Source organism: Pseudomonas koreensis (assembly GCF_025447595.1).
In the GTDB taxonomy this organism is placed as follows: Bacteria; Pseudomonadota; Gammaproteobacteria; order Pseudomonadales; family Pseudomonadaceae; genus Aquipseudomonas; species Aquipseudomonas koreensis_H.
The window spans coordinates 1-227,959 of the sequence record NZ_JAOEJU010000006.1 but is presented as its reverse complement, the minus strand read 5'-3'; the positions used below and the strand labels follow the sequence as shown (position 1 = coordinate 227,959).

Below are 227,959 nucleotides of genomic sequence, written 5' to 3'. Positions count from 1 at the left end.
TTTTCCTTCAGTTCCAGCACCCCGGAGGCGAAGAAGTTGGCCAGGGGTTTTTCGATATCACGCAGGCGGCGGATGTGGGTGATGAAGCGGGGCGCCTTGATGCTGAACACGAAGTCATCCGGCGTCTCGGCGTACCACTGGGCGTAGCGTTCCGGCCGTTGCAGGGCGTAGAACGATCCGTTGATTTCGATGCTGTTGACCGCCCGTGAGGCGAACTGCAATTCGCGTTTCTGCGCCAGCCCCTTCGGGTAAAAGTCCCCGCGCCACGGGGCGTAACGCCAGCCTGAAATACCGATATGAATCGTTGCCATGCCGCCCTCCCGTCGAAAGTCCCCATACGGCCTCTGTCTGTGGATGACTGCGGGCGGTTCGGGAAAGTTTCGACGGGATTACGGACGGTATTTGTGCGGCAGCGCCATAGAAATGTGGGAGCGAGCCTGCTCGCGATAGCGGAGTATCAGGCACATCAATTTTGAATGTGCTGCCGCAATCGCGAACAGGCTCGCTCCCACAGGGGCATCTTGCGGATCAGTGCCCGGTGACGATCCGGGTCGAACCTTCAGCGGGTTCGGCGTACACCGGGCCAAGGCGGTCGAGGCGACCGCTCCAGGCAGTCAGGGCCAGCGCCACCAGCACCACCAGGCCGCCGATCCACGCGGTATGGATCAGGCCGATGTGCTCGACGATCAATCCACCACCCCACGCACCGCCGGCAATCCCGAGGTTGAACGCGGCAATGTTCAGGCCCGATGCCACATCCACGGCGTGCGGTGTGTGATGTTCAGCCTGACGCACCACATACACCTGCAAGCCCGGCACGTTGCCGAAGGCGACTGCGCCCCAGACCAGCACGGTGGCCAGCGCCAGCCACGTGTTGCCGGCGGTGAAGGTGAGCACGAACAGCACGGCGGCGAGCAGGGCGAAGATGATTTTCAGCGCGCTGATCGGCCCGCGTTTGTCCGCCAGTTTGCCGCCCCAGATGTTGCCGACCGCGACCGACACGCCATACACCAGCAGCACCAGGCTGACGGTGCTGGCGCTGAAACCGGAGATGTCCTGAAGGATCGGCGCCAGGAACGTGAAGGCGATGAACGAGCCGCCGTAACCGATGGCCGTCATGGCGTACACCAGCAGCAGGCGCGGCTGCTTGAGTACCTGCAATTGCTGCAACAACGACGCCGGTTTGCTGTGGGCAATGTTGTTCGGCACATACAGCAAGCTGCCGATGAACGCGATCACGCCGAGTGCCGACACCGCGAGGAAGGTTTCACGCCAGCCGAAATGCTGACCGATGAACGTGCCCAGCGGCACGCCGGTGACCAGTGCCACGGTCAGGCCGGTGAACATGATCGCGATCGCACTGGCGGCTTTTTCCTTGGGCACCAGGCTGGTGGCGATGGTCGAGCCGATGGAGAAGAACACGCCGTGGGCCAGACCCGTGACGATCCGCGCCAGCACCAGCGATTCATAACTCGGCGCCAGCCAGGCCAGCAGGTTGCCAAGGGTGAACAGCACCATCAGTGACAGCAGCAACAGTTTGCGCGGGACTTTGCCGGTGAGGGCGGTCAGTACCGGCGCACCGATGGCGACGCCCAGGGCATACAGACTGACCAGCAGACCGGCAGACGGAAGGCTGACGCCGAGATCGGCGCCGATGGTGGGAAGCAGGCCAACGATGACGAACTCGGTCGTCCCGATGGCGAAAGCGCTGAGGGTCAGCGCGAGCAGGGCAATGGGCATCACGGCACTCCGGTAGGGGATTGAATGGAGCGCAGTGTCGGGGTTTGGTGGGGGTGGAAAAATACAGGGATGGGCATTTGATATTTGATCTGGGCGCAAAGATCAAAAAGCGGCTCTCAAGGCGTTCTTGAACTTTGCCTAGCCAAAACCGATCAGTTCCTTACAGGTTCAACCAAGGGAGCTCTGCGTTTTGACCAGGTTCAGGATCGCGATTCTATTGGGGGCATTGCTGTTGTTGGGCGGCAATGCAGTGCAAGCCGCCAGCCTGCCGGGCATTCCGGCGGCCAGTGCAGAGCCGGCCAAACCGGAACCGATCGTGCAGGGCGGACTGCTCGGCGCCATCAGTTCCAGCATCGACGACGTGCAGGACAAACTCGATCTCAACGAGCATCTGGTCGACGCCTGGCGCCTGCGCGCCGACCGGGCGGCGGATGAAGTCGACAGGCTGGTCAACCAACCCTCGAACCGTTCCGGCTGGAGCGTGGCGGGGGATTTTCTGATGCTCTCCGGCGTGTGGCTGGGCACGTTTGCCGTGTTGACGGTGCTCGGCAGCGTGCTGGGCAAGCGTCTGCGGGAAGGGCGCTTGCCCAGCACCCGCCAACGCAGTCAGGACCTGCTCGGTTACCTGTTGCCCTACACGCTGCCCGCGCTGATCTGCCTGCCGCTAACCCTGTACGTCAGCCATTTTCTGTCGGCTTCGGTCGGTCGGGCGCTGGCGCTGTGTTTTGCCTACGCCACCAGCAGCGGGATATTTTCTACGTCGATGCTGTTGTGCGTGGTGGTGATGTTCAACGTTGGCCACAAGCGCCGCGCCGTACAGATCATTCGCGACTACTGCCCGAAACCGCTGTTCCTGATCGGTTTTCTCGCCGCCCTCAGTGATGCCCTGACCAGCCCGCAGATCGCCCGGCAACTGGGCGGCAACATCACCAGCAGCATCGCGGTGTTCACCGGTCTGCTCGCCTCGATCATCTTCGGTCTGCTGGTGATTCGCCTGCGTCGGCCCGTGGCGCACCTGATCCGCAATCGCTCTCTGGCCCAGCGCCTGAAACAGCCGTCGTTGCAGGAGTCGCTGCGGATTTTTTCCGGGCTCTGGTACTGGCCGATCGTACTGATGGTGTTGGTCTCGGCGGTCAATCTGATCGGCATCGGCGAGGACAACCAGAAAGCCCTGCGCTGTGCGCTTTTCACCACCGTGCTGCTGATCGGCACGGTGTTTCTCAGCACCGTGCTGCAACACCTGTTCAAGTCGCGCAAGGCCGAGGCGATCCAGCGCAGCAGTGCCTATAAGGAACGCTTTCTCAGCCTGTTGCACGCGTTGCTGCGGATCGTCATCGCGATTGCGTTCATCGACATTCTCGGGCGGATCTGGGGCGTGTCGCTGCTCGACTTCGCGCAAAGCAGCACGGTCGGCCGGGCGATCAGCAATGCCCTGAGCAGCATCGGGTTGATCTTCCTCGTGACATGGCTGTTGTGGGTGGTGCTCGACACGGCGATTCAGGAGGCGCTGAAGCCACCGGTCAGCAAACGCTCGGCGCGCCAGCCCAGTACCCGGGTGAAAACCATCCTGCCGCTGCTGCGCAACGCGATCAAAATCATCCTGGTGGTGATCTGCGCGATCACCACCATGGCCAATCTCGGGATCAACGTCGCACCGCTGCTGGCCGGTGCCGGGGTGGTCGGCCTGGCCATCGGTTTCGGCTCGCAGCAACTGGTGCAGGACGTTATTACCGGGCTGTTCATCATCATCGAAGACACCCTGTCGATCGGCGATTGGGTGGTGCTCGATTCCGGGCATGCCGGCACGGTCGAAGGCCTGACCATTCGCACCCTGCGCCTGCGCGATGGCAAGGGCTTCGTGCACTCGGTGCCGTTCGGCCAGATCAAGGCTGTGACCAACCAATCACGGCAGTTTGCGTTCGCGTTTTTCTCGGTGCAGTTCACCTACGACACCGATGTCGACAAGGCTATCGAGCTGATCCGCGAGGCGGGGGATTCGATTCGCGAAGACCCGTTCCTCAAGTACAACCTGCAAGGGCCGCTGGATGTGTTTGGCGTCGATAAAATGGACCTGAACGGCGTGGTGCTGACCGCGCAATTCCGCACCGTGTCGGGCGGACAATATGCGGTGAGTCGCGCGTTCAACCAGCGTCTGAAAAAGCTTGTGGATAACAGCCCGTGGGTGCATTTCGCGCAAACTTATCCACAGCAGGTTTTGTTGCCCAAGCGCCAGGAAGAAGAGGTGGCGTCGGCGCATTCGTCGGTGATGTTGCCGGAGCAATCGCCGACTCAATAGGAGGTCTTGTGGTGCATGTGCCGGCCCCTTCGCGGGCAAGCCCGCTCCCACAGTGATTTGTGGTGCGGCTGCTATTTCGGTATCACACAGAACCCTGTGGGAGCGGGCTTGCCCGCGAAGAGGCCAGACCGGTTTACATCAATGCCGGATCAGTTTGCTGCGCACCTGCTCCATGGAAACCTGATCCAGCTCCACCCAGAATTGTTGTTTGCCCGCGACCTCGGCCGCCACCGGCAAGCCGTCGCGATACACCAGCCGATTGCTCGCCAGCGCCGGCACTTTCGCCCCCGGCAACAAGGTGCCGGCGAGGTTCAGTGGGTCGACGCCACACACCGCGATCAGGCTGCCGTCGTGAGGCCGACGGCGGACTTCGCGCAACAGCGGAATCGCCTCGGGCAGGGCGAATTGTTCACCCGCCAGACCGCTGACAAACCGCCCGCCACGAATCTCGCCCCGGGCCTCCAGTCGATGGAACGTGCGCAGCAGTTCACGCCAGCTCGGCAGCCAGTCGGATTCGCGTTCCAGTAGACGCCAGAACACCACGCCATAGCGGCGCAACAAGGTCATGGCGACGTGTTCGAGGGTTTCGGGCGACGCTGTTTGACGGTTTTCCACAACCGCCCCGCGACGCAATAACGCCCAGCGTCCGGCATCGTCCATGCCTCCGACAAACGCCCCGCGCCCGCGTCGACTGCTGCGTTGCTGGCGCTTGCTCGCCGGGGTGATCAGCGCCCGCAATCCGGCAAAGCTGTCGGCATTCACCAGGCCTGCGCCGACCAGTTCCTGCAAGGCGATTTCCAGCTCGGTGCGCAGCAGGTGCGCTTCATGAGTCAGCTCATCGAAAAACAGCGCGCCGTGCTGGCTCAGTGCGTCGAAAACCTTGCGGGTCTTGGGCGACAGTTCGCTGAGCGGCGTCTGTTCGGCCAGTGCACTCCACAAGCCGACCTGAGTGCGCGGCAGCAACACGATCGGTGTGCTGCGCAACGCCGTGCCGCTGATGTTTTGCCGGGCGCTGAGGCGCGTCCATACCAGCTTGCCGCTGCGGCACAGATCGTCCAGCCAACTCGGTGAATAGTCCTTGAGCCGCGCGGGAAGGAGGTCGCTGTCCCAGGCCGAAGCGGCAGCCGGATAACCTTCGAATTGACCGACAATCGCCGGCAACACGGCGCTGCCCTGACCACGGGTTGACGCGGATAAATGCTGCCAGTCGAACAGAAACCGCATGAAATCCTGCAACGCCACCGGCTCGATTTCCCGGCGCAGACGCTTGACCGTGTAGCGGTGAATGCGCGCCAGCAGATGGCGTTCGCACCACTCTTCAACGGTCGATCCCGGCGTGAACTGGCCGCGCAGTACATAACCTTCGCGCTCCAGATGAGCGAGGGCTTGATGAACAGAGGCCGGCATCAAGGCCAGTGGTTCGGCAATCGCCGCCAGCGGCAGCGGGCCGAATGCGCCGAGCCGCGCGCGGATCACTTCGATCAGTGCGTCATCGGCTGCCCATGTTTCGTCGAAACCGGGCAACGGGGGCAGTGCCGACTGCGCCTGTGGGTAAAGCGCTTGCAGACAGGTCAGGCGCTCTCTCGCCAGCCACAGTGAATGCTCGGGCTCGATCTGCAACCGGCAGGCTCGCCCGGTCTCGGCCAGAGCATTCAGCCAATCGCGCCACTGCGGATTGGCCTCGACTTCACGGTCGCTGATGCAGGCCAGGCTCATCAGCGCTTCGTGCATTTCATCGGCGTTGTTCGGCGTCGGCCACGCTTCTTCGCGCACGGCGTCGATCGCATCGGCGTCCAGCGCGCCGAGGTCATCGGTGGATTGCGGATCGCTCCAGCGGCGGTTGAGCACGGCTTGGGTGCGACGCTCTTCCAGCGGCGCGTCGTCGAGAAAGGTGTAGGGCCGGGCGCTGAGGATTTCCGCCGCCAGCGGCGAAGGGGCCGGAAGGTCACGGGCGATCAGACGCACTTCGCCGCGCTCCATGCGCCGCAGGAGTTCAAGCCAGCCTTCACTGTCCATCGCTTCATGCAGGCAGTCGTCGAGGGTCTGCTCCACCAGCGGGTGCTCGGGAATTTCCCGTTCGCCCGCGAGGTTTTCCAGGCAGGCGATCTGATCGGGAAACACGCTGGCGATCAGGTCTTCGCTTTTCATCCGCTGCAATTGCGGCGCGACCTTGCGCCCGCCGGTGTAGCGCGGCAGGGCCAGCGCCACCCCGGCATTCCAGCGCCAGCGTACGCCGAACAGCGGCGCATCCAGCACGGCTTGAATCAGGATGTGCTCGGCGCTGTTGCTGTGCAGGTAACGCCAGACCTCGTCGAGTTCGAAACTGTGGCTGGTGGACAGTGACAGCACGATCGCGTCTTCGCTGGCGGCGGCCTGCAATTCGAAGTTGAAGGTGCGGCAGAAACGCTTGCGCAGGGCCAGGCCCCAGGCGCGGTTGATGCGGCTGCCGAACGGCGAATGGATGATCAGCTGGGTGCCGCCGGACTCGTCGAAAAACCGCTCCATCAGCAGCGTGTCCCGGGACGGCAACGCACCGAGCGCGAGGCGGGCGCGGGCCAGGTAATCCACCAGTTGCTCGGCGCTGGCCAGGTTCAGGCCGAGGGTGTCGGTCAGCCAGTCGAGGACCGGTTGCAAATCACCGGGGCTGGCGCTGAGCAATTGATCGAGTTGCGCGTGCAGGCGCGCCACGGCCGCCGACAATTCGTCGCTGCGTCCCGGTGCTTCGCCGAGCCAGAACGGAATGGTCGGCGGCTGGCCCTGAGCGTCCTCGACCCGCACCTTGCCGGTTTCCACCCGCAAGATGCGATAGGAGGCGTTGCCGAGCTGGAACACGTCGCCGGCAATGCTTTCCACGGCGAAGTCTTCGTTGACGCTGCCGATGTTCAGGCCCTGGGGTTCGAGCAATACGCTGTAGTCGGCGTTGTCGGGGATGGTGCCGCCGCTGGTGACGGCGGTCAGCCGGGCGCCGCGTCGTCCGCGCAGGGTTCGGCTCACGGCGTCGCGGTGCAGGTAGGCGCTGCGGATGCCCTGGCGGCCGTTGTAGCCCTCGGCGAGCATCGCCAGCAGCGCCTGATAATGTTTTTCGTCGAGGCGCGCATAGGGCTCGGCCCGGCGGAACAGCGCGAGCAAGGCGTCCTCGGCCCATTCCTGGCAACTGACCTCGGCGATGATTTGCTGCGCCAGCACATCCAGCGGCGCTTCGGGGATGTGCAGGGTGTCGAGTTCGCCCCGGCGCACGCAGTCGAGCAGCGCGGCGCATTCGATCAAATCGTCGCGGGTGGTGGCGAACAGGCGCCCCTTGGGCGTGCCGCCGACCTGGTGTCCGGAGCGGCCGACCCGTTGCAGAAACCCGGCAATCGAACGCGGCGAGGCGATCTGGCACACCAGGTCGACTTCGCCGATGTCGATCCCCAGTTCCAGCGACGCGGTGGCGATCAGCACTTGTAGCTCGCCGCGCTTGAGCCGCTGCTCGGCGTCGAGGCGAAACTCCTTGGCCAGACTGCCGTGGTGCGCGGCCACGGCATGTTTACCAAGGCGTTCGCTCAGGTGTCGACTCAGGCGTTCGGCCAGACGTCGGGTGTTGACGAAAATCAGCGTGGTGCGGTGTTCACGGGCCAGTGCGGCGAGGCGGTCATAAACCAGTTCCCAGACGTCATTGGCCATCACTGCTGACAATGGCACCGACGGCACTTCGATACCCAGATCCCGTGGGCGGGCATGGCCGATGTCGATGATTTCGCACGGGCGCTCATGCCCGACCAGGAACCGCGCGACCGCATCGATCGGTTTTTGCGTGGCCGACAAGCCGATGCGGGTCAGTGGTTCAGGACACAACGCCTGCAAGCGTTCGAGGCTCAAGGCCAGGTGACTGCCGCGTTTGCCGGCGGCGATGGCGTGGATCTCGTCGACGATCACCGTGCGCGTGCTACCGAGCATTTTTCGGCCGGACTCGGAGCCGAGCAGCACGTAGAGCGATTCCGGAGTAGTCACCAGAATGTGCGGCGCGCTTTTGCGCATGGCGGCGCGGTCTTTCTGCGGGGTGTCGCCAGTGCGCACGGCGGTGGTGATTTCCAGCGCCGGCAGATCCATTTGGCGTAACTGCTCGGTAATCCCGGCCAGCGGATTCTGCAGGTTGATGCGGATGTCGTTGGACAGCGCCTTGAGCGGCGAAACGTAGACCACCAGGGTTTCGTCCGGCAGACCGTCCGGGGTTTCCAGGCCACGGTGGACCAGATCGTCGAGTACGGCGAGGAACGCGGTGAGGGTCTTGCCGGAGCCGGTGGGCGCGGCGATCAGCGTCGAACGGCGCTGGCGGATCAACGGCCATGCGCGGGCCTGGGCGGCGGTCACCGTCGGGAATGTGCTGCTGAACCAGGCGCTGACGGCGGGGTGGAAGCCTGCCAGGGCCGCGTCCTTGGGGAGGGGCAGATTCATGGCTTCAGTTATGCGGGTGGGCGGGCGAAGTTGCAAGTACCGCTCGGGATCTACACTTTACGGGTGACGGTTGCGCACTAAACCCGCAAAATGCAACGATTCCGGCAATTATCGACGACGCTGCCACGAGCATCGTCGCCAAAGCCATCGTTCCAATCAGACTGGGCCTGCTGACTCTATGCGAATGCGCCTTATGTTACTGGGCGGCGGAAATGCCCTTGGGCAGGCGCTGATTCGCCTCGGTGCAGAGGAAGACATCGGTTTCCTCGCCCCCCGCCCGCCCGAAGACGGCTGGGATGCCGCGAGCCTGACCCAATTGCTCGACGACACCCGTCCCGATGCATTGATCAACCTTGCCTACTATTTCGACTGGTTCCAGGCCGAGGCCGTCAGTGAAAGCCGTCTGGCCGGGCAGGAACGCGCCATCGAGCGACTGGCCGAACTGTGCCAGCACCACAACATCGTGCTGGTGCAGCCGTCCAGTTATCGGGTGTTCGACGGTTCCCGCGCCACCGCCTACAGCGAAAAGGACGAGCCAGTGCCGTTGGGCCTGCGCGGTCAGGCCCTGTGGCGGATCGAGCAGAGCGTACGCGCCACCTGCCCGCAACACGTGCTGTTGCGCTTTGGCTGGCTGCTCGACGACAGCCCGGAAGGCACCCTCGGGCGCTTCCTGGCACGCGCCGAACAACCGGAAGAACTGCTGCTGGCCGATGACCGCCGTGGCAATCCGACCCCGGTCGACGATGCGGCGCGGGTGATCATCTCGGTGCTCAAACAACTCGATTGCGCCGCGCCACTGTGGGGCACTTACCACTACGCCGGCCACGAGGCGACCACGCCGCTGGCGCTGGGCCAGGCGATTCTCACCGAAGCGCGCAGCCTGCACCCGCTGGCGATCGAGGCCCCGACCGCCCAGGCCCACGCCGCGCGGCCGGATGCCGCCGAAGAACCGCAACACGCGGTGCTCGCCTGCAAGAAAATTCTGCACACTTTCGGGATCAAGCCGCGCGCCTGGCGTGCCGCGCTCCCGGGCTTACTGGATAGGTTTTATCGTCATGGCTGAAGGCCCTGTTCTCATCACCGGCGGCGCCGGTTTCATCGGCTCGCACCTGACTGACGCGCTGCTTGCCAAGGGCCATTCGGTGCGGATCCTCGATGATCTGTCGACCGGCAAGCGCAGCAATCTGCCGCTGGATAATCCCAGGGTCGAACTGATCGTCGGCGATGTGGCGGATGCCGCTCTGGTCGCGCAGGCGATGCAGGGTTGCAGCGCGGTCGCGCACTTGGCCGCCGTGGCATCGGTGCAGGCGTCGGTGGACGATCCGGTAAAGACTCACCAAAGCAATTTCATCGGCACGCTGAACGTCTGCGAAGCCATGCGCGAGGCCGGCGTGAAGCGTGTGCTGTACGCCTCCAGCGCAGCCGTCTACGGCAACAATGGCGAAGGCGAGTCGATTGACGAAGACACGCCCAAGGCACCGTTGACGCCTTATGCGTCGGACAAACTGGCCGGCGAGCAGTATTTCGATTTCTACCGCCGCCAGCACGGCCTGGAACCGGCGATCTTCCGTTTCTTCAACATCTTCGGCCCGCGCCAGGATCCGTCCTCGCCGTACTCCGGGGTGATCAGCATCTTCAGCGAACGCGCGCAGAAAGGCCTGCCGATCACCGTGTTCGGCGATGGCGAGCAGACGCGGGATTTCATGTACGTCGAAGACCTGGTCGATGTGCTGGTGCAGGCGATCGAAAAGCCGCAAGTGGACGTCGGTGCGGTGAACGTCGGCTGGAATCAGGCGACCAATCTGAAGCAGATGCTGACCGCGCTCGAAGCGGTGGTCGGCGAATTGCCGCCCGTCAGCTACGGCCCGGCGCGCTCCGGTGACATTCGCCATTCGCGGGCGAACAACCGCCGGTTGCTTGAGCGATTCAAGTGCCCGACGCCAACACCGATGAACGTCGGCCTGGCCCGTTTGCTCGGCCGCTGAGCTTTTCGCAGACATGAAAAAGGCGCCTTTTGACAGGCGCCTTTTTCACGGCCGGAATTCGGATTTCAAACCGGTTTCCTGTAGCGAGGGAGCTTGCTCCCCGGTCGATGGCGTAACATCGCCGTCAGTTCTGAGCCTGCCCGCCACCAAGCCTCATTCACCACCACGTGAACGTTCTTTGATTGCTGCTTAGAACTTGTAGCCCAGACCGACCATGTACACAAATGGATCGACATCCACATTCACTTTTGCGCGAGTGCCTGGAGCCACGGCGTTGTTCTCGACGGTGGCGCGGGTATCGATGTCGATGTAGCGCACCTGGGCGTTGAGCATGATGTTGTCGGTCAGCATGTAGTCGGCGCCGACCTGCCAGGCCAGGCCCCAGGAGTTTTTCGCCTTGAAGTTGCTGAAGCCGTTGGACTGGGCTTCGCTGCCGACGTGCTCGTCGTAGATCCAGGTGTAGTTGATGCCGCCGCCGATGTACGGCTGGAAGGCCGATTTGGCGTCCAGCGGGTAGTAGACGACGCTCAGGGTCGGCGGCAGGTGTTTCAGGGTGCCGAGCTTGCCGTTGGCGGCCGGCAGGGCAGTGCCCTTGAGCTTCACGTCATGTTCGAACGGGGACGCGGCCAGCAGCTCGATACCGATGTTGTTGGTCAGCATGTAGGCGAAGTTCAGACCCAGTTGGGTGTCGCTGCTCATGGTCGCCTTGCCGCCCAGGTTGGTGCCGCTCAACGGACCCTGATCGACCTTGACGCTGGAGCTGTCGGCCTTCGGGTTGACGGTGACCGCACCGGCACGAACGATGATGTCGCCGGCTTCATGGGCGTGGGCGAGCGGGGCTGCGAGCGCGAGGGCAAACAGCGAGGCGCTGAGCAAAGACTTGTTCATGGAAGCTCCCAAAGGACGTTAAAAATGTTTGATGTCCTATGGTACGAATCCGTCTGATACGGTCTTTTGACTCAGCTCAATGAAACAGTGATGGCGGGTTTATTTGTGGAACCTTTGCCGACCCCCTTCGCGAGCAAGCTCGCTCCCACATTTATAGCTCGGTCAACTGTGGGAGCGAGCTTGCTCGCGAAGACAATGGGCCAAACAGTACAGAATTACCGGACTTACTCCGGCAGCTCGTACACATAAATCTTGTCCGCTTCCATCTGATACCCGGCGTCGGCCAGTTCGCTGCTGGACTGCTTGACCTGCAACGGCCCCTCCACCCAGTACGGCTGATACAGCTCGTCGAGCTTCACGCCGAGTTCGCTTTTCACATGCACGATCTGGTTCGACGGCGGTGGCGGCACGTGGATGCAGGCGCCGAAGTACGGCACTAGCAGGAAGTCCGTGGTGCGACCTTCTTCGCTGACTTCCAGCGGCACGATGTAGCCCGGCAGGCGAATGTTCTGGCCGTCGAGACTTTGCACCACGGGGGCGTTGGGCATGTCCTGTTTGGCCGCCGGCGCGGACTCGGCGGACAGCGCATCGCTCATCTTCGACAGGTCATGCAGCGGCGTCATGTTCGGCACTTCCGGCGCCGCGTCCGGCGGGATCATCTCCGACCAGGTCAGGTCCTTCGGCGCCGCCGCCCACACGGGCAGGGCGACCAGCAACAGCAGCGCAAGCACGGCGCGGGGCATGGTGAACATCCTCATAAACGGATCGACAGGCCATCGGCCAGGGATTGGCGATACGCGCGCCAGGCCGGCACGCTGCCCATCAGCAGCGCGGCAGCCAGAATGCCACCGAGCAGCGTCCATTCATACTCGCTTGGCCACGCCAGCGGCAGATACAGCCCGTAATTGGCCTGCACATAACCCTGAGCAGCCGCGATGCCGAGGTACAGCAACGCCAGCCCGGCGATCACCCCGGTCAGCGCCAGAGCGAACGCTTCCAGCACCAGCAGGCTCGCGATATGCCACGGGCGTGCGCCCACTGAACGCAGGATCGCCATCTCGCGGCGACGTTCGTTGAGGCTGGTGAGAATTGCCGTGAGCATGCCGATCAACCCGGTCAGCACCACGAACAGCGAGACCACGAACAACGCTTTTTCGGCGGTGCTCATCAGGCTCCACAACTCCTGCAAGGCCACGCCCGGCAGGATCGCCAGCATTGGCTCACCACGGAATTCATTGATCTCCCGTTGCAGGGCGAAGGTCGAAATCTTGCTGTTAAGGCCGAGCATGAACGCGGTGATCGCTTGCGGCGTCAGGTCCATGTTGCGCGCCTGATCGGCGCTGATCCGTCCGTTGCCACGGGCCGGCACGCCGTTGTGCCAGTCGATGTGGATCGCCTCCATGCCGCCGAGGCTGATGTGCAGCGTGCGGTCCACGGGTGTGCCGGTACGCTTGAGAATACCGACCACGGTGAACGGTTTGTCATCGTGCTTGACCAGACTGATCGCCGCCACGCCGTGGGCCAGGACCAGTTTGTCGCCGAGCGTGTAATGCAGCGCCTCGGCCACTTCGGCACCGAGCACCACTTCGAACGGATCGGTGGCGAAGGCGCGGCCGTCGGCCAGTTCGAGATGCTGCTGACGACCGTACTGGTAATGCTCGAAATAGGCTTCGGTGGTGCCCATCACCCGGTATCCGCGATGGGAGTCACCGAGGGACATCGGGATCGCCCACTTCACTTTCGGGTTGCTGGCGAAGTGTTCGAAACTGTCCCAGCGGATGTTGTTGGTGGCGTTGCCGATGCGGAACACCGAGTACAGCAACAGGTTCACCGAACCGGAACGGGCGCCGACGATCAGGTCGGTGCCGCTGATGGTGCTGGCGAAACTGGCCTTGGCTTCAGTGCGCACCCGCTCCACCGCCAGCAGCAGGCAGACGGAAAGCGCGATGGCGAATGCTGTGAGCAAAGCGGTGAAACGCCGGTTGGCGAGGCTGGCCATGGCCAGACGGAACAGATACATCTCAGACCTCGGCAGACGTGGCGGCGCGATTGAGTTCGGCCAGGGACAGGTGACGGTCGAACAGCGGCGCCAGGCTCTGGTCATGGCTGACGAACAACAGGCTCGAGCCGGCTTCGCGGCATTCGGCGAACAGCAGGCGAATGAAGTTTTCCCGGGCGTCGTAATCCAGTGCCGAGGTCGGTTCGTCGGCGATCACCAGTTCCGGCTGACCGATCAATGCGCGCGCTGCGGCGACCCGCTGTTGCTGACCGATCGACAGCGAATCGGCGCGGCGACTCAGGATGCTTTCGTCCTTCAAGCCCAGGTGGGCGAGCAGGGTGGCGGCGGCCTGATCGACACTGCCGTGACGTTGTTTCGCACGCTCGGCACGCAGTTTTGAAAAGTGGCACGGCAGCTCGACGTTCTCGCGCACCGAGAGAAACGGCAGCAGGTTGAACTGCTGGAAAATGTAGCCGGTGTGATCGACGCGAAAGCGATCACGGGCGCCGGCACCCAGTTCGGTCAGCTCCTGGCCGAGCAGGCGAATGCTGCCGCGACCGGGTTTCTGCACCCCGCCGAGCAGGCCGAGCAGGGTGGTCTTGCCGCTGCCGCTGGGGCCCTTGAGGAACAGGGTTTCGCCGGCTTCCAGACGAAACGCGGGGATGTCCAGCAGCGCAGGGTGACCGGGCCAGTTGAAGCCCAGGTCGGACAGTTCGATGAGTGCTTGGGTCATGGCGCCGTTTTCGTTGTTTGACACAAAACCCTGTGTGGGAGCGAGCCTGCTCGCGAAAGCGCTGGATCAGTCAACATCGATATCGACGGACCGATTGCATTCGCGAGCAGGCTCGCTCCCACAGGGGGATTTCGGTGAATTTAAAATTTCAGAGCGGCGGCCTTGGCCGTCACTTCCGTGCCTTGCTGGCCGCTCGGGCTGATCAGTTGTACCTGAATTTTCTGGGTGGCCGGGAAGGTATTGAACAGGTTCGCCAGATCCAGGGTTTTCAACGCACCCGGCGCCGCACAGCTGAACTGGTAGTGGGCGTGGATTTCGCTGTGGTCGTGATGATGCTCGTGACCGTCCTTGCCGGCTTCCTCTTCGTCGTGATCGTCGGCATCCGGCTTGTCGCCGAACAGCGGGCTTTCCAGTTCCTGGCTGGTGACCTTGCAACCGGCGGCGGCTGGCAGGCTGAACAGCGCCAGCGGTTTTTCGAGCTGCGCACGCGCGGCTGCGACCTTGGCCTTGTCGGCATCGCTGGTGGCGACGTGTTCAAAACCCACGAGGTTCATCGCCGGGCTTTCCAGCTCCAGTTCCAGGGTCTGGCCGTCGAGGGCGGCGTTCAGGCGTCCGACGCCATGTTCGTGGGCACCGAGACTGCCGTGCTCATGGTCGTGGTCATGCTCATCGGCAGCATGGGCGACGGCCAGCGGCAACAGGGCAAACGGCAAAGCGAGCAGCAGACGACGCATGGCGGTCTCCGGGAAGTAAAGTGAAGAGTTTGTTATGTAATCTTATAACGAAAGTGCGCAGAGTTTGCCCGCCTGAAACGCTTTGCGCAAGGCATGACTGAGCACCGTCCGGGATGTTCCCGGAGCGGTACGTAGATTGAGTGTCACGATTGTTGAATCAGAATCCGGCGCCGGGATAGTCGAACCAGTAGCCTCCCGTTAGCACATGGCGGATCAGGCTTTCGTCGAGCAGATTCGGAGCATCGCGAGTGAAGCGCTGGCGCCAGGCTGGAAGCCACCAGTAGTTGATCGCCGTGCCGCGCGGAAGTAGCACCACCTTCATGACCTCCGGATCTATTCTGTGCTCTGAGTAGAGTTGATGGCTGCGATCCATGAAGCCCATGTACTGACTGATCGGCAACTGGAACATCAACGCCGTAGTGAAGATTTTTTCACTTTCACTGAACGCGGGATTCTGCAGTATCTGTAACGCTTCACAGGCGTACGGCTTTGGTTGGCCGGCAATTTTTTGGCCTTCGGGAGTAGAAAGTATGTCGAAGCGGTCATCCATATCCCGCCATCCGATACGTCTATTACTTTCAAAGTAATTGTGAACGGTGGCGGTCAACGGCCCTGGCGTTGCGCCTTCGGAGGTGCAGGCTGAAAGGTCGGAAGGCGACCAAAAGCGCCATGCCACAACGAGCAGGAGTGAAGCAGCCAGGATTATCCAGAGTCGTTTCATTGTGGTTTGCTGTACTTGTAACGTCGGAAGATTGTGAAGTCATGGTCACCGCGAGCAGCATTGCCCGATGCGATTCGAAAACCTGCGTCGTTGACTTCGATTTTGTCCCAGCCTGCTGAAATGCAGACACCCTGAGTCAGAACAAATCCGACGTGACCGCTGGCATCAGAGTAATTGACAGCATACGCACCAACGTCTCCGGGCAGGGGTGATTTCTCTGCGTTCCAGCTATTGAGCAGCCGGGTCTCATCTGCCCATTCCCCAGCGGTTGGCGGGCTCACTTTGGAATAGCCCGGGATGTATTTTGAAGAGCCATGTTCGATCATTGCCACGTTGACACCGATGGCAGTCAATACGTCATAGACGAACACATTGCACTTGTTTGATTCCGCCCTGAACTCCACGCTTTTCTTAAGCGTTGGATGCGGTAAAGAATGTTTGACTTTGTTGCCGGCCCATTCAGTCGAACCTCGGTGTGATAGTGCCTCCATCAGTATGCGGCGCGGCATGTCCTGGATGACTACCTTTACGGTGCGGGTTTCATCCCTCCCTTCGACGCCAGTTTTCTTCCTGAAGACATGGGGTTCCTTCCCATGAAAAAAAGAAGAAATGTAGCCGGTTAGGCAAGTGTCGCAAGCTCCTGACACTTGGCGTTACACAAGTCCCATGGGAGCATGCAGGTCAGAAATGTGCGGGAGCGAAGCTTATGTTGCGGATACGCGGAACCGTCGGCGAATTGCCGGTGGATTTGACCCTGGAACTGGATGAACGCGACTGGGCGCGGCTCGGTGCGCAGTTCGGCGTGCAAGTGCAGGCGACTCAGCCGCAAGCAGCAGCGGCGGCGCCTGTGGCGAAACCGGTGAATCAGGATGACGCGTTGTGGCAGGTCGCCAGGGATTTGCTGCGCAAGGCCGGACAACTCAGCGGGCCGGAATTGCTGGATCAGCTCGAAGGACTAACCGGTAGCGCAGTGGCGGGCAAGCGCCTGTTGGTGCGCCTGCGTCATTCGGCCGATGTGAAAGTGCTGAGCGGCGGGGATACGCCGCTCTACAGCTGGATCGAGTAAGCGCTTAGTACAGCGCCGCAAACACCTTGCGCCGGTAGGCGGTCACCAGCGGGTGATCGTTGCCCAGCAGTTCGAACACTTGCAGCAAGGTCTTGTGCGGCAGGCCTTCGCCGTAGCTGCGGTTGCGGATGAACAGCTTGAGCAGTGCGTCCAGCGCCGCTTCGTATTGCTGACGGGCCAGTTGCTGGATCGCCAGTTGATACACCGCTTCATCGTCCTGCGGGTTCTGCGCCAGACGGCTTTTCAGGTCGGCGGCATCCGGCAGGTCACGGGCCAGACCGAGGAACTTGATCTGCGCCTTGGCACCGGCCAGTGCAGCCTTGTGCTCGTCGCTCTTGACCGCGTCGAGCACGGTTTGCGCTTCGCCCAGCTCACCGCGTTCGGTCAGACAGCGAGCGTAGAGGATCAGCGCTTTGGCGTTGGTGTTGTCTTCGCCCAGCAGCGTAACCAGCGTCGCTTCAGCGTCGGCGTAACGTCCTTCGTCGAACAGCGCCTGAGCCTGTTCGAACGGATCGGCGGCGGACGGCGCCGGCATCTGCACATGCGGTTCAAGCAGGGCGCGCACGGCGGATTCCGGTTGCGCACCGGCAAAACCGTCCACCGGTTGACCGTCCTTGAACAGCACCACAGTCGGCAGGCTGCGGATGCCGAAGCGGGCGACGATGTCCTGCTCGATATCGCAATTGACCTTGGCCAGCAGCAACTCGCCCTGATAGCTCTCGGCGATCCCTTGCAGCATCGGCATCAGCGCCTTGCACGGCGCACACCATTCGGCCCAGAAATCCACCAGCACCGGTTTTTGAAAGGAAGCCTCGATCACCGACTGGTCGAAGTCGGCCGTCGTGGCGTCGAAGATGTACGGCGTTTGCTGACTCATGGGGAATCTCGTAAAAGCGTGAATGGGGCAACTATACGGTCAGGCGCGGGCCGCATGGTAGAGGCTGACATGGCGAAACTCTTCGGGCTCGGCCAGATCCGGCAGGGTCATGGCTTCAAGCATTTCGATGCGCCGGTACAACGGATGACGGAAATCCCGTACCCGCGAATCCGCCACCAGCGCTTCGCGGCCACGGCTCAGGAAGGCGTCGAGCAGCGGCAGGTTTTCCCGGTCATAGAGAACGTCGGCCACCAGGATCAGATCAAAGCGATCGGCCTCGGCGAAGAAATCCGTGGAATAGCTCATCTGCACATTATTGAGCTCGGCGTTCGCCCGACAGGCGGCAATCGCCAGCGGGTCGAGGTCGCAGGCCACCACTTCCAGCGCCCCGGCCTTCACCGCCGCGATGCCGGCGATCCCGGAACCGGCGCCGAAATCCAGCACTCGCTTGCCTCGGACCCACTGGGGAAACTCCGCCAGATAACGCGCCACCGCCAGACCGCTGGCCCAGCAGAAACTCCAGTAGGGCGGCTCGTGCAGGATTCGTTGGGTTTCTTCCTGGCTGAATTCGCGGGCCATGTTGTCGCCGTCGATCAGCCACAGCTGCAAATCGGTGTCCGGCAACGCACAGGCTTTCAGTCGGGCGTCGCCGAGCAATTCGCCCAGCGACTGTTGCAGGTCTAACGGTGCATTCATGGGGCTTTGACAAATTGCAGCTGGCCCAGCGCCTGGGTGGTCGGCTGAGTGATGGTCTGCGACGGCAGGTGCAGGATCAACTGGCCGGACTGGCTGGCGCGGCCGCGCAATTCAACCCGTGCGCCGACGGGGAAAGCGTCGGGGTTGAAGCGCAAATGGAATGGCAGAATCTGGTTGTTGCCGATCAGGCTGGAACTGGCGAGCAATTGTTGCGGGCGATCCTTTTCGTCGATCACCAGCAGTGCCAGTTCGACTTCGGCGCCGGCCGGTACGCCTTGCAGGGTGCCGCTCAGTTCGCGCTGATACGCCGGCAGCGGGCCGAGTTCGGCGGCTTCCCGGGCTTTTTTCTGCGCCTGTTGCGGCGCCGGGCCCGGCGTGGGTGGCTGAGGCTTGGGCGCGTCGCTGCCACAGGCCACCAGCAGGCTGAAAATACTGAGCAAAACGAGCGGTCGTAGGGACATTGGCGGCTCCAGCAAAATGAAATCCATGGATCAATCGATCATGGCAGTCTGTATACCGCAAAGCCTATGGCTTGTCTTGCCACCGGGATGCGCTACCATGGCCCTCCCTTTTTTTGTTGCCAGCCACCATGCACTGTCCCTTCTGCGGTGCCAACGACACCAAGGTCATCGACTCGCGTCTGGTCGCCGAGGGCGAACAGGTGCGCCGCCGGCGTGAATGCCTGGCCTGCGGCGAACGTTTCACGACGTTCGAGACGGCCGAACTGGTGTTGCCGCGCCTGATCAAAACCGACGGCAGCCGCCAACCGTTCGACGAAGAAAAACTCCGCGCCGGGATGCAACGCGCCCTGGAGAAACGTCCGGTGAGCGTCGAGCGCCTCGAATCCTCGCTGGTCCATATCAAACACAAGCTGCGCGCCACTGGCGAGCGCGAGGTCAAATCCCTCGTGGTCGGCGAACTGGTGATGGCCGAGCTGCAAAAGCTCGATGAAGTCGCCTACATCCGTTTCGCTTCCGTGTATCGCCGCTTTCAGGACCTCAACGAGTTCCGCGAAGAGATCGACCGCCTCGCCCGCGAACCGGTGAAAGAATGACCACCCCCGCCGAGCAGGCCATCCTCGACGCCCACTTCATGGCCCGGGCTCTGGAGCTGGCGCGCAAGGGGCACTACACGACTCATCCCAATCCACGGGTCGGCTGCGTGATCGTGCGCGACGGGCAGATTGTCGGCGAAGGCTGGCATGAACGCGCCGGCGAACCCCATGCCGAAGTCCACGCCCTGCGCGCCGCCGGTGAGCTGGCCCGGGGCGCCACGGCTTACGTGACCCTCGAACCTTGCAGCCACCACGGCCGCACGCCGCCGTGCGCCGATGCACTGGTGAATGCCGGTGTTGGCCGGGTGGTTGCGGCGATGCGTGATCCGAATCCACAAGTCGCCGGGCGTGGTCTGCAGCGTCTGGCCGATGCCGGCATCGCCACCGAAAGCGGCGTACTGGAAGCTGAGGCGCGCAAGCTCAATCAAGGTTTTCTGAAGCGCATGGAACACGGCTTGCCGTTTGTGCGGGTGAAGTTGGCCATGAGCCTCGACGGTCGCACGGCGATGGAAAGCGGCGAGAGTCAATGGATCACCGGCCCTGCCGCGCGTTCGGCGGTGCAGCGTCTGCGCGCTCAGGCCAGCGTGGTGCTGACCGGCGCCGACACGGTGCTGGCCGATGGTGCACGCCTGACCGTTCGCGGTGACGAGCTGGGACTGGATGCCGAACAAACCGCGCTGGCCCTGAGCCGTCCGCCCCTGCGGGTGCTGATCGACGGGCGTCTGCGGGTGCCGCTGGATGCGCCGTTCTTCAAGGCCGGCCCGGCACTGGTCGCCACCTGCGTGGCCATCGAAGAACAGTACGCCCACGGTCCGGAATGCCTGATCGTGCCGGGCGATGACGGTCAGGTCGATTTGCACCAATTGCTGATCGAACTGGCCAACCGTGGCGTCAACGAAGTGCTAGTCGAGGCCGGCCCGCGACTGGCCGGCGCGTTTGCCCAGCTCGGTCTGGTCGACGAGTTCGTGATCTTCATCGCCGGCAAGTTCCTCGGCTCCACGGCGCGCCCGCTTCTGGACTGGCCGCTAGCCTATATGAAGGATGCGCCGGAGCTGAAAATCACTGAAATTCGCGCGGTTGGCGATGACTGGCGAGTCACTGCAATCCCTGTCTCATCGGCGAGCGTATAATTCCCGGCCATCGCGTTAGCGCTGGCTTCGTTCTCAAGGAGAACCCCATGTTTACCGGCATCATCGAATCCATCGGCAGTATCCGCGCACTGACCCCAAAGGGCGGTGATGTGCGGGTGCATGTCGAAACCGGCAAGCTCGACCTGAGCGACGTCAAACTCGGCGACAGCATCGCGGTCAACGGCGTGTGCCTGACCGCGGTTGAACTGCCGGGCAACGGCTTCGCCGCCGACGTCAGTCGTGAAACCCTCGACTGCACCGCCATGAATGACCTGAAAAGCGGTAGCCCGGTCAATCTGGAAAAAGCCCTGACCCCGACCACTCGTCTCGGTGGCCATCTGGTCAGCGGCCACGTCGACGGTGTCGGCGAAGTGGTTTCGCGCAGCGACAATGCCCGCGCCGTGGAATTTCGCATCCGCGCGCCGAAGGAACTGGCCAAGTACATCGCCCACAAAGGCTCGATCACCGTCGACGGCACCAGCCTGACCGTGAACGCGGTCGATGGCGCCGAATTCCTGCTGACGATCATTCCGCACACCCTGAGCGAAACCATCATGGCGTCCTACAAGCCAGGTCGCCGGGTGAACCTGGAAGTCGACTTGCTGGCGCGTTATCTGGAGCGTCTGCTGTTGGGCGACAAGGCTGCAGAGCCAACGTCCGGTGGCATCACTGAAAGCTTTCTGGCCGCCAACGGCTACCTCAAATCCTGACTGAAGGGGGTGCCTTGTGGCGCTCAATAGCATCGAAGAACTGGTTGAAGACATCCGCCAAGGCAAGATGGTCATCCTCATGGATGACGAAGACCGCGAGAACGAAGGCGACCTGATCATGGCCGCCGAATGCTGCAAGGCCGAGCACATCAACTTCATGGCCAAGCACGCCCGTGGCCTGATCTGCATGCCGATGAGCCGCGAGCGCTGCGAAACCCTGAAACTGCCGCTGATGGCGCCACGCAACGGTTCCGGTTTCGGCACCAAGTTCACCGTCTCGATCGAAGCCGCCGAAGGCGTGACCACCGGCATCTCCGCCGCTGACCGCGCACGCACCGTGCAAGCGGCCGCAGCGAAAGACGCGAAAGCCGAAGACATCGTCAGCCCGGGCCACATCTTCCCGCTGATGGCCCAGGCCGGTGGCACCCTGGCTCGCGCCGGTCACACCGAAGCTGCCTGCGACCTGGCGCGCATGGCGGGTTTTGAGCCGAGCGGCGTGATCTGCGAAGTGATGAACGACGACGGCACCATGTCCCGTCGCGCCGAGCTGGAAGCTTTTGCGGCTGAACACGACATCAAGATCGGCACCATCGCCGACCTGATTCACTACCGGATGATCCACGAACGTACCGTTCAGCGGATTGCCGAGCAGCCACTGGATAGCGAACTGGGCCAATTCAACCTGGTGACCTATCGTGATTCCGTGGAAGGCGACGTGCACATGGCACTGACCCTGGGCACCGTTTGCGCCGAAGAACCGACCTTGGTTCGCGTGCACAACATGGACCCGCTGCGCGACCTGCTGATGGTCAAGCAACCGGGCCGCTGGAGCCTGCGCGCCGCCATGGCTGCGGTTGCCGAGGCCGGTAGCGGTGTGGTGTTGCTGCTCGGTCACCCACTGGATGGCGACGTGTTGCTGGCGCACATCCGTGAAACCGGCGATCAGGCGGCGGTGAAAAAACCGACCACCTACAGCATCGTCGGTGCCGGTTCGCAGATCCTGCGTGACCTCGGCGTGCGCAAAATGCGTTTGATGAGCGCGCCGATGAAGTTCAATGCGATATCCGGTTTCGATCTGGAAGTTGTAGAATACGTGCCCTCCGAATAATGACCGGTTGTTTCCGGCTCCGAATTCGCGGCAAATAAATCACTGAGGGACGCGAAACAGACGCGTCCCGGCTCTTTAAGAGATCTGACGAATGACCCTGAAGACCATCGAAGGTACCTTCATCGCCCCTAAAGGCCGCTACGCTTTGGTAGTGGGCCGCTTCAACAGCTTCGTGGTTGAAAGCCTGGTCAGCGGTGCAGTTGATGCCCTGGTTCGCCACGGCGTGAGCGAAAGCGACATCACCATCATCCGCGCACCTGGCGCCTTCGAAATCCCGCTGGTTGCGCAGAAAGTCGCCCAGAAAGGTGAATTCGCAGCAATCATCGCCCTGGGCGCGGTCATTCGTGGCGGTACTCCGCACTTCGAATACGTGGCTGGCGAGTGCACCAAGGGCCTGGCCCAGGTGTCCATGGAATTCGGCGTACCGGTCGCTTTCGGCGTCCTGACCGTTGATTCCATCGAGCAAGCCATCGAACGTTCCGGCACCAAGGCCGGCAACAAAGGTGCTGAAGCTGCCCTGTCCGCTCTGGAAATGGTCAGCCTGCTGGCGCAGTTGGAGGCCAAGTGATTAGCGACGAAAGCGATCGTTTCAACCCGCGCGATCCGAAACCTGCGGATGCCGGCAAGCCATCGAAAAGTGCCAAGCGCCGCGAAGCCCGTCAGCTCGCGACTCAGGCCCTGTATCAATGGCACATGGCCCGGGCTTCGCTGAACGAGATCGAAGCGCAATTTCGGGTCGATAACGATTTCACCGATGTCGACGGTGCTTACTTCCGCGAAATCCTGCACGGGGTTCCGGCCAACCGCACCGAAATCGACAACGCACTGACGCCTTGCCTGGATCTGGCGATCGAAGAGCTGGACCCGGTTGAACTGGCGGTTCTGCGCCTGTCCACCTGGGAACTGCTCAAGCGCGTCGACGTGCCATACCGCGTTGTGATCAACGAAGGTATCGAGCTGGCCAAAGTGTTCGGTTCGACCGACGGCCACAAGTTCGTCAACGGTGTGCTCGACAAGCTGGCTCCGCGCCTGCGTGAAGCTGAAGTAAAGGCGTTCAAGCGCTGATCCGCGCTTGAATACTTTTTTTCGGCCATGGGCGAGTTTGAGCTGATCCGCAATTTCTGCGCCGCCGCGCCTTGTGCGCAGGGCGGCGAGGGCGTTGCACTGGGGATCGGCGACGACTGCGCCTTGCTGGCGGTTCCTTCCGGGGAACAGCTGGCGGTTTCCACCGATACGCTGGTGGCCGGCGTGCATTTCGCCGATCCCTGCGATCCGTTTCTGCTCGGTCAGCGCTCGCTGGCCGTGGCGGTCAGCGATCTTGCTGCCATGGGCGCCACGCCCGTTGCCTTTACCCTTGCCCTGACTCTGCCGACGGTGACCGCCGATTGGCTGCAAGCCTATGCCCGCGGTTTGAACCGCATGGCGCAGGGCTGCGGCGTGGCGCTGGTCGGCGGCGATACGACGCGCGGGCCGTTGAGCCTGACCGTCACTGTGTTTGGCCGCGTCCCGGCCGGCAAGGCGCTGACCCGCAGCGGCGCACAGCCGGGCGATCTGCTGTGTGTCGGCGGCGAACTGGGCAATGCCGCCGGGGCCTTGCCGCTGGTGCTGGGCCAGCGTGATGCCGAGCCTCAGGTCGCCCAACCGCTGCTCGATCATTACTGGTCGCCGCAACCGCAACTCGCGCTCGGTCAGGCCCTGCGTGGCAAGGCCACTTCGGCGCTGGACATCTCCGATGGCTTGCTCGCCGATTGCGGTCACATCGCACTGGCTTCGAAGGTTCGCCTCGAAGTCGAGCGTGAGCGTGTACCGCTGTCGGATGCATTGGTGGCGTTCCTCGGTCAGCGCGGCGCCGAACGTGCGGCGTTGAGCGGTGGGGATGATTACGTGCTGGCCTTCACCTTGCCATCCGTCGAGTTGCCGGCGCTGCTTGCCGATGGCTGGCCGATCCATGTGATCGGCCGCGTGACACAGGGACAGGGCGTGGTGCTGCTGGATCGCGACGGGCACGACATCACCCCGCAAATCCGCGGTTATCAACATTTTCAGGAGTCACCGTGACAGATCACCCGAAACAGGTTCCGGCCGAATTCGTTCCGCCGTCGGTCTGGCGCAATCCCTGGCATTTCCTGGCGTTCGGCTTCGGCTCGGGCACCTTGCCCAAGGCGCCGGGCACCTGGGGTTCGTTAGTTGCGCTACCCTTCATTCCGTTGTGGCAGATGCTGCCCGACTGGGGTTACTGGCTGATGCTCGGGATCACCATGCTGTTCGGCTTCTGGCTGTGCGGCAAGGTCGCCGACGATCTGCGGGTGCACGACCACGAAGGCATCGTCTGGGACGAAATGGTCGGGATGTGGATCACCCTGTGGCTGGTGCCGGAAGGCTGGTACTGGTTGCTTGCCGGGTTCCTGGTGTTCCGCTTTTTCGACATCCTCAAGCCGTGGCCGATCCGGTGGATCGACCGGCATGTTCACGGCGGCGTCGGCATCATGCTCGACGACGTGCTGGCCGGCGTGTTCGCCTGGCTGGCGATGCAAGGGCTGGTGTGGATTTTCGCCTGAGTTCAAAGGCGTAGATAAGGGGATCAGGGATGGCTCGACGCTGGTTGGCGATATTCTTTTTGACCTTGCTCGGCGCTACGGCGCAGGCACAGGACGCCCCGCCGTCGGTCATTCATCTGGCCAGTGAGGACTGGGAAGACTACACCGCCGCCGATGGTCATGGTCTGGGCTGGGACGTGTTGCGCAAAGTGTTCGAGCCGGCCGGCGTGACCCTCGATATCCGGACCGTGCCTTACACCCGTTCGGTAGGACTGGTGCAGTTGAAGGAGGTCGATGCACTGGTCGGTTCCTATCGCGGTGAAGCCGAGCAGGTGTTGTACCCGAAATGGAATTTCGATTCCGATCACATCTACGCGCTCGGCCTGGCCAGCAATCCACCGCCGACCCAGGCGACGCTGGGCAAGTACCGACTGGCCTGGGTACGCGGCTATCGCTACGAAACCTACCTGCCGAACGTCAAACGCTTCAACCAGATCGAGCGCCGCACCGGGATCCTGTCGATGCTCAAGCAGGGGCGGGCGGATTACTACATCGATGCGCTGACGGAAATCGAAGCAGTGGTGAGAAACGCCGCCGATCCGTCGCAATACCGTTACTCGCATCTGGCGGAATTGCCGCTGTACCTCGGTTTCGCCGACACCCCACAAGCCCGAGCACTGATGTCGATCTACGACCAGCGCATGGAGCAACTGGTGAAAAGCGGCGAGTTGAAGCCGATCTTCGAACGCTGGAAGCAACCGTATCCCTTCGAATGAACGCGATAAGGGCGAGCCTGTTATCAAAGTTTTTGATCGTTATGGCCGATAATTCAGCCTAAGCGCCTGCGGGAACCTGCTGTTACAATGCCGCCCAGCGAATCTTCAGACTTTTCAGATCAGGAGCACACCGGTGCCTGTCGTTTTTGTCGCCGCTTCCAAGCTGCCAACGCCTTTTGCGCAATTCACCATGCACGGTTTTCTCGATGAAGCCACCGGCCGCGAGCACGTTGTGCTGAGCCTGGGTGAGATTGCCGACGGTGCCCCGGTACTCGGCCGTCTGCACTCCGAATGCCTGACCGGCGATGCCTTGTTCAGCCAGCGTTGCGACTGCGGTTCGCAACTCGAAGGCGCCCTCAAAGCCATCGCTCGCGAAGGCCGTGGCGTGTTGCTGTACCTGCGTCAGGAAGGCCGTGGCATCGGCCTTTTGAACAAGATCCGTGCCTACGAATTGCAGGACGGCGGCGCCGACACCGTTGAAGCCAACGAGCGTCTGGGTTTTGCCGCCGACCAGCGTGACTACGCGATGTGCCTGCCGATGCTCGAGCATCTGGGCGTCAAATCCCTGCGCCTGATGACCAACAACCCGCGCAAGGTCAAAGCCTTGACCGACATGGGCATCGTCGTCGCCGAGCGCGTGCCGCTGCACACCGGCCACAATCCGCACAACAAACTCTATCTGGCGACCAAGGCCAGCAAGCTCGACCACATGATGGGTAACGAGCATCAGGGCGAGGTAGACCGGGCGTGACCCGCGGGCAAGTGCGGCGCCGTCTGTCGGTCGCCTGGTGGAAGTACCTGGCGCTGGCGCTGGTGCCGCTGTTCGTCCTCAATGCTGTGTTCGGCGAGAGTGAATCGATCATGCCGGTACTGGCGATGCCGTTGTTCATTGCCGGTGTGGCCTCGATGTTTGTCAGTCTGAAGTTCTTCGGTCGCTACAAACATGCCCTGATCGCCACGCAAAAAGCTCTCGATACCCCAGAAGAACCCGCAGCCTGGATTGCCCTTGCGGCTCGTCGTCGCACGGCGTTTCTTGCAGCAGGGTTACCGGCGTGGATTGGCGCACTGGCGGTGTTCGTCGGCCTGGAGGCCGTGCCGCTGATGTTGCTGGCGCTGTCCACAGCGGTGCTGTTCTACCTTTACCGTATCCCGCGTCAACTCGGTTGATGCGCCCTTTCTGGCTGGCGATTTTGTTGCTGGCCGTCAGCAGCGAAACCCTGGCCGCTTTGCGAGTGGTCAGCCTCGCGCCATCCCTGTCTGAAATTGTCGTTGAACTGGATTCGGCCAATCTGTTGGTGGGCGTGCTGGATGCCGGTGAGCGGCCATCCGCGATCAAGGACGTGCCTTCAGTGGGCCGTTATGGCCAGCTCGACATGGAACGGCTGCTCAGCCTCAAACCTGACTTGTTGCTGTTATGGCCCGGCAGTGTCGGCCCGGCCCAGCGTGATCAGCTCAAGCGTTTGAACATCCCGACTTTTGTTGCCGAGCCCCACAGTCTCGACCAGCTGACCGCGCAGATTGAAGCCATCGCGACACAGCTTGGTCGTCCGGAGCGCGGGGTTGAGCGGGCGGCCGAGCTGCGGCGCAACCTCAATGAGCTGCGCCAGCGCTACCGACGCGAAACGCCGCTGCGGGTGTTCTATCAAGTCTGGGACAAACCGCTGTACACCATCGGTGGCGGGCAGATCATCAGCGATGCGATTGAGGTGTGCGGCGCGCGTAATGTGTTTTCCGACCTGACGCTGCCGGCACCGCAAGTGAGCATCGAAGCTGTTTTACAGCGTGATCCCGAAGTCATTCTGGCCGGTGATCAGCCGCAATTGGATGCGTGGAGCGTTTGGCCACAGGTGACAGCGGTGAAGCATCGGCAGTTGCTGCTGGTCACCGATAAAGGCCTTGAGCGCCCGAGCGGACAGATGATCGACGCCACAGCCAGGCTTTGCCACCTGATCGCGCCGGATCGCTGAGACCTCGGCGTTTATTCGCGAGCAAGCTCGCTCCCACAGGGATCACGCTAAACCTGTGGGAGCGAGCTTGCTCGCGATGAGGCCTGTCAAGGCAGCGAAAATTCTGGATCAGAGCTGCGGCGTCCAGGTCACGCCGAACATGAACGCCCGACCTTCCTCGCGATAGCCATACTGGCTGCCGTCATGGCTGTACAACGCCCGGCTGTAACCCTTGTCCAGCAGGTTATCGACCTTGAAATCCAGCTTGATCTCGTGGTTCAGAGCCCAACTGCTGCGCAAACCGAGCAACGCGTAGCCACCCAATGGCTGCTGATTTTTCAGGTCGTCGTAACTGCTGCTGACAGCCTGCCAACTGGCGCCGAGGCCAAGGCGATCGAACTGTCGATCCAGATCCCAGCTCAATGTCCGCCGTGCACGCCGCGCCAAAGTGTGGCCGGTGTCGCGGTCGCGGGGATCGATGATCGCCACGCCGAGGTTGCTCTGCCAGCCGAACAGCTCCTGTTTCAACGCTGCTTCGAAGCCGTTGATTCGCGCCGAAGCGACGTTTTCCGGGCGTGAGTTGCTGCCGAAGATGATCGCGTCTTCCAGATCGGTCCGGTACAGCGAGGCCTCCAGACGAGTGCTGTCGCTCAACTGGCTGCGCCATTGCAGCTCGTAGCTTTTCGAGGTTTCCGGTTTAAGGTCGGGGTTGCTGAAGTCCGGGTAATACAGATCGTTGAAGGTCGGCGCGCGGAAGCCCTCGCTGTAGCTGAGCAGCAGATCGTTGTCCGGGTTGACCGGCAACGTCAGCGTGCCGCTCCAGCTGTTCTGGCCGCCGAACTGCTGGTTGTCGTCACGGCGCAGGCCGAGTTCGGTGGAGAAACTGTCGGCCTGGAAGCGATGCTGGATGAAGGCTGCGCGGTTCCAGCGGCTGTCTTCGTCGAACGCGGTGCTGCTGTTGATCCGGTCTTCGTACCAGTCGCCGCCAAGGATCAGACTTTTGCGCGCATCGAGGGTCAGGTCGTTCTGCCAGGTCACCGAATCACGGTAGGTGTTGAATACCGAGCGTTCGTCGCTGAGCTTGTCGAAGGACTTCTCGCGGTTTTCGCTATGGCCGAGTTCCAGCCGCGACTTCCAGCGCTCGTTGATCCGCGCGTCGATGTAGCTGCTGAAACTGCTGACGGTGAAATCGCTGTACGGTTGCTGCTGCACTGAGTCGAAGGTCACCGGGTCGAAGCGGCCGAACGGGTTGTCGAACTCGCTTTTGCCGCGGTTATCCAGCAGGTTGGCGCCGACTTCGATGTCATCGGTCAGCGCATGGCTGAGGCTCAGGCTGATGGATTTATTGCGATAGGCGTCGTGGTCGCTGTCGCTGGGGTATGACTCGTGGGTACGGTCGAGGCCGGCGGTTTCATCAAGACTGGCGCCGAGGTTGAAGCGGGTTTTCTCATCGCCTCCGGACAGGCCGACGCTGCGCTCCCAGGTCTGGTTGCTGCCGAATCCGACATGCATTCGAGGCTGCAAGCCTTGTTCGCCGCCGCGCCGGGTGAAGATCTGAATCACTCCGCCAATCGCATCGCTACCGTAGATCACCGAGCGTGAACCACGCAGCACTTCCACGCGCTCGATCTGCTCGATGTTGAGGTGTTGCAGGTTGCTGTCGCCGGAGGTGGAGTTGCCGATGCGCTGACCGTCGACCAGCACCAGGCTTTGCGCCGATTGCGTTCCACGAATGTAGATCCCCGGGAGGCTGCCGCGTCCGCCGGTTTGCGCCACTTGCACGCCCGGCACCCGTTGCAGCAGATCGGTGACGCTACGAGGTTGCAGGCGCTCGATGTCTTCGCGTGTGAACACGGTGTTGGCGGCGCTGCTGTCGTTGCGCGCTTCGACCTGGCGGTTGGCGCTGATCAGCACGTCCGGCAGCTTCAGGGCCTGATCGCGTTCGAAGGTGTCGGCCAGGGCGTTGGCGGAGGGCAGCAGCAGGAGGGGCAGGGCGAGGCGCAAGAGGTTCATCGGAGTCCGTTGGTACATAAAGCGAATTGAATTTTGAAAGGTGCACAAACCACTGTGGGAGCGAGCTTGCTCGCGAATGCGGTGTGTCAGTCAAGAATGAGTCGACTGACTGTCCGTCTTCGCGAGCAAGCTCGCTCCCACAGGGTTATTCACAGGTCTGGCGTTTAGCGGTTAAGCAACTCCAGGCGCTCACGCACCGCCGCTTCGATCCCCACTTCATCCAGCCCGCACTCGGCCAGCATCTGCGCCGGCTTGGCGTGCTCGACGTAAACGTCCGGCAAGCCCAGGTGCAGCACCGACTTGAGGATGTTCTCGCGGGCGAGGAATTCGCTGACCGCGCCACCGGCGCCGCCCATGATCGCGTTCTCTTCGATGGTCACCAGCAACTCGTGGCTGTTGGCAATTTCGCGCACCAGCGCTTCGTCCATCGGTTTGACGAAACGCATGTCGACCACGGTCGCGTCCAGTGTCTCGGCGACTTTCAGGGCTTCGGCCATTTGCACGCCGAAGACCAGCAGGGCGACCTTGCTGCCCTGACGACGCACCACACCCTTGCCGATCTCGATCGGTTCGAGGTCTTTCTCGATGGTCGCGTTCGGGCCGGTGCCGCGCGGGTAACGCACTGCCGCCGGGCCGTTGTACAGGTGGCCGGTGGTGAGCATCTTGCGCAGTTCGTTTTCGTCGCTCGGGGTCATGATGACCATGCCCGGGATGCAGCGCAGGAACGACAGGTCGAAACTGCCGGCGTGGGTCGGGCCGTCTTCGCCCACCAGACCGGCGCGGTCGATGGCGAACAGCACGTCGAGGTTCTGCACTGCGACGTCATGCACCAACTGGTCGTAACCGCGTTGCAGGAATGTCGAGTAGATCGCAACCACCGGTTTCGCGCCTTCGCAGGCCATGCCGGCCGCGAGGGTCACGGCGTGTTGCTCGGCAATTGCCACGTCGAAGTAGCGCAGCGGGAAACGTTCGCTGAACGCCACCAGGTCCGAGCCTTCCTTCATCGCCGGGGTAATGCCCACCAGGCGCGGGTCGGCAGCAGCCATGTCGCACAGCCACTCACCGAACACGCCGGAATACTTTGGCCCGCCGGCCTTTTTCGGCGCAGCGGCCGGGGCGTCCAGCGGTTCAAGTTTGGTGATGGCGTGGTAACCGATCGGGTCGACTTCCGCCGGTGCGAAGCCTTTGCCCTTCTTGGTGACGATGTGCAGGAATTGCGGGCCTTTCAGATCGCGCATGTTGCGCAGGGTGGCGATCAGGGTCGGCAGGTCGTGGCCGTCGATCGGGCCGATGTAGTTCCAGCCCAATTCTTCGAACAGGGTGCCGGGGACCAGCATGCCTTTGGCGTATTCTTCGGTGCGACGGGCGATTTCCCAGGCGCCGGGCAGGCGTGACAGCACTTTCTTGCTGCCTTCACGCATGCTCGCGTAAGTGCGGCTGGAAAGGATCTTCGCCAGATAGTTCGACAGACCGCCGACGTTGCGCGAGATCGACATGTCGTTGTCGTTGAGGATCACCAGCATGTTGGCGTCGACTTCCGGTGCGTGGTTCAGCGCCTCGAACGCCATACCGGCGGTCAGAGCACCGTCGCCGATCACCGCAATCGCCTTGCGATCACTGTTCTGCAGGCGGGCGGCGATGGCCATGCCCAGCGCGGCGCTGATCGAGGTGCTGGAGTGGCCGACGCCGAAGGTGTCGTACTCGCTCTCGGAACGGCGCGGAAAGGCCGCGATACCGTCCTTCTGGCGCAGGGTTTCCATGCGCTCGCGACGACCGGTGAGGATCTTGTGCGGATAGGCCTGATGACCAACGTCCCACACCAGACGATCGTCCGGGGTGTCGAAGACGTAATGCAACGCGATGGTCAGCTCGATGACGCCCAGGCCGGCACCGAAATGCCCACCGGTCTGGCCGACCGTGTAGAGCAATTCCAGGCGCAACTCATCAGCCAGGGTTTCCAGCTCGGCTTCGCCTAACCGGCGCAGGCCGTCCGGCGTGTTCGCGCGGTCGAGCAGGGGCGTGGTCGGGCGCTTGCGGGGAATCTCATGAAACGTCGTGGGCATCAGGCGAATCGTTATAGGTATAAAAGATGCGGCAGTTTACCTGATGCATCGCCCCCTGCCCACGCGTTGGTCTTTTTTGGCTGATTAGCCTTCAGTTACGCCGATCGACGATATACCGGGCCAGATCGCGCAACGGCTCGGCAGCCGCGTCAAACGGTCGCAGCGCGTGCAGGGCCTGATCGCGCAGTTCCAGCGCATAGGCCTTGGCGGCGTCCAGACCGAGCAGCGCCGGGTAGGTCGGCTTGTCGCGGGCGATGTCGGCGCCCTGGCGTTTGCCGAGGGTTTCGGTATCGCTTTCGACGTCGAGGATGTCGTCCTGGACCTGGAATGCCAGACCGATGGCCTGTGCATAAGTCTGCAGGGACTTGAGTTCATCCTTCTCGGCACGGCCGCTGGCCAGGGCGCCGAGCTTGACGCTGACTTCGATCAGCGCGCCGGTCTTGTGCCGGTGCATCTGTTCCAGGGCTTTCTGGTCGAGCTTGAGGCCAACCGAACCGAGGTCGATGGCCTGACCGCCGACCATGCCGGCCGGGCCCGCCGCGTGCGCCAGCGCTGTAACCTGCTGCAGGCGGATGTCCGCGCTCAGGTCGCTCAGGCGCGGGTCGAGCAGGGCGCTGAATGCCAGGCTCTGCAAGCCGTCACCGGCCAGAATCGCGCAAGCTTCGTCGAATTTCTTGTGGGTGGTCGGCTGGCCGCGACGCAGATCGTCGTCGTCCATGGCTGGCAAATCGTCGTGCACCAGCGAATACGCGTGGATCAGCTCAACTGCACACGCCGCGCCGTTGGCCTGTTCAGCCTTGCCGCCAAGGGCTTCGCACGCGGCGTAGGCCAGCAATGGACGCACGCGTTTGCCGCCGTTCATCACGCTGTAGCGCATGGCTTCATAGAGGCGCGCCAGTTCTGGCAGCGGGGCGTTGAACAGGGTTTCCAGTGCCGCGTTGACCCGCGCCTGGCTGGTGGCCGAATACGCTGCAATCATTCTGGCTGATCCGCGTCGAAGGGTTCCTCGGCGAGTTCGCCATCGCGCTCCAGCAACACCTGGACCTTCTGCTCGGCCTGGGCCAGCGCCGCCTGGCAGTCACGGGTCAGGCCGATGCCCTGCTCGAAAGCGGTCAGCGAGTCTTCCAGCGACAATTCACCGTTCTCCAGACGCTCCACCAGCGTTTGCAGGTCGGCGAGGGACTGTTCGAAATCCAGTGCAGCTTTTTTGCGGGCCATGGCGGCTAATTCCGGTTGACGTTAAACCGGCGCGACACTAGCAGATAGGGGGGGTATGGGCAAATGAGCGGCGCCTGGATTAGCCCGCGGATTTGCCTGGAAAACTGATCTGATAGCGCGTACTGCGCCCACCGCCGGGCAGGCGTTCGAGACAACCCTTTTCCAGCAGCTCCGCCAGATGTCGGGTCGCCGTGGCCTTGGAGACTTTCGCCACGGCCTGATACTGCGCCGCACTGATACCGTGCTCGAAACCGCGTTCACCACCGTCGAGCAGGCGGTTGAGCACTTTGATCTGCTCTACCGACAGCTCGGATTCCCGATGCGTTTGCCAGAAGCGTGACTTGCCCAGAACGCCTTCAATCCGCGCAATGGCCTGTTGCAGGCTGCGCAGCAGGGTTTGCAGGAACCATGCGAGCCAGTCGGTGATGTCCAGCGTGGCTTTCTGGCTGGATTCGAGAGTCCGGTAATAGCCCGCACGATCATCGAGAATGCTGGCGGACATCGCATAAAAACGAATGGCCTGCGCTTCGCCCTGAGCCAGTGCCAGATCGGTGAGAGTGCGGGTCAGACGGCCGTTGCCGTCATCGAACGGGTGCAAGGTGACGAACCAGAAATGTGCGATGCCTGCTCGCAGTAAAGGATCGAGGCCTGCCTGATGCTGACTGGCGTCGAACCACTTGAGAAAACTGTCCAGTTGTCGTTCAAGCCCCTGTCGCGGTGGGGCCTCGAAGTGCACGGTCGGGCGGTCGATTCGCCCGGAAACCACATGCATTGGCTCATCGCCGCGTAGAGCGCCGACATTGATTGCTCGCGAAAGGAAACCACTCTCCTGTTCTGGAAACAGCCATGAGTGCCATTCCAGCAATCGTTCCAGCGTCAGCGGTTCGGCAAAACGTTGAGTAGCATCGAGCATCAGTTGCGCGAGACCCTCGCTGCGCTTGCTGACTTTGTCGCCATCCGGTAATTCCAGCCCCAGACGTCGAGCCAATGAAGAGCGCACGGATCCGACATTCAACTGCTCACCCTCGATGGCCGAGGAGGTCACGATGTTTTGCAGCAAAGCATCCAGCTCTGTCTGCGCACTCAGTGAATGGCTCACCGATCCCGCCATGCCCATCAATTGACCTTGTGCCTGAACACACTCGCGCAACAACGGTGACAGGCGTTCCGCCTGCCAGTTGAAGTCGGGCCAATCAGGTTGCTGCCAGATCCAGTGAGTCGCCATTTATTGCTGTTCCTGAGTGCGTGAGCCGATTGGAAACGCTATTCGGCTCATTTAGTGAGCCGAATATGACGCCTATTCGGCTCACCGTCCACTGGACGCCGTGATTCCCACCGCAAATCCACATGTATCCGATTGTTAAAAAACTGCCGAATCGCTAACCTTCGCGCCTTCTACGACCCGACAGTCACGGGTCTTTCAGACGAAACGCAGTTTTCAGCGCTGTGAAGTACCGAGGATCGGGTGCAAGGTTTCGTCAGGCATGGCAGGAGGCATCACATGCGTTCACTTCTTTTGCTGCTGATCGGCCTGGCCTGCGCGCCCGCGCTGCTGGCGGCGCCGAGCGCGGAGCTGTCGGAGCCGGTGGGTGGGTGGCGCTATCACGGGCTGCTCGATCGCACGGAAAACCCGCAAGTCGCCTATCCCACGCCGCCCATTGATCGCGGCATCCAGCGCAATCGCACGATGATCCAGGGCCAGCTCAAGGCCATCGGGCATCTACGGCCGCCGCACAGCCTGGCGGTGAATGGCAATCCACTGAATCTGTACACCGACGACCAGGGCCGTTTCGCCCGGCCGTACGCGTTTGGCGCCGGTTCCAACAGCGTCGAGGTGATCAGCGCCGACGGCCAGTCGCTCAAGCGCGTTCAATTCTACGAAGCCAACAATTTGCGCACGCCGGCGCGGATTCGCGTGGTGCTCGGCTGGGACGATCCTAAAGCCGAACTCGACCTGCACGTCATTACGCCTGACGGCCAGCACGCCTTTTGGGCGCGCCCGGCGATGAGCAACGGCGGCGGCCTCGACCCCGACGGCGTCGATGGCCCCGGCCCGGAAATGTTCACCATGACGGCGCCGCTGCACGGCACCTATCTGGTTTACGTCAACTATTGGGGCAACTTCGGTAACGGCGGCTATAACTTCGAGGAGACCGGCAACCAGAACGAGGTCATCACCTCGCAAATCACGCTGGTGCTCAACGAAAACACCATCGACGAAAAACGCGAAACGTTCATCGTGCCCCTGCGGGCCATCGGTGATCTGCTGCTGGTCAAGACTTTCAACTATTAAGCATCCCGCCACGGATGAACTCGGGTTCTGGAAAGATGAGCGATAACACTGCTACACCGGCCGCCGTAACACCTGCGGGCAAACCTTCCCGGCGCTGGCCGTTGCTGGCGGTCGGGCTGTGCCTGGTGGCCGGCGTGGCGGGCGGGCTCGGCTGGCTGATGCACAAACCCAAGGCGCCGCCGGCGGAATTGGCCAGCGACAAGCTCGGCCTGAGCCGCCCGGACGCGCTGCTGGAAACCCGCTCCCTGAGCCAGTTGCCCAAGGACTTGCTGACAGTGCCGTTTCTCAAGGCCACGCTCACCGAGGATTTCGTCTTCTATTACGAAACCCACGCCGACCGCCTCGGCTTGATCGGCAGTCTGCGACGGATCATCTACGAGCATGACCTGAAGTTGCAGGACAGCCTGATCGAGCAGCTCTTCGATCAACCGGCAGACGTCGCGCTGTGGCGTGGCGCCGACGGTCGGCTGAAGGATTTCCTGCTGGTGATGGATCGCGGCGGGCTGGCCAAAGTGCTGGAGCCGCTGGCGAAAGTCGCGCTGGATGATTCGCAACTGAGCGTGTTCAGCACCCTGAAAGTCGGCGGCGATGAAGTGCCGCTGTATCAACTGACCTACAACGCCGGCAAATCCCTGTTGTTCGCCTCCCGTGGCGACAAACTGGTAGTGCTGTCCAACCCGACCAAATTCTACGACCCGGAAAGTGGTGCTTCCGAGGAGTCCGGCCACGTTTCGCCGCAAGCGCTGGCGGCGTTGCTCAACGGTGAAAAACTGTTCCCCGAAGCATTCGGGCTCACGGCCAAGACACCTGAAACCAAACAGCGCCTGTCGGTCAATTCCAGCGTCCTGGCCATGGGTTACCAGCGTTTCATCCCGAACTTCGCCGGTTTGCGTTTCGACATGGACGACGAGGGCTGGCACAGCTATCTCGCGATGGATGAGCTGGAGAACCAGCCGGACTTCGACTTCAAACCGGTCTGGCAAGCCATGCCGCTGGGCGCCAGTGCCTGCGTGACCTTGCCGGTCGCTGCCGAGCCACAGAAACCGTTGCTGGTGAAACTCGGCGCCGAAGAAGCCGTGGCGCAGAAACTCACCGAGCACGTGGCCGGCGCGGCGGGCCTGTGCTGGTACGCCGATTCGCGGTTGTACACGCCATTGCTGGTGGCCAGTCTCAACGACGAAGACAGCGGCAAACTCGACGCAGATATCGGCACGCTGTTCGATTCGATGGTCGGCGCCTACGAAAGCAAGGTCGACGAGCACGCGTTCCCGGTGGTTGAGAAACAGGAAGGCCAGAGCCACCTCTGGCAGCGTCAGGTCAGTTCCAACTTCGGCCCCTACGCGGCCAAGGATGCCGAGAACCCGGACGCGATCACCGGTCGAGCCTTCATGAAAGTCAGTCTCGCGCGCCACGGTTCGACGCTGCTGTTTTCCCTCGACGACAAACTGGTCGACAAGGCCCTTGGCACCCTCGACAAACGCTTCCCGCCGATGGCCGATGTGCTGCCGAAAGACGTGCTGATGCCGATCTACTTCGGCCCGGATTCGATGGCGCAACTGATCCAGCAGGAAACCCTCGACAGCTTGCCGCAGGACATGGAGCCGGTGTTCTACAACGCCGCGCAAACCTACCTGATTCCGAAATTGCGCACCCTCGGCGGCATGGGCAAATACGCCCTGATCCTGCCGGAGGGCAGCGAGCCTGACGGTCACTGGCAATGGCTGCCGCTGGAGTGGAAAGCGCTGTGACGTCGTTGATCCGCAGCCTCGGCTTGTTCGCGCTCTTGCTGAGCGCCGGCGCCCGAGCCGTTGAGGCGCCGGCCCTCGATCCGCAGCAGTCCCAAGTCTTTCGCGCCTGGTTCGTGCGCATCGCTCAGGAGCAGTTGAGCAAAGGCCCGAGCCCGCGCTGGTATCAGCAGGACTGTGCGGGGCTGGTGCGTTTCGCCGCCAACGAAGCACTGAAAGTCCAAGACGACAAATGGCTGCGCAGCAATGGCGTGTCCAACCGCTACCTGCCGCCGGAGCTGGACCTGAGCGCCGATCAGCGCAAGCTTGCCCAGCAATGGCAGCAGGGCGGCGGCAAGGTCGGGCCCTACGTCAACGCGATCAAACTGATTCAGTTCAACAGCCATCTGATCGGCCGCGACGTGTCCCAGGCACGGCCCGGCGATCTGATGTTTTTCGATCAGGGCGACGACCAGCACCTGATGATCTGGATGGGCCGCTACATCGCCTATCACACCGGCACGACCACCCCAACCGACAACGGCATGCGTTCGGCAAGCCTGCAGCAACTCATGACATGGAAGGACACCCGATGGATACCCGACGCAGCCAACCCCAACTTCATCGGCGTCTATCGACTGAACTTTCTCTCCCAATGACCGGTGCCCGCATGCTGCGCTTACTGCCTTTTCTGTTGCTGTCAGTCCTGCCGTTTTCGGCCGTGAATGCCGAAGACACCGTCGAGCCAAGCGGCTACACGCCAGTCTCCGGTGAGAGCTTTTTTCTGCTGGCCGACAGCAGTTTCGCCGCCGACGAACAGGCGGTGGTGCGCCTTGAAGCCCCGGGTCGTGACTACCGTCGTTTCCGCATGGAACCGTACGGCGGCGCCGACATTCGGGTGTACAAAATCGACAAGCCGCTGGACTTCCTCAAGCGCCAGAAGAACCTGCACCGCGTTGTCAGTGACGGCCAGTTCAAGGGCGAAGGCCTGTCGAACACCCTCGCGTACCTTTGGGACAACTGGTACCGCAAATCCCGTCGGGTGATGCAGCGTGCGTTCTCCTACGAGTCGCGTCAGCAAGTCACCGAAGAAGTGCCGGAACTGAAGATGGGCAACGCCATCGCCGCGCCGACGCCGTACGACGCGCAACCGCAGTTCGCCCTGATTCCGGGCCTGCCGGTGGTCAGCCAGTTCCGTTATCCGCTGTGGCAGGCCAAGCCGATCCAGCCGCCGACCGGCGTCAATCTGGCCGGGTCTTCCAGCGAGTTCGTCAGTGTTGCGCCGGGTAACGTCTACATCCCGCTGGGCAATCTGAAACCGGGCCTGTATCTGGTCGAAGCGCTGATCGGCAAATACCGCGCGACCACCATGGTTTTCGTCTCCAACACCGTGGCGGTGAGCAAGATTGCCGGTGATGAATTGCTGGTGTGGGCTGCGCGCAAACATGAAGGCAGCTCGGTGCCGAAGGTCAATGTGTTGTGGACCGATGGCCTCGGCGTGATGAGCAGCGGCGCCACCGACACTGATGGTCTGCTGCGCCTGAAACACGTCAGCCCCGAGCGTTCGTTCGTGATCGGCGAGGACGAAGAGGGCGGGGTGTTCGTCTCGGAAAACTTCTATTACGACAGCGAAATCTACGACACCAAACTCTACGCTTTCACCGACCGACCGCTGTATCGCCCGGGCGATTGGGTGTCGCTGAAAATCGTCGGCCGTGAATTCAAGAATGCTCGGGATTCAGTGTTGCCGGGCGCAGCGGACGTTAATGTCAGCGTGCTCGATGCCTCCGGCACCGAGTTGCAGCGTCTGGATCTGAAACTTGATTCCAAGGCTGGCACCCAGGGCCGTTTCCAGTTGCCGGACAACGCCGTGGCCGGCGGTTACGAGCTGCGTTTCAACTACAAGGATCAGGCCTACAGCAGTGCGTTCCGTGTGGCGGAGTACATCAAGCCGCACTTCGAAATCTCGCTGAATCTGGCCAAGCAGGATTACCGCACCGGCGAGCCGGTGAAGGGCAGCCTGGTGCTGCTTTACCCGGACGGCAAACCGGTGGCCAACGCCAAACTGACCCTGAGCCTGCGCGCCCAGCAACTGTCGATGGTCGACAACGAGCTGCAATACCTCGGGCAATTCCCGGTGGAGCTGACCAGCACCGAACTGACCACCGACAGCAAGGGCAACGCGACCCTCGACCTGCCGGCCGCCGACAAGCCGAGCCGCTACATGCTCACCGTGTTTGCCAGTGATGGCGCGGCGTATCGGGTCAAGACCACCAAGGAAATACTCATCGACCGCGGTGCTGCCAGCTTCCGCCTGACCGCGCTGCAGCGTTTCAGCGCAGTCGGTGACAAGGTCGCGTTCAGCTACGCCAATGAGGGCGGCAGCCAACAGGCGCAGGCCGTTGTGCCGAGCAGCTACAGCTGGGTGCGTCTGGAAGACCAGACCACCGGCGAAGGCAAACTAGCGGCGAAAGACAAAAGCTTCAGCGTGGCCTTCGAGCGCCCGGGCACCTACAACCTGTCGCTGAAAGATCAGCACGGCCGAGTGCTTGGTGCGACCGGTCATTCGGTCACCGGCGATGGCGTCAAGGCAGTGCCGGGCACCGTGGAAATCGTCCTCGACAAACCCGAGTACAAGGCTGGCGACGAAGCGCTTGCGCTGATTACATTCCCGGAGCCGGTCAGCGATGCACTGCTGTCGCTGGAACGTGACAAGGTCGAAGCCACCGCGCTGCTGGTCAAGGGTGGCGACTGGCTGAAACTGGAAAAACTCAGCGAAACCCAATACCGCGCACGTATCCCGGTGAAGGACAATTTCGCGCCAAACCTGACGTTCTCCGTGCTCTACACCAAGGGCGGTCAGTACAGCTTCCAGAACGCCGGGATCAAGGTCGTCGCGCCGCAGATCGACGTGGCGATCAAGACCGACAAAGAGACTTATCAGCCGGGCGATACCGTGACCGTCGACCTGACCACGCAGTTCGCCGGCAAGGCTGTGCCGGCGCACCTGACGGTCAGCGTGGTCGACGAAATGGTCTACGCGCTGCAACCGGAAGTCGCGCCGACCATCGACCAGTTCTTCTACCACCCGCGCCGCAACAACGTGCGCACCAGCGCCAGCCTGTCGTTCATCAGCTACGACGTGGCGCTGCCGGGCAGCCCGGGCGCACCGGGCAAGGCCAACCGCAGCGAACGCGGGGTGAAAGTGCTGGAGCGGCCGCGTCGCGAAGACGTCGATACCGCTGCGTGGCAGCCAGAGTTGCTGACCGACGCCGACGGCAAGACCCGCTTCACCTTCAAGATGCCGGACTCGCTGACCCGCTGGCGCATCACCGCGCGGGCGATTGCCGATGACGGGCAGGTCGGGCAGAAGAAGCAGTTCGTGCGCTCGGAAAAACCGCTGTACCTGAAGTGGAGCGGGCCAAGCAAATTCCGCAAGGGCGATCAGCCGCAACTCGGCGTGTTCGCCTTCAGTCAGGCCGAAAAACCGGTCAAGGCTGAGCTGGTGACGCACTACGCCGGCGTCGAACAGCGCCTGCCGGTGACGCTGAACAACGGTATCAACTACCTGCCGCTGCCAGCGTTCGCATTGGCCACCGGCGAGTGGACAGCCGAGCTGGTGCAGGACGGCAAGACCGCCGATGCCCTGGCTGTGCGCCTGACCGCGACCGGCGAAGGCTGGCAAGTGACGCAGACCCAGAGCCTTGATGTGGCCAGCGGCGATACGCCATTGAGCCTGCCGGCGGACGCCACCGATATTCGCTTGCGTCTGGATGACAGCCCGCAAGCGCTGTTCCGTTCGGCCCTCGACGATTTGCTCAGCTATCCATACGGCGGCGTCGAGCAGACTGCCAGTCGTTTGCTGCCGCTGAGCATCGCTTATCCGTCGCTGGCGTCGAGCCCGCAGATCCGCGACCGCTTGCGCCTGATCATGCAGAACAGTCGTTTGCGTCTGGTGCAAATGGCCGGGCCGTCGGCAAGCTTCACCTGGTGGGGCTTCGACGGCGAGCCGGATGCGTTCCTCACCGCTTACGCCTATTACGCCGACTGGAACGCCAGTCAGGTGCTGGATCTGACCTTGCCGCCGGAGCACTGGCAGCGGGTGCTGGAGGTCTACGCCAAGCAGTCGCCGAACACGCCATTGCTGCAACGGGCGCTGATCCTGTCGTTCGCCAAGCAGATGCATCTGCCGGTCAACACGCTGCTCAGCGGCTTGATGGACGATCTGGCCAAGGCCGGTGAAGGCAATGCCGCGAACCTGATGGACGACGGTGAAGACAGTCTGGTGATGGGCGATCCGGATTCGGCGCTCGGTCTGGCGGCGGCACGGGTATTGACCGCATCGCTGGCCACGCAATCGAAAGTCGCTTTGCCGGACGCGTTCAATCGTCAGTTGGGCGCTGCACAACAGCGTCTGTCGGTCAGTTCGCAGCCGTTTGCCGAAGCGCTGAATTTGTCGCTGCAACCGTTCGATCAGGCTCGCGGGACAGCGTTGTTGCAACGCCTGTTGCCACAGCAATCGACCCTCGAACGTGCGCTGGCGCTGACCTGGCTGCAACGCAGCATCGCCCAGGCGTCGCCGACCATCGCGTTGGCACCGGGCGAAGGCTGGAAGAAAAACTACGGCGCGACCGGCGAGATGTTCTGGACGTGGCAGGGTGCTGCACCGGTGCCGAGCGTGTTGTCGGTGTCGGGCACTCAGGAGCGTCCATTGCGTGCGGCGCTGAGTTACCAGACCCAGCAACCGGCGGTCGATCCGATGGCGGTGACCATCACTCGTCGCCTGTCGCGTCTGGTGCCGGGTGACGAAGCCTTCACTTTCAAACTGGAGCCGGTCGGTAGCAAGCCGTTGTCCAGCGACAGCCTGTATCTGGACGAGGTGATCCTCACCAGCAAAGCACCGAAACCGCTGCGCTACGGCATGCTTGAAGTGCCGCTGCCGCCGGGCGCGGATGTCGAGCGCACCACGTGGGGCATCAAGTTGCAGGGCAAGGACGGCACCGAGCCGACCGCGCTGGAAAAAGCACGGTTCGAGCCGGGTCAACTGGCCTACGCGGTGCCGGTAGATGCGTTGAGCGGTGAATTGCGTCTGCGCCATCTGGTGCGCTTCTCGCAGAAGGGCCAGTTCAACCTGCCGCCGGTACGCTTCACTCAGGTCTACGCACCGCAGCATCAGGCCCAGGAAGCGAAAGCCGCCCTCGGTCAGGTCACGGTCAACTGACATGACCCGGCCGCTGCTGTGGCTGCTGATGTGTGTGATTCCTGCGCTGGCGACGGCGCAGGATGAACCTTTGCGCGTGGCCTACAAAGGCGAATTGCTGTCGCTGAACCCGACGCAACTGACCGCTCGCGAGGCGTTGCCGTCGTCGCTGGATACGCCGCTGGGCAGTTTGTGGAAGGTGTTCGTTTACGCGTGGCTGGTGGATACCGGCGCGCGGGAATCGGCGTATGAATGTCGCGGGCAGTCGAAGGAAGAGGTTTATTGCTGCACCGCAGGCGGGAACGTCGAACGTGATCAGGCGCTGGTGAAATCCTGCGGGCTGTATTTCGAGCCGGCGCGGTTGGGCATAACCGCTGGCGATTGGAGAACCTATTGGCAGGCGCGACAGGCGCCGTCGTGGTTGCTGGACCTGCCATCGGTGCAACCGGCTACTCGGGTTTCAGTGGCTGAATTGCTGAAGGTTTTGACTTTGTTGCCGGCTCAGGATCAGCTGCGCCGTGTGCTGCTCGACGTGGTGTTGAACGCGGCGGACGGCAATGTCGTGGGTGAACTCGGCGGGCGCTTGAGGGTGAAGACCTGGAGCTGGCTCGGCGATCAGGACCCGCAATCACGTCAGGGCGGATTCGCTGGCTGGACGGCGGACGGTTCACCGGTCTGGGCCGGTGGCCGGGGCACCAGTCAGATGGTTTTGCGGCATTACGGTTCGGCGTTGGCGACGGTGTTGCCCGCATCATGGCCGGCGGAAGCAGGGCATTGTGTCGAAGTCGGACTGTTCTCGCGTTATCCGGTTTCGCGGGTTCTGTCGGGGGAGCGCGTTGCTGGCTCAGGCCCGTTGCAGGGTGACTATCGCGTCGAATTCGCCAATGGTAATGCGCTGGATATCCACAGCGACGGCGAGCTGTTTCTGCTCAACGACAAGCTGGTGGCCCGGCTGGATCGCGAAGAATACGTCGCCCGCGTGCTGGAGCGTGAAGCCAGACCCGAACCGGCCGAAGCCGCCAAAGCATTGGCCGTGGCAATCCGCACGTATCTGCTGCAAAACGCCACGCGCAACGGCGAATGTCTGAGCATCGATGACAGCAGCACCCGTCAACGTGTCGCACCGCGTCCGGCCTCTGCCGAGTCGCGCAACATCACGGCGTGGACGGCGGATCTGGTGTTGGCCGGCAGCACCGTCACTTATCACTCCGATCAACCCGGCCCCGACAAACTCGCCTGGCAGCAGGCCGTCGAACAAGCCAATGCCGGCCAGCGTTACGACGCGATCCTGCTGCACGCTTATCCGCGCGCCAGCCTCAGCCGCTGGGACAACCCGGTGGCGTCCTGCGAAGCACTGCCCGCCGCGCAGGACTGGCTGCAAAAACAACGGCGCGGCTGGCGTCCGAAGCTGGAAAGCGAAACCGGCTACAACGAAGTCAGCACTTTCGCCGTCTGCAAACTCGCCTTCGGCCGCCCCTTCGTCGATCGCGAACGCCAGCGCATCTACGTGCGCGGCGTGCTGTCCTTGCAGGACCGCCTCGACCTGACTCACGAATACCTGCACCTGGCCTTTGAAGCACACCCCAACGGCCAGGATGAAACCTATATCGAAGGGCTCGCCCGCCACCTTTTGCTGGAATAGACCATGACACTCCGTTATCCACAGGTCTTGCTGTTGCTCTGCGCGCTTAATGCATTGCCGATGGCGATGGCCGCCGACAGCGTCAAACTCGACACCCCGGTCGGCGGCTGGCGCAGCGGTGCGCCCGAAGGAGGCGAGGGCGAAAGTTTCCGCCAGACCGTCAACTACCCGGCATCCTCGGTGAATACTCCGGTCGGCCAGGCCAACACCGCCCGTATCAGCGGCGAAATCAAAGCCACACCGAAAAGCAGAGAGCCCGGCCGCCTGATCGTCAATGGTGTCAGCATGCCGCTGAAAATCGACGACAGCGGCCGTTTTGACCGCCCGTTCTCGTTCCCCAACGGCAGCAATAGCGTCGAAGTCCGCAGCCCCGACGGCCAGCAACGGCACCGCACGCAGTTCCTCAACACCAGCGGCGGCGCTACTCCGGCCAAGTTGCGGGTGTTGCTGGCGTGGGACAGTGACGGCACAGACCTCGACTTGCACCTGATCACACCCGACGGCGCGCACATCTGGTATGGCGATCGCGTCGCACCTAATGGCGCCGCTTTGGACGTTGACGTGACGACTGGTTACGGCCCGGAAATTTTCGCCATGCCGGCGCCGATCAAGGGGCAGTATCTGGTGTATGTGAACTACTTCGGCGGTGGGTATCGCGGGGATGATGAAGGTGGAGAAGAGGCGGTACAGCCATTGACCACTGCACAGGTGACGGTGATTACGGAGGAGGGAACGCCAAGCGAGAAGATGGAGACTTTTCTGGTGCCGATGCGGGCGGTGGGGGAGTTGACGTTAGTAAAGTCCTTCAGCTACCCGTGAGCGGCAGAGGACTCGCCGAGTCTCGGGGTCACTGATTCCGAATGCTGGAAATACCGCTGTGTGAATCTGGTTGTCGGCAGGATTCGAAGCGGCAACGGGATAGGTGAAACTGTCCAGAATTGGCCGTTGCGAGGGCACCAGCCGCGCTGTTTCTGCATGCGGCGTAGAGGTTGCCTGCCAGAGCAAAAGGGTGACGTTTGTCCCCGCGCGGATTAATATGGCGATTTTTATGAAAGAAGTGATCATGAGCCGTTTGGCGCAAGACGATTTATATATACCTTTTAAAGAACTGATCGTTTCTTTTTTTGTAATCGCGTTGTTTTTTATATGGCAAGGAAACAAAGGATTTAGTCTTTGGGATGAAGGCTTTCTTTGGTACGGCGTTCAGCGAGTCATGCTGGGTGAAGTACCGATACTTGATTTCATGGCCTACGATCCGGGGCGATATTATTGGTCTGCGGCGATTATGAGTGTCGTCGGTAACAACGACATCATGAGTTTGCGGGCAAGTGTTGCGGTCTTTCAGGCTCTGGGCCTTTTTGTCGGACTTTGGTTGATTTCCCGATCCAGAAAAGTTGCAGGAAAACCGGATATTGTCTTTTGGTTGATCTCGGCATTGACTCTAATGCTCTGGATGTTTCCGCGGCACAAGATTTTTGATATTTCCCTGTCGATATTACTGGTTGGCGTGCTGACTTATCTGATCAGTCATCCAGTTCCCAAGCGCTACTTTATCGCCGGTATTCTGGTCGGTCTGGTGGCAGTCTTCGGACGCAATCACGGCGTTTATGGCGTTGCCGGCAGTGTAGGGGTGATTGCCTGGCTCTCTATCAGGAACCACTCTGCTCCCGGTTTTTTCAAAGGGGGATTTTTGTGGGCGGCCGGTGTTGTCGTCGGATTTCTTCCAGTGATTTTCATGGCGTTGCTGATACCGGGATTTGCCACGGCATTTTGGGAAAGCATTCGTTTTCTGTTCGAGCAGCAGGCGACAAATCTGCCGTTGCCGGTTCCCTGGCCGTGGACGGTCGATTTTGCCACCGCTACGGTCGGTGAGGCTGTCCGCGGTGTACTGGTGGGCCTGTTCTTTGTCGCGACCCTCGCCTTTGGCGGGATCTCGGTAGCATGGGTCATTTATCGCAGGCTCAAGGAAAAGCCTGTACCGCCGGCGCTGGTTGCATCGGCCTTCCTTTCGCTTCCCTACGCGCACTACGCCTTCTCGCGTGCGGATGTGGGGCATCTCGCGCAAGGAGTCTTTCCGACGCTTGTGGGATGTCTGATTGTGCTTTCCGGCGTTCAATCGAAAGCAAGATGGCCACTGGGCGTTGCCCTGTGTGCCGGCAGTTTCTGGGTGATGTGCCTGTTTCAGCCCGGCTGGCAAAGTCTGGCAAGTAAAGACTGGGTGAATGTCGAAGTTTCCGGCAGAAACCTTCAGGTCGACCCTGACACCGCAGGCGCCATAGCCGTGCTTCGTCAACTGGATAGTCAATATTCGTCCGGAGAAAAGCCTTTTGTCGTCGTGCCGTTCTGGCCGGGTGCCTATGCACTGCTGGAACGCAAATCCCCAATGTGGGAAATTTATCCTTTGTTCTCCCGCCCTGCTGGTTTCGAAGAAAAGGAAATCAGCCGGATAGAGCAGTCCAGACCAGGCTTCGTGCTTGTTTTTGATATGGCCCTGGATGGAAGAGATGAACTGCGCTTCAGAAATACTCATCCTTTGACGTATCAATATATCGTCGACAAGTTTGAGCGGGTTCCGGATTCAAGTAGTCCGGCCTATGAAATCTATAAACAAAAAGTTGCGGGTCAATGAAAAAAATCGCCATTCTTCAGTCGAACTATATTCCATGGAAGGGCTATTTCGACATGATCGCCGCTGTGGATGAATTCATCCTGTACGACGATATGCAATATACCCGACGCGACTGGCGAAACCGTAACCAGATCAAAACGCCTCAGGGTATTCAATGGCTGACCGTGCCCGTATCGGTCAAGGGCAAATACCATCAGACCATTCGGGAAACCGAAATCGACGGCACGGACTGGGCTGCGGCACATTGGCGAACCTTGCAGCAGAACTACCGCCGCGCTCCGCATTTCGCTGAGATTGCCCAGTGGCTGGAGCCGCTTTACCTGCAGGAGAGCTATACGCATCTTTCGCAGCTCAATCGCCGTCTGATCGAAGCCATCTGCCGCTATCTGTCTATCAAGACTACGATCAGCAACTCGTGGGACTACACCTTGCAGGACGGAAAGACAGAACGCCTGGTGGACCTCTGTGTGAAAGCGGGTGGCAGTGAGTACATCTCGGGGCCGGCGGCCAGAGACTACATCGATGAAGGGCTTTTTTCCGCCGCCGGGGTCAAGCTCAGCTGGTTCGACTACGCCGGTTACCCCGAATACCCTCAGATGTGGGGTGAATTCGCGCACGGCGTCACTATTCTCGATCTGCTTTTCAATTGTGGCAGGGATGCTCCCCGCTACATGAGGTACGTTGCATGAATCTTTCCATTGTGGCGACTCTCTATCAGTCTGCTGCCTACGTTGCCGAGTTTCACGAGCGGGCCAGTGCTGCCGCCAGGTCTCTGGTGGGCGACGATTACGAAATCATCCTCGTGAACGACGGTTCTCCCGATAACAGCCTCCAACTGGCAGTGCAGTTGACCGAGCACGATCCGCATGTCGTTGTGGTTGACCTGTCACGCAACTTTGGCCACCACAAGGCCATGATGACCGGGCTGGCGCAAGCCAAAGGTCAACGCGTGTTCCTGATTGACAGCGATCTTGAAGAAGAGCCCGAGTTGATTGTGGATTTCGCCGGGCAAATGGAACGGGAACGCTGCGATGTAGTGTATGGCGTTCAGGAGAGCAGAAAAGGCAACTGGTTCGAGCGCTGGAGCGGCCAGTGGTTCTATCGTTTCTTCAAAGGTCTTACCGGGCTCGCATTGCCAGAAAACGCTGTTACAGCGCGATTGATGACACGACGTTATGTGGATGCCCTGTTGCAGCACCGGGAGCGTGAAGTCTTCATGGCAGGCCTTTGGCATACCACTGGCTTTGCTCAGCATCCCTGTGTGATCAAGAAACACAGCACCAGTGAAACCACCTATACCTTGCGCCGGAAAATGTCGCTGCTGGTCAATTCCGTGACCTCGTTCAGTAACGCGCCCCTGGTGAGTATTTTCTATATCGGCGTCTCCATCTCCCTGTTTGCGATGCTTTACATTGCCTATCTGGTGGCGCACTGGTTGTTTCTCGCCAAACCGATGAGCGGCTGGACTTCGGTGATGGCGTCGATCTGGTTGCTCGGCGGTATGATCATTTCGTTCATCGGTGTAGTGGGTATCTACTTGTCGAGGATTTTCTCGGAAACGAAACAGCGCCCCTATACCATCGTGAGACAGATTTATGCACAGCGACAAGAATGACTTGCTCAAAGAAGTAGCGACGTACTACTCGGAAAAACTGGCCGAGCACGGCGTTACGCCTCGTGGGGTCGACTGGAACGGCGAAGAGAGTCAACTTCTCCGATTCGAGCAGTTATGCAAGATCATCGATCCGTCGTTATCGACGTTTTCGTTGACAGACCTGGGCTGTGGCTACGGTGCGCTGTACGATTTTCTTGTGGCGAAACATCCCAGGGCTTCATATCTGGGGGTGGATGTGTCGGCGGAAATGACGGCGGCCGCCGAGTCCCGCATCCAATCCGCCACTGCGCGATTGCTCACTGCATCGAAACCCGATGTGGTGAATGACTACAGTGTCGCCAGTGGTATTTTCAGTGTTCGTCAGCAACGCTCGGATGCCGAATGGTTTGACTACCTTCAGGCGACGCTGGATACCCTGGATCAATCCAGCCGACGCGGTTTTTCCTTCAATTGCCTGACTTCATATTCCGATGAAGACAAGAAGCGTGATTATCTGTACTACGCGGATCCAGGTCAGTTGTTTGATTTGTGCAAGCGTCGTTACTCCCGTCAAGTAGCGTTGCTGCATGACTATGGGTTGTATGAGTTTACTATTCTGGTGCGAAAGTAATATGAGAAGGCAGATTGTAATATTCGGCTCTGGTGAGATTGCGCAACTTGCGCACTTCTATTTCAGTTCGGACTCCGAATATGAAGTGGTCGCTTTTACCGTTGATGCCGAATACATCAAGGACCCCGCTTTTTGTGGTCTGCCTGTCATTCCGTTTGAGGATGTGCCTGGCAAGTATCCGCCAGAACATTTCGATTTTTTTGTAGCGCTCGGTTATGCCAGGCTCAATGCCGTACGCAAAGAAAAGTTTCTTGCTGTAAAGGCTTTGGGTTACACGCTGGTCAGTTATATCAGCTCCCGCGCAACGGTTCTCAATAATGGCGCGATCGGCGAAAACTGTCTGATTCTGGAAAATGCCATCGTCCAACCTTTCGTGTCGATTGGCAGGAATGTGACTCTGTGGAGTGGTAGTCACATTGGCCATCACTCGGTGATCGGGGATCACACGTTCATCGCCCCGCATGCGGCCATTTCCGGTGGCGTCGAAGTGGGCGAGCAGTGCTTCATCGGTATAAATTCCACCTTGCGTGACCATATAAAAGTGGCAGAAAAATGCGTTATCGGTGCTGGGACTCTGTTACTGGCAGATGCGGCTGCCGAGGGTGTCTATATTGGTACCGCGACCGAGCGTTCAAACTTTCCAAGCGCGAGTCTGAAGGGGCTATGAAGCACTCTGGCACAGGCGGCGAGATGACGGAATATCCGTTCGTGGTCAATCACACGGGATATCATTACAGGCGTTACAACGGTTTTGGTTTCGGGCGGACGGAAATGGGTCTGGCTGTATTGGAGAAACATTCGTGATCCGCGTTTTCGATTACTTCTATATTCTGGCAACTATCGGTTTTACCGTGTATGGCCAATTAATTCTAAAGTGGCGCATCGCACAGTTTGGCCCGCTGCCAGTCGATACATTCAGCAAGATCAAGTTTCTTTTAGGGCTGCTTCTGGATCCTGCAATCTTTTCGGGGTTCGCCGCGGCCTTCCTGGCTTCGCTGGCGTGGATGGCGGCCATGACCAAGTTTGAATTGAGTCACGCTTATCCATTCATGAGCATAAACTTCGTAGTGGTTTTGCTTTTGAGTGCCTGGTTTTTAAGTGAACCCATGACGTTGCAAAAAGCACTGGGCGTCGGATTGATCGTGATGGGGACCGTGGTCGCCGCCCGGGGCTAGTTGCCGATCGCCCGATGTTTCTGGCTCAGGTTGTTTTCAGTATTGAGTTCCGCGTTGAAGTCGTATTTCGGAGAATAAATGAAAAAAGTAAACTCAAGAATTCCTTTCAACTGGCCACATATGACGGGAAAGGAGCTTTACTACATAGCCGAAGCGCACTTCAACGGCAGCCTGGCGGGTGATGGACCCTTTACAAAGCGTTGCCATCGTTGGCTCGAAGAGCGTTCCGGCTGTGATACGGCATTGCTGACTCACTCCTGCACGGCCGCGCTCGAGATGGCAGCCCTTTTGCTGGATATTCAGCCGGGTGACGAAATCATCATGCCGTCGTACACCTTCGTGTCCACGGCGAACGCTTTTGTTCTGCGCGGCGGCGTTCCCGTCTTTGTCGATATTCGTGAAGACACGTTGAATCTTGATGAAAAACTGATCGAGTCAGCGATAACACCGCGTACGCGGGCAATCGTGCCGGTCCATTATGCAGGCGTCGCGTGCGAGATGGATGAGATCATGTCGATCGCACGCCGCCATGGCCTGATGGTTATCGAGGATGCTGCGCAGGGTGTCATGGCCAGTTACAAGGGGCGGGCGCTGGGTAGCATTGGCGACCTGGGTGCCTATAGCTTCCATGAAACCAAGAACGTGATTTCCGGAGAGGGCGGCGCATTACTGGTCAATCAGCCCGATCTGGCCCTGCATGCCGAGATCATTCGCGAGAAGGGCACGGACCGGAGCCGGTTCTTCCGTGGCGAAGTGGATAAGTACACATGGCAGGAAGTCGGCTCGTCGTTCTTGCCGGGGGAGCTCATCGCTGCCTTTCTCTGGGCTCAGCTTGAAGAGGCTGACCGGATCACCCGGGAACGCGTGACCAGTTGGAATCGTTATCACGAGTTACTTGCGCCGCTGGAAACCAAGGGCGTGCTGAGACGTCCGATCGTGCCGGCGGAATGTGAGCACAATGCCCACATGTATTACGTGCTGTTGTCATCGGACATTGATCGTCAGGACGTGCTGAACCAGTTCAAGAGCAATGAGATCTGGTCGGTTTTCCACTATGTTCCTCTGCACTCGTCACCTGCCGGGCTGCGATATGGACGTGCTCATGGAAGCCTTGAGGTCACCAATCGACAGTCCGAGAGACTCGTACGTTTACCCCTCTGGGTGGGATTGTCGGAGGAGCAGCAGGATCGCGTCGTAGCGATACTGAATAATCTTGCAATCGGGCGTTGACCGTCGAAGCGGCCGATGGTTTTCCATTCAGCTCGATTGATTGTCTGGTGCTGAAACAGGTGCAAACCCTGTTCATGGCCAGACAGACAGGCATTAAAAAGCCGGCTTGTGGCCGGCTTCTCGGGGACGGGCTTGGTTTATTTTTGGTAAACCGCGCCAGCCTTCAAAACGTACATCCGGATCTTGCGTCCGGCTGTGGGACTTGGTCAGACAGTGGTCTGCCGCGTCAGGCGTCATCTGGGCCGCTTGGCGGGTCGATGCGCGAATGTGGGGCGCAGGATACTGAGTTTTGTCAGGGATTCCCAGTCTCAAGTGCGGAATAGAGCGATTTCTGCGGCATAAAGCAGGGATTTGTACCGGGTATCCGGGCCTCATCGTCGGATCGCCGCCCGGACCAAGCCCGCTCCCGCAGAGTTCTGTTCTGGGACCGGGAGTAACGGCGGCTCAGAGGAACGGCACCACCGGCCGCCGCTTGCCCAGCGTCGACCACCAGAACACCCACCCCAGCACATGAATCCTCTGCTCTTCGATTTGTGCCGCGCGGAAGATTTCGTCCGGGTATTCGGCGCTGTTGTGGCTGCGCAGGCGCAGGGCGTTGCCGGGCATGCGGTGCAGGTATTTGATGCGCAGCATGCCGTCGTGTTCGATGGCGTAGATTTCGCCGTCCACCACCTGGGTGAGGCCGCGGTCGATGGCGAGAGTGGAGCCGTCTTCGATTTTCTCCGCCATGCTGTTGCCGATCATGTGGGTGCAGATGGCATCGGTGTGGCGGATTTCCAGCGCTTCGAGGTGGCTGCGGGGCAGACGTATGGTCTGATCCGGGTCCTTGATGACGTGGGTTTTACCTGAACCGGTGGCTGTCGGGGTTTCCTTGTAAAGCGGCAACTCGATGTCGGTGGACTCGAGCACCGTGTAGACACCCTGGATCGCTTGGGCGTCCAGTGTGTCGCCGGCGTTGTACAAGTTCGGCGCGTCCTTTTGCCCTTCGCCGGTCTTCAGCCATTGGCTATTGACGGACAACAGGCGCGCGACCTCTTCCATGCGATACGCGGGTACGCCTCGGGTGTACCAGTTATGAACGTTTTGGGCTTCCGTGCCCCAGAACTTTGCGAATCCCGTGGTGGTGATGTTCGCAGCTTCCAGGAGTGCCTTGAATCTTGGACCGCTAGTGTTCTTTCTCATAAACACGAGTCTACGGCCGGCCTAGAGCGGTTTGAATAAACCTAGTGTTCAAAATCAGGGCAAATTTTGCGACGGGATGTAAGACGTCCTTGTGGGAAATTACACACACTAAAACTTTTCTGTAGGTCGCCATAAACAAGCTGTTTAAGTACCTGGCGAGCAGGCACAAAAAACCCCGGATCAACCGGGGTTTTCTTCAAGCGTGTCGCAGGTCGCGAGGCTTAGCCTTTGTAGGCGGCAACCGACTTGGTGATCGCGGCGCGGGCAGCGTCAGCGCCGTCCCAGCCTTCGATTTTCACCCATTTGCCTTTTTCGAGATCTTTGTAGTTCGCGAAGAAGTGTTCGATCTGCTGGATCAGCAGGGCTGGCAGGTCGGTGTATTCCTTCACGTCCACGTACAGCTGGGACAGCTTGTCGTGTGGGACTGCGATGACTTTGGCATCGCCGCCGCCGTCGTCGGTCATGTTCAGGATGCCGACCGGACGCGCGCGGATTACCGAACCTGGAGCAACCGGGTAAGGGGTCACGACCAGTACGTCCAGGGGATCACCGTCGTCAGCCAGGGTGTTCGGGATGTAACCGTAGTTGGCCGGGTAGAACATCGGGGTGGCCATGAAACGGTCAACGAACAGGCAATCGCTGTCTTTGTCGATTTCGTATTTGATCGGCGCGTGGTTGGCCGGGATCTCGATCGCGACGTAGATGTCGTTCGGCAGGTCTTTGCCAGCCGGAATCTTGCTGTAGCTCATTGGGCGTTGCCCCCGTTAGTTGACCAAAAACACTTGGCCGGATTGACCAAAAAGTGGCGGCGATTATAGGCATATTCTGCCGTGGACGCCACGTACCGGAAGTCGTGCAGACCTTTACTCGTGAGCCTGATAGACCGGGTCGGTGGCCTGAAGTTGCTTCAGGCGCGCCAACGGATCCTGGCGGTAGAAAAGCTGCAACTGCGCATACACCTGTGGATAAGCCTCATGCAGCAGATCCGGAGCGCTGAAGAAGTACTCGCTGGTGACGGCGAAAAATTCGGCCGGGTTTTCGGCGGCATACGGGTCGATGGCCGTTTCAGCGTCCGGGTTGAGGTCGAGCTGACGGTTCAGGTCGTCGTATGCGGCCTGCATCACCTCGGCCCAGTCTTTCACCCGCATGTCGGCGTGCAGCGGCGGCAGGCCGTTGGCGTCGCCGTTGAGCATGTCGAGCTTGTGCGCGAGTTCGTGGATTACGAGGTTGTAGCCTTCCCAGCCGCCACTGGCCATCACGCCGGGCCAGGCAAGGATGATCGGCCCTTGTTGCCAGGCTTCGCCGCTGTGCTCGCCGTCCCACTCATGCTCGACGCCGCTGGCATCGCGATGGCGCTGGGGGCTGAGGAAGTCGTCGGGGTAGAGGACGATTTCGTGGAAACCCTGATACCAGTTCAGATCGCCCAGATGTAAAAGCGGCAATTGCGCCTGGGTCGCGAGCAACAGGCGCTGTTCCTGGTGCAGTTCGACGCCGGGCAGGGCGGTCAGGTGTTTGTCTTCGAGGAACAGCACACTGGTTTCGCGCAGCCACTGGTCTTCAGCGGCAGTGATGCCATCGAGAAAACTCAGGTGATGGCGCACCCGTTGCCACAGTTCGTCGGCAATCGGGTGCCTGGCCAGAATGCGCCGGCGGCGCCAGGCGCTCAGCGACCACATCGGCTTAGTGCGATTGGGCTTTGGTGCCGCCGAAACGGCTGCGAACCACGCCGATGATCATCGGTACCAGCGACAGCAGGATGATGCCGACCACCAGCAACGACAGGTTCTTCTTGATGAACGGCACGTTGCCGAAGAAGTAGCCCAGAGTTACCAGACCGCCAACCCACAGGACGGTGCCGAACACGCTGAACCCGAAGAAACGCGGGTAAGGCATCTTCGCGACACCGGCGACGAACGGCGCAAAGGTGCGGATGATCGGCAGGAAACGCGCCAGGGTCACGGTTTTGCCGCCGTGCTTGTCGTAGAAATCGTGGGTCTGCTGCAGGTAATCGCGGCGGAAGATCTTCGAGTTCGGATTGCTGAACAGCTTTTCGCCCGCCGTTCGTCCGATCACGTAGTTGGTGCTGTCGCCGAGGATAGCGGCCAACATCAGCAGGCCGCCCAGCAGCACCGGGTCCATGCCACCGCCCGCAGCCACTGCGCCGGCAATGAACAGCAGGGAGTCACCCGGCAGAAACGGCATCACCACCAGACCGGTCTCGCAGAAGATCACCAGAAACAGGATGGCGTAGATCCATGGCCCGTAATTATTCACCAGCAGGTCGAGGTAAACGTCGAGATGCAGGACAAGATCGAGCGGGTTGAAATCCATGGAGGCACCTGTGGTGACGGCCTGACTCGGCAGACCTGTGCGGATGACTTCGTGTAAGCCTACAAGCGGGTGTAGTTTTTCTTACAAGCCGGAAAGCTCGGGATTATACGGTTTGAGAGGTGAAAAGCGCGTTGGTTTTGTAGCGGGGGATGTCGGTGTGAATAAATGTCGGGTTGGAGTTCATTTTGGGGAGGGAGTCTGATCCCTCCCCGCAGACACCCGCGATCAGAGCTCGTCGCTGATCGGCAGTACGTAGTTCTTGAATTCGGTATCTTCCTTGAATCCGATGGATTCGTAGGTTTTTTGCGCCACCTCGTTGTCGGCACTCGTGGAGACGCGCATGCGCACGGCCTGGGTTTCCTTGGCCATTTTCTTCGCAGTGCGGATCAGGTTGTCGGCTACCAGCTGGCGGCGGGCGTCTTCGGCGACGTAGATGTCGTTAAGGATCCACACGCGTTTGAGCGACAGGGAGGAAAAGCTCGGGTAGAGCTGGCAGAAGCCCATGAGCTTCTTGTCGTCGTCATCGGCCAGGGCCAGGTAGATCACCGATTCCTTGCGTCGCAGGCGCTTTTCGAGAAAGGCCCGGGACGAGTCCGGATAAGGCAGGGAGCCGTAGAACTCGCGGTACTTAACGAACAACGGGGTCAGCAAATCCAGGTGTTCGAGGGTCGCTTGGATAATCCGCATGGTAGGTCTCGTCCTTCAAGTGGCTGTCTTCACGTGCTCTGACGGCGATGGGAAACCCGGGCGGCCGTGCATCGATCCTGCCTGAAACCGGCGCAGAAAGGCAATGCGGAAACGGTTCAGGCTGGGGGCGGATCGAGTAGGAAATTGCTCTTCATGTCTGCACCGGCTTCCGATTCCAGCGTCTGAACCTGCGCTTCGTCCTTCAGATTGACACCCGACAGCTGTCGCCGGCAGGCTTCGCGCATCAGGTACAGCAAGCGATGCGCCGCCATGCCGTAGCTGAGCCCTTCCAGCCGCACGTTGGAGATGCAATTGCGGTAAGCATCCGTGAGGCCGACCTTTGGATTGTAGGTGAAATATAAACCCAGGCTGTCCGGCGAACTGAGGCCCGGACGCTCTCCAATCAGCATCACGACCATTTTGGCGCCCAGCAACTGGCCGATTTCATCGCCAATCGCCACACGTCCCTGTTCCACCAGCACTACCGGCGCTGTCGACCATTCGTCGGCGCTCATCTGTTCCTCCAGACGGGTGAGAAACGGCAGGGTATGCCGATGCACCGCCAGCGCCGAGAGGCCGTCCGCCACCACCATCACCAGATCCACACCGCCCGGATGCGCCTTGGCGTATTCGCGCAGGGCCTGTGCCGATTGATCGCTCAGTTTGCGCCCCAGATCCGGGCGTTGCAGGTAGCTGTTGCGATCCACTGCGGCACTGTGCAGCAGCAGGCTGTCGCGCTGGCGCTCGGTCAGTTGGGCGCTGAGCCCGGCGTGATCGAACGGCAGATGCACCGCATCACGGGCCTGCGCGTGGGCGTACTGGAAATCCAGTTGTGCGCTGGTCGGCAGGCTGGTGCCGGTGCGGCCGAGGGCAATGCGCGCCGGGGTCAGGCGACGTAGCTCCAGCCACGGGTTTTGCGGATCGACGGGCGGTTTTTCCATCTGACTCATCCCAGTTGCGCCAAGGCCTGGCGGAAGGCCGGCGGCAGGTTGTTGCCGAAGCGGACCTTGCCGTCCGCCTGGGTGAAGATGCCCATGTTCGCCAGCCACTGCTCGAACTCCGGTGCCGGTTTCAGGCCCAGGGTCTGGCGCGCGTAGAGGGCGTCGTGGAACGAAGTGGTCTGGTAGTTGAGCATGATGTCGTCGGAGCCAGGGATGCCCATGATGAAGTTGATCCCGGCCACGCCCAGCAGGGTCAGCAGGGTGTCCATGTCATCCTGGTCGGCCTCGGCGTGGTTGGTGTAGCAGATGTCGCACCCCATCGGCACACCGAGCAACTTGCCGCAGAAGTGGTCTTCGAGGCCGGCGCGGATGATCTGTTTGCCGTTGTAGAGGTATTCCGGGCCGATGAATCCTACGACGGTGTTCACCAGAAACGGCTTGAAATGGCGTGCCACGGCGTAGGCCCGGGTCTCGCAGGTCTGTTGATCGACGCCGTGGTGAGCGTTGGCCGACAGCGCGCTGCCTTGGCCGGTTTCGAAATACATCAGGTTCTGCCCGAGCGTGCCGCGATTGAGGCTCAGGCCCGCTTCATAGCCTTCCTGCAAGATGTTCAGGTTGATGCCGAAACTGGCGTTGGCCGCTTCGGTGCCGGCAATCGACTGGAACACCAGATCCAGCGGCACGCCACGGTTGATCGCTTCTATAGAGGTGGTGACGTGGGTCAGCACGCAGGCCTGGGTCGGAATGTCGTAGCGCTGGATGATCGCGTCGAGCATTTCCAGCATCGCGCAGATCGAGGCGATGCTGTCGGTGGCCGGGTTGATGCCGATCATGGCGTCGCCGTTGCCGTACAGCAGGCCATCGAGAATGCTTGCGGCGATGCCGGACGGCTCGTCGGTCGGGTGATTGGGTTGCAGCCTTGTGGATAAGCGTCCACGCAGACCGAGGGTGCCGCGGAATTTAGTGACGACGCGGATTTTTTGCGCCACCAGTACCAGATCCTGCACACGCATGATCTTCGACACGGCGGCGACCATTTCCGGTGTCAGGCCCGGGGCGAGGGCGCGCAGGCTCTGCTCATCGGCCGCTTCGCTCAGAAGCCAATCGCGAAAGCCGCCAACCGTAAGATGGCTGACAACCGCAAAGGCCTGTTTGTCGTGACTGTCGATGATCAGCCGGGTGACTTCATCGGCTTCGTAGGGGATCAACGCTTCCTGCAGGAAATGCGTGAGCGGGATGTCGGCCAGCGCCATTTGCGCGGCCACCCGCTCGCCATCGTTGAGGGCGGCGACGCCGGCCAGGAAATCCCCGGAGCGTGCCGGGCTGGCCTTGGCCATCACCTCCTTGAGGCTGTCGAAGCGGTAGGTCTGGGCGCCGACGGTATGGGCAAATGCGGCCATGGGGCGCGTTCCTCCTGATGCTGTAAATGACTCTGTCCCTTGTGGGAGCGAGCCTGCTCGCGATGCAGACAGCTCGGTGCAATATTGATACCGCATCGATGCCATCGCGAGCAGGCTCGCTCCCACAGGAATGGGTGTGCACTTCTACATGGCGGACATCGGGCACGAGGCCCGGTGCGGGTGCATCTCAGATACCTTCGAGCATAGCGTCTGCCGGTGCTTCGGAGCGTTGCTTGGCGGTCAGTTGAAAGTACAGGTAGCCAGCGGCCATGAAACCGAGGAACACACAGCCGATCAGCGTGTTGAACCAGGCCATCGCCACCAGGCACACCAGCGCCAGGAACAGCGCAATGGCCGGCACCACCGGATAGCCCGGCGCGCGGAAGGTGCGCTCCAGGTTCGGCTCGGTTTTACGCAGTTTGAACAGGCTGAGCATGCTGATGATGTACATCACGATGGCGCCGAACACCGACATGGTGATCATCGCCGCCGTCAGGGTCATGCCTTGCAGATTGACCAGACCGTCGCTGTAGATCGCCGCGATGCCGACCACGCCGCCGGCCAGAATCGCCCGGTGCGGGGTCTGGAAACGCGAGAGTTTGGCCAGGCCTTTCGGCAGGTAACCGGCCCGGGCCAGGGCGAAGAACTGCCGCGAGTAGCCGAGGATGATCCCGTGGAAACTCGCCACCAGCCCGAACAGGCCGATCCATACCAGCATGTGCATCCACGTCGAATTGTTGCCGACCACCGCTTTCATCGCCTGCGGCAGCGGGTCGTTGATGTTCGACAGTTGGCGCCAGTCGCCAACGCCGCCGGCCATCACCATCACGCCGATGGCCAGGAATACCAGGGTCAGGATGCCGCTGACATAGGCCCGTGGAATGGTGCGTTTCGGATCCTTGGCTTCCTCGGCCGCCATGGCCGCGCCTTCGATGGCGAGGAAGAACCAGATTGCGAAGGGAATCGCCGCGAAAATGCCTGGAATCGAGCCCATCGTGAACTCATTGGCCCCCGACCAGCCGTTCAGCACGAAGTTGCTGAAGCTGAAGCCCGGTGCAACCACGCCCATGAATACCAGCAGTTCGGCGACGGCCAGCACAGTCACCACCAGCTCAAAGGTCGCGGCGATGGTGACGCCGAGGATGTTAAGGGTCATGAACACAAAATACGCGCCGACCGCCGCCAGTTTTGGATCAAGCCCCGGATACTGCACATTCAGATAGGCGCCGATGGCCATGGCAATGGCCGGTGGGGCGAACACGAATTCGATCAGCGTAGCGATCCCGGCGATCAATCCGCCTTTCTCGCCGAACGCCCGACGGCTGTAGGCAAACGGCCCGCCCGCGTGGGGAATCGCGGTGGTCAGTTCGGTGAAACTGAAAATGAAGCAGGTGTACATGGTCGCGACCATCAGGGCCGTGACCAGAAAACCCAGGGTTCCCGCCGTGCCCCAGCCGTAACTCCAGCCGAAGTATTCGCCGGAAATCACCAGGCCGACGGCAATGCCCCAGAGGTGCAGGGTGCCGAGTGTGGGTTTGAGCTGTGTGGTGGAAGTCATAAGTCCTCTCTGTCTTTTTTATTGTTCGATCTGTTGGACTTTCGGGTGCAGCGGTTGAGTGGGTGGATGCTGTTCACGCAGCGGCAGTGTCATGCAAATCCTGAATGACGGGTACGCAAGGCCCGTGCCAGAGCGGCCAGGCTTTGTGTTGTGTCATTAAGGACGTCTTCGCGAGCAAGCCCGCTCCCACATTATTGGATTTGTGCCGAATCCAATAATGTGGGCCGACGCAAGTCCCCTGTGGGAGCGGGCTTGCTCGCGAAGGCGATTGAACAGGCAACACAGAATCATCTGTGTTGCCCTGAGGTTTTAGAAGAAGCCCAGCGGGTTGATGTCGTAGCTCACCAGCAGGTTTTTGGTCTGCTGGTAGTGGTCGAGCATCATCTTGTGGGTTTCACGGCCGACGCCGGACTTCTTGTACCCGCCGAACGCGGCGTGCGCCGGGTACAGGTGGTAGCAGTTGGTCCACACACGACCGGCCTTGATGGCGCGGCCCATGCGATAGGCGCGGTTGATGTCGCGGGTCCAGAGGCCGGCGCCCAGGCCGAACTCGGTGTCGTTGGCAATCGCCAGGGCTTCGGCTTCGTCCTTGAAGGTGGTGATGCTCACTACCGGGCCGAAGATTTCTTCCTGGAACACACGCATCTTGTTGGTGCCCTTGAGCAGGGTCGGCTGGATGTAATAACCGGAAGCCAGATTGCCTTCGAGTTTTTCCACCTTGCCGCCGGTCAGCAGTTCGGCACCTTCGCCCTTGGCGATTTCCAGGTACGAAAGGATCTTGTCGAATTGCTGCTCGGACGCCTGGGCGCCGACCATGGTGTCGGTGTCGAGCGGGTCGCCACGTTTGATCTGGCTGACTTTCTTCATCACCGCTTCCATGAACTGCGGATAGATCGACTCCTGAACCAGTGCACGGGACGGGCAGGTGCAGACTTCGCCCTGGTTGAAGAAGGCCAGCACCAGGCCTTCGGCGGCTTTTTCAATGAAGCTTGGCTCGGCCTGCATGATGTCTTCGAAGAAAATGTTCGGCGACTTGCCGCCCAGTTCTACGGTGGACGGAATGATGTTTTCGGCAGCGCATTTCATGATGTGCGAGCCGACCGGGGTCGAACCGGTGAAGGCGATCTTGGCGATGCGTTTGCTCGTAGCCAGGGCTTCGCCTGCCTCTTTGCCGAACCCTTGCACCACGTTGAGCACGCCCGGCGGCAGCAGGTCGCCGATCAGTTCCAGCAGCACGCTGATGCCCAGCGGGGTTTGCTCGGCAGGCTTGAGCACCACGCAGTTGCCGGCGGCCAGGGCCGGCGCGAGTTTCCACGCGGCCATCAGGATCGGGAAGTTCCACGGGATGATCTGACCGACCACGCCCAGCGGTTCATGGATGTGATAAGCGACGGTGTTGCCGTCGATCTCGGCGGCGCTGCCTTCCTGGGCGCGCAGGCACCCGGCGAAATAACGGAAGTGGTCGGCGGCCAGCGGGATGTCGGCGTTGAGGGTTTCGCGGATGGCCTTGCCGTTGTCCCAGGTTTCGGTGATCGCCAGGGTTTCGAGGTTCTGTTCGATGCGGTCGGCGATTTTCAGCAGGACCAGCGAGCGGGCCTGGGCGGAAGTGGAACCCCAGGCATCGGCAGCGGCGTGGGCGGCGTCCAGGGCTTTTTCGATGTCTTCGGCCGTGGAGCGCGGGAATTCGGCAATCGGTTGGCCGTTAACCGGCGAGGTATTGGTGAAGTACTGACCTTTGACAGGCGCGACGAACTCGCCGCCGATGTAGTTACCGTACTTGCTCTTGAACGAGACTTTGGCGCCTTCAGTACCGGGGTGAGCGTAACGCATGACGATTTCTCCTTGGCTTTTGTATTTGTAGGGAGGCGCATGTGCGCTTGCTATAAGCGTAGAGCAAAGGTCGGGCCACTGCCGTGCAGGTCAGGCAAATCAAGGCCTTGCGTGATTTCTGTCGGACAAGTGGCAAGCGTCTGTGACGGTATCGGTACAGGTCGGGTGACAGTTTGTACCGCTTCTGGCACAACCCGTGACCGCGCGGTCTTGCCAGCATTGCAAAGACCGGTTGGCTGGAGGATGCTGGGCACCTTGTGGCGAGGGAGCTTGCTCCCGCTGGGCTGCGAAGCAGCCCCCCAAAAACATCTGCCGATCATGGTCTTCAGCGAGCGCTACGCACTCGAACGGGAGCAAGCTCCCTCGCCACAGACCTCGGGGAGAATAATAAGAAATGCACGACAACCATTTGAGTCGCCATGCCCAACAGGTTCTCACTGTCACCCAGGGCAAGCCGCACCTGCATGGCCCCGGTGCCGACCCGTCGATCGCCCGCTCGTGGCTGCGTTGTCTTGAGGACTATCACCTCGACCCGGCCCTGACCATGGCGCCGACCGTACTCGAACACGGTCGAGTCCTCGAAAGTCGGGAACGGCTGCAACAGGTGTTGCAGATCGCCGGCAATGAAATGAGCAGCCTGCATCAGCAACTCTCCGGCGCCGGCCACGCGGTGCTGCTGACCGACGCGCGCGGGGTGATCCTCAACTGCGTCACCGCTCCCGCCGAACGCAAGATCTTCGAACGCGCCGGCCTGTGGCTGGGTTCCGACTGGAGCGAGGCCTGCGAAGGCACCAACGGCATCGGCACCTGCCTTGTCGAGCGTCAGGCCCTGACGATTCATCAAGACGAACACTTTCGCGGTCGCCATACCGGCCTGACCTGCTCGGCGAGCCCGGTGTTCGACCCGCACGGCGAACTGCTGGCAGTGCTCGACGTTTCCTCCGCGCGGCATGATGTCTCGCGCCAGAGCCAGTTCCACACCATGGCGCTGGTCAATCTGTCGGCGAAGATGATCGAGAGCTGCTATTTCCTGCGCTGCTTCGATAACCAATGGTTGCTGCGTTTCCATCTCCAGGCCGAGTCCGTCGGGCTGTTCAGCGAAGGGCTGCTGGCGTTTGACGGGGAAGGGCGGATCAGTGCGGTCAATCAGAGTGCCTTAAACCTGCTCGGCCATATTCGCGGTGGTTTGCTGGGCAAACCGGTGGAGGCGTTTTTCGATTGTTCGCTGGATGAGTTGCTCGGGCGCGCGAGTGCCAATGCCAGCGCCAGTTGGCCGTTGCGCACCCGCGATGGGCGGCATCTGTTTGCGGTGTTGCGCGGCGAAACTCGTCGGCCGCTGCCGGTAGCGCCGGTTCCCGCGCCTGTCGAAGTGCCGCGCCTTGCAGGTATTTGCCTCGGTGATGCGGTGTTGCAGGCAGATTTCCGCAAGTCGCTGCGGGTGTTCGAACGCGACGTGCCACTGCTGATCAACGGTGAAACCGGCTCCGGCAAAGAGGCGTTCGCCAAGGCTGTGCATAACGCCAGTCAGCGCGCCGGCAAAGCGTTCGTCGCCCTCAACTGCGCGGCGATTCCCGAAAGCCTGATCGAGAGCGAACTGTTCGGCTATCGCGGCGGCAGTTTCACCGGCGCGCGCAAGGACGGCATGCGCGGCAAGTTACAGCAGGCCGATGGTGGCACGTTGTTCCTCGATGAAATCGGTGACATGCCCCTGGCCTTGCAGACCCGACTGCTGCGGGTGCTGGAAGACCGGCAAGTAGTGCCGATCGGTGGCGAGCCGGAAGCGGTCAACGTGCGGATCATCAGTGCCACCCACCGCAACTTGCTGGAGCGGGTGGGTGATGGCAGTTTCCGGGAAGACCTGTATTACCGGCTCAACGGGTTGGAAGTTGCGTTGCCGCCGTTGCGCGAGCGCAGCGACAAGTCCCAGTTGCTGGACTTCCTGCTGGCTGAAGAGGCGGGCGGTGAAACAATACTGATCGAAGAACCGGCGCGCCAGGCGTTGCTCGGGTTCAACTGGCCAGGCAATGTGCGGCAGATGCGTAATGTGCTGCGCACACTGGCGGCGCTGTGCGATGAAGGGCGGATCGGGCTGGAGGATTTGCCCGCCATGTTTCGGCAGGTGCAGCCACTGTTGGTCAAAACCGATGAAGCGTCATCCGGGCAGCCGCTGGAAGATGCCGAGCGGCTGGCTCTGCTCAATGCGCTGGAACACACGCGCTGGCACATGACCCACACGGCGCAGCAACTGGGCGTCAGTCGCAATACGCTCTATAGAAAGCTGCGCAAGCACGGGATCGCCCGAACCGCCTGAATCCCCTCCTGATCATTCCCACGCTCTGTGTGGGAATGCCTCCCCCGGACGCTCCGCGTCCGCTTTTGGACGCAGAGCGTCCTGCGCTGCATTCCCACGCGGAGCGCGGGAACGATCAAGGTCGGGTGATCAGCTAAAGAGTGCGATTTCCCCCTCCCTGCGCTAACCTGCGGCCATGTTTTACGAGGTCGACTATGCACATTCATATTCTGGGTATCTGCGGGACTTTCATGGGCTCGATGGCGGTTCTGGCCAAAGAGCTGGGCCATCACGTGACTGGCTCCGACGCCAACGTCTATCCGCCGATGAGCACCCAGCTCGAAGCCCAGGGCATTCAGCTGACCCAGGGTTACGACCCGGCGCAGCTTGAACCGGCACCGGATCTGGTGGTGATCGGCAACGCCATGTCCCGCGGCAATCCGGCAGTGGAATATGTGCTGAACAAAGGCCTGCCGTACGTTTCCGGCCCGCAATGGCTGGCCGACCATGTGCTGCAAGGTCGCTGGGTGCTGGCGGTTGCCGGTACGCACGGCAAGACCACCACCAGCAGCATGCTCGCCTGGGTGCTGGAACACGCCGGCATGGGTCCGGGCTTCCTGATCGGCGGCGTGCCGCAGAACTTCTCGGTGTCGGCTCGTCTGGGCGGCACACCGTTCTTCGTGATCGAGGCCGACGAATACGACAGCGCGTTCTTCGACAAGCGTTCGAAGTTCGTCCACTACCGTCCGCGTACCGCGATTCTCAACAACCTTGAGTTCGATCACGCCGACATCTTCCCTGATCTGCCGGCCATCGAGCGGCAGTTCCACCACTTGGTGCGGACCATCCCGAGCGAAGGCCTGGTCATTCACCCGACCACCGAACCGGCCTTGCAGCGTGTGATCGAGATGGGTTGCTGGACTCCGGTGCAAACCACCGGTGCCGGCGGTCAGTGGCAGGTCAAGTTGCTGAAAGACGACGGTTCGGCGTTCGAAGTGATGTTCGAAGGCGTATCCCAAGGCGTGGTCGAGTGGGAACTGACCGGTCAGCACAACGTCGCCAATGCCCTGGCCACTCTGGCCGCCGCGCGTCACGTCGGTGTTGTACCGTCGATGGGCATCGCCGGGTTGAGCGCGTTCAAGAGCGTGAAGCGCCGGATGGAAAAAGTCGCGGAAGTGCGCGGCATCACCATCTACGACGACTTCGCCCACCACCCGACCGCGATTGCCACCACCCTCGACGGCCTGCGCAAGCGCATTGGCGATGCGCCGCTGATCGCGATCATCGAACCGCGCTCCAACTCGATGAAGCTCGGCGCGCACCGTGACGGTCTGCCGGACAGCGTGGTCGATGCCGATCAGGTGATCTGGTACGCCCCGGCCAACCTTGGTTGGGATCTGGCGGGCACGGCGGCGCTGTGCAAGGTGCCGTCGATCGTCAGCGATTCGCTGGAAGGCATCATTGAACGTGTGAAGAGTCAGGCCCAGCCAGGCACTCACGTTGTGATCATGAGCAACGGCGGCTTCGGCGGCCTGCACGGCAAACTCGCCGAGGCGCTGAAATGAACACTCGATTGGACAGCAATGGCCCGGAACGTATCACGCTGGCGATGACCGGCGCGTCCGGCGCCCAGTACGGCTTGCGCCTGCTGGACTGTCTGGTGCGAGAAGATCGGGAGGTGCATTTCCTGATCTCCAAGGCCGCGCAACTGGTGATGGCCACCGAGACGGACGTGTCGCTGCCGGCCAAGCCGCAAATGATGCAGGCGTTCCTCACCGAATACACCGGCGCGACCGCCGGGCAGATCCGCGTGTACGGCAAGGAAGACTGGATGTCACCGGTGGCTTCGGGCTCCGGCGCCCCGGCAGCGATGGTGGTGGTGCCGTGCTCGACCGGCACCTTGTCGGCCATTGCCACCGGGGCTTGCAACAACCTGATCGAACGGGCGGCGGACGTGACGTTGAAGGAGCGTCGCCAGTTGATCCTGGTGCCGCGCGAAGCGCCATATTCGAGCATTCACCTGGAGCACATGCTCAAGCTGTCGAACATGGGCGTGACCATTCTGCCGGCCTCGCCGGGCTTCTATCACCAGCCGCAGACCATCGATGACCTGATCGATTTCGTGGTGGCGCGGATTCTCAATCTGCTGGGCATTCCCCAGGACATGCTGCCGCGTTGGGGCGAACACCACCTGAGCAGCGATGAATAAGCTGCTTGCGATCCTGCTGGCGCTGCAACTGACCGGCTGCGCCACGGCGCGCACGCTGGATGCTGCCAAGCCCGGCGCGCCGGTGGTGTATTCCGGCACCCGGCTGGATCTGTATGCGATGAATGGCGGGTGTTGTGCGATCGATCGATTCGGTGCCGAGGCGCCGAGCTATCCCGGCGTGGATCTGCCGGCCAGCGCATTGCTCGATACGCTGCTGTTGCCGTTGTCGTTGCTGACGGTGATTGGCGTGGGGTTCCAGGCGACTGGCGGACTCTAAAAAAGATCGCAGCCAATGGCTGCGATCCTTTGTTTTTACTTGCCGAGCTTTCTCAACTCATCCGACTCGACGATCCGCACCCCGTCCTGTTCTTCCAGTGCCAGCCGCCACATCGCCCGGGCCAGTTGGCAGGCTTCGATGCCGCGGTATTTGCCGGGAATCAGTTTCGAGAACGGCGCGGCAAGCTGCTCGCCCAGGCGGGGCTCGCTTCGTTCCCCGAGCAATAAGGATGGCCGGCAAATGGTCAGTTGCGGCCAGTCTTGCGCGCGTAATGCGTATTCCATTTCGCCTTTGACCCGGTTGTAGAACACCGAGGATCGGCGATCGGCGCCCAACGCACTGATTACGATCAGATGTCGTGCGCCCATTTCTCTTGCACGTTTGGCGAATGCCACCACCATGTCCAGATCCACGGCGCGGAACGCCTCTTCCGAACCCGCTTGTTTGATGGTCGTACCCAGGCAGCAATAGGCAATATCGACCCGGCCGGCGAGTTGCGGCAGGAAGGTCTGTGGATCGCCGACCGGGTTTTCCAGGTGCGGATGCTCCGCCAGTGGTCGGCGTGAAGGTGCAAGGACGCGGCTGATTGTCGGCTCGTTGAGCAGACGGTCGAGCAGATGCTCACCGGTCAACCCGGTGGCTCCGGCAAGCAAGACATGCTGAGGCGTCAAGTACATAGTGTCTCTCCCTTGATACTGTTCAGCTTAGTTGCTCTTTATCGCTCCGTCGTTCAACGCAGCACTTTGCAATGCTTTTCTCGCTTGCTGTTTACGCAGCAATTGCCAGTGGGCCAGCACGGTTTTCGGCGCCCAGATCTGCGGTTCAGAGGCTTCGAAGTTGTCCGCCAGTTCACGTTCGGCGACCGTAGCCTTGGCCAGCTTGAAGGCTTGCTCCAGGTCGTCGGTCTGGTTCAGCGCCTGGGCAAACAGGGCATCGCCGAAGTAAGTGAAGTTGGCCTCCTCGGAGCAACCGAACGACACGCGATCGGCGCGCGAGGCGGTCATGATCAGCGTGCGTTCATCCTTCAACGCCGGAATGAAGCCACCGGAATAGCACGAAGAGATGACAATGATCTTGTCGCGATTCTTCAGCGGTGCGAGCACGGCGGCGAGTTCGTCGGCGGGCAGGTCGGCCAGTTCCATGCGCGGCTGGTCGAGCACCAGTTCGTGCTCGGCAGTGCCATGGCTGGTCAGGTAGATGAAGACCAGGTCTTCCGGGCCGCTGCGTTCGGCCAGGGTCAGCGCTGCGCGGCGCAGGTTCTCGCGAGTGGCCATCGGCCGGTCGCCGAGGTGGTCGCGATGGTTGACCAGACGAATCTGGCCGAAGGCGCCGAAACGGCTGGTGAGCATGTTGGCCACGTAGTCGGATTCGCGAAGGAACACGCTCTGCTTGCCGTCGCCGCCGAGGGTCAGGGTGTACAGCTCCACTGCCGGGGTCGAGGCCGGCACATTGGCCAGCGCCTCGTCGAGCAGGCGACCCTGGGCCAGCAGGCCGAGTTCGAGGGTGTCGGGCAGCAACTTGCCGTCGGCATCGCGCACGCGCTGGCCGTTGATCCAGGTGCCGCTGAGCACGCTGCCATCGGTGAGCACCAGGGTGCCGCGTCCGGAATAGCTGTCGCTGTCGAATCCACCGACGTAGAAACTGCCATCGGACAGGTTCAGCCGGCCCTGACCACTGAAGCGCCAATCATTGAAGTAACCGATGTAGTGGCTGCCGTCGGCGCCGATCAGTTCGCCCTTGCCGGTCAGCGCCCCTTCCTTGAACTGCCCGAGCCAGACATCGCCATCGGCGTTTTCGTAGCGGCCCTTGCCGTGCAGTTGATTGTTCTTGAAGCCACCGACGTAGATGTCGCCGTCGGCACTGTTGAACGTGCCGTTGCCTTCGAGCTGGCCGTTGACGAAGTGGCCGGTGAACTGATTGCCGCTGGCATCACCGCGCTGGCCTTCGCCATTGGGTTTGCCGTGGGCGAACTGGCCTTGGTAGGAGCTGCCGTCGTCCAGTTCGAGGCGACCGAGCCCGGAATACTGGTCGGCCTTGAATTCGCCGCGATAAGTCATCGCGTTTTCTTTGAGGGTGCCTTCGCCGTCACGCCGGCCCAGCTTGAAACCGCCAGTGTAGCTGCCGGCCGTGGTGGTCAATGTGCCCTGGCCATCGAACAGCCCTTGCTGGAAGTTGCCGCGATAGACCTCGCCATTGCTGCCGTGCCATTCGCCCTGGCCATGCCATTGCCCCTTGTCGAACGCCCCGGCGTACCAGCTGCCGTTGGGATAGTCGACCCGGCCCTGGCCTTGCAGCAAGCCATTGACCAGTTCGCCGCGATAGCGGCCGCCGTCGGGCAGGCGCGCATCCGGCGGCAACAGCGATTCGCCGTCGCCACACGCGGCCAGCAACAGAGTCAAGGCAAGGGGAGCAAGAGGAGCGAATGAGCGCATAGCGGGATCCGGGCAATTAGGCGACCGAGTATGCCGCAGCTATGTGACCTTATACAGCCGGCGGGGAGCAGCGGATGCGAAACAGCGTGAGCCGTTTCGCATCCAGGCGCTTAAACGAAGCAGAGCGACAGCGGTTCGGCGATGTAGGCCGGTTTGTCCGAGCCTTCGATCTCCAGGGTGGCGGTGGCCTTGAGCAGCCATTGGCCAGGTTTTTTCTCGGTCACTTCACCGAGGTCGACCTTGAGCCGGACTTTGGAATTGACCTTGACCGGCTGGATGAAACGCACGCTGTCCAGGCCGTAGTTGACCACCATCTTCACGCCTTGCGGCAGGATCAGGATGTCTTCCATCAGTTTGGGGATCAGCGACAACGACAGGAAACCGTGTGCAATGGTGCTGCCAAATGGCGTTTGCGCGGCTTTGACCGGGTCGACATGGATGAACTGGTAATCCCCGGTGGCTTCGGCGAACAGGTTGATGCGCTCCTGATCGATGGTGAGCCATTCGGAACGTCCGAGTTCCTTGCCGACATAATCTTTGAGCTCTGCAACTGGAACATAGGGCATTGAGACTCTCCTTGGGTTCATCGGTTTTATAGTTTTTCAGGTGGGGGATTTGACCGCCCTGCGAACCACTGTAGATCATCATGGCGATTTGCTCAGGTCAACCGACCATGCTTTTGGCGAATGCCGATCCATAGCGCAGGCGTGCTTATAATGCCGGCGACTTGCGGGTTGGAAAGTAAGACGGAGATGACGGATGTTGCTACGTGGCCTGACCATGCTGGTGCTGTTTCAATTGCTCGGCACGGCCCTCAATCACTTGCTGTTGCCGGTGCTGCCGGGGCCGATCATCGGCCTTTTGCTGCTGCTGGTATTCCTGGTCGTGCGCGGTGAAGTCGGCGAGCCGCTGAACCTCGCCGCCGGCAGTCTGCTGCGTTATCTGCCATTGCTGCTGGTGCCGCCGGCGGTGGGCGTGATGGTGTATGCCACGGCGATTGCCGCGGATTTCTGGGCCATCGTCGGTGCGCTGGTGGTCTCGCTGATTCTGTCGATGGCCTTCGCCGGCGTGCTGATGCAACGGCTGGTCAAGCGTCACGCGCCGCATTCGGAGGAGTCCTGATGCTGTTCGACTGGCAAGGTGCCTGGGCTTCGGTGATTCACCACCCACTGTTTGGCATCGGGATCACCCTGGGGGCTTATCAACTGGTGCTGGCGGCGTTCGAGAAAACCCGCTGGATCTTTCTGCAACCGGTGCTGGTCTCGATGCTGTTGGTGATCGGCGTGCTGGTCGGCTGCGGCCTGACCTACGCCGAGTACCGCAAGAGCACCGAGATCCTCAGCATTCTGCTGGGCCCGGCGACTGTTGCGCTGGCCGTGCCGCTGTATTTGAATCTGCGGCGCATCCGCCAATTGTTCTGGCCGATTTTTACTACGCTGGTGATAGGCGGCGTGGTCGCCACGGGCATGGGGGTGGCGCTGAGCTGGTGGTTTGGCGCCGATCACATGATCCTGATGACCATGGCGCCCAAGTCGGTGACCTCACCGATCGCCATGCTGGTGGCCGAGCAAATCGGTGGTGTCGCCGCGCTGGCGGCAGTGTTCGTATTGATCACCGGGGTGATCGGCGCGATCTTCGGGCCGGCGCTTTTGACCCGCCTCGGCGTGCACAGCCCGGAAGCGCGCGGCATGGCGCTGGGCATGACGGCGCATGCGGTCGGCACGTCGGTGGCGTTGCAGGAAAGCGATGAGTGCGGCGCCTTCGCGGCGCTGGCGATGAGTCTGATGGGCGTGGCCACGGCGGTGTTCCTGCCGCTGGCGGTGTCGATGGTGGTGTAAGGAAATGTCTATGAGTCTGCCGCTTTTTCCGCTGAACACGGTGCTGTTTCCCGGCTGCAATCTGGATTTGCAGATCTTCGAAGCGCGCTATCTGGACATGATCGGCCGCTGCATGAAACAGGGTGGCGGGTTCGGTGTGGTGTGCATTCTTGAAGGCAGCGAAGTCGGCGGCGCGCCGGAAAGTTTCGCCATGGTCGGCTGCGAAGCGCGCATCACCGATTTCCAGCAGCAGGACAACGGACTGCTGGGCATCCGTGTGCAGGGCGGGCGCCGCTTCATCGTGCAGCACACCGAAGTGCAACGCGATCAATTGATCATGGCCGAGGTCGAGTGGCTGGACGAAGAGCCCGAGCAACCGTTGCAGGATGAGGACGCCGATCTGGTGGCGCTGCTCAAGGCCCTGGCCGAACACCCGATGGTCGAGGCGCTGAACATGGGCGTCGAAGCGGCAGGGCAGCAGTCGCTGGCCAATCAGTTGGCGTATCTGCTGCCGTTTGCCGAGGAAGACAAGATCGACCTGCTGCAACTCGACGATCCGCAGCAGCGACTGGATGCAATCCAGGCGCTGCTTGATGAGTTGCAGGGTGAACTCTTCGCCTGACGCCGTCCCGGTTATTCAGGCCAGACGATATCGTTGGCGAACCACTCTTTACCCTTGCCCAGTGTCAGTATCGGCTTGCCGGCCTGGGCAACCTTGTCGATCAGAACGTCATATTGATATCGGTTATTGGCGCCCTGGTGGGTTCGTTCCTCGATGGAAATTCGTGATTGGTAACCGGCTTCGTACGCGATATCGTCGACTTTCGCGGCTCGAGTGCGGGTGGAATCGAGCAGCCAGAGTCGTTCCGATTCAATGCCCCGTTTCGACGTTGAAATCAACGCTTCAAGTTCGTCTTCGGGAAACCACGCGCCATTTTCTCGAGCGGCGGCATTGAGGAGCTGGTTCTCCTCCCCCAGAACGATTTCCATTTTTCGTGTGTCGATGACGTAGGCAAATATGACCTGCTGATCGTGCCGGATGGTTTCGTAGTTGCGCTCGGAATCCAGTTCCACGTCGGATACATCAGACCATTCGTTGTCGGACGTTCCCGACTCATTGTCCGATTCTCCAGGCTTGTGTCCGGGGTATTTGTTTTTCTGATTGTTGTAGCGCAGGTATTCCGGGTCGGGCGAATCGGTGCCCCTGCCGGCGTACTGATGGACCAGTTTGAGACTGACAGTGGCACTGATCGGTTTTTCGGTCGTTGCCCCGCGAGGATGTTTCAGGCGAGGCAACATCCGTCCATCATTGTGGAACTCGAACGGCGTGCGCTCATCAGCTCTGAACAGGGCCGGGATGTCTGTCCGGTACAAACAGTCGCTGGCGTTGCGCAGATAACCCAGTTTTATAAGGAATCCGTCGAGGAATTCGCGGCTGACACTCTCACTGAAACCGCCATAGTCACCGAGGCGACTGATCAGCAACTTGCCGTTCCTCAGCGGCAGGAGCAAAGGTTCTATTTCTTCATGCAAAGCGTCGAAACGTGAAGGATTGCCGGCATCGAGAGAGTGTGTCCTGTGCTGCGTTACCCATTCGGGAAGTGCTGTAGGATTGACGATCAGGTCGTCGTGCAATCGGATGTGTTGAAGGGGTGACAGGTTGCAGGAGCGCAATTCCATGATTCGCTCACCGTGAGTCATCTGTGGATGCAGCTGTGCGAAATACGTACTCAGCAATTCCGACGTGGCCACTTTCAAGTGTGCGGGCATCGATGTGATTCGCGGCAGTCTTGCGGGCACCGCCGATGCCCCGCCGGACTCGTCTGCATTCGGCCGTTTGAGCGGATTGCCTGTACCGCTCTGTCGAGCAGGGCTCCAGGTCGACTCACCGGCATTCCTGAAAAGCGCAGGCCCCGGCGCAAGCTTTTTGTACAGATCCATTGCCCGATAGGTACCCAGGCTCATATCGAACTCCACGTACACCGTACCGACATCTTTCACATCGACGAATTTGCGTCCGACCACATAACGCAAGCCTTCTTCATCGGGCGGTTGCATATTGCGCAGCAGGCTGGGGTTCAATAGATAGCTGCTCAGCAAGGTTGTCGATTTTCGCTGCAGGTCGGGCAAGTCCGAGACTTCGATTCTTGAGGTCCCGGATATTGTTGCGGATGACTGGCTGTGGCCCGGGTATCGAGGGTTCGATATTGCCGGGTCGAGTAGCGAATGATGTGCGCGTGGATCCTGAATCTGTGGCCGCAATCGGGGAGCCTCGAGCGATGGGACGGCGGACGTTCCGGTGCGGGGAGGGGTTGGCAGTAAGGGCGTTTTGGGACGCATGGGGTCATTCCTTGACGATGATCAGATGTTCGATCGGGATTGGGCGGGACGGATCGTTCTCGAGTCTCCAGCTGTTGCTGAGGACGTTGTAGAAAATGCTCCCGGGAGCGGCGTCGGGCAGACGAATGTTCAGAACCGGCACATCACTGGTTTCCAGTTCTCCACGTTGCTGGTGATCGCGGATGTCCAGAATCAATACCTGAATCGTTGGGTAGCCCCGTGCATCGACGGCACAGAGCCCGATCATTTCAAACAGGGCATTGATCCGGTAACGGTTTCCTGAATAGACCACGACATCGATGGTCTCCAGCGGCAGCTGTGGATCGTTGCTGTCCGGCAAATGAACATGGATGCTGCCGATTTTGAGTAGATCGTTCTTGATAGTGAGATCGTCGGGGCTGATCCGCTCCTGTAGATGACGGGTGTGAATGACCCAGGTCGAGGACCCCGAAACGATGGCATCGGCTGGGGCGGTAGATAACCGCATGGAAATTGCTCTGGCGGGATACAGCTCATAGGTCGCGGATCGCCCCTCCAGCCAGTAGCTGGTGTTGTGCTCGTCAGTCTGAAAGTCGACCCGCTGCGGAGTCGCCTTCAAAGTACGCTTCGTGATGGTGGGCCTGAGGAATGTGTATCGGCCTGCACGTTCGCGCAGCGAGGCCCGGCTTTGAATGACGGTATAGCCGGTCTTTTTTGCATCATCGATATACGAGTTGCGTGGAAAGTCGAGGTGGTAGGAAACACCGTCGCGCATCACCAGAACAATCGGATGAGTTGCCGTCCAGCCGGAGGCTCTGATGCCGCCGCCCCTGTCGGTTTTCTTGTCGGGGTTCTCTTTCATTATCCCGTGTAGGGAAAGCAGGCCTGCCGGGTAATTGAATGTGATGGTGAAGTGGACATCCGTGTAGCCAAGAAACGTGAATGCACCTTTCTCGGTTTTTGAAACGGTGTAGATGGCCCTGACTTCATTGATTTCGGTGCTGTCATGCTCAACGTAGATCGTACTGGACGCGGCCTGATCGTTTTGCGTGGCTATCAGCGTCGAATGACGTGTCTGACGGGAAATGAAGTAGGACGAATGTGCGTTTTTCGAAATCCTGCAGGGATAGTCATTGACCGGGGCGGGGGAAGTCCTGCTCATGCCGACTGTCAGGACAGTGACGCTGAGCGTCAGCTCGCCAGTTCCCACGATGTTGGCAGGCCATATCGGTTGCAGGTGGAAACCGTCCTGGGTAATGAACAGCCATTTGTCATTGTGCAGTGAGCGTTTGCGACCGACTGTCCGGTAGACCGCTTCAAGTACCAGTTCCCGTCGCGGAGTTCCGGGTGAATCGTCGCGCAGCGATTCGATCACCAGTGCATCATCGCGCAAGTACCAGCGCTGGATGGCTTCAAGCGTCACGCCCAGATAGACCGTGCTCGTCTCTGCACCGTCATCGGTGATGGATACGGTACGGCACATCGGGTCGAGAATATAGGTGTCGTTACCCGGCCCCCCGACGACGGATCCGTGGAGGCCGCGAACGGAAATCCGGTCATCTCCCGCACCGGCGTCAACGTGGTCGTCACCATTGGCGGAAATGATGTCCGCCTGATCGGAACCCGTCACGCGATTGGCCGCACCGGCGAGCGTCTCGACCTTTTCGATGGACTTGAGCGTCGAGTGCAGCACAGGTCCCAGCGCCGGGTTCGCGGGACGCAACTTCAGCGTGCCTTTCTTCAGGTCAATGTCATAACCGAGATTGCGCGGTGGGTCGGGAATGTGATCGAGATGCCTGTGCGTGCCTTGCAGCCATAGCAGATCCATACCGTCCCCTCCCGACAGTTCGCTGACCTCGGTCGGATCGAATGAGAGCGATCCGGAAGCTGACTGAAAGAGAAAGGAGTCCTCCTTCTCTCCGCCATGCAGGACTTTTCTGCCTGTGCCATAGCTGAAGACGTTGGCTTTGTTCCGTACGCCCTGCACGGTGTCATTGCCTGAACCGAGGCTCCACAAAACGCTTTTGGCCGGATCGGTTTTCGATTGGGTAACAATGGCGTCCGAGGTCGGCAGGCCATCCCTTGCGTCATAAATGTCATCGGCGTCACTGATGACCGGCCGATTCTCGGCGACGTATGGGGTTTCGCCACGGGATTCATCCCACTGATAGCGATAGAGGCGTGTGGGCTGCATCTTCACCTCGAACCGACCACTGACGATCACATCGACGGTTTCCTTGAATTCATTGTCGAGCCAGCCGAGGCTGCGGGTCTTCAGAGCTTTGGCGTAGTCAGCGGTGGTCTTGGCAATCAGGTAGCGATCCATGAGCGCCTTGTCCTGATCCTGGCCGGTGAACGCAAACCAGCCAGCACGCCAGCGTTCGTTCACCGTCAGCTCGATGTAGTCGTCAATATCGTCGACTGCCCGCACGGCGCCATAGATTTTCGCCCCCACAATCATGATTGCGGCGGCGGCGATACCCACTGGGCCGGCAGCCTGGAATCCCGCCAGTGCCGCGCAGCCAAGGGCCAGGGACAACGCGCCACTGAACACGCCCAGTCCGCCGGTGACGTACAGGTCCTGAGCCTCCTTGCCCTGGGCCTTGGCCGCATCATTGAAGGATTTGATGGCGATGTAGATATCGAAGGGCAGCGTCAGCGCGCTGGCGATCAACCCGGCTCCGCGAGACAGCCACTTGCCCATGGAGGTCTTGCCGAAATGTTCGAAGGCCATGGATCCCTGACGGATCATTTGCTCGCCGGTCTTGCTCAGCGCGTACTCGACACCCAGCGAGGTGATTTCCGCGACGCCTCCACCAACGTTGATCAGGGCTTCAGTCGTATCACCTTTCTTCAGCGCGTCGATGGCGCCGATGTAAGCGCTGTAGAGCCCGTACGCTTGCATCCCGACACCCATGCTGGCCATCCCGCGGCTTTTGGTTTTATCGACCCAGTCCGGCAAGTGGTCGGGCAACGGGTCTCGACGAATGTCCAGGCGTTGGGTGACGTTCAGCAGGTGGTTGATCTTGTTCATGGCGTCAGCGAATTCGCCCGTGGACTTCTCACGCATAAGGGGTGGGGCATCGGGGGAGCGTTGGGTGACGATTTCGTACAGCAGGGGCGGGATCTGAGCGTTTTCCGGCGAGGGCACGGATCTCATGCGCTGTTCGATTTGAGCCGTATCGAACTCCAGTGCATCGATGAACGCTTGGTCAGCTTCGGAAAGGTAGGTGTTGGTCGACGAGAGGGTTTTCCCATCGATTCGGCCGCCCAAGGCCTGGAGCGTCTGGCGGCTGACGCTGAATTCTCCAATGCGCAGAGGGCCGAACAGAGTGTCCAGGTCCGCAAGCCCGGGTTTTTGGCCCGAAGTCTGAAGGGACGACTCCGGGGGAATGTTCAGATCGGATATTTTGATCGGCGCTGACAGCCAGCCAGTCCGGGATAGATCGTTCGGTTGATTCATCAAAGTCATGGTTCTTTTCACAAGTCCGTTTGTGGTGCAACGGCCGGAATGTGGCACGGGGCACGGACGTGTTCATGAGCTTTTGCTTTGCCAGATATTTGCCGGTGCTCACCGTGCGACGTGCGCGCCGGTGAGCGTTGGGCGAAGGCTTAATAGGCGTATCGCAACAAGGTGTGTGGCAGGTGTCGCAATACAAAAAAACCGAAAAGGGCAAAGAGCGCCGGCAATACCAGCCACCAGACTTTCTGCGGCATCGCTCCAAGAGGTGCGCGGCGTTGACTCAACCACAGGCCTGCTGCGCAGACGCAGGCGGCGAGCATGGCTCCGGCCAGCACATCGGTTGGCCAGTGCGCTCCCAGATAAACCCGTGACAGGGCAATTGCCAGCGCCGGTATGCAGCCGAGCAACAGCCAGGTCAGTCGCAGCCTCGGCGGCTGACCGCGTCCGGCCAGTACGGCAAGCGCCAGGAACAGAGCAAACGATCCGGATGCATGGCCGCTGGGCATGCTGTAGCTGGTGAGTGGATCGGTCAGCACTTCCGGACGTACCCGGGCGAAGAACATTTTGGTCCCGGTGTTGGCCAATGCCGTGACGAGCAGGGTGCCACCCACGAAGATTGCGTGGCGCCACTGACGGCACAGCAACAGAAGCGCAGTCAGCAGGGCGCTGAACAGCAGCATGTTGCGGAATTCACCGATCAGGGTGAAAACCACCGCCACCTCATCCAGCGCCGGTTGGCGATGTTCCTGCACCAGGGTCATGACGCCCTGATCGAGGGCGGTCAGGTACGGGTAGCCGATGAACAGGCCGATCAGGATCAACAGGCTCATGCTGCTGATCCAGACCGTCGCCCGGCGATGGCTACGCAGGCTGCTGTTGGCACTCAGGCCGACCATCACCGCAATGCTGCCGGCGACGATCCCGGCCTGCAGCCAGAAGCCTTCCGGCAACGGCAGACGAATCGCCGCGCCGGTGGCCCAGCCCGGCAGCAGATACGCCAGACTCCAGCCAGCCGCCGCCAACAGGCTCACGGCGGCGAAGCGCGGGAAGGGCATGTCGCACATGCCGGCAACCATCGGCAGCATCGGACGCAACGGGCCGATGAAGCGTCCAACCAGAAGGCTGGCGATGCCATAGCGCTGGAAATAGGTTTCCGCACCGGCCATCCATTCCGGGTGATGGCGCAGGCCCGGCAGACGCCGGATGTTCTGGTGGAAGTGACGACCGAGGAAATACGAAATCACATCGCCGAGAATCCCGCCGAGGAAACCCAGCAACAGGGTTTCGCTCAATGACAGGGCACCACTGCCGGCCAGCACCGCCACGGCAAACAGCAGCACCGTTCCGGGCACGATCAACCCGGCAATCGCCAGGCATTCCACGCAGGCCACGACAAACACTGCAGCGGCCAGCCACTGCGGATTGGCAGCCAGCCACCCGGTCACGCTATCGAGCCATGGGCCCATACAAACCACTCCATTTCATTGATGTCCCTGATCGGCGAGCCGCAGGGGGTTGCATTCACAGCAGAAAATAATCGCGACCTTCGACCTGACCCCGACGCAGCGGGTTCCGCGTGCACCACTGGGCATAGGCGGCATCGACGAAGCGATACATCAAGTGTTCGTCACGGCCATGGGGAATGCCCAGACGGGTGGTCTGAATCACATGAGTTGGCGCAGGACCGGTGTCTTCCACCAGCAGGATTTCATGGTCGAAGCGCTTGGCATTCCACACCGGTACTTTCAGTCCCAGCGCCTTGCACAGCAGTGTCTGCCCGGCACACAGTTTCTGCGACGGGCGCGGGCGACCCTGGGCATCGGGGTTGTTCAGCAGCATCTGCGCCAGACTGGCCGGGCCGCTGATTTCGTCGACCCACGGATAGGCCGATTTGATCAGCACCGCATTGCCCGGGCCCTGCGCGCTGAAGTTCAGCGAATCGCCGCCACGGGCGTAGTACATATAGATGTGGCCGCCGTCCAGAAACAAAGCCTTACGCTTTTCTGTGTAGCCGAGGGACGCGTGGCTGCCTTTTTCATCGCAGTAATACGCTTCGGTTTCGATGATTCGGGCGCTGAGCCACAAATCGCCGACGCGGTGGCGGATGACTTTGCCGAGCAGATCACGGGCCAGTGTCTGGGCGTCACGGTCGAAAAAGGCGTCCGCGAGGCCGACAGGCTGGCGCGCGGAGGTGGCGCGAACGGTCAGGTTGGACATGGCAAACAGGGTTTATCCAGGCGGAGGAGGTCGTGATGATAACAATTCGCGGCTTAATCCCGGCTGAACGTCGGCAAATCGCCGTCCATTTCGACCATCCGCCCGTCACCGCTGTTAGTCCCGGGACGCGACAGCTATAATCTGCCGCTTTCCTCTTTGCCAAGACCCCAGCAGACCATGACTGAGTCCGTTCTTGACTATATGACCCGATTGGGTCGCGCCGCCCGCGAAGCTTCCCGCGTTATCGGCCGAGCCAGCACCGCGCAGAAAAACCGCGCCCTGCTGGCTGCCGCCAATGCCCTGGACGCCGCCCGCGCCGAGCTTGCGACAGCCAATGAACAGGATCTGGCCGCCGGTCGCGCCAACGGTCTGGAGCCGGCACTGCTGGAACGTCTGGAACTGACCCCGGCGCGCATCGACGGAATGATCGTCGGCCTGCGTCAGGTTGCAGCGCTGCCGGATCCGGTCGGTGCAATCCGCGACATGAGCTTCCGTCCGTCGGGCATTCAGGTCGGCAAGATGCGTGTACCGCTGGGCGTGATCGGGATCATTTACGAATCCCGTCCCAACGTGACCATCGATGCCGCGAGCCTGTGCCTGAAGTCCGGCAACGCGACCATCCTGCGCGGCGGTTCCGAAGCGATTCATTCCAATCGCGCGATTGCCGCCTGCATCCAGCGCGGTCTGGCCGAAGCCGAACTGCCGGCCGCCGTGGTGCAAGTGGTGGAAACCACCGACCGCGCCGCTGTAGGCGCGCTGATTACCATGCCCGAGTACGTCGATGTGATCGTCCCGCGCGGTGGCCGTGGCCTGATCGAACGCATCAGCCGTGATGCCCGGGTGCCGGTAATCAAGCATCTGGACGGCATCTGCCACGTCTACGTCAGCGAACACGCCGACCTGCCGAAAGCCCAGCGCATCGCCTTCAATGCCAAGACCTATCGCTATGGCATCTGCGGTGCGATGGAGACCTTGCTGGTCGATCAAAGTGTTGCGAAGGATTTCCTGCCGTCGATGGCGAAGCAGTTCCGCGAAAAAGGCGTCGAGCTGCGCGGTTGCGAGCGCACCCGGGCGATCATCGAAGCCGTAGCGGCGACCGAAGAAGACTGGAGCACCGAGTACCTGGCGCCGATTCTGTCGATCCGCGTGGTGGATGGCCTGGATCAGGCCATCGAACACATCAACCATTTCGGCTCCCATCACACCGACTCGATCGTCAGCGAAAACCTCGCCGACACCCGCCAGTTCGTGGCTCAGGTCGACTCGGCGTCGGTGATGATCAACACCCCGACCTGCTTCGCCGACGGATTCGAATACGGATTGGGTGCCGAGATCGGCATTTCTACTGATAAGCTGCACGCCCGTGGCCCGGTGGGCCTCGAAGGACTGACCTGCGAGAAGTACATCGTGGTCGGTGATGGCCAGTTGCGCGGCCAGGCGACGGTCTGACTTGTCCGACCTTGACCTGAAAGCGCCGAAACCCGGCAAGAAGCCCCGTCCCCGGCGCATTGGCGTACTGGGCGGGACGTTCGACCCGGTGCACGTCGGCCATTTGCGTGGCGCGCTGGAAGTCGCCGAAGCGCTGGGGCTGGACGAGCTGCGCATGATGCCCAGCGCCCGGCCGCCGCACCGCGACATGCCGCAGGTGTCGGCGCGGGACCGGCTGGCAATGGTTGAATGTGCGGTAGCCGGTGTGCCGCCACTGGTGGTGGACGCCCGCGAATTGCAGCGGGACAAACCGTCCTGGACCATCGATACCCTGGAGTCGCTGCGGGCCGAAATGGCCGCCGAGACCCAGGTTTTTCTGCTTCTGGGCTGGGACGCATTTTGCGGCCTGCCCACTTGGCACCGCTGGGAAGAGTTGCTCCAGCATTGCCACATCCTGGTGCTACAGCGCCCGGACGCCGACAGCGAACCGCCGGATGCCTTGCGCAACCTGCTGGCAGCGCGTTCGGTGAGCGACCCGCTGGCCCTGAAGGGGCCGAGCGGACAGATTGCATTCGTCTGGCAGACACCGCTCGCGGTTTCCGCCACCCAGATCCGTCAACTGCTGGCCAGCGGTAAGTCGGTACGTTTCCTGGTGCCCGACGCGGTCCTGGCCTACATCGATGCGCACGGTCTGTACCGTGCGTCGAACTGAACAAGGCGTGCTTCACTGATACGAATCCACGTGTCGCCAAGCCGCCGAATATATGAGCAAAACGAGTTTTATATGACTGACAAAGACCAAACCAAAGTAAAGCGCAAAGGCACATTCAAGAGCGCCCCGCTGCCAGAGCCGGTCAACACCAACGAACCGCTGAAGGGCGACGAGCTGGTCAAGGTGGCCGTTGCAGCCCTGGAAGACGTCAAGGCCCAGGACATCCAGATCATCGATGTGCGCGACAAGCAGAGCATCACTGACTACATGATCATCGCCACCGGTACTTCCAACCGTCAGATCAACGCGATGCTGGACAAGGTTCGCGAAGAGGTCAAAAAGCAGGGTGCCAGGCCGCTGGGCGAAGAAGGCAAGGGCGACAGTGACTGGGTGCTGCTGGACCTGGACCTGGTGATCGTGCACATGATGACCGCCTCGGCTCGTCAGTTCTACGACCTGGAGCGCCTGTGGGCCGGTGCCGAGCAAAGCCGTGCGGCGGACGCCAAGCACCACAGCCCGGAAAACACCCACGAGCACTTCACCAAGCTCAACAAAGACCAGCTGTAAGGGACGCGCTGTGCGACTGCGACTGATCGCCGTCGGTTCACGCATGCCCAAATGGGTGGAAGAAGGCTGGCATGAATATGCCAAGCGTCTTCCGTCCGAGCTGGCGCTGGAACTGGTGGAAATTCCGCTCAACACCCGTGGCAAGAACGCTGACGTGGCCCGTTTCATCCGCCAGGAAGGCGAAGCCATGCTGGCCAAGGTCGGGCAGAACGAGCGGATCGTCACCCTCGAAGTCCATGGCAAGCCGTGGAGCACCGAGCAGTTGGCGGTCGAACTCGATCGCTGGCGTCTGGACTCGCGTACGGTCAACTTCATGGTCGGCGGCCCCGAAGGGCTGGCGCCGGAAGTCTGTGCCCGCGCGGATCAACGCTGGTCGTTGTCGCCGCTGACGCTGCCGCACCCGCTGGTGCGGATCCTCATCGGCGAACAGCTGTATCGTGCCTGGACCGTGCTGTCCGGTCACCCTTACCACAAGTAGTTCTGCCCTCATGTCCCAGCCGATCCGCATCAAGGACCACGAAAAAGACGCCCGTCTGGTGCGTGGCCGCGTTGTGTTCGGCGCAATTGCGATCATTGCGCTGATCGGTGTGCTGATCGCGCGCCTGTATTACCTGCAGGTGATTCAGTACGAGTACCACTCGACCCTGTCGGAAAACAATCGGGTGCATGTCCAGCCGATTCCGCCGACCCGTGGCCTGATTTTCGACCGCAACGGCGTGGTGGTGGCGGACAACCGCCCGAGCTTCAGCCTGAGCATGACCCGCGAGCGCTCCGGCGACTGGCAACAGGTGCTCGATGTGATCGTCGAGGTGCTGGAGTTGACGCCGGAAGACCGGGTGATCTTCGAGAAGCGCATGCGTCAGGGCCGTCGGCCGTTCGAACCGGTGCCGATCCTGTTCGAACTGACCGAAGAACAGATCGCCCGGATCGCGGTGAACCAGTTCCGCCTGCCGGGCGTTGAAGTGGTCGCGCAACTGGTCCGTCACTACCCGCAGGGCGCGCATTTCGCGCACTCGGTGGGTTACATGGGGCGGATCAACGAGAAAGAGCTGAAGACCCTCGATCCGGTCAACTACAGCGGCACCCACCACATCGGCAAGACCGGCATCGAGCGCTTTTATGAGGCCGAGCTGCACGGTCAGGTGGGTTACGAAGAAGTCGAGACCAACGCCCGTGGCCGTGTCCTGCGCGTGCTCAAGCGTACCGATCCGGTGCCGGGCAAGGACATTGTCCTGAGCCTCGACATCAAGTTGCAGGAAGCTGCCGAGGCCGCGCTGGGCGGCCGGCGTGGGGCGGTGGTAGCGCTTGATCCGAAAACCGGCGAAGTATTGGCGATGGTCAGTCAGCCGAGCTTCGACCCGAACCTGTTCGTCACCGGCATCAGCTTCAAGGCTTACGCCGAGCTGCGCGATTCGATCGACCGGCCGCTGTTCAACCGTGTGTTGCGCGGTCTGTACCCGCCGGGTTCGACGATCAAGCCGGCGGTGGCGATTGCCGGTCTCGATGCGGGCGTGGTGACGGCGTCGAGCCGGGTGTTCGACCCCGGTTACTACATGCTGCCCAACTACGATCACAAGTACCGCAACTGGAACCGCACCGGGGACGGCTTCGTCGACCTCGACACGGCGATCATGCGGTCCAACGACACCTACTTCTATGACCTGGCGCACAAGCTGGGCATCGACCGGTTGTCGGCCTACATGAACAAGTTCGGCATCGGCCAGAAGGTCTCGCTGGACATGTTCGAAGAATCCCCCGGCCTGATGCCGTCCCGCGAGTGGAAACGCGCGACCCGGCGTCAGGCGTGGTTCCCCGGCGAAACCCTGATTCTCGGGATTGGCCAGGGCTATATGCAATCGACCCCGCTGCAACTGGCCCAAGCCACGGCGCTGGTGGCCAACAAGGGCGTGTGGAATCGCCCGCACCTTGCCAAGACCATCGAAGGCGAGAAACCGAAGGATGAAAACCCGATGCCGGACATCATCCTTCGCGACCCGTCCGACTGGAACAAGGTCAACCACGGCATGCAGCAGGTGATGCACGGTGCCCGAGGCACCGCGCGCAAGGCTTCGATCGGCGCGCAATACCGGATCGCCGGCAAGTCGGGTACGGCGCAGGTCGTGGCGATCAAACAAGGCGAGAAGTACGACCGCTCCAAGGTCCAGGAACGCCACCGCGACCACGCCCTGTTCGTCGGCTTCGCGCCGGCGGATGACCCGAAAATCGTGGTGTCGGTGATGGTCGAGAACGGCGAGTCCGGTTCCGGCGTCGCGGCGCCAGTGGTGCGGCAGGTCATGGATGCCTGGCTGCTGGATCAGGACGGACGCTTGAAGGCCGAATACGCCAGCCCAATCAGTGCGGAGGCTACGGCCCGTGATGAATAATTTCGATCGCATGCTCTCCAGCGAGGATGTGATGCGTCGCCGGGCGACGCTGCTGCAACGTTTGCATATCGACGGCCCGTTGCTGGTGCTGCTGTTGATTCTCGCGGCCGGCAGCCTGTTCGTGCTGTATTCGGCCAGCGGCAAGAGCTGGGATCTGCTGGCCAAACAGGCCACGTCGTTCGGCATCGGTCTGGTGTCGATGATCGTCATCGCCCAGTTCGAGCCAAGGTTCATGGCGCGCTGGGTGCCGCTCGGTTATGTGGTCGGCGTTGTGCTGCTGATGGTGGTGGACATCATGGGCCACAACGCCATGGGTGCGACTCGCTGGATCAACATTCCCGGGGTGATTCGCTTCCAGCCCTCGGAATTCATGAAGATCCTGATGCCGGCGACCATCGCCTGGTACCTGTCCAAGCGCACGCTGCCGCCGCAGCTCAAGCATGTCGGCATCAGCCTGTTGTTGATCGGTGTGCCGTTCGCCCTGATCGTGCGTCAGCCGGACCTCGGCACTTCGCTGCTGATTCTGGCCGGCGGCGCCTTCGTATTGTTCATGGGCGGGTTGCGCTGGCGCTGGATTCTCAGCGTGCTGGCGGCGGCGATTCCGGTGTCGGTGGCCATGTGGTTCTTCATCATGCACGACTACCAGAAACAGCGGATCCTGACGTTCCTCGACCCGGAAAGCGATCCGCTCGGCACCGGCTGGAACATCATCCAGTCGAAAGCTGCCATCGGTTCCGGCGGGGTATTCGGCAAGGGCTGGCTGCTGGGCACCCAGTCGCACCTGGACTTCCTGCCGGAAAGCCATACCGACTTCATCATCGCCGTACTGGGTGAAGAGTTCGGCCTGGTGGGCATCTGCGCACTGTTGCTGATCTATCTGTTGCTGATCGGCCGTGGCCTGGTGATTACCGCCCAGGCGCAGACGCTGTTCGGCAAATTGCTGGCCGGCGCCTTGACCATGACGTTTTTTGTTTATGTTTTCGTCAACATCGGTATGGTCAGTGGCCTGTTGCCGGTGGTGGGGGTGCCGTTGCCGTTCATTAGCTACGGCGGAACTTCGCTGGTGACGCTGCTGTCAGCGTTTGGGGTTTTGATGTCGATCCATACCCATCGCAAGTGGATCGCACAGGTTTGAATAAGGTGAAGAGTTCAATGCAAGTAATGCGTGACTGGGCGACACGATACGCACCGTGGCTCGGCCTGGTAGGCATCCTTGGCAGCGCGCAGGAAGCGTTGGCCGGCGATTACGAAGGCTCGCCCCAGGTGGCCGAATTCGTCGGTGAAATGACCCGCGACTACGGCTTTGCCGGCGAACAGCTGATGGCCGTGTTCCGCGAGGCTCAGCGCAAGCAGGCCATTCTCGACGCCATCTCCAAACCCGCCGAACGGGTCAAGCAGTGGAAAGAATACCGGCCGATGTTCATCACCGACGCGCGCATCGCCCGCGGTGTGGACTTCTGGCGCCAGCACGAGGCCACCCTGGCCCGTGCCGAGCAGGAATACGGCGTTCCGGCCCAGGTGATCGTGTCGATCATCGGCGTTGAGACCTTTTTCGGACGTAATACCGGCAATTACCGGGTGATCGATGCCTTGTCCACGCTGGGTTTCGACTATCCTCCCCGTGCCGAATTTTTCCGCAAGGAGCTGCGTGAGTTCCTGCTGCTGGCGCGCGAAGAGCAGGTCGACCCGCTGACCCTCAAGGGATCCTACGCCGGTGCGATGGGCCTGCCGCAGTTCATGCCGAGCAGTTTTCGCGCCTACGCGGTGGATTTCGACGGCGACGGTCACATCAATATCTGGAACAACCCGGATGATGCGATCGGCAGCGTCGCCAGCTATTTCAAGCGTCACGGCTGGGTCGCCGGCGAGCCGGTGGTCAGTCGCGCGGATGTACGGGGCGAGCAGGTGGATGAAGGCCTGACCACCGGCATCGAACCGACGAAAACCGTCGGGGAGTTGCGAGCGCTGGGCTGGTCGAGTCATGATGCGCTGCGCGATGACATGCCGGTCACCGCATTCCGCCTCGAAGGCGACAATGGCCCGGAATACTGGATGGGCCTGAAGAATTTCTACGCGATCACGCGTTATAACCGCAGCGTGATGTACGCCATGGCCGTACATCAACTGTCTGAACAGCTGGTACAAGCACGGGGCGTCAAGTAATGCGGGCATTGCCTATCAATAAACCCCTGAAGCTGGTGGCTTTCGCTGCGTTGGCGGTGCTGGTCGCCAGTTGTTCGACCAGCCGTTCGCCGAGCCAGAAGACTTCGTCCACTGCCGTTCGTGCGCAGCCGGGCCTGGACATCAACCGGGCCCACAAGGACGGTGCGCCGTGGTGGGACGTCGACGTGTCGCGCATCCCGGACGCCACGCCGACCCTGCACACCGGCCCGTACAAGGCCAACCCGTACACCGTGCTGGGCAAGACCTACTTCCCGTTGCAGGAATCCAAGACTTACGTGGCCTCCGGCACCGCTTCCTGGTACGGCACCAAGTTCCACGGTCAGAACACCGCCAACGGCGAGGTCTACGACCTGTACGGCATGAGTGCCGCCCACAAGACATTACCGCTGCCGAGTTACGTTCGGGTGACCAACCTGGACAACAACAAGAGCGTGATCCTGCGGGTCAATGACCGCGGGCCGTTCTACTCGGACCGGATCATCGACCTGTCCTACGCCGCAGCCAAAAAGCTCGGTTATGCCGAAATCGGCACCGCGCGGGTCAAGGTCGAAGGCATCGACCCGCAGCAATGGTGGGCCGCCAAGGGCCGTCCGGCGCCTTTGATGCTCAACGAGCCGCAAGTCGCGCAGAATAGCGCCCCGGTGATCACGGCCTCGGCCGGCACCGTCGAGCAATGGACTCCGCCACCGCAGCAGCACGCCGCGGCCGTCGTGCCGGTTCAGCTCGATGCAAAAAAAAACGCTTCTGCACCAGCGTCTGGCCAGTATCTGCAGGTGGGCGCGTTCGCCAACCCGGACGCTGCAGAACTCCTGAGGTCGAAGCTCAGCGGGATGGTGAGCGCTCCGGTGTTCATCAGCTCGATCGTGCGCAATCAGCAGACCCTGCACCGGGTTCGCCTGGGACCGATCGGTTCGCCGGGTGAAATTGCCCAGGTACAGAACAGCGTGCGCCTGGCCAACCTGGGTTCGCCAAGTGTGGTCACCGAGTAAACGTAGGACTTGATTGACGGTTCACCAGCGATTGGGGGGTGAACCAGGTTGTTGGCTCGTCGAAGAACAAAAGCCCGGCAAGGGTGACTGGAGTGAGCAACTGAACACGCGATGGCCCGTTAGAAAGCCATCTGATTAATTTTGTCCGCAAGGACAGTTTCCATTAGCGATTTCGAGAGACGGATGAACATCACCACCTTTGCCAAACGCCTGTGTCTGCTAGTCCCGCTGCTCCTCTCGCCTGCCGCGTTCGCGGCCGAGATGATGCCGTCGCCACCACAACTGGCCGCCAAATCCTACGTGCTTATGGATGCCAACAGCGGCAACGTGCTGGTGGAGAACAACGGTGACCAGCGTCTGCCACCGGCCAGCCTGACCAAACTGATGACCGCGTACATTGCCACGCTGGAAATCCGTCGCGGCCAGATCGGTGAAAACGACCCTGTGACCGTCAGCGAAAACGCCTGGCGCACCGGCGGTTCGCGGATGTTCATCAAGGTCGGCTCGCAAGTCACTGTCAGCGACCTGCTGCACGGCATCATCATTCAGTCCGGCAACGACGCCAGCGTCGCGGTGGCTGAACACATCGCCGGCAGCGAAGATGCCTTCGCCGACCTGATGAACAAGACCGTCGCTGATCTTGGCATGACCAATACCCACTTCATGAACCCGACCGGTCTGCCGAACCCTGAGCACTATTCGTCGGCTCACGACATGGCGATCCTGGCGCGCGCGATCATCCACGAAGACCCTGCGCACTACGCGATCTACTCGCAGAAAGAGTTCTTCTGGAACGGCATCAAGCAGCCTAACCGCAACCTGCTGCTGTGGCGCGACAAGACCGTCGATGGTCTGAAAACCGGTCACACCGACGAAGCCGGCTACTGCATGGTGTCTTCGGCCGTACGTGACGGCATGCGCCTGATCGCCGTGGTGTTCGGTACCAACAGCGAAGTGGCTCGCGCCGCCGAGACCCAGAAGCTGCTGACCTACGGTTTCCGCTTCTTCGAAACCCAGACCTTCTACCAGAAGGGCACCGAACTGGCTCAGGCCCCGGTGTGGAAAGGCACCACCAATCAAGTCAAGGCCGGCCTGGCTGAAGACCTGACCATGACCCTGCCGAAAGGCCAACTGAAGAAGCTTGCTGCCAGCATGACCATGAACCCGCAACTGACCGCGCCAATCGCCAAGGGCGACGTGATCGGTAAAGTCGAAGTGAAACTGGACGACAAGGTGGTGCACAGCGCCGATCTGATCGCCCTGGACGCTGTCGAGGAGGGTGGTATCTTCCGCCGCATGTGGGATAGCATCCGTCTATTCTTCTACGGCTTGTTCAACTGATTTGAGTTGACCCGCATGGCCCCGCACCCATCCGGTGCGGGGCCTTGTTCGTTACCGGGCTTACGCTTACGAGGCCGTTACGCCATGACCGATACCGAAGTAAAGGCGCCAAAGATCGAATTTCCCCAGGTTGATTATCCGGTTAAGGTGATCAGCGATACGGGCGTCGGCAACAAAGACAAGATCATCGACATCGTCAAGAAACACGCCAAGATCAACGATGAGCGTGTGGACGAGCGTCAAAGCAGCAACGGCAAGTACACCACCATCCAGTTGCACATCGTCGCGACCGACCAGGATCAGCTGTACAACATCAACAGCGAACTGCGGGCGACCGGTTTCGTGCACATGGTGTTGTGATGCCGGGCACGCTGGGCTTTCGCGAGCTTGGCCAGATGGCTTACGAGCCGGTCTGGCAGGCCATGCAGCGTTTTACCAACGAGCGTGGCACCACGGCCCCGGACGAAATCTGGCTGGTCGAACACCCGCCGGTGTTCACCCAGGGCCAGGCCGGCAAGGCCGAGCACCTGTTGCTGCCGGGGGATATTCCGGTGGTGCAGGTCGACCGCGGCGGTCAGGTGACCTACCATGGCCCCGGCCAACTGGTGGCGTACCTGCTGCTGGACGTGCGCCGACTCGGTTTCGGCGTGCGCGATCTGGTCAGCCGCATGGAGCGCTGCCTGATCGAACTGCTGGCCAGCTACGGCGTGACCGCCGTGGCCAAGCCGGATGCTCCCGGCGTCTACGTCGGCGGAGCGAAGATCGCTTCTCTGGGTTTGCGGATTCGCCACGGTTGCTCCTTTCATGGCCTGGCCCTGAACGTGGACATGAACCTGGAGCCGTTTCGACGGATTAATCCCTGCGGCTATGCCGGGCTGGCGATGACCCAGCTGAGCGAGCACGCAGGATCGATTGAATTTGCCGAGGTAAGTGCCCGGCTGCGTGCGCAGCTCGTCAAACACCTCGACTATGCTGAGCAGACGACCCTGACGGGCGGAATCGACTGATATGACTACTGATGCAGTGCAAACCATGATCCCGACGCTCGACGTGACCGAGCGGCCGGCCCCGCGTCCCAAGGTTGAAGCCGGCGTCAAGCTGCGCGGCGCCGAGAAGGTTGCACGCATCCCGGTGAAGATCATTCCAACCACCGAACTGCCGAAGAAACCCGACTGGATCCGCGTGCGCATCCCGGTTTCCCCGGAAGTCGAGCGCATCAAGAGCCTGCTGCGCAAGCACAAGCTGCACAGCGTTTGCGAAGAGGCATCCTGCCCGAACCTGGGTGAATGCTTCTCCGGTGGCACCGCGACCTTCATGATCATGGGTGACATCTGCACCCGTCGTTGCCCGTTCTGCGACGTCGGCCACGGTCGTCCGAAGCCACTGGACGTCAACGAGCCGGAAAGCCTGGCCATCGCCATCGCCGACCTGAAACTCAAGTACGTGGTGATCACCTCGGTTGACCGTGACGACCTGCGTGACGGCGGTGCCCAGCACTTTGCCGACTGCATCCGCGAAATCCGCAAACTGTCGCCGAACGTGCAGCTCGAGACCCTGGTTCCGGACTACCGTGGCCGCATGGACATCGCCCTGGAAATCACCGCGGCCGAGCCGCCGGATGTGTTCAACCACAACCTGGAAACCGTGCCGCGCCTGTACAAGGCTGCGCGTCCGGGTTCGGACTACCAGTGGTCGCTGACCCTGCTGCAACGCTTCAAGCAGATGATGCCGCACATCCCGACCAAATCCGGCCTGATGCTGGGTCTGGGCGAGACCGACGACGAAGTCATCGAAGTCATGAAGCGCATGCGCGAACACGACATCGACATGCTGACCCTGGGCCAGTACCTGCAACCGTCCCGCAGCCACTTGCCGGTGCAGCGTTTCGTGCACCCGGACACCTTCGCCTGGTTCGCCGAGGAAGGTTACAAGATGGGCTTCAAGAACGTCGCGTCCGGCCCGTTGGTGCGTTCTTCGTACCACGCTGACGAACAGGCGAAACTGGTCAAGGCCGAGCTGCTCGGTTCCTGATTCAGCGCTGAATGAAAAAATGCCCGCCGGGGTTTATCGCCCGGCGGGCATTTTTTTGCCCGCCTACACTCGTTACTGACTTTTCCTGCAATCTGCGGCGCAGTCGAGCCTCTTCTGTTTGTCGCCGTTCCTGACTACTGTGTGAGCATGACTTCACACAGGGAGATCCATGGATGACCGTTCGACCGACCCACACCCTTTTTCCGCACAAGCCGGTGCCCGCGCTGCCGTCGGAAGGGCTGATAGGCGTCATTGCGCCCGCCGGCCCCGGCACGCTGGATACCGAAAAGGCCGTTCAGTGGATGCGCGCCCGGGGTTATGGTTTGCGAGTGTTCCCTAGCGTCTACGAGAAGGATGGCTATCTGGCCGGCAGCGACGAGGTGCGGCTCAACGATCTGCACGCGGCGTTCGCTGACGAAGAGGTGGATGCAATCATCTGCCTGCGCGGTGGCTACGGCACGCCAAGGTTGCTGGACCGGATCGACTACGACTTGCTGAGCCGCCATGCCAAGCCCTTCGTCGGTTACAGCGACATCACCGCGCTGCATCTGGCCATCAGTCGCTACGCCGGGTTCGTGACCTTTCATGGGCCGTTGTTGAATGCCGATCTGCTGGGGGACAAGGAACCGCCGACGGTGACGTCGTTCTTCGCCATGCTGCGCGGTCAGTTGAAGGCCGGGAGTGTGCTGAGTCATCCGGCGGCTTATCCACTGACCACCGTGGAACCGGGCATCGCTCACGGGCGTTTGCTGGGTGGCAATCTGGCGATGATCGCCGCGACCCTGGGCACGCCCTACGAAATCGATGTCGAAGGGGTGATTCTGCTCATCGAGGACATCAACGAGCCGCTGTACCGGATCGACCGTTTGCTGACCCAGATGCGTCTGGCGGGCAAGTTGGCCAGATTGCGTGGCGTGCTGGTCGGGGACGTGGCGGGCGTGGATGTCGAGGCCTTGAACCGCCTGCTCAAGCAGACCTTTGAGCCGCTGCGGATTCCGGTGCTGTCCGGCTGGCGCAGCGGGCACTGCGATCCGAACCTGACGTTGCCGCTGGGGGCGCTGGTTCGACTTGATGCGGGGAAGAAGGAATTGATGCTGGAGCAGGATGTGGTGATTCGCTGATCGAACCACAAAAAAAGACCGCCGCCTGAAGAGGCGGCGGTCTTTTTGTTTTACTGGTTACGCAGGCTTTCCAGCAGCTTGTGTGTCGGATAACCGTCCGCCGGCCAGCCGAATGACTGCTGCGCACTGCGGATCGCCTTACGCGTATTGGCACCGATGATCCCGTCTGCCGCACCGGCGTCGTAGTTGCGCGCGGTCAGCAGGTTTTGCAGTTCGATGCGCTCGGTGCGGCTCAACGGCAGGTCATCTTTTGGCCAGCTGCCATTGATCAGGCCGGCACCGTTGAAGCGCTCGGACAGCAGGCTGACGGCCAGTGCGTAGGACGACGAGTTGTTGTACTTGAGGATCGCCCGGAAGTTATCGAGGATCAGGAACGCCGGGCCACGGTAGCCAGCCGGCAGCAGCAGGGCGGCGGACAGTTGCTCGGAGCCGGCCGGCACTTGGCCGCCGTTCGGCAGGATCACGCCCAGTTGCCGCCATTCGGCGACGCTTTTGCGAATCGCGCCGTCGGCCAGGGTGTAGTTGAAACCGCTCGGCAGTTGCACTTCGAAGCCCCACGGCTGGCCACGCTGCCAGCCTGAGCTTTGCAGGTAATGCGCGGTGGAGGCCAGAGCGTCAGCCGGGCTGCCCCAGATGTCGCGGCGACCGTCACCGTCGAAATCCACGGCGTGGGTGTTGTAGGTGGTCGGGATGAACTGGGTCTGGCCCATGGCGCCAGCCCAGGAACCGAGCATTTTCTCCGGCGTGATGTCGCCCTGCTGCAGAATCTGCAGCGCCGCAATCAACTGCGCATGGGCAAAGCCCGGACGGCGGCCTTCATACGCCAGAGTGGCCAGCGAGTTGATCACCGACTTGCTGCCCTGGAATTGGCCGAAGTTGCTTTCCATCCCCCACACCGACACCAGCGCCTGACGATCGACGCCATAACGCTGTTCGATGCTTTGCAGGATATCGGCGTACTGGCTGATCAGGGCCTGGCCTTTGCGCACGCGCAAGGGTGAAAGGGCTCCGTCCAGGTATTCCCAGACCGGCCGGGCGAATTCCGGCTGGCTGCGGTCGGCGCGAATCACGCTGGCATCGAAGCTGACATTGGCGAATGCGCGGTCGAACAGGTCGGCACGGATGCCGGCAGCCAGAGCGTCCTTGCGAAAGCCCGCCTGCCATTCGGCGAAGGTCTGGGTCGGTTGCAGGTCGAGGTCGTCACCGGACGGCACTACCGGCGGGATGACCGCTGGGGCTGTGGCAACGGGAACGGTCTGAAGCGGTTGAGCGTCGGCGGCGGTGGGTTTTTCCGCGCAGGCGACGAGCAGTACGAAGCTGGAGGCAGCGATCAGTTGGCGGAAGGGCCAACGACGGGAAAGACTGAGGGGCATGCACAGGTCCAGGGGATACGAATCAGGTGCAGACCTTAACATGAGGAAGGGGTGCTGTGCTTCAAGCGGCCAGAAAGTAAGAAGCCTCCCAGCTGTCAGACTGGAAGGCTTCGCGGCGGTAGCTGCCTTTACCCTTGGTAGGTCGTTCCTGGCGGCTGCGGAACAGGGGTTGGGCGACGATGGATTTGGCCTTGTTGTGGCCATGTTTCGATGGCTTTTTGCTCATGAGGATTCTCTCGATTGAGTGAGTTTTTGCGCGGCAGATAATCTGCCGATCTCGAGCGTCTGTCTATAGGACCGAGGACGGGATGTTCTGTAGGAAATGGACTCGGTAAAAAAAGGGATCGCAGAGCGCGATCCCGGAATTCATTCGGCAGGCAAGGTCAGGCGCTGACCGGCCATCAGCAGTGCCAGTCGGCTCAGGCTCATCCACGGCGAGCCCGCCGCCTGACCCTTGATCTGCGCATCGATGCGCTGGGCTTCGAGCAACAACTGCGCCCAGCGTTGCGCCGAGTAGCGTTGCAGGGCCTTGCTCATCAGCGGTTTGCGTTTGTCCCAGACCGGCGGTTTCGCCTGGCTGAAGCACTTGTCCAGCGGCGTGCCCTGGCTGTACTGCAGCGAGATGTTGGCCAACAGACGCAACTCCCGGGCCAGGGCCCAGAGGATCACCGGCGGCTCGACCCCTTCGCCGCGCAGTCCTTCGAGCATGCGCAGGGCGTGAGCCGGTTCACCGTTGAGCACCGCATCGGTCAGGCCGAACACGTCGAAGCGCGCACTGTCGGCCACGGCCGCCTGCACGGTTTCGACGGTGATCTGCCCGCCCTCGGCCATCAGCTTGAGTTTTTCGATCTCCTGCGCAGCGGCCAGCAGGTTGCCTTCGACCCGCGCGGCAATCAGTTCGACCGCATCCTGGCTGGCCGACAAGCCGGCCTGGGACAGGCGCTGACGAATCCAGCTCGGCAATTGGTTCGCGTCGACAGGCCAGATCTGGATGAACTGGGTCTGCTGGCCTTCGACCAGCGCCTTGCCCCACTTGGTCTTTTGCGCGCTGCCATCCAGCTTGGGCAAGCTGATCAGCAGCACCGTGTCTTCAGCAGGACGCGAGCAATATTCGATCAATGCGGCGGCGCCCTTGTCACCGGGCTTGCCGGAAGGCAGGCGCAGTTCCAGCAGGCGTTTTTCGGCGAACAGCGACATGCTCGCGCCGGCCTGCAGCAGCGTGCCCCAATCGAAATTGGCGTCGGCGGCAAAGACCTGGCGTTCGTCGAACCCTTGCTGACGGGCAGCAGAGCGAATGGCGTCGGCCGCTTCCTGGCACAGCAGCGGGTCATCACCGCTGATGATGTAGACCGGCGCGAGGGCGCCTTGCAGGTGTTTGCCGAGTTGGGCGGGAGCGAGCTTCATAAGAGAGGGCGAACGGGGCGCCTGAGCGCCCCGAACGTCTTACTGCTGCGGCAGTTCGAGCGGCGACTGACGCGGGGTTTCCGCTTCAGCCTTCTGCGCCGCTTCGAGGGCGTCGGCTTCTGCCTTGGCCCGCGCGTTGGCGGTTTGCTGCAGAGCGTCAAGCTGTGCCGGCGTCAGCTGTTGCAGACGCAGCATCATGCGTTGTACCAGCTCGCGGCGGGTTTCACGACGTGCATCGTTGGCTTCCTGGTCGGAACCCACCAGGTTGTTGCCGTCGTGGATGAACACTTTCTGCACTTCAAGTTTGTCGCTTTTGAGCAGCAGGTCTTTTTCGCCACGGATATCGTAGGTCAGCACGGTGCTCACCTGATACTCGCCAGTACGACCGGCGCCAGCGTAACTGAGGATGCGCTGGGTTTCCTGTTCATCGGACAGGTAAAGCTTGTACGGCGCACCAGAGACGACCTTGACGCCGCTGGCTTCCAGCACCTGACGCAGTTGCGTCACGGTTTCGCCGTAGGCGTTGCGGGCGCTCAGATCGAGCTCCTTGATCGACAGTTCGTTGGTGCCGGTGCCGCGCAGCTGGAAACCGCAGGCGCTCAACAGGACGGCGAGGCCCATCACCAGCAGATTGCGTTTGATCATTGTGTTGCTCCCCTTGAAACCAGGTGGGCCGACTCTGCGGCCCGAAAGGTTTTTCTGGGCGCCAGGCTAACCCGGCGCCCGATCCAATTAGCTGGCGACGATATTGACCAGTTTCCCGGGCACTACGATCACTTTGCGAATAGTCAGGCCGTCGACGAAACGCAGTACGTTTTCGTTGGAGCGGGCAGCGGCTTCGATTTCCTCACGGGTCGCAGCAGCCGGCATGTCGATCTGGCCACGCAGCTTGCCATTGACCTGGATCACCAGCGTCAGGCTGTCCTGTACCAGTGCGCTCTCGTCGACCACCGGCCAGCCGGCGTCGATCACGGCATCGGCATGACCCAGCTGATTCCACAGCTCGTGGCTGATATGCGGAGTGATCGGAGCCAGCAGCAGGGTAACGGCTTCCAGACCTTCGTGAACCAGCGCGCGATCCTGTTCGGTGCCTTGCGCGGCTTTTTCCAGCACGTTCATCAGCGTCATCACCTGGGCGATGGCCGTGTTGAATTTGTGGTTCTGGCCGACGTCGTGGCTGGCCTGCTTGATGGCCTGATGAGTCGCGCGGCGAACGGCTTTCTGCTCGTCGTTCAGGCTGGCGATATCCAGTTTGCCCGGCAGGCCCTGGCTGACGTGTGCCTGCGCCAGACGCCAGACGCGCTTGAGGAAGCGGTGCGAGCCTTCCACGCCGGAGTCGGACCACGCTGCACTCATGTCAGGCGGCGAGGCGAACATCATGAACAGGCGGCAGGTGTCTGCGCCGAACTGATCGATCATCGACTGAGGGTCAACGCCGTTGTTCTTCGACTTGGCCATCTTCTCGGTGCCGCCGATTTCCACCGGCAGGCCGTCGGTTTTCAGCTTGGCACTGGTCACGTTGCCTTTGCCGTCGCGTTCAAGATCCACGTCCGCCGGGTTGAACCAGGTGTAGGCGCCATTGGCTTCACGACGATAATAAGTCTCGGCGATCACCATGCCTTGGGTCAGCAGGTTCTTGAACGGTTCGTTGGAGCTTACCAGGCCTTCGTCGCGCATCAGCTTGTGGAAGAAGCGCGCGTAGAGCAGGTGAAGAATGGCGTGCTCGATACCGCCGATGTACTGATCCACTGGCAGCCAGTGGTCGGCCGCGGTTTTTTCCACCAGACCGTCTTCGAAGTGCGGCGAGGCGTAACGGGCGTAATACCAGGACGACTCGACGAAGGTGTCCATGGTGTCGGTTTCACGCTTGGCAGGCTGGCCGCATTTCGGGCAGGTGCACTCGTAGAACTCGGGCATGCGTGCCAGCGGTGAACCGGCGCCGTCCGGCACCACGTCTTCCGGCAGAACAACGGGCAGTTGATCCTCAGGAACCGGCACGTCACCGCAGCTGGCGCAATGGATGATCGGGATCGGGCAGCCCCAGTAGCGTTGACGGCTGATGCCCCAGTCGCGCAGACGGAACTGGGTGCGCGAAGCGCCCAGCTCTTTCTTGATCAGAGCGACTTCCATGGCGTCGAACGCGCCAGCAAAGTCCAGGCCGTCGAATTCGCCGGAGTTGATCAGCGTACCGTGCTCGCCGTAGGCGTCTTGCCATGGCGCCGGGTTGGTTTCACCGGAACTGGTGCGAACTACGGATTTGACCGGCAGGTTGTACTTGTGGGCGAACTCGAAGTCGCGCTCGTCGTGAGCCGGCACAGCCATGACCGCGCCATCGCCGTAGTGCATCAGCACGTAGTTGGCGACCCACACCGGCAGTTTCTCGCCGGTCAGCGGGTGCTCGACGAACAGGCCGGTCGGCAGGCCTTTCTTCTCTTGGGTGGCTACGTCGGCTTCGGCGACGCTGCCGCCCTTGCATTCGGCGATGAACGCTTGCAGCTCAGGGTTGTTTTTCGCGGCGAGGGCGGCCAGGTGGTGCTCGGCGGCCACGGCAACATAGGTTGCGCCCATCAGGGTGTCCGGACGGGTGGTGAAGACTTTCAGCGTGCCGCTTTCGCCGATCGAATCGACGTTGTACGGGAACTGCACTTCCATCCCGCGGGACTTGCCGATCCAGTTGCGCTGCATGGTCTTGACCTGCTCAGGCCAGCCAGTCAGTTCGTCGAGGCTCTCCAGCAGCTCATCCGCGTAGGCGGTGATCTTGAAGTAGTACATCGGGATCTCGCGCTTCTCGATCAGCGCGCCGGAACGCCAGCCGCGACCATCGATCACCTGCTCGTTGGCCAGAACGGTCTGGTCGATCGGGTCCCAGTTCACGGTGCCGTTCTTGCGGTAGATCACGCCTTTTTCGAACAGGCGAGTGAACAGCCATTGTTCCCAGCGGTAGTAATCCGGTTTGCAGGTGGTGACTTCGCGCGACCAGTCCACCGCCAGGCCCAGGCTGCGCAGCTGGGATTTCATGTAGGCGATGTTTTCGTAGGTCCACTTGGCCGGGGCCACGTTGTTCTTCATCGCGGCGTTTTCCGCCGGCATGCCGAAGGCGTCCCAACCCATCGGTTGCAGAACGTTCTTGCCGAGCATGCGCTGGTAGCGGGAGATCACGTCGCCGATGGTGTAGTTGCGCACGTGCCCCATGTGTAGCTTGCCGCTGGGGTAAGGGAACATCGACAGGCAGTAGTAAGTCTCCTTGCCTGGTTGTTCACTGACTTCAAAGGACTTTTGCTCGTCCCAGAACGACTGGGCGGCGGCTTCGATTTCACGGGGCTGATATTGTTCGTGCATGGCTACTTTTGTACTGGATAGGGGTGGCCTAATCCTCTTCAATGCGACGTTCGGGGCGTGCCGGACGAGCTGGAAGTGGAGTTACAGGAAGCGCCGTAGCATACATGACCGCGCTTGGCCTAGGGAAACCCTGATTGCAGCCGTTTGACCGGTCAAAATCGCGGCGAGGGCCGTTGGTCGCGGCGTGCAGCCGGTTTGTGCAGCGAAGCTAAGCTCTAACTGGGGAGTGAGTCTTATCTTCAATGAGGTGAGGGATGGTGGAGTCACAGCAAAAAAACGTTACCAAACCCGAGTTGTACGAGCGGTTGATCGACCGTCTGGGTATGGCCCTGGACGCGGCAAAAACCGCTGGAAGGCTGCGCGACGAGCGCCCCCTGGAGCTGGAATTGCGTGGCTTGAGTCCCGCCGAGTTCAAACTGGTCAAGGCCTATCTGGATCGCAGTGAGCGTGAAACCCACGGATACCTGTCACAAGCAGTGAAACAACTCGATGCAGCCCATACGGCCAAGGTCATCTGGCTCAAGGACAAGGCGCCCGGCAGAGACCCCGTCAAGGTTCGGACTCTGCAGGCCAAGTAAACGCATGGCAGGTCAAAAAGCGGATCTTTTTCAACGGGATCCGACCCTACTGGTTGTCGCGCTGTATCAACCCACTTAGGCTTCGGGCATCTCTGGAGATGCTCGATGCCTTTTCGTTATTTCATTAAACAACTTCTATTGCCGCCCGGCCTTCTTTTGCTGCTGTTGCTGGCGGCCTGGTGGCTGCGTCGCTCGCGGCCACGGCTGGCCGGGCTGTGTTTTGCCCTGGGTTTTGGCGGGTTCTGGCTGATGAGTTTGCCGGTGGTGGTGCAATGGGGCGCCAAGGCCCTGGAACGCGAACCGCCGCTGGCCCGGGAAGCATGGACAAGCCTGGCGCAGCGCGCCGATGCAATTGTGGTGTTGGGCTCCGGTCGTGAGCGCGGCGATCTGGCCTGGGGCGAGGATCAACCGACCGGTGTCGGGCTGGAGCGTCAACGTTATGCGGCGCGACTGGCCAAGGCGTCGGGGTTGCCGATTCTGACCAGCGGCGGCCTGCATTACGGTACGCCGCCGACTGAAGCCAAATTGATGGCCGACTCGCTACGCGATGATTTCGGTGTGACGGTGCGCTGGCAGGAAGGGGAGAGCCGCACTACTTGGGAGAACGCCGCCTTCAGCGCCAAAGTGCTGTTGCCGGAAGGCGTCAAACGCATCGTGCTGGTGACCCAGGCCTGGCACATGCCGCGAGCGGTGTGGAGTTATCAACAGGCAGGATTTGAAGTGGTGCCGGCGCCGGTCGGTTTCCTCGGTACTGACAATGCCCGGCCATTTGGCGGCTGGCTGCCGGAGTTCAAGTCGATCTGGCAGAGCGGGCAGTTGATGAACGAGGCGGTGGGACAGATCGGTTATTCGCTGTTCTATCGAGGAGATGACAGCGCGGATTGATCACTCCCGCGCAGGACGCGGGAGTGAACAGGTTCTCAGAGTGTCTTGGACATCCGGTTGGTCATCAGCGCCCAGCCGAAAAGCACCACGCACAGGATGATCAGCGGCCACGAGCGCCATTGCAGATACGGCGTCAGGTTGTGCATCGGCACCACTTCGCCATAGAGCACGCCCTGTTCGAACTGCGGAATGCGCTCGGTGATCTGGCCAAACGGGTTGATCAGGCCGGTCACGCCGTTGTTGGTCGCGCGAATCATCCAGCGTCCGGCTTCAAGTGCACGCATCTGCGCCATTTGCAGGTGCTGCAACGGTCCGATGGAAGTGCCGAACCAGGTGTCGTTGCTGATCGTCAGCAGCAGATCGCTGCGGGCGGCCAGGCCAGCGGCAAATTCCGGGTAAACCACTTCGTAGCAGATGAACGGTGCGATCTGATATCCCTTGGCCTGTAACAGGGCCTGATCGGCAGGACCACGGGCGAAGTCGGACATCGGCAGGTCGAAGAAGGCGATCAGCCCGCGCAGGATGTCCTGCAGCGGTACGTATTCGCCGAATGGCACCAGTTTCTGTTTCAGGTAAGTGCCATCGCCTTCGCCGACCACGGTGATGCCGTTGAAGAAGCGTTTTTCGTGACGGACCGTTTCACGGATCGGCACGCCGGTGATCAGCGCCGATTTACGCTCGGCGGCGAAGTTGCCCATCATGCTCAGGTAGCCCTCGGCGGACTCCTTGAGCACCGGCACGGCGGTTTCCGGCCAGATCAGCAGGTCCACCGGTTTGGAGCGGAAGCTCAGGTCGCGGTACAGCGCCAGTTGCGCATTGAGCTCGGCCGGGTCCCATTTCATGCTTTGCGCGACGTTGCCCTGAATCGCGGCAACGGTCAGCGGCGCGCCGGCCGGGCTGGTCCAGGCATGGCCCTTCAGCGCAATGCCCGCTGCCCATGGTCCGATCAGCAATATCAGTCCGGCAGCGATGAAGGCTTTGCGGCGGGTTTGCAGCAGGCGCGGTGCGTTGTAGATCAGTGCGGCGGTCAGTGCCAGGACGAACGACACCAGCCACATCCCGCCCACCGGCGCGAGCCCGGCCAGAGGGCCGTCGAGCTGGCTGTAACCGGAATAAAGCCATGGGAAACCGGTGAGGAACCAGCCACGAAACGCTTCCTGGCCTACCCACAACGCCGCAAACGCCAGTGCATCAGCCACCGGCGCTTCGTTACGCCGCAGCCAGCGCGCCCAAAGCCACGCGGGCAGGGCGAAGAACCAGGCAATGGCCGCCGTAAAAATCAGCATCAGGAACCCGGCCAGCAGCACCGAAGCGCCGCCGAAGTGGTGGATGCTGTAGTAGATCCAACTGGTGCCGGCGCCGAACAGGCCGAAACCGAAGCACCAGCCACGGCCCAGGGCCTGGCGCGGGCTCAGCTCACGCAGGCCGGCATAGAACAAGCCGACCGCCAGCAGGGCCAGCGGCCAGAGATCGAACGGTGCCAGCGCGAAGGTAGTGATTGCACCGGCCGCCACGGCCAGCAGGTTACCGGGCCAGCCGGGGCGGGTTGTCCAGCGCATTTCAGTCCTTAGATTTAACGAGCAATGGGCGTCAGTCGCAGCAGATGAATCCGACGGCTGTCGGCGTTCAGGATGCGGAAACGATAGGCGCCGATTTCAGTGATTTCGTTGCGTTTTGGCAAGTGCCCGAACGCACTCATCACCAGCCCGCCGACGGTGTCGAACTCGTCGTCGGAGAATTCGCTGTCGAAGAACTCGTTGAAGTTCTCGATCGGCGTCAGGGCCTTGATCAGGAAATCACCGCTGGGCAGCGGCTTGATGTAGCTGTCTTCTTCGACGTCGTGCTCGTCTTCGATGTCGCCGACGATTTGCTCAAGCACGTCTTCGATGGTCACCAGACCGGCCACACCGCCGTATTCGTCGATGACGATGGCCATGTGGTTGTGGTTGGCGCGGAATTCACGCAGCAACACGTTCAGACGCTTGGACTCCGGCACGAAGGTGGCCGGGCGCAGCAGGTCCTTGATGTTGAAGCTGTCGCCGTTCTCCTTGAGGATCAGCGGCAGCAGATCCTTGGCCAGCAGCACGCCCATTACGTCGTCATGGCTTTCGCCAATGACCGGGTAGCGCGAGTGGGCCGAGTCGACCACAGCTGGGAGGAATTCGCGGGGTGTCTGGGTCGCCTTGATGCTGATCATCTGCGAGCGCGGCACCATGATGTCGCGAACCTGCAGGTCAGCCACCTGGATGGCGCCTTCGACGATGGCCAGTGCTTCGCTGTCCAGCAGTTTGTTCTGATGTGCATCGCGCAGCAGCTCAAGCAGCTCCTGGCGGTTCTTCGGCTCGTGGGCAAAAGCCTGGGTCAGTTTACCCAGCCATGACTTCTGCCCGTTGCTCGATCGATCTTCGCTCATAGCGATTACTCTGAATCCTTTGTTGTAACGATAGGGGATGTTTCGGTTTCGTCGTCCGCGTACGGATCGGGATAACCCAATTCGGCAAGCAACTCGCGTTCCAGTGCTTCCATTTCTTCGGCCTCCTCGTCATCTATATGGTCGTAACCAAGCAGATGCAAGCAGCCGTGAATGACCAGATGTGCCCAGTGGGCCTTTAGTTCCTTGCCCTGTTCGGCAGCTTCGCGCTCGACCACCGCCACGCAGATCACCAGATCGCCCAGCAATGGAATGTCGAGAAACTCATCGGGCACTTCGGCGGGGAAGGATAGGACGTTGGTCGCGTAATCCTTGTGGCGCCAGGTGTGATTCAGTTCGCGGCCTTCTTCCTCGTCGACCAGACGAATGGTCATTTCCGAGTCGGCGGTGCGCTGGCGCAGAGCCAGTTCGCACCATTGGCGGAATTCGGCTTCGGTCGGCGCGGACGCTTCGGTCGCGATTTGCAGGTCAAGCTCAAGCATCGTGGCGAGTGTCCTTTGGCGCTTCATCGGCCAAACGCGTCTCGAAGCGCTCGTAGGCTTCGACGATGCGTTGCACCAATGGATGGCGCACCACGTCTTTGGGCTGGAAGTGCGTGAAGCTGATACCCGGCACGTCTTTCAGGACTTCGATGACGTGATGAAGTCCGGACTTGGTGCCGCGCGGCAGGTCGACCTGGGTGATGTCGCCGGTGATCACGGCTGTAGAGCCGAAACCGATCCGGGTCAGGAACATCTTCATCTGTTCGACGGTGGTGTTCTGGCTCTCATCGAGAATGATGAAGCTGTTGTTCAGCGTACGGCCGCGCATGTAAGCCAGTGGTGCGACTTCGATCACCTGACGCTCGATCAGCTTGGCCACGTATTCGAAACCGAGCATTTCGTAGAGCGCGTCGTAGAGCGGGCGCAGGTACGGGTCGATCTTCTGCGACAGGTCGCCGGGCAGGAAACCAAGTTTTTCACCCGCTTCGACCGCCGGACGCACCAGCAGGATGCGGCGGATCTGTTCACGTTCCAGCGCATCCACAGCGCAGGCCACCGCCAGATAGGTCTTGCCGGTACCGGCCGGGCCGATGCCGAAGTTGATGTCGTTGCCGAGGATTTCCTTCACGTAGCGCAGCTGATTCAAGCCACGTGGGCGAATCATGCCTTTCTTGGTGCGCAGGGCGACGGAGGCTTCGGCGGGGGCGTGGTTGTCCAGCTGCTCGACGGCCGATTCCTGGAGGAACAGGTGAACCGTATCCGGCGACAGCTCTGAACCCTTGGTTTCCCGGTACAGGCGGCGAATCAGGTTTTCCGCGGAAGTGGTGTGCTTGGGTTCGCCGATCAGCTCGAACTGATTGCCGCGGTTGCGGATCTCGATGGCCAGGCGCTGTTCGATCAGCCGCAGGTGCTCGTCGAACTGCCCGCACAGATTGGCGAAGCGGCGAGCCTCAAAGGGCTCGAGGATGAAACGATGTGGTTCGATGGGTGCGTTCAAGGTCGTATTTAGCCGCCCTGGGGCAATTAGGATGAAATCAAGGATAACGCCAGCGGCGTGGGTGCGAAAGCTCTTAAATTGATGCTGTTTCTGTGGGAGCGAGCTTGCTCGCGATGGGCATGAATGCGGTTCATCTGAAAAACCGCGTCATCGTTCATCGCGAGCAGGCTCGCTCCCACAGTTGAACAAAGGGTCTTACTGGATCAGCGAGCCGCGCAGCGAGTGCGGTTGCGCCGCGTCGATGTGCACGTCGGCGAACTGGCCGATCAGAGTTGGATTATCGCAGCGGAAGTTGACGATACGGTTATTCTCGGTGCGCCCTTGCAGCTCGCCCGGATCCTTCTTCGAATAATCGGTCACCAGAATCCGCTGGATCGAGCCGACCATTTGTCGGCTGATCTCGAACCCTTGCTGATTCAAACGGTGCTGCAAGGCGTTCAGGCGTTCTTTCTTCAGTTCTTCCGGGGTGTCGTCGGCCAGATCGGCGGCCGGGGTACCCGGGCGCTGGCTGTAAACGAACGAGTAGGAAAAGTCGAAACCGACTTCAGCAATCAGCTTCATGGTCTGTTCGAAATCTTTCTCGGTTTCCCCCGGGAAGCCGACGATGAAGTCCGAGCTGATGCAGATACCCGGTACGGCGGCGCGCAGTTTGCGCAGCTTGGATTTGTACTCCAGCGCGGTGTGGTTGCGCTTCATCGCGGCCAGGATGCGGTCCGAACCCGACTGCACCGGCAAGTGCAGGTGCTTCACCAGTTCCGGCACTTCGGCGTGGGCCTGGATCAGGCTGTCGGAAAACTCCAGCGGGTGCGAGGTGGTGTAGCGGATGCGGTCGATGCCATCGACCGCCGCGACCACGCGGATCAATTCCGCCAGATCCGCCAGGCGACCGTCGTGGGTCAGCCCGCGATAACCGTTGACGTTCTGCCCCAGCAGGGTCACTTCACGCACACCGTTTTCGGCCAGGTGGATGATCTCGGCGATCACGTCGTCGAACGGCCGGCTGACTTCTTCACCGCGGGTGTAAGGCACCACGCAGAACGTGCAGTACTTGCTGCAGCCTTCCATCACCGACACATAGGCGCTCGGGCCGTCGATGCGCGGCTCGGGCAGGTGGTCGAATTTTTCGATTTCCGGGAACGACACGTCGACTTGCGGCAGCTTGCTGATGCGCGCGGCGTCGATCATTTCCGGCAGACGGTGCAGGGTCTGCGGGCCGAACACCACGTCGACGTACGGGGCGCGATCACGGATCGCCGCGCCTTCCTGGCTGGCCACGCAACCGCCGACGGCGATCACCATGTCCGGGTTGGCCAGTTTCAGTTCGCGCCAGCGGCCGAGTTGGGAGTACACCCGGTCCTGGGCGCGTTCGCGGATCGAGCAGGTGTTGAGCAGAATCACGTCGGCATCTTCGGCGCGCGCCGTGACTTCCAGGGCCTGGTGTTCGCCCAGCAGATCGACCATGCGCGAGCTGTCGTACTCGTTCATCTGGCAACCGTGGGTTTCGATGTAAAGCTTCTTGGCCATGGAATAGGGTCGTCACGTGGTTCAAAGAACCGCGCATTATAGGGAACATGTCCCCAGGTTCCTACCGCTGCGCGTCCGGTGGCTATGCTATAGTTCGCGCCCTCATTTTTACCCCGATGTTGTCCCCCCGCCATGACCAAACGCGAAGCTCCAATCTACAAGGTGATTTTCCTCAACCAGGGCCAGGTGTTCGAAATGTACGCCAAGCAGATCTATCAAAGTGATCTGTGGGGCTTCCTGGAAGTGGAAGAGTTCGTCTTTGGCGAGCGCACGCAAGTGGTCGTCGATCCGAGCGAAGAAAAGCTCAAGGCGCAGTTCGAAGGCGTGGTACGCAGCTTTGTGCCGATGCACTCGATCGTGCGCATCGATGAAGTGGAGCGGCTGGGGACGCCGAAGATCAGCGAAGCCCGTGGCGGTGTTGGTAACGTGATGCCGTTTCCGGTGCCGATGCCCGAGAAGTAACCCGTAAGATCGAGTCGCCTCATTCGCGAGCAAGCTCGCTCCCACAGGGGAATGCATTCCAATGTGGGAGCGAGCTTGCTCGCGAAGAGGCCAGAGAAGTCGACGAAGAAATCAGGGTAGAGGCGAGAACGGCGTACGCCCGTCGGCGCTCTGCAGTTCCATCAGGTATTTACGGAAAATTTGTCCGAGCACCTGGGTGGCAGTCTCGAGATCTTCGCGAGACATCTTTTCGGATACTTCATCAGCGGTGTCCAGTGCATCTTCGGCACCGTTGACCGCCGCCATTTTCAGCACGATGTAGGCCTGAATGTTGTTGGCTTGCACGCCCTCACCGTGGAAGAACATGGTGCCGAGCTTGAACTGCGCCTGGGCGTGGCCTTGCAGCGAGGCCTTTTCGAAATAGCTCAGGGCTTGATTGAGGTCGCGCGGCGCATTCTTGCCGTCGTAATAGAACTCACCCAACTCGTATTGCGCTTGCGCATCCCCCTCATCCGCTGCCTTTTGGCAGGCGGCGAGGGCCTGCGTGACATCTTGCGGCTGAGTATTGAGGGTGCAGCGACCCATCGCCGGGATCAACAACGAGTTGCCGCCTGCTTGTGCATGTGCGAGCAGCGGCTGAAGGAGCAACAGGCAGCCCAAGGCAAGGGTGCGGCCGGTGCGGTTCATGGGAATCGACTTACCTCTGAAGGGCGCGCGGACCCGTCGAGGGATCCAATAAGCGCGCATTATGAAATAAGCAGGGCCATCCTTACAAAGTCTTTACTCGATTTTCTGCTGCGCGGGAAATATATCGCCCACTTTATGGGAGATTTTTGGCAGAAGTGTCGGAAAAAGCGCGGAGGTGTAGGAGAACGCTGACGCTGGCAATGGCCAACGTCAGCGGTGGGGCGTTTTACTTCAACTTGGTGAAGGCGCGTTCGGCGGCATCCAGCGTCAGTTTCAGTTCCGCTTCGCCATGGGCGATCGAAGTGAAACCGGCTTCGAAGGCACTCGGTGCCAGGTACACGCCACCTTCCAGCATCAGGTGGAAGAAGCGGCCGAACAGCGCTGCATCGCTGGCCATTACGTCTTCAAAAGTAACAATGTCGTCGGCACCGCTGAAGTACAGACCGAACATGCCGCCCGCCTGGGTGGTCACGAACGGAATGCCGGCGGCATCGGCGCGCTGTTGCAGGCCGTCGAGCAGGCGCGTGGTGTAGTCGGTCAGCTCGGCGTGGAAGCCAGGACGGCTGATCAGGCGCAGGGTGGTCAGGCCAGCAGCCATCGCCAGCGGGTTACCCGACAAGGTGCCCGCCTGGTAGACCGGGCCGAGCGGTGCGATGCGCTCCATGATCGAACGCTTGCCGCCGAAGCAGCCTACCGGCATGCCGCCACCGATGATCTTGCCGAAGGTGGTCAGGTCCGGAGTCACGCCGTAGTAAGCCTGGGCACCGCCGAGGGCGACGCGGAAACCGGTCATCACTTCGTCGAAAATCAGCACCACGCCGTGCTTGTCGCACAGGCTGCGCAGGCCTTCGAGGAAGCCCGGCGCCGGCGGTACGCAGTTCATGTTGCCGGCCACTGGTTCGACGATGATGCACGCGACGTCCTGGCCGACTTCGGCGAGCATTTTTTCAACAGCGTCGATGTCGTTGAACGGCAGGGTCAGGGTGTGTTTGGCGAACGCTGCCGGTACGCCGGCCGAGCTTGGCACGCCCTGGGTCAGTGCGCCGGAACCGGCCTTGACTAGCAGGCTGTCAGAGTGACCGTGGTAGCAGCCTTCGAACTTGATGATGCTGTCGCGGCCGGTGAAACCACGGGCCAGACGGATCGCACTCATGGTCGCTTCGGTGCCGGAGCTGACCATGCGCACCATCTCCATCGACGGCACCAGCGAGCAAACCAGGTCGGCCATCTCGGTTTCCATCGCGGTCGGCGCGCCGTAGGACAGGCCGTGTTGCAACTGGTTGCGCACCGCGTCCAGCACGTCCGGGTGGCTGTGGCCGAGGATCATCGGGCCCCAGGAACCGACGTAATCCACATAACGCTTGTCGTCTTCGTCAGTGACGTAGGCGCCTTCGGCGTGCTTGAAGAACAGCGGCGTGCCGCCGACGCTCTTGAACGCGCGCACCGGCGAGTTCACGCCACCGGGAATGTGTTTCTGGGCGTTGGCAAACAGGGTTTCGGAACGAGACATGATCGGGCTCTCAGACTTTTAATAATTCGTTGAAGGCGCGGGCGCGGCGGGTCACTTCGGCAGTGTTGTCGGCGCCGAACAGGCCATGGACCACGGCCAGCAGATCGACACCGTGGGCCACCAGCGGCGCGGCGTTGTCGAGGGTGATGCCGCCAATCGCGCAGATCGGCAGGTGCAGGGTGCGTTTGGCCTCGTCGAGCAGATCGAGGCTGCAACTCGGTGCACCGGGTTTGGTATTGGAATTGAAGAAGCGACCGAAGGCGACGTAACTCGCGCCTTCTTTGGCGGCCTGTTCGGCCAGTTCAAGCTGCGCGTGGCAGGTCGAACCGATGATCGCTTTGGAGCCGAGCAGGGCGCGGGTCGGCGACAGCGGGCCGTCGGTCTGGCCCAGATGTACGCCGACGTTCAGGCGTGCGGCCAGTTCGGCGTCATCGTTGATGATCAGTTGCGTCTTGTAGCGTTCGCACAGGTCGCGCAGGGCTTCAGCCTCACGAAGGCGACGGGCTTCATCGCTGCTCTTGTCGCGGTATTGCAGCAGGGTGACGCCGCCTTCCAGCGCCGCCTCCACGTAGGACAGAAACTTGCCGGCCAGCAACTGGCTGTCGGTGATGGCATACAGGCCACGTAGTTTCATCGCGCAGACCTCAGGCTTGAAACATCAGGAACAGAAATCCAGCGGCAGGCGACGCGGCACGAACTGGCCTTTGCCCAGCTGTTCGGCATCGCGCAAGGTGCGCCAGGTGTAATCCAGTGCCGTGCGCACGGCGCTGGCGAGGTTTTCGCCCAGTGCCAGGCGGCCGGCGAGGGTGCTGGCCAGGGTGCAGCCGGAACCGTGATAGCTGCCCGGCAGACGCTGGCACTTGAAGGTTTCGCGCAGGCCGTCGCGGCTGTACAGACGATTGTGAATTTCGGTTTCGTCGCCGTGACCGCCGGTGATCAGCAGATTCTTGATGTACGGCAACAGTTTTTCAGCGCACTCGTCCGCGGTGCCTTCTGGCAGTTCGGCGAGGATCCGGGCTTCGGGAAGGTTGGGGGTGGCGATGATCGACAGCGGCAGCAGGCGTTCGCGCATGGCGTAGCCGACTTCGTCCTTGCCCAGGCGTCCGCCACCGCCGGCGCGCAGCACCGGGTCGCAGACCACTGGCAAGTGCGGGTGCGCCTGGAGCAGTTCGACGACGGTGTCGACCATTTCCAGGGAACCGAGCATGCCCAGTTTCACTGCCGCGACTTCGGAATCGTTGAGCACGGCATTGGCCTGGGCCAGTACCCACTCACGGTCGAGGACGCGAAAGTCAGTGACGTTGACGGTGTCTTGCACGGTCAGGGCGGTGACGGCTGGAGCCGCATGGCAACCCTGAGCGAGCAGGGCTTCGATATCTGCCTGCAGGCCGGCGCCACCACTGGGGTCGTGGCCGGAGAGACAGAGGACAACGGGGCGTGAGCTGTAGATATTCATGGTGCGCGAGCTTACCACCAAACCTGTTTTTCGGGTGTTGTGGCGCAGCGTTCGGCCGATAACACGGGTAGCGGATCCGCAGCGCTTGTCACAATTTGACCGAGCAAACAGCTCTAGCTCGGCGTTATGCTCTGGAACGCCCGTTCTAGAGCCTTTGTCGGAAAAATTTCCATGGTGCTCAATGGCCATCAACGGCTATGCTAGAGTGGATCCAAACCAATAACAGGTAATACCGGTTTTACGTCATCTCAAAGGGAATGGGGGGCTTCCTGACACAACCGGACAAGCCACGCTGGGGCTTCAATGCGCTATTTGTTGATGTTGCTGTTCTGCTTGCCCCTCCTGGCAAGCGCCGTCGAGTTCGACGAGTTCACCCAGAGCCTCCCGCTGGGTCGATCCCTGCAAGTGTTCGAAGACCCGAGCGGTCAGGCGAGCATTGCCGACGTCCGCGCGCAAGCTGCCGCCGGAAACTTCAAACCCCATGACAAAGCCACGCTCAATGCCGGTTACTCGCGCTCGGCGTTCTGGCTGAAGATCGACCTGCATTACCGCCCGACCAATCCGGCGGCGCAGCGCAGCTGGTTGCTGGAGCTGGCGTATCCGCCGCTCGATCATCTGGATCTGTATCTGCCCGATGCAGCCGGTGACTACCGTCTGGTGCGGCAGACAGGGGACGCCTTGCCGTTCGCCAGTCGCGAGATCCGTCAGAACAATTACCTGTTCGACCTGGCGTTCAAGCCGGATCAGCAGCGAACCGTTTATCTGAAGCTGTCCAGCGAAGGCTCGATCCAGGCGCCGGTGACATTGTGGTCGAGCACCGCGTACCTCGAAGATCAGCCGGTGCGCCTGTATGTGCTGGGGATCATTTATGGCGTGTTGTTGGGGATGCTGGTCTACAACCTGTTCATCTACCTCAGCGTGCGCGACACCAGTTACCTCTATTACATCTTCTATATCGCCTCGTTCGGTCTTTATCAGTTGTCGGTCAATGGCGCGGCGGTCGAGTATTTCTGGCCGGACAACCCGTGGTGGGCCAACGCCGCCACACCGTTCTTCATCGGCTGCGCAGGGCTGTTCGGCAGCCAGTTCGCCCGCAGTTTTCTGCAGACCAGGAACCACAGCCGCTGGCTCGATCGCCTGCTGATGGCCCTGATCGCTTTCGGCGCCATGGTGATTGGCTTGTCGTTGATGACCAGTTATGGCCTGGCCCTGCGCCTGGCCACGACGCTGGCGCTGACCTTTACCGTGGTGATCTTTGCCGCCGGGATCCTGGCCTGGTGGCGCGGTTTGCGGGTGGCGCGTTATTTCATCATTGCCTGGTCGGCGTTCCTGATCGGCGGCATCGTCAACACCATGATGGTGCTGGGCCTGCTGCCGAATGTGTTCCTGACCATGTACGCCAGCCAGATCGGTTCGGCCATCGAAGTGGCGCTGCTGTCGCTGGCCTTGGCCGACCGCATCAACGCGATGCGCGAACAACAGGCGCAGACTCTGTTCGACGCTGGCCAGAAACTCGAAGTGCTCAACCAGCAACTGGCCCACAGCAACAAGCTCAAAGATGAGTTCCTCGCGACCCTCACTCACGAACTGCGCACGCCGATGAACGGTGTGATCGGCTCGCTGGAGCTGATGCAGACCGTTGAACTGGACCCGGAACTGGAGCAATACCAGCAGACCGCCGCCGGTTCGGCGCGGGACATGATGCGCATGGTCAACGGCATCCTGACCCTGACCGAATTGCAGGCCGGCAAGCTCAAAGCAACGCCGGGCAGTTTCAGCCTGCGGGCCGTGGTCGAGGCGCTGCGCGTGCAGTTCGATGGCAACGCCTCGAGCAAGTCGCTGGACTTCAAGGTCGACGTGCTGCCGACCTTGCCGGATCGCCTGCATGGCGACAGCGCCAAACTCGCGCAATGCCTTGAGTGCCTGCTGGACAACGCGATCAAGTTCACCCGCGTCGGTGGCCTCGCCTTGCGGGTCACCGGCAAGCCATCCACAGACAATCGGCTGGCACTGTCCTTCGCGGTGATCGACACCGGCATCGGTTTCACCGATCTGGGCGAGGCCACGATGTATCAGCGCTTCTTCCAGCTCGACGGTTCGATGACTCGCGAATACGGTGGGCTGGGCGTCGGTCTGGCGATCTGCCGTCAACTGGTGGAATTGCTCGGTGGCAAGCTCACACACCGCTCCGAGCCAGGGCGCGGCAGCCGTTTTCAACTGGATGTCGAGTTTGAGTTGCCGGAAGTTGAAGCCGTGCCTGCGTTCAGCCGTGACACCGTGCGCGCGCCGCAGGATTGCACCGTGCTGCTGGTGGACGACAACAGCGTCAATCAATTGGTGATGCGCGGCATGTTGCTCAAGCTCGGTTTCCGCGTGCGTACTGCTGAAAGCAGCGCGACGGCCATCGATTACCTGCAGCGTGAAATGTTCGATGCGGTGCTGATCGATTGCCAGCTGCCACCGCTCGACGGGGCCTCGCTGTGTTGCCAGATCCGCGACCTGCCCGGATGTGCCCATATGCCGGTGTTCATGACCGCGCTGGCTACGGAGCGAGAGCATTGCGGTACAGGGGCGTTGATCGACTACCTGAGCAAACCGGTGAAATTCGAGGACTTGCAGGCTGCGCTGGAGCGGCGGGTATTGAGTTGCTGACAGGGTGAAAGCGCCGGCATTTAGGCCGATATGACACTTTGATCGGTTCGGGTGCGGTGCTTAACTGAAGCTCTGGCCGATCAAGGAGCCCCGTCATGAACCTGCATCAGTTCGCCGAAACCCACGAAGTCACCAACCAGCCACCGTCGCTGGACGGCAGCAACCTGTACCGCATCGACCTGCCGCTGCAGGAGTGGTCGCGGCGGTTCGGTGCCGGCTGGGCCGAGTCGCGGATCGATGCCTACGGCGCGCTGGCCGGCGGGCCGCTGATGGAGGCCGGGTTCCTCGCCAACCAGAACAAACCGGTGTTCGCCAGCCATGACCGCTACGGTCATCGCATCGACCTGGTGGAGTTTCATCCGGCGTATCACGAGCTGATGCGTACCGCCATTGAACATGGCCTGACGTCGTTGCCCTGGGCTCATCCACAGGACGGCGCCCATGTTGCCCGCGCTTCCATGAGCTATCTGCACAGCCAGGCCGAGGCCGGCAGCGGTTGCCCGTTGACCATGACCTTCGCCAGTGTCCCCGCAATGCGTTTGCAGCCGAATCTGGCCGAGCAGTGGCTGCCGAAAATCCTCGCCACCGAATACGACCCGCGCAATGTCGGCATGGCCCACAAGGCTGGCGTGACCATCGGCATGGCGATGACCGAGAAACAGGGCGGCACCGACGTGCGGGCCAACACCACCAAGGCCTATCCGGTCGGCGCCAGCGGCCCGGGCCAGGCTTATGAACTGGTGGGACACAAGTGGTTCTGTTCGGCGCCGATGTGCGATGCGTTCCTGACGCTGGCGCAGACTGACAAGGGCCTGACCTGTTTCCTGCTGCCGCGCCATCGCCCGGACGACACGCGCAATCAGTTCTACATCCAGCGTCTGAAAAACAAACTCGGCAACCAGTCCAACGCCTCCAGCGAAGTGGAGTTCCGAGGCGCGCTGGCGTGGATGGTCGGCGAAGAAGGGCGCGGCGTGCCGACCATCATCGAGATGGTGGCCATGACCCGTTTCGACTGCATGGTCGGTTCCAGCTCGCTGATGCGTCAGGCGCTGACCCAGGCCAGCCATCACTGCGCACATCGCAAGGTCGGCGGCAAACGGCTCAGCGAACAACCTCTGATGCAGAACGTGCTGGCCGATCTGGCGCTGGAAAGCGAAGCCGCGCTTGCATTGAGCCTGCGCATGGGCAAAGCGCTGGATCATCTGGACGATCGCCATGAAGCGCAGTTCGCCCGGCTGGTGACGGCGGTGGGCAAGTACTGGATCTGCAAACGCGCGCCCGCGATGATCAACGAAGCCGCCGAATGCATGGGCGGCGCCGGGTATGTCGAGGACAGCATCCTGCCGCGCCTGTACCGCGAAGCGCCGGTGAACTCGACGTGGGAAGGCTCCGGCAACGTGCAATGCCTTGATGTGTTGCGTGCCTTGTCGAAAGAGCCGGGCGTACTCGATGTTTTGTTCAGCGAGTTGGGCGACGGCCACGGCGACAAGCGACTGGCCGCGCACATTCAGCAGTTGCAGGCGCAGTTCAAGGACACCAGCGACATCCAGTACCGCGCGCGGCAACTGACTGAAGACATCGCCCTCGGGTTGCAAGCGAAGCTGCTGCTGGAGGCCGGGAATTCAGCGGTCAGCGATGCCTTTATCGCCAGTCGCCTGAGTGGTGGTGGCCGCGCTTACGGCGCCTTGCCACGCGGGCTTGATGTCGAAGCCATCGTCGCCCGCTCTACGCCGCAAGGTTTCTGAACCTGTTTTTTGAACAATACGAAACCTTGTGGGAGCGAGCTTGCTCGCGAAAGCGGTAGTTCAGTTAAGTAGAGGGTGGCTGACATACCGCTATCGCGAGCAAGCTCGCTCCCACAGGGATCTTCATTGTTTGAATGATTAGGGTGAACCCACAACGCCACTGTTTCCGTGACGCCACGATGCAGGCAAGATGAAGCCCTGCAAGTCAGAACACAGGAAGCTGATCGTGACCGAAGCGTTTATTGTCGTTCAAACCGCCGAACAGGCCGTGGATCGTCTCGCCGAGCTACATGAGCGTGCCACCACGGCGCTGAACTCGGCGCTCAAGCGTTATCTCAAGGATCGCGTCGAGCCCGACGCCGAGCAACGTGCCCTGTTCCGTTATCCCGAACTGCGTCTGACCTACCACTGCCAGGGCGAAGTCCCGCAGACCACCCGCGCTTACGCCAAAGTCCAGTTGCCGGGCACCTACAGCGTGACCGTCACCCACCCGGCGGCGTTTCGCAAATACCTGCTGGAACAGCTCACGCCGCTGATGCATGACTTCACCGTGACCGTCGAAGTCGGCGTCAGCGAGCAGAACATTCCATACCCGTACGTGGTCGAGCAGGGCGATGAACTGGCCGGCTCCGGCGTCACCGCCGCCGTGCTGGCGCGGGTGTTCCCGAGTACCGACCTGTCCGCCGCCACCGATGGCATCGCCGACGGTCTCTACGATTGGGAAAACACGGATCCTCTGCCGCTGGCGCTGTTTGACGCCGCGCGCGTCGACTTCTCGCTGCGTCGTCTGGTGCATTACACCGGCAGTGACTGGCGCCATGTGCAGCCGTGGATTCTGCTGACCAACTACCACCGTTATGTCGACCAGTTCATTGTCCATGGCCTGGAACAACTGCGCCGCGATCCGCGTTTTGTGCGCATGGTGTTGCCGGGCAACGTGATCATCGAAAAGGGCATGGATCACGGCGAAGCCTCGGCGATTGCGGCCGGCGTGGTCTGGCACCGCTACCAGATGCCGGCCTACCACCTGATCGCCAGCGATGGCCACGGCGTGACTCTGGTGAACATCGGCGTCGGCCCGTCCAACGCCAAGAACATCACCGATCACCTGGCGGTACTGCGTCCGCATTGCTGGCTGATGATCGGTCACTGCGGCGGCCTGCGTCAGTCTCAAACCATCGGCGACTATGTGCTGGCTCACGCCTACATGCGTCGCGACGGGATTCTCGACCGGGTGGTGCCGCCGAACATTCCGATCCCGGCGCTGGCCGAAGTGCAGCTTGCATTACAGCAAGCAGCGGCCAACATCACCGGCGAAAAAGGCGAAGAACTGAAGAAACGCCTGCGCACCGGCACCGTGCTGACCTACGACGACCGTAACTGGGAACTGCGCTGGGCCCAAGAGCGACCGTTGATCAACCTGTCCCGCGCCGTGGCCGTGGACATGGAAAGCGGCACCATCGCCGCCCAGGGTTATCGCCTGCGAGTGCCGTACGGTACGTTGCTGTGCGTTTCGGACAAGCCGCTGCACAGTGAAATCAAGCTGCCGGGTTCGGCCAACGCGTTCTACGAGCGTGCAGTCAGTCAGCACTTGAAGATCGGCATCGAAGCGGTGGATCTGCTGCGCACCGAACTCAACTCGCTGCACTCGCGCAAACTGCGCAGCTTCGACGAGCCGCCATTCCGCTAACGGTTTGTCGTGGTCATTTGGCGGTCGGGGCACTAGCATTGTCAGCCCCGACCGTTAGATGTTGTTTTGCCCATGTCACGTCCCCAACGTCCACCTTCCCGCCGCCCCGGCGCGAAGCCATCCTCTTCAGCCCCGCGTCGTGTCGCCAAGGCGCCGCCGGCCGAGCCGAAGCTGATCCTGTTCAACAAACCGTTCGATGTACTGACGCAATTCAGCGACGGCGAGGGGCGGGCGACGCTCAAGGATTACATCGACATTCCGGGCATCTACCCGGCCGGACGGCTGGATCGCGACAGTGAAGGTTTGCTGCTGCTGACCAACGACGGCCAGTTGCAGGCGCGGATCGCCGACCCGAAGCACAAACTGGCGAAAACCTATTGGGTGCAGGTCGAAGGCGTGCCGACGGCCGAGCAGTTGCAGCGCCTGCGCGACGGCGTTGAATTGAATGACGGCATGACCCTGCCTGCCGAAGCCCGGCAACTGGATGAGCCCGAGCTGTGGCCGCGCAATCCGCCGGTACGCTTTCGCGCAACGATTCCGACAACCTGGCTGGAGCTGGTGATTCGCGAAGGACGTAACCGTCAGGTGCGGCGGATGACGGCGGCGGTCGGGCTGCCGACGTTGCGGCTGGTGCGGGTCAGGATCGGAGACTGGACGATCGAAGGGCTCGATCAGGGCCAGTGGAAGGAAGTGCCGGCGCGCTTATAAGGCGCCGGACTCGATCAGGCCGATCACCACGCTTTTGATGATGAACGCGGCCACGCCCAGGCCCAGCACGAAGAACAGAATGAACGAGCCAAAGCGCCCGGCCTTGGACTTCTTCGCCAGATCCCAGACGATGAAACCCATGAAAATGATCAGGATGCTGACCAGACCGGTCATCATCCACTCTTCAAATACTGCTGGATCCATCGGGCATCTCCGGCGCTGCGCGGCTGAAAGGGCGGCCGGGAGTATACGCCAGCGGCGAACGACGCAGCATTGACCTGCGTCGGTGTGCCGCAGTCATTCGTCGCCTGCACCGGCTTCTTCGCGAGCAAGCTCGCTCCCACAGGGAATGCATTTCAAATGTGGGAGCGACGGTGCGACGATTCGACTTGCTCGCGAAGGCGGTTTCAGCTGCGCAGATGAGTCAGCGGCAATTCCGTGCTGTTGAGCACCTGATTCAGCACAAAACTCGAGCGCACGCTGGTCACGCCTTCGATCCGGGTCAGGTGCCCCAACAGCAGCTTCTGATAGTGATCCATGTCCGGCACCACCACTTTCAGCTGATAGTCGGCATCCACGCCAGTCACAAGGCTGCATTCCAGCACTTGCGGCAAGGTACGGATCGCCGCTTCGAAGTTCTCGAAACGCTCCGGCGTGTGCCGGTCCATGCCGATCAGCACGTAGGCGGTCAGGCTCAGGCCGAGCATCTTGCGATCGAGCAGGGCGACCTGGCGGGAAATGTAGCCGTCGTCCTCCAGTTGCTTGACCCGGCGCGAGCACGGGGAGGGCGACAGACCGATGCGCTCGGCCAGTTCCTGGTTGGAGATGCGGGCGTCGCGCTGCAATTCCGCCAAAATACTGAGGTCGTAACGGTCGAGTTTGCTCATCAAACGATCCTTTGTCTTAACTATTGCGGCGGATTATCTATCCAGGGTTAAAAATTGCGCAAGTGATGTTTATTTGAGCAATCTTCGCAATCATCTGTCGCGGCTCCGGGCCTATTCTTATCACCAGAATCACTGCTCGGTAACACAGTCCACGCGGCCCGCCCAATCCGGCCTGCCGCGGCCGCCACCCCCACCGGGGTTGTGCCGGCCCCCGAGCTGCACACTGTCCAGAAGACGGCGTGAGGTGAGCCGACGTCAAAAGCGTCGAGCCAGGACGAAGTTCTCTAGAAGGGAGGCCGACGGGTCTCCCTTTTTTCTTGCCCGCGATTTGGCCATCTCGCTCAATAAATAAATGACGTGACTGATAACCTGTAGCAGAACCCGGTGTGCCCATCCCCGGTCTTAGCTACACGCCCTCTTAATTTCAGTCTCTAGTCCGCAGTGAGGAATTTCATGAAGTCGCGCATCTGGCGTCTGGCCAGTGTTGGTTTGCTGTGTGTGAGTGTCGGTGCGCAAGCGCTGGCGGATGAGCCGCAGAATCGTGGCCCCGACGGCGGCGGACGCGGGCCGGAGCATCAGGGCAACAATCAGGGGCATGGCGGCGGTGATCAGCAGCACGGCCAGAACAATCCGCAGCGGCAGAACAACGACATCATTCGTGGCGACAACAGCCGCCAGTTCGAGCACAACGGCCAGCAGAACCACGGCCAACCGAACAACGGCCAGTGGCAGAACCAGAACCAGCCGCGTCCGGCGTACAACCCCAACCCGGTGCGCCAGCCGCCACCGCCGCCGCAACTGCCGGCCAATGACCTGCCGATCCAGCCACGCCCCGACACCGTGCACCAGACCCAAGAACCCCGTCAGGGTTACTACCGCGACGAGCGTCCGCAAAACGGCTATCACCAGAACTGGCAGACCGGCAACCGTCCCAACGACAACCGCTGGCCGGGTCGTCCCGATGGGCATGGCAATGGTTGGGGCCCTGGCCCGCAGTACCGGCCGGGCCATGTGATCGACCGTTTCCCGGATCGCGACTACCGCGTGCCGTATCGCGGACAGGATTATTTCTACTCCGGCGGCTACTGGTATCGCCCGCAAGGCCCGCGCTACATCGTGGTTCAGCCGCCACGCGGGATTCGCATCCAGTACCTGCCGGATTACGCTCGGGAAGTGTGGATCGGCGGTTCGCTGCTATTCCTCGCCGCCGGTTCGTACTACGCCTATCAGGAAGCGACCCAGGATTACGTGGTGGTCGAGCCGCCGGTACAGCAGCCATCGCAGCCGACCGGCAATGGCTATGACGTGGAAGCCTATCCGGCCAATGGTCAGTCACCGGAACAGGTTCAGCGCGATGGCTATGAGTGCTATCAGTACGCGGTGCAGCAGAGCGGCTTCAATCCGCGCACCGCGACCTACCAGCCGGCGCCCGAAGTGGTGCAGGCCTACCGCCAGGCTCAGGGCAATTGCCTGAGCAGTCGCGGTTATCAGGTCAACTACTGAGCCCGGGCGGCTTTGACCACTTCCTGCGGGTCGGCGTGCACCAGCACTTCGGCCCGTGGGTAGGCTTTGTGAATCGCATCTGCTGCCTGATCACTGATGCCATGGGCGACTGACAGCGTCAGTTCCCCCGGCAATTCCAGGTGCAACTGCACGAACCAGTGATTGCCGGAAATACGCGTGCGCAAATCATGCGCGCCCAACACGCCAGGCACGCCGCACGCCAGTTCGAGCATGTGCTGACTGACATCCGTCGGCAGCTCTTCATCCATCAGCACCGAAAAGCTTTCCCGGGCGATCTGGATCGCGCTCCACAGAATGTATGCCGCGATCCCCAGACCGAACCACGCATCCAGCTGATCGAAACCCAATCCGGCCAACACCAGCGCAATCAGAATGCTGCCGTTGAGCAACAGGTCCGAACGGTAATGCAGTGAATCCGCCCGCACGGCGTTGGAGCCGGTCTGCTTGATCACCCGATGCTGCAGCATCAACAGCGCCGCCGTCAGCAACAGGGAAAACACGATCACCCCGATGCTCAGCCAAGGCGCGCCAAGCGGCTCGGGATTATTCAAACGCTCATAAGCCTGAAACGCGATCAGCACCGCACTGCCACCAATGAACAACGCCTGCGCCATGCCCGCCAGCGACTCGGCCTTGCCATGACCATAACGGTGATCGTCATCCGCCGGGCGCAGCGCGTAATGCACCGCCAGCAGATTGAGCAACGAGGTGACGCCATCGAGGGCCGAGTCGGTGAGGCCGGCGAGCATGCTCACCGAACCGCTCAGCCACCAGGCGATGGCTTTGGCGATGATCAGCGTACAGGCCACCGCCACCGAGGCGCGGGTCGCCAGCCGCAGCAGGCGGGCGTGTTCGGTGCTTGTGGTCATGGGTGCGTCAATTCCTTATGCGGCAGGTTGAAGGCCGAACATCGCCAGTTGCTGGGTGCTGCCCTTGTGCTGGATCAGGCGCGGGTCGTCCAGCGGCAGATTGCGGCCCAGCTCAGTCTCGAGAATAGCCTGCAACTTGAGGTTATCGACCTGGCCGTCCGGGCCGATGGCTTGCTTGAGCTTGGCCGGATCGACTTGCGCCGTGTGGCCCGGTTCGAAATAGATCGCCCCGGTGGCGAAATCCACGGCAAACGCGATCACTCCGGGAAGGATGTAGAACAACAGGCCCACGGCATCGAGCACGGCAATCGCCGGGTCGATCTTGCCGTCGATCTGGCCGCGCCGGTCGGGATAGAAAATCGAACCGCACGCAGTGATCTGGGTGAGCAGGGTGGCAACCAGTACACCGCCGATCAGGCGAAAAGGTAAGCGCATGGGAATCTCCTGAGTCATCTATTAACGAAGCGTCATCGTGTGAAGTTAAGACCCTGACGAACGCTCAGCAGTTCGCCGTTATACTCGCGGCTCTGTTTGGGAGCCAGCATGATTTCTTTGCCGATCGATGAAGTTTTACCCGCCCTGCGTGAAGCGTTGGCGACACGCCACGAAGCTGTGCTCGAAGCACCGCCCGGCGCCGGTAAAACCACCCGCGTGCCCTTGGCCCTGCTCAATGAAGCGTGGCTGAACGGGCAGACCATTCTCATGCTCGAACCCCGTCGACTGGCCGCGCGCGCAGCGGCGGAACGGCTGGCCAGCGAGCTGGGCGAGAAGGTCGGTGAAACCGTCGGTTATCGCATCCGCCTCGACAGCAAGGTCGGCCCCAACACCCGCATCGAGGTGGTCACCGAAGGCATCCTCACCCGGCGTTTGCAGGACGACCCGGCGCTGGAAGGCGTGGGCCTGCTGATCTTCGACGAATTCCACGAACGCAGCCTCGACGCCGATCTGGCGCTGGCCCTCAGTCTGAACGGTCGCGAGCTGTTTCGAGCTGAACAACCACTGAAGATTCTGCTGATGTCCGCCACTCTTGAAGGCGAACGTCTGGCCGGGTTGCTCGACGATGCGCCGATCCTGCGCAGCGAAGGCCGGATGTTCCCGGTGACGATGCGCTGGGGTCGGCCGTTCCAGCCCGGCGAATACATCGATCAACGCGTCACGCAAACGGTGCTCGAAGCCCTGCACGATGAAACCGGCAGCCTGTTGGTGTTTCTGCCGGGGCAGGCGGAAATCCGGCGTGTCCATCAGCAATTGGCGGACGCCATCGGCGAGCGCAGCGACGTCTTGCTCTGCCCGCTGCACGGCGAACTCGACCTGAATGCCCAACGCGCCGCCATCGACCCGGCCCCGGCGGGCCAGCGCAAAGTGGTGCTGGCCACCAACATCGCCGAGACCAGCCTGACCATCAACGGCGTGCGCGTGGTGATCGACGCCGGGCTGGCGCGGGTGCCGCGTTTTGATCCGGGCAGCGGCATGACTCGCCTCGACACTCAACGCATCTCCAAAGCCAGCGCTACTCAGCGTGCGGGTCGGGCCGGGCGTCTGGAGCCGGGCGTGTGTTATCGGCTGTGGTCGCAGGATCAGCATGAACAGCTGGCGGCTTATGGCAGCGCGGAAATCCTCTCGGCGGATCTGGCTGGCCTGGCTTTGCAACTCGGTCGCTGGGGCGTGGCGCCGAGTGATCTGATCTGGCTCGACGTGCCGCCTGCCGCCGCTTACGCGCAGGCTCAGGATTTGTTGCAGCGCCTCGGTGCGCTGGACGGCGAAAGCCTGAATCGCCATGGTCAGGCCATGGCTGAATTGCCGGCGCACCCGCGGATCGCTCATTTGCTTTTGCGCGGTCAGGCACTTGGGCTGGCGAACATGGCGTGCGACGTCGCCGCGTTGCTCGGCGAGCGCGATATTTTGCGCGGCGCCGGGGCGGATCTGCACAGTCGTCTGGTGCTGCTGTCCGGCGAAGAACGCGCGGCCCGTGGTGCCCAGGGCGGTGTGCAGCGTGCCCGGCAACTGGCGCGGCAATATCGCGGTTACCTTCGCGGTAAGGCGAGCGAGCCGGTCGCCGACCCGGATCACCCACGTTGGCTCGGCGCCTTGCTGGCGCTGGCTTACCCGGATCGCGTCGCTCAGCAGCGGCGTGCCGGTGGTGCCGAATATCGACTGGCCAACGGCCGCGCGGCGCTGTTCGCCGAAGCCGACAGCCTGATGAAAGAGCCGTGGATCGTCATCGCCGACCTCGGCAGCCGCCAAGGTCAGCGCGAAGAGCGGATTTATCTGGCGGCGGATTTCGATCCGGCGCTGTTCGATTCGGTGCTGGCCGAACAGGTGCATAACGTCGATCAACTGGACTGGGACGAACGCGAAGGCGTATTGCGCGCCGAGCGCCAACGCAAGGTTGGCGAACTGATCCTCAGCCGCGAGCCGCTGACCGGTCTCGACGAAAGCGCCCGTAGTCAGGCGCTGGTCAATCTGGTGCGCCGCAAGGGTCTGGAACTGTTGCCGTGGACCCCGGAGCTACGCCAGTGGCAGGCGCGAGTCGCGTTGTTGCGCCAGCTCGATCTGGACGCCAAGGGCGAAAGCCAATGGCCGGATGTCAGCGACGCCACGCTGCTGAAAACCCTCGAAGACTGGCTGATGCCGTATCTGGGCAAAGTCTCGCGCCTCAGCCATTTCGCCAACCTCGACCTGTCGAGCATCGTGCGCAATCTGCTGCCATGGCCGCTGCCGCAACAGCTTGATGAACAGGCGCCGCATCACCTGAGCGTGCCGTCGGGCTCGTCGATTCGCCTCGACTACAGCGAGCAGCCACCGATTCTCGCGGTGCGCTTGCAGGAGTTGTTCGGCCTCGCCGACACACCACGCATCGCCGGCGGCCGGCAAGTGGTCAAACTGCACCTGCTGTCACCCGCACGGCGGCCGGTGCAGGTAACGCAGGATCTGGCCAACTTCTGGCGCAGCACTTATGCCGAGGTGAAGAAGGATCTTAAGGGGCGGTATCCGAAGCACTATTGGCCGGATGATCCGCTGGTGGCTGAAGCCACTGCCCGGGCCAAACCACGAGGTACGTGAGGGTCAGTGACTGGCCTTGGCCGTCAGCTGCTCCCGACAATAATCAGCAAACAACTGCGCCGGTTTGGTCAGCTGTCCGCGTTTGAGCCACGCGGCCACGAGGCCTGAGCCGGTAACGTCTTCGACGATGTCCACGCACACGACTTTCTTGCCGTCGTAGGTGCATTCCGAGTGCGGGCGGGTGACCAGGATCGAGAAGCCGAAACCCTGGCCGACCATGCCGCGCACCATTTCGATCGATGGCGAGCTGAACTCGATTCGCGGTGACAACCCGAGCTCTTCGAACAGGCTGACGAAGTAGGTGCGGCTCGGTTGTACGTCGAGCAGGATCATCGGTTCCAGGCACAAGTCCCGCAGCGACACCTGCTTGAGTTGGGCGAAGCGGTGATCGGCCGGCAGCAGGGCGTAAGGCCGTTGGGCCGGCATCAGAGGTTCGGTTTCGATGGTGGCGTCGAGGTCGTGCTTGTACAGGATCGCCAGATCGAAGGTGCCCGAGGTCAGGCCTTGGACCAGTTCCTGTTGTTCGCCGTCGCGGATGCGGATCTTCACCCCCGGATACAGTGCCGAGAAGCCGGCAATCAGCTGCGGCAGGTACAGCGGCGCGACCGTTTCGAAACAGCCGATATCGATCTGCCCGGCCACCACGTCGTTGTCGGCGAGGGCGTTCTGTTCGAACTCCTTGGCCATGCGCAGCAGTTCCTGGGCCTTGCGGAAAAAACGCGCGCCGCTGGGTGTCAGCGACACGCCCTGAGCGTGGTGACGGATCAGCAGTTGCACGCCGAAGCTGTCTTCCAGCCCCTTGATCGCCGTGGAAATCGCCGGTTGTGCGATGTACAGCTTGCGCGACGCTTCGGCGACGCTGCCGCATTCGACGGTGGTGATGAAGTATTTCAACTGACGCAGGTTGTAAGCGGCCACGGTGAACCTCAAAGCGAACGGATTTCACATCCAAGCAATTTGTAAGCCGCCGGCCTCCGTTCTGTCGGCGGTTTTTTTGTCCCTGAACAATAGCCCCATACGCGCGCGAGGGGGCCATCGGCTGGTTACCTTTTTTATTGTCTGCGAAGACATTTTTACTGGTTTTAGCGCGCACGGGCCTGAGCGACTATCACTGCGCACTGTTCACAAAAGAATAAAAGTCCAAGGAGCAACCACCGTGTTCGAGCTTGCAGACTGGCAGCGCAAGGCCGCTGAATTGAGCTATCCGTACCAGGCCGTGATCGACGGCAAGCTGTGTGCGGCGCAGTCGGGGCAGACCTTTGCCGCGATCAACCCGGCCACCGGCCAGCGGCTGGCAAACGTCGCCGCGTGCGGTGAAGAAGATGTCGACGCGGCGGTGCGCAATGCGCGGCAGGTGTTCGAGGCCGGCACCTGGGCCGGGCGTTCGCCCACCGAGCGCAAGCAAGTGCTGCTGCGGCTGGCGGATCTGATTCTGGCCCATCGCGAAGAACTGGCGCTGCTCGATTCGCTGAACATGGGCAAACCGGTGATGGACGCCTACAACATCGACGTGCCGGGCGCCGCCGGGGTGTTCCGCTGGTACGCCGAAAGCCTCGACAAGCTCTACGATCAGGTCGCGCCAAGCGCGTCCAACGTGCTGGCGACTATCACCCGCGAAGCGCTGGGCGTGGTCGCCGCCGTGGTGCCTTGGAACTTCCCGCTGGACATGGCCGCGTGGAAACTCGCCCCGGCGCTGGCGGCGGGCAACTCGGTCATTCTCAAACCCGCCGAGCAATCACCGTTTTCCGCGTTGCGTCTGGCCGAGCTGGCGCTGGAAGCCGGGCTGCCGGCCGGTGTGCTTAACGTGTTGCCGGGGCTTGGCGAACAGGCCGGCAAAGCCTTGGGCCTGCACCCGGATGTCGATTGTCTGGTGTTCACCGGCTCGACGCAGGTCGGCAAATATTTCATGCAGTACTCCGCGCAGTCGAACCTCAAGCAGGTGTGGCTGGAGTGCGGCGGCAAGAGCGCCAATCTGGTGTTCGCCGACTGCAAGGATCTGGATCTGGCGGCGCAGAAAGCCGCGTTCGGGATCTTCTTCAATCAGGGCGAAGTCTGCTCGGCCAATTCGCGATTGCTGGTGGAACGCTCGATTCATGACGAGTTCGTCGAGCGGCTGAAAGCTCAGGCCGAACGCTGGCAGCCGGGCGATCCGCTGGATCCGGCGAGTGCGGCCGGGGCGATAGTCGACACCCGTCAGACTGAAAGCATTCTGCGTTTCATCCATCAGGCCGAACGCGAAGGCGCGACCCGCGCCTGCGGCGGGCGGCAGCTGAGTTTCAACGGCTCGGACAACTTCGTTCAGCCGACGATTTTCACCGACGTGCAGCCGCACATGACCCTGTTTCGCGAAGAGGTGTTCGGCCCGGTGCTGGCGGTGATTCCGTTCGATGACGAGGCCCACGCCTTGCAACTGGCCAACGACAGCGTCTACGGTCTGGCGGCGTCGCTGTGGACCGATGATCTGCACCGCGCGCACCGGGTGGCGCGGCAATTGCGAGCCGGTACGGTGTCAGTCAACAGCGTCGATGCGCTGGATGTGACCGTGCCGTTCGGCGGTGGCAAGCAGTCCGGTTTCGGCCGCGATCTGTCGCTGCACTCGTTCGACAAGTACACCCAGTTGAAAACCACCTGGTTTCAACTGCGCTCATGACAGCCGCTCACAACAAGAAAGGAGATCCGGCGATGACCACCTCACGTGAAACCCGCGACTACCAGGCCGCCGATGCAGCGCACCACATTCATGCGTTCGTCGACCAGAAGGCCCTCAACGACGAAGGCCCACGGGTGATGGTGCGCGGTGACCGCCTGCACCTGTGGGACAACGACGGTCGACGTTACCTCGACGGAATGTCCGGGCTGTGGTGCACCAACCTCGGTTACGGGCGCAAGGATCTGAACGCCGCCGCAAGCCGGCAACTGGAGCAGTTGCCGTACTACAACATGTTTTTCCACACCACCCACCCGCAGGTGATCGAGCTGTCCGAGCTGCTGTTCAGCCTGCTGCCGGGGCACTACAGCCACGCGATCTACACCAACTCCGGCTCCGAGGCCAACGAGGTGCTGATCCGTACCGTGCGCCGTTACTGGCAGGTGCTGGGCAAGCCCGAGAAGAAAATCATGATCGGCCGCTGGAACGGCTATCACGGTTCGACCCTGGCCGCGACGGCCCTCGGCGGCATGAAGTTCATGCACGAAATGGGCGGGATGATTCCCGACATCGCGCACATTGACGAGCCGTACTTCTTCGCCCACGAAGGCAATCTGACCCCGGCGGAATTCGGTCTGCGGGCAGCGCAGCAACTGGAAGCGAAGATCCTCGAACTGGGCGCCGACAAGGTCGCCGGGTTCATCGCCGAACCGTTCCAGGGCGCGGGCGGGATGATCTTCCCGCCGGAAAGCTACTGGCCGGAAATCCAGCGTATCTGCCGTAAATACGACGTGCTGTTGTGCGCTGATGAAGTGATTGGCGGCTTTGGTCGCACCGGTGAGTGGTTCGCCCACGAATACTTCGGTTTCGAGCCGGACACCCTGTCCATCGCCAAGGGTCTGACCTCCGGTTACATCCCGATGGGTGGCTTGATCCTGTCGAAGAAAATGGCTGACGTGCTGGTGGAGCAGGGCGGTGTGTTCGCCCATGGCCTGACCTATTCCGGGCACCCGGTGGCGGCAGCGGTGGCGATTGCCAACCTCAAGGCATTGCGCGATGAAGGTGTGGTGACACGGGTCAAGGACGACATCGGCCCGTACCTGCAACAGTGCCTGCGCGAGGTGTTCGGCAATCACCCGTTGGTGGGCGATATCCAGGGCACGGGCATGGTTGCGGCGCTGCAACTGGCCGAGGACAAGGCTACGCGCAAGCGCTTCGCCAATGAGAACGACATCGCCTGGCGCTGCCGCACGATTGGTTTTGAGGAGGGGGTGATCATTCGCTCGACGCTGGGGCGGATGATCATGGCGCCGGCGTTGATTGCCAGCCGTGAAGAGATTGACGAGTTGGTGGGCAAGACCCTGAAAGCGGTTGATCGTACGGCGCAGGAATACGGTCGGCTCTGAGATATTCGTAAGGCTCAAGAGCCCCTTCGCGAGCAAGCTCGCTCCCACAGGTTTATCAGTCGTTCACAAAATTTATGAACGATACCGGTTCCTGTGGGAGCGAGCTTGCTCGCGATTTGCGTCAGCCGATTCAACATCGTTTTATCTGCCTTGCACCCCCTCCGTGCACCCCCGCCCGACGCGCCCTTTCGCGGTGCGCACTACCCAGTTTTTTCATCGTTCGCGTCTAACTATTTCCTCGTTTTCCTGACGCCGAGCCTGGGTCAACATCGATTTCGCCAGCCAAGGCATTGCCCGCCAGAGTCCAGCAGAGACCGCAGCGTGCAATCGCGACACCACGGCTGGCCGTACTGCCCATGACAACTAAATCAACAGCGTTGGGAGTGCTCCATGAACAAGTCCTTGTTTACCCGTCTTGCATGTCCTCTGGCGATTTCCGCCCTTTCAGTCACCGCCGCGCAGGCCGGCACCTTGTCGATCGGCCACACCACGTGGGTCGGTTACGGCACCCTGTATCTGGCTCAGGATCTGGGCTACTTCAAGGAAAACGGCCTGACCGTCGAATTGCCGGTGGTCGAAGAAGCCTCGATGTACATGGCCGCCCAGGCGTCCGGGCAATTGTCCGGCTCGGCCTCGACCATCGACGAAGTGCTCAAGTACCGTCCGCAGTTCTGCTTCAAGGCCGTGGCCGCGCTGGATGACAGCCATGGCGGCGACGGCGTGCTGGTCGGCAAAAACGTGAAGAGCCTGCAGGAACTCAAGGGCCAGGCCGTGGCCGTCAACGAAGGGTCGACCTCGCAGTTCTGGCTCTCGTACCTGCTGAAAAAGAACGGCATGAGCATGAGCGACATCACCGTGCAGAACATGACCGCCGACGATGCCGCCACCGCGTTCATCGCCGGTCGCGTGCCGGCCGCCGTGACCTGGGAGCCGCATCTGTCGATGGTGCGCGACAAGCAGCAGGGCAAGGTGCTGATCGACAGCAGCAGTACGCCGGGGGTGATCGTCGATGTGGTGGCGCTCAACTGCACGGTGATCGAGAAGCAGCCGGAAGACGTCAAGGCGCTGGTTGCCGGCCTCTACAAAGCGGTGCAGTACACCAAGGACCATCCACAGAAAGCCTACGAAATCATGGCCAAGGGCGTCGGCGGTTACCTGTCCGATCCGAAGGAACTGGCCGCCGCCGCGCAAGGCGTGCGCTTCTACGATCAGGCCATGAGCGAAAAACTGCTTGGCTCGCCGGGCAAGCCGGGTGACAGCGCACCGCTGATCAAGCTGGCCAACGAAACCGCCAGCGAATTGCAGGGCAAGCCCTACAACGTCAGCAACGACGATCTGGTGGATAACCGTTTCGTCAGCCCGCTCTAGGAGACTGGTCATGTTCAAGCGCAATTCATGGCTGAGCCGCTGCATCACGCCGAAGACCGGGTTGCCGGTGCCGGTGGTGTGGAGCGCCAGCGGTCTGGCCTGGGTGTTGCTGGTCGGCCTGTGGGCCGGGTTGTCCTATGGCGGCATCGTGCCGGGGATGTTCCTGCCGACACCCGGCGCGGTGGTCGAAGCCGCCGTGCGCCTGAGCCGCGACGGCACCCTCGGCCAGCATGTCTGGGCCAGTGTCGAAGTGGTGATGGTCGGTTTCATTGTGTCGTCGCTGGTGGCGGTGCCGCTGGGGTTGTTGATGGGCAGCTTCCGCATCGTCCAGGCGTTCCTCGAACCTCTGGTCAACTTCATCCGCTACCTGCCGGTGACTTCGTTCGTGCCGCTGTTCATCCTGTGGATCGGCATCGGTCTGGAACAGCGTGTGTCGGTGATCATTTTCGGTGTGTTCTTCCAGCAACTGGTGATGATCGCGGACGTGTCCAAGGGCATTTCCAAGGACCTGATCAACGCCTCCTACACCCTCGGCTCCAACCGGCGTGACGCGGTGCTGCATGTGATCGCCCCGGCGTCGTTGCCCGGCGTGCTCGACACCTTGCGGGTGACCATGGGCTGGGCCTGGACGTATCTGGTGGTCGCCGAACTGGTCGCCGCATCGAGCGGCCTCGGTTACTTGAGCCTCAAGGCCATGCGCGGCTTTCAGGTGGATGTGATTTTTCTCGCCATCGCGATCATCGGCCTGCTCGGCCTGGTCACCGATCAACTGTTCCGCTTCTTGCGTTTGAGGATTGCCGCATGGGCTCAGTAACCGCTGCCAACCGTCGTTTCATCGAGCCGGTTGCTGCACCGGCCCTCGCCGCGCCAAGGTTGCAGGTGGACAAGGTCAGCCTGCGTTACACCAAACCCGGCGGCGGTACATTCACTGCGCTGGAGGAAGTGTCGTTCGAAGTGCCGGATCAGCAGTTCGCGGTACTGGTCGGGCCGTCGGGTTGCGGCAAGTCGAGCCTGCTGTACCTCACCGCCGGGCTGGCCGAGCCGACCTCCGGCGAGATCTACGTCGGCGGTCACCAAGTGCAAGGCCCCGGCGCGGATCGCGGGATGGTGTTCCAGAGCTACACGCTGTTTCCGTGGCTGACCGTGCGGCAGAACGTCGAGTTCGGCCTCAAGCGTAGAGGCATGCCGGCGGCCAAGCGCAAGGAAATCGTTGATCACTACGTGCACGAAGTCGGCTTGTCCGGGTTCGCCGACAACTACGCCAAGCAGCTGTCCGGCGGCATGATGCAGCGAGTGGCGATTGCCCGGGCATTGGCCAACGACCCGCAGATCCTGCTGATGGACGAACCCTTCGGCGCCCTCGACAGCCAGACCCGCCTGCAAATGCAGCAGCTATTGCTGCGGGTGTGGGGCAACAGCAAGAAAACCGTGCTGTTCGTTACCCACGACATCGACGAAGCGATCCTGCTCGGCGACCGGGTGTACGTGATGGGCGCCAGGCCTGGGCGGATCAAGCAGATTCTCGATGTGCCGATCGAGCGCCCACGCACGCTGGACATGGTGATGGAGCGCTCGTTCATCGACATGAAGCGGCAGATCTTCGGGCTGTTGCACGATGATCTCGAAGAAGCTCATTGAAACCACCAACCATCATGTGGGAGCGAGCCTGCTCGCGATGGCGGAATATCAGTCAGAAAGCCTTCGCCTGACACTCCGCTATCGCGAGCAGGCTCGCTCCCACAAGGACGGCAGTCAGTTGGGTGGCAGGAGGAACCGCGCAATCACCGGAAGATGATCGGAAATGCGCAACGTATCGTCCTGCCGCACCGTGGCTTCGACCCGTTTGATCTTCGGGCTGTAGAACAGGTAATCGACCGTGCGATCCGGGCCATTGAGGCCGGGGTCATTGGGATAGTGGGTCAGCCACTTGGCGCGGTCGATGCCGCTGGCTTCGTTGTTGGTCGGGATCATCGGGTATTTGTCCCACAGCACATGCAGCGTACTGTCGGCGGAGTAGGGCGTGCGCTGCTCGGTGGGCAGGCGCCGGTACTGGCCGAGCGGTAACAGGTTGAAGTCCCCACCGATCAGCCACGGCGTGCCGTGGCTTTCGTGTTTGTCGAGAACTTTGGCTACCGCTGTCACTTGCGCCTGCAAGGTGTCGTCCGGTTGCGTGGCGCGATCCAGATGGGTGTTGAACACCACCAGTTGCCCGCCATCGCTGAGCGGCAGAGTGGTGGCGAGCAGGGCGTTTTTCGGCTGGAACTGACGGCTGATGATGTTCGACGGCTGCACCGGCAATTGCAGGCGCTCGGCGTGTTCGATGCGGTAGCGGCTGAGGGTCGCGAGTTGCCGGCCGACGCTGCCGAAGATGTGCGGATCCGGGACGAAATCGGCCTTCCAGTCGAAGGCGTGGGCGCTGCACGGGTAGAGGTCGGTGAGGCGTTCCTGCAACAGCTTGAGCTGGTTCTGATAGTCGCTGGCCTTGGCGCCGTCATCCAGTTCCTGCAACAGCACCACGTCGGGCTGTTCGTCGCGGATCACTCGCGCCACTTCATCGAGGCTGAACGCCATGTCTTCCGGGGTCGGGGCTTCGTCGTCGCCTTGCGCCAGATCATTCCAGAACACGTAGCGCTTGCCGGCCAGGTATTGCACGTTCCAGGTCATGACTTTCAGGGCCTGGCCGGGGATCAGCGTCGGCGGTTGCCCGGTGCAACTGACCGGCAGGGTTTCACGGGCGTCGGGGCGCCAGGTCAGGCTGTAGATCAGCGTGCCGATCAGGGCGAGGGCGAGCAGTACGGGCAACAGGATGTAGCGCAGTAGACGGGTCATGGCTCGGCTTATAGCGATACGGAAGTGGTCCCGAGCATACCCGAGACCCATCCATCAGCCCAAGCTCGGCGCAGTCAGACTATTCCGTCACGTTTGTCGGGCAATTCGCTGATCAACATGAACAGGCGGAACAGCACCACGCTGGTGAACAGTTGCAGGAAGCTGTGGCCACTGTCGATCAGCACCGCGATCAAAAGATTCTGCGGCTCGGGATAGACCTGCAGGGTCAGGCCCTTGAGCAACCACAGCGGCCCCATCACACACAGAATGCACACCAGAATCCGCAGAAAATGCCCACGGCTCAGACGCAGGCTTTCCTTCATCGCCTGCAACGGGCCGTATCCGCGCAGTACCAGCAGGTATTCACCAAAGGCCAGGGTGACCATCAGCCACAGGCCTGGCAGGAAATACAGGGACAGACCGAGCAGGATCAACAGCGTGTTCAGCGCCGTCAGCAGGGCGAAGCGCGGCCACAGGCGAGCGGCCATCGCCAGCAGATCACGGGTTTGCGGGGATTCGCCGCGGGTGCGGGCATCGAGAAACAGAATCAGCGCAGCGGTGTACAGCGGATACACCAGCAGGCCGACGATCACGCTGATGGCCGAGTAACCGTCCGGGTCGCTGGCATGGTCGACCACCTGTTGCAGCACGGCTTCGAAAATCACCAGCGGCAGGCACAACTGGACGATCCGGCCCAGATTGCGTTTGAAGAAATACAGGGAGTCGCGCAGCACATCGAAGGCATTCATCAGTCGGTATCGCAGGTCAAAAACAGTGGCCCACTTTAACCGATGATCCGTTTCGCTGCGCAAACGTAAACGTTCGGTAAAGGTCATTGAAACATCCGGTCACTGTCTCCATTACAGAGAGGCACCTCCTCCGACGTGGAGGAGGGCAACGTTATCCCCGGCAATCTACGAGGTCGCCATGAACAGCGAAGAACAAACCCTGATCGATGGACTGTTTTCCCGGCTGCAACAGGCCGAAACGGAAGCAGCCCCGCGCGACGCACTGGCTGAAGCGCGGATCAAGGAACACCTGACGCGCCAGCCGGCCGCAGGTTATTTCATGACCCAGGCGATTCTGGTGCAGGAGGCTGCCCTCAAGAGCCTCGACGAACAGAACAGACAACTGACTCAACAGGTCAAGCAATTGCAGGCCGAACTGCAATCGGCCAAGGCCCAGAGCGCGCCGCCGGCCTCCAGCGGTGGTGGCTTCCTGTCGAGCATCTTCGGTGGCAGCAGCCCGCGCCCGGCGCCGACCCAGAGCGCCCCGGCGTCCACCGGCGGCTGGCGTGAACCGGCTCCGCAGCAGAACTTTGGAGCGCCCACGCCGCAACAGAACTTCAGCGCGCCACCACCGGGTTATGGCCAGCAGCAAGCGGCCCCGGCGGCCGGCAGCAGCTTCCTCGGCGGCGCCCTGAAAACGGCGGCCGGTGTGGCGGGTGGCGTGATGCTGGCACAAGGCATCAGCAGCCTGTTCCATCACAACCAGCAGCCGGAAGAAATCGTCGAGGTCATCAAGGAAGAGCCGGCCCAGGTCAACGATCAGGGCAACAACGGTTGGGGCGATGATCAGCGCATGGCCAACAACGATTCCTACGGTAATGACCAGGGCGGCTTTACCGACACCGACTACAGCGATGACAACTCATCGTTCTTCGATGACGACGATTCCTTCGTCTGATCCGTCTTCCAGGCCGTGACATTGACCTGTGGGAGCGAGCCTGCTCGCGATGGCGTCCGGTCAGCCGATGTTTTCGGCGACTGAAGCGCCGCTATCGCGAGCAAGCTCGCTCCCACAGGGACAAGTCTTCTCACCATTCGTCCGGGGCGCCTGATCGCCCCGGGCCGATTATTCGCGGAACCTTCCTTCGGACTGGCATACTGAGCGCCTTTTTCGGGCCTGGTGCCTGATCCGGCTCATGCGCGTCAGCGCTCACAGGAACTCCGGTGAAAAAAATCGCAGTGTTCGCCGATGTGCAGAACCTCTACTACACCGTCCGCCAGGCCTATGGTTGCCACTTCAACTACGCGGCGCTGTGGGCGGATGTCAGCCAGCACGGGCAGATCGTCGAGGCCTACGCCTATGCGATCGACCGGGGCGACAGCAAACAGCAGCAGTTCCAGCAGATCCTGCGCAACCTCGGTTTCACCGTGAAACTCAAACCCTACATCCAGCGCAGCGACGGCTCGGCCAAGGGCGACTGGGACGTGGGCATCACCCTCGACATCATGGACGCCGCCGACCACGTCGACGAAATCGTCCTGGCCTCCGGTGATGGCGACTTCGACATGCTGCTCGAACGCATCATCAACAAACACGGCGTGCAAGCGGTGGCCTACGGCGTTCCCGGCCTGACCGCCAACTCGCTGATCCGCGCCGCCAGCCGTTATGTGCCGATCGAAGGCGCACTGCTGTTGAAAAACTGAGCGTTGCTCAAGAATTGATTTGAACGGAGTTGAACCCGGTTTGGAACGCATTGCAGTCATCGACTTTGAAACCACCGGCATCTCGCCGAGCAGCAGCTGCCGGGCCACGGAAATCGCCGTGGTCATGCTGGAAAACGGCCGCATCGTCGAGCGTTACCAGAGCCTGATGAACGCCGGCGTACGCGTCCCGGCCTTCATCGAACAACTCACCGGCATCAGCAACGCCATGCTGCGCACCGCCCCGTCGGCCGAACAGGTGATGAACGAAGTCAACGAATTCGTCGGCTGCACGCCGCTGCTGGCGCACAACGCCGCGTTCGACCAGAAGTTCTGGGACTTCGAACTGGGCCGGATCAAACGCACCCGCCTGCAGAACTTCGCCTGCTCGCTACTGCTGGCCCGCCGCCTGATGCCGGCGGCGCCGAACCACAAGCTCGGTACGCTCACGACCTTTGCCCAACTGCCGCATACCGGTCAGGCGCACAGGGCGATGGCGGATGCGGAGATGGCGGCGAACTTGATGGCACATCTGGCGGATGAGTTGCGGCACAAGCATGGGGTGCGGGAGCTATCGCACGACCTGCTGTGCAAATTGCAGAAGGTCCCGGCCGCTAAAGTCGGCGAACACCTTCAGCGCTATCGCTGATCTCGAATCCATCTAAATCTAATGTGGGAGCGAGCCTGCTCGCGAATGCGGTTTTTTCGTCGACATTTAGGCCGACTGACGCACCGCTATCGCGAGCAGGCTCGCTCCCACAGTAGGTGTTATTGCCTCAGGGTTTGCCGTTGCCCTCGATATGCCCCAACGGCACCCGCTTCTCTATCGCACTCGACAACACGATCGACGTCTTGCTGAACCCGAATTTCGCCACTCGGTTGATCAGCTCTTCCAGCTCGGTCATCGAGCCGACGGCGGCCTTCATGATCACGCACGGATCGCCCGTCACTCGAAAGCACTCGGTCAGTTGCGGAATTTTCACCAGTTCGTCGTAGACCTTTTGACTGCCGTTCTGGTGGAGGCGCAATTCGATCACGCACTGGATCGGCAAGCCGATTTTCGACAGGTCGATGTTCGCCTGATACCCGGTGATGACTCCGGCCGCTTCAAGTTTGGCCACGCGCTCGGCGACGGCGGGGGCGGAGAGGTTCACTTTGCGGGCGAGGTCGGCGTAGGACGCGCGACCGTTTTCGAGCAGGGCGCTGAGCAGCATGCGGTCGTATTTGTCCAAGGTCGGACTCCTGAAATTGCCAGACTTTCGAAATCGCGGTTTTGGTCGTCGATCTCCGTGTTTTCAAAAGTGTACCGGCGCTATAAACAGGTTTTGTAACTTATTTTTAGCGGTTGGCCTTTCTAGAATAACCAATCCACTGAGTCTGACTTTCGAGCTGCCCATGTCTGCCTTGCGCCGTTTTTCCTTGCCCTTGATCGCTGCGTTTTTTGCGTTGTACGTGATTTGGGGATCGACTTATCTGGTGATCCGCATCGGCGTCGAATACTGGCCGCCGCTGATGCTCGGCGGCGTGCGCTTCGTGATTGCCGGCACTCTGATGTACGCCTTCCTGCGCTGGCGCGGGGCACCGGCGCCGACCTGGGCGCAGTGGAAAGCGGCGGGGATCATCGGGATTCTGCTGCTCAGTTTCGGCAACGGCGCGGTGACGCTGGCCGAGCACAGCGGCGTGGCATCGGGTGTTGCTGCGCTGGCGGTGGCGACGGTGCCGCTGTTCACGTTGCTCTGCGGCTATTTCTGGGGCGCGCGTAACACCCGTCTGGAATGGGCCGGGGTGGCGATGGGGATTATCGGCATCGCGATGCTCAACATGGGCTCCAACCTGCAATCGAGCCCGCTGGGCGCGGCGCTGCTGATTTTCGCGGCGGCGAGTTGGGCGTTTGGCTCGGTGTGGAGCAAGCACCTGCCGTTGCCTCAGGGCGCGATGGCCAGTGCCGTGGAGATGTTGGTCGGCGGCGTGGTGCTGTTGATCGGCAGCGCGGCCAGCGGTGAACACCTGCAGGCCATGCCGCCGCTGGAAGGCTGGCTGGCGCTGGCGTACCTGATCTTCTTCGGTTCGATCATCGCCTTCAACGCCTACATGTATCTGTTGAAAAACGTTCGTCCGGCGGCGGCCACCAGTTATGCCTATGTGAACCCGGCGGTCGCGGTGTTGCTGGGGATCGTGTTTGTCGGCGAGACCATCGGGATCGAAGAGGCGCTGGCGATGCTGGTGATCATCGGCGCGGTGGTGCTGATCGGTCTGCCGCAGTGGCGCCGTCCACGGCAGCTGCCGGTGGTCAGCGAGCCGGCTGCCCCAACGACGGCCATAGCGACGGAGCAGCGTGGGAATTAGGGTAAACTGCGCGTCATCGCATACTTGTTTTGCACAACCGCTCTGATTTTTCCTACGGTACTCCCATGACTTTCGCCACCCTTGGCCTGATCGAACCCTTGCTGCGCTCCCTCGAGAAGCTCGGCTACCAGACCCCGACGCCGGTGCAGGCGCAAGCCATTCCGGCCGTGCTGGCCGGTCGCGACCTGATGGCCGCAGCCCAGACCGGCACCGGCAAGACCGCCGGTTTCGCCTTGCCGCTGCTGCAACTGCTGGCGATGGAAGGGCCGAAAGTCACCGCCAACTCGGTGCGGGCGCTGATTCTGGTGCCAACCCGCGAGCTGGCCGAACAAGTCCACGAAGCCGTGCGCCAGTACGCCGAAAACCTGCCATTGCGCACTTATGCGGTGTACGGCGGCGTCAGCATCAACCCGCAGATGATGAAGCTGCGCGGCGGCGTCGATCTGCTGGTGGCGACGCCGGGCCGTCTGCTCGACCTGTTCCGCCAGAACGCGCTGAAGTTCAACCAGCTGCAAACCCTGGTGCTGGACGAAGCCGACCGCATGCTCGACCTGGGCTTTTCCGAAGAGCTGGCGAACATTTACCGGGCGCTGCCGAAGAAACGTCAGACGCTGCTGTTCTCCGCAACCTTCTCCGATGACATCCGCCTGCTGGCCGGGCAGATGCTCAACGATCCGCAGAGCATCGAAGTCAGCCCGCGCAACGTGGCCGCCAACACCGTCAAGCAGTGGGTGGTGACGGTGGACAAGAAGCGCAAGCCGGAACTGTTCGTGCACCTGATGCGCAAGAACAAGTGGAAGCAGGTGCTGGTGTTTGCCAAGACCCGTAATGGTGTGGACGCGCTGGTCGAGAAACTTCAGGGCCTGGGCGTGAACGCCGACGGCATCCACGGCGACAAGCCGCAAGCGACCCGGCAGCGGGCGCTGGACCGTTTCAAACTGAGCGAAGTGCAGATTCTGGTGGCCACCGATGTTGCTGCACGTGGTCTGGATATCGAAGACCTGCCGCTGGTGGTCAACTTTGATCTGCCGATCGTCGCCGAAGATTACATTCACCGTATCGGTCGTACTGGCCGCGCGGGTTCGACCGGTGAGGCGATCTCGCTGGTGTGCGCTGATGAAGTGAACATGTTGTCGGCGATTGAAATGCTGACTCGCAGCACGTTGAAGCGTGAGGTTGAGCCGGACTTCGTGCCCGAGCACCGTGTGCCGGACACCGATGCCAGTGGTCAGGTGATCAAAAAGCCGAAGAAACCGAAAAAGCCCAAGGCTTCCGGTGGTGGCGGTGGCAAGCGCAATCTGGGCAAGTGGGTGGACAGCGGCGAGACTCAGGCGCCGGAGCCTTCGATCAAGCCTGTACGCAAGGTCCCGGTGTTCAATACCGGGCCGCGCAAGCGTAAGCCTTGATTTGAGTCGGCGGTTGTAAGGCCGCCTTCGCGAGCAAGCTCGCTCCCACATTGAGCTTCAGTGGCATGGAGATCACTTGTGGGAGCGAGCCTGCTCGCGAAAGCAGCGCGTCGGTTTCAATCTTTTCGCTGCAACCACTGCGCCATCCGAAACCCCGCCGCCCGGCCACTGGCAAAACACGCCGTCAGTAGATACCCGCCAGTCGGTGCTTCCCAATCCAACATTTCCCCTGCGCAGAACACCCCCGGCAACGCCTTGAGCATCAAGCGCTCATCCATCGCCTCGAACGTCACACCGCCCGCGCTGCTGATCGCTTCATCCAGCGGACGGGTTTTCACCAGCGTCAGCGGCAAAGCTTTGATCGCTCGGGCCAACAGCTCCGGATCAGCAAACGTCGCAGCATCAGTGAGTTCACGCAGCAACGCCGCTTTCACCCCGTCAATCCCGACCTGACTGTGCAGATGCTTGGCCATCGAGCGCGAACCCCGAGGTTTGCTCAATGCCGCCTGCAATTTATCCACAGGTCGGCCGGGCAGCAGGTCGATGTGAATGGTCGCGACACCGTGCACATTGATCGCCTCGCGAATCGGTGCCGACAACGCGTAGATCAGACTGCCCTCGATGCCGGTCGCGGTAATCACGCATTCACCCAGACGCGGAACATCGTCGTTCAAACCGATGGCGATATTTTTCAGCGGCGCGCCGGCGAATTTGTTGACCATCACTTCGCTCCAGGCCTGCACCTCGAAGCCGCAATTGCTCGGCTGTAACGGCGCCAGTCCTACGCCGCGTTGCTCCAGCGGCAGCATCCAGGCACCGTCGGAGCCCAGCCGCGACCAACTACCGCCGCCGAGGGCCAGCAATGTCGCGTCGGGGTTCAGGGTTTTCTCGCCTTCCGGGCTGTCGATGCGCAGCGCACCGTTTTCATCCCAGCCGAGCCAGCGGTGGCGGGTGTGGATAACCACGCCGCTGTCGCGCAGGCGCTTGAGCCAGGCGCGCAGCAATGGCGCGGCTTTCATGTCGGTGGGGAACACCCGGCCGGAGCTGCCGATGAAGGTTTCGATGCCCAGTTCGTGAATCCACCGGCACAGTGCATCGGCGTCGAACGCGCGCAGCAGCGGGGCGATGTTCGGGGCGCGTTCGGCGTAGCGCGAGAGGAAGGCCGGGTAGGCTTCGGAATGGGTGATGTTCATGCCGCCGACCCCGGCCAGCAGGAACTTGCGGCCCACCGAGGGCATGCCGTCGTACAGGTCGACGCGGACTCCGGCCTGACTCAGCACTTCGGCGGCCATCAGGCCGGCGGGGCCACCGCCGATGATGGCGACGTGAGCGGGAGAGGTGGCGTGAATCTGGGTCATGGCGTGCGCTGCGGTCTGACGAAATATGGCGCGCATTCTAACAGCGCAGAAACCGGGTGGGAGCGAGCTTGCTCGCGAAAGCGGTGAGTCATTCAGTTAAATGTTGAATGTACTGACGCCATCGCGAGCAAGCTCGCTCCCACAGGGATTTGTGATGATCGAAAGGTCTGATCAAAAAACAACCAGCGCGCTGCAAGCCATGCTCAGCGTGGGCTGTAGTCCCTTTCGCTCAGGTTATCCACAGGCCGTTCCACAGCCATTGTGGGTAACGCAGCACAACTCAATGACAACCGGATGACTGCCAGACGCGCTGCGCACTGTGATGCAGGATCCCGTGGCGGCGGGCCAGGGCGTGGCGATCCTTGCTGTATCCGCCGCCGATCACCCCGACTACCGGGATGTCACGGCCCAGGCAGTGGCGCATCACGCTTTCATCGCGGGCGGCAACGCCTTCGTCGGTCAGTTGTAGATAACCGAGGGCATCGTCCTTGTGTACGTCGACGCCGGCGTCGTACAGCACCAGATCCGGTTGGTACAGCGGCAGCAAATAGTTGAGCGCATCTTCGACGACTTTCAGGTAGTCGGCGTCGCCCATGCCGTTGGGCAGCGGAATGTCCCAGTCGCTTTTGGCCTTGCGTGCAGGAAAGTTCTTTTCGCAGTGCAGGGAAACGGTGATCGCTTCCGGGGTGTTGTGCAGAATCCGTGCAGTGCCGTCGCCCTGATGCACATCGCAGTCGAAGATCAGCACCCGGTTCACCCGGCCGCTCTGCAGCAGGTAGTGGCTGATGATCGCCAGGTCATTGAAGATGCAGAAGCCGGCGGGGTAGTCGTAATGGGCGTGATGGGTGCCGCCGGCGAGGTGACAGGCCAGGCCATGTTCCAGCGCTTTCTCTGCCGCGAGAATCGAACCGCCGACTGCCCGCACGGTGCGTCGCGCCAGGGCTTCGTTCCACGGCAGACCGAGGCGCCGCTGGTCTTCGCGGGACAACTCGCCGCTCATGTAGCGTTCGATATAACCGCGGTCATGGGCCAGGGCGAGAATGTCGGCAGGGCACAGTTCAGGGCGCAGCAGGTCTTCATCGCGGGTCAGGCCGCTGTCCACCAGGTGATCGCGCAGCAGGCGGAACTTGTCCATGGGGAAGCGGTGATCCGCCGGAAATTCCGGGCTGTAGTCTTCGTGGTAGATCAGCGGCAACGGCATGGTGGACTATTCATAAAGGCTGCAGGAAAGAGTGCAAAGCCTAACAGCGATGTAGACTGACGGCATCAAGCGGAGGGGCGGGATGGAACCGATACTGGAGCTGGAAAGCGCAAGGTTGCTGATGCGCCAATGGCAGGACGCGGATTTGCCGGCATTTGCGGCGATGTGCGCCGATCCGCAAGTGATGCGGTATTTTCCTGCGCCCTTGAGCCGGCTGGAAAGCGCCGCGCTGATCGGCCGGGTGCGCGGGCATTTTGCCGAGCACGGTTATGGCCTGTGGGCGCTGGAGCGCAAGGACAGCGGCGAGTTCATCGGTTTTACCGGGCTCGGCGTGGTCGGATTCGATGCGCCGTTCACTCCAGCGGTGGAAATCGGCTGGCGCCTGGCCAAGGAGCACTGGGGCCTGGGTTATGCCAGCGAAGCGGCGTGGACCGCTCTGCGTTGCGGCTTTGACCGGGTGGCGCTGAATGAAGTGGTGTCGTTCACCAGTGAGACCAATCTGCCGTCGCAGAAAGTCATGCAGGCGATCGGCATGCACCACGCCCCGCAGGATGATTTCGACCACCCGCGTCTCGCGGACGGTCACCCGTTACAGCGACATGTGTTGTACCGCATCACGAGGGAGCAGTGGCTGGAAACCTTGCATGGATAAGCAGGCGCGGACGTTTACAATGGCCGGCCCCCTGGAGGCGCCGGCCAGAACCTGAATCCCCCGCCGCAGCCAAGACTGCGCGGCATTGCTTTGTGTGAGGAGAGTCTGAATGAGCCAAGTGTTGGAAGATCTGGTGGATCTGCTGACCCTCGAACCGATCGAGGAAAACCTGTTCCGTGGTCGCAGCCAGGATCTGGGCTTTCGCCAGTTGTTCGGCGGCCAGGTGCTCGGCCAGTCGCTGTCGGCCGCCAGTCAGACCGTTGAAGAAGCGCGTCATGTGCATTCGATGCACGGTTATTTCCTGCGTCCGGGCGATGCCAAGTTGCCGGTGGTCTACTCGGTTGACCGCGTGCGCGACGGCGGCAGTTTCAGCACCCGCCGCGTGACCGCGATCCAGAAGGGCCACCCGATTTTCACTTGCAGCGCTTCGTTCCAGTACGACGAAGAAGGCTTCGAACACCAGAGCCAGATGCCGCAAGTGGTCGGCCCGGAAAACCTGCCGTCGGAGCTGGAACTGACCCAGCAACGCGCGCACCTGATCCCGGAACACATGCGCGAAAAGCTGCTGTGCCCGAAGCCGATCGAAGTGCGCCCGGTCACTGAAAAAGACCCGTACAACCCGCAACCGGCAGACCCGATCAAGTACGTGTGGTTCCGTGCCGACGGCGCGTTGGCCGACATCCCGGCGCTGCACAAATATCTGCTGGCCTACGCCTCTGACTTCGGTCTGCTGACCACCTCGATGCTGCCGCACGGCAAATCGGTCTGGCAGAAAGACATGCAGGTCGCCAGCCTCGACCACGCCTTGTGGTTCCACAATGACCTGCGCGCCGATGACTGGTTGCTCTACGCCATGGACAGTCCGTGGGCCGGCAACTCGCGCGGGTTCTCCCGTGGCAGCGTGTTCAACCGTGCCGGGCAACTGGTGGCGTCGGTGACCCAGGAAGGCCTGATCCGTCATCGCAAGGACTGGGCATGAGTCTGGCGGAGGTGCGGCACTGGGTGTTCGACATGGACGGCACCCTGACCGTCGCCGTGCACGACTTCGCGGCGATCCGCGTGGCGCTGTCGATCCCGCCGGAGGACGACATCCTCACCCACCTCGCGGCGTTGCCCGCCGATGCAGCGGCGGCGAAACACGCGTGGCTGCTGGAACATGAGCGGGATCTGGCGCTCGGCTCGACCCCGGCGGTCGGCGCGGTGGAGCTGGTGCGCGACCTGCACGCTCGGGGATATCGCTTGGGCATCCTGACCCGCAATGCGCGGGAACTGGCCCATGTCACGCTGGAGGCCATCGGCCTGGCCGACTGCTTTGCGGTGGAGGATGTGCTGGGCCGCGATGAAGCACCGCCAAAACCGCATCCGGGTGGCCTGCTGAAACTGGCCGAGGCCTGGCAAGTGCCGGCGAGCGAGATGGTGATGGTCGGCGATTACCGCTTCGACCTCGATTGCGGTCGGGCGGCGGGCACGCACACGGTGCTGGTGAACCTGCCGGATAATCCGTGGCCGGAGCTGACCGACTGGCATGCGAAGGATTGTGTGGAGTTGCGACGGATGTTGTTCGCTTGAAAAAAAACGGGGGCTTGGGCCCCCGTTTTTTATTGCTCGAACAGTGCTTTCTGGCCTTCCGGCGAGGTCAGCATGCCGTCGCCGTTATGGCCGACGCCGGGCACTTCGATCAGTCGCTGATTCACCCCTTCAGGGTGACGACGCAGCAAGTAACCGAAAAACAGCTTCCCGCGCTCCAGTCGATAAGCTCCCTGGGCTTTGGCGGCGCAGCTCTTGTCCAGCGCCGGGTGTTGCGGGTCGGTGTCCTGCTGGCCCAGCAGATAAATCACCTCGCGTTTGACGTAACGGCCTTCAAGCTGCGCGGGCGTTTGCCCACCCGAGTAGATCGGCGGATCCATCAGACCGTACTTCCACCGGTTGAAACCCGGGCACTTCGCGTGATCGAAGGCCACCGGGCGTTGCTCATTGAAGTAGGCGTACGACGACGGGTTGGCCACCACGTAACGCAAGCGAATGCCTTCGGCCTTGAGCGCCGGTTGTTCCTGGGCCAGCAGCGCATAACGCTGCACCACCTGGGCACCGCCGGAGTGACCGAAGATCACGATCTGCTTCACGTCCGGAAACTGCTTGCGATCGCTCAGCCGCCCGACGATTTCGTCCAGTGCGGCGTAGGAACTCAGCGGGTTCGGCCCTGTGGATAACCCGCCGCCCATCCACTCGTTACCTTGCCAGCGCAGCACACTGGCGGGTAACGAGTAGAGCGGCACATCGCTTTCGTTGAGAAACTGCGGGGCGATCACCAGGGTGTTGGCGGTTTGCCCGGCCAGTTCTGCCGCGACTTCGCCGCTTTTGCGATAGGTCTCGGCGTTGCGCAGGCGGCCATGAATGACGATCAGCACGCGCTCGATTTTCGCCGGCGCCGGGCCGATGCCCACCGCCATTTCGCCGGCCTGCAATTGCAGGCGCCCGGGACTGATTGCGTCGACGCCGGCCGCTTGGGCGGTGCCGCCGATGAACAGTAAAGCCAACAGCCATTTATGCATTTACAGGTTTTTCGCCGCAAAGGTATCGCACTGGCCGACCTGGCCCTGGGCGAATCCGGTTTTGAACCAGCGCACCCTTTGCGCCGACGTACCGTGAGTAAACGAGTCCGGCACCACACGGCCCTGACCCTGTTGTTGCAGGCGATCATCACCGATGGCGTTCGCCGCGTTCAAGGCTTCTTCGATGTCGCCCGGTTCCAGCCAGTTCAGACGCTTCTGCGCGTTGTAGGCCCAGACCCCGGCCAGACAATCGGCTTGCAGTTCCTGACGCACCAGCAGTCCGCCGTCACCTTCCATCTGCCGGCCTTGCTGGCGGGCTGCCTGAATTTTCGCCGAGACGCCGAGCAGCGTCTGCACATGGTGTCCGACTTCGTGAGCGATCACGTAGGCCTGGGCGAAGTCGCCGGCGGCTTTGAAGCGCTGGGCCATTTCCTGGAAGAACGCCATGTCCAGATAGACCTTCTGGTCCGCGGGACAATAGAACGGGCCGGTGGCCGAGGTCGCCAGACCACAGGCGGAATTGACCCGATTGCTGAACAGCACCAGGGTCGGGTCCTTATATTGCCGGCCGGCTTGCTGGAAGATCGCGCCCCAGGTGTCTTCGGTGTCGCCAAGGATCGAGCGCACGAATTCGGCCTGCTCATCATTGGCCGGCGGTGCCTGACGGGTTTGCGAAGTGGGGGCCGATTGTTCGGTCATCTGCCCGGTGAGCTGGCCGAGGATCTGCAGCGGGTCCTGCCCGGTGATCCAGCCGATACCGACAATCAGCAGGATCGCCCCGAGGCTCAGGCCCTTGCCGCCGCCAAAGCGCATACCGCCACCACCGCCCATATCATCGCCACGGGCATCGACGACGTTGTCACTGCGTCGGCCTTTTTTCCATAGCATGTGGGAATCCTCTTTCTGATCGTGGTGATGAGTGTTGCTGGTGTGTGAGTGTGGCGCCAGTCCGGTCGTCCGTCTATTCGCACACACGCACACACGCACACACGCACAAAGGCCCGGCCTCGGGGGGACGAGGTCGGGCCTGTTATTGACGAGCACGAGCGCCGGGAATTCAATTCGCCGGCGGATTTCTTTCGCCGGGTCAGGTGTCAGCGGTCGAAGGCATCCCACACTGGCGCAAAGTCCGGGCTGACCTGACGTTCGCGCTTGGACAACCCGGCGATCAACGCCCGGTCGTCATCGTCCAGTTCGACCTTCAATGACTCCAGGTTGGCCAGTTGATTGGTCTTGCTACTGGCCTTGGGAATCGCCGCGACGTTGTCCTGATCCAGCAGCCACTTCAGCGCGACCTGAGTCGGCAGCACGCCGTGTTTTTCGGCTATCTGCTGAATCTGAGGAACCTCCGAGACCTTGTTGCGTGCCAGCGGCGTGTAGGCCGTCAGTGCCAGATCATGTTGACGGGCGTAGTCGAGCAGGGCGTTTTGTCCGAGCAGGACGTGGTACTCGACCTGGATGGCTGACAGAGGGATGCCGTATTCCTCGACGACATTGCGCAGCAGCGGCAGCGGAAAATTCGCTACGCCAATGTTGCGAGCCAGACCTTGCTCCTTGAAAGATGCGAGGGTTTCAAGGGTGCGGGGCAAGTCCCAGCCGGTGGTCGGCCAATGGATCATGAACAGGTCGACGTACTCGCTGCGCAAGGCCTTGAGGCTGCGATCCAGCGAGTGACGCATGGCGTCCGGTTGCAACTGGTCCCACCAGACCTTGGTGGTGACGTGAATCTGCTCGCGGGGTGTCGGCGTCTTCGCCAGGGCTTGTCCGACTGCGTCTTCGTTGTTGTAGGCCGCTGCCGTGTCGATGTGGCGGTAACCGAGTTCCAGCGCTTGCTCCACGGCGCGGGTGCATTCGTCGCCGAGCATCGGCCAGGTGCCGAGGCCGAGTTTTGGCAGGTTCAGTCCTTGTCTGTTAACGATGTGCTGCATGGTCGATCTCCTGTTCGAATGCCGTGACGCCCGCCATGTGCCGGGCTGCGATGTAACCGAAAGTCAGCGCCGGGCCGAGGTTGATCCCGCCCGCCGGATAATGCCCGCCCATGATGCTGGCCATGTCGCCACCGGCGGCGTAGAGCCCGGCGATGGGCCGGTCATTGGCGTCGAGCACTTGCGCGTGCGGGTTGACCTTGAGCCCGGCGAAGGTGCCGAAGCAGCCCGGCTGCACCTTCACCGCGTAGAACGAGCCTTGTTCGATAGGCGCCACGCACGGGTTGGGCTGTTGCGCGGGATCACCCTGTTTGCGGTTGTACGGGGTCGAGCCGCGACCGAACAGCGGGTCTTCGCCGTGCCGGGCATGGTGGTTGTAGTCATGGAGAGTGGCGCGTAAACCGTTCGGGTCGATGCCGCATGCGGTGGCCAACTCTTCAAGGGTATTGCCGGTTTTCAGATAGCCGCTGCGGATAAAACCTGACACCGGAACCGGAAACGGCCGAGACATGCCGAGCCCGTAACGACGCTGGAAAGCGCGGGTGCAAATCAACCAGGACGCAACCTCTTCGCCTTCAGGGGCGGCGGCGACCATGGCGCTGACGTAGTCGTAATAGCCGTTGGCTTCGTTGACGAAGCGCTGGCCGTTGCGCAGCACGCCGATGACGCCCGGTTTGCCGCGTTCGATGATGTGCGGGAAATGGCCGATGCTGCCGTCGGAATGCGGCACTTGCGAGACCGGCGCCCACGCCACGGGCGAGGCCACATCGGTGTTGACCCGGCCCCCGACGGTTTCACCCAGTCGCAGACCGTCGCCATTGACTGCCAGCGGAGGCAGCGCCCAATGTTCATGACCGGTGGGCGTGCGAGGGAGCAAGGCCTTGCGCCGCTCGATGTCATTGGCGAACCCGCCGGCCGCGAGCACCACGGCTTTGCGGGCATGGACAGTGACCGGGCCTTTTGCGGTGTTCACGCGAGCGCCGGTGATACGTGATTCGTCGCGCAGCAGTTCCGTCACTGGCGCCGATTCCCACAGCAATACACCGAGGTCTTCGGCGGACTTCGCCAGCCGTGCCACCAGCGCCACGCCGTTGACCAGTTGCATTGCCCGGCCGTGCAGCGCCAGGTCCAGCAGATGGCGAGTGAAACGCCGGGTCACGTGCCAGGCCGCCGACAACGAGCGGGTCAGGTTGAGAAACGCCGACAGGTCCGCACCGGCCATGATCGGCATGCCCATGAACGATGTTTCGCGCATGGTTGTGCGAAGACGCTTGAGCAGGCGCCCGACCTTTCGTCCGTCATAGGGAGCGGCAATCACCGAGCGTCCGCCGGTGCCGGCGCCCGGTGTTTCGCCGTGGATGTCGGCGATGGCGTTGCCGTCGGCAAATTGCAGGGCAGTGTGTTGTTCGAAGAACGCCACCATGCGCGGGCCGGCCTCAAGGAAGGCGTCGATCATGGCCGGGTCGTAATGCTCGCCGAGTTCGTGGCGCAGATAGGTGCGCGGCAATTCCACGTCTTCCACGATCCCGGCGCGCCGGGCCAGCGGATTGCACGGCACCCAGGCCCAGCCACCGGACCACGCGGTGGCGCCGCCGAACACCGGATCCTTTTCCACCACGATGACCTTCAAGCCATGCCAGGCGGCGGTGACGGCGGCCGACAAACCGGCGGCGCCGGAGCCGACCACCAGAACGTCGCAGTCGATATCGGGAATGGCAGACATCAGCAAGGGCTCCAGCAATCGATTGTTTTTAGAATCATGTTCCAGAAAATAACCAGTGCGGGCGAAGCAGATCAACCGACTGACACGCAAAGTGGGCGGTTATCGGACGCCGGGTTCCAGATTTCGCATTCCTTGGGATGTCTTCTAGAATCGGCGAAATTTCACCGAGAGCGCACCATGGCCGGCAGTCAAATCGAACGGGTTTTCAGCGTGCTGGAAAGCCTCACCAGTGATCCGCGCGGGCTGCCGATGCAGACCCTGGCCGAGCAACTGAACATTCCGAAGAGCGCGACGCACCGCTTGCTCGCCGAGCTGATCCGTCTGGGTTACGTGCGGCAGAATTCGGAAACGTTGCGCTATCACCTGTCGACCAAACTGGTTGCGATGGGCTTCCAGTACCTGTCGAGCAGCGGCGCCGACATCGTGCAGCCGGTGCTCGATCGGCTGGCCCAGGAAACCGGTGAGCTGGTGCGTCTGGGAGTAATCGACGGCGAGCGCCAGACCTGGATCGCCAAGGCTCAGGGCGCCCGCACCGGTCTGCGTTACGACCCGGACATGGGCCGCGATGCGCCGTTGTTCTACACCGCATCGGGCCATGCGTGGCTGGCGTGCATGAGCGACGCGGAGGCGTTGTCGCTGGTTGAGCGCCAAGGGGCGGAAGTGCCGGTGGATATCGGGCCCAACGCGCCGCGCTCCAATATTGAACTGCTCGAACGCCTGCGCGTGGCCCGGGAACAGGGTTATGCCTGTGTGGAAGAAAGCTCGGCGGTGGGCACTTCGGCAATTGCCGCGGTGGTGAAACATCCCGCCGATGGCCGGGTGATTGGCGTGCTCAGCATCGCCGGTCCAAGCGCCCGGATGCCGGGGGCGCGATTGCATGAACTGGCGCCGCTGTTGCTGACCTTTACCGAGGAGTTGTCGGCGGCCAGCCTGGCCTCGGAGTTGTTTGTGTAGGCAAAGCTGTGCGCTGTTCGCCCACTTTTCAATCGGGCGGGTGTGAGAATCTGGAACCGGGTTCTAAATTGTTGATGGAGTGAGTTTTCCCACAACAATCACAAGAGGATCGCACCTTGAACCCGCCCCTTCGAATCGCCCTGATCGGCGCCGGCAACATGGGCCAGCAACATTACCGGCACATGAAACATCTCACTGAGGCCACGTTATGCGCCGTGGCCGATCCCGGCCCTCAGGCACCGGCCCTGGCGGCGGAGTGGGGTGTGGCGTATTTCGCCGATCACCGTCAGATGCTGGAGCAGAACCGGCCAGACGCCGTGATCGTCGCCAATCCGAATAATCAGCACGTCAGCACTGCGCTGGATTGCCTGGCCGCTGGTGTTCCGGTGTTGCTGGAAAAACCGGTGGGCGTATACCTGGATGAAGCGCGGGAACTGGTGGCAGCGGTGAAGCGCAGCGGCGTGCCGGTGCTGGTCGGCCATCATCGGCGCCACAATCCATTGATCGTGCGTGCCCATGAGTTGGTCAAGGAGGGAGCATTGGGACGGCTGACCCTGGTGACTGCGTTGTTCCAGCTGCGTAAGCCTGACCAGTATTTCGAAACCGCGTGGCGGCGCGAAGCCGGTGCCGGAATGCTGCTGACCAATCTGATCCACGACCTCGATCTGCTGCGTCATCTTTGCGGCGAAGTGCGTTCGGTGCAGGCGTACACCGACTGTTCGGTGCGAGGTTTCGCCAATGAGGACAGCGCGGCGATCCTGCTGCAATTCGACGGCGGAGCGCTGGGCAGCCTGACCGGTTCCGATGCGGTGGCGGCTCCATGGAGCTGGGAGTTGAACTCAGGGGAGAATCCGGTCTATCCACGACAGGCCGATCAGCCTTGTTACTTGCTGGCGGGAACGGCCGGGGCCTTGAGCATTCCGCAACTCAAACGCTGGCATTACCGCGCCGATCAGGTGGACGCCGGTTGGCATGAACCGCTGCTGTCGGTCGGCGAACCGTTCACCCCTGACGAAGCCCTGCGATTGCAGTTGCAGCATTTCGTCCGCGTGGCGCGACGGGAAGTCGAACCGCTGGTGAGTGCCGCCGATGCTGCCCGCACCCTGGCGCTGGTCGAGGCCATCCGTGAAGCAGCGGTCAGCGGTCGCGCCACCGAACCTGCGCAGATCGAGGCCTGAACATGAGCGAGCGAATTCTGTCCCTGGCCAGCCTGACCGTGCTGGAGTTGTCGCCACCCGAGATGGTCGAAGTCGCGGCCCGTGCCGGTTACAGCCATGTCGGCCTGCGTCTGGAGCCGGCGACACCCGAGGAATATCACTTCCCGTTGGTAGCCGATGGCGATTTGCGGCGTCAGACACTGGCGCGTTTGCGTGACACCGGAATCGGCGTGCTCGACGTGGAAATCCTGCGTTTGAAACCGCAGACAGTGGTCGCGGATTTCGAGCAGCTGCTGAGCGTCGGCGCGGAGTTCGGCGCCAGCGAATTGCTGGTCGCCGGTAACGATCCTGACGAACAGCGGCTCACCGATAATTTTGCGGCACTCTGCGATCTGGCGGCGGCCTACGGTTTGCACCCGCATCTTGAGTTCATGCCCTGGACCGATGCGCGCAATCTCGAGCAAGCGTTGCGCATCGTCGATAACGCCGGGCGCGAAAACGGGGCGGTGCTGGTCGATGCCTTTCACTTCGACCGTTCCGGATCGCGGCTGGAAGATCTGACCGGTGTGCCGGCCTCGCGGCTGCGCTACGCACAGTTGTGCGATGTTGCCGGGCCGAGGCCGACGGACATGGCCGAGATCTTGCGTCAGGCCCGCAATGAACGACGGTTTCCCGGCGAGGGCGATTGTGACTTGATCGGCTTGTTGCGCAGTCTTCCGGCTAACCTTCCCCTGAGTCTGGAAATTCCCACCCTCAAATTGCTGGAGCAAGGCGTGAGTGGTTTGCAGCGGGCGCAAATGGCAATCGACCGGACGCGGGAATTGTTGGCCCGGCTTTAAGTCTGCTCCAAGGGGCGAGGGCGCACGCGTCCTCGTCACCGTTTATTTTTCATTCAGAGAGAGCCAATGACCGTCAGCACTCCGCTTTCCGGCGTCAACCAACCCTTCAAGGGGATCTTGCTGATTGTCGTGGCAACCTTCCTGTTCTCCAGCCACGACGCGCTGTCGAAATACCTTTCGGGGTTTTATCCGATCGCCATGGTGGTGTGGGCTCGGTATCTGGTGCACACGCTGCTGATGGCGGGGATTTTCCTGCCGCAGTCCGGGCTGCGAGTGCTGCGCACCAAACGTCCGTTGTGGCAGTTGGCGCGGGCGTTGTGCCTGTTGGGCACCAGCCTGTTTTTCACTACGGCGTTGCTGTACATCCCGCTGGCCGAGGCCACGGCGGTCAACTTTCTTGCGCCGGTGCTGGTGACGGCGCTGTCGGTGCCGTTGCTTAAGGAACGGGTGACGCGCGGTCAGTGGATCGCGGTGGTGTGCGGGTTCATCGGTGTCCTGATCATCGTCCATCCGGGCGGTGATTTGTTCACTCCGGCGATTCTCTTGCCGTTCTGTTCGGCGCTGTTTTTCTGCTTCTATCAGTTGCTCACCCGCAAGCTCGCGGAAATCGACAGCCCGACCACCAGCAACTTTTTCGCCGGGTTGTGCAACACGCTGGTGATGAGTGCGCTGGTGCCGTTCTTCTGGCAGGTGCCGAGCCTGGGGCATGCGTTGTTGATGCTGGCGCTGGGCAGTTGCGGAATGACCGCGCACCTGTTTCTGACCCAGGCGTTCCGCCATGCTGCGCCGGCGTTACTGGCGCCGTTCGGCTATTGCCAGATCGTGTTTGCGGGGTTGTTGGGCTGGTTGCTGTTTGCGCACACGCCGACCCTGATGACGGTGATCGGGATCGCAGTGATCTGTTGCAGTGGACTGGCGGCAGCGTGGCAGCAGAGCCGGCGCTGAAAGGCACTGTGGGAGTGAGCTTGCTCACGAAGGCGGTGTGTCATTCAACGTCAGTGCTGAATGTCAGTCCGCATTCGCGAGCAAGCTCGCTCCCACAAGGAAGGGCAGGTTACTCGGTGACGGTAGGAATTTTGCGCGGTGCCATGAAGTACATCCAGGTCAGCGCGACGAAGTACATCGCCGGAATCAGGGTGAACAACACGGTGTAGTTGTTGTTGGTGACGGTCAGGATATGGCCGACGATCTGGGTCATGAACATCCCGCCGATCGCCGCGCACATGCCGCCGAAACCGAACACTGTGCTCATCATGTGCTTGGGCGTGTAGTCCATCACCAGGCTCCAGATGTTCGCCGTCCAGGCCTGATGCGCACCGATGGCCAGGGAGATCGCAGCCACCGCGACCCACAGATTGGCGGAACCGGCCGCCATGACCACGCCGATGATGCAGCAGGCAAACAGGAACATCGACAGCAGCCGCGCCTTGATCGAGTTCATGCCGCGACCGATCAGGAACGAAGACAGAATCCCGCCGCCCACGCTGCCGAAGTCGGCGGTGACGTAGATGATGATCAGCGGAATGCCCATCTGGGTGACGTTGATGCCCAGGTTGTATTGCTGATTGAGAAACGGCGGCAGCCAGTACAGGTAGAACCAGAACACCGGGGCAGTCAGCGAGTAGGCGAGGGCGAAGGCCCAGGTGCCGCGCATGCGCAGGATTTTCGAGAACGGCACGCGGGCCTGTTCCGGTTCGACTTCTTTCTGGATGTAGTCCAGTTCCGACTGTTTGACGCTCGGGTGATCTTCCGGGTTGAAATACTTCAGGCCCCAGAACAGCAGCCAGATCCCGCCCAGTGCCGACATGCACAGGAACGCAGCCTGCCAGCCCCACACGTGAAGAATCAGCGGCAGCAGCATCGGGGTGAACATCGCGCCGACGTTGGTGCCGGCGTTGAAGATGCCGGTGGCCACGGCGCGCTCGCCGGCCGGGAACCACAGGCGCGTGGTCTTCACGCAAGCCGGGTAGTTGGCCGCTTCGGTCAGGCCGAGGATGAACCGGCAGACCATGAAGCCCACCGCCGAGGTCGCCAGGCCGTGGGCGCCGGTGGCCAGGCTCCAGAGTAGCACCGCGCAGAAGAACACGCGTTTGACGCCGACCCGGTCGATCAGCCGTCCTTGCAGCACGAAGCCGATCGCGTAGCCGACCTGAAACCAGAAGTTGATGTTGGCGTAGTCCATCGCCGTCCAGCTCATTTCCTTGGCGAGGATCGGCTGCATGACGCCGAGGGCGGCGCGGTCGATGTAGTTCAGGGTGGTGGCGAAAAACACCAGCGCCAGCATGCCCCAACGGGTCTTGCCGACGGCCATGGCGCCGCGGATCTTGTCGCCGATGCCACCCGTGGCAGTGCTCATGGCCGGAGCCATGCGGGAAGTCTGTGAAGGAATCATGTGTTCCACCCGTTTTTGGATTTGTTATTTGGTGTGCTTTTTTTGTGCACGCTGCGACCGGTGGTTCAGTTCCGGACTCAAGGTGAGATGGATGTTGGGCAGTGGACGAAAAATCGTCAATTCGCCAAACCGGCATTGTGTTCGATAATCGCACGCAAAACTAACCGGGTAGTACACTTTAAATTGCTCAATGATAAACCGGGACCAATAATTCGCTCACCCTATAAAAGCGGCGCAATTTTCATAGCCGACGTCTCCACCGGGAGTTGAAACATGCAGCGATCCATTGCCACCGTTTCCTTGAGCGGAACCCTGCCGGAAAAACTCGAAGCCATTGCCGCCGCCGGGTTCGACGGGGTGGAGATCTTCGAGAACGATCTTCTGTATTACGACGGCAGCCCCCGGGAGATTCGGCAGATGTGCGCCGATCTCGGTATCGCCATCACGCTGTTCCAGCCGTTCCGCGATTTCGAAGGCTGCCGCCGCGATCGCCTGGAGCGCAATCTGGAGCGGGCCGAGCGCAAGTTCGACCTGATGCAGGAACTGGGCACCGACCTGGTGCTGGTCTGCAGCAACGCCTCCCCCGACAGTATCGGCGAGCAACAGATCCTCATCGACGACCTGCGCCTGCTGGCCGAACACGCAGGCGCCCGTGGCTTGCGCATCGGTTATGAAGCGCTGGCCTGGGGCCGTCACGTCAATACTTATCAACAGGTCTGGGACATCGTGCGTCAGGCCGATCACCCGGCACTCGGCGTGTTGCTCGATAGCTTCCACACCTTGTCGCTGAAGGGCGATCCACGGGCGATTGCCGAGATTCCCGGCGACAAGATTTTCTTCGTGCAGATGGCCGACGCGCCGATCCTGGCGATGGACGTGCTGGAGTGGAGCCGGCATTTCCGCTGCTTCCCGGGGCAGGGTGAATTCGATCTGCCGGGCTTCCTCGCGCCGATCATCCAGAGCGGCTACACCGGGCCGTTGTCGCTGGAAATCTTCAACGACGGCTTCCGCGCCGCGCCGCCTCGGGCCAATGCCGCCGACGGTCTGCGTTCGCTGCTGTATCTGGAAGAGAAAACCCGCCAGCGCCTGGAGCAGGAAATCCGTCCTGTGGATAACCGTGAAATCCTCTTCGAAACGCCGAAGGCCAGCGAATACAACGGCATCGAGTTTCTTGAGTTTGCCGTGGATGAAAGCCTGGGCGCCAAACTGTCGAACTGGCTGGAGCGGCTGGGTTTCGTCAAGGCCGGCCAGCATCGTTCCAAGAGCGTCAGCCTGTTGCGCCAGGGCGATATCAACCTGATCCTCAACTCTGAACCCTATTCGTTCGGCCACAGCTTTTTCGAGGCCCACGGCCCGTCGCTGTGCGCCACCGCCGTGCGGGTCAAGGACAGCGCCAGCGCGCTGGCCCGGGCGGTCGCCTATAAAGGTCAGCCGTATCGCGGACTGGTCGGCCCCAACGAACTGGAGCTGGCGGCGGTGCGAGCGCCGGACGGCAGCCTGATTTATCTGGTGGATCAGGAGGCGGATGTCTACGGCACCGACTTCAATCTGCTGCCGGGTGCTGTGGCGCGCGGCGGTCTCAAGCGTATCGATCACATGGCCATGGCACTCCCGGCGGACAGCCTCGACAGTTGGGTGCTGTTCTACAAGAGCCTGCTGGATTTTGAGGCCGATGACGAAGTGGTGCTGCCCGATCCGTACGGTCTGGTGAAGAGTCGCGCGCTGCGTAGCCGCGACAGTTCGATCCGTCTGCCGCTGAACATTTCCGAGAACCGCAACACCGCGATCTCACACGCGTTGTCGAGTTATCGCGGTTCCGGGGTGCATCACATCGCCTTCGATTGCGACGATATCTTCGCCGAAGTCAGCCGGGCGAAAGAGGCGGGCGTGCCGCTGCTGGACATCCCGCTGAACTATTACGACGACCTGGCGGCGCGCTTCGATTTCGATGACGAGTTTCTCAGCGAGCTGGCGTATTACAACGTGCTGTACGACCGCGACGCGCAGGGCGGTGAGTTGTTCCACGTTTACACCGAGCCGTTCGAAGGGCGTTTCTTCTTCGAGATCATCCAGCGCAAGAACGGTTACGCCGGTTATGGCGCGGCCAACGTCGCGGTGCGACTGGCGGCGATGGCCAAATCACGCAGTGGCGCCGTTCGCCAGGCGAAGTTGTAGGAATTTCGTAAACGCGGGATTAAACACGGGCTGCGCGGCTTCCTTCACCGGGGCGCGCGGCCCATAATCGCCAGCCTGTGCAGTGATGGCCGTGAGCCCGCAATGACGATGACTTCAGAACTTTCCGCAGCCCCCGTTTCATCAGCGGTAGAGCCGCGCAAGAGTCGCAAGAACAACCCGGAAAAGACTCGCGAGAATATCCTGCAGGAGGCGATCGTCGAGTTCGTCCAGCAGGGTCTGTCCGGTGCTCGCGTCGATGCGATCGCCGAGCGCATTCACACCTCCAAGCGCATGATCTATTACTACTTCGGCAGCAAGGAGCAGTTGTACGTCGAGGTGCTGGAGAAACTCTACGGCGATATCCGCAGCACCGAAAACCGCCTGCACCTGGCCGAATTGCCGCCGGTGGAAGCGATCCGGCGTCTGGTGGAATTCACCTTCGACCACCACGATCGCAACGTCGATTTCGTGCGGATCGTCAGCATCGAAAACATTCACAACGCCGAGTACGTGAAGCGCTCCGACGCGATCAAGGCGATGAACAACACCATCCTCGATTCCCTGGGCGAGATTTTGCGTCGCGGAGCTGAAGAAGGGGTGTTCCGCGCCGGGCTCGACGCGCTGGACGTGCATCTGTTGATCAGTTCTTTCTGCTTCTATCGCGTATCGAACCGCCACACATTCGGTGAGATCTTTCAGATCGACCTGCCGGACGAAAGCATCAAGCAGCGTCATCGCGAGATGATTTGCGAGTCGGTGCTGCGTTACTTGCAGGCGTGATGGCGTCCTTTGTGGGAGCGAGCTTGCTCGCGAAAGCGGTGTGTCAGACAACACATGCATTGGCTGACGGTAAGCCTTCGCGAGCAAGCTCGCTCCCACAGGGAGCAGAGGTGCGATTCAACCATTCATGCTTTGAAAATGCGCGAGCATTCGCTGCGCATCCGGCACTTTGCCGCTGAACAGCTCAAACGCCTTCACTGCCTGAAACACCGCCATGTTGCCGCCATCCAGGGTTCGGCAACCCAGGGCGCGGGCGTTGCGCAGCAATTCCGTTTCCAGCGGGAAATACACGATCTCCGCTACCCACAACTCGGGTCGCAGCAACTCCGTCGGCACGGGCATGCCCGGCAGTTTGGCCATGCCCATCGGCGTGGTGTTTACAAGGCCATTCGCCTGACTCAGTGTGCTCGCCAGATCATGCCCGGCAACCGCCCGGCCAGCGCCGAAATGCTGGTTGAGGTTGTTGGCTAGGCTTTCGGCCCGCTCCACGTCCACATCAAAAATGCTCAGTTGTTGTACGCCTTCGCTCAACAAGGCGTGGGCTACTGCCGCGCCTGCGCCACCGGCGCCCATCTGGACTACACGTTCGCGGGCGACGTCTGGCAGGCCGCGACGAAATCCTTCGGCGAAACCCAGGCAATCGGTGTTGTGGCCGACGCGTTTGCCGTCCTTCAGCACCACCGTGTTCACGGCGCCGATGCCTCGGGCTTCGGGAGACAGCTCATCGAGCAGCGGGATGATTGCCTGCTTGCACGGGAAGGTGATGTTCAGCCCGGTGTAATTCATGCGTTCGGCGGCCAGCAGCAGGTCGGGCAGGGCGTTGCTGTCCAGTTGCAGTTGATCGAGATCGATCAAGCGGTACAGATAACGCAGGCCCTGTTCGTCACCTTCGTGTTCATGCAGCGCCGGGGTGCGGGAGGCCTGGATGCCGGCGCCGATCAGCCCGGCGAGTATCACGTTGTTGCGATTCATGCGGATCACCCCTTCAGCCGCTGGCTGAAATGTTCCAGGGCCAGTCGATAACCGTGGCTGCCGAAGCCGCACATCACGGCCGTTGCGATGGCCGAGACGAAGGAGTGGTGACGGAACGGTTCGCGGGCATGGACGTTGGACAGGTGCACTTCGATCACCGGCAATTCGCTGGCGACCAGGGCATCGCGAATCGCTACCGAGGTGTGCGTCCAGGCGGCCGGGTTGATCACGATGCCGGCGCAGCGCTGGCGGGCGCCGTGAATCCAGTCGAGCAATTCGCCTTCGTGGTTGGTCTGGCGAAACTCCACGGCCAGGCCGAACTCTTCGGCGGCGCGCCCGCACAGGGCAGAGATGTCGGCCAGAGTTTCGTGACCGTAGGTCGCCGGCTCACGGGTGCCGAGCAGGTTCAGGTTCGGGCCGTTGAGCACCAGAACGATAGGGGGCATGGGTGCAAACTCCACTTATTGTTTTTGGCTTGGGTCGAGGGTTTCGACCTGTGGAGTTAAATTGTACTAGATGGTTACTTTAATCAATTGCTCCGCATCGACAGTCCGGTTTTGTGTGCGGTGATCGCACACTGTGCAATTCAGTGCGGCAATTGCTCGACCAGAAAATCGATGAAAGCCCTGACGCGCAGCGGCATGTGGCGATTCTGCGGGTACAGCAGCGTGAACGGCCGCGACCGTCCGCTGTAGGGTTTGAGCACTTCTATCAGCGAGCCGTCGGCCAGTTCTTTTTCGACGATGAAACGATAGGTCTGGAACAACCCGGCGCCGTGCCTGGCCAGGGTCACGCCACCGAGCACGTCGTCGGAACAGCAGAAATTGCCCTCGGCGAGGATCTCCCGTGGCGCATCCTCGTCATAAAACAGCCAGGTGATCCGCCGCCCACTGCTGGGCAATTCGTACTGGATGCACTCGTGCTGTTCGAGGTCCTCGAGGGTCTGCGGCGTGCCGGCGCGTTTCAGGTAATCGGGGCTGGCGACCATCACCAGCGCCGCGTCTTCCAGATGGCGGGCGATCAGGCCGGAATCGGGAATCGCCCGCACGCGGATCGCCATGTCGTAACCCTCGCCGACGAAGTCGATGTTGCGGTTGCTGATGTGCATGTCGACCTTCACCTGCGGGAAGCGTGCGCGAAAGGCCGGCAGCAGCGGCAGGATCCGATGATGGGCGTAGGTCGTAGGAATACTGATACGCAGGGTGCCGGACGGTTCCTGCTGCTGGCCCATGACTTCCCGTTGCGCCTCGACCAGTTGCGCCAGCGCCTGGCTGCATTCTTCGTAGTAGCGCCGGCCAATGTCGGTCAGTTTCACACTGCGGGTGGTGCGTGCAAACAGCCGCACGCCCAGGCGTTCCTCCATGCGTGACACTGATCGGCTCACCGCTGCTGGCGTCACCGAAGCCGCCTGTGCCGCGCCGGTGAAACTGCCGCATTCGGCGGCCAGGCAAAACAACTCGATGCTGCCCAGCTGAAGATCGTCGAAGTGTCGCTGCATGATTGATTACACCGGGGAATGGGTCTTCGTATGTAGCAAATGCACGGCCGCTGCGAAAGAACTGCTTACCATTTTGCGCGGGGCTTTCCTGAATCCCGCACTAGGCTCGAAAACGTAATGACCATTTGAGGCAGCAATGCCGATGGTCGGAATTGTCAGGGAATGGCAGTTTTCGAAACTCTTTAACCTAACGGATGGGTTAGCATGAAAGTGTGCAGTTACAAGGGATTGTCGGTGGTGATCATGTTGCGAGACGAACATTGCCCTCCCCATGCGCATGTCGATTCAGGTGCATGGAGTGCCCGCTTCAAATTCAGCTTCTGGCACAACGGCGTGGAGTTATGGGATGTGGTGCCGCTGTCGCGTCGGCCACCGATTGCAGTGCTTGAGGGGTTGCGCCAATCGCTGCGTGAAACTGTTCATCTGCGGCGGGCTCGCCGGATCTGGTGGACTCGTTTGCAGACGGCGTGTCTCGATAACCAATGGTGGGACGGTGACTCGAACGAAGTGGCCGTCATGCGCGAAGTCACCGGAGCAACCTTCAGAATCGGATCGGCGTATTACGAACCAGAAGAAAACAAAACCCTGCTGGCCCTGGTTGGTGCTCAGGAAGGTGTGGAGATCGAACTATGAAAACAGTAAAAGCCGGTTTGCATGCTGATCGACCGGTTACGGAAACGCGTCTCGATGAAGCTGTCGATCGCGGGGGGCTGCGCCGTCGCAGCAGCCTGCAGGCCGTGTCGGTGGCCTTTCAGAAACCCTGTCTGGTGATTCACTTCGAGGACGACAGTGGCGTGCTGCTGCCAGTGAATCTCTACCGTGAATTCGATGATTTCGAACCGGACGACTTCAACGGGTTGAACGTAGGCTTTGCCGGCACCGCGCTGTGCCACGACGGCAAGGATCTGCAGGTTTCCATCGCCGGCATGATCTCGGCCAGTCAGCCATTGATGGCCATGGCAGCCTCGGTGATCGCCTCCCGCAATGGTCGCCAGAGTAGCACTGCGAAAGCTGAAGCCGCACGGGCCAACGGCAGGAAGGGCGGGCGCCCGCGCAAGATCGATCCCGTGCAATGAACAGGCACAAAAAAGCCGTCGATGAGGACGGCTTTCTTGTTTCTGGCACTTGCGATCAACGTCGGGTCAGCAGCACGCCGGATTCCATGTGGTGAGTCCACGGGAACTGGTCGAACAGCGCACAGCGGGTGATGCGGTGCGTGTCGTGCAGCTGGGCGATGTTGGCCGCCAGCGTCTCCGGGTTGCAGGAGATGTACAGGATGTTGTCGAAGCGCCGGGTCAGTTCGCAGGTGTCCGGGTCCATGCCGGCCCGTGGCGGGTCGACGAACACGCTGCCGAACTCGTAGCTCTTCAGGTTGATACCGTGCAGGCGACGGAACGGGCGAACTTCGTTCAGAGCTTCCGTCAGCTCTTCGGCGGACAGGCGCACCAACGTGACGTTATCCACAGCGTTTTCGGCCAGGTTGCTCAACGCGGCGTTGACCGAGGTCTTGCTGATTTCGGTGGCCAGCACTTTGCGTACGCGAGTCGCCAGCGGCAGGGTGAAGTTGCCGTTGCCGCAATACAGCTCCAGCAGATCGTCGCTGCGATCGCCCAGTGCGTCGTATGCCCAGTTGAGCATCTTCTGGTTCACGGTGCCGTTGGGCTGGGTGAATGCGCCTTCCGGCTGGCGATAACTGTAGGTGCGACCGCCGACTTCCAGTTTCTCGACTACGTAATCGAGGCCGAGCACTTCGCGCTTGCCTTTGGAGCGACCGATGATGCTGACGCCCAGGTCCGCCGCCAGTTTGGTCGCCGCCGCTTGCCAGTGCTCGTCCAGCGGACGGTGATAGCACAGCGTGATCATCGCGTCGCCGGCCAGGGTGGTCAGAAACTCCACCTGAAACAGCTTGTGGCTCAGCGCCGCGCTGGCCTGCCAGGCTGCCTTCAATTGCGGCATCAGCTGGTTGATGCGCAGGCTGGCGATCGGGAACTCCTCGATCAGGATCGGCGTGCGTTTGTCATCCTGCGAGAACATCGCGTAATGACGCTCACCGCCCTCGCGCCACAGGCGGAATTCGGCGCGCAGGCGGAAGTTCTGCAGCGGCGAGTCGAACACCGTCGGTTCCGGTGCATCGAACGGGGCCAGCAGGTCACGCAAGCGTGTGACCTTGTCTTCGAGTTGTGCGGCGTAGGCCTGGGAATCAAAAGTCATGCGTTGAACCAACCCAGCTTGATCACGAACAGAATCGACAGGATCACCAGCGCCGGGTTCAGCTCACGGGCGCGGCCGGACAGCAGTTTGATCGCAGTCCAGGCGATGAAGCCGAAGGCGATGCCGTTGGCGATGGAATAGGTGAAAGGCATCGCCAGGGCGGTGACCACGACCGGCGCGGCGACGGTGATGTCGTCCCAGTCTATTTCCGCCAGGCCCGAAGTCATCAGCACGGCGACGAACAGCAGCGCCGGCGCGGTAGCGAACGCCGGTACGCTGGCGGCCAGTGGCGAGAAGAACAGCGCCAGCAGGAACAGGATCGCGACGACGATGGCAGTCAGGCCGGTGCGGCCGCCGGCACTCACGCCCGCAGCGGATTCGATGTAGCTGGTGGTGGTCGAGGTGCCCAGCAGCGAACCGGCCATGGCCGCGGTGCTGTCAGCGATCAGCGCACGGCCCATTTTCGGCATGTGGCCGTCCTTGCCCATCAGGCCGGCGCGCTTGGCGACGCCGATCAGGGTGCCGGAGTTGTCGAACAGGTCGACGAACAGGAAGGCGAAGATCACGCTGACCAGACCGATGTCCAGTGCGCCCTTGATGTCCAGTTGCAGGAAGGTCGGGGCCAGCGAAGGCGGCATCGAAGTGACGCCGCCGAACGGGGTGAAGCCCATCACGATCGAGACGATGGTTACCGCAAGAATGCCGATCAGCACCGCGCCGCGCACTTTCAGGGCTTCGAGGGCAACGATCAGGGCAAAACCGAGGGTGGCGAGGATCGGGGCCGGTTGTTTCAGGTCACCGAGGCCGACCATGGTCGCCGGGTTGCTGACCACGATACCGGCGTTGTGCAGGGCGATCAGCGCCAGGAACAGGCCGATACCGGCAGCAATTGCCGAGCGCAGCGGCAGCGGGATGCTGTTGATGATCCATTCACGGATGCGGAAGATCGACAGCAGGAAGAAGCACACGGCCGAAATGAACACTGCGCCCAGCGCCACTTGCCAGGTGTGGCCCATGTGCAGCACGACGGTGTAGGTAAAGAAGGCGTTCAGGCCCATGCCCGGTGCGAGGGCGATCGGGTAGTTGGCGATCAGGCCCATGACCGTGGAGCCGATGGCGGCTGCCAGACACGTGGCGACGAACACCGCGCCTTTGTCCATGCCGGTCTCGCCGAGGATGCTCGGGTTGACGAACAGAATGTAGGCCATGGCCAGGAAGGTCGTGACGCCCGCCAGAATCTCGGTCCGCACGTTGGTGTTGTGTGCCTTGAGTTGAAACAGCCTTTCCAGCATGTCTGCTCCCCGTGGCGCGCGTGGCGCCGTGAATGTATCGACCTCAACAGCAAAGCACAGACCGTCGCAAGCGCCTGGAAAATTGTGGTGGGCCGGAAAAAGCCGCGCATCATACCAGCAGCGTGAGGAAGATGGCGGATGTTGGTGTCGATCGTCGGCGAAGTTTTGCACCACGGCCAACTACGCCATACTGCGCGCTGTTTTTTCGGGGATGGATCGCATGAACAAGGGTTGGATGAAGAGCGCTGGACTGATGGCCTTGCTGCTGGCCGGTGTACCGGCGGCACTCGCAGCGTCGGCACCGCCATTGAGCGAGGTGAAAGTCATCAAGGTTCAGTCGTCGTCTTGCGGGCTCGAAGACATTACCGATGGCCAGGTGCAGACCCGTTGCGATCACAGCGCGCCGGGCATCAAGGTGTACGTGCTGGAAATCGGTTACGGCCAGAGCCAGCCTCAGGCTGCACTGGACGGCTTTGAAGTGAACGGCACCCGGAGTCCGGTCTGTGCTTTCGATAACGGCAACCTGACCGAGTGCACGCCGGGCGCGAAGACCGTCGGTTCGCTGTACACCTTCGATCTGGCGACTCGTCAGGAAGGCACCTTTACCTTCAACAACACCTCGATCAACGCCCCGCGCAACACGATGTCCACCCAGCTTTACATCAAGTAACGGCTGTCGCTGAACAGGGCAGGGCAAAGCTGACTACGCTTTAAAGATCACCCAGCGGATGGCGCCCATGACCTTTAGAGCCCTGATTACCCTCGCCGAGGGCATCGATGATCTGCAATGCGTGACCCTGATCGACGTTCTGCGCCGGGCCGGCATCGAAGTGGTGGCGGCCAGCATTGAAGGCCGGCGCATGCTGACCTGCGCCCGAGGCACGCGACTGACCGCCGACGGCATGCTCATTGATGTGCTGGCCCAGACTTTCGACCTGATCGTCCTTCCGGGCGGTGCTGTCGGCGCGCAACACCTGGCAGCGCACCAGCCTCTTCAACAACTGCTAAAGGATCAGGCCAGCGCCGGACGCCTGTTCGCCGCGATCGCCGAAGCCCCGGCGATCGCGCTGCAAAGTTTCGGTGTATTACGTCAACGCCGCATGACCTGCCTGCCCGCCACCAGCCATAACCTCTCCGGTTGCACCTTCGTCGATCAATCAGTGGTGGTCGACGGCAATTGCATCACCGCCCAAGGCTCCGGCGCTGCGCTGGCATTTGCGTTGACTCTGGTTGAGCAACTGGCGGGCAAGGCCGCCAGAGCGAAGGTAGCGGGGGAGTTACTGGCCTGAGAAGGTCAGGCGTGAGCAGCGATTGGTTGAATGGCTGGCTGCTCACGGTGCTCGGCTTGCCAAAGGTCGTAGTCGGTTTGAACGCCTAGCCACATGCGAGCCTTGCCAATCCCCGCGCGTTCCAGTCGTACGGCGAGATCCGGGCTGATCGGCGCATGTCCGTGCAAAACACGGGAAAGGTGAGGACGAGCGAATCCAAGATGCCGAGCCAATTCGGTCACGCTGATCCCAAGTTCCGGCAATACGTCCATCAGCAGTGTTTCACCGGGGTGTGGCGGGTTGTGCATGGGCATGAGCCTGCCTCCTGTCAGTGGTAATCCAGATAGTCGATCAGTTCGATATCCGAACCTGCAAATCGAAAGATAACCCGCCAGTTCCCGGACACACTGAGTGACCAGTACTCGCAAAGCTCCCCTTTCAGTGGATGCAGACGCCAACCGGGAAGGTCCAGATCCCCGGGAGCCGCTGCGCGATCCATGAACTGCAGCATGCGCGATAGCCGTTTAGCGTGATCGGCACGAATCCCGCGAGTCGAACCGGTTTCATAGAAGCCGCGAAGGCCTTTGTGCTGAAAGGATTTGATCATGCGGCGAGTGTAAGGCGATACATTACACTCAATGCGGTATCTATGTACCGCATCTTTTCGAGCTATTTGTGCTTGGGGGATGGCCCCGCTGGTGGAGCCCGTGCAGTCAGGCCTTCACCTCTTCCGCCGGCACATGCATCCGGTCGCGGTTGGCCAGGGTCGGGAACAGTTTGATCCAGGTCCCGGTCACCACCAGCGTGCCGATGCCGCCCATCACCACCGCCGGCACGGTGCCGAACCAGTGCGCGGTGAGGCCGGATTCGAATTCGCCCAACTGGTTCGAGGCGCCGATGAACAGGCCGTTCACCGCGCTGACCCGGCCGCGCATTTCGTCCGGGGTTTCCAGTTGTACGAAAGATGCGCGGATCACCATGCTGATCATGTCCGCCGCGCCCAGCACCACCAGCACCGCCAACGAGAACCAGAACGACGTCGACAGACCGAAGGCGATGGTGGCGACACCGAATACACCGACGGCAGTGAACATCACCCGACCAACGTTACGCTCCACGGCAAACCGTGCGAGGAACAGCGACATCCCCAACGCACCGACCGCTGGCGCGGAACGCAGCAACCCCAGCCCCCACGGCCCGGTCAGCAGGATGTCCTTGGCGAACACCGGCAACAGCGCCGTGGCGCCGCCGAGCAGCACCGCGAACAGATCCAGCGAAATCGCCCCGAGAATGTCCGGGCGGCTGCGTATGAAACGAATCCCCGCCAACAACGAGTCCAGTGTCGCCTTGCCCTTGTTCAGCGGGGTTTGTCGCGCGGGCAGGTTGAGCATCAAGGTGCAGGCGATGACATACAGAAGGACCGTCGGGCCATACACCCACACGCTGCCGAAGGCATAGAGCAGACCGCCGAGGGCCGGGGCAACGATGGTGGCTGATTGCTGCGCCGACTGCGCGGCGGCGACCGCCCGAGGGAACAAAGCGCTGGGCACGATACTCGGCAGCAGCGCCTGGGTGGTCGGCATCTCGAAGGAGCGCGCGGCGCCGAGCAGGAACGCAAGGATAAAGATCATTTCCCGGGTGACATGGTCGGTGGCGCTGCCGATGGCCAGTGCCAAGGCGATCAACGCCTGCAACGACTGACAGATGGCTGCGACCTTGCGCCGGTCGTAACGATCGGCAACGTGGCCGGTGTGCAGCATGAACAATACGCGTGGAGCGAATTCCACCAGCCCGACCAGACCCAGGTCGAGCACGTTGCCGGTCAGTTGATAGAGATTCCAGCCGATCGCCACGGTGAGCATCTGAAAACCGCTGGCGGTGAAGATCCGGGCAAACCAGAACGCAAGAAAGGGGCGGTGGTGACGTAACAGCAAGGGCTCTTGGCTGGGCATTTGCGGGCCGGTCTTGATCGAGGAGAACCGCGAGATTATCACCACTCTGTAACAGGAAGTTGCTATGACAAAAAATTTAGTTAGCCAGACATCGATTTTTCCGTACCCGGACACCGAACGCGGCCACCGATGTATTTCAGGGCGTTGCCAAGGCTGTGAGGCAACTTGTCACGCGGCAAAAGACCACGCGGTTCCTCGTCGGAAATGGGACTACTCTTTCAACGTTGATTGATCCAGATCAAGACCCCTCCCGGAACTGATCCGTGACCCGTCGGCAGACTCCCTGCGTCGCGATGCCTGTAAAAAGAAGAACGAATCCGAGTTCGCCGCACTCCATACCCGTGGGGGCAGTGGTCCAAGGCCGCCAGTCTTGGAACCGTTATCTGATAGAGGAAAGCTTATGTTCGGTTTAGAGGCACTAGATCTCGCCCGAATTCAGTTCGCGTTCACCATCTCGTTCCACATCCTGTTCCCGGCGATCACCATCGGTCTTGCGAGCTATCTCGCGGTTCTTGAAGGCCTGTGGCTGAAAACCGGCAACGATACCTACCGTGACCTCTACCATTTCTGGTCGAAGATCTTTGCCGTCAACTTCGGCATGGGCGTGGTCTCGGGGCTGGTCATGGCCTACCAGTTCGGCACCAACTGGAGTCGCTTTTCGGACTTCGCCGGCTCGGTCACCGGCCCGTTGCTGACGTATGAAGTGCTTACGGCGTTCTTCCTCGAAGCCGGTTTTCTGGGCGTCATGCTGTTCGGCTGGAACAAGGTCGGGCGCAAGCTGCACTTTTTCTCCACGGTAATGGTGGCGATCGGCACGTTGATTTCGACGTTCTGGATTCTCGCGTCCAACAGCTGGATGCAGACGCCGCAGGGTTTCGAGATCGTCAACGGCCAGGTCATTCCCACCGACTGGCTGGCAATCATTTTCAACCCGTCGTTCCCGTATCGTCTGATGCACATGGCGACTGCCGCGTTCGTCGCGACGGCCTTCTTCGTCGGCTCTTCGGCGGCGTGGCACCTGCTGCGCGGCAAGGACAACCCGGCGATTCGCACCATGCTGTCGATGGCGATGTGGATGGCGCTGATCGTTGCGCCGATCCAGGCGGTCATCGGTGACTTCCACGGCCTCAACACCCTCAAGCATCAGCCGGCGAAAATTGCCGCGATCGAAGGCCACTGGGAAAACCACGGCGACGAAGCGACGCCGCTGATCCTGTTCGGCTGGCCGGACATGAAGGAAGAGAAAACCAAATATGCGGTCGAGATCCCGTACCTCGGCAGCCTGATCCTGACACACTCGCTGGACAAGCAAGTCCCGGCGCTCAAGGAATTCCCGCCGGAAGACCGGCCGAATTCGACCATCGTGTTCTGGTCGTTCCGGATCATGGTCGGCCTCGGCTTCCTGATGATCTTCACCGGCCTCTGGAGCCTGTGGCTGCGCAAGCGCGACACGCTCTACACATCACGGCCGTTCCTGTATCTGGCGTTGTGGATGGGGCCGTCCGGTCTGATCGCGATCCTGGCGGGCTGGTTCACCACTGAAATCGGTCGTCAGCCGTGGGTGGTCTACGGGCTGATGCGCACGGCGGATGCGTCTTCCAACCACAGTTTCATGCAGATGAGCATCACGCTGATCATGTTCGTGGTGGTGTATTTCGCGCTGTTCGGTGCAGGTCTGGGCTACATGATGCGGCTGGTGCGCAAAGGGCCGAAGACCGACGAAGGCAAGGAAACCAACGACGGTGGTCCTGGCCAGAAACGCACGCCGGCCCGTCCGTTGTCCGCTGCCGACGACGATGGCGCCGAACACGACCGCAGCCTGACCAAGGAGATTTGAGTCATGGGTATTGATCTTCCGCTGATCTGGGCCGTGATCATCATCTTCGGGATCATGATGTACGTGGTCATGGACGGTTTCGACCTGGGGATCGGGATTCTCTTCCCGTTCATCCCCGGCAAGACCGACCGCGACGTAATGATGAACACCGTCGCCCCGGTGTGGGACGGCAATGAAACCTGGCTGGTACTGGGCGGCGCGGCTTTGTTCGGCGCCTTCCCGCTGGCCTATTCGGTGGTGCTGTCGGCGCTGTACCTGCCGCTGATCTTCATGCTGATCGGGCTGATTTTCCGCGGCGTGGCGTTCGAGTTCCGCTTCAAGGCCAAGGACGACAAGCGTCACCTGTGGGACAAGGCGTTCATCGGTGGTTCGGTGGCGGCGACGTTCTTCCAGGGTGTGGCACTCGGCGCGTTCATCGACGGCTTGCCCGTGGTCAACCGGCAATATGCCGGCGGTTCACTGGACTGGCTGACGCCGTTCACGCTGTTCTGCGGCGCTGCTCTTGTGGTGGCGTATGCCTTGCTCGGCTGCACCTGGCTGATCATGAAAACCGAAGGCAAGCTTCAGGAGCAGATGCACAATCTGGCGCGTCCTCTGGCCTTCGTGTTGTTGGCGGTAATCGGCATCGTCAGCCTGTGGACGCCGCTGGCCCATCCGGAAATCGCGACGCGCTGGTTCAGCATGCCGAATCTGTTCTGGTTCATGCCGGTGCCGATTCTGGTGCTGGTGACGATGTACGGTTTGATCCGCGCGGTGGCGCGCAATGCCAACTACATGCCGTTCCTGCTGACGCTGGTGCTGATCTTCCTCGGCTACAGCGGTCTGGGCATCAGCCTGTGGCCGAACATCGTGCCGCCGTCGATCTCGATCTGGGACGCCGCCGCACCACCGCAAAGCCAGGGCTTCATGCTGGTGGGTACGCTGTTCATCATCCCGTTCATCCTGGGTTACACCTTCTGGAGCTACTACGTGTTCCGCGGCAAGGTTACCCATGAAGATGGCTATCACTAAGCAAAACCCTGTGGGAGCGAGCTTGCTCGCGATGGCGTCGGTAGCGGCGCCATCAATCTTGAAGAGGTTTAAAGAAAATGACCGGCAAACATTCCCTGCACGACATTGAAGAAGCCGAAAAAAAGCCGCTGTGGCAGCGGCTCGGCTGGTTGGCCATGATCTGGGTCGGCAGCGTCGGTGCATTGTTCATCGTCGCCAGCCTGATGCGCATGTTCATGAACGCCGCAGGCCTGACCACGCACTGAGACTTCCCATCCCGCTGCCTTGCGGCACGGATTTTTGACCCTCCGACCGGAGGGTTTTTTTTGTCCGGGCTATTTACGCGCCTTGAGGATCACGAATTTCGGCGTGGCCGCAACTTGCTCGACACCGCGGAACAACCGCGCCAGTTTGCTGTGATAACCCAGGTGGCGATTGCCGACGATGTACAGCGCACCACCGACGACCAATGCTTCGCGGGCCTGCTGGAACATGCGCCAGGCGAGGAAGTCGCCGACCACCTGTTGTTGATGGAACGGTGGGTTGCACAGCACCACGTCCAGCGATTGGGCTTCCTGTCCGGCCAGACCGTCGCCGGCGCGCACGATCACTTCACGTTCACCCAGCGCCGCGTGCCAGTTTTCGGCTGCTGATTGCACGGCCATGAACGACTCGTCCACCAGCGTGTAATGCGCGTCGGGGTTTTGCAGGGCGCTGGCGATGGCCAGTACGCCGTTGCCGCAGCCAAGATCGGCGACCCGCGCAGAGCCGAGGTTTTTCGGCAGGTGCGGAAGGAAGGCGCGAGTGCCGATATCCAGCCCTTCACGGCAGAACACGTTGGCGTGGTTGAGCAGTTCGATGGCCGGCTCGTCGAGGCAATAACGGGTCGGGTAGGGCGAGACGGCTGGCGTTTTGGCCTCGGGCGTAGCGATCAGCAGTCGGGCCTTTTTCACGGCCAGCGAAGCCTGAACCGGGCCGATGTAGCGTTCCAGCAGATCACCGGCGGCGCGGGGCAAATGCTTGACCATCGCCGCTGCTACCACTTGTGCGCCGGGCGCCAATTGGCCTTGCAGGCGAATCAGTTGTTCTTCCAGCAGCGCCAAGGTTTTCGGGACGCGGATCAGCACCCGGTCGAACGGCCCGACCAACGGCTCGCTGGCAGGATTACCGCGAAGAGCATCAAACGGCTGGCCATTACGCAGCAGGTTTTTTTCCAGTCCCTGAAACGCCAGGAACGAATCACCGCTGGTGCTGACCTGCACCTTGCCCGAAAGGCTGATGGCCAACGCGCCGAAACTGTCGTTGAGCACCAATACTCGGGTATCCGCCGGCAGATTCTGTTCGGCCAGATGATTGAGCAGGTATTCGTCGGCTGCGTCGAAGGCTTGCAGCGGTTCGTTCTGCTGTTCGGGCTGGCGGATCAGATCAAGCTGGGCGAAAGGCGTATCGAGCAAAGGCATGGGGCGGGACTCTGGGTAATCGACGGGTGTCCCGCGGCCCAGGGTGTCGTGCAGCGGAACCGACCGAGTGGACAACGGCGCGAAAGACTCACGACATCACTCAGGAAGGCTGCAAATGGTACGTTTTTTTTGTTGGCAATACTCGTCTGATTTCAGTGCGGTTTATAGTGGAATGTGTCCGGAAGCGGCGGCGGCCACGACGGCTGACATCTTGTTGCAGACGTTGAACTTGGTGATCAGGTTTTTAATGTGATAATTCACGGTCCGTTCCGCTACATTCAGGATTTGACCGATTTCCCAGGCTGTCTTGCCCAAGGCGCACAGCCTCACGATTTCGAGCTCTCGTGTGGACAATCGCACAGGTGGCGGTTTGGCCAGTACTGGTGGGAACATACCAACGGACAACTCGCTCAAGTGTTGCAATACGTATTGCAACACGCCGTATTCGTTGTACAACTCCAAGGCGAAAATTTCGCAGTGGGTTCGTGCCAGGCTGATGGTGCAGCACAGGCCATTTTCTTCATTGTGATACGACTGTGACCAGCCATGTCCCATGTCATGATTTAGAAGTGCACTCCACATGCGTGGTGACTTCGAGAAGGCTTTTTTGCACCAGAGAAACGGCAGCATGGATTGATGGCAATATGCTGTTATTGGATCCTCTTCACTGTAGTTTTCTTCGTAATCTTTGTTCCAGTCAGATGTGAAGTTGTTGATGAAGAATGGCTTGAGTGACGGGGAAACCGGCCGTGAGACCGATATGCCACAAAACTGGAAACCGATATTGTTGGCAAAATTATTCAGGATCGGAAAAGCATTCTCGATTTTCTTCGCGCGCGTCAATTCTTCAATCTGAGATTTCTTCCACCTTTCCATTTTGGGTATTCTCCAAAAAATCGCTGGGGCGCCTGATTGGATCCAATGGGTCCGGCACGGAGTGGAGTGTAGGACTTTTCTTACATAACGGTTTGGATTTTTTTGTTCTTGGACAGTACGTATATCGGGAATATATATAGCGTGTTGGTATGTCATTAATCATTTAAACAATGTTGGTTTTCGGATTGATAAAATTTTCTAGAGTAATGGCACTATTGGAAGCCATTACAAACTGTCGGTGTTTCAGTGTTGATTAATGCGTAACAATTGGTTCCTTGTTGATGGAGTGACCCAATGACCGCCAGCAGCGAAAAATTCAGCCGTCAGACATTGCTTGATGTACAGCCGCTGACCCCGTCTCTGTTCACCTTGCGCACCACGCGGGATGCCGGCTTTCGCTTCCGTGCCGGACAATTCGCACGAATTGGCGTGACACGTGAGGACGGCAGTACGGTATGGCGCGCCTATTCGATGGTGTCTTCGCCGTTCGACGAGTTTCTCGAATTCTTTTCCATCGTGGTACCGGGCGGTGAGTTCACCAGCGAACTGAGCCGGCTGAAAGCGGGGGATAGCTTGCTGATCGAGCGCCAGGCCTTTGGCTATCTGACGCTCGATCGTTTCGTTGATGGCCGTGATCTCTGGCTGTTATCCACAGGCACGGGCGTGGCGCCGTTTCTGTCGATCCTTCAGGACTTCGAGGTCTGGGAGAAATTTGAGCGAATCATTCTGGTCTACAGCGTGCGAGAGGCGCGCGAACTGGCCTATCAACCGCTGATTGCCGAGCTGACTCAGCGCGACTACCTGGCTGAATATGCCCACAAGTTCCAGTTCATTCCGGTGATTACCCGTGAACCGTATGCCGGCGCTCTGAACGGGCGCATCACCACGCTGATCGAAAATGGCGAGCTGGAGAGGGTGGCAGGCGTCGAGCTGACGCCGACGCATTCAAGGGTGATGCTCTGCGGGAATCCGCAGATGATTGATGACACCCGGGCCTTGCTCAAGCAACGCGGAATGGCCCTGAGCCTGGCCCGGCGACCGGGGCAGGTGGCGGTGGAAAATTACTGGTAAGAAAAAACGGCGCCCTCAGGCGCCGTTTCTGTGTTCAAGGCCGGTTGTTCTGGGCCTTGAGCAGATCGCGGATCTCGCCCAGCAGTTCTTCTTCCTTGGTCGGTACCGGCGGCAGGGTCGGCGCCACGGCTTCTTCACGCTTCAAGCGGTTGATGGCTTTGACGCCCATGAATATCGCGAAGGCGACGATCACGAAGTCAAGAATGCTCTGGATGAACTTACCGTACGCGAGCACCACCGCAGGGGCACTGCCCTCGGCGGCCTTCAGCGTGATGGCCAGGTCACTGAAGTCCACGCCGCCGATCAGCAAGCCGATCGGGGGCATGATGACGTCACCGACAAACGACGAAACGATTTTGCCGAAGGCCGCGCCGATGATGATACCGACGGCCATGTCGACCACATTGCCTTTGACCGCGAAGGCCTTGAACTCGCTGAGCACGCCCATAGTTATTTCCTTGTTACAGATGAGTTTGGTGTACGCAGTGTAAATCAGCATAACGCGTCCTGCGCGTAACACCTTCTTACAAAGCCCGTTTTTATCGACACACCATTTCGCAATTAGTTTGCAAAGTGCCACTAATCGCGCGCGGAATACGCCTCAAGTCGCTGATTCCGAAGAAAAAATATTCAATCACGGTGTTGTGATCTTTCTATTTAGGTTTGGCAAGTCGAGCTTCTAGCCTCTGTCTGGCGCACCTGGATGCGCCTCAAAAAAACAGAGGAACCTGAAATGAATTCCACACTTGGTTCAGGGATTATTCCCTATCGCCGTACTGTCGGCGTATTGGCCGCCGGCCTGTTGACCCTTTCCGTGAATGCCGCGCCCCTGACCCGGGATAACGGCGCTGCAGTGGGCGACAACCAGAACTCGCAAACCGCCGGCGCCAACGGCCCGGTGCTGTTGCAGGACGTGCAACTGATCCAGAAACTGCAACGCTTCGACCGCGAACGTATTCCCGAGCGCGTCGTGCATGCCCGAGGCACCGGTGCCCATGGCACCTTCACCGCGACCAATGACCTGAGCGATCTGAGCAAGGCCAAGGTGTTTACTGTCGGCCAGGTCACGCCGGTGTTCGTGCGGTTCTCGGCGGTGGTTCACGGCAATCACTCCCCTGAAACCCTGCGTGACCCACGGGGTTTTGCGACCAAGTTCTACACCGCCGATGGCAACTGGGATCTGGTGGGCAACAACTTCCCGACGTTCTTCATCCGTGATGCGATCAAGTTTCCGGACATGGTGCATGCCTTCAAGCCCGATCCGCGTACTAATCTTGACGATGACTCGCGCCGTTTCGACTTTTTCTCCCATGTACCGGAAGCCACCCGTACATTGACCGAGTTGTATTCCAATTCGGGAACACCGGCCAGTTATCGGGAGATGGACGGCAACAGTGTGCACGCCTACAAATTGGTCAATGCCCAGGGCGATGTGCACTATGTGAAATTTCACTGGAAAAGTTTGCAGGGGATAAAAAATCTCGATCCAAAACAGGTCGTGAAAGTTCAGGGTCAGGATTACAGTCACATGACTCATGACTTGGTAACAAACATTTACAAAGGCAATTTTCCGAAGTGGGACTTGTACATTCAAGTCTTGAATCCACAAGACTTGTCCAAGTTTGATTTTGATCCTCTTGATGCAACCAAGATATGGCCAGGTGTTCCAGAGCGTAAAGTTGGACAAATGGTCTTGAACCGCAATCCTGCAAATGTCTTCCAGGAAACCGAACAAGTGGCCATGGCGCCATCGAATGTGGTGCCGGGCATCGAGCCCTCGGAAGACCGTCTGCTGCAAGGCCGGATATTTGCCTATGCCGATACCCAGATGTATCGACTCGGCGCCAACGCCTTGCAATTGCCGGTCAATGCGGCCAAAACCGTCGTCAATAATGGCAATCAGGATGGAGCGATGAATGCCGGTGCGAGCACTTCGGGTGTCAACTATCAGCCAAGTCGTCTGCAACCGCGTGAAGAGACGCCAAGTGCGCGATACAGCCAGACCGCGCTGCAGGGCAGCACGCAACAGGCGAAGATCCAGCGCGAGCAGAACTTCAAGCAGGCCGGTGATCTGTATCGCTCGTTCAGCAAGAAGGAGCGTCAGGATCTGATCGAAAGCTTTGGCGGCTCGCTGGCCGTCGCCGATGACGAGAGCAAGCACATCATGCTGTCCTTCCTCTATAAGGCGGATTCGGAATACGGCACCGGTGTGACCAAAGTGGCCAAGGGTGACCTGAATCGGGTCAAGGCGTTGGCGGCCAAACTGGCCGACTGACAGCGACCCTTTCAAACCCCGGCCATTGTCGGGGTTTGACCGGCAGCAGCACCGCGCGTCTGGCCAGCGGAGAAATCCGTCCCGGCGCGCCGCGCTGATCGGCGATGGCTGCGTTATCATCGCGGTTTTTGCCGGGGGTTCAGATGGCCAAGGCCAAGCGCATGTACGGCTGCACCGAGTGCGGCGCAACCTTTCCCAAGTGGGCCGGGCAGTGCGGCGAATGCGGCGCCTGGAACACCCTGACCGAAACCATGGTCGAGAGCGGCGGTGCCGCCGCCCCGAGCGGGCGCACCGGCTGGGCCGGGCAGCAGGCCCAGATCAAGACCCTGGCCGAAGTCAGCATCGAAGAGATTCCGCGTTTTTCCACAGCCTCCGGCGAGCTCGACCGAGTGCTCGGCGGCGGTCTGGTGGACGGTTCGGTGGTGCTGATCGGCGGCGATCCCGGGATCGGCAAATCGACGATCCTTTTGCAGACCCTGTGCAACCTCGCCAAGAGCATGCCGGCGCTGTACGTCACCGGCGAGGAATCCCAGCAGCAAGTCGCCATGCGCGCACGCCGCCTGGGCCTGCCGCAGGATCAACTGCGGGTCATGACCGAAACCTGCATCGAAACCATCATCGCCACCGCCCGTCAGGAAAAACCCAAGGTGATGGTGATCGACTCGATCCAGACGATTTTCACGGAACAACTGCAATCGGCACCGGGCGGTGTGTCCCAGGTGCGCGAGAGTGCGGCGTTGCTGGTGCGATATGCCAAGCAAAGCGGCACGGCGATTTTCCTGGTCGGCCACGTGACCAAGGAAGGTGCGCTCGCAGGGCCGCGGGTTCTGGAGCACATGGTCGATACCGTGCTGTATTTCGAAGGCGAGTCCGACGGTCGGTTGCGTTTGCTGCGAGCGGTGAAGAACCGTTTCGGCGCGGTCAACGAACTCGGCGTGTTCGGCATGACCGACAAGGGCCTGAAAGAAGTCTCCAACCCTTCGGCGATTTTTCTCACACGCGCACAGGAAGAAGTCCCGGGCAGTGTGGTGATGGCAACGTGGGAAGGTACCCGGCCGATGCTGGTGGAAGTCCAGGCGCTGGTGGATGACAGCCATCTGGCCAACCCGCGTCGGGTCACGCTGGGTCTGGATCAGAATCGTCTGGCGATGTTGCTGGCGGTGCTGCACCGGCATGGCGGTATTCCGACTCACGATCAGGACGTGTTCCTCAACGTGGTCGGCGGGGTGAAGGTGCTGGAAACCGCCTCTGATCTCGCGTTGATGGCCGCTGTCATGTCGAGCTTGCGCAACCGTCCATTGCCTCATGACCTGCTGGTGTTCGGTGAAGTCGGCCTGTCCGGCGAGGTGCGCCCGGTGCCGAGCGGTCAGGAGCGATTGAAGGAGGCCGCCAAGCACGGCTTCAAGCGGGCGATCGTGCCCAAGGGCAATGCGCCGAAGGAAGCGCCGGCAGGATTGCAGATCATTGCGGTCACGCGTCTGGAGCAGGCGCTGGACTCGTTGTTCGAGTAATCAGGCGTCTATCAGCGCACCGAGCTCGCGTTCCAGTTCGGTTTCGTCGGCCAGATTGAGTTCGATCAAGCGACGCAGGCGTTGAATCGACTCCAGGCTGATATGCCGGCAGACAAAACCGAGCTGGCCGTGATCTTCATGAGCCAGTTGCACATCCATCTCGATGTGCACGTCCTCGCTCAGATGAATGTCGACGAAAAAGTCCTGCTCGGGATTGCCCAGCCAGGGTTCCGGCCGTTCGATCAACAGCCCCTTGAGTGACAGGTCGATCAGCTTCACCGGCCAGATGTACTCGCCCTGGCTCAATTCGGTCTTGGCATCGAACGCGATACGTTTGAAGCGGCGACGCTCGCTCATGGCGCAATCCTCTTGAAGGTACGCTGACTATAGACCCGCCTGATCGAGCGCTGCCAGTACGGCGGGGCGTCAGACCAATGTCGGGGTATGGTCTTTGGCGCCAGTAGCGCTAAACTCGGGGTGGCTGTCTTTCTTGTCCACCCTGGCTGGAATAATAAAATGAAAAATAATAATAGCCTGCTACGCCACTTACCCTGGCTGCTGCTGGCAATCGTAGGAGCGTGCGCCCTGGGCGTAGTGGCATTGCGCCGAGGCGAGGCGATCAACGCCTTGTGGATCGTAGTCGCCGCCGTGGCCATCTATCTGGTTGCGTACCGTTACTACAGTCTGTTCATCGCTAACAATGTGATGCAACTCGATCCGCGTCGGGCCACCCCCGCCGTGCTCAACAACGACGGTCTGGACTACGTTCCAACCAACAAACACATTCTTTTCGGTCACCACTTCGCGGCCATCGCAGGCGCGGGGCCGCTGGTCGGCCCGGTACTGGCGGCGCAGATGGGCTATCTGCCCGGTACGCTGTGGCTGATCGCTGGCGTGGTGCTGGCGGGCGCGGTGCAGGACTTCATGGTCCTGTTCATGTCGACCCGTCGCAACGGCCGTTCGCTGGGCGACATGGTGCGTGAAGAAATGGGCCGCATCCCCGGCACCATCGCCCTGTTCGGCTGCTTCCTGATCATGATCATCATCCTCGCGGTGCTGGCGCTGATCGTGGTGAAAGCCCTGGCTGAAAGCCCGTGGGGCATCTTCACCGTGATGGCGACCATCCCGATCGCGATGTTCATGGGCATCTACATGCGCTACATCCGTCCGGGGCGCATCGGTGAGATCTCGGTAGTCGGCGTGTTGCTGCTGCTGGGTTCGATCTGGCTCGGTGGGCAGATTGCCGCCGATCCGGTCTGGGCCAAGGCCTTCACCTTCACTGGCGTGCAGATTACTTGGATGCTGGTCGGTTATGGCTTCGTCGCCGCTTCGCTACCGGTGTGGCTGATTCTGGCGCCACGTGACTATCTCTCCACTTTCCTCAAGATCGGTACCATCGTCGCCCTGGCGATCGGCATCCTGGTGACCATGCCCGAGCTGAAAATGCCGGCACTGACCCAGTTCGTCGACGGCACCGGCCCGGTGTGGAAGGGCGGTCTGTTCCCGTTCCTGTTCATCACCATCGCTTGCGGTGCGGTATCCGGTTTCCACGCGCTGATCTCTTCCGGGACCACGCCGAAACTGCTGGATAACGAAACCAACGCCCGTTACATCGGTTACGGCGGCATGCTGATGGAATCGTTCGTGGCCATCATGGCCATGGTCGCTGCCTCGGTGATCGAGCCAGGCGTGTACTTCGCCATGAACAGTCCGGCCGCCGTGGTCGGCGGTGACGTGGTGTCCGTGGCAACTGCGGTCAGCAACTGGGGCTTTGCAATTACCCCGGAAGCCCTGCAAGCCGTGGCGCATGACATCGGCGAAACCACCATCCTGGCCCGTGCCGGTGGTGCGCCGACCCTGGCGGTCGGTATCGCGCAGATCCTGCACAGTGTCCTGCCGGGTGAAAACACCATGGCGTTCTGGTACCACTTCGCGATCCTGTTCGAAGCGCTGTTCATCCTGACCGCAGTCGATGCCGGCACCCGTGCCGGTCGCTTCATGCTGCAGGACCTGCTCGGCTCCTTCGTACCGGCGCTGAAACGTACCGAATCCTGGTCCGCCAACCTGATCGCCACCGCCGGTTGTGTGGCGATGTGGGGCTGGTTGCTGTATCAGGGCGTGGTCGATCCACTGGGTGGTATCAACACCTTGTGGCCGCTGTTCGGCATCTCCAACCAGATGCTGGCCGGTATCGCGCTGATGCTCGGCACCGTGGTCCTGATCAAGATGAAGCGCCAGCGCTACATCTGGGTCACCCTGCTGCCGGCCACCTGGCTGCTGATCTGCACCACGACTGCTGGCTTCATCAAGCTGTTCGACGCCAACCCGGCGATCGGCTTCCTGTCGCTGGCCAAGAAGTACAGCGATGCACTGGCCAACGGTCAGGTGCTGGCGCCGGCGAAAAGCGTCGAGCAGATGCAGCACGTGATCTTCAACGCCTACACCAACGCTACATTGACCGCGCTGTTCCTGTTCGTGGTATTCAGCATCCTGTTCTATGCGCTCAAGGTCGGCATCGCCGCCTGGGGCAAAAAAGAGCGTACGGACAAAGAATCGCCATTCCAGGCCCTGCCGGACGCGTAACCAGAGGATTGCAGCATGTTCAATGACCTGAGTCGCCTCGGTAAATACCTCGGTCAGGCCGCGCGCCTGATGGTCGGCATGCCCGACTACGACACCTACGTCGAGCATATGCAGACCAAACACCCGGACAAACCGGTGATGAGCTACGAGATGTTCTTTCGCGAACGTCAGGAAGCCCGTTACGGTGGCAAGGGTGGGCCGAAGTGCTGTTGAACTGACAGCCTTCGGTTGATGCAGTCCCCAACTGTGGGAGCGAGCTTGCTCGCGAAAGCGGTGTGTCATTGAGCAATGATGTCGACTGACACGACCCCTTCGCGAGCAAGCTCGCTCCCACATTTGTTTTGTGTTGTTCATCAATTTTGTGAAGGGGATCGATGTTGTCTTCTCCAATACCTGTAACGGTGCTCAGCGGTTTCCTCGGCGCCGGCAAAACCACCTTGCTGCGCCATTTGTTGAAAACCGAGCACGGCCTGAAAATCGCCGTGATCGAAAACGAATTCAGCGACGCCGGTATCGACACCCAACTACTGGGCGACGAGCCAGTGCAAGTCATGACCCTGGCCAACGGCTGCGTCTGCTGCACCATCCACACCGATCTGACCAAGGCCCTTTACCTGCTGCTCGAACGGCTGGATAGCGGTGAAATTGCCTTCGATCGGCTGGTCATCGAGTGCACCGGCCTGGCCGACCCGGCACCGGTGGCACAGACTTTTTTCATCGACGAAGAACTACGCGAGCGTTACCTGCTCGACGGCATCATCACCCTGGTGGACGCCGCTCACGCCGAACTGCACCTGACCCAGACCATCGCCCAGGCGCAGATCGGTTTTGCCGACCGCTTGCTGGTGAGCAAGACCGATCTGGTGGACGAGGCTGCGTTCACCGCGCTCAGCGAGCGCCTGACCCGCATCAACCGCCGCGCACCGATCCGCGTGGTGGAACACGGCAACATCGATCTGGCCGAACTACTCGATGTGCGCGGTTTCAACCTGAATGCCGATCTCGGTGGCGGGGTGAGTCTGCGGCCGGTCAGCAAGGCGCCGTCCATCGACCGGATTTCCAGTCTGGTACTGCGTACCGATCAGCCGCTGGATATCGATCAGCTCAGCGAGTTCATGAATGAGCTGCTGGAAGAGCACGGCAAGCAACTGCTGCGTTACAAAGGCGTGTTGAACATTGCAGGCGAAGATCGGCGGCTGGTGTTCCAGGGTGTATTGAAGCTGTATGGCTTCGACTGGGACACCGAGTGGGCCGAGGGCGAGGCGCGGGAAAGCGTGATCGTGTTTATCGCCGACGATTTGCCGGAAGAGAAGATCCGGGCGGGGTTTGCTCGGGTGGCTGCACAGCAAAACTGAATTTGTGGAGACTGGAAGGGCCTCTTCGCGAGCAAGCTCGCTCCCACAATAGATCGCATTCTGTCAGGAGGAATGCCATTCAATGTGGGAGCGAGCTTGCTCGCGATGGCGATCTAACCGACAACGCATTGCTCAAGAGCTGAACCCAGCAACGTCTGCTCAAGATGTTCCAAATGCCGATTCATCAACATACCGGCTCTGGAAACATCTCTACGCTCCAACGCCTCAACCAACGCCAGATGCTCCTGCCACGCGCAACAGCTGTGCGTCTGCTCGCCACATAGCGCAATCGCCAGTGAAGTCAGCGGCACCAGCGTGCCGAGAAAGTGCGCCAACGGTGCATTCCCCGCCATTTTTGCCAACTGCAAATGAAATTCACCGGACAGGCGAATCGCTGCGCCCCGTCGATCTTTATCCACAGCCTGGCGCTCGCGCTCGATCAACGCGCGCAGGCGTTTCAGATCTTCAGCCTGCGCATGCTGACAAGCCAGCCTTACCAGCGTGTTCTCGGCCAGACGCCGGGCGTGCAGGGCCTGACGTGTCTGTTCGGCGTCCGGTGCGGCAACCCGCGGTCGATGGTTGGCCCGCAGCACGATGATCTGTTCGTGGGACAGTTGTGTCAGCACCCGACGCACATCGGCGCGGCTGACGCCAAACATCTGCTTGAGGCTTTCTTCGGTGAAACGGCTGGCGGCATCGAGGCGTTGTTCGAGGATCGCATCAAGCAGGCGCGGATAGAGATCGTCCACCGGCGATTGCAGGCGGGAGAAGGGCAGCGCCGTCGAGGTCGGACGAGGGTGCGACGGCGTGGCAACACTGTTCATGGCCGGTCTCCAGTGTGAGGCATTTCAGTGGCTCAGGTTGTCATCCGGAATGTTCAGCTCGATGCCCATGCGTTGGCCTTCACGCAGGATGTGTCGGCGCATCTCGGCACTGGCTTGGGCGCTGTTCTTGCTGCGGATCGCGCGCACCACGGCTTCGTTTTCTTCAAGGCGTTCGGCCAGGTGCTCCGGCGAGTTGCGCAGCACTTCGGCGCTTTGCTTGAGGGCGTTGCTGGTCTGTTGCACCACGCTCTGGAAAATCGGGTTCGAGGTCAGGGTGAACAGTTCTTCGTGGAAGGCGATGTAGGCGCTGACACCGGCCTCGCTGTCGCCCGCTTCGAGCGCTTCGCGCATGTCCATCAGGGTCAGGCGCAGTTGGCCGACTTCCTTGCTGCTGATCGACTGAGCCACCAGACCGACGATGAACGGCTCGAGGGTGTAGCGCAGTTGCAATACGTCTTCGAGGCTGGCGCCGGCCACTGCGCCATCGTGGCTTTGGTTGTCACCGGCCTGGGCGTCGAGCACCACCACGCCTTTGCCTGGCATCGAGCGCACCAGGCCAAGGGTTTCCAGCACGATCACTGCTTCACGCAGGCTCGGACGACTGATGCCCAGTTGTTCGGCCAGTTCACGCTGACCCGGCAGCATCTCGCCGGAGCGCCACTGACCACGGGCCAGCGCGGCCCGGAGTTTTTCCACCACTGAGTTGACGACGGTTGATGTAGTAATCACGTGTTCGCTCCATGAGCCGTGCCTGCATTGGCGCAGGCACGGCGCTCATTCAGAATTCTTTGGCCGCCGCTTGAGCGACCGTTTTTCTCGGCTGAAAGTTATAGCCCTGCTCGCCGTTGAGCACCTTGTTTGCCCGTTGCACGTCGATGTCCTTTTCCCAGCGGGCGATGGCCACGGTGGCGACGCAGTTACCGATCAGGTTGGTCAGCGCGCGACCGATGCCCATGAACCAGTCCACCGCCAGCACCAGCACCAGACCGACCACCGGAATCGCCGGGATAGCCGTCAGCGTGGCCGCCAGAATCACCAGCGCGGAACCGGGAATGCCGTGGGCGCCTTTCGAGGTAATCAGCGATACCAGCAAAATCGTCAGCAGATCAGTCATGGCCAGCGGCGTGCCGGTGGCGTTGGCGATGAACACGATGGCCAGAGTCAGGTAGATCGAAAAACCGTCGAGGTTGAACGAGTAACCGGTCGGAATCACCAGCCCGACAGTCGAACTGCCGATGCCCAGGTGTTCAAGTTTGCGCATGATCTGCGGCAGCACGGCGTCGGAGGAGGCGGTGCTCATGACGATCAGCAACTCTTCGCGCAGGTACTTGAGCAGCGGCCACATGCGCAGGCCGGAAGCACGCATCACCAGGCCGAGAATGACGCTGACGAACGCGATGCACGTCAGATAAAACAGGCCGACCAGACTGCCCAGATGTTGCAGGGAATCGAGGCCATATTTGCTGGTGGTGAAGGCGATGGCGCCGAACACGCCGATCGGTGCCAGACGCACGATCATGCCCATGATCCGGAAGATCACGTGGCTGAGCTCGTTGATCAGCCGCGAGATCCCGGAAGCGGCTTCGCCCACTAGGTTCAACGCGCTGCCGAACAGCACCGAGAACAGCAGCACTTGCAGAATGTTGTTGTCAGCGAAGGCGCCGAGTACCGAAGTCGGAATCAGGTCCATCAGGAACTGGGTGGTGGTGTGCATGTGCTGGCCGCGTTCGGCGATGTCGCCCATGTCGGCGGCGGACAGTTGCTCCAGATGGATATTGGCGCCGCTGCCGATCCCGGTGCTGAACGCGAACACCAGACCGATCACCAGGGCGATGGTGGTCAGCACTTCGAAGTAGATCACCGACTTGAGGCCGATGCGCCCGACCTTCTTCAGGTCACCGGCGCCGCTGATGCCGCTGACCACCACGCAGAACACGATCAGGCCAATGAGCATCTTGATCAGTTTGATGAAACCGTCACCGAGCGGTTTGAGCTGGGCCGAGTATTCAGGAAGGGTCAGCCCGCAGACGATGCCGAGCACCAGTCCGAGAACCACTTGGAGGAAGATTGAACGCGAGCACCATCTGAGCATGGGAGGAATCCTGGTCGGTGTCCTGGCTGCCGTGCGCGGGGCGCATCAGATTCAGGACTTAATTATTGTGGTCTTACCGGTATGTCCAGTGCGGGTGCAGTCTAGGCGCTGTTTTTCAGGGATCGCAAGTGAAAAATGACGAATTGGCATGACCGGTCTGACCAGTGGTTGCGACGCCCACGGACCTTCTTTACGTGAGTCTCCAAAGACCTTCAGTCGAAAAAAATATGAAATTTACCGAATTGTTAGTTTGGTTGCATGAGGCAAAAAATAGGCATTTTGTTAAATTTTTATAAGTGTGAAAGTTAAGTGTTTATTGGCTGGTGATGCGTTTTTTTTATCGGATTGTTTCGGTTTGTATGGGCGGTAGATCTCTTGTTGGATGGTTTGGAGGTGCATTTTTAGTTTTCGCTTTGGTAGGTTTACATTTTGTTGTTTTTGATTCGGTGTGCGATTTTTGAATGGTGGTAACTTGCTCTGGCGCCAATTGTGGTGATTGTATTTTTATCTGGAGTTGATTTGTGAAAGAGCAAGTGATGGATCTGTCGGGTGAGCTGGAAGCGGAGTTTGAAGCTTATGTAAAATCCGCCGATGCAGGTATTGAGGGTGGTGACACCATGTGCACCGTTATTCAGTGTGGGACCTTGGGCTGCACCGTCCTCGGTTGCTGCTGATTCGTCTGTAACACAGGGCGGGGCTTACCCCGCTCTGTCTGTCAAAGGCTGCGACAGATGCTGAATAACATTCTGGATTTCAGTGAGCGTAAAAGTTTTGGCGTTGCAACCGATAGCGAAGCAATGCGCAGATGCCTTGAACTTTTGCATAAAAATGATAAGGCGGTTCTTTGTTACTTTGGTTTGCGTCGGAAAGACTTGCTGAACGCATTTCAGGGATTTGTAGGGGCGGGTAAAAAAAGCAATGCGCCTGTCGTTGAAGAACTTGATAAAAAAATCAGAGAAATTGATTCGCGATCGTTCGAGTGTGAAGGTCATGAAGCCTTTAATGGTTTTCATGCTCGTTGGTTTGGATACTTTGAATATGTTTTTGAAAATGATCCTGGATTTAATTCGATTTGTCGGTGGATCAATATCGAAACTTTTTTGTCGAGCGTTCGCCCGTATGTTTTTTCCTTGGTTAAAAGCTTATCCGAAAAATCGCTGGTTCATCATTTAAACAGCCGGATAGCCGACGGCGAGGGCCTTGATCTCGATGGATTCAACCGGCAACTGGTCAACGAGACACTAGTTCCGTTTCTGACCGCGTATCCGGTCCTGACTCGCTTGTTGCTGGATCAAATCGAAGCCACGGTGGCATATCTGTACAAGGTGATCGAGCATTTCAAGAGCGATATCCAGTTACTGGAGGCGGCATTTGGCTTGACTGTTCGGCATATCGATTCGATTGATCTCGGCCTGGGAGACGCCCATGCCAACGGCGAAACCGTTTGTTGCCTCCAGATAGGCCGGCACTCGTTGATATACAAGCCAAGAAACAACCGTGAAGCCCTTTTCTACAACGCATTACTTACCCGGCTGCATGAGGCAAGCGGCAAGGACTGTTTTTCCGTGTATTCACCGACCATGGTGTCTGTGGACAATCACTGCTGGATCGAAAAAATCCAACACCGGGCCTGTGAAACCGAGAGTGACCTGACGCTTTTTTTTCAGCGCCTGGGCGCTCAAGTAGCAACGGTCCACGCCTTGAACGGCATCGACTTTCACTACGAAAACCTCATCGCCTGCGGTAGCAACCCGGTGATGATTGATCTGGAATGCCTGTTTACACCTGCCATGGTCGACTTGAAAGTCAATCTGTCTCATGGCTGTGCGCTGTTCAAAACCATCAGGTTCAACAGTCAGTCGGTGTACTCAAGCGGTTTCGTGCCGTACTCACCGACTTCCGCTAATGATTACAGTGGCTTGAGCCGACAGCAGCAGTTCGAGTCGAAAAAAAGACATCTGGTCCGCGAGCAGGGCTTCTACCGTTTGAAGCCGATCATGGTGGAAGAGCAGCCGTTCCTGACTCATCTGCCGGTCTTCGAGGGTGAGGCTCGTTCGGTTATCGATCACAAAGAGGCTTTTTTACTCGGGTTCGAGCACGGCTACGATGAAATCATGGATCGGCGCGACGCGGTGATTGAGCTGCTCGAGCAGCATGCAGGTGCGTTGAAAACAAGAGTCTTGATCAAGAATACACAGCGCTATGCAGACTTCATCGGGATGATGCTGCACCCGCGATTCACACGATGCCGGCTGCAGCAGGAATTATTACTGGCAACTTTGTGGTCGGATTTGAGTGAAACACTCAACGATTGCGGTATCCCCCGGCATGAAATCAAAGACCTGCAGAGCGCCAACATTCCCTGTTTCAGCTTGCCTTTGCTCTCCAATCGCCTCATCGATGCCCATGGCAAGGTTGTTGCGCCGCTGGCGATTGAGCGTCCATTCGACACGTGTTGCAGCAAGCTGGACAGTCTTTCGCCGTTAGACAAAGCCTTTCAGATACATATATTGCAGATGTGTCTGTTTCCCGTGGCCAACGAATCTTTACCCCTCAATCGGGTACATCTCCTCAAGGCAGTACCTGACCTGAGCCGCGAGCAATTCCTTGAAGGCGCGATGAGTATTGCCCAAGCCATCGAGAGAGTTCGCATTGAAGGTGAGGAGGGTGATGTTGGCTGGGCGTTCATGGATTCGCATCCGAAAACTCAGCGGAACTACCTTTCTGCGATGGGGAATGGTTTGTATAACGGAATGGGAGGCCTGGCGATTTTCTATCTGAGCCTGTACCGCGTCAGTGAGATGACATGCTACCTGGACGAAGCCGAGCGAATCCTGTGTGCCATGCATAAATCTCAGGGGCATTTTGCGAACGAACTGACGGCCAGTGCCTATTTCGGTCTCACGTCCTATCTATACGTTTTGGTCAACCATCGGCTCATGACAGGCCGCCAGACGTATCAAGCAACCGTCGACGAGTTGCTGGTCAAACTGACCGATTTTCCCCGCGAGGGCGATGAGTTCGATTTCATTCACGGCTGGTGTGGGATCGTAACCGTTCTGGTAAACCTCTATCACCTTGAGCCACGGGACGCTTTATTGCCGATGATTGAAAAGCTCTCGCAAGCTATTCAATCGGCGCTGACGCTGGAGGCGGGAACACTGTTATTCAACGCCACCGGAAAACCGCTGTGGACAGGCTTTTCTCATGGCATCTCAGGTGTCTTGCATGCGCTGGGCAAAATCTGGTCGGTGACGAAAGATCCGCTGCTGGCCGAACGAATCGCTCAGTGGTTGCGGGCGGAGAACCGCCTTGCATCCGATGGCTTCTGGCTTGATCTACGAGAAAACGCGAAGTCTTTGTCCACCATCAAGTGGTGCCATGGCGATGGCGGAATTCTCATTGCCCGACGGGGGTTGGTTCAAGTGATGGGAGCCGCGCTGGACGCCGACACCCGAACGATCCTTGTGCAGGATGCCGCGCGCTGCGAGCGTCATCTGTGGGAACTGGGGCTTGGGTCTGGTTACAGCCTGTGCCACGGTGATTCTGGCAATCTGATGTGCCTGCTCAAACTCTATCGCGATACCGGCAATGAGCAGGGCATTGCGCAGGTCAATCGGGCGCTTTCCCAAGTGACCGATAATTTCTTCAAGGATGACTTTCTGGATGACCATAACATCCCTGATCTAGGGATGATGCTGGGAATCAGCGGTGTGGGTCAGGCTTTGCTGCACGCTCTGGATGCCGGTTTACCTGATGTGTTGTCGCTGGAATTCGCAAGACCGGTGGCGGCCTGAGGTAGTCAAAATCCGGTCAAAAAAAACCGGCCAATCACTTGGCCGGTTTTTCATGCTGCGGTTTTAACGTCGCAATCAAGCGCCGTATACCGGCAGTTTCTTGCAGATGGCTTTGACTTTCTCACGAACGGCGTCGATTACCGCTTCGTTGTTCAGGTCAGCCAGGATGTCGCAGATCCAGCCAGCCAGCTCTTTGCACTCAGCCTCTTTGAAGCCGCGAGTGGTCACAGCCGGAGTACCGAAGCGCAGGCCGGAGGTGACGAACGGGGAGCGTGGGTCGTTTGGCACGGAGTTCTTGTTCACGGTGATGAACGCTTTGCCCAGAGCGGCGTCGGCGTCTTTACCGGAGATTTCCTGCTTGATCAGCGACAGCAGGAACAGGTGGTTTTCAGTACCGCCGGATACCACGTCGAAACCGCGCTCGATGAACACGCCGGCCATGGCCTGGGCGTTTTTCACCACTTGTTGCTGGTAAGCCTTGAACTCAGGTTGCAGTGCTTCCTTGAAGCAGATCGCTTTGGCGGCGATCACGTGCTCCAGCGGGCCACCCTGGGCGCCCGGGAATACGGCGGAGTTCAGCTTCTTCTCGATGTCGGCGTTGGCTTTGGCCAGGATCAGGCCACCACGTGGACCGCGCAGGGTCTTGTGGGTGGTGGTGGTCACGACGTCAGCGAACGGAACCGGGTTCGGGTAGACGCCAGCGGCGACCAGACCGGCCACGTGAGCCATGTCGACGAACAGGTACGCGCCAACCTTGTCCGCGATGGCGCGGAAACGTGGGAAGTCGAGGATCTGCGAGTAGGCAGAGAAACCGGCCACGATCATTTTCGGCTTGTGTTCTACAGCCAGGCGCTCGACTTCGTCGTAGTCGATCAGGCCGTTGGCGTCGATGCCGTACTGGATGGCGTTGTACAGCTTGCCGGAGGAGGAAACGCTGGCGCCGTGGGTCAGGTGACCGCCGTGAGCCAGGCTCATGCCCAGAATGGTGTCACCGGCCGACAGCAGGGCCAGGTAAACAGCGGCGTTGGCTTGGGAACCTGCGTGCGGCTGAACGTTGGCGTAGTCGGCGCCGAACAGTTCCTTGGCGCGGTCGATGGCCAGTTGCTCGACAACGTCGACGTACTCGCAACCACCGTAGTAGCGCTTGCCCGGGTAGCCTTCGGCGTACTTGTTGGTCAGTACCGAGCCTTGAGCTTCCATCACCGCTGGGCTGGTGTAGTTCTCCGAAGCGATCAGCTCGATGTGTTCTTCCTGGCGCTGGGCTTCTTGCTCCATGGCGGCAAAAAGATCGGCGTCGTACTTGGCAATAGTCAAATCACGGCTGAACATGGCGGTCCTCAAGGATCGGGGGCAGAAAAGGGGGGCATTCTAACCCATCGGGTTTTGGATGGCATATGAAACGACATCATGTCGCAGACAAGTGGCGTTCATGACAGATGTGCGGTGCTTTTGAAGGCCTCACAATGGCCGCGTTTCAACCGGAGAATACTGATCCACAGCAAGGCCCTGTGGGAGTAAGCCTGCTGGCGATGGCTGCACCGCAGATTTTTCCAGCGTCTGTACCGGCCCTTTCGCGAGCAAGCCCGCTCCCACATTTAACCCGGTTTCTTCAGGAAAAATGCGGTCCACTGTGGGAGCGGGCTTGCTCGCGAAGGCGTCATGAGCAACACCGCAAAAAATCAGTCGAACATGAACAGCGCATCATTGCTGAACTGCGCCTCGAACCGTCCCGCCGGCATCGGCCGCCCGAACAGATAACCCTGAACCTCGTCGCAGCCATGCTCGCGCAGGAAGTCTAGTTGCTCATGGGTTTCCACGCCCTCGGCGATCACCGCGAGATTCAGGCTGTGGGCCATGGCGATGATTGCTCGGGCGATCTGCGCGTCCTGCTCGCCGGACGGCAGGCCGTCGACGAAGGTGCGGTCGATCTTCAGCACGTCGATCGGGAATTGCTTGAGGTAGTTCAGCGACGAGTAACCGGTGCCGAAGTCGTCGACCGCGATGCTCAGGCCGAGGTTCTTCAGGCCGGCGAGGATCTGCATCGCCTCGCTGACTTCGCGCATCAGGATACTTTCGGTCAGCTCCAGCTCCAGGCACGCCGGCGGCAGGCCGGTTTCCTTGAGGATGGTGGCGATCCGCGTGCCGAGCTGGCCGTCGGAGAACTGCCGGGCGGAAATGTTCACCGAGACCTTTGGCACGCGCACGCGGCTCTGGTGCCAGGTCTTGAGCTGACGGCAGGCTTCGCTGATCACCCAGTCGCCGACGTCCACCACCAGCCCGAGTTCTTCGAGCACCGGGATGAAATCCCCCGGCGGCACCAGTCCGCGACGCGGATGACGCCAGCGCAGCAGGGCTTCGGCGCCGGTCAGGCGTTTGCCGTCGCCGCTGAACTGCGGTTGGTAATACAGCACGAATTCGTTTTGCTCGAGGGCGTGGCGCAGATCGCTTTCCAGCTCCAGACGCTCCAGCGCACTGGCGTTCATGTCGGCCTGATAGAACTGGAAGTTGTTCTTGCCGCGCTCCTTGGCGTGATACATCGCGGTGTCGGCGTTCTTCATGAGCTGGCTGAGTTCGTTGCCGTCCTGCGGACTCAGGGCGATGCCGATACTGGCGGTGACGAAGAACTCGCGACCTTCGAGCACGAACGGCCGTACCAGACTGGCGAGAATCTGCTCCGCCACATGGATCGCGCGATTCAGTGCCATCTCACGGCTGGAGCGGTGTTGCAACAACAGGGTGAATTCGTCGCCGCCCATCCGCGCCACAGTGTCGTCATCGTCGACACAGGCCAGCAACCGCGTGGCCATGTCCTTGAGCATGCGGTCGCCGGCCGCGTGGCCGAGGGAGTCGTTGATCGGTTTGAAACGGTCGAGGTCGAGGAACATCAGCACCACCCACGACTTCTGCCGCTCGGCCGATTGCAGCGCGGTGTGCAGACGATCCTGGAACAGCGTGCGGTTCGGCAGGTGGGTCAGGGCGTCGTAGTAGGCGAGGCGGTGGATCCGCTGCTCGCTGGCCTTGCGCTCGCTGATGTCGCTGAAGAAGCACACGTAACTGGCCAGATCTCCCTCGTCGTCGAGCACGGCGGTGATGCCGACCCATGCCGGGTAATGCTCGCCGTTACGGCGCTTGAGCCAGACTTCACCTTCCCAGGTGCTGTGCTGATGCAACTGCTTGAGTACGTAGCGCAGGTGCGCGTCCTGCTGTTCATCGACGGTCAGCATGTTCGGCAACTGGTCGAGTACTTCGCTCACCGCGTAGCCGCTGACCCGGCTGAACGCCTCGTTGGCCTGGACGATGTAACCGGCCGGGTCGGTGATCAGGATCGCCGAGGTCGAGTGTTCGAATACCGTTGCCGCCATGCGCAGGTCTTTCTCGGCGCGGCGCTGCTGGCTGATATCGCGACCGACCCCCAGCACGCCTTCGAAGGCGCCATGTTCGTCCCACACCAGCACCAGGCGCAGTTCGATCGGGATCTTGCGACCGTCGGCGCGCAGGCAGTCGAACAGGAACATCTGGGTCTGCACCTGGCTGCGCAAAATGGCCAGTTGCTCGGGTTTGCCCAGGGCTTTGCTGACGCGATCCATCAGGTGATAGATGCCGCTCAATTGCTGCGGGTTGGCGATGGTCGACTGCCAGCCGTTCTGGAAAATCCATTCGGCGTCATAACCCAGCACCGCCTGCACCGACGGGCTGACGTAGTTCAGCGAGAGCTTGCTGTCGGTGGAGAAAATCACGTCGCTGATGCTTTCGGCGAGCATCCGGTAACGTTGCTCGCTGTCGCGCAACGACTCGCTGGCCTCGATCTGATCGGTGATGTCCTTGGCCACGCCGATGATCCGCGTGACCTGATCGTGCTTGTCCCGGGCCAGCGCCTGCTCGCGAATGTCGAAGCGCCGCCACTTGCCGTCGCGGTGACGGAAGCGCAACTGGCATTGCAGCAACTGACTGTAGCCGGCGTGGCGTTGCATCTGCCGCGAACGGTGGTAATAGTCGGCATCTTCCGGGTGCAGGAGGATTTCCCAGAAGTACTCGCCCATCTGATGCAACTCGGTGCGGTTGTAACCGAGGGTCTGGCCGAGGTGGTGGTTGCTGAAGATCATCCGCTGGCTGATCACGTCCTGCACATACAGATGATCCGGCACGGTACGCACCACGTCCGACCAGAAGCCTTCGCGCTCCAGCAGCGACAGTTCGATCAGCTTGCGGCTGGTGATGTCGTTGATGCTCAGGATCACGGCCTTGTAGTCGTGCTGCTCCCGGGGCAGGCGCAGCACCAGCCACAGATGCTGGTCACGACCATTGATGTCGGGCAGTCGAATTTCCAGCTCCAGCTGTTGTTGCTGCTGGAGCACGGCGTCGAGTACCTGATTGCCGATCGCGCATTGACTGTGCGGCTGACCATCGATCAGCAATTGCCAGGCATGGTCGCAGGAGTTGACGTTGAGCAACTGCAAGGCAACCTGGTTGACTTCGGTGACGCGCAGTTCCTGAAGCAATTGCTGGCGCTGCTGCGGTTGATCAAGCCAGGCTTTGAGCTGGTCACTGGTTTGCAACTGTGCCTTGTCGAACGCTTGCTTGAGTCCCGAAAGATCCAGCACACACAGTGCCACGCCAGTGCCTTCGAAGATGTCCTGATAGCGCCGACGCCCCTCATGTACCTGGCGCTGGCGGCGACGCATGTTAAGCAACGCGATAAATGGCAGCAGCGAGAGCGCCAGGCCCAACAGACATTTACCGATGAACGCCGGCAGCAGTTGTTCGAGCACATGCTGGCGATCGAACAGGCCACGCAGTTGCCAGTCGCTGCTGCTCAGTGGAACGGTCAGCACACTGTTGGCCAGATCGTCCGGGGTCAGGGTGCTGGTCTTGGTGGACGGCAGGGCTTTGTCACGGCTGATGATCTGATGATTGACGCGGTTTTCCACCAGCCACAACGGGCGGATACCGCTGTCGCCCTGTTTGGTCAGCGCGTCGAAGAAGGTCGGCGTCAGGCGCAGCGCCCAGTAACCGCGCGTGCTGCCGCTGGCCTGATGCAGCAACAGATGCACTACCGAACCGTCGTCGGCGTTACTGAAATAATGGGCTTGAGCGCGGCTGCGGCGCACCAGATCGCTGAGGTAATCGGCGTCGTGGCTGTCGGTGGCGCTGTCGCTGAGGATTTTTCCGGACGGGGTGAGTAGCGCGAGGCTGCGCAGGTCGGGCAACGATTGCTGAAGCTTGCGCAGCAGCGCCTGCTGTTCGTCGGCCGACTGGGGCTGTTCGACGATCGGTAGCAGATTGAGGGCGATCTGCGCGTTCAGCGCCATGTTCAGGCTGACCTGCGAGGCGAGGTCGGCGGTGTAGTCGATGGTGTACTGACGCTGGTTTTTCTGGGTTTCGCGCAGTTGATCGAGCAATTGCCAGAACAGCAGCGCGAGCAGCAACAGTACCAGGGTCGCCAGCGCGCCTTTCAATGTTCCGCGCAGGGACGAGCCGGGCGCCGGTTGGGTGCTGCTCACAGAGGCTGGCGGAGTGACGTTGGACAAGCTGTAATCCTGCGGTCTGGCTGGACTGGCGCGACGTGCACTATAAGCCGGACGCCCAAGGGGCGGCTAGCATGCCTTGAGTTGTGGCGAAGTGCCAGCCCCACTCGGCTGGACTGCCACCGGTCATTAAGGTAGCTTTGCCGGTTACGCGGGAGCGTTCCAGCTCCTAGACTTTCCGCGCGCACGCATTGATATCTTCCAGTGAACGACGCGCACGGTCTGGCCAGGCATTGCCTGTGTCCCAATCATTCATCAGTCACTGACCCAAGGTTCTCCATGGCTCAATACGTCTTCACCATGCATCGGCTGGGCAAAGTTGTTCCGCCGAAGCGGGAAATCCTGAAAAACATTTCGCTGTCTTTCTTCCCCGGCGCCAAGATCGGCGTACTCGGCCTGAACGGTTCGGGTAAATCCACGCTGCTGAAAATCATGGCCGGCGTCGACACCGAGTTCGAAGGCGAAGCGCGCCCGATGCCGGAACTGAACATCGGTTACCTGCCGCAAGAGCCGCAACTGGATCCGACCAAGACCGTGCGTGAAGTAGTCGAGGAAGCGGTCAGCGTGATCAAGGATGCGCAAGCGCGTCTGGACGAGGTCTACGCCGCCTACGCCGATCCGGATGCCGACTTCGACAAGCTGGCCGCCGAACAGGCCAAGCTCGAAGCGATCCTGCAGGCCAGCGACGGTCACAACCTGGAGCGCCAGCTGGAAGTCGCCGCCGATGCGCTGCGTCTGCCGGCCTGGGATGCCAAGGTCGAACACCTGTCCGGTGGTGAAAAACGTCGTGTGGCCCTGTGCCGTCTGCTGCTGTCCGCGCCGGACATGCTGCTGCTCGACGAACCGACCAACCACTTGGATGCCGACTCCGTTGCGTGGCTCGAACACTTCCTGCACGACTTCCCGGGCACCGTGGTAGCGATCACGCACGACCGTTACTTCCTGGACAACGTTGCCGGCTGGATTCTGGAACTCGACCGCGGCGCGGGCATTCCTTACGAGGGCAACTACTCGGGTTGGCTGGAAGCCAAGTCCGATCGTCTGGCCCAGGAATCCAAGCAGCAATCGGCCCACGAAAAAGCCATGAAGGAAGAACTGGAGTGGGTGCGCAAAGGCGCCAAGGCCCGCCAGTCGAAATCCAAGGCTCGTCTGCAACGCTTCGAAGAAATGCAATCGCAGGAATTCCAGAAGCGTTCGGAAACCAACGAGATCTACATCCCGGCCGGTCCACGCCTGGGTGACAAGGTCATCGAATTCAAGAACGTCACCAAGGGCTACGGCGATCGCGTGTTGATCGACAACCTGTCGTTCTCCATGCCCAAAGGCGCCATCGTCGGCGTGATCGGCGGTAACGGTGCCGGTAAGTCGACCCTGTTCCGCATGCTGATGGGCAAGGAAACTCCGGACTCCGGCAGCATCGAGATCGGCGAAACCGTGCAACTGGCCTGCGTGGATCAGAGCCGCGAAGACCTGGATGGCAGCAAGACCGTGTTCCAGCAGATCTCCGACGGTTCCGACCAGATCCGCATCGGCAACTACGAGATCCCGTCGCGTACCTACGTCGGTCGCTTCAATTTCAAGGGCGGCGATCAGCAGAAGTTCGTCAAGGACCTGTCCGGTGGTGAGCGCGGTCGTCTGCACCTGGCGCTGACCCTGAAGGAGGGCGGCAACGTCCTGCTGCTCGACGAACCGTCCAACGACCTCGACGTTGAAACCCTGCGTTCCCTGGAAGAAGCCCTGCTGGACTTCCCGGGCGCCGCCATTGTGATCTCTCACGACCGGTGGTTCCTTGACCGCGTCGCGACTCACATCCTGGCGTACGAAGACGACTCGCAAGCGGTGTTCTTCGAAGGTAACTACACCGAGTACGAAGCCGATCGCAAAAAGCGCCTCGGCGAAGCGGCGGCCCAGCCGCACCGGGTACGCCACAAGAAACTGGCCTGATTACGGGTTGGTTGCATGAAAAAGCGGAGCCTTCGGGCTCCGCTTTTTTTTGCCTGCAATGCAGACTGTTTTATAGCGTGTGTACTATTTGTTTTCATAAATGCGACATTTTTGTCTGTTGCTGTGTACATGTCGTTTGTTACAGTCCAGCTCAATCTCTTCCAACGACAACAAATTTGCCGAGACTTTTCCCATGATCGAATCCGTCGAATCCTTCCTCGCCCGTCTGAAAAAGCGCGATCCGGATCAACCCGAATTCCACCAGGCCGTCGAAGAAGTCCTGCGCAGCCTGTGGCCGTTTCTCGAAGCCAATCCGCACTATCTGACCTCGGGGATTCTGGAGCGCATCTGCGAGCCGGAGCGGGCGGTGGTGTTCCGGGTGTCGTGGGTCGACGATCAGGGCAAGGTCCAAGTCAATCGCGGTTTCCGCATCCAGATGAACAGCGCCATCGGCCCGTACAAGGGCGGTTTGCGCTTCCATCCTTCGGTGAACATGGGCGTGCTGAAATTCCTCGCCTTCGAACAGACCTTCAAGAACTCCCTGACCTCATTGCCGATGGGCGGCGGCAAGGGCGGTTCGGACTTCGATCCGAAGGGCAAGAGCGACGCTGAAGTCATGCGTTTCTGCCAGGCGTTCATGAGCGAACTGTACCGGCACATCGGTGCCGACGTGGACGTGCCAGCCGGTGATATCGGTGTCGGCGCCCGGGAGATCGGTTTCCTGTTCGGCCAGTACAAACGCCTGAGCAACCAGTTCACCAGCGTGCTGACCGGCAAGGGCATGACCTATGGCGGTAGCCTGATCCGCCCGGAAGCCACCGGTTTCGGTTGTGTGTATTTCGCTGAGGAAATGCTCAAGCGCCGCGAGCAGACCGTCGAAGGCAAACGCGTGGCGATCTCCGGTTCCGGCAACGTCGCGCAATACGCGGCACGTAAAGTGATGGACCTGGGCGGCAAGGTGATTTCCCTGTCCGACTCCGAAGGCACGCTGTATTGCGAGGCGGGCCTGAGCGAAGAACAGTGGTTGGCGCTGCTGGAACTGAAGAACGTCAAGCGCGGGCGGATCAGCGAACTGGCGACGGCATTCGGCCTGGAGTTCCGCGCCGGTCAGCTGCCATGGTCGTTGCCATGCGATATCGCGTTGCCTTGCGCCACCCAGAACGAACTCGACGCGGAATCCGCCCGCACCTTGCTGCGTAACGGCTGCATCTGTGTGGCCGAGGGCGCGAACATGCCGACCACCCTCGAGGCTGTGGATATCTTTATCGAGGCGGGCATTCTGTTCGCGCCGGGCAAGGCATCGAATGCCGGCGGTGTGGCGGTCAGTGGGCTGGAGATGTCGCAGAACGCCATGCGCCTGCTGTGGACGGGCGGCGAGGTGGACAGCAAGCTGCACGGGATCATGCAGTCGATCCACCACGCCTGCGTGCATTACGGTGAGGAAAACGGCCGGATCAACTACGTCAAAGGCGCGAACATCGCCGGCTTCGTCAAAGTCGCCGACGCGATGCTCGCCCAAGGCGTGGTTTAAGCAACGGGGTTCAAGAGCGCTCGATGCGGATCACTTCGATCAGTTGATCGCCGGCCGGGCGCTGCCACAGCACTTCATCGTTGAGCCGCGCGCCAAGCAGCGCCCGGCCCAGCGGTGAGGCCCAGTTGATCAGGCCGTTGGCGGCATCGGCCTGATCTTCGCCGACCAGTTGCACCCGGCGCTCGGTGTCGTGTTCGTCGGCGTAGGTCACCCAACTGCCGATCTGCACCTTGTCGTTCGACGTCGGGGCCGGTGCGACTTGAGCGCTGCCGACCCGTTGATTGAAATAACGCAAATCCCGTTCGAGATCGGCCAGCCGCTGCTTGTCGGCCTGTTCGCCCTTGGCGGACTGTTCGGCGTGCAGGGTTTGCAGTTCGGCGACTTTCGCCTGCAACTGGGCAAGGCCTTGCGGCGTGACGTAATTGGGCTGTGTGCTGACCTGCCGTTCGACCGGCTGATCGGCTTGTGCAGCGGCGTTGTCTTCGTTGACGAAGGCGCGACTCATGATGGGCTCCTGTTACAACCGTTGGGCCATGGTCGCAGGCAAAAGGTTTCGCTGGATGTCTGGAAACGACCTACTGCGAACGATAAGCCCGCGCGGCGCCCTGATCCTTTTCCTGCTGCCAGGCGCGCTCGCGTTCGTCCCAGTGTTCGTTGCGATACTGTTCGCGATCCTTGTTTTCCAGCATCGCCTGACATTGGCGGAAGCCGTCGCTCCAGCCCTCGGCGTATTGCTTGTCCTTGAGATAGCGCGGCACGTTCTTGCGAAACTCGCCGCTGATCGAACCGGCCGCCTGACGACCGCTGATGCAACCGTCATCGAAACCGTCGGCGAACGCCGGTGGATAACCCTTGGCGATCAGATCTTCGTGGGTGCTCTGACAGCCACCCAGCAACAGCAACACACCCGCAAAAACCGCATACCGCCACATCACACTCTCCCGGGCCGTCAAACGGCTGATAGGGAAAGTCTAGAAGCGGATTCGTCGGAAGGATGTGAAAGGTGCGTGAGCAATCTGTAGAACACCGCAATTCCCTGTGGGAGCGAGCTTGCTCGCGATGACGGAGTGTCAGTCACTTCAATATCGACTGACCGATTGCCATCGCGAGCAAGCTCGCTCCCACAGTGGTCGTTTCAGTAGTGATACCACTTCACTTCCAGCATTACCTCGGTCTCCGGTGTTGCCAGATGGCTGAACTCGCGCTGGGCGCTCAGGCGCAGGCCGAGGTTGCGCGACAATTCCCACTGCTGGTTCAGACTCAGGCTACGGCGCACTTCACCATTGAAGAAGTAATCGCCTTTGGCCTCCAAGCTGAGATTGCCCAGCGGGTTTTTCCACAACACGCCGGTATTGAAACCGCCTGCGGGTGAAACGAACTCGGCGAAATCATTGTTGTGTTCAACGCGCACAGTGCCGAGGGCAAAACCCAACACGTCGTCACCCAACGCCCAGGTTCCGCCACCGCCACCGTTGACGTGGCTGACCAATGTCTCGTCATCATGCTTGCCCGGTACACGTTCAAGACCGCCGGTGACTTGCCACGACAGCGGCTGCAACAGCGCATTGCGCGGCGTCAGCGAGCGGATGGTCGCCAGATCCAGTTGCTGGAACTGCCAGTGATTGCCTTCGTACTGGCGCAGTTTCATTTGCAGGATTTCGATCTGCGCGCCGAGGGGGAAACTCTCGGCGTTGTCGTTGAGGTCGTGATAGGCCATGCGCAAGCCGTACTCGCCGAACGCGCGGTCACCGCGCGTGCCGAGACCGGCTTGCCAGGTGCGCGATTCGTGGCCGTCTTCGGGCAGGCCCGGTTGTGGAATTTGCAGCTCCGGCGCCGGGTTCTTGTTGATCGCCCGCAGCAGTTCGAAACTGCGCTGGGCCCGCTGTGGATCACGTTCCTGGCCGTTGGCGCGGTAGCGTTCCAGCCGATACGCGGCGTCGATGATCAGCGCTTGCCGATCACGGGGCAGGTTCTTGAAGGCCGGGTCCTGCAATTGCTGCTGGTCGGCGCTGACTTTCAGCACCCAGTCTTGTTCTTCGCCGCTCAAGGGGTCGGCGCGGCTGAGCAGTTCGCGCTCGCGGGACGGGCGGTATTCGATGTGCTCGACCAGCCCGGCTTCCTTCACCGCTTTGACGGTGTCGGTCGGGATCGCGGTCAGCGGGAACTGTTCGGTCAGGCGCAGACTCGGGCGCGCCACCTGCAACAGTTCCAGCAGACGATAGGAGCAGTTTTCATCGAAGAAGAAGTAGTCGAACTGGATCTGCTTCAACTCCCACACATGCTCGACCATGCGCGCGGTTTCGGCTTGCGTCAGATTGAGCCGGTACTCCCACAGGTCGCGGTTTTCCAGGCTGCGGTATTCCGAGAGTTTTTCCTGATACGGCACCAGCGCGAACAGCCCCGGATAGCCGCCCATCAGGCCTTTCCAGGCGTAGAGAATGCTGTTGTCCGAGCCTTCGATGTAGGCGCCGAAGTTGATCGCGTAACTGAGCAGCGAAGTCTTGTCGCTTTGCACGTCAGCCTGGTCGATGCGCAGCAGGGTGTGGCCGAACATCGACGACGGGCTATTGAGGTAGGCCGCCGGGAAAATCATCACTGCGCTGTGGGGCGAGACGTCCTTGAACCATTTCTTGAATTCGGCGCAGTCCGGGGTCGGCAGGTCGGTCAGGTTGAGTTGATCCTTCAACCAGCGGGTGCGTGCCGGGTAAACGCACTGGGCGTGTTGCTCACCGAGACTGGCGGGGGCGTACAGCGCTTGCACGGTGGCGGCCAGTTCATGGTCGGGGTGTTCGTTGCCATCGGGGGCGAGGAAGAATTTTTTGTCGCTGACGTAGCTGCGCCAGCCACCGAGCTTGGCGGTTTCGTAATGACCGAGGGAAATCCAGAAGCGGTCGTTGGCCAGTTGCTGCAAACGTTGAGGGTCGATGTGAGGCGCGGCGGACAGCGGGGCGCAGACACACAGCGCCAGCCAGGCAAGGCGTTTGAGCATAAATGGCAACTTAAGTCGAAAGAAACAAAGACCCAAGAAGGGCGGGTCGAAAAAATAAAACCCGCTTCCCGAAAGAAGCGGGTGGGTCGAGCTTAAGCCTGAGTCGCGTACTTGGCCAGACGTGGGTCTGCCTTCAGGACGGCCAGGGTGTTGGTATGCACGTCTTCGGCGGTCACGTCAGCCTTGCTGAAGATCTGCTGGAAGTGCTCGTGAGTGACGGCGGCGAAGTGGGCACGGTCTTCCGGCGCCACGCCCAGTACCACGGCATAGGTCGTCAGCGCTTCGCCGTTACCTTTTGCCATGTCTTCGGACAGCTCGTTCATCATGCCATTCATGGCAAACCAGGATTTGCCGCCATAGGTCAGCGAGGCGTTGGTGGAGCAACCGTTGGTGCCGGACGTCATGCCGAACGTCGCGTTGCCGGAGGTGCCGTTGGTGGTGGATGCCAGGAAGTGAGCCGGGGTGCCACGCTGACCTTCGAACAGCATGTTGCCCCAACCGCAATCCGGGCCGCCTGGCGCCTGAGCCATGGCGTTGATGGATACAGCGGTGAAGAGAGTACCGAGAAGAATCCGTTTCATAGCTTTGTTCTCTTTGTGTGCATACCAATGGACAGGGTTCTGGCCCCGATTCTCTACCAAACAAGCCTCATGGCGAGTTTTCGTACAGATCCTGTGGCGCCAGTGGGCCGGTATTAGTTCCAGCCGCGCAGTTTGGAGTTTAGGCACGTTCCAAGGGTTCCGTGACTTTTTGCACAATATTTGGAATAAACCCCGGTTTTACAGGGCCGGACCGGGGACAAGCCGGTTGTCTATGCTTTGTCGTATGGCGCGCCTTGCCAGTGGGGCTCGGGCAGCGCCAGAATGCCGCTATCTGCCCCGCCTGATTGTTAAGGAAGCCCGATGCCTGATCCTGTTGCTGCCAGCTTGCGTCTAGCGCCTGAAGCGCTGACCCGTCCGTTTTCCGCTGAACAGTTCAGCTTCACTACCACCAATGATCTGGAGCCCTTTCGCGGTGTGCTTGGCCAGGAACGTGCGGTCGAAGCCTTGCAGTTCGGTGTGGCCATGCCACGCCCCGGTTACAACGTATTCGTCATGGGCGAGCCCGGCACCGGCCGTTTCTCGTTCGTCAAACGCTACCTGAAGGCCGAAGGCAAACGCCTGCAGACCCCGGCGGACTGGGTCTACGTCAACAATTTCGATGAACCGCGCGAGCCCCGCGCCCTGGAACTGCCGTCGGGCAGCGCCGCTGCCTTCATCGGCGACATCAATGGTTTGATCGACAACCTGCTGTCGACTTTTCCTGCGGTGTTCGAGCACCCGTCCTACCAGCAGAAGAAGAGCGCCATCGACCGCGCCTTCAACCAGCGATACGACAAGGCGCTGGACGTCATCGAACGTCTGGCCCTGGAAAAAGACGTCGCCCTGTACCGCGACAGCAGCAACATCGCCTTCACGCCGATGCTCGAAGGCAAGGCCCTGGATGAAGCCGAATTCGCCCAGTTGCCGGAAGCCGAGCGCGAGCGTTTCCACGAGGACATTTCCGGCCTCGAAGAACGTCTGAACGAAGAACTCGCCAGCCTGCCGCAGTGGAAGCGCGAGTCGAGCAACCAACTGCGTCAGCTCAACGAAGAAACCATCACGCTGGCATTGCAGCCTTTGCTCGCACCGCTGTCGGAAAAGTACGCGGAAAACGCTGCCGTCTGCGGTTACCTGCAAGCGATGCAGGTGTATCTGCTGAAAACCGTGGTCGAGCAACTGGTCGATGACAGCAAGACCGATGCGGTTGCGCGCAAGCTGCTGGAAGAGCAATACGCCCCGAGCCTGGTGGTCGGTCATCCGGCCAGTGGCGGTGCGCCGGTGGTGTTCGAGCCGCATCCGACCTACGAAAACCTGTTCGGTCGTATCGAGTACACCACTGATCAGGGTGCGCTCTACACCACCTATCGCCAGTTACGTCCGGGTGCACTGCACCGCGCCAACGGCGGTTTCCTGATCCTTGAAGCGGAAAAAATGCTCGGCGAGCCGTTCGTATGGGATGCGCTCAAGCGCGCCCTGCAATCGCGCAAGCTGAAGATGGAATCGCCGCTGGGCGAGATGGGCCGTTTCGCCACCGTGACGCTCAACCCGCAGCACATTCCGTTGCAGGTCAAAGTGATCATCATCGGTGCGCGTCAGCTGTATTACACGCTGCAGGACCTCGATCCGGACTTCCAGGAGATGTTCCGTGTTCTGGTGGACTTCGACGAAGACATCCCGATGGTCGACGAAAGCCTGGAGCAGTTCGCCCAGTTGCTGAAAACCCGCACTTCGGAAGAAGGCATGGCGCCGCTGACCGCCGACGCGGTGGCGCGTCTGGCGACTTACAGCGCGCGTCTTGCCGAACACCAGGGGCGTTTGTCGGCGCGGATCGGCGATCTGTTCCAGCTGGTCAGCGAGGCGGACTTCATCCGGCATCTGGCCAACGATGAAATGACCGACGCCGGCCACATCGAGCGTGCGCTCAAGGCCAAGGCCACCCGCACCGGTCGGGTGTCGGCGCGGATTCTCGACGACATGCTGGCGGGGATCATCCTGATCGATACCGACGGTGCGGCGGTCGGCAAGTGCAACGGCCTGACCGTGCTCGAAGTCGGCGACTCGGCGTTCGGTGTGCCGGCGCGGATTTCCGCCACGGTGTACCCGGGCGGCAGCGGCATCGTCGACATCGAGCGTGAGGTCAACCTCGGTCAGCCGATTCACTCCAAGGGCGTGATGATCCTCACCGGGTATCTGGGCAGCCGTTACGCCCAGGAATTCCCGCTGGCGATTTCCGCGAGCATCGCGCTGGAGCAATCCTACGGCTACGTTGATGGCGACAGTGCGTCGTTGGGCGAGGCATGCACGCTGATTTCGGCGTTGTCGAAAACCCCGCTCAAGCAGTGCTTCGCGATCACCGGCTCGATCAACCAGTTCGGCGAAGTGCAGGCGGTGGGCGGGGTCAACGAGAAGATCGAAGGCTTCTTCCGTCTCTGCGAAGCACGCGGACTGACGGGTGAGCAGGGCGCGATCATTCCGCAGGCCAACGTCGCCACCTTGATGCTCGATGAGAAGGTGCTGGCGGCGGTGCGTGCCGGGCAGTTCCACGTTTACGCGGTGCGTCAGGCCGACGAAGCGTTGAGCCTGCTGGTGGGCGAGCCGGCCGGTGAGCCGAACGAAGAGGGCGAATTCCCCGAAGGCAGCGTCAACGCACGGGTGGTGGAGCGTCTGCGAGTGATTGCCGAGATGATCAGCGAAGAGGATCTGAAAGAGGCCGAGAAGGAACTGGCGCAGGAGGCGCTGGCGGAGGCCAAACCGGCCTGATCTCGTTATTGTTGTTCCCTGTGGGAGCGAGCTTGCTCGCGAAGGCGTCCTGTCAGTCTACGAATACGTTGCCTGATAAAACGCTTTCGCGAGCAAGCTCGCTCCCACATTTGTTTTGGATGAGTTTCGAGCAAAAGTGCCATCACTCTGGCGTCAATATTCACACAATGACCATTCGGCGCCTTCTGGTTCTGTGCGGCTTGCGCGGCGGACTTTTCTTCTATTCTCTGCTCAAGGACATCGACAGTATCACTGGATCGAAACAGCTCTTCAGCAAGGGCTGAACACCGGCTTTACCGAGGGTCGCCGCCATGTCGCGCAACCTCTGCCTCACCCGTCAATGCCTGGGTCTCGTGACCCGTATCGAATGCGCCATCAAGCCGTTGGCCGGCGATAACGGCATGTGGACATTGCTCTTCGCCGCCGGCATGGCCGGTGAACAACCTTCCGCCATCAAAGCCCAGGGCCCGTTCCACGGACCGATCGCCGCCGAGTCGATTCTCGACACCATCGTTGAAAGCCTGACGATGCACGGCTATGAACTGGCCAATGATCCACAGATCTGGTCGTTGCATCTGCAGGCGCAGTTGCGGCAAATCAACGGTGGGCGCGGACGCAGCATCGGCACTTTCGATCACTAGAGTGCCGACCATCAGCGTCGATCAGGGTGCAGCGCCCTGGGTCTGCGCTTTGTCGAGTTTGACCTCAAAGCCGTATTGCACGGTGGCGAGGTCGGTTCGCTGGTAGGTTTCCACGTGCGTCGGACGGCCGTAGAAATAATGCACGCCGAATAACGCCGGCCCCTCCGCGCTCGCGTCATGGCTGACTGACAGAATCTGCTTCAGGTAATGACCGCTGTCGTCCTTGACGAAGAATCGCCATTCGTTGGCCGGGAATCGCTTCAAATCCACCACCAAGGTGTTGTTTCTGATTTCCAGACCTTTAGGCAGAGTCTTGGATTCATAGGTTTGTTTGTCCACTGTTGCCAGGAACAATGGCATCGAGCCGACGGCAATCGCCGGGGTTTCCGGGAACAGGTTCAGGTCATAGGTGATCGTCGCCTGTAGCGGATCGACCTGATACGCCTCGGGCGGCAGTTCGATCGGCTCGTCGAGTTTTCCATTGTGCTTTTCAGTGAAGAACGTCACCGGGCTTTCGCCGGGGCTGAAGTCGTCGCCAAGCATTTCATCGTTGAAGGTTTTACGGTGGTCGAACTCAATGCGCGCGGCGCTCGGCTCTTCAACCGACTGGCGTATATGAACGCCGCTTTTCAGCTGTTCTTCAGTCAGAGATGCGCCCTTGAGCCAGTCGGGTGCCTGGTCGTCGTAGACGGTGATCGGCAGGTCGAGCGGCTGCACGGTTTTTTCCGTGGTGTGCGGATCGAATTCGCGCACGGGCAGATCCAGCGCCTTGCGGGTAACGGTCGCTTCGGAAAAGTCCAGCAGGCTGACTTCGAGGGTGTCGATCGGGCCGTTGAAATAGACCTTGTTGTAGTGGTGCGGATGTTGTTGCTCAAAGGCTTGCTGTTCATCGTCCAGCTTTTTTTCCAGCGCCTCGCTCCAGGTTGTTTGCTGTTGCAGGTAGGTCAGCTGTTTTTGATAGAACGCCACCTGCTCGGGGTTTTCGTTGATGGCGCCGGCACGCACCAGATACTGGCCCGTTGAATCGCGGGCCTGGACGATCAACGGATTGAGCCGGGTGTTGGCGACTTCAGGGGCGAGCGGCAACTGATTGCGGAACTCGAGTTCGGCGTAGTGCGTGTCCAGTTTCAGCAGGGTCACGCTGAGGTTTCCGTCGGAGCGGGTCTGGCCGACGTCCTTTTTATCCAGATTGAAACTGTGCAGGCGTTTCGGGGCGATGACCTCCACCTGGCCTTGCAGGCTGACCGGGCGTGGCAGGTTCTTCTTGTCGACATTCAGCCCTTCGATGAACGGGTAGGTGACGGTCAGGTCATCGGGGCTGGTGACGTTGGAGCTGGACGGACTCAACTGAATGCCCGGATCGGTTTCCGACCACTCCGGCTGATAGGCGATGACCCGTTTGTTGCTCAGGGTTACCGATTGCCATTCCACGCCATGGGGGAATAGAAAGCCGCCGGGGATGTTGAGCACGAAAGGGAACACCGGTTGCAGGTCGGTGAGGTAATCGGAGCTGGAATCCTTGTGCAGTACGAACAGGCCATTGATGAAAGTGTCGACCAGCGCCTGGGGTGTCGGGTAATGCCGGAGTACGGCGAGGGCGTCTTCGCCGTATTCGGTCCGGGGCGGCTTGTTGTCGAGTCGCAGTTGCGCGCGTTCGAGCAACAGTAGCGAGCCGCCGAGTTCGGTCACGGCGTCCTTGAGTTTCGGATCGGTGATGGCGTCCAGCGATTGCTCGAATTGAGCGGTCTTTTCTTCGAGGCTGACGGCGGTTTTTTCATCGCCGGGCGAACACCCGCCAAGCAACAGGGCGAAGCAAATTCCGGCAGTCGTTATCGGCAATCGCACATCCATTTCCAGTCGTCCTGTCCACTGTCGCTGGGCTGTCAATCATTTGGACACTAGCAGAAAAACTTTGATACACACGCGCAGGTGGCGGATTTTCGGGCGGTTTCTGGCTGTCATGGGCGGCTGGTATACTCGCCGCCGATTTCAACCCTTTTTGTGTGAGAGTCAATGGAACGCTTTATCGAAAATGCAATGTACGCCACGCGCTGGCTGCTGGCGCCGATCTACATCGGGCTGTCCCTGGGTCTGCTGGCGCTGGCATTGAAATTCTTCCAGGAAGTGTTTCATGTCATTCCCAACGTCTTCTCCATGGCCGAGTCCGAGCTGATTCTGGTGCTGCTGTCGCTGATCGACATGGCGCTGGTCGGCGGCTTGCTGGTGATGGTGATGATTTCCGGCTATGAGAACTTCGTCTCCGAGCTGAACATCGATGAAGGCAAGGAGAAGCTCAGCTGGCTGGGCACCATGGACTCCTCGTCGCTGAAGATGAAAGTGGCGGCGTCGATCGTGGCGATCTCCTCGATCCACCTGCTGCGGATCTTCATGGATGCCAAAAACGTCGATCCCGAGCACCTGATGTGGTACGTGATCATCCACATGACCTTCGTGATCTCGGCGTTCGCCATGGGGTATCTGGACAAGCTCACCAAGCACTGATGGGCTGACGATTGCTGTAACAAAACCGCCCGTCTGTTGCGAAACAGACGGGCGGTGTCGTTTGTGGCTTGTACTTTGATCGGCCGAGGCATATCCCTGTAGGTCTCAAGGCTCGCCACCGCGTGAGGTGCGTTCATGAACCTGCAAGAGTTGAATGCGTTTGCCGTCGCCAGAAAGGTCGACGAACTGAACCTGATCTCCATGGAGGGCGGGATCTATCTGCTTGAGGCCCGGATGCATGGAGCGGCGTACCCGCTGAGCGACCCGCAAGGGAGGATGCTGACGCTGCGTTCGGTCGAGCATGCCCGGGATGTGCTGCATAACTTTCCGGTGCTGCCGTTCAACCTGGTGCACACCTCGGTGCACGATGAAATGTGCGGTCTTGGCGCCAGTGGCGAAGAAAGCCTGAAGGTGCCGCTGGCCTGGCGATCCGCACTGTAGGCCCCGGGGCCTGATCAATGCCGGAGCAACTGTGCTAGTCTGCTCGCCCTTTTGGTTCCGGGCGCGCCGGGACGCGCTGTGTACGCACGGCATGTCCTGAGGCCGTCCGCACAGCGGAGCAGTGTCATGTCCGAAGTAAATCTGTCCACCGACGAAACCCGCGTCAGCTACGGCATCGGCCGTCAGCTGGGTGACCAGCTGCGCGACAACCCGCCACCGGGTGTCAGCCTGGACGCCATCCTGGCTGGTCTGACCGACGCATTCGCCGGTAAGGAAAGCCGTGTAAGCCAGGAAGCCATGTCCGCCAGCTTCAAGGTGATCCGCGAGATCATGCAAGCCGAAGCCGCTGCCAAAGCTGAAGCCGCCGCTGGCGAAGGCCTGGCATTCCTGGCTGAAAACGCCAAGAAAGAAGGCATCACCACTCTGGCTTCCGGCCTGCAGTTCGAAGTGCTGACTCAAGGTGAAGGCGCCAAGCCATCCCGTGAAGACACCGTGCGTACTCACTACCACGGCACGCTGATCGACGGCACCGTGTTCGACAGCTCCTACGAGCGTGGCCAGCCGGCTGAATTCCCGGTGGGTGGCGTTATCGCTGGCTGGACCGAAGCCCTGCAACTGATGAATGCCGGCAGCAAATGGCGTCTGTACGTGCCGAGCGAACTGGCTTACGGCGCTCAAGGCGTTGGCAGCATCCCGCCGCACAGCGTTCTGGTGTTCGACGTCGAGCTGCTCGACGTTCTGTAATCCCGTTACCCTGCACAAGCGTGGCTTGTGCAGGGTTTCTCCGCCGTTTTCATACTTCGATCTTGTTGTGCAGTTCACTGGTCGGGCGCAAGGCCCGGGCATAGCAGAACAGGAACAGATTGCGTACCAGCTCCTTGAGCACCAAGGGCTCGCTGGAACTCAGACCAGTGACGTCCAGATCCCCTTGATCCTGCAACTCGTGCAGGGCTTCTTCTTCCAGTACAGCGCAGACTTCACCGGTTTCCCGATGCAGGATCCTGAGGTACGGGTGCGGGCGATCCAGCCAGGCGTCGATCAAATAAGTCATGGTTCTCATCTCCATTGAAAGGGTTTCAATGAGAATAATTCTTATTCGTCAAATAGCAAGCGCCTATTGGCGGTTTGTGATTTTTTGCGGGTAAAGATTGCGTAAGGTCAAAACGGCTGGCGTTTGGCTATCGCGTGGATTTGCTGGGGGTTGCGGGGGAGGGCGAAGCTCCATCCCACGGCGGGCGCGGGATGGAAGACAGCAGACTCAGACTTTTCTGACGAACTCGGATTTGAGTTTCATCGGGCCGATGCCGTCGATCTTGCAGTCGATGTCGTGATCGCCATCGCACAGGCGGATGTTCTTGACCTTGGTGCCGACCTTCACGACCAGCGAGGTGCCCTTGACCTTCAGGTCTTTGATTACGGTAATGGTGTCGCCGTCCTGCAGGACGTTACCGACCGAATCTTTCTTCACGGCGTCATCGGACGCCACTTCGGCTTCACCGCCGGCAGACCACTCGTGGGCGCACTCCGGGCACACCAGTTGGGTGCCGTCTTCGTAGGTGTATTCGGAATTGCATTTCGGGCAGGGAGGCAACGTGCTCACTAAGGCTCCTTGGAGAGGGGATCGCTAAAAGTCGCATATTGTATAGGGTTTTAGCCGTTGATGGCAGGCAACAAAAAACCGCAGGCTCCGACGGAGGCTGCGGTTTTTTGATGATGCGGCGTTGATCAGTGCGTGCGGGCGACCGCGAACTCGCTCAGTTCAACCAGTGCATCGCGGTATTCGCTGGCCGGCAGCGCGTCGAGGCACTTGATCGCACGGGCCACATAGTCACGGGCCAGTTGCGCGGTGTATTCCAGCGAACCGGAGGCTTCCACGGCGATGCGGATGCTTTCCAGGTCTTCGATCCCGCCTTTCTGGATCGCCTGGCGTACCAGTGCGGCCTGCTCTGGCGTGCCTTCGCGCATGGTGTAGATCAGCGGCAGGGTCGGCTTGCCTTCGGCCAGATCGTCACCGACGTTCTTGCCCAGGGTTTCGGCGTCGCCTTTGTAGTCGAGCAAGTCATCGACCAGTTGGAACGCAACACCCAGATGATCGCCGAAGGTGCGCAGGGCTTCGCTCTGCTCGGCGGTGGCACCGGCCAGCGCGGCGGCGCTGTGGGTCGAAGCCTCGAACAGCATCGCGGTCTTGCCGCGAATGACTTCCATGTAGGTTTCTTCGGTGGTGCTGGCGTCGCGAACCTTGGACAACTGCAGCACTTCGCCTTCGGCGATGATGCGCGTGGCCTGGGACAGGATCTTCATCACCGGCATCGAGCCCAGCTCGACCATCATCTCGAACGAGCGCGAGTACAGGAAGTCGCCGACCAGTACGCTCGGGGCGTTGCCCCACATGGCGTTGGCGGTCGAACGGCCACGGCGCATGCCGGACATGTCGACCACGTCGTCATGCAGCAGGGTGGCGGTGTGCAGGAATTCGATGGTGGCGGCCAGCAGACGCATGTCGTCGCCTTCGCGACCCAGGGCCTTGCCACACAGCAGTACCAATAAAGGCCGCAGGCGTTTGCCACCGGCCGAGGTGATGTAATCGCCGATTTTCGATACCAGCGGCACTCGGGAAGTCAGCTGCTTCTTGATGATGCCGTCGACGGCGCTAAAATCGTCCGCCACCGCGCGGTAGAAAGCTTGGGGTTGCATCAGCGACAGTCGCTCCAGAAGGGTTGCGCGGCATGCTAGGACCCACGTCCGGGCCTGTCAAGGCGCGATGGACGGCCCCTTGCATGACTTCGAAGGCTTGCGTACAATCGCGCACCCTGAACTTCCTGGGCAGCACCTGCCTTACGCAATTGCACTTGGGCCGTTCCAGCCCCATGCAGCCATGCCAGCCAATACCTCTTCTTATAAAGAGCTGGGTGAGCAGGATTATCGGAGAAATACCATGTACGCAGTAATCGTTACCGGCGGTAAGCAATACAAGGTCGCTGAAGGTGAATACCTGAAGATCGAAAAACTGGAAGTCGCTACTGGCGAATCCGTGACTTTTGACCGCGTTCTGTTGGTCGCCAACGGCGACGACGTGAACATCGGCGCACCTGTTGTTGCTGGCGCAACCGTCAAGGCTGAAGTGATCTCCCAAGGTCGTCACGATAAAGTCCGCATCATCAAGTTCCGTCGCCGTAAGCACCACATGAAGCGTATGGGCCACCGCCAGTGGTTCACCGAGATCAAAATCACCGGTATTCAGGCTTAATTACAGCCTAATTCCTCACTAGGAGAATTGAACTCATGGCACACAAAAAAGCTGGTGGTAGTACCCGTAACGGTCGCGACTCAGAAGCCAAACGCCTTGGCGTGAAGATGTATGGCGGCCAGGTCATCAAGGCCGGCAACATCATCGTGCGTCAGCGCGGCACCCAATTCCACGCTGGCTACGGCGTTGGCATGGGTAAAGATCACACCCTCTTCGCGAAAATCGAAGGCGTGATCAAGTTTGAAGTAAAAGGCGCCTTCGGTCGTCGTTACGTGAGCGTAATCGCAGCCTAACTGCGAGAGTGCTGGAGAAGCCCTGTCTTGCGACGGGGCTTTTTCGTTTGTGGGGTGAGTCTCTTGCAAAGCTGTTTGTATGGGCTGCCGGCGTGCGATGCAGGTCGTGGATTGGGGTCGCTGCGCTCATTTTTGCAAGAGTCTTATGTCTTGATTGTTTTTCGGCTCGTCCGTATGGCGAGAGGCGTTGGTTATGAAGTTTGTTGATGAAGTATCGATCCGCGTAAAGGCTGGCGACGGCGGCAATGGCTGCATGAGTTTCCGTCGGGAAAAATTCATTGAAAACGGCGGCCCGAACGGTGGTGACGGCGGTGACGGCGGTTCCATCTTCATGATGGCCGACGAAAACCTCAACACCCTGGTGGACTACCGTTACACCCGGCACTTCGATGCCGAGCGTGGTTCCAACGGCGGCAGCACCGACTGCACCGGCAAGAAGGGTGAGGACCTGATCCTGCGCGTGCCGGTTGGCACCACCGTGATCGACTCCGCCACTCAGGAAGTCATCGGTGACCTGACCAAAGCCGGTCAGAAGCTGATGGTGGTTCAGGGTGGTTGGCACGGTCTGGGTAACACCCGTTTCAAATCCAGCACCAACCGTGCGCCGCGCCAGACTACGCCAGGCAAGCCGGGCGAGCAGCGCGACCTGAAACTGGAAATGAAGGTTCTGGCTGACGTCGGACTGCTGGGTCTGCCGAATGCCGGTAAAAGTACCTTTATCCGTTCGGTTTCGGCTGCCAAGCCGAAAGTCGCTGATTACCCGTTCACTACCCTGGTGCCAAACCTGGGTGTGGTCAGTGTCGATCGCTGGAAAAGCTTTGTCATCGCCGACATCCCGGGTCTGATCGAAGGTGCTTCGGACGGTGCGGGTCTCGGTATCCGTTTCCTCAAGCACCTGGCGCGTACCCGTCTGCTGCTGCACCTCGTGGACATGGCGCCGCTGGACGAAAGCAGTGCGCCGGACGCCGCTGAAGTGATCGTCAACGAGCTGATCAAGTTCAGCCCTTCGCTGGCCGAGCGTGACCGCTGGCTGGTGCTGAACAAGTGCGACCAGATCCTCGAAGAAGAGCACGAAGCGCGGGTCAAGGAAGTCGTTGATCGTCTGGAGTGGACCGGTCCGGTCTACGTGATTTCGGCCATCGCCAAAGATGGCACCGAGCGCCTGACGCGCGACATCATGCGCTATCTGGAAGATCGTGCCGATCGCCTGGCCAATGATCCGGCCTACAAGGAAGAGCTGGCCGATCTCGATCAGCGCATCGAGGACGAAGCCCGTGCTCAGTTGCAGGCGCTGGATGACAAGCGTGCCCTGCGTCGCAGTGGTGTGAAGTCGGTCCATGACATCGGCGACGATGACTGGGACGAAGAAGATGTGGATGACGAAGACGGTCCGGAAATCATTTACGTGCGTGACTGATTCGTTGCAGTAAACTTAAGCGCCGCTCAATCGAGCGGCGTTTTAGTATCTGGAAATTGATCGTTGGTCACGAATAACCACGAATAACGTCACGGGCAGCGCTGGGTCGCGCTGCCCTCAAGCTAAGGTTGAAGATGATGCGGAGCAAAGTGACAGGTGCGCAGCGTTGGGTCGTGAAGATCGGCAGCGCTTTGCTGACAGCGGATGGCAAAGGGCTGGATCGCGCGGCAATGGGTGTCTGGGTCGAGCAGATGGTGGCTTTGCATGAGGCTGGCGTCGAGCTGGTGTTGGTGTCCTCCGGGGCAGTGGCGGCGGGCATGAGTCGCCTGGGCTGGACCGCACGACCCAGTGCGATGCACGAGCTCCAGGCCGCTGCAGCAATCGGTCAGATGGGCTTGGTGCAGGCCTGGGAATCGAGCTTTGCCGAACATGGCCGACACACCGCGCAGATTCTCCTGACCCATGACGACCTGTCCGACCGCAAGCGCTACCTGAATGCCCGCAGCACCTTGCGTGCGCTGGTCGAGCTGAAGGTCATCCCGGTGATCAACGAGAACGACACCGTGGTCACCGACGAAATCCGCTTCGGCGACAACGACACGCTCGCAGCGCTGGTGGCGAATCTGGTCGAGGCCGATCTGCTGGTGATCCTGACTGATCGCGACGGTATGTTCGACGCAGATCCGCGCAACAATCCTGATGCACAGCTTATTTACGAAGCGCGGGCCGATGATCCGAGCCTGGATGCGGTGGCCGGCGGCACTGGTGGTGCGCTGGGTCGAGGCGGCATGCAGACCAAATTGCGTGCGGCGCGTCTGGCAGCCCGTTCCGGGGCGCACACCATCATTGTTGGTGGGCGTCTGGAGCGAGTGCTGGATCGTCTGAAAGCGGGCGAGCGCATCGGTACGCTGCTATCGCCTGAGCGCGGCATGCTCGCGGCGCGAAAGCAGTGGCTGGCCGGGCATCTACAAACCCGTGGCACATTGGTGCTGGATGATGGCGCAGTTTCAGCGTTGTCCCAGGGCAACAAAAGTTTGCTACCGGTTGGTGTCAAGCTGGTTCAGGGCAGTTTCCGTCGTGGCGAAATGGTGGTTTGCGTGGCGCCGGACGGTCGTGAGATCGCCCGCGGCCTGGCGAACTACAGCGCGCTGGAAGCACAAAAAATCATCGGTCAGTCGTCGGATGCGATTGTCGGTTTGCTGGGTTACATGGCTGAGCCGGAGCTGGTTCACCGTGACAATCTGATTCTGGTCTGAGGAAAAGCGCAATGCGCATGGCAAAAGGATTGTTGGGGTTGTTGATGGCGTTGCCATTGCTGGCCTCGGCCGAGGAAATCGGTCAGGTGTCGACGGTGTTCAAATTTGTCGGGCCGAACGACCGGATCGTGGTCGAGGCATTCGATGATCCGAAGGTCGAAGGTGTGACCTGCTATCTGTCGCGCGCCAAGACGGGTGGTGTGAAGGGTGGGTTGGGTTTGGCCGAGGATCGTGCCGAGGCGTCCATTGCCTGCCGCCAGGTTGGGCCGATCAACTTCAAGGGTGAGTTGAAGGATGGCGAAGAGGTGTTCAAGGAGCGCACTTCGCTGGTGTTCAAGACCATGCAGGTTGTGCGTTTCCTCGACAAGAAGCGCAATACACTGGTGTATCTGGTCTACAGTGATCGCCTGATCGAGGGTAGTCCGCAGAATGCGGTGACCGCGATCCCGATTCTGCCGTGGGCGTCGGCTCATTAATCTGGACGTAAATAAAAAGAGGAGCCGGTTGGCTCCTCTTTTTTTGCGTTTGTTTTCAGCAAATCGCAGGCAATAAAAAACCGACCCTGAGGTCGGTTTTTTAATGACTACGTCGCTTAGGCAGCTTCTTTCAGTGCCTTGACGTGGCCATTCAGACGGCTCTTATGACGAGCAGCCTTGTTCTTGTGGATGATGCCTTTATCGGCCATACGGTCGATAACTGGCACAGCCAGAACGTATGCAGCTTGAGCTTTTTCAGCGTCTTTTGCGTCGATGGCTTTAACTACATTCTTGATGTAGGTACGAACCATGGAACGCAGGCTGGCGTTGTGGCTGCGACGCTTCTCAGCCTGTTTTGCACGTTTTTTGGCGGAAGGTGAGTTGGCCACCGTCGAGCTCCTCGAAAGACTTTTTAGGAAATAGCAAACAAAATAGGCCGCGAATCATGCCGATGAAGAGATGTCTTGTCAAGGGCGCTTGAGACGTTCCGCTAAGTGGTAGGTATAAAGAGGCGGGATATTTATTTCCGGCGCTTGACCTGTAAACTCGCGAGCTTTGGCTCTGTGCTGTTGCGGCGCGGAGTATCGCACAAGTAGGCGCATTGTTCGCCTGCTGTTTATCGACAGGCACAAATTCCTTCAATGAATCTGCTCAAATCGTTGGCCGCCGTCAGCTCTATCACGATGCTTTCCCGGATTCTCGGGTTTGTTCGCGACACGCTCATCGCCCGCACTTTCGGCGCCGGAATGGCGACCGACGCCTTCTTTATCGCCTTCAAACTGCCCAATCTGCTGCGGCGAATCTTTGCCGAGGGCGCGTTTTCACAGGCATTCGTGCCGATTCTTGCCGAATATAAAAGTCAGAAGGGCGAGGAGGCGACCCGTACCTTTATTGCTTATGTGACAGGGCTGCTGACGCTGGTTCTGGCGCTGGTCACCGCGCTGGGCATGATTGCCGCGCCCTGGGTGATCTGGGCCACGGCACCGGGTTTCACCGATACACCGGAAAAATTCCAGCTGACCTCCGACCTGCTGCGAGTGACTTTCCCTTATATATTGCTGATCTCCCTGTCTTCGCTGGCGGGTGCGATCCTCAATACCTGGAACCGTTTCTCGGTGCCGGCGTTCGTGCCGACTCTGCTCAACGTCAGCATGATCGTGTTTTCGCTGTTCCTGACGCCGTACTTCGATCCGCCGGTCATGGCCCTCGGCTGGGCGGTGCTGGTCGGCGGCCTGGCGCAGTTGCTCTATCAACTGCCGCACCTGAAAAAGATCGGCATGCTGGTGCTGCCGCGCCTGAATCTGCGTGATACCGGTGTCTGGCGGGTGATGAAGCAGATGTTGCCGGCGATCATTGGTGTCTCGGTCAGTCAGATTTCCCTGATCATCAACACCATCTTCGCCTCGTTTCTGGTAGCGGGTTCGGTGTCGTGGATGTACTACGCCGATCGCCTGATGGAATTGCCGTCCGGCGTGCTGGGTGTGGCGTTGGGCACGATCCTGCTGCCGACACTGGCCAAGACCTACGCCAGCAAGGATCGCCACGAATATTCGCGGATTCTCGACTGGGGTCTGCGCCTGTGCTTCGTGCTGGTGCTGCCGTGTGCGCTGGCGCTGGGGATTCTGGCCGAGCCGTTGACCGTTTCGCTGTTCCAATACGGCCAGTTCAGCGGTTTTGACGCGGCCATGACCCAGCGGGCGTTAATTGCTTATTCTGTCGGTCTGCTCGGGATTATCGTGATCAAAGTGTTGGCGCCAGGCTTCTATGCGCAACAGAACATCCGTACACCGGTAAAAATCGCAATCTTCACCCTGGTGGTTACTCAGCTGTTCAACCTGGTATTGATCGGCCCGCTGGCGCACGCCGGTCTGGCGTTGGCGATCAGTGCCGGTGCCTGCCTGAACGCCGGGCTGCTGTTCTATCAACTGCGCAAACAACAGATGTATCAGCCGCAGCCAGGCTGGCTGAAGTTCGGTTTCAAGCTATTGGTCGCGGTGGCGGTGATGTCGGGAGTGCTGCTGATCGGCATGCATTTCATGCCCGCGTGGGATCAGGGCCACATGCTTGAGCGTTTCCTGCGCCTGGGCGTGCTAGTGGTTGCTGGCGTGGTCGCTTATTTCGGCATGTTGCTGTTGCTCGGTTTCCGCCTGCGTGACTTCAATCGCAAGGCGTTGAGCTGAGGTTTCACCCTTGAAAGACGGGCGCGAGCCGGCAGTTTTGTCGGCTCGATCACTTTGGGTTACGGTGTTGCCTGTCGTCGGCCGTCGGGTGTGGTTATAATCGGCCACTTTATGAGCAAGAAGCGCGTTATGCAGCTGGTTCGAGGCCTCCACAATCTGCGCCCCCAGCATCGGGGCTGCGTCGCCACTATTGGCAACTTTGACGGTGTTCACCGTGGTCACCAGGCCATTCTGGCCCGACTGCGTGAGCGTGCGCTCGAGTTGGGCGTACCCAGCTGCGTGGTGATTTTCGAGCCGCAGCCACGGGAATTCTTTGCCCCGGAGACCGCGCCGGCGCGTTTGGCCCGGTTGCGCGACAAACTGCAACTGCTGGCCGCCGAAGGCGTCGACCGGGTCCTGTGCCTGGCGTTCAACCAGCGCTTGAGCAAACTCAGCGCCAGCGAGTTCGTCGATACCATCCTGGTTGATGGCCTCGGCGTTCAGCATCTGGAGGTCGGTGACGATTTCCGCTTCGGTTGCGACCGTCTCGGCGATTTCGATTTCCTGTTGCAGGCCGGCCAGGTCCACGGTTTTACCGTGGAGGCCGCGCAAACCGTCGAGCTGGACGGCATTCGCGTCAGCAGCACCCAGGTGCGCAACGCGTTGGCCGCCGCCGATTTTGCGTTGGCTGAACGTCTGCTGGGTCGCCCGTACCGGATTGCCGGTCGTGTGCTGCATGGCCAGAAGCTGGCCCGCCAGTTGGGGACACCCACGGCGAATATTCAACTGAAACGCCGTCGCGTGCCGTTCACCGGGGTTTATCTGGTTGATGTCACCATCGACGGCAAGACCTGGCCCGGCGTCGCCAATATCGGCGTACGGCCCACGGTGCAAGGTGATGGCAAGGCCCACCTTGAAGTCCATCTTTTAGATTTTGCCGGCGATCTGTATGACCGGCGTTTGACGGTGGTTTTCCACCAGAAGCTGCGTGAAGAGCAGCGTTTCGCCTCCCTGGAGGCACTGAAAACGGCGATCAATGCGGATGTCGCCACCGCCCGTGCACTAGCCGCACCTAGCGCCCATCGCTAATGAAGAGCCTTAAATGACCGACTATAAAGCCACGCTAAACCTTCCGGACACCGCCTTCCCAATGAAGGCCGGCCTGCCACAGCGCGAACCGCAGATCCTGCAGCGCTGGGACAGTATTGGCCTGTACGGAAAGTTGCGCGAGATTGGCAAGGATCGTCCGAAGTTCGTCCTGCACGACGGCCCTCCGTACGCCAACGGTACGATCCACATCGGTCACGCACTGAACAAGATTCTCAAGGACATGATCATCCGCTCGAAGACCCTGTCGGGCTTCGACGCGCCGTACGTTCCAGGCTGGGACTGTCACGGCCTGCCGATCGAACACAAGGTTGAAGTGACCCACGGCAAGAACCTGGGCGCGGACAAGACCCGTGAACTGTGCCGTGCCTACGCCACCGAGCAGATCGAAGGGCAGAAATCCGAATTCATCCGTCTCGGCGTGCTGGGCGATTTCGCCAACCCGTACAAGACCATGGACTTCAAGAACGAGGCCGGTGAAATCCGTGCCCTCGCCGAAATCGTCAAGGGCGGTTTCGTGTTCAAGGGTCTGAAGCCTGTGAACTGGTGCTTCGACTGCGGTTCGGCCTTGGCCGAAGCGGAAGTCGAGTATGAGAACAAAAAGTCCTCGACCATCGACGTGGCCTTCCCGATTGCTGACGAGGCCAAACTGGCCGCCGCGTTCGGTCTGCCATCGCTGGGCAAACCTGCCTCGATCGTGATCTGGACCACCACCCCGTGGACCATCCCGGCCAACCAGGCGCTGAACGTTCACCCGGAGTTCACCTACGCGCTGGTCGACATCGGCGACCAGCTGCTGGTGCTGGCTGAAGAGCTGGTCGAATCCTGCCTGACCCGTTACGGCGTCGAAGGCACCGTGTTGGCCACCGCACCGGGTTCGGCGCTGGAGCTGATCAATTTCCGTCACCCGTTCTACGACCGTCTGTCTCCGGTGTACCTGGCCGACTACGTGGAACTGGGCGCTGGCACCGGCGTGGTTCACTCCGCCCCGGCCTACGGTGTGGACGACTTCGTGACCTGCAAGAAATACGGCATGGTCAACGACGACATCCTCAACCCGGTACAGAGCAACGGCGTCTACGTGCCGTCGCTGGAGTTCTTCGGCGGCCAGTTCATCTGGAAGGCCAACCCGGCCATCGTCGAAAAACTCACCGAAGTCGGTGCGCTGCTGCACACCACCGAGATCGAACACAGCTACATGCACTGCTGGCGTCACAAGTCTCCGCTGATCTACCGCGCCACCGCGCAGTGGTTCATCGGCATGGACAAAGAGCCGGTCAGCGGCGACACCCTGCGTGAACGTTCGCTCAAAGCCATCGAAGACACCAAGTTCGTCCCGGCCTGGGGCCAGGCGCGCCTGCACTCGATGATCGCCAACCGTCCGGACTGGTGCATCTCCCGTCAGCGCAACTGGGGCGTGCCGATCCCGTTCTTCCTGAACAAGGAAAGCGGCGAGCTGCACCCACGCACCGTCGAGCTGATGGAAGAAGTCGCCAAGCGCGTCGAAGTCGAAGGCATCGAAGCCTGGTTCAAACTCGACGCTGCCGAACTGCTGGGCGATGAAGCGCCGCAGTACGACAAGATCAGCGACACCCTCGACGTCTGGTTCGACTCGGGCACCACGCACTGGCACGTCCTGCGCGGTTCGCACCCGATGGGCCACGAGACCGGCCCGCGCGCCGACCTGTACCTGGAAGGTTCCGACCAGCACCGTGGCTGGTTCCACTCTTCCTTGCTGACCGGCTGCGCCATCGACAATCACGCGCCGTACCGCGAGCTGCTGACTCACGGTTTCACCGTCGACGAGACGGGCCGCAAGATGTCCAAGTCGCTGAAAAACGTGATTGAGCCGAAAAAGATCAACGACACCCTGGGTGCCGACATCATGCGCCTGTGGGTGGCCTCGACCGATTATTCGGGCGAAATCGCAGTGTCGGACCAGATCCTGGCCCGCAGCGCCGATGCCTACCGTCGTATCCGCAATACCGCACGTTTCCTGCTGTCGAACTTGACCGGTTTCAACCCGGCCACCGACATCCTGCCGGCCGAAGACATGCTGGCGCTGGATCGTTGGGCCGTGGACCGTGCCCTGCTGCTGCAACGCGAATTGCAGGAAAACTACGGCGAATACCGTTTCTGGAACGTCTACTCGAAGATTCACAACTTCTGCGTGCAGGAGCTGGGTGGTTTCTATCTGGACATCATCAAGGACCGCCAGTACACCACCGGCGCCGACAGCAAGGCCCGTCGTTCGTGCCAGACCGCGCTGTTCCACATCTCCGAAGCGCTGGTGCGCTGGATCGCGCCGATCCTGGCGTTCACCGCCGACGAGCTGTGGCAATACCTGCCGGGCGAGCGCAACGAATCGGTGATGCTCAACACCTGGTACGAAGGCCTGACCGAGTTGCCGGAAGGCTTCGAGCTGGGTCGCGAGTACTGGGATCGCATCATGGAAGTGAAGGTGGCGGTCAACAAAGAGATGGAAATCCAGCGCGCGGCCAAGGCTGTCGGTGGCAACCTGCAAGCCGAAGTGACGCTGTTCGCCGAAGACGCGCTGACCGCCGACCTGGCCAAGCTGAGCAACGAGCTGCGCTTTGTACTGATCACCTCGACTGCCACTGTTGCGCCGTTCGTGCAGGCACCGGCTGATGCTGTGGCCACCGAAGTCAGCGGCCTGAAGCTGAAGATCGTCAAGTCCGCCTTCCCGAAATGTGCCCGTTGCTGGCACTGCCGCGAAGACGTAGGCGTGAACCCGGAGCATCCGGAAATCTGCGGTCGTTGCGTGGACAACATCGATGGCGCTGGCGAGGTTCGTCACTATGCCTAATGCCGTTGGCCGTTTCGGACGGCTGAGCTGGCTCTGGTTGAGCTTGCTGGTTCTGGTCATTGACCAGGCCAGCAAGTTCTACTTCGAAGGCAAGCTCGAAATGTTCCAGCAGATCGTGATCATCCCTGATTACTTCAGCTGGACCCTGGCCTACAACACCGGTGCTGCCTTCAGCTTCCTCGCGGACAGCTCCGGCTGGCAGCGCTGGCTGTTCGCGCTGATCGCGATTGCGGTCAGTGCGGTGCTGGTGGTCTGGCTCAAGCGCCTGGGTCGCAACGAAACCTGGCTGGCCATCGCGCTGGCGCTGGTGCTGGGCGGCGCGCTGGGCAATCTGTATGACCGCATTGCCCTGGGCCATGTGATCGACTTCATTCTGGTGCACTGGCAGAACCGCTGGTACTTCCCGGCGTTCAACTTCGCCGACAGCGCCATCACCGTTGGCGCGGTGATGCTGGCACTGGACATGTTCAAAACTAAGAAATCCGGAGAAACCGTTCATGACTGAACAGGTATTGGCTGAGCAACGCATCGGCCAGAACACGGAAGTCACCTTGCACTTTGCATTGCGCCTGGAGAACGGCGACACGGTCGACAGCACTTTCGACAAAGCCCCTGCGACCTTCAAGGTCGGCGACGGCAATCTGCTGCCGGGCTTCGAGGCGGCGCTGTTCGGCTTCAAGGCCGGCGACAAGCGTACCTTGACCGTCGAACCGGAAAACGCCTTCGGCCAGCCGAACCCGCAAAACGTGCAGGTCATCCCGCGTTCGCAGTTTGCGGACATGGAACTGTCGCCGGGTCTGCTGGTGATCTTCAACGATGCGGCCAATACTGAGCTGCCGGGTGTGGTGAAAGAGTTCGACGACGCGCAAGTGACCGTCGACTTCAACCACCCGCTGGCAGGCAAGACGCTGACCTTTGACGTGGAAATCTTCTCCGTCAAAGCGCTGTAACTGACCGCACGCGGTCAAAAATGTGGGAGCGAGCTTGCTCGCGAATGCTGACTGACATTCAACATTGATGTTGTCTGACACACCGCTTTCGCGAGCAAGCTCGCTCCCACAATGTTTTCCACCGTTTTCGCTATTTCTTGCGCGCAAGACACGAGGCACCGCATGCAAATCAAACTCGCCAACCCCCGTGGCTTCTGCGCCGGCGTGGACCGGGCGATCGAAATCGTCAACCGCGCCCTGGAGGTCTTCGGGCCGCCGATCTATGTGCGTCATGAAGTTGTGCACAACAAATTCGTGGTCGAAGACCTGCGCAGTCGTGGCGCGATCTTCGTCGAAGAACTGGATCAGGTGCCGGACGACGTCATCGTGATCTTCAGTGCCCACGGCGTTTCGCAAGCCGTGCGCAGCGAAGCTGCCGGTCGTGGCCTGAAAGTGTTCGATGCCACGTGCCCGCTGGTGACCAAGGTGCACATCGAAGTCGCGAAATACAGCCGTGACGGTCGCGAGTGCATCCTGATCGGCCACGCCGGTCACCCGGAAGTCGAAGGCACCATGGGCCAGTACGACGCCAGCAATGGTGGTGCGATCTACCTCGTCGAAGACGAAAAGGATGTCGCCGAGTTGCAGGTGCGAAACCCGGAAAAACTGGCCTTCGTCACCCAGACCACCCTGTCCATGGATGACACCAGCCGGGTCATCGATGCGCTGCGTACGCGTTTCCCGGCCATTGGCGGACCGCGCAAGGACGATATCTGCTACGCGACCCAGAACCGTCAGGACGCGGTCAAGCAACTGGCCGATGAGTGCGACGTGGTATTGGTAGTGGGTAGCCCGAACAGCTCCAACTCCAACCGCCTGCGTGAGCTGGCCGAACGCATGGCTACGCCAGCCTACCTGATCGATGGCGCCGAAGATCTGCAAAAGAGCTGGTTTGACGGTGTCGAGCGTATCGGCATCACCGCCGGCGCCTCCGCTCCGGAAGTCCTGGTGCGTGGCGTAATCCAGCAGTTGCAGGCCTGGGGTGCCACCGGCGCCGACGAACTGGCCGGGCGTGAGGAGAACATCACGTTCTCGATGCCTAAAGAGCTGCGCGTTCGTTCGATCTGATCGCTTTATCCTTTCGGCACAACGCCTGTTCAGTCTTTTGACTGGCCAGGCGTACGCGACCGGTCGCTGCCAGCACCACCTGGAGCCGGCTGACCGGCTCGCGAGCCGAGCATAGATGTAACGTCCCTGCCTGAAACTTCCGGTCCGGCACCAATGGTTGGCCCAGACTGCTGAAGCGTATGTACCGGCTCACCAGCCAGTTGCCGACAATCGGTACTCGTCCGTCACTCGCCTGCTCGATCAGCAATGGATTATCGGCATCTCCCGGTCCCTTGCCGCTGATATCCAGAATGATCCGCCAGCCTTGGCCCCAATCACCGTTGATGCCATGAATCACCACGCTCTGGTTGCGCGTGATGGCCATGGTCCTGGTATTGCGAATCCCGTCGAGCAAAGACTGCGCGGCCTGCTGCCGCCGACTGGATTCGGTGAAGTCTGCCAGCGCCGGACTGACCAGCGACAGAACAATTGCGCCGATCGCCAGTCCCATAAGCAGTTCGACCAGACTGAAACCCTGTTGCGGCATGTACGCGTCCTCCCTGGATTGTGCACAGCGACGCAATCCGTGCGCCGTTCGCGGTAAATCAACCGACGCATGCCGGTCGAATGTTCTAGGTTTGTACAGGTATAGCCGACGGCAACGGAGGGCATCGATGGATCATCGTACAAAAGGTTTCACGCTGATCGAGCTGTTGGTGGCGATCGCGGTGTTTGTGATCCTGATCACGATGGCGGTGCCGGCGTTCACCCGTTCGGTGCAGGGCAGCAAGGCCGACACCGAAGTCGGCGACCTGCAACGTGCCCTCAATTACGCAAGGCTCGAGGCGATCAACCGGGGCATCACCACTCGTTTGCGGCCGAGTGCCGGCGGCAGTGTCTGGAGTGGCGAATTGTCGGTCTACGACAGTACTGGCACTCCGGCCAATGTATTGCGGGTTGTTCCAGCGATGAGCAGTGGCGCGACTCTGACGCTACCCTCTGGAGTGACCGCGCTGGATTTCAACAACCTGGGCGGGCTGGCGGCCCCGTCCACGGCGGTGGTCATCAGTTATGTGCTGGGAACGCAAAGCAGGACGCTGAACGTGTGTCTGAACGGACGAATTCAATTGGGTGGAAATTGCGGATGAGGGCAGGGAGCAAGCACGCACAGGAGGGCATGACGCTGATCGAAGTGCTGGTCGCGTTGCTGATTCTGACAGTGGGGTTGCTGGGCGCGGCGGCGGTTCAGCTCAATGCGCTGAAGTACACCGACAGTTCGCGAATGACCAGCCAGGCGAGCTTCATCGCCTACGACATGATGGACCGGATCCGCGCCAACTCGGGTGCCGACTACACCGTTACACCGCCGACCACGGGCAATCTGAGTGTTGCCCGGGATCAGGATCTCTACGACTTCACCACCAACATCGTCAATTTCGGCGGCCCGACTGCCACCGGCAGCATCACCCTAAATCAACGGGTCTACACCATCACCATTACCTGGAGTGACGCTCGTGCGGCCAACACCGCGAGCGCACCCCGCAGTTTTGTCCTGACCAGTCGGGCCGCAGTCGACCCGGTGGCCACGCCATGAAGCGTTTCGAGCGAGGTTTTGGCCTGATCGAAATGCTGATTGCCCTGGCGTTGGGGCTGATCGTGGTGCTCGGCGTGGTGCAGACTTTCCTGACGGCGAAAAACACCTACGTCAGCCAGAACAGCGCAGCCGCCATGCAGGAAGATGCGCGGTTCGTGCTGAGCAAGATGATTCAGGAACTGCGCATGGTGGGCATGTTCGGCTGCCTGGGCACGATTACCGATTCCAGCTCGGCGGGGGATTTCAACGCGGCCCAGATCACGCCGATCAGTTGGGACAACGCCAACCTGAAACTGACCCTGGTCACCGCCGATGTCGGCAGCGCGGGCGGGACGCCGACCTGGACCGTGGTCTCCGATTGCCGCAACAGCGCCACCGCTTATACCGGCGTGCGGGCTGCGGCGACGGGACAGATCGCGTTCCCGATCCGCCGTTTGATCTACAGCTTCAGTAACAACCAGATTCTGATGGGCACCGGCAGCGGTAATCCCGCCCAGCAAGTGCTGGTGAACAATGTCAGTGCGTTCACTGTGATGTTCGGTCTGGCGAGTTCCGCGACAGATGTCGCGGCCTCCACCTACAGTGCCAATCCCGGTGATCCGGCGCGGATCCGCAGCGTTCGCTTGAGCCTGACCCTCACCGACCCGAACAATCGGGTCCGCAATCAAACCTTCAACGTGGTTGCCGCTTTGCGCAACCGCTTGCAGTGAGGGTCGGGAATGAGCCTTTCTTTAACCAGACATCGGACTCAGCGAGGCATGGTGTTACTGGTGACACTGGTGTTTCTGTTGCTCCTGACGGTGATTGGTCTGTCGTCGATGCAAAGTGCCAACCTGCAGGAAAAAATGGCCGGCAGCGTGAGCCTGCGCAATCAATCATTCCAGACTGCCGAGGCAGCGCTGCGCATCGGCGAAAGTGCGGTGCAACTGGACGGCTACGCGCTGGCGGTGTGTGCCAGCACCACGCAATGTGCACCGCCGGCGGAGTCTTCGGTGGTCAGTGCGGCAGGGCTCAACTCCACGTCGGGCGTCAACTGGATCGCCGCCGGCAGCGGGTTTTATGGCGTGCAAAACATTGGCACCACCCTGACCGCAGTGAATGTGCCCAGCAACACCTCGGCGACGCTGTACCGGGTCACGGCCGTCGGCATCGCCGGCACTTCGCGCAGTGTGGTGGAGAGTGTCTATGCGAAGTACTGAGCGACGCTTCAAATGGCTGTCGCTGCTGCTCGGCATGCTGACCGGGTTTTATCTGGCCGCACCGGCGTATGCCTTCACACCCTCCGATTCGCCGCTGTTGAGTGCGGCCGCCGTGCCACCGAATGTCATGTTGATGATCGACGACTCGGGCAGCATGAACAGCATCATCTATGCGAGCGGGTTCGATCCGACCGTGGATCGCACGCCGGCCCGGCAGTGCAATGCGGTGCTCGGACTGTGCCTGAGTTCGACCGCGATTACCGGTGACTCGATATTTGTGTCGAGCCTGCCGACGTCCGGTTGCTCCGGCGGTGCGTTTGCTTTTTACAACAACAGCCTTGCACCCCTTTGCCTGAAATTGCCGGATCCGGTGGGCAGCGGCAACACCCGCTATTCGGGGGACTACATTGCCTACGTGGTCGGGCTGGCGATCAGCAATGGCACGCGCGACTTCACCACTGGGGCCATTCCCAACGATTACCGGATCAACGTGGCGCGCAACGTTTCCACCGCACTGGTCACCAGTAACCGCAACCTGCGCATGGGCCTGGCCACTTTCAACCCGGCCACCAGCAACAACCCCGGCAACGGTGGTTTCATCGCGCGCTCCATCAGCGACTTGTCACCGGTCAGCGGCAGCGTGACCCAGGCCCAGGCCGACACCAACTACAGCGCACTGATTTCCTCGATCAACGGCCTGAGCGCGGTGGCCAATACGCCTCTGGCGGAGACTTATTACGAAATCACCCGCTATATGCGCGGCATGGCGCCTTACTACAACAGCACGCCCGCGACCTACACCAGTCCTATCCAGTACCGCTGCCAGAAAAACTATGGCGTGGTGATTACTGACGGTCTGCCGACCTACGACCGCACTTTCCCGACCAATGATCCGCTGGGTGGGAGCCGTTTACCGAACTGGGACGGTGTCAACAATGACGGCAACAATCTGAACGGTGACGGCGAGGGCGATACTCTCTATCTGGATGACATCGCCAAGTTCGCCTTCGACATCGATATGCGTTCGACCGGCACCGACGCAGCGGGCAAGAGCTGGAATGCGGTGGATTTTCCCAAGCAGAACATGAACACCTACACCGTAGGGTTCACTGCCTCCAATGACATGCTCTCGGACGCAGCGGATTACGGACAGGGCCGCTATTACCAGGCGACCGACAGCGCCGGCCTGAATGCCGCGCTGTCCTCGGCGTTGAGCGATATCACCTCCAAGGCCGGCTCCGGCGGCAGCGGTGTCGCCAGCGGCACGACGCTGGCGAGCGGCACCAGTTATTTCCAGACCAGTTATGACCCCAAGGACTGGCGCGGCACGATCAAGTCATTTGGTTTCACCTCGGCCGGTGCGGTCAATACGTCGGCGGTGCTGTGGACCACCGATACGGCCATCGTGTCCAGCGCCACCGCGCCGACCTACCAGTCGTGGAACACCCTGAACAACGCGGCGGTGACGCTTGCCTACGGCAACTTCGCCCCGGCCCAGCAGATCGTTCTCAGCCAGGGACTGCCCACCGGCATCAGCGGCATCGACCTGGTGGAGTGGAGCAAGGGCATCAACAAGATCGGGCTCAAAGTGCGCAGTGTGTTGCTCGGGGACATCATCAACTCACCACTGGTGCTGGCTTCGCCCACGGAAAAAACTGCTTCCGATCTGGCGGGTGACACGACTTACAGTACCTACCTGACCACCAAGGCTTCGAACATGAATGCCAGCCTGGTGGTGAACGCCAACGACGGTTTTGTCAGCGTCATCAACTCGGCCAACGGTACCCGGCGCTATGCCTACATGCCCTCCAGCGTATTGCCCTCGCTGCGCCTGATTGCCGATCCGAACTACGTCAACGGCGTCAGCCACAAGTTTCTGGTGGATGGTCAGCTCGGTGTATTCGACGCCCAATTCGGCACGGCGTGGAAAACCCTGGCCATCGGCGGTACGGGCGCCGGCGGCAAGACTTACTACGGGCTCCAGCTGTTCGACGCCTCGGCGGGCAACGTCATCCGTGCCTTGTGGGAAGTCAGCGCGCCGGCTACCGCCAGCACCTCCAGCGCTTTTAATGATCTGGGTTACGCCTATGCCCGTCCGGAAGTGGCACGCTTGGCCGATGGTCGTTGGGCAGCATTCATTGCCAACGGTTACGGCAGCAACTCCGGGGTGGCGGCGCTGTATGTGCTGGATGTGCGCGATGGCTCGCTGATCAAGAAAATCGTCATCGACAGTACGGAAACCACCAACGGCCTGTCCTCGGTGAAGCTGCGGGTCAATTCGCAGAATGTGGTGCAGGCTGCGTATGGCGGTGACTTGAAGGGGCGGTTGTGGAAGTTCGACCTGAGCGCCACGTCTTCCGACAGCTGGGGCGTAGCGTTTTCCGGCAAGCCGTTGTTCACCACGGCCGGCGGCGCGACTCAGCCGATCACCGCACAACCGCTGCTGGCGGACAATTCGCTGGGCGGCAAACAGATATTCGTCGGCACCGGCAAGTTCAACGAAACAGCGGACAAGACCAACAAGGATCTGCAGGCGTTCTATTCGGTGTGGGATGCCGATGGCGGCTCGGGCCAGCTCACGGTCAGCAGTTTGCAGGCGCAGGCAATCACCGGGGTGTTCTCCGGCAGCACGGGGCAGTTCGTCACCACAAGCCAGAACGACACGGTCTATCCGGCAGAGAAGGGCTGGTATCTACCGCTGGTGTACAACAACGCATTGACCGGTGAGCGGGTGATCAATCAGGCCAGTCTGGTGCTGGGACGTATCGTGTTTACCACGGCCAGTGTCGATACCACCGACCCGTGTTCCAGTTTCGGTACCGGCAAACTGATCGAACTCGATGCGTTCAGCGGTAAGATGCTCAACTACGCGGTGCTCGACACCAACGCCGACGGCGTGGTCGACAGCAACGACACGATTTCCAGCGGCGTGGTGTTCACTGGCGGTATCCCGACCCTGAACGCCATTGTCAACGGTGCATCACGCAAGGTCGTGAACGATTCCAGTGGCGGTATCACCACCCTGGTGGAAAAATCCGGCGGCGGCAGCCGTCGTATCATGTGGCGGCAAATTCAGTAAGCGAGAGTTCGAGGCATGCGCAGATCCAACCGAGGCTTCACCCTGATCGAAATCATGATCGTGATTGCAATCATCGGTATCGTCATCACCATCGGCTATCCGAGCCTCACCGAATACGTGAAGAAGGGCCGTCGTGCCGACGTGGTCAGCACTTTGTCGGAACAGGCACAGATCCTCGAACGCTTCTATTCGAAGAACAACGTCTACACCGGGGTCACCGGGTTGAGCACCGGCAACGATTTCTACACCATCACGCCGACGATCACCGATCAGACCTTCCTGCTGACCGCGACCCGCAAGACCGGCACGGCAATGGCCGCTGACAAGTGTGGGGATTTCACCCTCACCAACACCGGTGTCAGAAGTATGAACAACGCGACCACCGGGCTGACCACCAAGGATTGCTGGGGGCGCTGAGCCTCTTTATTTCGGGCGCCATTTGCGCCCACTGTCTTTTTTACGGTTGGATCAAACATGACCAGGCAACAGCAAGTGGTGATTGTCGGTGGCGGGGTGATTGGCCTGCTCACTGCGTACAACCTCGCCTCCGAGGTCGGCAGCGTGGTGCTGCTGGATCGTTCGAACGTCGGCCAGGAATCGTCCTGGGCCGGCGGCGGTATCGTGTCTCCGCTTTATCCTTGGCGCTACAGCCCGGCTGTCACTGCACTGGCGCACTGGTCGCAGGATTTCTATCCACAGCTGGGCGAGCGTCTTTTTGCCGATACCGGGGTCGATCCCGAAGTGCACACTACTGGCCTGTACTGGCTGGATCTGGATGACGAAGCCGAAGCGCTGGCGTGGGCCGCGCGGGAAAACCGCCCGTTGCGGGCGGTGGATATCTCGGCGGCGCATGATGCGGTGCTGGTGCTCGGTGGCGGTTTTTCCCGGGCGATCTACATGGCCGATGTGGCCAACGTGCGCAATCCTCGGCTGGTGAAATCTTTGAAAGCGGCGTTGCAGGCGCTGCCGAACGTGACGATTCACGAGCAGTGTGAAGTCAGCGGGTTTGTTCGTGAAGGTGAACGGGTGGTGGGGGTGCAGACTTCCACCGGTGTGATCGCTGGCGATCAGGTCGTGCTGACGGCGGGCGCGTGGAGCGGCGAATTGCTCAAGACCTTGAACCTGTCGCTGCCGGTGGAACCGGTCAAGGGTCAGATGATTCTCTACAAGTGCGCGGCGGACTTCCTGCCGAGCATGGTGCTGGCCAAGGGGCGCTACGCGATTCCGCGCCGCGACGGGCACATTCTGATCGGCAGTACGCTGGAGCACGAAGGCTTCGACAAGACCCCGACGGACAACGCCCTGGAAAGCCTCAAGGCATCGGCAGTCGAGTTGTTGCCGGCGCTGGCCGATGCCGAAGTGGTAGGACATTGGGCAGGGCTGCGACCGGGTTCACCGGAAGGCATTCCTTACATTGGCCAGGTTCCGGGTTTTGATGGTCTGTGGCTGAACTGCGGGCATTATCGCAACGGGCTGGTGCTGGCGCCGGCGTCCTGTCAGTTGTTTGCCGACGTGATGCTGGGGCGCGCGCCGATCATTGATCCGGCGCCGTATGCACCGGCCGGACGTATCTAGTCAGTTTTTCTCCAGGCGACTGACCAATCGCTTTCGCGGGCAAGCCCGCGAAAGGGTCCTTAATCCAGGCCCAGTTTCTTGAGCCTGTAGCGCATCGACCGAAACGACAGGCTCAACCGCTGCGCCGCCGCCGTGCGATTCCAGCGAGTCTCTTCCAGCGCCTGCAGAATCAGTTTGCGCTCGACGCTTTCCAGATAGTCTTCGAGATTGTCGATCTGCGTGAGATCGGCAATGCCTCCCTCGGCGGTGCCGTTTCCTTCACTCAGACGTAAATCCTCGGCCTCGATCGTGCGGTTTTCACACAGGGTGTGCGCCCGCTCGAGCACGTTCTCCAGCTCCCGCACGTTGCCCGGAAACCGGTAGTTTTTCAGCGCCTCGAGGGCATGAGGATGAAGGCGTGCCGCCGGCTGCCCGGTGTCATTGGCCAGGCGCTTGAGCATGTGGTCGGCCAGTACTTCGATGTCATCGCGGCGCTCGCGCAGTGAGGGGACGCGCAGTTCGATCACGTTCAGCCGGTAATACAGATCCTGACGAAAACGCTCGGCAGCCACTTCCGCATCGAGATCCTTGTGCGTCGCGCAGAGGATGCGCACATCGACCACAGTTTCCTGTTGGCCACCGACACTGCGCACGGCTTTTTCCTGGATCGCCCGCAGCAGCTTGACCTGCATCGGCAACGGCAGATCAGCCACTTCATCAAGAAACAGCGTGCCGCCATGAGCCGCCTGAAACAGCCCCGGTTTATCCTCCACCGCGCCACTGAAGCTACCTTTGCGGTGGCCGAAAAATTCGCTTTCCATCAACTCTGAAGGAATCGCTCCGCAGTTCACCGGCACGAACGGCTGACTGGCGCGCGGACCCTGTTCATGAATCAGCCGCGCTACCAACTCCTTGCCGCTACCGGATTCGCCACTGATGTAGACAGGCGCCTGACTGCGGGCCAGTTTGTCGATCTGTTTACGCAGGTTGCGCATCGGTGGCGACTCACCGAATAAGCGTCGATCGATCGAGGTGCAGACCTTGCCCGCCGCCGGCATGCGCAACGCAGAGCCGACCAACTCGCGCAGGCGCGTCAGATCCACCGGTTTGGTCAGGAAGTCAAAAGCCCCGGCCTTCAGGGCGTTGATCGCCGTCTCCAGGCTGCCGTAGGCGGTGATCATCGCCACCGGCAGTTGTGGATAGCGCTGCTGAATATGCTGCACCAGATCCAGTCCGGTGCCGTCTGGCAGGCGCATGTCGGTCAGACACAGATCGAAGGCCTCACGATGCAGCAGCGCTTGGGCTTCATTGAGATTACGTGCGCTGAAGGTGTCGAGTTTCATCCGTCCCAGGGTGATTTCCAGGAGTTCGCGGATATCCGGTTCGTCGTCGACGATGAGGATTTTTTGCCGTGGGCTCGTGTTCAACTTTGTTTCCGTCCGTGAGCAAAGGTGATGCGAAAGCAGCCGCCGCCTTGGCGTGATTTGAAGTCTAGGCGCGCTTGATTGCTTTCGCACAGCTCACGAGACAGATAAAGCCCAAGGCCGGTGCCCTGGTTGCTGGTGGTGAAGAACGGTTCGAACAGGTGAGCCTGCTGATCCAGCGGCACGCCGGGGCCGTTGTCCTGCACTTCGAGCACGGCCAGCGTGCTGTCGGGGTCGATAAACAGCGTCAGCCAGACTTCGGCCGGATCGTGCAGCAGGGCGCTGTGGCGCCAGCCATTGCGTAACAGATTGTCGAGAATCTGCGTGAGCTGGCCGGGATCCATCAGGGTGCGGAAATCCCCCGGGCCGATGTGCAGGTGAATGTGCTGGCGCTCGCCGGCCTGTTCGCGGGCCTCGCCGACGAACTGCTCCAGCCACGGCTTGAGATCCAGCCGTTGCGGTGTGCTCTGCTGGCGGCGGGACAGTTGCAGGACGTTTTCGATGACTCGGTTCATGCGCTGAGAGTGGTCTTGAATGATCTGCGTCAGACGCCGATCCGCGCTGTCGAGTTCCTCGGATTCCTGCAACAGCTGAGCAGCATGACTGATGGCGCCCAGCGGATTGCGGATTTCATGGGCAATACCGGCCGTCAGACGCCCCAGTGCAGCGAGCTTCAATTGTTGGGCATGCTGGGCGACCTGCGCGAGGTCCTCGAGAAACACCAGCGTCTGTTGGTTTGAACTCTGTTCCAGGGCAATGAAGCTTGGTTGCAGCTCGAGACCATTGCCGGCGATTTTCAGGCTTTGCGGGCGCAGGGTCGGGTTGTTCAGCCACAGTTGCAGGCGTTCGACCAACGCGCTTGAGTGATCATCGATTAACTGGCCTTCCAGGTGCGTTATTCCCAGCAAGGCTTTGGCACTTTGATTGGCCAGCTGCACCCTGCGCTGTTCGTCAAGAACCAGGATGCCGGTGCGCATGCGCTGCAGAATCAGCGCGTTGAGTGCTTCAAGACCCACGACTTCGCTGGCGCGCAACTCGGCCAGGTTCTCACTGACTTCGAGACGCCGCATCAACCCTTGCACCATCAGCGAGGCGGCGAAGCACAAGGCCCCCAGTGTGCCGGCCTGCAGATAATCGTTGGCGCTCAACGGGTGACTGAAGCTCAGCAGAAAACTCAGGCCGACAATTCCGAGTGCGCCAATGGCCGCTATCAGCAAGCCGATACGTCGTCGCAGCAAGGTGTTGCTGATGGCCACCGAGACGATCAGCAAGTTGCCGATTGCACTGGCCACGCCGCCCGCCGCGTAGAACACGCCGCACAGCAGCAGAACGTCGACCAGTGCCAGGCCGAACAACTGGGCCGGGCGGCGGATATTCTCGAGGAACACCACCAGCAGGATGTTCAGCACCAGGTACAACCAGCTGCCATTGCGCAGCAACTCGTCGTTGGCCGAGGTCAGCAGGCGGTTGTCCATGTTGCTGGATATCAGCAACACCAGCGTGATGCCGACACTCAAACGGTACAGATGATAGAGGCGCAGCAGTCGCTGGGCCTGTTTGCTGTCGGCGTTGTCGGCCTCAGCGATCACTGGAACCGGGGCCTTGCTCAAGGTGAGCCTGGCTGCAATACCACTGTTGTTGAAGGTTCAGCGCCCGGTCGCGGGGCAGGTGTACGCCGCAATGGGCGCAGCGCACCATCGGCGCGGCATCTTGTTCGCGAGGCGATCGGGTGGACGAGGCGGGGGGCTTGAATTTGCGCCACAACCAGACAGCAGCGGCGATCAAGGCAATCCAGAACAGTAAACGAAGCATGATGGGCGGCTTTTCGGCTAATGATTCGGCAGTTTAGCCAAGGACCCGACAAGCGCACAGCCCAATCACACGCCGCAATAAAAAGGGAGATCCGAAGATCTCCCTTTTTGGCATCACCGAAGTGATCAGTCGAACAGACCGAAGGTCATGTAGCTGAAGATGGAACGGTCGCTGTCGCTCGACTCCGGTTCCGGCTCTTCGATCACATCGCCGTTTTCGTCTTTTGGCTTGAGCTCGTTCGGGATCGCGTCTTTCGCGTCCTGGAACTGCTTCTGCACGTCCTGGTTGGCGCGGGTCTCTCCCGGCGGCAGCGGCGGACGGGATTCGATCAGGCCCAGAGTGGCCTTGCTCAGGAACGAACGGTTGTCGGCTTCGGCAACGCGAGGCACGAACTGACCGTCCTGCAGGCTCGGGTGGTTCGGGTAGTTGAGCTTCAGGGTTTCCAGGCTGGTGGCCGCCAGTTCGTCCAGATGCAGACGCTGGTAGGCTTCGGTCATCACTGCCAGGCCGTCACCGACCGATGGAGTTTCCTGGAAGTTTTCCACTACATAACGACCACGGTTGGCAGCGGCGACATAGGCCTGACGGGTCAGGTAGTAGTCGGCCACGTGGATTTCGTAGGCGGCCAGCAGGTTGCGCAGGTAGATCATGCGCTGCTTGGCGTCCGGCGCGTAGCGGCTGTTCGGGTAGCGGCTGGTCAGCTGGGCGAACTCGTTGTAGGAGTCGCGGGCGGCACCCGGGTCACGCTTGGTCATGTCCAGCGGC

The 227,959-nt window shown here is 60.8% G+C and carries 211 protein-coding genes (1 of these 211 cut by a window edge); 117 read left to right on the top strand and 94 right to left on the bottom strand.

Features of this window, described 5'->3' with window-relative positions:
* Together N8H71_RS11100 and N8H71_RS11095 are read right to left on the bottom strand one after the other, a co-directional pair.
* Positions 1-311: the start of a DUF72 domain-containing protein gene (locus tag N8H71_RS11100; RefSeq protein ID WP_262194021.1), read on the bottom strand. 616 nt of this gene lie to the left of the window's left edge; the window shows 311 of its 927 coding nt (coding positions 1-311); it begins with the start codon at positions 309-311; its stop codon lies beyond the left edge, outside the window.
* Between the two features lie 217 nt (positions 312-528).
* On the bottom strand, positions 529-1,740 hold the full coding sequence (locus N8H71_RS11095) for an MFS transporter (RefSeq protein ID WP_262194020.1): 1,212 nt from the start codon (positions 1,738-1,740) through the stop codon (positions 529-531).
* 190 nt (positions 1,741-1,930) lie between these two features.
* Here N8H71_RS11095 and N8H71_RS11090 point away from each other — a divergent pair, with 190 nt between their 5' ends.
* On the top strand, positions 1,931-4,036 hold the full coding sequence (locus tag N8H71_RS11090; RefSeq protein WP_262194019.1) for a mechanosensitive ion channel family protein: 2,106 nt from the start codon (positions 1,931-1,933) through the stop codon (positions 4,034-4,036).
* Positions 4,037-4,174: 138 nt separating this feature from the next.
* Here the strand turns inward: N8H71_RS11090 and N8H71_RS11085 are convergent, their stop codons facing one another.
* A complete protein-coding gene (locus N8H71_RS11085; RefSeq protein WP_262194017.1) occupies positions 4,175-8,470 on the bottom strand; it encodes a DEAD/DEAH box helicase in 4,296 nt (1,431 codons plus the stop codon).
* Positions 8,471-8,648: 178 nt separating this feature from the next.
* Here N8H71_RS11085 and N8H71_RS11080 point away from each other — a divergent pair, with 178 nt between their 5' ends.
* Both N8H71_RS11080 and N8H71_RS11075 read left to right on the top strand, forming a co-directional pair.
* Positions 8,649-9,533 (top strand): NAD(P)-dependent oxidoreductase, encoded by an 885-nt coding sequence (locus N8H71_RS11080; protein ID WP_262194016.1) that lies wholly within the window; start codon positions 8,649-8,651, stop codon positions 9,531-9,533.
* Positions 9,526-10,455, top strand: coding sequence for an NAD-dependent epimerase/dehydratase family protein (locus N8H71_RS11075; RefSeq protein ID WP_262194014.1), 930 nt, complete (start codon positions 9,526-9,528; stop codon positions 10,453-10,455). The genes N8H71_RS11080 and N8H71_RS11075 overlap by 8 nt, the downstream gene beginning before the upstream one ends.
* A gap of 189 nt (positions 10,456-10,644) precedes the next feature.
* Here N8H71_RS11075 and N8H71_RS11070 read toward each other — a convergent pair whose 3' ends face one another.
* From N8H71_RS11070 to N8H71_RS11040, 7 genes are all read right to left on the bottom strand, one after another.
* Positions 10,645-11,343, bottom strand: coding sequence for an OmpW/AlkL family protein (locus N8H71_RS11070; protein ID WP_262194013.1), 699 nt, complete (start codon positions 11,341-11,343; stop codon positions 10,645-10,647).
* 224 nt (positions 11,344-11,567) lie between these two features.
* Positions 11,568-12,086 carry a DUF3299 domain-containing protein gene (locus N8H71_RS11065; protein WP_262194012.1) on the bottom strand — a complete coding sequence of 173 codons (519 nt, stop codon included), beginning with the start codon at positions 12,084-12,086 and terminating at the stop codon, positions 11,568-11,570.
* Between the two features lie 11 nt (positions 12,087-12,097).
* Positions 12,098-13,363, bottom strand: coding sequence for an ABC transporter permease (locus N8H71_RS11060; protein ID WP_262194011.1), 1,266 nt, complete (start codon positions 13,361-13,363; stop codon positions 12,098-12,100).
* Position 13,364: 1 nt separating this feature from the next.
* Positions 13,365-14,075 carry an ABC transporter ATP-binding protein gene (locus N8H71_RS11055; protein ID WP_262194010.1) on the bottom strand — a complete coding sequence of 237 codons (711 nt, stop codon included), beginning with the start codon at positions 14,073-14,075 and terminating at the stop codon, positions 13,365-13,367.
* A gap of 140 nt (positions 14,076-14,215) precedes the next feature.
* Entirely contained in the window at positions 14,216-14,809 is a 594-nt protein-coding gene (locus N8H71_RS11050; RefSeq protein WP_262194009.1) for a DUF2796 domain-containing protein, read from the bottom strand.
* A 157-nt stretch (positions 14,810-14,966) separates the two neighbouring features.
* Positions 14,967-15,530 (bottom strand): hypothetical protein, encoded by a 564-nt coding sequence (locus N8H71_RS11045; RefSeq protein WP_230733777.1) that lies wholly within the window; start codon positions 15,528-15,530, stop codon positions 14,967-14,969.
* On the bottom strand, positions 15,527-16,039 hold the full coding sequence (locus tag N8H71_RS11040; protein ID WP_262194008.1) for a hypothetical protein: 513 nt from the start codon (positions 16,037-16,039) through the stop codon (positions 15,527-15,529). The genes N8H71_RS11045 and N8H71_RS11040 overlap by 4 nt, the downstream gene beginning before the upstream one ends.
* Before the next feature lie 197 nt (positions 16,040-16,236).
* On the opposite strand from N8H71_RS11040, the gene N8H71_RS11035 reads away from it, so the two are divergent.
* On the top strand, positions 16,237-16,596 hold the full coding sequence (locus tag N8H71_RS11035) for a hypothetical protein (RefSeq protein WP_262194007.1): 360 nt from the start codon (positions 16,237-16,239) through the stop codon (positions 16,594-16,596).
* Between the two features lie 4 nt (positions 16,597-16,600).
* Here the strand turns inward: N8H71_RS11035 and trxA are convergent, their stop codons facing one another.
* Genes trxA through N8H71_RS11020 form a run of 3 tightly spaced genes read right to left on the bottom strand, consistent with a single transcriptional unit; the run spans position 16,601 to position 18,630 of the window.
* Positions 16,601-17,473 (bottom strand): thioredoxin, encoded by an 873-nt coding sequence (gene trxA, locus N8H71_RS11030; protein WP_007955581.1) that lies wholly within the window; start codon positions 17,471-17,473, stop codon positions 16,601-16,603.
* A gap of 39 nt (positions 17,474-17,512) precedes the next feature.
* Positions 17,513-18,169, bottom strand: coding sequence for a class I SAM-dependent methyltransferase (locus tag N8H71_RS11025; protein WP_262194006.1), 657 nt, complete (start codon positions 18,167-18,169; stop codon positions 17,513-17,515).
* Complete coding sequence (locus N8H71_RS11020) at positions 18,166-18,630, bottom strand: YbaY family lipoprotein (protein ID WP_262194005.1); 465 nt, start codon at positions 18,628-18,630, stop codon at positions 18,166-18,168. The genes N8H71_RS11025 and N8H71_RS11020 overlap by 4 nt, the downstream gene beginning before the upstream one ends.
* A 128-nt stretch (positions 18,631-18,758) precedes the next feature.
* On the opposite strand from N8H71_RS11020, the gene nrdR reads away from it, so the two are divergent.
* From nrdR to N8H71_RS10960, 12 genes are all read left to right on the top strand, one after another.
* A complete protein-coding gene (nrdR, locus tag N8H71_RS11015; RefSeq protein ID WP_003228656.1) occupies positions 18,759-19,223 on the top strand; it encodes a transcriptional regulator NrdR in 465 nt (154 codons plus the stop codon).
* Positions 19,220-20,353, top strand: coding sequence for a bifunctional diaminohydroxyphosphoribosylaminopyrimidine deaminase/5-amino-6-(5-phosphoribosylamino)uracil reductase RibD (gene ribD / locus N8H71_RS11010; protein WP_262194003.1), 1,134 nt, complete (start codon positions 19,220-19,222; stop codon positions 20,351-20,353). The genes nrdR and ribD overlap by 4 nt, the downstream gene beginning before the upstream one ends.
* Positions 20,354-20,400: 47 nt before the next feature.
* A complete protein-coding gene (locus tag N8H71_RS11005; protein ID WP_007955571.1) occupies positions 20,401-21,063 on the top strand; it encodes a riboflavin synthase in 663 nt (220 codons plus the stop codon).
* A 16-nt stretch (positions 21,064-21,079) separates the two neighbouring features.
* Positions 21,080-22,171, top strand: coding sequence for a bifunctional 3,4-dihydroxy-2-butanone-4-phosphate synthase/GTP cyclohydrolase II (gene ribBA / locus N8H71_RS11000; RefSeq protein ID WP_007955569.1), 1,092 nt, complete (start codon positions 21,080-21,082; stop codon positions 22,169-22,171).
* Between the two features lie 91 nt (positions 22,172-22,262).
* Positions 22,263-22,739: a 6,7-dimethyl-8-ribityllumazine synthase gene (ribH, locus tag N8H71_RS10995; protein WP_003228649.1), complete on the top strand. Its 477-nt coding sequence runs from the start codon at positions 22,263-22,265 to the stop codon at positions 22,737-22,739.
* Positions 22,736-23,236: a transcription antitermination factor NusB gene (gene nusB, locus N8H71_RS10990; RefSeq protein WP_262194002.1), complete on the top strand. Its 501-nt coding sequence runs from the start codon at positions 22,736-22,738 to the stop codon at positions 23,234-23,236. The genes ribH and nusB overlap by 4 nt, the downstream gene beginning before the upstream one ends.
* A 27-nt stretch (positions 23,237-23,263) precedes the next feature.
* Complete coding sequence (thiL, locus tag N8H71_RS10985) at positions 23,264-24,229, top strand: thiamine-phosphate kinase (RefSeq protein ID WP_262194000.1); 966 nt, start codon at positions 23,264-23,266, stop codon at positions 24,227-24,229.
* The gene (locus N8H71_RS10980) at positions 24,226-24,729 is read left to right on the top strand and encodes a phosphatidylglycerophosphatase A family protein (RefSeq protein ID WP_007910933.1); all 504 of its coding nucleotides are present in this window, start codon (positions 24,226-24,228) and stop codon (positions 24,727-24,729) included. The genes thiL and N8H71_RS10980 overlap by 4 nt, the downstream gene beginning before the upstream one ends.
* Positions 24,730-24,758: 29 nt before the next feature.
* The gene (locus tag N8H71_RS10975) at positions 24,759-25,484 is read left to right on the top strand and encodes a substrate-binding periplasmic protein (RefSeq protein ID WP_262193999.1); all 726 of its coding nucleotides are present in this window, start codon (positions 24,759-24,761) and stop codon (positions 25,482-25,484) included.
* Positions 25,485-25,617: 133 nt separating this feature from the next.
* Positions 25,618-26,235 (top strand): GTP cyclohydrolase II, encoded by a 618-nt coding sequence (gene ribA, locus N8H71_RS10970; RefSeq protein ID WP_007955551.1) that lies wholly within the window; start codon positions 25,618-25,620, stop codon positions 26,233-26,235.
* Positions 26,232-26,651, top strand: a complete 420-nt coding sequence (locus N8H71_RS10965) for an MFS transporter (RefSeq protein ID WP_262193998.1) — start codon at positions 26,232-26,234, stop codon at positions 26,649-26,651. The genes ribA and N8H71_RS10965 overlap by 4 nt, the downstream gene beginning before the upstream one ends.
* The gene (locus tag N8H71_RS10960; protein ID WP_262193997.1) at positions 26,651-27,451 is read left to right on the top strand and encodes a cobalamin-binding protein; all 801 of its coding nucleotides are present in this window, start codon (positions 26,651-26,653) and stop codon (positions 27,449-27,451) included. Before N8H71_RS10965 ends, N8H71_RS10960 begins: the two co-directional genes overlap by 1 nt.
* Positions 27,452-27,559: 108 nt before the next feature.
* Here the strand turns inward: N8H71_RS10960 and N8H71_RS10955 are convergent, their stop codons facing one another.
* From N8H71_RS10955 to N8H71_RS10935, 5 genes are all read right to left on the bottom strand, one after another.
* The gene (locus N8H71_RS10955; RefSeq protein WP_262193996.1) at positions 27,560-29,443 is read right to left on the bottom strand and encodes a TonB-dependent receptor domain-containing protein; all 1,884 of its coding nucleotides are present in this window, start codon (positions 29,441-29,443) and stop codon (positions 27,560-27,562) included.
* A 164-nt stretch (positions 29,444-29,607) separates the two neighbouring features.
* Positions 29,608-31,506, bottom strand: coding sequence for a 1-deoxy-D-xylulose-5-phosphate synthase (gene dxs / locus N8H71_RS10950; protein WP_262193995.1), 1,899 nt, complete (start codon positions 31,504-31,506; stop codon positions 29,608-29,610).
* Positions 31,507-31,597: 91 nt separating this feature from the next.
* Positions 31,598-32,485, bottom strand: coding sequence for a (2E,6E)-farnesyl diphosphate synthase (ispA, locus tag N8H71_RS10945; RefSeq protein ID WP_064599720.1), 888 nt, complete (start codon positions 32,483-32,485; stop codon positions 31,598-31,600).
* Entirely contained in the window at positions 32,482-32,724 is a 243-nt protein-coding gene (locus N8H71_RS10940) for an exodeoxyribonuclease VII small subunit (RefSeq protein ID WP_007894317.1), read from the bottom strand. The genes ispA and N8H71_RS10940 overlap by 4 nt, the downstream gene beginning before the upstream one ends.
* Positions 32,725-32,803: 79 nt before the next feature.
* Complete coding sequence (locus tag N8H71_RS10935; protein ID WP_262193993.1) at positions 32,804-33,949, bottom strand: Fic family protein; 1,146 nt, start codon at positions 33,947-33,949, stop codon at positions 32,804-32,806.
* 276 nt (positions 33,950-34,225) lie between these two features.
* Here N8H71_RS10935 and N8H71_RS10930 point away from each other — a divergent pair, with 276 nt between their 5' ends.
* The 13 genes from N8H71_RS10930 to rffA all read left to right on the top strand — a co-directional run bounded on the left by N8H71_RS10930 (position 34,226) and on the right by rffA (position 50,842).
* Positions 34,226-35,017, top strand: a complete 792-nt coding sequence (locus N8H71_RS10930) for a YfaP family protein (protein WP_262193992.1) — start codon at positions 34,226-34,228, stop codon at positions 35,015-35,017.
* A gap of 35 nt (positions 35,018-35,052) precedes the next feature.
* The gene (locus N8H71_RS10925; RefSeq protein ID WP_262193991.1) at positions 35,053-36,765 is read left to right on the top strand and encodes a DUF2138 domain-containing protein; all 1,713 of its coding nucleotides are present in this window, start codon (positions 35,053-35,055) and stop codon (positions 36,763-36,765) included.
* Positions 36,735-37,400, top strand: coding sequence for a DUF1175 domain-containing protein (locus tag N8H71_RS10920; protein ID WP_262193990.1), 666 nt, complete (start codon positions 36,735-36,737; stop codon positions 37,398-37,400). The genes N8H71_RS10925 and N8H71_RS10920 overlap by 31 nt, the downstream gene beginning before the upstream one ends.
* Complete coding sequence (locus N8H71_RS10915; RefSeq protein WP_262193989.1) at positions 37,397-41,962, top strand: alpha-2-macroglobulin family protein; 4,566 nt, start codon at positions 37,397-37,399, stop codon at positions 41,960-41,962. Before N8H71_RS10920 ends, N8H71_RS10915 begins: the two co-directional genes overlap by 4 nt.
* A 1-nt stretch (position 41,963) precedes the next feature.
* Positions 41,964-43,583, top strand: coding sequence for a DUF2300 domain-containing protein (locus N8H71_RS10910; protein WP_262193988.1), 1,620 nt, complete (start codon positions 41,964-41,966; stop codon positions 43,581-43,583).
* A gap of 3 nt (positions 43,584-43,586) precedes the next feature.
* Positions 43,587-44,402 (top strand): YfaP family protein, encoded by an 816-nt coding sequence (locus N8H71_RS10905; RefSeq protein ID WP_262193987.1) that lies wholly within the window; start codon positions 43,587-43,589, stop codon positions 44,400-44,402.
* A gap of 229 nt (positions 44,403-44,631) precedes the next feature.
* A complete protein-coding gene (locus N8H71_RS10900) occupies positions 44,632-46,212 on the top strand; it encodes a hypothetical protein (RefSeq protein ID WP_262193986.1) in 1,581 nt (526 codons plus the stop codon).
* Positions 46,209-46,901, top strand: coding sequence for a WbqC family protein (locus N8H71_RS10895; RefSeq protein WP_262193985.1), 693 nt, complete (start codon positions 46,209-46,211; stop codon positions 46,899-46,901). The genes N8H71_RS10900 and N8H71_RS10895 overlap by 4 nt, the downstream gene beginning before the upstream one ends.
* Positions 46,898-47,827 (top strand): glycosyltransferase family 2 protein, encoded by a 930-nt coding sequence (locus tag N8H71_RS10890; RefSeq protein WP_262193984.1) that lies wholly within the window; start codon positions 46,898-46,900, stop codon positions 47,825-47,827. Before N8H71_RS10895 ends, N8H71_RS10890 begins: the two co-directional genes overlap by 4 nt.
* The gene (locus N8H71_RS10885; RefSeq protein ID WP_262193983.1) at positions 47,808-48,437 is read left to right on the top strand and encodes a class I SAM-dependent methyltransferase; all 630 of its coding nucleotides are present in this window, start codon (positions 47,808-47,810) and stop codon (positions 48,435-48,437) included. The genes N8H71_RS10890 and N8H71_RS10885 overlap by 20 nt, the downstream gene beginning before the upstream one ends.
* Positions 48,409-49,104, top strand: coding sequence for an acetyltransferase (locus tag N8H71_RS10880; protein WP_262193982.1), 696 nt, complete (start codon positions 48,409-48,411; stop codon positions 49,102-49,104). Before N8H71_RS10885 ends, N8H71_RS10880 begins: the two co-directional genes overlap by 29 nt.
* A gap of 133 nt (positions 49,105-49,237) precedes the next feature.
* Entirely contained in the window at positions 49,238-49,612 is a 375-nt protein-coding gene (locus N8H71_RS10875) for an EamA family transporter (protein WP_262193981.1), read from the top strand.
* 78 nt (positions 49,613-49,690) lie between these two features.
* Entirely contained in the window at positions 49,691-50,842 is a 1,152-nt protein-coding gene (rffA, locus tag N8H71_RS10870; RefSeq protein ID WP_262193980.1) for a dTDP-4-amino-4,6-dideoxygalactose transaminase, read from the top strand.
* A gap of 444 nt (positions 50,843-51,286) precedes the next feature.
* Here rffA and N8H71_RS10865 read toward each other — a convergent pair whose 3' ends face one another.
* From N8H71_RS10865 to exaC, 9 genes are all read right to left on the bottom strand, one after another.
* Complete coding sequence (locus tag N8H71_RS10865; RefSeq protein ID WP_262193979.1) at positions 51,287-52,024, bottom strand: S24 family peptidase; 738 nt, start codon at positions 52,022-52,024, stop codon at positions 51,287-51,289.
* Between the two features lie 221 nt (positions 52,025-52,245).
* Positions 52,246-52,773, bottom strand: a complete 528-nt coding sequence (gene ppa, locus N8H71_RS10860) for an inorganic diphosphatase (RefSeq protein WP_007933577.1) — start codon at positions 52,771-52,773, stop codon at positions 52,246-52,248.
* Positions 52,774-52,887: 114 nt separating this feature from the next.
* Positions 52,888-53,700 (bottom strand): zinc-dependent peptidase, encoded by an 813-nt coding sequence (locus N8H71_RS10855; protein WP_262193978.1) that lies wholly within the window; start codon positions 53,698-53,700, stop codon positions 52,888-52,890.
* A gap of 4 nt (positions 53,701-53,704) precedes the next feature.
* Positions 53,705-54,355 carry a DedA family protein gene (locus N8H71_RS10850; protein ID WP_262193976.1) on the bottom strand — a complete coding sequence of 217 codons (651 nt, stop codon included), beginning with the start codon at positions 54,353-54,355 and terminating at the stop codon, positions 53,705-53,707.
* A gap of 225 nt (positions 54,356-54,580) precedes the next feature.
* Complete coding sequence (locus N8H71_RS10845; RefSeq protein WP_007958617.1) at positions 54,581-55,042, bottom strand: GNAT family N-acetyltransferase; 462 nt, start codon at positions 55,040-55,042, stop codon at positions 54,581-54,583.
* A 116-nt stretch (positions 55,043-55,158) separates the two neighbouring features.
* Positions 55,159-55,992: an ethanolamine ammonia-lyase subunit EutC gene (gene eutC / locus N8H71_RS10840; RefSeq protein ID WP_431768308.1), complete on the bottom strand. Its 834-nt coding sequence runs from the start codon at positions 55,990-55,992 to the stop codon at positions 55,159-55,161.
* On the bottom strand, positions 55,989-57,383 hold the full coding sequence (locus N8H71_RS10835; RefSeq protein ID WP_262193974.1) for an ethanolamine ammonia-lyase subunit EutB: 1,395 nt from the start codon (positions 57,381-57,383) through the stop codon (positions 55,989-55,991). Before N8H71_RS10835 ends, eutC begins: the two co-directional genes overlap by 4 nt.
* 187 nt (positions 57,384-57,570) lie before the next feature.
* Entirely contained in the window at positions 57,571-58,941 is a 1,371-nt protein-coding gene (gene eat, locus N8H71_RS10830; RefSeq protein ID WP_262193973.1) for an ethanolamine permease, read from the bottom strand.
* A 309-nt stretch (positions 58,942-59,250) separates the two neighbouring features.
* Complete coding sequence (exaC, locus tag N8H71_RS10825; protein WP_085608772.1) at positions 59,251-60,771, bottom strand: acetaldehyde dehydrogenase ExaC; 1,521 nt, start codon at positions 60,769-60,771, stop codon at positions 59,251-59,253.
* 394 nt (positions 60,772-61,165) lie between these two features.
* On the opposite strand from exaC, the gene N8H71_RS10820 reads away from it, so the two are divergent.
* From N8H71_RS10820 to N8H71_RS10805, 4 genes are all read left to right on the top strand, one after another.
* Positions 61,166-63,082 (top strand): sigma-54-dependent Fis family transcriptional regulator, encoded by a 1,917-nt coding sequence (locus N8H71_RS10820; RefSeq protein WP_262193972.1) that lies wholly within the window; start codon positions 61,166-61,168, stop codon positions 63,080-63,082.
* A gap of 194 nt (positions 63,083-63,276) precedes the next feature.
* Complete coding sequence (gene mpl / locus N8H71_RS10815; RefSeq protein WP_262193971.1) at positions 63,277-64,626, top strand: UDP-N-acetylmuramate:L-alanyl-gamma-D-glutamyl-meso-diaminopimelate ligase; 1,350 nt, start codon at positions 63,277-63,279, stop codon at positions 64,624-64,626.
* Complete coding sequence (gene ubiX / locus N8H71_RS10810; protein ID WP_262193970.1) at positions 64,623-65,270, top strand: flavin prenyltransferase UbiX; 648 nt, start codon at positions 64,623-64,625, stop codon at positions 65,268-65,270. The genes mpl and ubiX overlap by 4 nt, the downstream gene beginning before the upstream one ends.
* Positions 65,263-65,547 (top strand): YceK/YidQ family lipoprotein, encoded by a 285-nt coding sequence (locus N8H71_RS10805; protein WP_262193968.1) that lies wholly within the window; start codon positions 65,263-65,265, stop codon positions 65,545-65,547. Before ubiX ends, N8H71_RS10805 begins: the two co-directional genes overlap by 8 nt.
* A 35-nt stretch (positions 65,548-65,582) precedes the next feature.
* Here N8H71_RS10805 and N8H71_RS10800 read toward each other — a convergent pair whose 3' ends face one another.
* The 3 genes from N8H71_RS10800 to N8H71_RS10790 form a co-directional block, all read right to left on the bottom strand.
* Positions 65,583-66,224 (bottom strand): oxidoreductase, encoded by a 642-nt coding sequence (locus N8H71_RS10800; RefSeq protein WP_007958634.1) that lies wholly within the window; start codon positions 66,222-66,224, stop codon positions 65,583-65,585.
* 27 nt (positions 66,225-66,251) lie between these two features.
* Complete coding sequence (locus N8H71_RS10795; protein ID WP_262193967.1) at positions 66,252-67,979, bottom strand: C13 family peptidase; 1,728 nt, start codon at positions 67,977-67,979, stop codon at positions 66,252-66,254.
* 110 nt (positions 67,980-68,089) lie between these two features.
* Positions 68,090-68,545 carry a MaoC family dehydratase gene (locus N8H71_RS10790; RefSeq protein WP_007909575.1) on the bottom strand — a complete coding sequence of 152 codons (456 nt, stop codon included), beginning with the start codon at positions 68,543-68,545 and terminating at the stop codon, positions 68,090-68,092.
* A gap of 193 nt (positions 68,546-68,738) precedes the next feature.
* Between N8H71_RS10790 and N8H71_RS10785 the strand changes: the two genes are divergently transcribed.
* The 3 genes from N8H71_RS10785 to N8H71_RS10775 are packed head-to-tail and all read left to right on the top strand — an operon-like array spanning position 68,739 to position 70,418.
* Positions 68,739-69,101, top strand: a complete 363-nt coding sequence (locus N8H71_RS10785) for a CidA/LrgA family protein (protein WP_262193966.1) — start codon at positions 68,739-68,741, stop codon at positions 69,099-69,101.
* A complete protein-coding gene (locus tag N8H71_RS10780) occupies positions 69,101-69,817 on the top strand; it encodes an LrgB family protein (protein ID WP_262193965.1) in 717 nt (238 codons plus the stop codon). Before N8H71_RS10785 ends, N8H71_RS10780 begins: the two co-directional genes overlap by 1 nt.
* Positions 69,818-69,827: 10 nt before the next feature.
* Entirely contained in the window at positions 69,828-70,418 is a 591-nt protein-coding gene (locus tag N8H71_RS10775) for an LON peptidase substrate-binding domain-containing protein (RefSeq protein WP_262193964.1), read from the top strand.
* Positions 70,419-70,429: 11 nt separating this feature from the next.
* Here N8H71_RS10775 and N8H71_RS10770 read toward each other — a convergent pair whose 3' ends face one another.
* The 4 genes from N8H71_RS10770 to N8H71_RS10755 all read right to left on the bottom strand — a co-directional run bounded on the left by N8H71_RS10770 (position 70,430) and on the right by N8H71_RS10755 (position 77,795).
* Positions 70,430-71,926, bottom strand: coding sequence for a hypothetical protein (locus tag N8H71_RS10770; protein ID WP_262193963.1), 1,497 nt, complete (start codon positions 71,924-71,926; stop codon positions 70,430-70,432).
* A gap of 214 nt (positions 71,927-72,140) precedes the next feature.
* Positions 72,141-75,578, bottom strand: a complete 3,438-nt coding sequence (locus tag N8H71_RS10765; protein WP_262193962.1) for a calcium-binding protein — start codon at positions 75,576-75,578, stop codon at positions 72,141-72,143.
* 149 nt (positions 75,579-75,727) lie between these two features.
* A complete protein-coding gene (locus tag N8H71_RS10760) occupies positions 75,728-77,044 on the bottom strand; it encodes a bifunctional DedA family/phosphatase PAP2 family protein (RefSeq protein ID WP_262193961.1) in 1,317 nt (438 codons plus the stop codon).
* Positions 77,045-77,099: 55 nt separating this feature from the next.
* Positions 77,100-77,795, bottom strand: a complete 696-nt coding sequence (locus N8H71_RS10755; RefSeq protein WP_262193960.1) for a DNA-3-methyladenine glycosylase — start codon at positions 77,793-77,795, stop codon at positions 77,100-77,102.
* A 177-nt stretch (positions 77,796-77,972) separates the two neighbouring features.
* Here N8H71_RS10755 and N8H71_RS10750 point away from each other — a divergent pair, with 177 nt between their 5' ends.
* The 13 genes from N8H71_RS10750 (at position 77,973) to N8H71_RS10690 (ending at position 90,552) form a co-directional block, all read left to right on the top strand.
* Positions 77,973-79,244 (top strand): glutamate-5-semialdehyde dehydrogenase, encoded by a 1,272-nt coding sequence (locus tag N8H71_RS10750; RefSeq protein ID WP_262193959.1) that lies wholly within the window; start codon positions 77,973-77,975, stop codon positions 79,242-79,244.
* Positions 79,213-79,935: a nicotinate-nucleotide adenylyltransferase gene (gene nadD, locus N8H71_RS10745; protein WP_262193958.1), complete on the top strand. Its 723-nt coding sequence runs from the start codon at positions 79,213-79,215 to the stop codon at positions 79,933-79,935. Before N8H71_RS10750 ends, nadD begins: the two co-directional genes overlap by 32 nt.
* A 72-nt stretch (positions 79,936-80,007) precedes the next feature.
* Positions 80,008-80,502 carry a ribosome silencing factor gene (gene rsfS / locus N8H71_RS10740; protein WP_064382180.1) on the top strand — a complete coding sequence of 165 codons (495 nt, stop codon included), beginning with the start codon at positions 80,008-80,010 and terminating at the stop codon, positions 80,500-80,502.
* 10 nt (positions 80,503-80,512) lie between these two features.
* On the top strand, positions 80,513-80,980 hold the full coding sequence (gene rlmH, locus N8H71_RS10735; RefSeq protein ID WP_009051038.1) for a 23S rRNA (pseudouridine(1915)-N(3))-methyltransferase RlmH: 468 nt from the start codon (positions 80,513-80,515) through the stop codon (positions 80,978-80,980).
* A 10-nt stretch (positions 80,981-80,990) separates the two neighbouring features.
* Entirely contained in the window at positions 80,991-82,886 is a 1,896-nt protein-coding gene (mrdA, locus tag N8H71_RS10730; RefSeq protein WP_262193957.1) for a penicillin-binding protein 2, read from the top strand.
* A 31-nt stretch (positions 82,887-82,917) separates the two neighbouring features.
* A complete protein-coding gene (gene rodA / locus N8H71_RS10725) occupies positions 82,918-84,021 on the top strand; it encodes a rod shape-determining protein RodA (protein WP_262194038.1) in 1,104 nt (367 codons plus the stop codon).
* Positions 84,022-84,038: 17 nt separating this feature from the next.
* Complete coding sequence (gene mltB / locus N8H71_RS10720) at positions 84,039-85,049, top strand: lytic murein transglycosylase B (RefSeq protein WP_007958658.1); 1,011 nt, start codon at positions 84,039-84,041, stop codon at positions 85,047-85,049.
* Positions 85,049-86,059: a septal ring lytic transglycosylase RlpA family protein gene (locus N8H71_RS10715; RefSeq protein WP_262193956.1), complete on the top strand. Its 1,011-nt coding sequence runs from the start codon at positions 85,049-85,051 to the stop codon at positions 86,057-86,059. The genes mltB and N8H71_RS10715 overlap by 1 nt, the downstream gene beginning before the upstream one ends.
* 183 nt (positions 86,060-86,242) lie before the next feature.
* Complete coding sequence (locus tag N8H71_RS10710) at positions 86,243-87,400, top strand: D-alanyl-D-alanine carboxypeptidase family protein (RefSeq protein ID WP_192562519.1); 1,158 nt, start codon at positions 86,243-86,245, stop codon at positions 87,398-87,400.
* An 84-nt stretch (positions 87,401-87,484) separates the two neighbouring features.
* Positions 87,485-87,760, top strand: coding sequence for a DUF493 domain-containing protein (locus N8H71_RS10705; protein ID WP_007958664.1), 276 nt, complete (start codon positions 87,485-87,487; stop codon positions 87,758-87,760).
* Positions 87,760-88,407, top strand: coding sequence for a lipoyl(octanoyl) transferase LipB (gene lipB, locus N8H71_RS10700; RefSeq protein WP_262193955.1), 648 nt, complete (start codon positions 87,760-87,762; stop codon positions 88,405-88,407). The genes N8H71_RS10705 and lipB overlap by 1 nt, the downstream gene beginning before the upstream one ends.
* Positions 88,408-88,432: 25 nt before the next feature.
* A complete protein-coding gene (gene lipA / locus N8H71_RS10695; RefSeq protein ID WP_162803535.1) occupies positions 88,433-89,431 on the top strand; it encodes a lipoyl synthase in 999 nt (332 codons plus the stop codon).
* Positions 89,432-89,604: 173 nt separating this feature from the next.
* A complete protein-coding gene (locus N8H71_RS10690; protein ID WP_262193954.1) occupies positions 89,605-90,552 on the top strand; it encodes a S66 peptidase family protein in 948 nt (315 codons plus the stop codon).
* 50 nt (positions 90,553-90,602) lie between these two features.
* Here the strand turns inward: N8H71_RS10690 and N8H71_RS10685 are convergent, their stop codons facing one another.
* From N8H71_RS10685 to leuS, 5 genes are all read right to left on the bottom strand, one after another.
* Entirely contained in the window at positions 90,603-91,925 is a 1,323-nt protein-coding gene (locus N8H71_RS10685) for a lytic murein transglycosylase (RefSeq protein WP_262193953.1), read from the bottom strand.
* A gap of 61 nt (positions 91,926-91,986) precedes the next feature.
* Positions 91,987-92,151, bottom strand: a complete 165-nt coding sequence (gene arfA / locus N8H71_RS10680; RefSeq protein WP_007958672.1) for an alternative ribosome rescue factor ArfA — start codon at positions 92,149-92,151, stop codon at positions 91,987-91,989.
* A gap of 140 nt (positions 92,152-92,291) precedes the next feature.
* Positions 92,292-93,329, bottom strand: coding sequence for a DNA polymerase III subunit delta (holA, locus tag N8H71_RS10675; RefSeq protein ID WP_007960578.1), 1,038 nt, complete (start codon positions 93,327-93,329; stop codon positions 92,292-92,294).
* Positions 93,330-93,368: 39 nt separating this feature from the next.
* Positions 93,369-93,974 carry an LPS assembly lipoprotein LptE gene (lptE, locus tag N8H71_RS10670; RefSeq protein WP_085687936.1) on the bottom strand — a complete coding sequence of 202 codons (606 nt, stop codon included), beginning with the start codon at positions 93,972-93,974 and terminating at the stop codon, positions 93,369-93,371.
* Positions 93,975-94,061: 87 nt separating this feature from the next.
* Positions 94,062-96,668, bottom strand: coding sequence for a leucine--tRNA ligase (gene leuS / locus N8H71_RS10665; protein WP_262193952.1), 2,607 nt, complete (start codon positions 96,666-96,668; stop codon positions 94,062-94,064).
* Positions 96,669-96,922: 254 nt separating this feature from the next.
* On the opposite strand from leuS, the gene N8H71_RS10660 reads away from it, so the two are divergent.
* Positions 96,923-97,246: a hypothetical protein gene (locus N8H71_RS10660; RefSeq protein WP_129972489.1), complete on the top strand. Its 324-nt coding sequence runs from the start codon at positions 96,923-96,925 to the stop codon at positions 97,244-97,246.
* A gap of 105 nt (positions 97,247-97,351) precedes the next feature.
* Positions 97,352-98,131 carry a YdcF family protein gene (locus N8H71_RS10655; RefSeq protein ID WP_262193951.1) on the top strand — a complete coding sequence of 260 codons (780 nt, stop codon included), beginning with the start codon at positions 97,352-97,354 and terminating at the stop codon, positions 98,129-98,131.
* Between the two features lie 35 nt (positions 98,132-98,166).
* Here N8H71_RS10655 and lnt read toward each other — a convergent pair whose 3' ends face one another.
* The 5 genes from lnt to miaB all read right to left on the bottom strand — a co-directional run bounded on the left by lnt (position 98,167) and on the right by miaB (position 103,565).
* Complete coding sequence (lnt, locus tag N8H71_RS10650) at positions 98,167-99,690, bottom strand: apolipoprotein N-acyltransferase (protein ID WP_262193950.1); 1,524 nt, start codon at positions 99,688-99,690, stop codon at positions 98,167-98,169.
* A gap of 14 nt (positions 99,691-99,704) precedes the next feature.
* Positions 99,705-100,544, bottom strand: a complete 840-nt coding sequence (locus N8H71_RS10645; protein ID WP_007909641.1) for an HlyC/CorC family transporter — start codon at positions 100,542-100,544, stop codon at positions 99,705-99,707.
* A gap of 5 nt (positions 100,545-100,549) precedes the next feature.
* Positions 100,550-101,044: an rRNA maturation RNase YbeY gene (gene ybeY, locus N8H71_RS10640; protein ID WP_085712270.1), complete on the bottom strand. Its 495-nt coding sequence runs from the start codon at positions 101,042-101,044 to the stop codon at positions 100,550-100,552.
* Positions 101,037-102,041 (bottom strand): PhoH family protein, encoded by a 1,005-nt coding sequence (locus N8H71_RS10635; protein ID WP_011336084.1) that lies wholly within the window; start codon positions 102,039-102,041, stop codon positions 101,037-101,039. Before N8H71_RS10635 ends, ybeY begins: the two co-directional genes overlap by 8 nt.
* A 195-nt stretch (positions 102,042-102,236) precedes the next feature.
* Positions 102,237-103,565 (bottom strand): tRNA (N6-isopentenyl adenosine(37)-C2)-methylthiotransferase MiaB, encoded by a 1,329-nt coding sequence (gene miaB, locus N8H71_RS10630; protein WP_262193949.1) that lies wholly within the window; start codon positions 103,563-103,565, stop codon positions 102,237-102,239.
* A 132-nt stretch (positions 103,566-103,697) separates the two neighbouring features.
* Between miaB and N8H71_RS10625 the strand changes: the two genes are divergently transcribed.
* Positions 103,698-104,027, top strand: a complete 330-nt coding sequence (locus N8H71_RS10625; RefSeq protein ID WP_007958692.1) for a DUF1820 family protein — start codon at positions 103,698-103,700, stop codon at positions 104,025-104,027.
* A 111-nt stretch (positions 104,028-104,138) separates the two neighbouring features.
* Here the strand turns inward: N8H71_RS10625 and N8H71_RS10620 are convergent, their stop codons facing one another.
* The 4 genes from N8H71_RS10620 to N8H71_RS10605 all read right to left on the bottom strand — a co-directional run bounded on the left by N8H71_RS10620 (position 104,139) and on the right by N8H71_RS10605 (position 107,659).
* Positions 104,139-104,693 (bottom strand): tetratricopeptide repeat protein, encoded by a 555-nt coding sequence (locus tag N8H71_RS10620; RefSeq protein ID WP_003228518.1) that lies wholly within the window; start codon positions 104,691-104,693, stop codon positions 104,139-104,141.
* A gap of 226 nt (positions 104,694-104,919) precedes the next feature.
* Entirely contained in the window at positions 104,920-106,203 is a 1,284-nt protein-coding gene (gene hemL / locus N8H71_RS10615) for a glutamate-1-semialdehyde 2,1-aminomutase (protein ID WP_262193948.1), read from the bottom strand.
* 10 nt (positions 106,204-106,213) lie between these two features.
* A complete protein-coding gene (thiE, locus tag N8H71_RS10610; RefSeq protein ID WP_262193947.1) occupies positions 106,214-106,837 on the bottom strand; it encodes a thiamine phosphate synthase in 624 nt (207 codons plus the stop codon).
* Positions 106,838-106,861: 24 nt separating this feature from the next.
* Positions 106,862-107,659, bottom strand: coding sequence for a hydroxymethylpyrimidine/phosphomethylpyrimidine kinase (locus tag N8H71_RS10605; RefSeq protein WP_007958699.1), 798 nt, complete (start codon positions 107,657-107,659; stop codon positions 106,862-106,864).
* A gap of 303 nt (positions 107,660-107,962) precedes the next feature.
* Here N8H71_RS10605 and N8H71_RS10600 point away from each other — a divergent pair, with 303 nt between their 5' ends.
* The 4 genes from N8H71_RS10600 to N8H71_RS10585 all read left to right on the top strand — a co-directional run bounded on the left by N8H71_RS10600 (position 107,963) and on the right by N8H71_RS10585 (position 114,454).
* Complete coding sequence (locus tag N8H71_RS10600; RefSeq protein ID WP_262193946.1) at positions 107,963-110,311, top strand: hybrid sensor histidine kinase/response regulator; 2,349 nt, start codon at positions 107,963-107,965, stop codon at positions 110,309-110,311.
* 95 nt (positions 110,312-110,406) lie between these two features.
* On the top strand, positions 110,407-112,056 hold the full coding sequence (locus N8H71_RS10595) for an acyl-CoA dehydrogenase family protein (RefSeq protein WP_262193945.1): 1,650 nt from the start codon (positions 110,407-110,409) through the stop codon (positions 112,054-112,056).
* A gap of 190 nt (positions 112,057-112,246) precedes the next feature.
* Positions 112,247-113,746, top strand: a complete 1,500-nt coding sequence (gene amn / locus N8H71_RS10590) for an AMP nucleosidase (RefSeq protein WP_262193944.1) — start codon at positions 112,247-112,249, stop codon at positions 113,744-113,746.
* Positions 113,747-113,818: 72 nt separating this feature from the next.
* The gene (locus tag N8H71_RS10585) at positions 113,819-114,454 is read left to right on the top strand and encodes a pseudouridine synthase (protein ID WP_085687914.1); all 636 of its coding nucleotides are present in this window, start codon (positions 113,819-113,821) and stop codon (positions 114,452-114,454) included.
* Here the strand turns inward: N8H71_RS10585 and N8H71_RS10580 are convergent.
* Positions 114,449-114,658, bottom strand: a complete 210-nt coding sequence (locus N8H71_RS10580) for a DUF2788 domain-containing protein (protein WP_003228500.1) — start codon at positions 114,656-114,658, stop codon at positions 114,449-114,451. The genes N8H71_RS10585 and N8H71_RS10580 overlap by 6 nt on opposite strands.
* A gap of 203 nt (positions 114,659-114,861) precedes the next feature.
* Positions 114,862-115,341: an Lrp/AsnC family transcriptional regulator gene (locus tag N8H71_RS10575; protein WP_007909658.1), complete on the bottom strand. Its 480-nt coding sequence runs from the start codon at positions 115,339-115,341 to the stop codon at positions 114,862-114,864.
* A gap of 453 nt (positions 115,342-115,794) precedes the next feature.
* Here N8H71_RS10575 and N8H71_RS10570 point away from each other — a divergent pair, with 453 nt between their 5' ends.
* The gene (locus N8H71_RS10570; protein WP_262193943.1) at positions 115,795-116,844 is read left to right on the top strand and encodes a DUF6515 family protein; all 1,050 of its coding nucleotides are present in this window, start codon (positions 115,795-115,797) and stop codon (positions 116,842-116,844) included.
* Here the strand turns inward: N8H71_RS10570 and N8H71_RS10565 are convergent.
* Positions 116,838-117,734: a cation diffusion facilitator family transporter gene (locus tag N8H71_RS10565; RefSeq protein ID WP_192562504.1), complete on the bottom strand. Its 897-nt coding sequence runs from the start codon at positions 117,732-117,734 to the stop codon at positions 116,838-116,840. The genes N8H71_RS10570 and N8H71_RS10565 overlap by 7 nt on opposite strands.
* A gap of 15 nt (positions 117,735-117,749) precedes the next feature.
* Complete coding sequence (locus N8H71_RS10560; RefSeq protein WP_039771823.1) at positions 117,750-118,169, bottom strand: hypothetical protein; 420 nt, start codon at positions 118,167-118,169, stop codon at positions 117,750-117,752.
* A 108-nt stretch (positions 118,170-118,277) separates the two neighbouring features.
* On the opposite strand from N8H71_RS10560, the gene hrpB reads away from it, so the two are divergent.
* Positions 118,278-120,797 carry an ATP-dependent helicase HrpB gene (hrpB, locus tag N8H71_RS10555; protein WP_262193942.1) on the top strand — a complete coding sequence of 840 codons (2,520 nt, stop codon included), beginning with the start codon at positions 118,278-118,280 and terminating at the stop codon, positions 120,795-120,797.
* Between the two features lie 3 nt (positions 120,798-120,800).
* Here the strand turns inward: hrpB and N8H71_RS10550 are convergent, their stop codons facing one another.
* Complete coding sequence (locus N8H71_RS10550; protein ID WP_085732924.1) at positions 120,801-121,715, bottom strand: LysR family transcriptional regulator; 915 nt, start codon at positions 121,713-121,715, stop codon at positions 120,801-120,803.
* A gap of 238 nt (positions 121,716-121,953) precedes the next feature.
* Here N8H71_RS10550 and N8H71_RS10545 point away from each other — a divergent pair, with 238 nt between their 5' ends.
* The 5 genes from N8H71_RS10545 (at position 121,954) to N8H71_RS10525 (ending at position 127,856) form a co-directional block, all read left to right on the top strand.
* A complete protein-coding gene (locus tag N8H71_RS10545; RefSeq protein WP_262193940.1) occupies positions 121,954-123,447 on the top strand; it encodes an aldehyde dehydrogenase in 1,494 nt (497 codons plus the stop codon).
* 32 nt (positions 123,448-123,479) lie between these two features.
* Positions 123,480-124,850, top strand: a complete 1,371-nt coding sequence (locus N8H71_RS10540; protein WP_064382156.1) for an aspartate aminotransferase family protein — start codon at positions 123,480-123,482, stop codon at positions 124,848-124,850.
* A 390-nt stretch (positions 124,851-125,240) separates the two neighbouring features.
* Positions 125,241-126,218: an ABC transporter substrate-binding protein gene (locus N8H71_RS10535; protein WP_262193939.1), complete on the top strand. Its 978-nt coding sequence runs from the start codon at positions 125,241-125,243 to the stop codon at positions 126,216-126,218.
* 10 nt (positions 126,219-126,228) lie between these two features.
* Entirely contained in the window at positions 126,229-127,032 is an 804-nt protein-coding gene (locus N8H71_RS10530) for an ABC transporter permease (protein WP_007958721.1), read from the top strand.
* On the top strand, positions 127,020-127,856 hold the full coding sequence (locus N8H71_RS10525; protein ID WP_262193938.1) for an ABC transporter ATP-binding protein: 837 nt from the start codon (positions 127,020-127,022) through the stop codon (positions 127,854-127,856). Before N8H71_RS10530 ends, N8H71_RS10525 begins: the two co-directional genes overlap by 13 nt.
* Before the next feature lie 114 nt (positions 127,857-127,970).
* On the opposite strand, the gene N8H71_RS10520 is transcribed toward N8H71_RS10525, so the two are convergent.
* A complete protein-coding gene (locus tag N8H71_RS10520) occupies positions 127,971-129,047 on the bottom strand; it encodes an endonuclease/exonuclease/phosphatase family protein (protein ID WP_262193937.1) in 1,077 nt (358 codons plus the stop codon).
* Positions 129,048-129,121: 74 nt separating this feature from the next.
* Positions 129,122-129,796, bottom strand: coding sequence for a YciC family protein (locus N8H71_RS10515; protein ID WP_262193936.1), 675 nt, complete (start codon positions 129,794-129,796; stop codon positions 129,122-129,124).
* 178 nt (positions 129,797-129,974) lie between these two features.
* Here N8H71_RS10515 and N8H71_RS10510 point away from each other — a divergent pair, with 178 nt between their 5' ends.
* The 3 genes from N8H71_RS10510 (at position 129,975) to N8H71_RS10500 (ending at position 132,125) form a co-directional block, all read left to right on the top strand.
* A complete protein-coding gene (locus tag N8H71_RS10510) occupies positions 129,975-130,733 on the top strand; it encodes a DUF2076 domain-containing protein (protein WP_262193935.1) in 759 nt (252 codons plus the stop codon).
* Between the two features lie 266 nt (positions 130,734-130,999).
* Positions 131,000-131,479, top strand: a complete 480-nt coding sequence (locus N8H71_RS10505) for an NYN domain-containing protein (RefSeq protein ID WP_007958730.1) — start codon at positions 131,000-131,002, stop codon at positions 131,477-131,479.
* 40 nt (positions 131,480-131,519) lie between these two features.
* Positions 131,520-132,125, top strand: coding sequence for a 3'-5' exonuclease (locus N8H71_RS10500; RefSeq protein ID WP_085655028.1), 606 nt, complete (start codon positions 131,520-131,522; stop codon positions 132,123-132,125).
* A 127-nt stretch (positions 132,126-132,252) separates the two neighbouring features.
* Here the strand turns inward: N8H71_RS10500 and N8H71_RS10495 are convergent, their stop codons facing one another.
* Positions 132,253-132,708 (bottom strand): Lrp/AsnC family transcriptional regulator, encoded by a 456-nt coding sequence (locus N8H71_RS10495; RefSeq protein ID WP_119430106.1) that lies wholly within the window; start codon positions 132,706-132,708, stop codon positions 132,253-132,255.
* A gap of 163 nt (positions 132,709-132,871) precedes the next feature.
* On the opposite strand from N8H71_RS10495, the gene yedA reads away from it, so the two are divergent.
* Positions 132,872-133,822 (top strand): drug/metabolite exporter YedA, encoded by a 951-nt coding sequence (gene yedA / locus N8H71_RS10490; protein ID WP_127800056.1) that lies wholly within the window; start codon positions 132,872-132,874, stop codon positions 133,820-133,822.
* 65 nt (positions 133,823-133,887) lie between these two features.
* Complete coding sequence (locus N8H71_RS10485; protein ID WP_007958742.1) at positions 133,888-135,228, top strand: DEAD/DEAH box helicase; 1,341 nt, start codon at positions 133,888-133,890, stop codon at positions 135,226-135,228.
* A gap of 116 nt (positions 135,229-135,344) precedes the next feature.
* Here the strand turns inward: N8H71_RS10485 and N8H71_RS10480 are convergent, their stop codons facing one another.
* Positions 135,345-136,586, bottom strand: coding sequence for a TIGR03862 family flavoprotein (locus N8H71_RS10480; protein WP_262193933.1), 1,242 nt, complete (start codon positions 136,584-136,586; stop codon positions 135,345-135,347).
* Between the two features lie 280 nt (positions 136,587-136,866).
* Complete coding sequence (locus tag N8H71_RS10475; RefSeq protein ID WP_262193932.1) at positions 136,867-137,787, bottom strand: histone deacetylase family protein; 921 nt, start codon at positions 137,785-137,787, stop codon at positions 136,867-136,869.
* Between the two features lie 82 nt (positions 137,788-137,869).
* On the opposite strand from N8H71_RS10475, the gene N8H71_RS10470 reads away from it, so the two are divergent.
* The 3 genes from N8H71_RS10470 to N8H71_RS10460 all read left to right on the top strand — a co-directional run bounded on the left by N8H71_RS10470 (position 137,870) and on the right by N8H71_RS10460 (position 140,008).
* The gene (locus N8H71_RS10470) at positions 137,870-138,439 is read left to right on the top strand and encodes a GNAT family N-acetyltransferase (RefSeq protein WP_262193931.1); all 570 of its coding nucleotides are present in this window, start codon (positions 137,870-137,872) and stop codon (positions 138,437-138,439) included.
* A 109-nt stretch (positions 138,440-138,548) separates the two neighbouring features.
* The gene (gene tesB / locus N8H71_RS10465; protein WP_039771793.1) at positions 138,549-139,418 is read left to right on the top strand and encodes an acyl-CoA thioesterase II; all 870 of its coding nucleotides are present in this window, start codon (positions 138,549-138,551) and stop codon (positions 139,416-139,418) included.
* A complete protein-coding gene (locus N8H71_RS10460) occupies positions 139,415-140,008 on the top strand; it encodes an HAD family hydrolase (protein WP_262193929.1) in 594 nt (197 codons plus the stop codon). The genes tesB and N8H71_RS10460 overlap by 4 nt, the downstream gene beginning before the upstream one ends.
* 29 nt (positions 140,009-140,037) lie before the next feature.
* On the opposite strand, the gene N8H71_RS10455 is transcribed toward N8H71_RS10460, so the two are convergent.
* The 4 genes from N8H71_RS10455 to N8H71_RS10440 form a co-directional block, all read right to left on the bottom strand.
* A complete protein-coding gene (locus N8H71_RS10455; protein WP_262193928.1) occupies positions 140,038-140,991 on the bottom strand; it encodes an alpha/beta hydrolase in 954 nt (317 codons plus the stop codon).
* On the bottom strand, positions 140,992-141,879 hold the full coding sequence (gene ypfJ / locus N8H71_RS10450; RefSeq protein WP_207984009.1) for a KPN_02809 family neutral zinc metallopeptidase: 888 nt from the start codon (positions 141,877-141,879) through the stop codon (positions 140,992-140,994).
* A gap of 206 nt (positions 141,880-142,085) precedes the next feature.
* On the bottom strand, positions 142,086-142,919 hold the full coding sequence (locus N8H71_RS10445; protein WP_262193927.1) for an aldo/keto reductase: 834 nt from the start codon (positions 142,917-142,919) through the stop codon (positions 142,086-142,088).
* Complete coding sequence (locus N8H71_RS10440) at positions 142,903-144,639, bottom strand: FAD-dependent oxidoreductase (RefSeq protein WP_262193926.1); 1,737 nt, start codon at positions 144,637-144,639, stop codon at positions 142,903-142,905. Before N8H71_RS10440 ends, N8H71_RS10445 begins: the two co-directional genes overlap by 17 nt.
* A 177-nt stretch (positions 144,640-144,816) precedes the next feature.
* On the opposite strand from N8H71_RS10440, the gene N8H71_RS10435 reads away from it, so the two are divergent.
* From N8H71_RS10435 to N8H71_RS10420, 4 genes are all read left to right on the top strand, one after another.
* Positions 144,817-145,593: an IclR family transcriptional regulator gene (locus N8H71_RS10435; RefSeq protein WP_262193925.1), complete on the top strand. Its 777-nt coding sequence runs from the start codon at positions 144,817-144,819 to the stop codon at positions 145,591-145,593.
* A gap of 116 nt (positions 145,594-145,709) precedes the next feature.
* On the top strand, positions 145,710-146,771 hold the full coding sequence (locus tag N8H71_RS10430; RefSeq protein ID WP_262193924.1) for a Gfo/Idh/MocA family protein: 1,062 nt from the start codon (positions 145,710-145,712) through the stop codon (positions 146,769-146,771).
* A 2-nt stretch (positions 146,772-146,773) separates the two neighbouring features.
* Positions 146,774-147,589, top strand: a complete 816-nt coding sequence (locus tag N8H71_RS10425) for a sugar phosphate isomerase/epimerase family protein (RefSeq protein WP_262193923.1) — start codon at positions 146,774-146,776, stop codon at positions 147,587-147,589.
* A gap of 66 nt (positions 147,590-147,655) precedes the next feature.
* Positions 147,656-148,534, top strand: coding sequence for a DMT family transporter (locus N8H71_RS10420; protein ID WP_262193922.1), 879 nt, complete (start codon positions 147,656-147,658; stop codon positions 148,532-148,534).
* A 109-nt stretch (positions 148,535-148,643) separates the two neighbouring features.
* Here the strand turns inward: N8H71_RS10420 and N8H71_RS10415 are convergent, their stop codons facing one another.
* The gene (locus tag N8H71_RS10415) at positions 148,644-149,981 is read right to left on the bottom strand and encodes an MFS transporter (RefSeq protein WP_262193921.1); all 1,338 of its coding nucleotides are present in this window, start codon (positions 149,979-149,981) and stop codon (positions 148,644-148,646) included.
* A 273-nt stretch (positions 149,982-150,254) separates the two neighbouring features.
* Between N8H71_RS10415 and quiC the strand changes: the two genes are divergently transcribed.
* Together quiC and N8H71_RS10405 are read left to right on the top strand one after the other, a co-directional pair.
* Entirely contained in the window at positions 150,255-152,156 is a 1,902-nt protein-coding gene (gene quiC / locus N8H71_RS10410; RefSeq protein ID WP_262193920.1) for a 3-dehydroshikimate dehydratase QuiC, read from the top strand.
* A 102-nt stretch (positions 152,157-152,258) separates the two neighbouring features.
* The gene (locus N8H71_RS10405; RefSeq protein ID WP_262193919.1) at positions 152,259-152,936 is read left to right on the top strand and encodes a TetR/AcrR family transcriptional regulator; all 678 of its coding nucleotides are present in this window, start codon (positions 152,259-152,261) and stop codon (positions 152,934-152,936) included.
* Positions 152,937-153,053: 117 nt separating this feature from the next.
* Here N8H71_RS10405 and N8H71_RS10400 read toward each other — a convergent pair whose 3' ends face one another.
* The 3 genes from N8H71_RS10400 to N8H71_RS10390 all read right to left on the bottom strand — a co-directional run bounded on the left by N8H71_RS10400 (position 153,054) and on the right by N8H71_RS10390 (position 155,406).
* Positions 153,054-153,908 carry a shikimate dehydrogenase gene (locus tag N8H71_RS10400; RefSeq protein WP_262193918.1) on the bottom strand — a complete coding sequence of 285 codons (855 nt, stop codon included), beginning with the start codon at positions 153,906-153,908 and terminating at the stop codon, positions 153,054-153,056.
* A 5-nt stretch (positions 153,909-153,913) separates the two neighbouring features.
* On the bottom strand, positions 153,914-154,354 hold the full coding sequence (aroQ, locus tag N8H71_RS10395) for a type II 3-dehydroquinate dehydratase (RefSeq protein WP_011336043.1): 441 nt from the start codon (positions 154,352-154,354) through the stop codon (positions 153,914-153,916).
* Positions 154,355-154,494: 140 nt separating this feature from the next.
* Positions 154,495-155,406, bottom strand: a complete 912-nt coding sequence (locus N8H71_RS10390; protein ID WP_262193917.1) for a LysR family transcriptional regulator — start codon at positions 155,404-155,406, stop codon at positions 154,495-154,497.
* Between the two features lie 204 nt (positions 155,407-155,610).
* Between N8H71_RS10390 and N8H71_RS10385 the strand changes: the two genes are divergently transcribed.
* The gene (locus N8H71_RS10385; RefSeq protein ID WP_039771768.1) at positions 155,611-156,039 is read left to right on the top strand and encodes a hypothetical protein; all 429 of its coding nucleotides are present in this window, start codon (positions 155,611-155,613) and stop codon (positions 156,037-156,039) included.
* On the top strand, positions 156,036-156,482 hold the full coding sequence (locus tag N8H71_RS10380; protein ID WP_262193916.1) for a hypothetical protein: 447 nt from the start codon (positions 156,036-156,038) through the stop codon (positions 156,480-156,482). The genes N8H71_RS10385 and N8H71_RS10380 overlap by 4 nt, the downstream gene beginning before the upstream one ends.
* Before the next feature lie 55 nt (positions 156,483-156,537).
* Here the strand turns inward: N8H71_RS10380 and trmA are convergent, their stop codons facing one another.
* Positions 156,538-157,617, bottom strand: coding sequence for a tRNA (uridine(54)-C5)-methyltransferase TrmA (gene trmA / locus N8H71_RS10375; RefSeq protein WP_262193915.1), 1,080 nt, complete (start codon positions 157,615-157,617; stop codon positions 156,538-156,540).
* Positions 157,614-158,909 carry an NCS2 family permease gene (locus N8H71_RS10370; RefSeq protein ID WP_262193914.1) on the bottom strand — a complete coding sequence of 432 codons (1,296 nt, stop codon included), beginning with the start codon at positions 158,907-158,909 and terminating at the stop codon, positions 157,614-157,616. Before N8H71_RS10370 ends, trmA begins: the two co-directional genes overlap by 4 nt.
* Before the next feature lie 220 nt (positions 158,910-159,129).
* On the opposite strand from N8H71_RS10370, the gene N8H71_RS10365 reads away from it, so the two are divergent.
* Positions 159,130-159,579 (top strand): YolA family protein, encoded by a 450-nt coding sequence (locus tag N8H71_RS10365; RefSeq protein ID WP_262193913.1) that lies wholly within the window; start codon positions 159,130-159,132, stop codon positions 159,577-159,579.
* Positions 159,580-159,646: 67 nt separating this feature from the next.
* Positions 159,647-160,198, top strand: a complete 552-nt coding sequence (locus N8H71_RS10360) for a DJ-1 family glyoxalase III (protein ID WP_262193912.1) — start codon at positions 159,647-159,649, stop codon at positions 160,196-160,198.
* 5 nt (positions 160,199-160,203) lie between these two features.
* Here the strand turns inward: N8H71_RS10360 and N8H71_RS10355 are convergent, their stop codons facing one another.
* From N8H71_RS10355 to N8H71_RS10345, 3 genes are all read right to left on the bottom strand, one after another.
* Positions 160,204-160,491, bottom strand: coding sequence for a HigA family addiction module antitoxin (locus N8H71_RS10355; protein ID WP_045121630.1), 288 nt, complete (start codon positions 160,489-160,491; stop codon positions 160,204-160,206).
* A gap of 14 nt (positions 160,492-160,505) precedes the next feature.
* Positions 160,506-160,784, bottom strand: a complete 279-nt coding sequence (locus N8H71_RS10350; RefSeq protein ID WP_085747693.1) for a type II toxin-antitoxin system RelE/ParE family toxin — start codon at positions 160,782-160,784, stop codon at positions 160,506-160,508.
* 106 nt (positions 160,785-160,890) lie between these two features.
* A complete protein-coding gene (locus tag N8H71_RS10345) occupies positions 160,891-162,129 on the bottom strand; it encodes an MFS transporter (RefSeq protein ID WP_262193911.1) in 1,239 nt (412 codons plus the stop codon).
* 400 nt (positions 162,130-162,529) lie between these two features.
* On the opposite strand from N8H71_RS10345, the gene N8H71_RS10340 reads away from it, so the two are divergent.
* The 3 genes from N8H71_RS10340 to N8H71_RS10330 all read left to right on the top strand — a co-directional run bounded on the left by N8H71_RS10340 (position 162,530) and on the right by N8H71_RS10330 (position 165,222).
* Positions 162,530-163,966 (top strand): cytochrome ubiquinol oxidase subunit I, encoded by a 1,437-nt coding sequence (locus N8H71_RS10340; RefSeq protein ID WP_262193910.1) that lies wholly within the window; start codon positions 162,530-162,532, stop codon positions 163,964-163,966.
* A 3-nt stretch (positions 163,967-163,969) separates the two neighbouring features.
* A complete protein-coding gene (gene cydB, locus N8H71_RS10335; RefSeq protein WP_085732878.1) occupies positions 163,970-164,977 on the top strand; it encodes a cytochrome d ubiquinol oxidase subunit II in 1,008 nt (335 codons plus the stop codon).
* A gap of 77 nt (positions 164,978-165,054) precedes the next feature.
* A complete protein-coding gene (locus N8H71_RS10330) occupies positions 165,055-165,222 on the top strand; it encodes a DUF2474 domain-containing protein (RefSeq protein WP_007950992.1) in 168 nt (55 codons plus the stop codon).
* 69 nt (positions 165,223-165,291) lie between these two features.
* On the opposite strand, the gene N8H71_RS10325 is transcribed toward N8H71_RS10330, so the two are convergent.
* Both N8H71_RS10325 and N8H71_RS10320 read right to left on the bottom strand, forming a co-directional pair.
* The gene (locus N8H71_RS10325) at positions 165,292-166,416 is read right to left on the bottom strand and encodes a methyltransferase (protein ID WP_262193909.1); all 1,125 of its coding nucleotides are present in this window, start codon (positions 166,414-166,416) and stop codon (positions 165,292-165,294) included.
* A gap of 162 nt (positions 166,417-166,578) precedes the next feature.
* Positions 166,579-167,292, bottom strand: a complete 714-nt coding sequence (locus N8H71_RS10320) for a LuxR C-terminal-related transcriptional regulator (protein ID WP_262193908.1) — start codon at positions 167,290-167,292, stop codon at positions 166,579-166,581.
* 294 nt (positions 167,293-167,586) lie between these two features.
* Here N8H71_RS10320 and N8H71_RS10315 point away from each other — a divergent pair, with 294 nt between their 5' ends.
* Positions 167,587-168,363 carry a ferredoxin--NADP reductase gene (locus N8H71_RS10315; RefSeq protein ID WP_262193907.1) on the top strand — a complete coding sequence of 259 codons (777 nt, stop codon included), beginning with the start codon at positions 167,587-167,589 and terminating at the stop codon, positions 168,361-168,363.
* Positions 168,364-168,397: 34 nt separating this feature from the next.
* Here N8H71_RS10315 and mscL read toward each other — a convergent pair whose 3' ends face one another.
* Positions 168,398-168,811 carry a large-conductance mechanosensitive channel protein MscL gene (mscL, locus tag N8H71_RS10310; RefSeq protein WP_217830085.1) on the bottom strand — a complete coding sequence of 138 codons (414 nt, stop codon included), beginning with the start codon at positions 168,809-168,811 and terminating at the stop codon, positions 168,398-168,400.
* A 285-nt stretch (positions 168,812-169,096) separates the two neighbouring features.
* Here mscL and katB point away from each other — a divergent pair, with 285 nt between their 5' ends.
* Together katB and radA are read left to right on the top strand one after the other, a co-directional pair.
* Complete coding sequence (katB, locus tag N8H71_RS10305) at positions 169,097-170,638, top strand: catalase KatB (RefSeq protein ID WP_262193906.1); 1,542 nt, start codon at positions 169,097-169,099, stop codon at positions 170,636-170,638.
* Between the two features lie 143 nt (positions 170,639-170,781).
* Positions 170,782-172,149: a DNA repair protein RadA gene (gene radA, locus N8H71_RS10300; RefSeq protein ID WP_114885656.1), complete on the top strand. Its 1,368-nt coding sequence runs from the start codon at positions 170,782-170,784 to the stop codon at positions 172,147-172,149.
* Here the strand turns inward: radA and N8H71_RS10295 are convergent, their stop codons facing one another.
* Positions 172,150-172,506, bottom strand: a complete 357-nt coding sequence (locus N8H71_RS10295; RefSeq protein WP_262193905.1) for a PilZ domain-containing protein — start codon at positions 172,504-172,506, stop codon at positions 172,150-172,152.
* A 159-nt stretch (positions 172,507-172,665) separates the two neighbouring features.
* Between N8H71_RS10295 and N8H71_RS10290 the strand changes: the two genes are divergently transcribed.
* The 3 genes from N8H71_RS10290 to yjiA all read left to right on the top strand — a co-directional run bounded on the left by N8H71_RS10290 (position 172,666) and on the right by yjiA (position 176,087).
* Positions 172,666-174,732: a carbon starvation CstA family protein gene (locus N8H71_RS10290; RefSeq protein WP_007950983.1), complete on the top strand. Its 2,067-nt coding sequence runs from the start codon at positions 172,666-172,668 to the stop codon at positions 174,730-174,732.
* A gap of 15 nt (positions 174,733-174,747) precedes the next feature.
* Positions 174,748-174,945, top strand: a complete 198-nt coding sequence (locus N8H71_RS10285) for a YbdD/YjiX family protein (RefSeq protein ID WP_003228401.1) — start codon at positions 174,748-174,750, stop codon at positions 174,943-174,945.
* Between the two features lie 161 nt (positions 174,946-175,106).
* A complete protein-coding gene (gene yjiA, locus N8H71_RS10275) occupies positions 175,107-176,087 on the top strand; it encodes a GTPase (protein ID WP_431768307.1) in 981 nt (326 codons plus the stop codon).
* 113 nt (positions 176,088-176,200) lie between these two features.
* On the opposite strand, the gene N8H71_RS10270 is transcribed toward yjiA, so the two are convergent.
* From N8H71_RS10270 to N8H71_RS10260, 3 genes are read right to left on the bottom strand one after another with little or no spacing between them, the layout of a single operon-like run.
* Positions 176,201-176,911: a GntR family transcriptional regulator gene (locus tag N8H71_RS10270; protein WP_262193903.1), complete on the bottom strand. Its 711-nt coding sequence runs from the start codon at positions 176,909-176,911 to the stop codon at positions 176,201-176,203.
* 24 nt (positions 176,912-176,935) lie between these two features.
* On the bottom strand, positions 176,936-177,640 hold the full coding sequence (locus tag N8H71_RS10265) for a FadR/GntR family transcriptional regulator (protein WP_262193902.1): 705 nt from the start codon (positions 177,638-177,640) through the stop codon (positions 176,936-176,938).
* A gap of 49 nt (positions 177,641-177,689) precedes the next feature.
* Positions 177,690-179,003, bottom strand: coding sequence for a C4-dicarboxylate transporter DctA (locus N8H71_RS10260; RefSeq protein ID WP_262193901.1), 1,314 nt, complete (start codon positions 179,001-179,003; stop codon positions 177,690-177,692).
* Positions 179,004-179,524: 521 nt separating this feature from the next.
* On the opposite strand from N8H71_RS10260, the gene N8H71_RS10255 reads away from it, so the two are divergent.
* Both N8H71_RS10255 and lanM read left to right on the top strand, forming a co-directional pair.
* On the top strand, positions 179,525-179,677 hold the full coding sequence (locus tag N8H71_RS10255; RefSeq protein WP_262193899.1) for a hypothetical protein: 153 nt from the start codon (positions 179,525-179,527) through the stop codon (positions 179,675-179,677).
* A gap of 57 nt (positions 179,678-179,734) precedes the next feature.
* Positions 179,735-182,800: a type 2 lanthipeptide synthetase LanM gene (gene lanM / locus N8H71_RS10250; protein ID WP_262193898.1), complete on the top strand. Its 3,066-nt coding sequence runs from the start codon at positions 179,735-179,737 to the stop codon at positions 182,798-182,800.
* 75 nt (positions 182,801-182,875) lie between these two features.
* Here the strand turns inward: lanM and glyA are convergent, their stop codons facing one another.
* Positions 182,876-184,129, bottom strand: a complete 1,254-nt coding sequence (gene glyA / locus N8H71_RS10245) for a serine hydroxymethyltransferase (protein ID WP_007950978.1) — start codon at positions 184,127-184,129, stop codon at positions 182,876-182,878.
* A 350-nt stretch (positions 184,130-184,479) separates the two neighbouring features.
* Complete coding sequence (locus tag N8H71_RS10240) at positions 184,480-188,328, bottom strand: sensor domain-containing protein (RefSeq protein WP_262193896.1); 3,849 nt, start codon at positions 188,326-188,328, stop codon at positions 184,480-184,482.
* Between the two features lie 276 nt (positions 188,329-188,604).
* On the opposite strand from N8H71_RS10240, the gene ettA reads away from it, so the two are divergent.
* A complete protein-coding gene (ettA, locus tag N8H71_RS10235) occupies positions 188,605-190,269 on the top strand; it encodes an energy-dependent translational throttle protein EttA (RefSeq protein WP_007950976.1) in 1,665 nt (554 codons plus the stop codon).
* Positions 190,270-190,462: 193 nt separating this feature from the next.
* Positions 190,463-191,800: an NADP-specific glutamate dehydrogenase gene (gdhA, locus tag N8H71_RS10230; RefSeq protein WP_262193895.1), complete on the top strand. Its 1,338-nt coding sequence runs from the start codon at positions 190,463-190,465 to the stop codon at positions 191,798-191,800.
* A gap of 10 nt (positions 191,801-191,810) precedes the next feature.
* Here gdhA and N8H71_RS10225 read toward each other — a convergent pair whose 3' ends face one another.
* The 4 genes from N8H71_RS10225 to N8H71_RS10210 all read right to left on the bottom strand — a co-directional run bounded on the left by N8H71_RS10225 (position 191,811) and on the right by N8H71_RS10210 (position 195,370).
* Positions 191,811-192,305 carry a GreA/GreB family elongation factor gene (locus tag N8H71_RS10225; RefSeq protein WP_007950974.1) on the bottom strand — a complete coding sequence of 165 codons (495 nt, stop codon included), beginning with the start codon at positions 192,303-192,305 and terminating at the stop codon, positions 191,811-191,813.
* A gap of 70 nt (positions 192,306-192,375) precedes the next feature.
* Positions 192,376-192,732 (bottom strand): hypothetical protein, encoded by a 357-nt coding sequence (locus N8H71_RS10220; RefSeq protein ID WP_262193894.1) that lies wholly within the window; start codon positions 192,730-192,732, stop codon positions 192,376-192,378.
* A gap of 203 nt (positions 192,733-192,935) precedes the next feature.
* Entirely contained in the window at positions 192,936-194,789 is a 1,854-nt protein-coding gene (locus N8H71_RS10215; protein ID WP_262193892.1) for an Lnb N-terminal periplasmic domain-containing protein, read from the bottom strand.
* Positions 194,790-194,881: 92 nt separating this feature from the next.
* Positions 194,882-195,370, bottom strand: coding sequence for a DUF3015 domain-containing protein (locus N8H71_RS10210; protein WP_007950971.1), 489 nt, complete (start codon positions 195,368-195,370; stop codon positions 194,882-194,884).
* 321 nt (positions 195,371-195,691) lie between these two features.
* On the opposite strand from N8H71_RS10210, the gene N8H71_RS10205 reads away from it, so the two are divergent.
* The gene (locus N8H71_RS10205; protein WP_007950970.1) at positions 195,692-198,130 is read left to right on the top strand and encodes a Lon protease family protein; all 2,439 of its coding nucleotides are present in this window, start codon (positions 195,692-195,694) and stop codon (positions 198,128-198,130) included.
* Positions 198,131-198,441: 311 nt separating this feature from the next.
* The gene (locus tag N8H71_RS10200; protein ID WP_007950969.1) at positions 198,442-198,771 is read left to right on the top strand and encodes a hypothetical protein; all 330 of its coding nucleotides are present in this window, start codon (positions 198,442-198,444) and stop codon (positions 198,769-198,771) included.
* A gap of 21 nt (positions 198,772-198,792) precedes the next feature.
* Here N8H71_RS10200 and N8H71_RS10195 read toward each other — a convergent pair whose 3' ends face one another.
* Entirely contained in the window at positions 198,793-200,622 is a 1,830-nt protein-coding gene (locus tag N8H71_RS10195) for a hypothetical protein (RefSeq protein WP_262193891.1), read from the bottom strand.
* Positions 200,623-200,784: 162 nt separating this feature from the next.
* Between N8H71_RS10195 and N8H71_RS10190 the strand changes: the two genes are divergently transcribed.
* The 3 genes from N8H71_RS10190 (at position 200,785) to N8H71_RS10180 (ending at position 202,458) form a co-directional block, all read left to right on the top strand.
* The gene (locus N8H71_RS10190; RefSeq protein WP_007950967.1) at positions 200,785-201,273 is read left to right on the top strand and encodes a TIGR00645 family protein; all 489 of its coding nucleotides are present in this window, start codon (positions 200,785-200,787) and stop codon (positions 201,271-201,273) included.
* Positions 201,274-201,408: 135 nt separating this feature from the next.
* Entirely contained in the window at positions 201,409-201,714 is a 306-nt protein-coding gene (locus N8H71_RS10185) for a DUF6482 family protein (RefSeq protein ID WP_262193890.1), read from the top strand.
* A 126-nt stretch (positions 201,715-201,840) separates the two neighbouring features.
* Positions 201,841-202,458, top strand: coding sequence for an FKBP-type peptidyl-prolyl cis-trans isomerase (locus N8H71_RS10180; RefSeq protein ID WP_007950965.1), 618 nt, complete (start codon positions 201,841-201,843; stop codon positions 202,456-202,458).
* 49 nt (positions 202,459-202,507) lie between these two features.
* On the opposite strand, the gene N8H71_RS10175 is transcribed toward N8H71_RS10180, so the two are convergent.
* The 3 genes from N8H71_RS10175 to N8H71_RS10165 form a co-directional block, all read right to left on the bottom strand.
* Positions 202,508-202,765, bottom strand: coding sequence for a PA4570 family protein (locus N8H71_RS10175; RefSeq protein ID WP_262193889.1), 258 nt, complete (start codon positions 202,763-202,765; stop codon positions 202,508-202,510).
* A gap of 207 nt (positions 202,766-202,972) precedes the next feature.
* A complete protein-coding gene (locus N8H71_RS10170; RefSeq protein ID WP_007950963.1) occupies positions 202,973-203,314 on the bottom strand; it encodes a zinc ribbon domain-containing protein YjdM in 342 nt (113 codons plus the stop codon).
* A 125-nt stretch (positions 203,315-203,439) separates the two neighbouring features.
* On the bottom strand, positions 203,440-204,408 hold the full coding sequence (locus N8H71_RS10165) for a polyprenyl synthetase family protein (protein WP_007950962.1): 969 nt from the start codon (positions 204,406-204,408) through the stop codon (positions 203,440-203,442).
* A gap of 241 nt (positions 204,409-204,649) precedes the next feature.
* Between N8H71_RS10165 and rplU the strand changes: the two genes are divergently transcribed.
* From rplU to N8H71_RS10140, 5 genes are all read left to right on the top strand, one after another.
* Positions 204,650-204,961, top strand: a complete 312-nt coding sequence (rplU, locus tag N8H71_RS10160; RefSeq protein WP_003228361.1) for a 50S ribosomal protein L21 — start codon at positions 204,650-204,652, stop codon at positions 204,959-204,961.
* 35 nt (positions 204,962-204,996) lie between these two features.
* Positions 204,997-205,254, top strand: a complete 258-nt coding sequence (gene rpmA, locus N8H71_RS10155; protein WP_016773121.1) for a 50S ribosomal protein L27 — start codon at positions 204,997-204,999, stop codon at positions 205,252-205,254.
* Positions 205,255-205,447: 193 nt separating this feature from the next.
* On the top strand, positions 205,448-206,671 hold the full coding sequence (gene cgtA / locus N8H71_RS10150; protein WP_262193888.1) for an Obg family GTPase CgtA: 1,224 nt from the start codon (positions 205,448-205,450) through the stop codon (positions 206,669-206,671).
* Between the two features lie 137 nt (positions 206,672-206,808).
* Positions 206,809-207,927, top strand: a complete 1,119-nt coding sequence (gene proB, locus N8H71_RS10145) for a glutamate 5-kinase (protein WP_085689726.1) — start codon at positions 206,809-206,811, stop codon at positions 207,925-207,927.
* A gap of 11 nt (positions 207,928-207,938) precedes the next feature.
* Positions 207,939-208,403, top strand: a complete 465-nt coding sequence (locus N8H71_RS10140) for a CreA family protein (protein ID WP_007959533.1) — start codon at positions 207,939-207,941, stop codon at positions 208,401-208,403.
* Positions 208,404-208,519: 116 nt separating this feature from the next.
* Here the strand turns inward: N8H71_RS10140 and rpsT are convergent, their stop codons facing one another.
* Positions 208,520-208,792: a 30S ribosomal protein S20 gene (gene rpsT / locus N8H71_RS10135; RefSeq protein ID WP_003228351.1), complete on the bottom strand. Its 273-nt coding sequence runs from the start codon at positions 208,790-208,792 to the stop codon at positions 208,520-208,522.
* A 252-nt stretch (positions 208,793-209,044) separates the two neighbouring features.
* Between rpsT and murJ the strand changes: the two genes are divergently transcribed.
* From murJ to ispH, 6 genes are all read left to right on the top strand, one after another.
* Positions 209,045-210,583, top strand: a complete 1,539-nt coding sequence (murJ, locus tag N8H71_RS10130; RefSeq protein WP_262193887.1) for a murein biosynthesis integral membrane protein MurJ — start codon at positions 209,045-209,047, stop codon at positions 210,581-210,583.
* 129 nt (positions 210,584-210,712) lie between these two features.
* Positions 210,713-211,651, top strand: coding sequence for a bifunctional riboflavin kinase/FAD synthetase (ribF, locus tag N8H71_RS10125; RefSeq protein ID WP_262193886.1), 939 nt, complete (start codon positions 210,713-210,715; stop codon positions 211,649-211,651).
* A 13-nt stretch (positions 211,652-211,664) separates the two neighbouring features.
* The gene (gene ileS, locus N8H71_RS10120; protein ID WP_262193885.1) at positions 211,665-214,496 is read left to right on the top strand and encodes an isoleucine--tRNA ligase; all 2,832 of its coding nucleotides are present in this window, start codon (positions 211,665-211,667) and stop codon (positions 214,494-214,496) included.
* A complete protein-coding gene (gene lspA, locus N8H71_RS10115) occupies positions 214,489-215,001 on the top strand; it encodes a signal peptidase II (protein WP_074691487.1) in 513 nt (170 codons plus the stop codon). Before ileS ends, lspA begins: the two co-directional genes overlap by 8 nt.
* 7 nt (positions 215,002-215,008) lie before the next feature.
* Entirely contained in the window at positions 215,009-215,446 is a 438-nt protein-coding gene (fkpB, locus tag N8H71_RS10110; RefSeq protein WP_173861359.1) for an FKBP-type peptidyl-prolyl cis-trans isomerase, read from the top strand.
* Positions 215,447-215,608: 162 nt separating this feature from the next.
* On the top strand, positions 215,609-216,553 hold the full coding sequence (gene ispH / locus N8H71_RS10105) for a 4-hydroxy-3-methylbut-2-enyl diphosphate reductase (protein WP_007963828.1): 945 nt from the start codon (positions 215,609-215,611) through the stop codon (positions 216,551-216,553).
* Here ispH and N8H71_RS10100 read toward each other — a convergent pair.
* Positions 216,525-217,079, bottom strand: coding sequence for a GspH/FimT family pseudopilin (locus N8H71_RS10100; RefSeq protein WP_262193884.1), 555 nt, complete (start codon positions 217,077-217,079; stop codon positions 216,525-216,527). The two genes, ispH and N8H71_RS10100, sit on opposite strands and share 29 nt — an antisense overlap.
* Positions 217,080-217,206: 127 nt before the next feature.
* Here N8H71_RS10100 and N8H71_RS10095 point away from each other — a divergent pair, with 127 nt between their 5' ends.
* From N8H71_RS10095 to thiO, 7 genes are read left to right on the top strand one after another with little or no spacing between them, the layout of a single operon-like run.
* Positions 217,207-217,680 carry a GspH/FimT family pseudopilin gene (locus tag N8H71_RS10095; RefSeq protein WP_262193883.1) on the top strand — a complete coding sequence of 158 codons (474 nt, stop codon included), beginning with the start codon at positions 217,207-217,209 and terminating at the stop codon, positions 217,678-217,680.
* Positions 217,677-218,126: a type IV pilus modification protein PilV gene (pilV, locus tag N8H71_RS10090; RefSeq protein WP_262193882.1), complete on the top strand. Its 450-nt coding sequence runs from the start codon at positions 217,677-217,679 to the stop codon at positions 218,124-218,126. The genes N8H71_RS10095 and pilV overlap by 4 nt, the downstream gene beginning before the upstream one ends.
* Complete coding sequence (locus N8H71_RS10085; protein WP_262193881.1) at positions 218,123-218,836, top strand: PilW family protein; 714 nt, start codon at positions 218,123-218,125, stop codon at positions 218,834-218,836. Before pilV ends, N8H71_RS10085 begins: the two co-directional genes overlap by 4 nt.
* Positions 218,837-218,845: 9 nt before the next feature.
* Positions 218,846-219,325, top strand: coding sequence for a pilus assembly PilX family protein (locus N8H71_RS10080; protein ID WP_262193880.1), 480 nt, complete (start codon positions 218,846-218,848; stop codon positions 219,323-219,325).
* A complete protein-coding gene (locus N8H71_RS10075; RefSeq protein ID WP_262193879.1) occupies positions 219,312-222,404 on the top strand; it encodes a pilus assembly protein in 3,093 nt (1,030 codons plus the stop codon). Before N8H71_RS10080 ends, N8H71_RS10075 begins: the two co-directional genes overlap by 14 nt.
* Before the next feature lie 15 nt (positions 222,405-222,419).
* Positions 222,420-222,821, top strand: a complete 402-nt coding sequence (locus tag N8H71_RS10070) for a type IV pilin protein (protein WP_262193878.1) — start codon at positions 222,420-222,422, stop codon at positions 222,819-222,821.
* A 57-nt stretch (positions 222,822-222,878) separates the two neighbouring features.
* Positions 222,879-223,979 carry a glycine oxidase ThiO gene (gene thiO / locus N8H71_RS10065; RefSeq protein WP_262193877.1) on the top strand — a complete coding sequence of 367 codons (1,101 nt, stop codon included), beginning with the start codon at positions 222,879-222,881 and terminating at the stop codon, positions 223,977-223,979.
* A gap of 59 nt (positions 223,980-224,038) precedes the next feature.
* Here the strand turns inward: thiO and N8H71_RS10060 are convergent, their stop codons facing one another.
* The 4 genes from N8H71_RS10060 to bamD all read right to left on the bottom strand — a co-directional run.
* The gene (locus tag N8H71_RS10060; protein WP_262193876.1) at positions 224,039-225,385 is read right to left on the bottom strand and encodes a sigma-54-dependent transcriptional regulator; all 1,347 of its coding nucleotides are present in this window, start codon (positions 225,383-225,385) and stop codon (positions 224,039-224,041) included.
* Entirely contained in the window at positions 225,382-226,971 is a 1,590-nt protein-coding gene (locus N8H71_RS10055) for a two-component system sensor histidine kinase NtrB (protein WP_262194036.1), read from the bottom strand. The genes N8H71_RS10060 and N8H71_RS10055 overlap by 4 nt, the downstream gene beginning before the upstream one ends.
* Positions 226,961-227,194, bottom strand: a complete 234-nt coding sequence (locus N8H71_RS10050; RefSeq protein ID WP_262193874.1) for a PP0621 family protein — start codon at positions 227,192-227,194, stop codon at positions 226,961-226,963. Before N8H71_RS10050 ends, N8H71_RS10055 begins: the two co-directional genes overlap by 11 nt.
* A gap of 125 nt (positions 227,195-227,319) precedes the next feature.
* Positions 227,320-227,959: outer membrane protein assembly factor BamD (gene bamD / locus N8H71_RS10045; protein ID WP_262193873.1), on the bottom strand; the 640-nt coding region annotated here is incomplete at its 5' end.

Bases quoted from the DNA above. Each gene is read 5' to 3' on its own strand.
- N8H71_RS10095 (WP_262193883.1), top strand. From the start codon at position 217,207: ATGGATCATCGTACAAAAGGTTTCACGCTGATCGAGCTGTTGGTGGCG.
- nadD (WP_262193958.1), top strand. From the start codon at position 79,213: ATGGCCAGTTGCGCGGCCAGGCGACGGTCTGACTTGTCCGACCTTGAC.
- N8H71_RS10760 (WP_262193961.1), bottom strand. From the start codon at position 77,044: ATGGGCCCATGGCTCGATAGCGTGACCGGGTGGCTGGCTGCCAATCCG.
- N8H71_RS11070 (WP_262194013.1), bottom strand. From the start codon at position 11,343: ATGAACAAGTCTTTGCTCAGCGCCTCGCTGTTTGCCCTCGCGCTCGCA.
- N8H71_RS10600 (WP_262193946.1), top strand. From the start codon at position 107,963: ATGCGCTATTTGTTGATGTTGCTGTTCTGCTTGCCCCTCCTGGCAAGC.
- mrdA (WP_262193957.1), top strand. From the start codon at position 80,991: ATGTCCCAGCCGATCCGCATCAAGGACCACGAAAAAGACGCCCGTCTG.
- radA (WP_114885656.1), top strand. From the start codon at position 170,782: ATGGCCAAGGCCAAGCGCATGTACGGCTGCACCGAGTGCGGCGCAACC.
- N8H71_RS10270 (WP_262193903.1), bottom strand. From the start codon at position 176,911: ATGAACAGTGTTGCCACGCCGTCGCACCCTCGTCCGACCTCGACGGCG.
- tesB (WP_039771793.1), top strand. From the start codon at position 138,549: ATGAGCCAAGTGTTGGAAGATCTGGTGGATCTGCTGACCCTCGAACCG.
- N8H71_RS10175 (WP_262193889.1), bottom strand. From the start codon at position 202,765: ATGACTTATTTGATCGACGCCTGGCTGGATCGCCCGCACCCGTACCTC.
- lanM (WP_262193898.1), top strand. From the start codon at position 179,735: ATGCTGAATAACATTCTGGATTTCAGTGAGCGTAAAAGTTTTGGCGTT.
- N8H71_RS10790 (WP_007909575.1), bottom strand. From the start codon at position 68,545: ATGCCCTATGTTCCAGTTGCAGAGCTCAAAGATTATGTCGGCAAGGAA.
- N8H71_RS10385 (WP_039771768.1), top strand. From the start codon at position 155,611: ATGAAAGTGTGCAGTTACAAGGGATTGTCGGTGGTGATCATGTTGCGA.
- N8H71_RS10180 (WP_007950965.1), top strand. From the start codon at position 201,841: ATGTCCGAAGTAAATCTGTCCACCGACGAAACCCGCGTCAGCTACGGC.
- N8H71_RS11025 (WP_262194006.1), bottom strand. From the start codon at position 18,169: ATGAATGCACCGTTAGACCTGCAACAGTCGCTGGGCGAATTGCTCGGC.
- hrpB (WP_262193942.1), top strand. From the start codon at position 118,278: ATGATTTCTTTGCCGATCGATGAAGTTTTACCCGCCCTGCGTGAAGCG.
- N8H71_RS10140 (WP_007959533.1), top strand. From the start codon at position 207,939: ATGCGCATGGCAAAAGGATTGTTGGGGTTGTTGATGGCGTTGCCATTG.
- exaC (WP_085608772.1), bottom strand. From the start codon at position 60,771: ATGCGTTACGCTCACCCCGGTACTGAAGGCGCCAAAGTCTCGTTCAAG.
- N8H71_RS10365 (WP_262193913.1), top strand. From the start codon at position 159,130: ATGAACAAGGGTTGGATGAAGAGCGCTGGACTGATGGCCTTGCTGCTG.
- lspA (WP_074691487.1), top strand. From the start codon at position 214,489: ATGCCTAATGCCGTTGGCCGTTTCGGACGGCTGAGCTGGCTCTGGTTG.
- N8H71_RS11075 (WP_262194014.1), top strand. From the start codon at position 9,526: ATGGCTGAAGGCCCTGTTCTCATCACCGGCGGCGCCGGTTTCATCGGC.
- N8H71_RS10900 (WP_262193986.1), top strand. From the start codon at position 44,632: ATGAAAGAAGTGATCATGAGCCGTTTGGCGCAAGACGATTTATATATA.
- N8H71_RS10570 (WP_262193943.1), top strand. From the start codon at position 115,795: ATGAAGTCGCGCATCTGGCGTCTGGCCAGTGTTGGTTTGCTGTGTGTG.
- N8H71_RS10585 (WP_085687914.1), top strand. From the start codon at position 113,819: ATGTCACGTCCCCAACGTCCACCTTCCCGCCGCCCCGGCGCGAAGCCA.
- N8H71_RS10960 (WP_262193997.1), top strand. From the start codon at position 26,651: ATGCGCCCTTTCTGGCTGGCGATTTTGTTGCTGGCCGTCAGCAGCGAA.
- ispA (WP_064599720.1), bottom strand. From the start codon at position 32,485: ATGATTGCAGCGTATTCGGCCACCAGCCAGGCGCGGGTCAACGCGGCA.
- N8H71_RS11045 (WP_230733777.1), bottom strand. From the start codon at position 15,530: ATGAAACGACTCTGGATAATCCTGGCTGCTTCACTCCTGCTCGTTGTG.
- ileS (WP_262193885.1), top strand. From the start codon at position 211,665: ATGACCGACTATAAAGCCACGCTAAACCTTCCGGACACCGCCTTCCCA.
- N8H71_RS10320 (WP_262193908.1), bottom strand. From the start codon at position 167,292: ATGGAAAGGTGGAAGAAATCTCAGATTGAAGAATTGACGCGCGCGAAG.
- rpmA (WP_016773121.1), top strand. From the start codon at position 204,997: ATGGCACACAAAAAAGCTGGTGGTAGTACCCGTAACGGTCGCGACTCA.
- N8H71_RS10885 (WP_262193983.1), top strand. From the start codon at position 47,808: ATGCACAGCGACAAGAATGACTTGCTCAAAGAAGTAGCGACGTACTAC.
- N8H71_RS10340 (WP_262193910.1), top strand. From the start codon at position 162,530: ATGTTCGGTTTAGAGGCACTAGATCTCGCCCGAATTCAGTTCGCGTTC.
- N8H71_RS10070 (WP_262193878.1), top strand. From the start codon at position 222,420: ATGCGCAGATCCAACCGAGGCTTCACCCTGATCGAAATCATGATCGTG.
- ribH (WP_003228649.1), top strand. From the start codon at position 22,263: ATGACCCTGAAGACCATCGAAGGTACCTTCATCGCCCCTAAAGGCCGC.
- N8H71_RS10475 (WP_262193932.1), bottom strand. From the start codon at position 137,787: ATGCCGTTGCCGCTGATCTACCACGAAGACTACAGCCCGGAATTTCCG.
- ribD (WP_262194003.1), top strand. From the start codon at position 19,220: ATGACCACCCCCGCCGAGCAGGCCATCCTCGACGCCCACTTCATGGCC.
- mscL (WP_217830085.1), bottom strand. From the start codon at position 168,811: ATGGGCGTGCTCAGCGAGTTCAAGGCCTTCGCGGTCAAAGGCAATGTG.
- N8H71_RS11050 (WP_262194009.1), bottom strand. From the start codon at position 14,809: ATGCGTCGTCTGCTGCTCGCTTTGCCGTTTGCCCTGTTGCCGCTGGCC.
- N8H71_RS10390 (WP_262193917.1), bottom strand. From the start codon at position 155,406: ATGCAGCGACACTTCGACGATCTTCAGCTGGGCAGCATCGAGTTGTTT.
- ppa (WP_007933577.1), bottom strand. From the start codon at position 52,773: ATGAGCTACAGCAAGATTCCGGCTGGCAAAGACCTGCCGAACGACATC.
- mpl (WP_262193971.1), top strand. From the start codon at position 63,277: ATGCACATTCATATTCTGGGTATCTGCGGGACTTTCATGGGCTCGATG.
- N8H71_RS11055 (WP_262194010.1), bottom strand. From the start codon at position 14,075: ATGACCCAAGCACTCATCGAACTGTCCGACCTGGGCTTCAACTGGCCC.
- rffA (WP_262193980.1), top strand. From the start codon at position 49,691: ATGAAAAAAGTAAACTCAAGAATTCCTTTCAACTGGCCACATATGACG.
- holA (WP_007960578.1), bottom strand. From the start codon at position 93,329: ATGAAGCTCGCTCCCGCCCAACTCGGCAAACACCTGCAAGGCGCCCTC.
- N8H71_RS10775 (WP_262193964.1), top strand. From the start codon at position 69,828: ATGAGTCTGCCGCTTTTTCCGCTGAACACGGTGCTGTTTCCCGGCTGC.
- N8H71_RS10440 (WP_262193926.1), bottom strand. From the start codon at position 144,639: ATGTCTGCCATTCCCGATATCGACTGCGACGTTCTGGTGGTCGGCTCC.
- N8H71_RS10080 (WP_262193880.1), top strand. From the start codon at position 218,846: ATGAGCCTTTCTTTAACCAGACATCGGACTCAGCGAGGCATGGTGTTA.
- N8H71_RS10625 (WP_007958692.1), top strand. From the start codon at position 103,698: ATGACCAAACGCGAAGCTCCAATCTACAAGGTGATTTTCCTCAACCAG.
- lnt (WP_262193950.1), bottom strand. From the start codon at position 99,690: ATGCGCTGGACAACCCGCCCCGGCTGGCCCGGTAACCTGCTGGCCGTG.
- N8H71_RS10575 (WP_007909658.1), bottom strand. From the start codon at position 115,341: ATGAGCAAACTCGACCGTTACGACCTCAGTATTTTGGCGGAATTGCAG.
- N8H71_RS10755 (WP_262193960.1), bottom strand. From the start codon at position 77,795: ATGTCCAACCTGACCGTTCGCGCCACCTCCGCGCGCCAGCCTGTCGGC.
- thiL (WP_262194000.1), top strand. From the start codon at position 23,264: ATGGGCGAGTTTGAGCTGATCCGCAATTTCTGCGCCGCCGCGCCTTGT.
- N8H71_RS10325 (WP_262193909.1), bottom strand. From the start codon at position 166,416: ATGCCTTTGCTCGATACGCCTTTCGCCCAGCTTGATCTGATCCGCCAG.
- N8H71_RS10185 (WP_262193890.1), top strand. From the start codon at position 201,409: ATGAACCTGCAAGAGTTGAATGCGTTTGCCGTCGCCAGAAAGGTCGAC.
- N8H71_RS10295 (WP_262193905.1), bottom strand. From the start codon at position 172,506: ATGAGCGAGCGTCGCCGCTTCAAACGTATCGCGTTCGATGCCAAGACC.
- cydB (WP_085732878.1), top strand. From the start codon at position 163,970: ATGGGTATTGATCTTCCGCTGATCTGGGCCGTGATCATCATCTTCGGG.
- N8H71_RS10715 (WP_262193956.1), top strand. From the start codon at position 85,049: ATGCGGGCATTGCCTATCAATAAACCCCTGAAGCTGGTGGCTTTCGCT.
- N8H71_RS10540 (WP_064382156.1), top strand. From the start codon at position 123,480: ATGACCACCTCACGTGAAACCCGCGACTACCAGGCCGCCGATGCAGCG.
- katB (WP_262193906.1), top strand. From the start codon at position 169,097: ATGAATTCCACACTTGGTTCAGGGATTATTCCCTATCGCCGTACTGTC.
- N8H71_RS10100 (WP_262193884.1), bottom strand. From the start codon at position 217,079: ATGCCGCAACAGGGTTTCAGTCTGGTCGAACTGCTTATGGGACTGGCG.
- hemL (WP_262193948.1), bottom strand. From the start codon at position 106,203: ATGTCTCGTTCCGAAACCCTGTTTGCCAACGCCCAGAAACACATTCCC.
- N8H71_RS10705 (WP_007958664.1), top strand. From the start codon at position 87,485: ATGACCGATACCGAAGTAAAGGCGCCAAAGATCGAATTTCCCCAGGTT.
- N8H71_RS10780 (WP_262193965.1), top strand. From the start codon at position 69,101: ATGCTGTTCGACTGGCAAGGTGCCTGGGCTTCGGTGATTCACCACCCA.
- N8H71_RS10895 (WP_262193985.1), top strand. From the start codon at position 46,209: ATGAAAAAAATCGCCATTCTTCAGTCGAACTATATTCCATGGAAGGGC.
- N8H71_RS10445 (WP_262193927.1), bottom strand. From the start codon at position 142,919: ATGCAGCACATCGTTAACAGACAAGGACTGAACCTGCCAAAACTCGGC.
- mltB (WP_007958658.1), top strand. From the start codon at position 84,039: ATGCAAGTAATGCGTGACTGGGCGACACGATACGCACCGTGGCTCGGC.
- quiC (WP_262193920.1), top strand. From the start codon at position 150,255: ATGCAGCGATCCATTGCCACCGTTTCCTTGAGCGGAACCCTGCCGGAA.
- N8H71_RS10225 (WP_007950974.1), bottom strand. From the start codon at position 192,305: ATGAGTCGCGCCTTCGTCAACGAAGACAACGCCGCTGCACAAGCCGAT.
- N8H71_RS10805 (WP_262193968.1), top strand. From the start codon at position 65,263: ATGAATAAGCTGCTTGCGATCCTGCTGGCGCTGCAACTGACCGGCTGC.
- N8H71_RS10315 (WP_262193907.1), top strand. From the start codon at position 167,587: ATGACCGCCAGCAGCGAAAAATTCAGCCGTCAGACATTGCTTGATGTA.
- N8H71_RS10710 (WP_192562519.1), top strand. From the start codon at position 86,243: ATGAACATCACCACCTTTGCCAAACGCCTGTGTCTGCTAGTCCCGCTG.
- N8H71_RS10355 (WP_045121630.1), bottom strand. From the start codon at position 160,491: ATGCCCATGCACAACCCGCCACACCCCGGTGAAACACTGCTGATGGAC.
- N8H71_RS10690 (WP_262193954.1), top strand. From the start codon at position 89,605: ATGACCGTTCGACCGACCCACACCCTTTTTCCGCACAAGCCGGTGCCC.
- N8H71_RS11040 (WP_262194008.1), bottom strand. From the start codon at position 16,039: ATGCCGCGCCGCATACTGATGGAGGCACTATCACACCGAGGTTCGACT.
- N8H71_RS11005 (WP_007955571.1), top strand. From the start codon at position 20,401: ATGTTTACCGGCATCATCGAATCCATCGGCAGTATCCGCGCACTGACC.
- N8H71_RS10260 (WP_262193901.1), bottom strand. From the start codon at position 179,003: ATGCTCAGATGGTGCTCGCGTTCAATCTTCCTCCAAGTGGTTCTCGGA.
- dxs (WP_262193995.1), bottom strand. From the start codon at position 31,506: ATGCCCACGACGTTTCATGAGATTCCCCGCAAGCGCCCGACCACGCCC.
- N8H71_RS10800 (WP_007958634.1), bottom strand. From the start codon at position 66,224: ATGTACTTGACGCCTCAGCATGTCTTGCTTGCCGGAGCCACCGGGTTG.
- N8H71_RS10605 (WP_007958699.1), bottom strand. From the start codon at position 107,659: ATGAATATCTACAGCTCACGCCCCGTTGTCCTCTGTCTCTCCGGCCAC.
- N8H71_RS10660 (WP_129972489.1), top strand. From the start codon at position 96,923: ATGGTGGAGTCACAGCAAAAAAACGTTACCAAACCCGAGTTGTACGAG.
- N8H71_RS10940 (WP_007894317.1), bottom strand. From the start codon at position 32,724: ATGGCCCGCAAAAAAGCTGCACTGGATTTCGAACAGTCCCTCGCCGAC.
- thiO (WP_262193877.1), top strand. From the start codon at position 222,879: ATGACCAGGCAACAGCAAGTGGTGATTGTCGGTGGCGGGGTGATTGGC.
- N8H71_RS10645 (WP_007909641.1), bottom strand. From the start codon at position 100,544: ATGAGCGAAGATCGATCGAGCAACGGGCAGAAGTCATGGCTGGGTAAA.
- N8H71_RS10560 (WP_039771823.1), bottom strand. From the start codon at position 118,169: ATGCGCTTACCTTTTCGCCTGATCGGCGGTGTACTGGTTGCCACCCTG.
- yjiA (WP_431768307.1), top strand. From the start codon at position 175,107: ATGTTGTCTTCTCCAATACCTGTAACGGTGCTCAGCGGTTTCCTCGGC.
- N8H71_RS10485 (WP_007958742.1), top strand. From the start codon at position 133,888: ATGACTTTCGCCACCCTTGGCCTGATCGAACCCTTGCTGCGCTCCCTC.
- N8H71_RS10215 (WP_262193892.1), bottom strand. From the start codon at position 194,789: ATGCTCAAACGCCTTGCCTGGCTGGCGCTGTGTGTCTGCGCCCCGCTG.
- N8H71_RS10200 (WP_007950969.1), top strand. From the start codon at position 198,442: ATGTCGCGCAACCTCTGCCTCACCCGTCAATGCCTGGGTCTCGTGACC.
- N8H71_RS10845 (WP_007958617.1), bottom strand. From the start codon at position 55,042: ATGCGGATTATCCAAGCGACCCTCGAACACCTGGATTTGCTGACCCCG.
- ettA (WP_007950976.1), top strand. From the start codon at position 188,605: ATGGCTCAATACGTCTTCACCATGCATCGGCTGGGCAAAGTTGTTCCG.
- ispH (WP_007963828.1), top strand. From the start codon at position 215,609: ATGCAAATCAAACTCGCCAACCCCCGTGGCTTCTGCGCCGGCGTGGAC.
- N8H71_RS11085 (WP_262194017.1), bottom strand. From the start codon at position 8,470: ATGAATCTGCCCCTCCCCAAGGACGCGGCCCTGGCAGGCTTCCACCCC.
- N8H71_RS10330 (WP_007950992.1), top strand. From the start codon at position 165,055: ATGACCGGCAAACATTCCCTGCACGACATTGAAGAAGCCGAAAAAAAG.
- N8H71_RS10955 (WP_262193996.1), bottom strand. From the start codon at position 29,443: ATGAACCTCTTGCGCCTCGCCCTGCCCCTCCTGCTGCTGCCCTCCGCC.
- N8H71_RS10435 (WP_262193925.1), top strand. From the start codon at position 144,817: ATGGCCGGCAGTCAAATCGAACGGGTTTTCAGCGTGCTGGAAAGCCTC.
- N8H71_RS10520 (WP_262193937.1), bottom strand. From the start codon at position 129,047: ATGACCCGTCTACTGCGCTACATCCTGTTGCCCGTACTGCTCGCCCTC.
- N8H71_RS10210 (WP_007950971.1), bottom strand. From the start codon at position 195,370: ATGAAACGGATTCTTCTCGGTACTCTCTTCACCGCTGTATCCATCAAC.
- rplU (WP_003228361.1), top strand. From the start codon at position 204,650: ATGTACGCAGTAATCGTTACCGGCGGTAAGCAATACAAGGTCGCTGAA.
- lipB (WP_262193955.1), top strand. From the start codon at position 87,760: ATGCCGGGCACGCTGGGCTTTCGCGAGCTTGGCCAGATGGCTTACGAG.
- N8H71_RS10935 (WP_262193993.1), bottom strand. From the start codon at position 33,949: ATGGCGACTCACTGGATCTGGCAGCAACCTGATTGGCCCGACTTCAAC.
- N8H71_RS10380 (WP_262193916.1), top strand. From the start codon at position 156,036: ATGAAAACAGTAAAAGCCGGTTTGCATGCTGATCGACCGGTTACGGAA.
- N8H71_RS10850 (WP_262193976.1), bottom strand. From the start codon at position 54,355: ATGGATTTCAACCCGCTCGATCTTGTCCTGCATCTCGACGTTTACCTC.
- N8H71_RS10370 (WP_262193914.1), bottom strand. From the start codon at position 158,909: ATGCTGGAAAGGCTGTTTCAACTCAAGGCACACAACACCAACGTGCGG.
- N8H71_RS11080 (WP_262194016.1), top strand. From the start codon at position 8,649: ATGCGAATGCGCCTTATGTTACTGGGCGGCGGAAATGCCCTTGGGCAG.
- nrdR (WP_003228656.1), top strand. From the start codon at position 18,759: ATGCACTGTCCCTTCTGCGGTGCCAACGACACCAAGGTCATCGACTCG.
- lptE (WP_085687936.1), bottom strand. From the start codon at position 93,974: ATGATCAAACGCAATCTGCTGGTGATGGGCCTCGCCGTCCTGTTGAGC.
- N8H71_RS10910 (WP_262193988.1), top strand. From the start codon at position 41,964: ATGACCCGGCCGCTGCTGTGGCTGCTGATGTGTGTGATTCCTGCGCTG.
- amn (WP_262193944.1), top strand. From the start codon at position 112,247: ATGAAGCCCTGCAAGTCAGAACACAGGAAGCTGATCGTGACCGAAGCG.
- N8H71_RS11095 (WP_262194020.1), bottom strand. From the start codon at position 1,740: ATGCCCATTGCCCTGCTCGCGCTGACCCTCAGCGCTTTCGCCATCGGG.
- rodA (WP_262194038.1), top strand. From the start codon at position 82,918: ATGCGTCGCCGGGCGACGCTGCTGCAACGTTTGCATATCGACGGCCCG.
- N8H71_RS10930 (WP_262193992.1), top strand. From the start codon at position 34,226: ATGCGTTCACTTCTTTTGCTGCTGATCGGCCTGGCCTGCGCGCCCGCG.
- glyA (WP_007950978.1), bottom strand. From the start codon at position 184,129: ATGTTCAGCCGTGATTTGACTATTGCCAAGTACGACGCCGATCTTTTT.
- gdhA (WP_262193895.1), top strand. From the start codon at position 190,463: ATGATCGAATCCGTCGAATCCTTCCTCGCCCGTCTGAAAAAGCGCGAT.
- N8H71_RS10290 (WP_007950983.1), top strand. From the start codon at position 172,666: ATGAAAAATAATAATAGCCTGCTACGCCACTTACCCTGGCTGCTGCTG.
- N8H71_RS10085 (WP_262193881.1), top strand. From the start codon at position 218,123: ATGAAGCGTTTCGAGCGAGGTTTTGGCCTGATCGAAATGCTGATTGCC.
- N8H71_RS10655 (WP_262193951.1), top strand. From the start codon at position 97,352: ATGCCTTTTCGTTATTTCATTAAACAACTTCTATTGCCGCCCGGCCTT.
- N8H71_RS10515 (WP_262193936.1), bottom strand. From the start codon at position 129,796: ATGAATGCCTTCGATGTGCTGCGCGACTCCCTGTATTTCTTCAAACGC.
- N8H71_RS10195 (WP_262193891.1), bottom strand. From the start codon at position 200,622: ATGGATGTGCGATTGCCGATAACGACTGCCGGAATTTGCTTCGCCCTG.
- N8H71_RS10580 (WP_003228500.1), bottom strand. From the start codon at position 114,658: ATGGATCCAGCAGTATTTGAAGAGTGGATGATGACCGGTCTGGTCAGC.
- N8H71_RS10460 (WP_262193929.1), top strand. From the start codon at position 139,415: ATGAGTCTGGCGGAGGTGCGGCACTGGGTGTTCGACATGGACGGCACC.
- N8H71_RS10470 (WP_262193931.1), top strand. From the start codon at position 137,870: ATGGAACCGATACTGGAGCTGGAAAGCGCAAGGTTGCTGATGCGCCAA.
- N8H71_RS10890 (WP_262193984.1), top strand. From the start codon at position 46,898: ATGAATCTTTCCATTGTGGCGACTCTCTATCAGTCTGCTGCCTACGTT.
- ypfJ (WP_207984009.1), bottom strand. From the start codon at position 141,879: ATGCTATGGAAAAAAGGCCGACGCAGTGACAACGTCGTCGATGCCCGT.
- N8H71_RS10855 (WP_262193978.1), bottom strand. From the start codon at position 53,700: ATGTGGTCGCTGAGCGCCTGGCGCCGCCGGCGCATTCTGGCCAGGCAC.
- aroQ (WP_011336043.1), bottom strand. From the start codon at position 154,354: ATGCCCCCTATCGTTCTGGTGCTCAACGGCCCGAACCTGAACCTGCTC.
- N8H71_RS10190 (WP_007950967.1), top strand. From the start codon at position 200,785: ATGGAACGCTTTATCGAAAATGCAATGTACGCCACGCGCTGGCTGCTG.
- N8H71_RS10535 (WP_262193939.1), top strand. From the start codon at position 125,241: ATGAACAAGTCCTTGTTTACCCGTCTTGCATGTCCTCTGGCGATTTCC.
- N8H71_RS10415 (WP_262193921.1), bottom strand. From the start codon at position 149,981: ATGATTCCTTCACAGACTTCCCGCATGGCTCCGGCCATGAGCACTGCC.
- ribF (WP_262193886.1), top strand. From the start codon at position 210,713: ATGCAGCTGGTTCGAGGCCTCCACAATCTGCGCCCCCAGCATCGGGGC.
- cgtA (WP_262193888.1), top strand. From the start codon at position 205,448: ATGAAGTTTGTTGATGAAGTATCGATCCGCGTAAAGGCTGGCGACGGC.
- ybeY (WP_085712270.1), bottom strand. From the start codon at position 101,044: ATGCTTGAGCTTGACCTGCAAATCGCGACCGAAGCGTCCGCGCCGACC.
- N8H71_RS10345 (WP_262193911.1), bottom strand. From the start codon at position 162,129: ATGCCCAGCCAAGAGCCCTTGCTGTTACGTCACCACCGCCCCTTTCTT.
- N8H71_RS10750 (WP_262193959.1), top strand. From the start codon at position 77,973: ATGACTGAGTCCGTTCTTGACTATATGACCCGATTGGGTCGCGCCGCC.
- N8H71_RS10285 (WP_003228401.1), top strand. From the start codon at position 174,748: ATGTTCAATGACCTGAGTCGCCTCGGTAAATACCTCGGTCAGGCCGCG.
- N8H71_RS10420 (WP_262193922.1), top strand. From the start codon at position 147,656: ATGACCGTCAGCACTCCGCTTTCCGGCGTCAACCAACCCTTCAAGGGG.
- N8H71_RS10075 (WP_262193879.1), top strand. From the start codon at position 219,312: ATGCGAAGTACTGAGCGACGCTTCAAATGGCTGTCGCTGCTGCTCGGC.
- N8H71_RS10785 (WP_262193966.1), top strand. From the start codon at position 68,739: ATGTTGCTACGTGGCCTGACCATGCTGGTGCTGTTTCAATTGCTCGGC.
- N8H71_RS10765 (WP_262193962.1), bottom strand. From the start codon at position 75,578: ATGAATCAACCGAACGATCTATCCCGGACTGGCTGGCTGTCAGCGCCG.
- trxA (WP_007955581.1), bottom strand. From the start codon at position 17,473: ATGAGTCAGCAAACGCCGTACATCTTCGACGCCACGACGGCCGACTTC.
- N8H71_RS10565 (WP_192562504.1), bottom strand. From the start codon at position 117,734: ATGACCACAAGCACCGAACACGCCCGCCTGCTGCGGCTGGCGACCCGC.
- miaB (WP_262193949.1), bottom strand. From the start codon at position 103,565: ATGGCCAAGAAGCTTTACATCGAAACCCACGGTTGCCAGATGAACGAG.
- thiE (WP_262193947.1), bottom strand. From the start codon at position 106,837: ATGAAACTACGTGGCCTGTATGCCATCACCGACAGCCAGTTGCTGGCC.
- N8H71_RS10820 (WP_262193972.1), top strand. From the start codon at position 61,166: ATGCACGACAACCATTTGAGTCGCCATGCCCAACAGGTTCTCACTGTC.
- N8H71_RS10050 (WP_262193874.1), bottom strand. From the start codon at position 227,194: ATGCTTCGTTTACTGTTCTGGATTGCCTTGATCGCCGCTGCTGTCTGG.
- eutC (WP_431768308.1), bottom strand. From the start codon at position 55,992: ATGAGTCAGATGGAAAAACCGCCCGTCGATCCGCAAAACCCGTGGCTG.
- N8H71_RS10975 (WP_262193999.1), top strand. From the start codon at position 24,759: ATGGCTCGACGCTGGTTGGCGATATTCTTTTTGACCTTGCTCGGCGCT.
- rsfS (WP_064382180.1), top strand. From the start codon at position 80,008: ATGACTGACAAAGACCAAACCAAAGTAAAGCGCAAAGGCACATTCAAG.
- N8H71_RS10360 (WP_262193912.1), top strand. From the start codon at position 159,647: ATGACCTTTAGAGCCCTGATTACCCTCGCCGAGGGCATCGATGATCTG.
- ubiX (WP_262193970.1), top strand. From the start codon at position 64,623: ATGAACACTCGATTGGACAGCAATGGCCCGGAACGTATCACGCTGGCG.
- N8H71_RS10685 (WP_262193953.1), bottom strand. From the start codon at position 91,925: ATGCCCCTCAGTCTTTCCCGTCGTTGGCCCTTCCGCCAACTGATCGCT.
- N8H71_RS10220 (WP_262193894.1), bottom strand. From the start codon at position 192,732: ATGTGGCGGTATGCGGTTTTTGCGGGTGTGTTGCTGTTGCTGGGTGGC.
- eat (WP_262193973.1), bottom strand. From the start codon at position 58,941: ATGACTTCCACCACACAGCTCAAACCCACACTCGGCACCCTGCACCTC.
- N8H71_RS10350 (WP_085747693.1), bottom strand. From the start codon at position 160,784: ATGATCAAATCCTTTCAGCACAAAGGCCTTCGCGGCTTCTATGAAACC.
- N8H71_RS10510 (WP_262193935.1), top strand. From the start codon at position 129,975: ATGAACAGCGAAGAACAAACCCTGATCGATGGACTGTTTTCCCGGCTG.
- leuS (WP_262193952.1), bottom strand. From the start codon at position 96,668: ATGCACGAACAATATCAGCCCCGTGAAATCGAAGCCGCCGCCCAGTCG.
- murJ (WP_262193887.1), top strand. From the start codon at position 209,045: ATGAATCTGCTCAAATCGTTGGCCGCCGTCAGCTCTATCACGATGCTT.
- N8H71_RS10880 (WP_262193982.1), top strand. From the start codon at position 48,409: ATGAGTTTACTATTCTGGTGCGAAAGTAATATGAGAAGGCAGATTGTA.
- proB (WP_085689726.1), top strand. From the start codon at position 206,809: ATGCGGAGCAAAGTGACAGGTGCGCAGCGTTGGGTCGTGAAGATCGGC.
- N8H71_RS10920 (WP_262193990.1), top strand. From the start codon at position 36,735: ATGGCTGCCGCTGGAGTGGAAAGCGCTGTGACGTCGTTGATCCGCAGC.
- lipA (WP_162803535.1), top strand. From the start codon at position 88,433: ATGATCCCGACGCTCGACGTGACCGAGCGGCCGGCCCCGCGTCCCAAG.
- N8H71_RS10400 (WP_262193918.1), bottom strand. From the start codon at position 153,908: ATGAATCGCAACAACGTGATACTCGCCGGGCTGATCGGCGCCGGCATC.
- N8H71_RS10455 (WP_262193928.1), bottom strand. From the start codon at position 140,991: ATGCATAAATGGCTGTTGGCTTTACTGTTCATCGGCGGCACCGCCCAA.
- N8H71_RS11065 (WP_262194012.1), bottom strand. From the start codon at position 12,086: ATGCCCCGCGCCGTGCTTGCGCTGCTGTTGCTGGTCGCCCTGCCCGTG.
- N8H71_RS10905 (WP_262193987.1), top strand. From the start codon at position 43,587: ATGACACTCCGTTATCCACAGGTCTTGCTGTTGCTCTGCGCGCTTAAT.
- yedA (WP_127800056.1), top strand. From the start codon at position 132,872: ATGTCTGCCTTGCGCCGTTTTTCCTTGCCCTTGATCGCTGCGTTTTTT.
- N8H71_RS10480 (WP_262193933.1), bottom strand. From the start codon at position 136,586: ATGACCCAGATTCACGCCACCTCTCCCGCTCACGTCGCCATCATCGGC.
- N8H71_RS10405 (WP_262193919.1), top strand. From the start codon at position 152,259: ATGACGATGACTTCAGAACTTTCCGCAGCCCCCGTTTCATCAGCGGTA.
- N8H71_RS10795 (WP_262193967.1), bottom strand. From the start codon at position 67,979: ATGCGCTCATTCGCTCCTCTTGCTCCCCTTGCCTTGACTCTGTTGCTG.
- N8H71_RS10865 (WP_262193979.1), bottom strand. From the start codon at position 52,024: ATGAGAAAGAACACTAGCGGTCCAAGATTCAAGGCACTCCTGGAAGCT.
- pilV (WP_262193882.1), top strand. From the start codon at position 217,677: ATGAGGGCAGGGAGCAAGCACGCACAGGAGGGCATGACGCTGATCGAA.
- arfA (WP_007958672.1), bottom strand. From the start codon at position 92,151: ATGAGCAAAAAGCCATCGAAACATGGCCACAACAAGGCCAAATCCATC.
- N8H71_RS11020 (WP_262194005.1), bottom strand. From the start codon at position 18,630: ATGTCCCTACGACCGCTCGTTTTGCTCAGTATTTTCAGCCTGCTGGTG.
- N8H71_RS10620 (WP_003228518.1), bottom strand. From the start codon at position 104,693: ATGAACCGCACCGGCCGCACCCTTGCCTTGGGCTGCCTGTTGCTCCTT.
- N8H71_RS11060 (WP_262194011.1), bottom strand. From the start codon at position 13,363: ATGTATCTGTTCCGTCTGGCCATGGCCAGCCTCGCCAACCGGCGTTTC.
- N8H71_RS10425 (WP_262193923.1), top strand. From the start codon at position 146,774: ATGAGCGAGCGAATTCTGTCCCTGGCCAGCCTGACCGTGCTGGAGTTG.
- N8H71_RS10165 (WP_007950962.1), bottom strand. From the start codon at position 204,408: ATGCAACCCCAAGCTTTCTACCGCGCGGTGGCGGACGATTTTAGCGCC.
- N8H71_RS11035 (WP_262194007.1), top strand. From the start codon at position 16,237: ATGTTGCGGATACGCGGAACCGTCGGCGAATTGCCGGTGGATTTGACC.
- N8H71_RS10205 (WP_007950970.1), top strand. From the start codon at position 195,692: ATGCCTGATCCTGTTGCTGCCAGCTTGCGTCTAGCGCCTGAAGCGCTG.
- N8H71_RS10915 (WP_262193989.1), top strand. From the start codon at position 37,397: ATGACCGGTGCCCGCATGCTGCGCTTACTGCCTTTTCTGTTGCTGTCA.
- N8H71_RS10530 (WP_007958721.1), top strand. From the start codon at position 126,229: ATGTTCAAGCGCAATTCATGGCTGAGCCGCTGCATCACGCCGAAGACC.
- N8H71_RS10925 (WP_262193991.1), top strand. From the start codon at position 35,053: ATGAGCGATAACACTGCTACACCGGCCGCCGTAACACCTGCGGGCAAA.
- N8H71_RS10525 (WP_262193938.1), top strand. From the start codon at position 127,020: ATGGGCTCAGTAACCGCTGCCAACCGTCGTTTCATCGAGCCGGTTGCT.
- trmA (WP_262193915.1), bottom strand. From the start codon at position 157,617: ATGACTTTTGATTCCCAGGCCTACGCCGCACAACTCGAAGACAAGGTC.
- N8H71_RS10595 (WP_262193945.1), top strand. From the start codon at position 110,407: ATGAACCTGCATCAGTTCGCCGAAACCCACGAAGTCACCAACCAGCCA.
- N8H71_RS10835 (WP_262193974.1), bottom strand. From the start codon at position 57,383: ATGGCCGCATTTGCCCATACCGTCGGCGCCCAGACCTACCGCTTCGAC.